Origin of the sequence: Meridianimarinicoccus roseus (genome assembly GCF_003172915.1) — a bacterium.
GTDB lineage: Bacteria > Pseudomonadota > Alphaproteobacteria > Rhodobacterales > Rhodobacteraceae > Meridianimarinicoccus > Meridianimarinicoccus roseus.
Genome location: NZ_QGKU01000003.1, coordinates 1 through 229,654, shown reverse-complemented (window position 1 = coordinate 229,654; position 229,654 = coordinate 1). Strand labels below are relative to the sequence as shown.

194 protein-coding genes, 1 tRNA gene, 2 pseudogenes and 1 riboswitch are annotated in these 229,654 nt (G+C 66.0%); of the genes and pseudogenes, 109 read left to right on the top strand and 88 right to left on the bottom strand.

Translation table 11 applies throughout. From position 1 onward, the window contains the following. Window positions 1-23 precede the first annotated feature (23 nt). The 4 genes from DKT77_RS01300 to DKT77_RS01285 all read right to left on the bottom strand — a co-directional run bounded on the left by DKT77_RS01300 (window position 24) and on the right by DKT77_RS01285 (window position 4,702). Window positions 24-869 carry a BtpA family protein gene (locus DKT77_RS01300; RefSeq protein ID WP_109809928.1) on the bottom strand — a complete coding sequence of 282 codons (846 nt, stop codon included), beginning with the start codon at window positions 867-869 and terminating at the stop codon, window positions 24-26. A 41-nt stretch (window positions 870-910) separates the two neighbouring features. Then, complete coding sequence (locus DKT77_RS01295) at window positions 911-1,306, bottom strand: ABC transporter permease (RefSeq protein ID WP_274520040.1); 396 nt, start codon at window positions 1,304-1,306, stop codon at window positions 911-913. 194 nt (window positions 1,307-1,500) lie between these two features. Beyond that, window positions 1,501-3,552, bottom strand: coding sequence for a tetratricopeptide repeat protein (locus DKT77_RS01290; protein ID WP_238547610.1), 2,052 nt, complete (start codon window positions 3,550-3,552; stop codon window positions 1,501-1,503). Window positions 3,553-3,655: 103 nt separating this feature from the next. After that, window positions 3,656-4,702, bottom strand: a complete 1,047-nt coding sequence (locus DKT77_RS01285) for a VWA domain-containing protein (protein WP_238547609.1) — start codon at window positions 4,700-4,702, stop codon at window positions 3,656-3,658. A 797-nt stretch (window positions 4,703-5,499) separates the two neighbouring features. Here DKT77_RS01285 and DKT77_RS01280 point away from each other — a divergent pair. Beyond that, window positions 5,500-6,255: pseudogene (locus DKT77_RS01280) on the top strand (IS5 family transposase). A gap of 118 nt (window positions 6,256-6,373) precedes the next feature. Here the strand turns inward: DKT77_RS01280 and DKT77_RS01275 are convergent. Next, window positions 6,374-6,805, bottom strand: a complete 432-nt coding sequence (locus tag DKT77_RS01275; RefSeq protein WP_109809925.1) for a glyoxalase superfamily protein — start codon at window positions 6,803-6,805, stop codon at window positions 6,374-6,376. Window positions 6,806-7,238: 433 nt separating this feature from the next. Between DKT77_RS01275 and DKT77_RS20820 the strand changes: the two genes are divergently transcribed. The 7 genes from DKT77_RS20820 (at window position 7,239) to DKT77_RS21305 (ending at window position 11,584) form a co-directional block, all read left to right on the top strand. Further along, on the top strand, window positions 7,239-7,496 hold the full coding sequence (locus DKT77_RS20820; protein WP_238547608.1) for a hypothetical protein: 258 nt from the start codon (window positions 7,239-7,241) through the stop codon (window positions 7,494-7,496). Next, the gene (locus tag DKT77_RS20815; RefSeq protein ID WP_338016056.1) at window positions 7,441-7,755 is read left to right on the top strand and encodes a carboxymuconolactone decarboxylase family protein; all 315 of its coding nucleotides are present in this window, start codon (window positions 7,441-7,443) and stop codon (window positions 7,753-7,755) included. The genes DKT77_RS20820 and DKT77_RS20815 overlap by 56 nt, the downstream gene beginning before the upstream one ends. A 135-nt stretch (window positions 7,756-7,890) precedes the next feature. Further along, window positions 7,891-8,304: a nuclear transport factor 2 family protein gene (locus tag DKT77_RS01265; RefSeq protein WP_338016055.1), complete on the top strand. Its 414-nt coding sequence runs from the start codon at window positions 7,891-7,893 to the stop codon at window positions 8,302-8,304. After that, window positions 8,210-9,160: a pyridoxamine 5'-phosphate oxidase family protein gene (locus tag DKT77_RS21455; RefSeq protein ID WP_109809923.1), complete on the top strand. Its 951-nt coding sequence runs from the start codon at window positions 8,210-8,212 to the stop codon at window positions 9,158-9,160. Before DKT77_RS01265 ends, DKT77_RS21455 begins: the two co-directional genes overlap by 95 nt. After that, window positions 9,051-10,010: an AraC family transcriptional regulator gene (locus tag DKT77_RS01255; RefSeq protein ID WP_238547607.1), complete on the top strand. Its 960-nt coding sequence runs from the start codon at window positions 9,051-9,053 to the stop codon at window positions 10,008-10,010. Before DKT77_RS21455 ends, DKT77_RS01255 begins: the two co-directional genes overlap by 110 nt. A gap of 173 nt (window positions 10,011-10,183) precedes the next feature. Next, on the top strand, window positions 10,184-11,053 hold the full coding sequence (locus tag DKT77_RS01250) for a PhzF family phenazine biosynthesis protein (protein ID WP_109809921.1): 870 nt from the start codon (window positions 10,184-10,186) through the stop codon (window positions 11,051-11,053). A 396-nt stretch (window positions 11,054-11,449) separates the two neighbouring features. Further along, entirely contained in the window at window positions 11,450-11,584 is a 135-nt protein-coding gene (locus DKT77_RS21305; protein ID WP_274520039.1) for a hypothetical protein, read from the top strand. Between the two features lie 116 nt (window positions 11,585-11,700). Here the strand turns inward: DKT77_RS21305 and DKT77_RS20810 are convergent, their stop codons facing one another. Then, a complete protein-coding gene (locus DKT77_RS20810) occupies window positions 11,701-12,096 on the bottom strand; it encodes a hypothetical protein (protein ID WP_238547606.1) in 396 nt (131 codons plus the stop codon). Here DKT77_RS20810 and DKT77_RS20805 point away from each other — a divergent pair. Then, window positions 12,095-12,586, top strand: a complete 492-nt coding sequence (locus tag DKT77_RS20805; RefSeq protein ID WP_238547605.1) for an isochorismatase family protein — start codon at window positions 12,095-12,097, stop codon at window positions 12,584-12,586. The genes DKT77_RS20810 and DKT77_RS20805 overlap by 2 nt on opposite strands. 48 nt (window positions 12,587-12,634) lie before the next feature. Continuing rightward, window positions 12,635-13,111: a YHS domain-containing (seleno)protein gene (locus DKT77_RS01235; RefSeq protein WP_109809919.1), complete on the top strand. Its 477-nt coding sequence runs from the start codon at window positions 12,635-12,637 to the stop codon at window positions 13,109-13,111. Between the two features lie 47 nt (window positions 13,112-13,158). Here the strand turns inward: DKT77_RS01235 and DKT77_RS01230 are convergent, their stop codons facing one another. Beyond that, window positions 13,159-13,842: a GntR family transcriptional regulator gene (locus DKT77_RS01230; RefSeq protein ID WP_238547604.1), complete on the bottom strand. Its 684-nt coding sequence runs from the start codon at window positions 13,840-13,842 to the stop codon at window positions 13,159-13,161. Window positions 13,843-14,042: 200 nt separating this feature from the next. Here DKT77_RS01230 and DKT77_RS01225 point away from each other — a divergent pair, with 200 nt between their 5' ends. The 9 genes from DKT77_RS01225 to DKT77_RS01185 all read left to right on the top strand — a co-directional run bounded on the left by DKT77_RS01225 (window position 14,043) and on the right by DKT77_RS01185 (window position 24,159). After that, window positions 14,043-15,323 (top strand): M20 family metallopeptidase, encoded by a 1,281-nt coding sequence (locus DKT77_RS01225; protein WP_109809918.1) that lies wholly within the window; start codon window positions 14,043-14,045, stop codon window positions 15,321-15,323. A 54-nt stretch (window positions 15,324-15,377) separates the two neighbouring features. Next, complete coding sequence (locus DKT77_RS01220; protein WP_109809917.1) at window positions 15,378-16,226, top strand: ABC transporter substrate-binding protein; 849 nt, start codon at window positions 15,378-15,380, stop codon at window positions 16,224-16,226. Window positions 16,227-16,308: 82 nt separating this feature from the next. Beyond that, window positions 16,309-17,043, top strand: coding sequence for an amino acid ABC transporter permease (locus DKT77_RS01215; RefSeq protein WP_238547603.1), 735 nt, complete (start codon window positions 16,309-16,311; stop codon window positions 17,041-17,043). A gap of 63 nt (window positions 17,044-17,106) precedes the next feature. Beyond that, window positions 17,107-17,880: an amino acid ABC transporter ATP-binding protein gene (locus DKT77_RS01210; protein WP_109809937.1), complete on the top strand. Its 774-nt coding sequence runs from the start codon at window positions 17,107-17,109 to the stop codon at window positions 17,878-17,880. A gap of 2 nt (window positions 17,881-17,882) precedes the next feature. Further along, window positions 17,883-18,908: a phosphotriesterase family protein gene (locus tag DKT77_RS01205; RefSeq protein ID WP_109809916.1), complete on the top strand. Its 1,026-nt coding sequence runs from the start codon at window positions 17,883-17,885 to the stop codon at window positions 18,906-18,908. Continuing rightward, window positions 18,905-19,801 carry a dihydrodipicolinate synthase family protein gene (locus DKT77_RS01200; RefSeq protein ID WP_109809915.1) on the top strand — a complete coding sequence of 299 codons (897 nt, stop codon included), beginning with the start codon at window positions 18,905-18,907 and terminating at the stop codon, window positions 19,799-19,801. The genes DKT77_RS01205 and DKT77_RS01200 overlap by 4 nt, the downstream gene beginning before the upstream one ends. Further along, window positions 19,802-22,681, top strand: a complete 2,880-nt coding sequence (locus DKT77_RS01195; RefSeq protein ID WP_109809914.1) for an FAD-dependent oxidoreductase — start codon at window positions 19,802-19,804, stop codon at window positions 22,679-22,681. After that, complete coding sequence (locus DKT77_RS01190) at window positions 22,678-23,091, top strand: DUF3830 family protein (protein WP_109809913.1); 414 nt, start codon at window positions 22,678-22,680, stop codon at window positions 23,089-23,091. The genes DKT77_RS01195 and DKT77_RS01190 overlap by 4 nt, the downstream gene beginning before the upstream one ends. Window positions 23,092-23,259: 168 nt before the next feature. Then, the gene (locus DKT77_RS01185) at window positions 23,260-24,159 is read left to right on the top strand and encodes a metallophosphoesterase (RefSeq protein WP_109809912.1); all 900 of its coding nucleotides are present in this window, start codon (window positions 23,260-23,262) and stop codon (window positions 24,157-24,159) included. Window positions 24,160-24,393: 234 nt separating this feature from the next. Here DKT77_RS01185 and DKT77_RS01180 read toward each other — a convergent pair whose 3' ends face one another. From DKT77_RS01180 to DKT77_RS20800, 3 genes are all read right to left on the bottom strand, one after another. Continuing rightward, window positions 24,394-24,921 (bottom strand): hypothetical protein, encoded by a 528-nt coding sequence (locus DKT77_RS01180; protein WP_109809911.1) that lies wholly within the window; start codon window positions 24,919-24,921, stop codon window positions 24,394-24,396. Between the two features lie 65 nt (window positions 24,922-24,986). Further along, window positions 24,987-25,613, bottom strand: a complete 627-nt coding sequence (locus DKT77_RS01175; protein ID WP_146204933.1) for a DEAD/DEAH box helicase — start codon at window positions 25,611-25,613, stop codon at window positions 24,987-24,989. A 105-nt stretch (window positions 25,614-25,718) separates the two neighbouring features. Next, window positions 25,719-25,856, bottom strand: coding sequence for a phospholipase D-like domain-containing protein (locus DKT77_RS20800; protein ID WP_238547601.1), 138 nt, complete (start codon window positions 25,854-25,856; stop codon window positions 25,719-25,721). 815 nt (window positions 25,857-26,671) lie between these two features. Between DKT77_RS20800 and hpxZ the strand changes: the two genes are divergently transcribed. The 20 genes from hpxZ (at window position 26,672) to DKT77_RS01065 (ending at window position 48,833) form a co-directional block, all read left to right on the top strand. Further along, window positions 26,672-27,049, top strand: a complete 378-nt coding sequence (hpxZ, locus tag DKT77_RS01170; protein ID WP_109809909.1) for an oxalurate catabolism protein HpxZ — start codon at window positions 26,672-26,674, stop codon at window positions 27,047-27,049. Window positions 27,050-27,143: 94 nt separating this feature from the next. Further along, entirely contained in the window at window positions 27,144-28,331 is a 1,188-nt protein-coding gene (locus DKT77_RS01165; RefSeq protein ID WP_109809908.1) for an ABC transporter substrate-binding protein, read from the top strand. 88 nt (window positions 28,332-28,419) lie between these two features. After that, entirely contained in the window at window positions 28,420-29,289 is an 870-nt protein-coding gene (locus DKT77_RS01160) for a branched-chain amino acid ABC transporter permease (protein WP_109809907.1), read from the top strand. Between the two features lie 4 nt (window positions 29,290-29,293). Beyond that, window positions 29,294-31,834, top strand: a complete 2,541-nt coding sequence (locus DKT77_RS01155) for a branched-chain amino acid ABC transporter ATP-binding protein/permease (RefSeq protein ID WP_109809906.1) — start codon at window positions 29,294-29,296, stop codon at window positions 31,832-31,834. A 17-nt stretch (window positions 31,835-31,851) separates the two neighbouring features. After that, on the top strand, window positions 31,852-33,084 hold the full coding sequence (locus DKT77_RS01150) for an amidohydrolase family protein (protein ID WP_109809905.1): 1,233 nt from the start codon (window positions 31,852-31,854) through the stop codon (window positions 33,082-33,084). An 11-nt stretch (window positions 33,085-33,095) separates the two neighbouring features. Then, window positions 33,096-34,265, top strand: coding sequence for an amidase (locus DKT77_RS01145; protein WP_109809904.1), 1,170 nt, complete (start codon window positions 33,096-33,098; stop codon window positions 34,263-34,265). Between the two features lie 27 nt (window positions 34,266-34,292). Continuing rightward, window positions 34,293-34,709, top strand: coding sequence for a nuclear transport factor 2 family protein (locus tag DKT77_RS01140; RefSeq protein ID WP_109809903.1), 417 nt, complete (start codon window positions 34,293-34,295; stop codon window positions 34,707-34,709). Window positions 34,710-34,776: 67 nt separating this feature from the next. Next, complete coding sequence (locus DKT77_RS01135; RefSeq protein WP_109809902.1) at window positions 34,777-35,622, top strand: MurR/RpiR family transcriptional regulator; 846 nt, start codon at window positions 34,777-34,779, stop codon at window positions 35,620-35,622. Between the two features lie 257 nt (window positions 35,623-35,879). Next, window positions 35,880-36,860: a TRAP transporter substrate-binding protein gene (locus DKT77_RS01130; RefSeq protein ID WP_109809901.1), complete on the top strand. Its 981-nt coding sequence runs from the start codon at window positions 35,880-35,882 to the stop codon at window positions 36,858-36,860. A gap of 21 nt (window positions 36,861-36,881) precedes the next feature. Further along, the gene (locus DKT77_RS01125; protein ID WP_109809900.1) at window positions 36,882-37,403 is read left to right on the top strand and encodes a TRAP transporter small permease; all 522 of its coding nucleotides are present in this window, start codon (window positions 36,882-36,884) and stop codon (window positions 37,401-37,403) included. Further along, on the top strand, window positions 37,403-38,689 hold the full coding sequence (locus DKT77_RS01120; protein ID WP_109809899.1) for a TRAP transporter large permease: 1,287 nt from the start codon (window positions 37,403-37,405) through the stop codon (window positions 38,687-38,689). Before DKT77_RS01125 ends, DKT77_RS01120 begins: the two co-directional genes overlap by 1 nt. Continuing rightward, window positions 38,689-39,336, top strand: coding sequence for an aspartate/glutamate racemase family protein (locus DKT77_RS01115; protein WP_109809898.1), 648 nt, complete (start codon window positions 38,689-38,691; stop codon window positions 39,334-39,336). The genes DKT77_RS01120 and DKT77_RS01115 overlap by 1 nt, the downstream gene beginning before the upstream one ends. Before the next feature lie 1,326 nt (window positions 39,337-40,662). Continuing rightward, window positions 40,663-40,974, top strand: a complete 312-nt coding sequence (locus DKT77_RS01100; protein WP_109809895.1) for a hypothetical protein — start codon at window positions 40,663-40,665, stop codon at window positions 40,972-40,974. 422 nt (window positions 40,975-41,396) lie between these two features. Next, window positions 41,397-42,425, top strand: a complete 1,029-nt coding sequence (locus DKT77_RS01095; RefSeq protein WP_109809936.1) for a LacI family DNA-binding transcriptional regulator — start codon at window positions 41,397-41,399, stop codon at window positions 42,423-42,425. Window positions 42,426-42,617: 192 nt separating this feature from the next. Next, a complete protein-coding gene (gene iolG, locus DKT77_RS01090; protein WP_109809894.1) occupies window positions 42,618-43,631 on the top strand; it encodes an inositol 2-dehydrogenase in 1,014 nt (337 codons plus the stop codon). Between the two features lie 57 nt (window positions 43,632-43,688). Then, window positions 43,689-44,849 carry a phytanoyl-CoA dioxygenase family protein gene (locus DKT77_RS01085; protein WP_109809893.1) on the top strand — a complete coding sequence of 387 codons (1,161 nt, stop codon included), beginning with the start codon at window positions 43,689-43,691 and terminating at the stop codon, window positions 44,847-44,849. Between the two features lie 12 nt (window positions 44,850-44,861). After that, window positions 44,862-45,674 carry a 5-deoxy-glucuronate isomerase gene (gene iolB / locus DKT77_RS01080; RefSeq protein ID WP_109809892.1) on the top strand — a complete coding sequence of 271 codons (813 nt, stop codon included), beginning with the start codon at window positions 44,862-44,864 and terminating at the stop codon, window positions 45,672-45,674. A 132-nt stretch (window positions 45,675-45,806) separates the two neighbouring features. Continuing rightward, window positions 45,807-46,649 carry a DUF6544 family protein gene (locus DKT77_RS01075; protein ID WP_109809891.1) on the top strand — a complete coding sequence of 281 codons (843 nt, stop codon included), beginning with the start codon at window positions 45,807-45,809 and terminating at the stop codon, window positions 46,647-46,649. Window positions 46,650-46,770: 121 nt separating this feature from the next. Next, entirely contained in the window at window positions 46,771-48,171 is a 1,401-nt protein-coding gene (locus DKT77_RS01070; RefSeq protein WP_109809890.1) for a selenium-binding protein SBP56-related protein, read from the top strand. 2 nt (window positions 48,172-48,173) lie between these two features. Then, complete coding sequence (locus tag DKT77_RS01065; RefSeq protein WP_109809889.1) at window positions 48,174-48,833, top strand: hypothetical protein; 660 nt, start codon at window positions 48,174-48,176, stop codon at window positions 48,831-48,833. Between the two features lie 84 nt (window positions 48,834-48,917). On the opposite strand, the gene DKT77_RS01060 is transcribed toward DKT77_RS01065, so the two are convergent. The 3 genes from DKT77_RS01060 to DKT77_RS01050 all read right to left on the bottom strand — a co-directional run bounded on the left by DKT77_RS01060 (window position 48,918) and on the right by DKT77_RS01050 (window position 51,882). Continuing rightward, a complete protein-coding gene (locus tag DKT77_RS01060) occupies window positions 48,918-49,712 on the bottom strand; it encodes an ATP-binding cassette domain-containing protein (protein WP_109809888.1) in 795 nt (264 codons plus the stop codon). A gap of 1 nt (window position 49,713) precedes the next feature. Then, on the bottom strand, window positions 49,714-50,832 hold the full coding sequence (locus DKT77_RS01055; RefSeq protein WP_109809887.1) for an ABC transporter permease: 1,119 nt from the start codon (window positions 50,830-50,832) through the stop codon (window positions 49,714-49,716). A 99-nt stretch (window positions 50,833-50,931) separates the two neighbouring features. Further along, window positions 50,932-51,882, bottom strand: coding sequence for a sugar ABC transporter substrate-binding protein (locus tag DKT77_RS01050; protein ID WP_109809886.1), 951 nt, complete (start codon window positions 51,880-51,882; stop codon window positions 50,932-50,934). Window positions 51,883-52,051: 169 nt separating this feature from the next. On the opposite strand from DKT77_RS01050, the gene DKT77_RS01045 reads away from it, so the two are divergent. Next, on the top strand, window positions 52,052-53,056 hold the full coding sequence (locus DKT77_RS01045) for a LacI family DNA-binding transcriptional regulator (protein WP_109809935.1): 1,005 nt from the start codon (window positions 52,052-52,054) through the stop codon (window positions 53,054-53,056). Here DKT77_RS01045 and DKT77_RS01040 read toward each other — a convergent pair. Genes DKT77_RS01040 through DKT77_RS01030 form a run of 3 tightly spaced genes read right to left on the bottom strand, consistent with a single transcriptional unit; the run spans window position 53,053 to window position 56,208 of the window. Further along, a complete protein-coding gene (locus DKT77_RS01040) occupies window positions 53,053-54,186 on the bottom strand; it encodes a Gfo/Idh/MocA family protein (RefSeq protein WP_109809885.1) in 1,134 nt (377 codons plus the stop codon). The two genes, DKT77_RS01045 and DKT77_RS01040, sit on opposite strands and share 4 nt — an antisense overlap. A gap of 10 nt (window positions 54,187-54,196) precedes the next feature. Then, window positions 54,197-55,093: a TIM barrel protein gene (locus DKT77_RS01035; protein ID WP_109809884.1), complete on the bottom strand. Its 897-nt coding sequence runs from the start codon at window positions 55,091-55,093 to the stop codon at window positions 54,197-54,199. A gap of 2 nt (window positions 55,094-55,095) precedes the next feature. Next, window positions 55,096-56,208, bottom strand: a complete 1,113-nt coding sequence (locus DKT77_RS01030) for a Gfo/Idh/MocA family protein (RefSeq protein WP_109809883.1) — start codon at window positions 56,206-56,208, stop codon at window positions 55,096-55,098. A gap of 122 nt (window positions 56,209-56,330) precedes the next feature. Here DKT77_RS01030 and iolD point away from each other — a divergent pair, with 122 nt between their 5' ends. Genes iolD through DKT77_RS01010 form a run of 4 tightly spaced genes read left to right on the top strand, consistent with a single transcriptional unit; the run spans window position 56,331 to window position 60,873 of the window. Further along, window positions 56,331-58,196, top strand: a complete 1,866-nt coding sequence (iolD, locus tag DKT77_RS01025) for a 3D-(3,5/4)-trihydroxycyclohexane-1,2-dione acylhydrolase (decyclizing) (RefSeq protein ID WP_109809882.1) — start codon at window positions 56,331-56,333, stop codon at window positions 58,194-58,196. Further along, window positions 58,196-59,197, top strand: a complete 1,002-nt coding sequence (gene iolC, locus DKT77_RS01020; RefSeq protein ID WP_109809881.1) for a 5-dehydro-2-deoxygluconokinase — start codon at window positions 58,196-58,198, stop codon at window positions 59,195-59,197. The genes iolD and iolC overlap by 1 nt, the downstream gene beginning before the upstream one ends. 3 nt (window positions 59,198-59,200) lie before the next feature. Next, on the top strand, window positions 59,201-60,043 hold the full coding sequence (locus DKT77_RS01015) for a 5-deoxy-glucuronate isomerase (RefSeq protein ID WP_109809880.1): 843 nt from the start codon (window positions 59,201-59,203) through the stop codon (window positions 60,041-60,043). Then, complete coding sequence (locus tag DKT77_RS01010; protein WP_109809879.1) at window positions 60,040-60,873, top strand: class II fructose-bisphosphate aldolase; 834 nt, start codon at window positions 60,040-60,042, stop codon at window positions 60,871-60,873. The genes DKT77_RS01015 and DKT77_RS01010 overlap by 4 nt, the downstream gene beginning before the upstream one ends. 29 nt (window positions 60,874-60,902) lie before the next feature. On the opposite strand, the gene DKT77_RS01005 is transcribed toward DKT77_RS01010, so the two are convergent. From DKT77_RS01005 to DKT77_RS00935, 15 genes are all read right to left on the bottom strand, one after another. Further along, complete coding sequence (locus DKT77_RS01005; RefSeq protein WP_109809878.1) at window positions 60,903-61,823, bottom strand: hypothetical protein; 921 nt, start codon at window positions 61,821-61,823, stop codon at window positions 60,903-60,905. Next, window positions 61,810-63,309, bottom strand: a complete 1,500-nt coding sequence (locus DKT77_RS01000) for an MBOAT family O-acyltransferase (RefSeq protein ID WP_109809877.1) — start codon at window positions 63,307-63,309, stop codon at window positions 61,810-61,812. Before DKT77_RS01000 ends, DKT77_RS01005 begins: the two co-directional genes overlap by 14 nt. A 15-nt stretch (window positions 63,310-63,324) precedes the next feature. After that, on the bottom strand, window positions 63,325-65,025 hold the full coding sequence (locus DKT77_RS00995; RefSeq protein WP_109809876.1) for a carbamoyltransferase family protein: 1,701 nt from the start codon (window positions 65,023-65,025) through the stop codon (window positions 63,325-63,327). After that, on the bottom strand, window positions 65,022-65,294 hold the full coding sequence (locus DKT77_RS00990) for an acyl carrier protein (RefSeq protein WP_238547600.1): 273 nt from the start codon (window positions 65,292-65,294) through the stop codon (window positions 65,022-65,024). Before DKT77_RS00990 ends, DKT77_RS00995 begins: the two co-directional genes overlap by 4 nt. A gap of 23 nt (window positions 65,295-65,317) precedes the next feature. Beyond that, window positions 65,318-67,456 carry a cytochrome P450 family protein gene (locus DKT77_RS00985; RefSeq protein ID WP_109809874.1) on the bottom strand — a complete coding sequence of 713 codons (2,139 nt, stop codon included), beginning with the start codon at window positions 67,454-67,456 and terminating at the stop codon, window positions 65,318-65,320. After that, on the bottom strand, window positions 67,453-69,156 hold the full coding sequence (locus DKT77_RS00980) for an AMP-binding protein (protein WP_238547599.1): 1,704 nt from the start codon (window positions 69,154-69,156) through the stop codon (window positions 67,453-67,455). Before DKT77_RS00980 ends, DKT77_RS00985 begins: the two co-directional genes overlap by 4 nt. 294 nt (window positions 69,157-69,450) lie before the next feature. Then, window positions 69,451-69,879 (bottom strand): CBS domain-containing protein, encoded by a 429-nt coding sequence (locus tag DKT77_RS00975; protein WP_238547598.1) that lies wholly within the window; start codon window positions 69,877-69,879, stop codon window positions 69,451-69,453. Further along, window positions 69,836-70,051 carry a hypothetical protein gene (locus tag DKT77_RS00970; RefSeq protein WP_109809872.1) on the bottom strand — a complete coding sequence of 72 codons (216 nt, stop codon included), beginning with the start codon at window positions 70,049-70,051 and terminating at the stop codon, window positions 69,836-69,838. Before DKT77_RS00970 ends, DKT77_RS00975 begins: the two co-directional genes overlap by 44 nt. Before the next feature lie 13 nt (window positions 70,052-70,064). Continuing rightward, complete coding sequence (locus DKT77_RS00965; RefSeq protein ID WP_109809871.1) at window positions 70,065-71,057, bottom strand: FAD:protein FMN transferase; 993 nt, start codon at window positions 71,055-71,057, stop codon at window positions 70,065-70,067. A gap of 3 nt (window positions 71,058-71,060) precedes the next feature. Next, entirely contained in the window at window positions 71,061-72,284 is a 1,224-nt protein-coding gene (nqrF, locus tag DKT77_RS00960; RefSeq protein WP_109809870.1) for an NADH:ubiquinone reductase (Na(+)-transporting) subunit F, read from the bottom strand. After that, the gene (nqrE, locus tag DKT77_RS00955) at window positions 72,281-72,895 is read right to left on the bottom strand and encodes an NADH:ubiquinone reductase (Na(+)-transporting) subunit E (RefSeq protein WP_109809869.1); all 615 of its coding nucleotides are present in this window, start codon (window positions 72,893-72,895) and stop codon (window positions 72,281-72,283) included. The genes nqrF and nqrE overlap by 4 nt, the downstream gene beginning before the upstream one ends. Continuing rightward, window positions 72,892-73,560 carry an NADH:ubiquinone reductase (Na(+)-transporting) subunit D gene (locus DKT77_RS00950; RefSeq protein WP_109809868.1) on the bottom strand — a complete coding sequence of 223 codons (669 nt, stop codon included), beginning with the start codon at window positions 73,558-73,560 and terminating at the stop codon, window positions 72,892-72,894. Before DKT77_RS00950 ends, nqrE begins: the two co-directional genes overlap by 4 nt. Window positions 73,561-73,562: 2 nt before the next feature. Continuing rightward, complete coding sequence (locus DKT77_RS00945) at window positions 73,563-74,357, bottom strand: FMN-binding protein (RefSeq protein ID WP_109809867.1); 795 nt, start codon at window positions 74,355-74,357, stop codon at window positions 73,563-73,565. Then, window positions 74,344-75,126 (bottom strand): RnfABCDGE type electron transport complex subunit D, encoded by a 783-nt coding sequence (locus DKT77_RS00940; RefSeq protein WP_109809866.1) that lies wholly within the window; start codon window positions 75,124-75,126, stop codon window positions 74,344-74,346. Before DKT77_RS00940 ends, DKT77_RS00945 begins: the two co-directional genes overlap by 14 nt. Further along, window positions 75,123-76,403, bottom strand: coding sequence for a Na(+)-translocating NADH-quinone reductase subunit A (locus tag DKT77_RS00935; RefSeq protein WP_109809865.1), 1,281 nt, complete (start codon window positions 76,401-76,403; stop codon window positions 75,123-75,125). Before DKT77_RS00935 ends, DKT77_RS00940 begins: the two co-directional genes overlap by 4 nt. A gap of 117 nt (window positions 76,404-76,520) precedes the next feature. Between DKT77_RS00935 and DKT77_RS00930 the strand changes: the two genes are divergently transcribed. Continuing rightward, window positions 76,521-77,738: a cytochrome c3 family protein gene (locus DKT77_RS00930; protein ID WP_109809864.1), complete on the top strand. Its 1,218-nt coding sequence runs from the start codon at window positions 76,521-76,523 to the stop codon at window positions 77,736-77,738. Window positions 77,739-77,816: 78 nt separating this feature from the next. After that, window positions 77,817-78,986 (top strand): cation:proton antiporter, encoded by a 1,170-nt coding sequence (locus DKT77_RS00925; protein WP_109809863.1) that lies wholly within the window; start codon window positions 77,817-77,819, stop codon window positions 78,984-78,986. Window positions 78,987-79,052: 66 nt separating this feature from the next. On the opposite strand, the gene DKT77_RS00920 is transcribed toward DKT77_RS00925, so the two are convergent. Continuing rightward, window positions 79,053-79,301, bottom strand: a complete 249-nt coding sequence (locus tag DKT77_RS00920; protein WP_109809862.1) for a hypothetical protein — start codon at window positions 79,299-79,301, stop codon at window positions 79,053-79,055. A 109-nt stretch (window positions 79,302-79,410) separates the two neighbouring features. Between DKT77_RS00920 and DKT77_RS00915 the strand changes: the two are divergent. Then, window positions 79,411-80,013: pseudogene (locus DKT77_RS00915) on the top strand (3-keto-5-aminohexanoate cleavage protein). Between the two features lie 70 nt (window positions 80,014-80,083). On the opposite strand, the gene DKT77_RS00910 reads toward DKT77_RS00915, so the two are convergent. Further along, entirely contained in the window at window positions 80,084-80,914 is an 831-nt protein-coding gene (locus DKT77_RS00910; protein ID WP_109809861.1) for an NAD(P)H-binding protein, read from the bottom strand. 155 nt (window positions 80,915-81,069) lie between these two features. Further along, window positions 81,070-83,154 (bottom strand): AAA family ATPase, encoded by a 2,085-nt coding sequence (locus tag DKT77_RS00905; protein ID WP_238547597.1) that lies wholly within the window; start codon window positions 83,152-83,154, stop codon window positions 81,070-81,072. A 313-nt stretch (window positions 83,155-83,467) separates the two neighbouring features. On the opposite strand from DKT77_RS00905, the gene DKT77_RS00900 reads away from it, so the two are divergent. Both DKT77_RS00900 and DKT77_RS00895 read left to right on the top strand, forming a co-directional pair. Then, window positions 83,468-84,874 (top strand): MBOAT family O-acyltransferase, encoded by a 1,407-nt coding sequence (locus DKT77_RS00900; RefSeq protein ID WP_109809859.1) that lies wholly within the window; start codon window positions 83,468-83,470, stop codon window positions 84,872-84,874. Then, the gene (locus DKT77_RS00895; RefSeq protein ID WP_109809858.1) at window positions 84,849-85,940 is read left to right on the top strand and encodes an alginate O-acetyltransferase AlgX-related protein; all 1,092 of its coding nucleotides are present in this window, start codon (window positions 84,849-84,851) and stop codon (window positions 85,938-85,940) included. Before DKT77_RS00900 ends, DKT77_RS00895 begins: the two co-directional genes overlap by 26 nt. Window positions 85,941-85,947: 7 nt before the next feature. Here the strand turns inward: DKT77_RS00895 and DKT77_RS00890 are convergent, their stop codons facing one another. The 25 genes from DKT77_RS00890 to DKT77_RS00775 all read right to left on the bottom strand — a co-directional run bounded on the left by DKT77_RS00890 (window position 85,948) and on the right by DKT77_RS00775 (window position 111,816). After that, a complete protein-coding gene (locus tag DKT77_RS00890) occupies window positions 85,948-86,511 on the bottom strand; it encodes a sugar transferase (RefSeq protein WP_238547596.1) in 564 nt (187 codons plus the stop codon). A gap of 4 nt (window positions 86,512-86,515) precedes the next feature. After that, window positions 86,516-87,976 carry a DegT/DnrJ/EryC1/StrS family aminotransferase gene (locus DKT77_RS00885; RefSeq protein WP_109809857.1) on the bottom strand — a complete coding sequence of 487 codons (1,461 nt, stop codon included), beginning with the start codon at window positions 87,974-87,976 and terminating at the stop codon, window positions 86,516-86,518. Further along, the gene (locus tag DKT77_RS00880) at window positions 87,973-88,587 is read right to left on the bottom strand and encodes a NeuD/PglB/VioB family sugar acetyltransferase (RefSeq protein WP_238547595.1); all 615 of its coding nucleotides are present in this window, start codon (window positions 88,585-88,587) and stop codon (window positions 87,973-87,975) included. The genes DKT77_RS00885 and DKT77_RS00880 overlap by 4 nt, the downstream gene beginning before the upstream one ends. Further along, window positions 88,584-89,711 (bottom strand): UDP-N-acetylglucosamine 2-epimerase, encoded by a 1,128-nt coding sequence (gene neuC / locus DKT77_RS00875; RefSeq protein ID WP_109809855.1) that lies wholly within the window; start codon window positions 89,709-89,711, stop codon window positions 88,584-88,586. Before neuC ends, DKT77_RS00880 begins: the two co-directional genes overlap by 4 nt. Window positions 89,712-89,715: 4 nt before the next feature. After that, a complete protein-coding gene (gene neuB, locus DKT77_RS00870) occupies window positions 89,716-90,744 on the bottom strand; it encodes an N-acetylneuraminate synthase (RefSeq protein ID WP_109809854.1) in 1,029 nt (342 codons plus the stop codon). Between the two features lie 2 nt (window positions 90,745-90,746). Next, window positions 90,747-91,661, bottom strand: a complete 915-nt coding sequence (locus DKT77_RS00865; protein ID WP_238547594.1) for an NAD-dependent epimerase/dehydratase family protein — start codon at window positions 91,659-91,661, stop codon at window positions 90,747-90,749. Beyond that, window positions 91,658-93,658 (bottom strand): acyltransferase family protein, encoded by a 2,001-nt coding sequence (locus DKT77_RS00860; RefSeq protein WP_238547593.1) that lies wholly within the window; start codon window positions 93,656-93,658, stop codon window positions 91,658-91,660. Before DKT77_RS00860 ends, DKT77_RS00865 begins: the two co-directional genes overlap by 4 nt. Continuing rightward, the gene (locus DKT77_RS20790; RefSeq protein WP_238547592.1) at window positions 93,658-94,962 is read right to left on the bottom strand and encodes a hypothetical protein; all 1,305 of its coding nucleotides are present in this window, start codon (window positions 94,960-94,962) and stop codon (window positions 93,658-93,660) included. Before DKT77_RS20790 ends, DKT77_RS00860 begins: the two co-directional genes overlap by 1 nt. Before the next feature lie 40 nt (window positions 94,963-95,002). Then, window positions 95,003-96,109, bottom strand: coding sequence for a phytanoyl-CoA dioxygenase family protein (locus tag DKT77_RS00855; protein WP_109809851.1), 1,107 nt, complete (start codon window positions 96,107-96,109; stop codon window positions 95,003-95,005). Window positions 96,110-96,154: 45 nt separating this feature from the next. After that, the gene (locus tag DKT77_RS00850) at window positions 96,155-97,582 is read right to left on the bottom strand and encodes a hypothetical protein (RefSeq protein WP_109809850.1); all 1,428 of its coding nucleotides are present in this window, start codon (window positions 97,580-97,582) and stop codon (window positions 96,155-96,157) included. Further along, a complete protein-coding gene (locus DKT77_RS00845) occupies window positions 97,572-98,804 on the bottom strand; it encodes a lipopolysaccharide biosynthesis protein (protein WP_109809849.1) in 1,233 nt (410 codons plus the stop codon). Before DKT77_RS00845 ends, DKT77_RS00850 begins: the two co-directional genes overlap by 11 nt. 10 nt (window positions 98,805-98,814) lie before the next feature. Beyond that, complete coding sequence (locus DKT77_RS00840) at window positions 98,815-99,624, bottom strand: SDR family oxidoreductase (protein WP_109809848.1); 810 nt, start codon at window positions 99,622-99,624, stop codon at window positions 98,815-98,817. A 53-nt stretch (window positions 99,625-99,677) separates the two neighbouring features. Beyond that, a complete protein-coding gene (locus tag DKT77_RS00835) occupies window positions 99,678-101,054 on the bottom strand; it encodes a glutamate-1-semialdehyde 2,1-aminomutase (protein WP_109809847.1) in 1,377 nt (458 codons plus the stop codon). A 12-nt stretch (window positions 101,055-101,066) separates the two neighbouring features. After that, window positions 101,067-101,744, bottom strand: coding sequence for an LbetaH domain-containing protein (locus DKT77_RS00830; protein WP_109809846.1), 678 nt, complete (start codon window positions 101,742-101,744; stop codon window positions 101,067-101,069). After that, window positions 101,741-102,514 carry an imidazole glycerol phosphate synthase subunit HisF gene (hisF, locus tag DKT77_RS00825; RefSeq protein WP_109809845.1) on the bottom strand — a complete coding sequence of 258 codons (774 nt, stop codon included), beginning with the start codon at window positions 102,512-102,514 and terminating at the stop codon, window positions 101,741-101,743. The genes DKT77_RS00830 and hisF overlap by 4 nt, the downstream gene beginning before the upstream one ends. Next, entirely contained in the window at window positions 102,515-103,132 is a 618-nt protein-coding gene (gene hisH, locus DKT77_RS00820) for an imidazole glycerol phosphate synthase subunit HisH (protein ID WP_109809844.1), read from the bottom strand. It lies immediately after the preceding gene. Next, a complete protein-coding gene (locus tag DKT77_RS00815) occupies window positions 103,133-104,341 on the bottom strand; it encodes an N-acetyl sugar amidotransferase (RefSeq protein WP_109809843.1) in 1,209 nt (402 codons plus the stop codon). Next, complete coding sequence (locus DKT77_RS00810) at window positions 104,338-105,081, bottom strand: acylneuraminate cytidylyltransferase family protein (RefSeq protein WP_109809842.1); 744 nt, start codon at window positions 105,079-105,081, stop codon at window positions 104,338-104,340. The genes DKT77_RS00815 and DKT77_RS00810 overlap by 4 nt, the downstream gene beginning before the upstream one ends. Window positions 105,082-105,083: 2 nt before the next feature. Then, window positions 105,084-105,875: a glycosyltransferase family 2 protein gene (locus DKT77_RS00805; RefSeq protein WP_109809841.1), complete on the bottom strand. Its 792-nt coding sequence runs from the start codon at window positions 105,873-105,875 to the stop codon at window positions 105,084-105,086. A gap of 2 nt (window positions 105,876-105,877) precedes the next feature. Further along, window positions 105,878-106,333, bottom strand: a complete 456-nt coding sequence (locus DKT77_RS00800) for a dTDP-4-dehydrorhamnose 3,5-epimerase family protein (RefSeq protein ID WP_238547591.1) — start codon at window positions 106,331-106,333, stop codon at window positions 105,878-105,880. Between the two features lie 148 nt (window positions 106,334-106,481). After that, the gene (gene gmd / locus DKT77_RS00795; RefSeq protein WP_109809839.1) at window positions 106,482-107,603 is read right to left on the bottom strand and encodes a GDP-mannose 4,6-dehydratase; all 1,122 of its coding nucleotides are present in this window, start codon (window positions 107,601-107,603) and stop codon (window positions 106,482-106,484) included. Between the two features lie 255 nt (window positions 107,604-107,858). Beyond that, window positions 107,859-108,302 (bottom strand): hypothetical protein, encoded by a 444-nt coding sequence (locus DKT77_RS00790; RefSeq protein ID WP_109809838.1) that lies wholly within the window; start codon window positions 108,300-108,302, stop codon window positions 107,859-107,861. A gap of 3 nt (window positions 108,303-108,305) precedes the next feature. Then, a complete protein-coding gene (locus DKT77_RS00785) occupies window positions 108,306-109,838 on the bottom strand; it encodes a caspase family protein (protein ID WP_109809837.1) in 1,533 nt (510 codons plus the stop codon). A gap of 169 nt (window positions 109,839-110,007) precedes the next feature. Beyond that, window positions 110,008-111,108, bottom strand: a complete 1,101-nt coding sequence (locus DKT77_RS00780) for a flavin monoamine oxidase family protein (RefSeq protein WP_109809836.1) — start codon at window positions 111,106-111,108, stop codon at window positions 110,008-110,010. Window positions 111,109-111,144: 36 nt separating this feature from the next. After that, on the bottom strand, window positions 111,145-111,816 hold the full coding sequence (locus tag DKT77_RS00775) for a cupin domain-containing protein (RefSeq protein ID WP_109809835.1): 672 nt from the start codon (window positions 111,814-111,816) through the stop codon (window positions 111,145-111,147). Window positions 111,817-111,974: 158 nt separating this feature from the next. Between DKT77_RS00775 and DKT77_RS00770 the strand changes: the two genes are divergently transcribed. Next, a complete protein-coding gene (locus DKT77_RS00770; RefSeq protein ID WP_109809834.1) occupies window positions 111,975-113,297 on the top strand; it encodes an acetamidase/formamidase family protein in 1,323 nt (440 codons plus the stop codon). Between the two features lie 85 nt (window positions 113,298-113,382). Then, window positions 113,383-113,583 (top strand): hypothetical protein, encoded by a 201-nt coding sequence (locus tag DKT77_RS00765; protein ID WP_109809833.1) that lies wholly within the window; start codon window positions 113,383-113,385, stop codon window positions 113,581-113,583. A 128-nt stretch (window positions 113,584-113,711) separates the two neighbouring features. Here DKT77_RS00765 and nhaC read toward each other — a convergent pair whose 3' ends face one another. After that, entirely contained in the window at window positions 113,712-115,232 is a 1,521-nt protein-coding gene (gene nhaC / locus DKT77_RS00760) for a Na+/H+ antiporter NhaC (protein ID WP_238547590.1), read from the bottom strand. Between the two features lie 326 nt (window positions 115,233-115,558). Between nhaC and DKT77_RS00755 the strand changes: the two genes are divergently transcribed. From DKT77_RS00755 to cysG, 11 genes are all read left to right on the top strand, one after another. Continuing rightward, entirely contained in the window at window positions 115,559-117,001 is a 1,443-nt protein-coding gene (locus DKT77_RS00755) for an alkaline phosphatase D family protein (RefSeq protein WP_109809831.1), read from the top strand. Between the two features lie 126 nt (window positions 117,002-117,127). Further along, window positions 117,128-117,712, top strand: coding sequence for an ANTAR domain-containing response regulator (locus DKT77_RS00750; RefSeq protein ID WP_109809830.1), 585 nt, complete (start codon window positions 117,128-117,130; stop codon window positions 117,710-117,712). Next, the gene (locus tag DKT77_RS00745) at window positions 117,709-118,884 is read left to right on the top strand and encodes a CmpA/NrtA family ABC transporter substrate-binding protein (RefSeq protein ID WP_109809829.1); all 1,176 of its coding nucleotides are present in this window, start codon (window positions 117,709-117,711) and stop codon (window positions 118,882-118,884) included. The genes DKT77_RS00750 and DKT77_RS00745 overlap by 4 nt, the downstream gene beginning before the upstream one ends. A 265-nt stretch (window positions 118,885-119,149) precedes the next feature. After that, window positions 119,150-120,517: a CmpA/NrtA family ABC transporter substrate-binding protein gene (locus DKT77_RS00740; RefSeq protein WP_109809932.1), complete on the top strand. Its 1,368-nt coding sequence runs from the start codon at window positions 119,150-119,152 to the stop codon at window positions 120,515-120,517. Window positions 120,518-120,689: 172 nt separating this feature from the next. After that, entirely contained in the window at window positions 120,690-121,775 is a 1,086-nt protein-coding gene (locus tag DKT77_RS00735) for an ABC transporter permease (RefSeq protein WP_109809828.1), read from the top strand. 5 nt (window positions 121,776-121,780) lie between these two features. After that, window positions 121,781-123,469 carry an ABC transporter ATP-binding protein gene (locus DKT77_RS00730; RefSeq protein ID WP_109809931.1) on the top strand — a complete coding sequence of 563 codons (1,689 nt, stop codon included), beginning with the start codon at window positions 121,781-121,783 and terminating at the stop codon, window positions 123,467-123,469. A 5-nt stretch (window positions 123,470-123,474) separates the two neighbouring features. Further along, window positions 123,475-125,910 (top strand): nitrite reductase large subunit NirB, encoded by a 2,436-nt coding sequence (nirB, locus tag DKT77_RS00725; protein WP_109809827.1) that lies wholly within the window; start codon window positions 123,475-123,477, stop codon window positions 125,908-125,910. Further along, window positions 125,907-126,242, top strand: a complete 336-nt coding sequence (gene nirD / locus DKT77_RS00720) for a nitrite reductase small subunit NirD (protein ID WP_109809826.1) — start codon at window positions 125,907-125,909, stop codon at window positions 126,240-126,242. The genes nirB and nirD overlap by 4 nt, the downstream gene beginning before the upstream one ends. Beyond that, entirely contained in the window at window positions 126,242-128,881 is a 2,640-nt protein-coding gene (locus DKT77_RS00715; RefSeq protein ID WP_109809825.1) for a nitrate reductase, read from the top strand. Before nirD ends, DKT77_RS00715 begins: the two co-directional genes overlap by 1 nt. Beyond that, a complete protein-coding gene (locus DKT77_RS00710; protein WP_109809824.1) occupies window positions 128,878-129,861 on the top strand; it encodes a glycosyl transferase family protein in 984 nt (327 codons plus the stop codon). Before DKT77_RS00715 ends, DKT77_RS00710 begins: the two co-directional genes overlap by 4 nt. 34 nt (window positions 129,862-129,895) lie before the next feature. Next, the gene (gene cysG / locus DKT77_RS00705) at window positions 129,896-131,368 is read left to right on the top strand and encodes a siroheme synthase CysG (protein ID WP_109809823.1); all 1,473 of its coding nucleotides are present in this window, start codon (window positions 129,896-129,898) and stop codon (window positions 131,366-131,368) included. Here the strand turns inward: cysG and DKT77_RS00700 are convergent. The 5 genes from DKT77_RS00700 to DKT77_RS00680 form a co-directional block, all read right to left on the bottom strand. Continuing rightward, window positions 131,365-133,101 carry a serine/threonine-protein kinase gene (locus DKT77_RS00700; protein ID WP_109809822.1) on the bottom strand — a complete coding sequence of 579 codons (1,737 nt, stop codon included), beginning with the start codon at window positions 133,099-133,101 and terminating at the stop codon, window positions 131,365-131,367. The genes cysG and DKT77_RS00700 overlap by 4 nt on opposite strands. A gap of 201 nt (window positions 133,102-133,302) precedes the next feature. Continuing rightward, window positions 133,303-134,511, bottom strand: a complete 1,209-nt coding sequence (locus DKT77_RS00695; protein WP_109809821.1) for an acyl-CoA dehydrogenase — start codon at window positions 134,509-134,511, stop codon at window positions 133,303-133,305. Between the two features lie 72 nt (window positions 134,512-134,583). Then, window positions 134,584-135,768, bottom strand: a complete 1,185-nt coding sequence (locus tag DKT77_RS00690) for an amino acid aminotransferase (RefSeq protein WP_109809820.1) — start codon at window positions 135,766-135,768, stop codon at window positions 134,584-134,586. Between the two features lie 14 nt (window positions 135,769-135,782). Further along, the gene (gene kynU, locus DKT77_RS00685; RefSeq protein WP_109809819.1) at window positions 135,783-136,973 is read right to left on the bottom strand and encodes a kynureninase; all 1,191 of its coding nucleotides are present in this window, start codon (window positions 136,971-136,973) and stop codon (window positions 135,783-135,785) included. 55 nt (window positions 136,974-137,028) lie between these two features. After that, the gene (locus tag DKT77_RS00680; protein WP_109809818.1) at window positions 137,029-138,141 is read right to left on the bottom strand and encodes a GlxA family transcriptional regulator; all 1,113 of its coding nucleotides are present in this window, start codon (window positions 138,139-138,141) and stop codon (window positions 137,029-137,031) included. A gap of 97 nt (window positions 138,142-138,238) precedes the next feature. Between DKT77_RS00680 and DKT77_RS00675 the strand changes: the two genes are divergently transcribed. The 9 genes from DKT77_RS00675 to DKT77_RS00635 all read left to right on the top strand — a co-directional run bounded on the left by DKT77_RS00675 (window position 138,239) and on the right by DKT77_RS00635 (window position 145,991). Then, entirely contained in the window at window positions 138,239-139,492 is a 1,254-nt protein-coding gene (locus DKT77_RS00675) for a sarcosine oxidase subunit beta family protein (RefSeq protein WP_109809817.1), read from the top strand. A 53-nt stretch (window positions 139,493-139,545) separates the two neighbouring features. After that, on the top strand, window positions 139,546-139,848 hold the full coding sequence (locus DKT77_RS00670; RefSeq protein ID WP_109809816.1) for a sarcosine oxidase subunit delta: 303 nt from the start codon (window positions 139,546-139,548) through the stop codon (window positions 139,846-139,848). Further along, the gene (locus DKT77_RS00665) at window positions 139,845-142,838 is read left to right on the top strand and encodes a sarcosine oxidase subunit alpha (protein WP_109809815.1); all 2,994 of its coding nucleotides are present in this window, start codon (window positions 139,845-139,847) and stop codon (window positions 142,836-142,838) included. The genes DKT77_RS00670 and DKT77_RS00665 overlap by 4 nt, the downstream gene beginning before the upstream one ends. Window positions 142,839-142,853: 15 nt before the next feature. After that, entirely contained in the window at window positions 142,854-143,414 is a 561-nt protein-coding gene (locus DKT77_RS00660; RefSeq protein ID WP_109809814.1) for a sarcosine oxidase subunit gamma, read from the top strand. Window positions 143,415-143,503: 89 nt separating this feature from the next. Further along, a complete protein-coding gene (locus DKT77_RS00655; RefSeq protein WP_109809813.1) occupies window positions 143,504-143,749 on the top strand; it encodes a type II toxin-antitoxin system Phd/YefM family antitoxin in 246 nt (81 codons plus the stop codon). Then, entirely contained in the window at window positions 143,746-144,132 is a 387-nt protein-coding gene (locus DKT77_RS00650; protein ID WP_109809812.1) for a type II toxin-antitoxin system VapC family toxin, read from the top strand. The genes DKT77_RS00655 and DKT77_RS00650 overlap by 4 nt, the downstream gene beginning before the upstream one ends. A 98-nt stretch (window positions 144,133-144,230) precedes the next feature. Continuing rightward, window positions 144,231-145,091 carry a glutathione-dependent disulfide-bond oxidoreductase gene (gene yghU, locus DKT77_RS00645; RefSeq protein WP_109809811.1) on the top strand — a complete coding sequence of 287 codons (861 nt, stop codon included), beginning with the start codon at window positions 144,231-144,233 and terminating at the stop codon, window positions 145,089-145,091. A 163-nt stretch (window positions 145,092-145,254) separates the two neighbouring features. Next, window positions 145,255-145,860 carry a 2-hydroxychromene-2-carboxylate isomerase gene (locus tag DKT77_RS00640; protein WP_109809810.1) on the top strand — a complete coding sequence of 202 codons (606 nt, stop codon included), beginning with the start codon at window positions 145,255-145,257 and terminating at the stop codon, window positions 145,858-145,860. Window positions 145,861-145,915: 55 nt separating this feature from the next. Continuing rightward, window positions 145,916-145,991: transfer RNA gene (locus tag DKT77_RS00635), tRNA-Thr, on the top strand. A gap of 430 nt (window positions 145,992-146,421) precedes the next feature. On the opposite strand, the gene DKT77_RS00630 is transcribed toward DKT77_RS00635, so the two are convergent. The 5 genes from DKT77_RS00630 to DKT77_RS00610 all read right to left on the bottom strand — a co-directional run bounded on the left by DKT77_RS00630 (window position 146,422) and on the right by DKT77_RS00610 (window position 152,111). Further along, window positions 146,422-147,816 (bottom strand): MATE family efflux transporter, encoded by a 1,395-nt coding sequence (locus tag DKT77_RS00630; protein ID WP_109809809.1) that lies wholly within the window; start codon window positions 147,814-147,816, stop codon window positions 146,422-146,424. A gap of 298 nt (window positions 147,817-148,114) precedes the next feature. Then, complete coding sequence (locus DKT77_RS00625) at window positions 148,115-148,519, bottom strand: nuclear transport factor 2 family protein (protein ID WP_238547589.1); 405 nt, start codon at window positions 148,517-148,519, stop codon at window positions 148,115-148,117. 85 nt (window positions 148,520-148,604) lie between these two features. Further along, on the bottom strand, window positions 148,605-149,240 hold the full coding sequence (locus DKT77_RS00620) for a cysteine hydrolase family protein (RefSeq protein ID WP_109809807.1): 636 nt from the start codon (window positions 149,238-149,240) through the stop codon (window positions 148,605-148,607). Between the two features lie 165 nt (window positions 149,241-149,405). After that, entirely contained in the window at window positions 149,406-151,649 is a 2,244-nt protein-coding gene (locus tag DKT77_RS00615) for a xanthine dehydrogenase family protein molybdopterin-binding subunit (protein WP_109809806.1), read from the bottom strand. Window positions 151,650-151,652: 3 nt separating this feature from the next. After that, a complete protein-coding gene (locus DKT77_RS00610) occupies window positions 151,653-152,111 on the bottom strand; it encodes a (2Fe-2S)-binding protein (RefSeq protein ID WP_109809805.1) in 459 nt (152 codons plus the stop codon). Between the two features lie 186 nt (window positions 152,112-152,297). Between DKT77_RS00610 and DKT77_RS00605 the strand changes: the two genes are divergently transcribed. Beyond that, window positions 152,298-153,299: a helix-turn-helix domain-containing protein gene (locus DKT77_RS00605; RefSeq protein WP_109809804.1), complete on the top strand. Its 1,002-nt coding sequence runs from the start codon at window positions 152,298-152,300 to the stop codon at window positions 153,297-153,299. 48 nt (window positions 153,300-153,347) lie between these two features. On the opposite strand, the gene DKT77_RS00600 is transcribed toward DKT77_RS00605, so the two are convergent. Genes DKT77_RS00600 through DKT77_RS00585 form a run of 4 tightly spaced genes read right to left on the bottom strand, consistent with a single transcriptional unit; the run spans window position 153,348 to window position 155,599 of the window. Further along, window positions 153,348-153,782 (bottom strand): hypothetical protein, encoded by a 435-nt coding sequence (locus tag DKT77_RS00600; RefSeq protein ID WP_109809803.1) that lies wholly within the window; start codon window positions 153,780-153,782, stop codon window positions 153,348-153,350. Continuing rightward, entirely contained in the window at window positions 153,779-154,261 is a 483-nt protein-coding gene (locus DKT77_RS00595) for a hypothetical protein (RefSeq protein WP_109809802.1), read from the bottom strand. Before DKT77_RS00595 ends, DKT77_RS00600 begins: the two co-directional genes overlap by 4 nt. A gap of 35 nt (window positions 154,262-154,296) precedes the next feature. Next, the gene (locus tag DKT77_RS00590; protein ID WP_238547588.1) at window positions 154,297-154,827 is read right to left on the bottom strand and encodes a DUF1772 domain-containing protein; all 531 of its coding nucleotides are present in this window, start codon (window positions 154,825-154,827) and stop codon (window positions 154,297-154,299) included. A 22-nt stretch (window positions 154,828-154,849) separates the two neighbouring features. Next, window positions 154,850-155,599 carry an SDR family oxidoreductase gene (locus DKT77_RS00585; protein WP_238547587.1) on the bottom strand — a complete coding sequence of 250 codons (750 nt, stop codon included), beginning with the start codon at window positions 155,597-155,599 and terminating at the stop codon, window positions 154,850-154,852. A gap of 175 nt (window positions 155,600-155,774) precedes the next feature. Here DKT77_RS00585 and DKT77_RS00580 point away from each other — a divergent pair, with 175 nt between their 5' ends. After that, window positions 155,775-156,776, top strand: coding sequence for a helix-turn-helix domain-containing protein (locus tag DKT77_RS00580; protein ID WP_109809799.1), 1,002 nt, complete (start codon window positions 155,775-155,777; stop codon window positions 156,774-156,776). Between the two features lie 504 nt (window positions 156,777-157,280). Further along, on the top strand, window positions 157,281-158,120 hold the full coding sequence (locus DKT77_RS00575; RefSeq protein WP_109809798.1) for a Rossmann-like and DUF2520 domain-containing protein: 840 nt from the start codon (window positions 157,281-157,283) through the stop codon (window positions 158,118-158,120). A 66-nt stretch (window positions 158,121-158,186) separates the two neighbouring features. Here DKT77_RS00575 and DKT77_RS00570 read toward each other — a convergent pair whose 3' ends face one another. Continuing rightward, on the bottom strand, window positions 158,187-159,590 hold the full coding sequence (locus tag DKT77_RS00570; RefSeq protein WP_109809797.1) for a helix-turn-helix domain-containing protein: 1,404 nt from the start codon (window positions 159,588-159,590) through the stop codon (window positions 158,187-158,189). A 137-nt stretch (window positions 159,591-159,727) separates the two neighbouring features. On the opposite strand from DKT77_RS00570, the gene DKT77_RS00565 reads away from it, so the two are divergent. The 7 genes from DKT77_RS00565 (at window position 159,728) to DKT77_RS00535 (ending at window position 169,112) form a co-directional block, all read left to right on the top strand. Beyond that, window positions 159,728-160,930 carry a pyridoxal-phosphate-dependent aminotransferase family protein gene (locus DKT77_RS00565; RefSeq protein ID WP_109809796.1) on the top strand — a complete coding sequence of 401 codons (1,203 nt, stop codon included), beginning with the start codon at window positions 159,728-159,730 and terminating at the stop codon, window positions 160,928-160,930. Between the two features lie 58 nt (window positions 160,931-160,988). Further along, window positions 160,989-161,942 (top strand): HpcH/HpaI aldolase/citrate lyase family protein, encoded by a 954-nt coding sequence (locus tag DKT77_RS00560; RefSeq protein WP_109809795.1) that lies wholly within the window; start codon window positions 160,989-160,991, stop codon window positions 161,940-161,942. A 23-nt stretch (window positions 161,943-161,965) separates the two neighbouring features. Further along, the gene (locus DKT77_RS00555) at window positions 161,966-163,144 is read left to right on the top strand and encodes a malate--CoA ligase subunit beta (RefSeq protein ID WP_109809794.1); all 1,179 of its coding nucleotides are present in this window, start codon (window positions 161,966-161,968) and stop codon (window positions 163,142-163,144) included. Window positions 163,145-163,156: 12 nt separating this feature from the next. Next, window positions 163,157-164,056, top strand: coding sequence for a succinate--CoA ligase subunit alpha (sucD, locus tag DKT77_RS00550; RefSeq protein WP_109809793.1), 900 nt, complete (start codon window positions 163,157-163,159; stop codon window positions 164,054-164,056). A gap of 7 nt (window positions 164,057-164,063) precedes the next feature. Further along, complete coding sequence (locus DKT77_RS00545) at window positions 164,064-164,957, top strand: HTD2 family dehydratase (RefSeq protein ID WP_109809792.1); 894 nt, start codon at window positions 164,064-164,066, stop codon at window positions 164,955-164,957. A 2-nt stretch (window positions 164,958-164,959) separates the two neighbouring features. Next, window positions 164,960-166,201 carry a CoA transferase gene (locus DKT77_RS00540; protein ID WP_109809791.1) on the top strand — a complete coding sequence of 414 codons (1,242 nt, stop codon included), beginning with the start codon at window positions 164,960-164,962 and terminating at the stop codon, window positions 166,199-166,201. Between the two features lie 430 nt (window positions 166,202-166,631). Beyond that, complete coding sequence (locus DKT77_RS00535; protein ID WP_109809790.1) at window positions 166,632-169,112, top strand: DUF6851 domain-containing protein; 2,481 nt, start codon at window positions 166,632-166,634, stop codon at window positions 169,110-169,112. A gap of 10 nt (window positions 169,113-169,122) precedes the next feature. Here the strand turns inward: DKT77_RS00535 and DKT77_RS00530 are convergent, their stop codons facing one another. From DKT77_RS00530 to DKT77_RS00520, 3 genes are all read right to left on the bottom strand, one after another. Continuing rightward, window positions 169,123-169,701: a hypothetical protein gene (locus DKT77_RS00530; RefSeq protein ID WP_238547586.1), complete on the bottom strand. Its 579-nt coding sequence runs from the start codon at window positions 169,699-169,701 to the stop codon at window positions 169,123-169,125. Window positions 169,702-169,714: 13 nt separating this feature from the next. Then, complete coding sequence (locus DKT77_RS00525; protein WP_109809789.1) at window positions 169,715-171,586, bottom strand: glycerophosphodiester phosphodiesterase family protein; 1,872 nt, start codon at window positions 171,584-171,586, stop codon at window positions 169,715-169,717. Window positions 171,587-171,649: 63 nt separating this feature from the next. Further along, window positions 171,650-172,570, bottom strand: coding sequence for a LysR substrate-binding domain-containing protein (locus DKT77_RS00520; RefSeq protein ID WP_109809788.1), 921 nt, complete (start codon window positions 172,568-172,570; stop codon window positions 171,650-171,652). Window positions 172,571-172,752: 182 nt separating this feature from the next. Here DKT77_RS00520 and ugpB point away from each other — a divergent pair, with 182 nt between their 5' ends. From ugpB to DKT77_RS00495, 5 genes are all read left to right on the top strand, one after another. Continuing rightward, on the top strand, window positions 172,753-174,066 hold the full coding sequence (gene ugpB / locus DKT77_RS00515; RefSeq protein ID WP_109809787.1) for a sn-glycerol-3-phosphate ABC transporter substrate-binding protein UgpB: 1,314 nt from the start codon (window positions 172,753-172,755) through the stop codon (window positions 174,064-174,066). Between the two features lie 61 nt (window positions 174,067-174,127). Further along, window positions 174,128-175,009, top strand: coding sequence for a sn-glycerol-3-phosphate ABC transporter permease UgpA (gene ugpA, locus DKT77_RS00510; protein ID WP_109809786.1), 882 nt, complete (start codon window positions 174,128-174,130; stop codon window positions 175,007-175,009). 20 nt (window positions 175,010-175,029) lie between these two features. Beyond that, entirely contained in the window at window positions 175,030-175,866 is an 837-nt protein-coding gene (ugpE, locus tag DKT77_RS00505) for a sn-glycerol-3-phosphate ABC transporter permease UgpE (RefSeq protein ID WP_109809929.1), read from the top strand. 3 nt (window positions 175,867-175,869) lie between these two features. After that, a complete protein-coding gene (locus tag DKT77_RS00500; protein ID WP_109809785.1) occupies window positions 175,870-176,922 on the top strand; it encodes an ABC transporter ATP-binding protein in 1,053 nt (350 codons plus the stop codon). Continuing rightward, window positions 176,919-177,866, top strand: a complete 948-nt coding sequence (locus tag DKT77_RS00495; RefSeq protein WP_109809784.1) for a glycerophosphodiester phosphodiesterase family protein — start codon at window positions 176,919-176,921, stop codon at window positions 177,864-177,866. Before DKT77_RS00500 ends, DKT77_RS00495 begins: the two co-directional genes overlap by 4 nt. Window positions 177,867-177,905: 39 nt before the next feature. Here DKT77_RS00495 and DKT77_RS00490 read toward each other — a convergent pair whose 3' ends face one another. The 4 genes from DKT77_RS00490 to DKT77_RS00475 all read right to left on the bottom strand — a co-directional run bounded on the left by DKT77_RS00490 (window position 177,906) and on the right by DKT77_RS00475 (window position 182,231). After that, window positions 177,906-178,385: a 6,7-dimethyl-8-ribityllumazine synthase gene (locus DKT77_RS00490; RefSeq protein ID WP_109809783.1), complete on the bottom strand. Its 480-nt coding sequence runs from the start codon at window positions 178,383-178,385 to the stop codon at window positions 177,906-177,908. Window positions 178,386-178,461: 76 nt separating this feature from the next. Next, a riboswitch (FMN riboswitch) is annotated at window positions 178,462-178,595 on the bottom strand. A 62-nt stretch (window positions 178,596-178,657) separates the two neighbouring features. Continuing rightward, complete coding sequence (locus DKT77_RS00485; protein WP_109809782.1) at window positions 178,658-179,086, bottom strand: GlcG/HbpS family heme-binding protein; 429 nt, start codon at window positions 179,084-179,086, stop codon at window positions 178,658-178,660. 61 nt (window positions 179,087-179,147) lie between these two features. Next, on the bottom strand, window positions 179,148-181,319 hold the full coding sequence (locus tag DKT77_RS00480) for a malate synthase G (RefSeq protein ID WP_109809781.1): 2,172 nt from the start codon (window positions 181,317-181,319) through the stop codon (window positions 179,148-179,150). Between the two features lie 72 nt (window positions 181,320-181,391). Further along, window positions 181,392-182,231: a MurR/RpiR family transcriptional regulator gene (locus DKT77_RS00475; protein ID WP_274520038.1), complete on the bottom strand. Its 840-nt coding sequence runs from the start codon at window positions 182,229-182,231 to the stop codon at window positions 181,392-181,394. Between the two features lie 139 nt (window positions 182,232-182,370). Between DKT77_RS00475 and DKT77_RS00470 the strand changes: the two genes are divergently transcribed. From DKT77_RS00470 to DKT77_RS00435, 8 genes are all read left to right on the top strand, one after another. Continuing rightward, window positions 182,371-183,153 (top strand): N-formylglutamate amidohydrolase, encoded by a 783-nt coding sequence (locus DKT77_RS00470; RefSeq protein WP_109809779.1) that lies wholly within the window; start codon window positions 182,371-182,373, stop codon window positions 183,151-183,153. Beyond that, a complete protein-coding gene (locus DKT77_RS00465) occupies window positions 183,150-183,659 on the top strand; it encodes a TRAP transporter small permease subunit (protein WP_109809778.1) in 510 nt (169 codons plus the stop codon). Before DKT77_RS00470 ends, DKT77_RS00465 begins: the two co-directional genes overlap by 4 nt. After that, window positions 183,659-184,984 carry a TRAP transporter large permease gene (locus DKT77_RS00460; protein WP_109809777.1) on the top strand — a complete coding sequence of 442 codons (1,326 nt, stop codon included), beginning with the start codon at window positions 183,659-183,661 and terminating at the stop codon, window positions 184,982-184,984. Before DKT77_RS00465 ends, DKT77_RS00460 begins: the two co-directional genes overlap by 1 nt. A gap of 70 nt (window positions 184,985-185,054) precedes the next feature. Further along, complete coding sequence (locus DKT77_RS00455) at window positions 185,055-186,095, top strand: TRAP transporter substrate-binding protein (RefSeq protein WP_109809776.1); 1,041 nt, start codon at window positions 185,055-185,057, stop codon at window positions 186,093-186,095. Window positions 186,096-186,168: 73 nt separating this feature from the next. After that, on the top strand, window positions 186,169-187,530 hold the full coding sequence (locus DKT77_RS00450; protein WP_109809775.1) for a glutamine synthetase family protein: 1,362 nt from the start codon (window positions 186,169-186,171) through the stop codon (window positions 187,528-187,530). A gap of 55 nt (window positions 187,531-187,585) precedes the next feature. Next, window positions 187,586-188,959 (top strand): aldehyde dehydrogenase family protein, encoded by a 1,374-nt coding sequence (locus DKT77_RS00445; protein WP_109809774.1) that lies wholly within the window; start codon window positions 187,586-187,588, stop codon window positions 188,957-188,959. A gap of 3 nt (window positions 188,960-188,962) precedes the next feature. Next, window positions 188,963-190,108 carry an iron-containing alcohol dehydrogenase gene (locus DKT77_RS00440; protein WP_109809773.1) on the top strand — a complete coding sequence of 382 codons (1,146 nt, stop codon included), beginning with the start codon at window positions 188,963-188,965 and terminating at the stop codon, window positions 190,106-190,108. A gap of 67 nt (window positions 190,109-190,175) precedes the next feature. Beyond that, window positions 190,176-191,501, top strand: coding sequence for a cytochrome-c peroxidase (locus DKT77_RS00435; RefSeq protein WP_109809772.1), 1,326 nt, complete (start codon window positions 190,176-190,178; stop codon window positions 191,499-191,501). Here DKT77_RS00435 and DKT77_RS00430 read toward each other — a convergent pair. Then, on the bottom strand, window positions 191,498-193,135 hold the full coding sequence (locus DKT77_RS00430; protein WP_109809771.1) for a CRTAC1 family protein: 1,638 nt from the start codon (window positions 193,133-193,135) through the stop codon (window positions 191,498-191,500). The genes DKT77_RS00435 and DKT77_RS00430 overlap by 4 nt on opposite strands. Window positions 193,136-193,175: 40 nt before the next feature. Then, a complete protein-coding gene (locus tag DKT77_RS00425) occupies window positions 193,176-193,637 on the bottom strand; it encodes an Lrp/AsnC family transcriptional regulator (protein WP_109809770.1) in 462 nt (153 codons plus the stop codon). Window positions 193,638-193,765: 128 nt separating this feature from the next. Here DKT77_RS00425 and putA point away from each other — a divergent pair, with 128 nt between their 5' ends. The 6 genes from putA (at window position 193,766) to DKT77_RS00395 (ending at window position 202,203) form a co-directional block, all read left to right on the top strand. Beyond that, window positions 193,766-197,251, top strand: coding sequence for a bifunctional proline dehydrogenase/L-glutamate gamma-semialdehyde dehydrogenase PutA (gene putA / locus DKT77_RS00420; protein ID WP_109809769.1), 3,486 nt, complete (start codon window positions 193,766-193,768; stop codon window positions 197,249-197,251). Window positions 197,252-197,466: 215 nt separating this feature from the next. Next, window positions 197,467-198,288, top strand: a complete 822-nt coding sequence (gene phnC, locus DKT77_RS00415) for a phosphonate ABC transporter ATP-binding protein (protein WP_109809768.1) — start codon at window positions 197,467-197,469, stop codon at window positions 198,286-198,288. 62 nt (window positions 198,289-198,350) lie between these two features. Further along, window positions 198,351-199,250 carry a phosphonate ABC transporter substrate-binding protein gene (gene phnD, locus DKT77_RS00410; RefSeq protein WP_109809767.1) on the top strand — a complete coding sequence of 300 codons (900 nt, stop codon included), beginning with the start codon at window positions 198,351-198,353 and terminating at the stop codon, window positions 199,248-199,250. A gap of 69 nt (window positions 199,251-199,319) precedes the next feature. Continuing rightward, a complete protein-coding gene (gene phnE / locus DKT77_RS00405; protein ID WP_109809766.1) occupies window positions 199,320-200,189 on the top strand; it encodes a phosphonate ABC transporter, permease protein PhnE in 870 nt (289 codons plus the stop codon). Window positions 200,190-200,192: 3 nt separating this feature from the next. Then, window positions 200,193-201,539 (top strand): phosphonate ABC transporter, permease protein PhnE, encoded by a 1,347-nt coding sequence (gene phnE / locus DKT77_RS00400; RefSeq protein ID WP_109809765.1) that lies wholly within the window; start codon window positions 200,193-200,195, stop codon window positions 201,537-201,539. 49 nt (window positions 201,540-201,588) lie between these two features. Further along, entirely contained in the window at window positions 201,589-202,203 is a 615-nt protein-coding gene (locus DKT77_RS00395) for an LbetaH domain-containing protein (protein WP_109809764.1), read from the top strand. 70 nt (window positions 202,204-202,273) lie between these two features. Here DKT77_RS00395 and DKT77_RS00390 read toward each other — a convergent pair whose 3' ends face one another. Beyond that, window positions 202,274-203,665 (bottom strand): VPLPA-CTERM sorting domain-containing protein, encoded by a 1,392-nt coding sequence (locus DKT77_RS00390; RefSeq protein WP_109809763.1) that lies wholly within the window; start codon window positions 203,663-203,665, stop codon window positions 202,274-202,276. A 119-nt stretch (window positions 203,666-203,784) separates the two neighbouring features. Continuing rightward, window positions 203,785-204,507 (bottom strand): phosphonate metabolism transcriptional regulator PhnF, encoded by a 723-nt coding sequence (gene phnF / locus DKT77_RS00385; protein WP_109809762.1) that lies wholly within the window; start codon window positions 204,505-204,507, stop codon window positions 203,785-203,787. A gap of 104 nt (window positions 204,508-204,611) precedes the next feature. Here phnF and phnG point away from each other — a divergent pair, with 104 nt between their 5' ends. Genes phnG through DKT77_RS00370 form a run of 3 tightly spaced genes read left to right on the top strand, consistent with a single transcriptional unit; the run spans window position 204,612 to window position 206,736 of the window. Next, the gene (gene phnG, locus DKT77_RS00380) at window positions 204,612-205,055 is read left to right on the top strand and encodes a phosphonate C-P lyase system protein PhnG (protein ID WP_109809761.1); all 444 of its coding nucleotides are present in this window, start codon (window positions 204,612-204,614) and stop codon (window positions 205,053-205,055) included. Then, window positions 205,055-205,621, top strand: coding sequence for a phosphonate C-P lyase system protein PhnH (gene phnH, locus DKT77_RS00375; protein ID WP_109809760.1), 567 nt, complete (start codon window positions 205,055-205,057; stop codon window positions 205,619-205,621). Before phnG ends, phnH begins: the two co-directional genes overlap by 1 nt. Beyond that, a complete protein-coding gene (locus DKT77_RS00370) occupies window positions 205,621-206,736 on the top strand; it encodes a carbon-phosphorus lyase complex subunit (protein WP_109809759.1) in 1,116 nt (371 codons plus the stop codon). Before phnH ends, DKT77_RS00370 begins: the two co-directional genes overlap by 1 nt. Before the next feature lie 2 nt (window positions 206,737-206,738). Here the strand turns inward: DKT77_RS00370 and DKT77_RS20785 are convergent, their stop codons facing one another. After that, window positions 206,739-206,894, bottom strand: coding sequence for a hypothetical protein (locus tag DKT77_RS20785; protein ID WP_238547584.1), 156 nt, complete (start codon window positions 206,892-206,894; stop codon window positions 206,739-206,741). Between the two features lie 65 nt (window positions 206,895-206,959). Here DKT77_RS20785 and DKT77_RS00365 point away from each other — a divergent pair, with 65 nt between their 5' ends. The 4 genes from DKT77_RS00365 to phnN are packed head-to-tail and all read left to right on the top strand — an operon-like array spanning window position 206,960 to window position 209,866. Then, window positions 206,960-207,817, top strand: a complete 858-nt coding sequence (locus DKT77_RS00365; protein ID WP_109809758.1) for an alpha-D-ribose 1-methylphosphonate 5-phosphate C-P-lyase PhnJ — start codon at window positions 206,960-206,962, stop codon at window positions 207,815-207,817. Then, on the top strand, window positions 207,814-208,596 hold the full coding sequence (gene phnK / locus DKT77_RS00360; protein WP_109809757.1) for a phosphonate C-P lyase system protein PhnK: 783 nt from the start codon (window positions 207,814-207,816) through the stop codon (window positions 208,594-208,596). The genes DKT77_RS00365 and phnK overlap by 4 nt, the downstream gene beginning before the upstream one ends. Before the next feature lie 47 nt (window positions 208,597-208,643). Next, window positions 208,644-209,324 carry a phosphonate C-P lyase system protein PhnL gene (gene phnL, locus DKT77_RS00355; RefSeq protein WP_109809756.1) on the top strand — a complete coding sequence of 227 codons (681 nt, stop codon included), beginning with the start codon at window positions 208,644-208,646 and terminating at the stop codon, window positions 209,322-209,324. Continuing rightward, window positions 209,321-209,866, top strand: a complete 546-nt coding sequence (gene phnN / locus DKT77_RS00350; RefSeq protein WP_109809755.1) for a phosphonate metabolism protein/1,5-bisphosphokinase (PRPP-forming) PhnN — start codon at window positions 209,321-209,323, stop codon at window positions 209,864-209,866. The genes phnL and phnN overlap by 4 nt, the downstream gene beginning before the upstream one ends. Here phnN and DKT77_RS00345 read toward each other — a convergent pair. Then, entirely contained in the window at window positions 209,848-210,537 is a 690-nt protein-coding gene (locus DKT77_RS00345; RefSeq protein WP_109809754.1) for a DUF1045 domain-containing protein, read from the bottom strand. The genes phnN and DKT77_RS00345 overlap by 19 nt on opposite strands. 53 nt (window positions 210,538-210,590) lie before the next feature. Here DKT77_RS00345 and DKT77_RS00340 point away from each other — a divergent pair, with 53 nt between their 5' ends. Both DKT77_RS00340 and DKT77_RS00335 read left to right on the top strand, forming a co-directional pair. Beyond that, a complete protein-coding gene (locus DKT77_RS00340) occupies window positions 210,591-211,736 on the top strand; it encodes an alpha-D-ribose 1-methylphosphonate 5-triphosphate diphosphatase (RefSeq protein ID WP_109809753.1) in 1,146 nt (381 codons plus the stop codon). 425 nt (window positions 211,737-212,161) lie between these two features. After that, window positions 212,162-229,654: beta strand repeat-containing protein (locus tag DKT77_RS00335; RefSeq protein ID WP_109809752.1), on the top strand; the 17,493-nt coding region annotated here is incomplete at its 3' end.

Sequence of the window (229,654 nt, the reverse complement as noted above, 5' to 3'; positions counted from 1 at the left end):
GCGCAGGATATCGTCCGACAGGCTCATGTCGCCCCCAGCGCGGGTGTCGCGGCGGTGACGAAGGCCTTTACGCGTTCAGGATCGACGGGGTTCCACCACACGCCTCCGTTCTTGAGCGATGATGCAACGATGACCGCATCGGCCCGGCCAAGGATCGTGGCGATGTTGTCCGCCGTCAGGCCGGAGCCGACAAGCACCGGCAGGTTGGTGGCCGATGCGACTTCCTCCAGTTCTTCCAGCGTCGCGCTGTTGCCGGTGCGCTGGCCGGTGGCGATCACCGCGTCGGCATCGAAGAACGCCAGATCGCGGGTCAGTTCCGCCACGCTCCGGTCGCCCGTTATGGCATGGCTGCCGTGTTTGACATGGCTGTCGGCGAAAACTTTTATCCCCTCGCCGCGTAGCGCCGCGCGATAGCGCAGCGCCTCGGCAGCGCGACCTTCCATGAAGCCTTCGTTGGCGACATAGGCATTGGCCCACTGGTTGACGCGGATGAACTGCGCCCCGGTGGCGCGTGCGATGGCGAAGGCATGGATCGGCGCGTTGGCCAGCACGTTCACACCCATCGGCACGCCGAAGGCCTGCGTCACCCGGTCCGCCACGACGGCCATGAAGGCGGCGGTTTCGGGTCCGATATCCTCGGGCTTGGAGAACGGGATGTCGCCGTGGTTTTCCACCATCAGCCCGTGGATTCCGTTTTCGACCAGCGCCTCGGCATCGCGCAGGCACGCATCGAGGATGGCGGGCATCGGCGTGCCGTCATAGCGCGGCGCGCCCGGAAACGGCGGGCAGTGGATCATGCCGATCAGCGCCTTGGGCCGCCCGAAGATGTCGCGGATGGCGGTGCCGGTGCTGCTGGAAATGGTCTGCATGTCGGGATGGGTCCGTTCTTTGGATCGTTGGCGCGCAGCGGTCAGCCGCGCCTGCGAAGCGAGAAATTCGCCGTGAAGATCCGGGTGTTGAGCCAGATCGCGATCAGGATGATGGCCCCGGTGACGATCTGCGTGAAAAAGGGCGATATATGCATCAGGATCAGTCCGTTGCCTATGACGGCGATGGTCAGCGCCCCCAGCACGGTCCCGAGGATCGTGCCGCGTCCGCCGAACAGCGAGGTGCCGCCAAGTACCACCGCGGCGATGACCTGCAACTCGAACCCGACGGCCGCGTTCGACGACCCGGACCCCAGCCGCGCCGCGATCAGCAGGCCCGCCACGGCAGAGGCCAGCCCGGTCAGCATGTAGACCGAAGCAATCGTCCAGCGCGCAGGCATGCCGACGCGCCGCGCAGCCTCGGAGCCTTTGCCCTGCAGGCTGCACAGAAAGAAGCAAGGGCGCCACAGAAACGCGGCAGGTCCACGTTTTCAGGTGTTCGCATCTCTGCACCTGCGATATGCGTTTTTCCTAAGTCGCCGCGTCAGTCCTAACGTCGAGCCACTTCTCTCTGGAATAGCGGCCGGGCCACACGTCGAAAGAGGGGGCAAACGCCTTGCCGCCGACCAAGCGGTTAGCGGGCGGCTTTCGCTTCGTCGAGCAAAGCCTGAGCGCGGGCCGACAGGCTTCCATCCTCACCTTCACCCGCGATGGGAGCTATCAGTTCCATGGCGGCGTCCGGGTTGCCGATTGCGAGTTCGGCCCGTGCGTAGTGGTAGCGAATCTCCGGCGTCGCGCCGCGCGAGATCTCGAATGCTTCGCGCAACCGGTCGGCGGCGCGCGCGTAATCGCCGTTCAGAAAATGGATCCAGCCTATCGTGTCGACCACGCTCGCATTGCCGGGCTGCAGTGTGTCCGCGTGGCGCGCCAGTTCGAGCGCCCGGTCGAGATCGCCCTCGTTCGCCACGAGGAACCAGGCCAGCTGGTTGTTGGCAAGGTAATTGTCGGGTGCAAGCGTCAGCAGCTCCTCATAGGCAGCGCGCGCGCCCGCCGTGTCGCCAAGCGCTTCCGAAATCACGCCGATCCGCAGGGCAATCGATGGTGAGGGGCTGACCGCACCCGCTTCCACATAATGTTCGAGGGCTGTCGGCCCGTCGCCGGCGGTCATGGCCATCTCTGCCAGTTCAAGGCGCGCAGCGCGAAAGCGCGGCGCAGAATCGACGGCACGCGAAAAGGCCTGCTGCGCAGACTGGGTGTTGCCCAGCCCGCGCTCGGCAAGGCCGAGAACGTAAAGATGAAGAGCCGAGGAACCGGACGCTGCCCTGCCAAGCCGATCCTGTGCGGCCCCATCAAGATCGCGCAGCACCAGGTTCATCGCCACGGCAAGGTCGCGCGCTTCCTCGATGGCCGAAGGCAAGTCCTGCGACGACAACCCGTCCGCAGTGAACCCCGGAATGACTTCGGCGGCCGCCGAAAGGTGCGACATCGCCGCTTCGCTGTTGCCCGCTGCGTTTTCTCCCAGAGCGGCGAGGAACCTCTCTGCCGGGCCGTTGGGTTCGAGGGCGACTGACCGCTCTCCCACCGAGAGCGCGAGCACGAGCCGCCGCATCTCGGCCGACGTCGGCCCATCTTCGAGCGCAATCGCGCGCCGTGCATTTTCCAGTGCCTTGGCGTCGTCGCCACCGATCAATGCCGCGTAGGCAAGACGCGACACGGCTTCCGCAGAAGCACCACCAATACGTTCGGCCGCATCTTGAGCAGCCTTGGCATCGCCGCGCCGCAGGGCGATTTCTGACTGCCAGCTTGCACTGTTGGGAAGGTCTTGCCCGTATTTCGCGACAACGTCCGCCGCCTTGTCGACCTGTCCCCCGGACAGATGTGCCTGCACGAGACGCGTGACCAGAGCGGGGTCTGTCGGCCCGCCCGACAGGCAGGTTTCCAGATCGACCGCCGCCTCCGCGCCGCGCCCCTGCTGCTGCAGAGCGAGCGCGCGCGTCGATCTCAGCCCGCAATCCGCCGGTGCGAGCGATACCGCGTGGTCCAGCGCGCTCAATGCCGGGCCAAGTGCGCCCAGGCGCAACCGCGCGGCCCCGAGATTTCCGTAGTAGCTGGGCGCATCCGGTGCTGCATCGGCTGCGGCTGCGAAGGCGATCTCGGCCGCCACGAAATCCCCCGCGGCCGCGGCGATGGTTCCTTCGACGTTGCGTGCATAGGCATTGTCCGGTTCCAGCAGTATTGCGGCGTCCAGCGCCTGCTGGGCCGCGGGAAGGTCTGCAGCGGCGCGTGCGATAAGCGCTTCGGCCACGTTCTGCCAGACGAGGCCGCCAAGGCCGGTGCTTGCATCCAGTTCCCGGCGGGCGGCGCGCCGGTCGCCTTCGGCGGCGAGTGCTGCTGCATGCAGCCTGCGCAGCTTCCCGTTGTCGGGCACCTGCGCGATCAGGACGGGCGCGAGGTCGAGCACCGATCGAAGATCGCCGTAGTCGCGCAGGCGCAACTCCAAGGCGGTGACCGCCTGGTTGATCTCTGCCACACCGGCCAGTGGGTCCGTGCCCGGCCCCAGCAGGTCCTGCAGGCCGCCGCCGAGGGAAAGGCCCGGCCCGCTGTCGGTCGATGTCGCGGATGCGGGGCCAAGGCTTCCGGTGACGAGTGATGTGGACAAAAGCAGGATCAGGGCGCGGGGCAACATGAAAAACTCCATCAAAACATACATCGAGACTGCATAAGAAAAGGGGCGGCCGTCAAGCCGCCCCCAAGTTCACGTTCGGTCCGGATCGGTTCGATCCGACCTGTCAGGACTTCCGGCGCAGGCGGGACATGCCAAGACCGCCGCCAAGCACGGTCAGCATCAGCCATCCGGCCGCGGGGAGCGGGATCGCCGCCTGGACGCCGATCAGGTTCAACGTTGCAACCGCGACGTTGCCGTCCGTGTCCGTTGCGGTCGCCGTGAAGATATTGTTGCCGAGGTTCAGCGCGAACGCGGGCGACTGGAAGATGTTGCCAACGCCGGTCGTAACCGGAGTGATCGTCCCGTCCGGGGTTGTGACGGTCAGGGATGCAAGACCGATCGGAAGCCCGCCACTGAGCCCGGCAAGCAGGTTGTTGACCAGGCCGATATCCGAAGTTGCGTCGACGAATGTGCCGTTTCCGGCGGATGCGATCCCCTGCATCGTCGAAATGACCGCGCCGGGAAGTGCGACGGCATCGATGGTCTCGACCCCGTTTGCGACCGCAGTTGCCGCATTTATGGACGGGTTGCCAGATGTGGAGCCGTCAGAGAACACGACCATCGCCTGGTCGAAGCCAGGGGTGCCGGGCAGAAGATTGGATGCGGCCGCGTCGATGCCGTCCCCGATCACTGTTCCGCCGCTTTCGTCCACGGAATTGATGGCGGCCTGCACCGCGAGTCGGCCGGCGGCATTGAGGACTGTCTGACCGATGACGGTGGTGCCGTTGTCATCGAATTCCACGATGGAGACGGTCGCCGTGTCGGGCAGGCCCGCGACCAGCGCCAATGCGCCTTCCTTCTGCCAGGCACCCCGCGACTTGGTCACGGTGTTGCCGTTGCCGTCCGTCGCTGTCACACTGGTAAACATGCTGCCCGAGCTGTCCATGACGATGGACAGATCGAGGCCCGTGCCGATGACGCCAGTGGCGGATGCGCGGCCCAACGGGGCTACGACGGTGCCGACGGTAAAGGTCGAGTTGTTCGCCGGAGAGTCCCAGACGACGGAAACAGCCGCAGATGCCGCACCGGGCATGCTGCCCATCAGGGCGACAGCAGCCGCCGCAACAAGACCGCGCGGGGCGGTCAGAAATTTTGCAAAGTGTAAAGACATGGGGTCCCTCATGTAAATGACCGGTTCGTTTAGGCAGCCGCCATATGGGCAAAAGAGCGTAAGCTGCCCTTTGGTAAGTTTCGCTCACGAAAGTTTACAACACAAGGTATGATTTACCATTTGTTAAGCATGTTGAAAGTTTCTTGCGCTTGATTTCAATCTATGGGCGAGATCGAGTGATTCGCATGTCAAGCGCGGGTTTCAGGCTGGCAGGCAAGAGCCGCGGTCTTCGATTTGGCCTGACGCCGGAGGCCGACACCAGCGGTGGAGGGCTCGGTCATTGTAGCGGCGGGATGAGCCTGCTGCGGGCGGCGTAAAGGTCGCTAAGGTCGTGTACCTTTGGCTCTTGTGGTGTGAGGACGGGCCGGAGGGCTTTCACCCTAAACTTGCAGAGGAAAGTTCGTCCGGCCTGGGCTGAGGGCATGAGCCAGCGTAAACAGCGCGGCATTTCGACATCTCGTGCGACCGCGTAAGAAAGAAGATGTCGTTTGCTACTGCAGGTTGCATAAAGGCGCACGGCGCCGGTGACCCGGCCGAAACCGGACGGCGAAAGGTTTTTTCGACAGGCCGCGCGCCAAGCCCGGTCTCACTGGCGGCTATACGACCATGACGGATTGAATCGCGAACGTGAGCGGCGTGGCCGCGATATGTTCTCGGCGCTCGTGCATCCTTGCACTTGGTCTGATCGGCACAGGCACCACGCAAGTGGCCCTCGGGTTGGGGCTGGCAGCCTAGGCACAGGACCCATTGATTGAGCGGTAAGCTCATGATTCACTGCTGGAAAGGCGAGCGGTGACATGAGCAACCTGTTCTGGCTGACTGAGGCGCAGATGGAGCGGTTGCGTCCGTACTTCCCGAAGTCCTCTTGCAAGCCTCGCGTCGATGATCGGCGCGTGTTCAGCGGGATAATGTTCATCAACCGCAATGGTTTGCGATGGTGCGACGCGCCAAGGGAATACGGGCCGCACAAGACCCTCTTCAGCCGATGGAAGCGCTGGAGCGAAAAGGGCGTGTTCGCCCGCATGATGATCGGGCTGGCGGCAGAACACGGCGAGAAACGGACCGTGATGATCGACGCGACATATCTCAAAACGCACCGCATGACGGCCAGTCTGCGGGTGAAAAAAGGGGGCGTGAAAGCCTGATCGGCCGCACGAAGGGGCATGAACACCAAGCTGCACGCCGTCACCGACAGCGTCGGGCGTCCGATCCACCTCTTCATCACGGCCGCCCAGGTCAGCGACTAGGTCGGCGCGCGGGCGCTGTGCGGGACCCTGCCGGCGGTCGGCTGGCTGATCGCCGACCGGGGCTACGACGCCGACTGGTTTCGGGACGCGTTGCAGGAAAAAGGGACAAAGCCGTGCAACCCCGGCCGGAAGTCCCGCGACAAGGCCGTTCTCTACCACAAGCGGCGATACAAGCGCCGCAACCGGATCGAGATCATGTTCGGCCGCCTGAAGGACCGGCGCCGTATCGCCACCCGCTGTGACCGATGCCCAAAGGTCTTCCTGTCAGCCATCGCACTCGCCGCAACCGTCAACTTATGGCTTTGATCGTCAATGAGTCTGGGCCCCAGTCAGGAATTTGGCGAATGACGTTTCGAAGCGAACCGACATCTGACAAAAAATGTAGCAACCAAGGGAGGGCCGCGTGGGGCCCTCCCTGCCAGTGTCAGGACGGTGCGGTCGTAACCGTCAGGTGTGGCGCGCCGTCCGAAGTGCAGCGCATGCTGCGGCCATCCGTTCCGATCGTGCCGCTGATGCGACGGCGCCAGTTCGAGAAGCTGTCGAAGCGCACCGTGTCCACCGGTTGATCGAGGTCGATCTCGACTCTGCGATGCTCTTCGCGGCCCGACAGACCCACGATCTTCCCGCGATAGGCTTGCCCAAGGTAGTGCCCCGTCACACGGGTGCCGAGGGCGAGCGGTGAAGGGCCGTTGCGACCCTCCAGCCGGGCATGCAGCGTGTTCCAGTCGCGTGCGCCGTATTGCCGGGCAACGAGTTCAAGAGCCTGCGCATGGCTGACCGCGGTTCCAGCGTCCCGTAAGGCTTGTCGAAGCGTCTTGGCCTGTGCCTTCGCGGTTTCGAGTGTGGGCTGTGTCATGCCGCCGCCCGCGCGCGGTGCCGCGCCATGGCAGACCGCGGCGCGCTCGGAGATAGTTGCGCGATACGGGGGTGCGGCAGGGGTTTCAGCCTTGTGTCAGGGGCGTGTCGTTCAGACATCGCTCACTCCTTCAATAACGCATTCCGAACCGGGAGGGTGCCTGCATTGCCCACCTGCGAAATGCTTCGAGGGTGAGACGTCGTCGTGATCCGGACTTCACCGTGACTTTCGTCTGCAGGCGGCAGGTGCCCGGCACCTTGGCGATGCGTTACACCTAAAGCCCGCTGGACGCAACGGGGCCACAACGCGCTGTCCATGCCGCCCGGGCTGGCGTGTCGTAGCAGTAAGGGCCAAGGGCTTGGCAGGTCCTGCCACTACGACGGCGCGCGCCGGGGATAGGGTGATGCTATCAAACCCCGAGGAGCCACCTGAAATGACCCGCATTGCCCTTCCTGCCTCCGCCGATCCTGCGCCCGCTGCATCCCGCCCGCTGCTGGACACTGTCAAGGCATCGCTTGGCAGCGTGCCCAACTTGTTCCTGATCACCGCCAACAGCCCGGCGGCGCTTGAAGGATATTTCGGGCTGAACGGCGCACGTGCAAAGGGCAAGCTGACGCCGCAGACCGCGCGAGCGGATCGCGCTAGCCGTCGCGCAGATCAACGGCTGCGACTATTGCCTGTCCGCGAATAGCTACCTTTCCCGCAACCTCGCCAAGCTCGACGCGGCGGCCGATGCGACGGTGCGCTTCGCCGCGGCGCTTGTCCGCACGCGCGGGCATGGTGCCGGGGCCGATGTCTCGGCTGTGAAGCTGGCAGGCTACAGCGATGCCGAAATCGTCGAGATCGTAGCGCACGTGGCGCGCGTGGCGCTCAACACGCCCACAAACTACCTGAACGAAGCCGTTGGCACGCCCATCGACTTTCCGGTCGCAAGTGCCCGCGTGGCATGACCGGCGCTGCATCACGGTCGCCGGACCCACCCGTGCCCTAGGCGGCCGGGCGCAATTCCCACCAATCAGGAAAAACCGAAACATGACACGCCCGCCTTTGCCCCCCCCTTCGATGCCGAAACCGCGCGCGGCAAGGTGCGACTGGCGAAAGACGCCTGGAACAGCCGCAATCCTGCGCGCGTCTCGCTGGCCTACACGCCCGACAGTCAGTGGCGGAACCGGGCCAACATCTTTCAGGGGCGGGAAAGCATCGTGGCGTTTCTGGCCCGCAAATGGGCACGGGAACTGGATTACCGGCTGATCAATGGGCTCTGGGCCTTCAGCGAGAACCGGATCGCCGTGCGCTTCGCATATGAATACCGCACCGGAGACGGCGCGTGGTTCCGGGCCTACGGCAACGAGAATTGGGAGTTCGACGAACATGGGCTGATGCGGCGGCACATCGCGTCGATAAATGACCTGCCGATCTCGGAAGGCCAGCGCCTGTTCCACTGGTCTTCGGGTGCCCGGCCGACGGACCATCCCGGTCTCGAAGACCTCGGTCTCTAGGGAGGGTGGAATGCCGAACGCCTGCGCACGGATTGCCTTCACCCCTAGAGTGCGTGACGAACAACAGCGCTTCGGGTCCGCCGAAACCACTGCGCGGGTTCTGTCGCACGCGAGCGACGACGGTGTGGAGCTTGGCCCGCGGGAGGCCGCATTTCTGCAGGCGCGCGACGGTCTTTACATGGCGACAGTGTCGGGAACCGGGTGGCCTTATGTCCAGTTCCGGGGTGGGGCCGCCGGTTTCGTGCAGGTGATTGATAGCCGCACTTTCGGCTTTGCCGATTATCGGGGGAGCCGTCAGTACATCAGGACCGGCAACCTGCGCCATGACACCCGGGTGTCGCTTGTTGCGGTGGCCTACGCGCGGCGTGCGCGGCGGAAGCTCTGGGCCCATGCCCGCATCAGCGAAGACCGGGACATGGTCGATCTGCTCAGCGGGTCCGGCGACCGGCGCGCAGAGCGGGGCATCATCTTCAGTCTTGCGGCCTTCGATTGGAATTGCCCCCAACACATCCCGGTCCGGCTCAACGACACGGAGCGCCGCGATGACGAGATCGCCCGCCTCAGGCGGGTATCGCGGCGTTGGAAGACGCCGCCGCGGCGGGCCCGCGAAACGGCGCCGACGCCTGAGCCGCATGGTCGGGCTTCGGGGCGAAGGATGCACTGGTTCCCATGCATGTCCCGGCCTATCGTGCGGCATGCCGAGCGTAACGAATGCATTCGCGCGTGCGATGGCCCAGGCGGCCGGGATGACGCTGAGAGACGACGGAGCGCTTATCGTCGAGGGGACGGTGGCACAACGCCTGTCGCAGCCCGCCAATGGGCGAATTCCCGACACGGATTATTTCGAGCTTCTTGACTGGATCCGCCGCAGGCATGAGGACGAGGTCGCGCTGGTCGGGGCCTATGCCCGTCAGATCCGTGTGGACGACATCGGGGTACTTGGTCTTGCGATCAAGACGGCGCCGACCCTTCGCGCCTCGCTGGAGCGGATCGAACGCTATTGGCGCGTGGTCACCGATACCGCGGTTTACTGCCTCGACGCGGGCGCGAATCCGGCGCTGCTGACCTTCGAGGCGCGCACCGAACATCATCCTGTACTCGAATTCCGCAACGAGGGCGCGCTTGCAGGGCTGGCCCATAACATGCGGCGGTTCGTGCGCGGCGATCTCGTGCTTGACCATGTCTCGTTCCGCCATCCCTGCCGTTGCGACCCCGCGCGCTATGCCGCGTTGTTCGGCTGCCCGGTCTTTTTCGAAGCCGACCGCAACGCGATTGCACTGAACCCGGCCATGCTGAATCTGCCGAACTGCCTCGGTGATGCGGCGGTTTCGGATTTCCTGACAGGTCATCTCGAACGGGAAATCGGGTCGCTGCAGGCGGATGTTTCAGTAAGGGCGGCGCTCTTACGCCGGATTACGCCCGCTCTGAGCGACGGGGTGCCGCAGGCGGCTGATATAGCGCGCGACATGGGCATGAGCGAACGCACGCTATATCGCCGCCTCGCCGCAGAAGGGCTGACCTTCCGCGACGTGCTGACCGAAGCGCAGTCGTCCCTCGCAAAGGATCTGCTGCGCGACAGTGACAATTCCATTGCCGAAATCGCCTTCCTGACGGGGTTCTCGGAACAGAGCACCTTCAGCCGGGCTTTCAAGCGCTGGTTCGGGCAGGCCCCGGCGCAGTTCCGTCACAAGGTCCCGATGCGTTAGCCGCCCAAGGCGGCGTCTACCGTGGCGGCCTGGCCCAAGACCTTGGCGGACATTGCCGGGACCGGGCATTGTCCTCAGGGGCAGGACTGGCGGGCAGCAAGATCGGGCGTGATCGGTCGGTGCGGGGTTGCCGACCGCCCGGCACGGACCGCTAACCCGGAAGGATTAACAACATGACAGGCATCACGAAGGCGACATCATTGGCAGATACCGGCATTCTGCGCCTCGCGGCCTTTTCGGACGGGCCAGTGGGCGGCAACCCGGCCGGCGTGCTCGTCACGGCGGCCCTTCCGCCGCGCGCCGAGATGCAGCGCATCGCAGCCGAGGTCGGCTATTCGGAAACCGTCTTCGCCGCGCCCGAAGGCGATGCGTGGCGCGTGCGCTATTTCTCGCCCGAGGCCGAGGTCGCCTTCTGCGGCCACGCGACCATTGCGCTTGGCTGCGTTCTGGCAGAACGCACCGGGGACGAGGTTTTCGCGCTTGACCTGAGCGTGGGCCGCATAACCGTGGAGGTCCGGCGCGACGGAATGGGCACCCGCGCGACCCTGACATCGCCGCCGACACGCAGCACCGCCGCCGACCCGGCGGTGATCGCGGCTGCGCTTGACCTGTTCGGCTTCGTGTCGGCGCAGCTTGATCCGGCGCTGCCGCCGGCGTTGGCCCATGCCGGGAACGATCACCTTGTCCTCGCTCTGCGTGAGCGGGCGACGCTGGCGCGAATGGACTATGATATGGCGGATGGGGCGCGGCTGATGCAGCGTCACGAACTGACAACGATCAACCTTGTCTGGGTGGATTCGCCGCGCAAGCTGCACAGCCGCAATGCGTTCGCCGTGGGCGGCGTGGTGGAGGACCCCGCGACCGGTGCCGCAGCGGCCGCTCTTGGGGGCTACCTGCGTGACATTGGCTGGCCGCATGGCGGAGCCATCGACATCGTACAGGGCGAGGACATGGGCGCACGGTCGCTGCTGCATGTCGAGATCGGCGCAACACCGGGTGTCGGCATCCGCGTGTCGGGAACGACCCGCATCATCCCGCTTTAGCGCCGCCCGGTCCGGCGCGGTGCCCGAACCGCTGCCCGTACCCATCCACTGAACGGCCCGCGCCCCTGCGCGCCGGCCGTTTTCCTTTTGCTGAACGTAGTCCGTCGCACCAGCGGCGCCGCGCCCTCCGGATTGGCGTGCACCGTGGCGTGGTGGGCATGGCAGGTTCGGCCACGCGCTTGGCAGGCACTGCCGATACCCCTTCGGGCACCGCCGATAGCTTGGCCCTACCGATCCCCGGAGAGGACGGTGCCAGCGCGGACCCGCCGGATCCTCTCGCCCAACGAAGAGAACCAAGCCATGAGCGATACCACGAGACAAACCAGACCCACGACCAAGCGGCAGGCAAATCGCCCCGGCCAAAGCAAGCTGAAGCCGCCCGTCCTGGTCGGAGAGATGACTTATCTCTTCTTGATCACGGTCGCGGCGGCGCTTCTGACTGGCGTTCTGGCGCTTCCGCTCACGATGCCAAGCGGGAGTTTCGCGGCGCTGCCTGCGGACGCGCGCGACGCCGTGCGGCTCGCCGCTTGATCCGGTACCCGGCGCCGGGGCCGAACCGCAGCCATGCATACACCTATATAACTTGGCGCTTCATCTGTTCGCAGCGCTGGTCCGGCTACCCCGGCAGACCGCCGTCCGGCGGGCTGTCACATCCCCGAATAAGGAGCCAAGATATGGACCGAGACCACGACCACGGTCGCCTCTGCGGCCGTGACGTCACCCCAGAAAGGGTGGATCTGGTGCGCGGGCGCCTGATGGCGGGCGCTGCGGGTGCGGCCGCCGCCGTTGCCGCTAGCGGACACGCAGCCTGTGCCGCCACGGAAGCCGCCCGTGCGACCTATGCCGATCCGGCGGATCCCGGACTGCCGCAGGTGGACATGACCATCGACAAGCAGCGCACCGCGCTTGTGGTGACCGATCCGCAGATCGATTTCCTGTCTGAAGATGGCGTGACCTGGGGGCGTGGTTGGCGAAAGCGTCACCGAACACGGGACCGTTGGCAACATCGAACGCCTGTTCGGCGCGGCGAAGGCGGCTGGCATGCAGGTCTTCATCTCGCCGCACTACTACTATCCGCACGACCATGCCTGGAAGTTCGAGGGCACGCTCGAAAAGACGATGCACGCGATGGGCATGTTCGACCGCCCCGGGCCTCTCACGCTTGACGGGTTCGACGGGTCCGGCGCCGACTGGATGCCGCAGTACAAGAAGTACATTGAGGACGGCGAAACGATCGTCTGCTCGCCCCACAAGGTGTACGGGCCGACCCAGAACGACTTTAACCTGCAACTGCGCAAGCGCGGGATCGACAAGGTGATCGTTGCTGGGATGTCCGCGAACCGGTGCACGCACGCGCATCTCTATGAGTTGCTGGAACTTGGCTACGAGGTCGCCGTGGTGCGCGATGCGACCGCCGGGGCCAAGGTGCCCGAAGGTGACGGCTATCTCGCCGCCCCCATCAATTTCCGCATGGTCGCCAGCGCAGTTTGGTGGACCGACGACGCGGTCGCGCGCATCGCTCGTTCGGCCTGACCCCAAGACCGATCCATGACATCTGAAAATCAGAAGAGAACCTGAACCATGAAATCATTCCTGAACCTCCCCGCGATCGCGCTTGGCGCGGCGCTGACCCTTGGCACTGCCGCGATGGCCGCCGACGAATACAACGTCTCGAACGGGCTGACCCTGACAGGCAATCCGCTCGGCCTGCACGGTGTCGATCCAGTGTCGATGTTCGACGGCATGGCCCCGCGCGCGGGCGATGCCGTGAATACTTCGGTGCATGACGGGGTGGACTACTACTTTGCCACGCCCCAGGCGCAGCAGCAGTTCGACGCCGATCCGGCGGCCTTCCTGCCGCAGTTCTGCGCTTTCGGCGTGAAGGTCGGCAAGAAGCTGGACGGCGATGTCCGCTATGCCGATCTCGTCGATGGCAAGCTCTATCTATTCGTCAACGAGGTGATCTTCGAGAAGTATCTGGAAAACCCCGCTGAGGTGATCGCGACCGCCAATGACATGTGGCCGGCCATCCGGTCTACCCCAGCCGGGGAACTCTGAACGCGTCACGACAGGCGTACCGGCCTTCGCATCGCGGGGGCCGGCCGTCAAAGGACGCGCACCGCGAATTCCGCCAGCGACTGAAGGTGCGCGACGACCGCCGCGCGCGCGGCCACGGCATCCCCCGCTTCAAGCGCGTCGAGGATGCTTTCGTGCTGACTGCTGTCGGGTTCCAGCCGTTCGGACAGGCGTTCGATCTCGAACAGCTTGGTGGTCACGCGCAGCGATTTCAGGATGTCGCGGATCACCCGGTTGGTGCAGGCGTTGATGTATAGCCCGTGCACTTCGTCGTCGGACTGCCAATGTGCCAGCATGTCATAGGGTCTGCGATTCTGCACCTCGTGCAGATGCGCGCGGGCGCTCGCCAGCGCGGCCGGATCCACGCGGCCTATGGCTTCGGCGGCGGCTTCGGCTTCCAGGATCTCGCGGGCCTTCAGGCTGTGCAGGTATTCGCGCAACTCCACCCGCCGCACGACGTATGACCGGCTTTCCAGCTTGTGCAGCAGCCCTTCCCCCTCCAGCCGTTGAAGCGCCTGCCGTAGCGGTGTGCGCGACACCCCCAGCATGTCCGCCAACTGGACCTCGACAATAGGCTGGCCGCTGCGCAATTCGCGTTCCTGGATCATCCGCGACAGCGCGAGATATGCCTGTTCCGACAGGGTCGGCTGGCCGGCATGGCCGGGTCTTCGGCCGCCATCCGGCAGGGCGTGTTGTTTCTTCGAGACACTCACTTGAGCCGCAGTCCTTTGAATTCAGCCCGATCCTGCGCCTTGCCTGCCTAACTATTCAGCAGTTTCGAACGCACGGCGCAGCGGCGTTCCACGGCTGTCAGGCATACCGGAGCGGGCGGAAAGATAAAACTTGCAGACATGTGTAATATCAAAGAGTGTTTTTGTATACAGACGGTATACAGTAAACGGACGAGGGCGTATTGGGTTCAGGTGACACAGCCATAGCGCTTTTGCGCGAACTCATCGCGGCGCAACCGGACGGCGAAGCTGCCGTCCAGGGTGTGATCGCGCGTCGGCTCGAGGCGGCCGGCTGTGCGGTGGCGGCGCATGACTACGACCCGGCTGCGGTCACCGTGAAAGGGGAATTCGCGCTCGACACCGCCCGAGCGACCGAACGGCGCCGAGCGATCGTCGGCACGTTGCCGGGCGATCCGACCTTGCCCAGCCTGCTTATTTTCGCCCATCCCGATGCGGAGCCGATCGATGGCACATCAGCATGGCATCATGATCCGTTCGTCGGCATCGTGGAGGGCGGCAGATTGCATGGCTGGGGCGTCGCCGACGACCTTGCGGGCTGCGCGGCGGCTGTGCTGGCGCTGGAAAAGGCGTCGGTGGCCGATGTGCCGCTGGGTCGGGTGGTGTTCGCGTCCACGCCGTCGAAGCGGTACGCGCGCGGTGTCGCGGCGCTTCTGCATGACGGGTTGTCCGCAGATGCCGCGCTGTACTTGCATCCGGCGGAATCGGGCCTCGGCATGCGCGAGATCAAGGCCGTCGCCTCGGGTCATCTCGAATTCCGCATCACAGTGACCGGGCGCGCGCCCGGTACCACGGAACCCGGGCATACGGCCTTCGCCCATCTCGGCGTCAATCCCATCGACAAGGCGCTGGTGTTGCGCAGCGCACTGATGCGTCTTGGCGAACGCCGTGCCAGCCGGATCCGCCATCCATTGATCGAGGCGGTGGTCGGACGCGCAACCAACATCAACGTTTCGCGGATCGAGGCCGGCGAGATGCGGCGCCTGTCGCGCATGGCCGAGACCTGCACGCTGGGCTGCGCGATCTCGTTTCCGCCGGGCGAAACGCTGGACGAGGTCAAGACTGAAATCACGGCGTCGATCGAAGCTGCGTCCGCGGCCGACGCATGGCTGTCCGAGCATCCGCCGGTCATTACCTTCGTTGCCGGGGTGACCGGTGGCGAAGTCGAGGCCTCGCATCCTCTTTATCGCACGGCCGCCGCTGCCGTGGCGCGCGTGACCGGTGCTGATCCAAACGTCAACCCGATGCACACCTCGTCCGATATCCGCAATCCCATTGTCGAGGCCGATATACCCTGTGTCGGTCTGGGCTGCCTTGGCGGCGATCTGAGCCAGAACGACCGCCATGACGAATGGATCGATGTCGCCGACTTCCGGCGCATGGTCGATGTGACCGCAGACATCGTCACCAACTGGTGCGGCGGGGTCGTGCCGCCCCAAAGTTGACCCCAAAAGGCTTGTGAAAGACCGCAAAAGCATCCCAACAGAAAGGTACGAACCATGAAGCATCTGTCCCTTGGCGCAATTGCCTTCAGCCTGAGTTTCGCGGGCGGCTTGGCCGCAGCGCAAGACTGTCCGGAAAACCTGCCGACGATCGAACCGGGCGTTCTGACCATGTCGATCAACGCCACGCTGCCGCCGCGCCAGTATCTTGATGCATCGGGCAACCTTCAGGGTCTGCATCCAGATCTCGGCAACGAGATCGCGCGCCGCCTGTGCTTGGAGCCAGCCTACATGAATGTCGGCTTCGAGGTTCAGATCCCAGGTCTTGCGAGCAAGCGCTGGGACATGATCAACACTGGCATGTACTACAACCCGGACCGCGCGAAAATCATGCGCATGGTGCCCTATGTCGTGAACGCCCTCGCCATTGTCGTGCAGCAAGGCAACCCGCTGGGAGTGGACGGCTACGAGGACCTTGCCGGTGAATCTGTCGGCACAGAAATCTCGGGCTTCGCCGACAACCTGATCCGTGAGATCAACGAACAGCAGGTGGCCAGTGGCCTGGAATCGATGGATATCCAGGCATTCAACACCTTCGGCGACGCGTTCGCGGCCCTTGGCGCGGGGCAAGTACGTGCCGTGTTCGGCCCCGACGCCACGGCCGCCTACCTGGCCGAGCGCGGCGCCTTCGAGGTCGGCGCTTCGGGTCTGAACCCCGGCCTGCCGTCCTCGTTCGGGTTCGATGGGGCCACCGGCGAGGCGCTTGCGGACGCGGTCGCGCAGGCGCTTCGGGACATGGTGGCCGACGGCACATATGACAAGATGATGAGTGCGTACGGTGCCACGCAGATCCAGTTGTGGGACGACTACACCGGCGATATCGCCGTCTACTACAACCCCGAATAAGCGGACCCAGCCATCGCACCTGCGCCGGGCGGCGGGTTGATCCGCCCGGTACATTCCACTGACCGAACCGCCGGAGGCCTCCGTGAACTGGAGCTGGGATTTCTTCTTTGCGTATCTGACCAACGGTCTGATGCTGCGCGGGGCATGGACGACGATCTGGTTGAGCGTCATTTCTATGATCATCGGCCTTGGCCTCGGCGTCGTTGCGGCCATGATGAAGATGTATGGCAGCCGGGCGCTGCGCTGGATCGCCGAATTCTACATATGGCTGTTTCGCGGCACGCCGATCCTGATCCAGCTCGTGATCATCTATACCGGCCTGCCGCAGCTCGGCATCCGACTGACGGTCATCGAAAGCGCGATCATCGGCCTTGCACTCAACGAAGGCGCTTACCTTGCCGAGGTGATCCGTTCGGGCATCATGTCGGTGGACAAGGGGCAGACCGACGCGTCCCGCGCGGTCGGCATGACATGGCGCCAGCGGATGTGGCTGGTGATCCTGCCGCAGGCGACACGCACGATCATCCCGCCTCTCGGTAACCAGTTCAACGGGATGCTCAAGACGACCTCTCTGGCCTCGGTCATCTCGATGGAGGAGTTGATGCGCAGTGCGCAGATGCTTGCCCAGATCGAATTCCGCGTGCTTGAGTCCTACACGGTGGCCGCGGTCTGGTACCTTGTGCTCGTTTCAATCTGGGGCCTGATCCAGATGCGGATCGAGGCGCACTACGAAAAGCCCTTCGGCCCCGCCGCCGCCGTGTCCCCCGAAGCCAGGCGGGACCTTGAAAAGGCGCTCGAAAAAGCCGGTCCAGCCTGAGGAAGCCGCGTGATGACCCAGCAAGACAAGCAACTCGTTCCCGGCGGCAAGGCGGCGGACCGCATGCTTGGCCCGCCCATCGTGATGATCGAGAAAGTGTGCAAGTCCTTCGGCGAGAACCACGTGCTGCGTGACGTGTCGCTGACCGTGCGCCAGGGCGAGGTCGTGGTGATCTGCGGCCGCTCTGGCAGCGGGAAAAGCACGTTGCTGCGCTGCATCGACCAATTGGAAACCATCGACGGCGGTACGATCCGCGCCGCCGGGCACCTGATGGGGTTCCGCGAACGCAATGGCAAGCGCCAGCCCCTGCGCGATGCCGAGATCGCGGTACAGCAACGCGACCTCGGCATGGTGTTCCAGAACTTCAACTTGTTCCCTCATATCAGCGTGATCGAGAACATCACGCTCGCGCCGGTACGGATCCTCAAGCGCAAGCGCGCCGAGGTGCGCGAGGAGGCGCGCGAACTGCTCAAAAGGGTGGGGCTGCCGGACAAGGAGAACGCCTATCCGCGCCAGTTGTCGGGCGGGCAGCAGCAAAGGGTCGCCATTGCGCGGGCGCTTGCCATGAAGCCCAAGGTGATGCTGTTCGACGAACCGACCTCGGCGTTGGACCCCGAGATGATCTCGGAGGTGCTGGATGTGATGACGGGCCTTTCGGAGCAGGGAATGACAATGATCGTCGTCACCCACGAGATGGGTTTCGCGCGCGCCGCTGCAGACCGTGTCATCCTCATGCATGACGGTGGGATCGTCGAAGAGGCCGCGCCGGAAAAGTTTTTCGGGAACCCGGAAAGCGAACACACCCGGCTGTTCCTGTCTAAGATCCTGCACCATTGACGATGGCGAGGGTGCAGACGGTTCTCGGTGATGTCGATCCGGCAGGGATCGGGCGCGTGGCATTCCATGAACATGTGCTTTTCGATATCGTTCCGCCCGGCGCCGAAGGCGACCGCGAGGCCGTGCCAAGTATGGAGGACCGCTGGCAGACCGACTACCGCTCGAACGAGGCGCCGGGCAACGCCCACCAGCGCGATCCGCAGATCGCGGGCCGCGAACTGGCCCTGTTCCGGGAGGACGGCGGCAGCCTGATCGTGGACCAGTCCGTCGCGGGGCTGGCGCGCGATGCGGCAGGCTTGGCGCAGGCCGCGCGGCTGTCGGGCGTGCATGTGATCGCCGCTGCCGGCTGCTACACGTCCGCATACATGCCGCCGGGCCTCGCCGCGCTCGACGTCGATGCGCTTGCCGATCTGTTCACCCGTGAAGTCACCGAAGGGCTGGACGGCACTGGTATCCGCGCCGGGCTGATCGGCGAGATCGGATGTTCATGGCCCATGCACCCGGCCGAAACCCGCGCGTTGCGCGCTGCGGCGCGCGCCGCCTGCCGCAGCGGCGCGGCGCTGTCGGTCCATCCGGGGCGGGCGCCTGGGGCCTGTGCGGCAATCCTCGACATTACCGAGGCCGAAGGGCTGGACCCGGCGCGCACGGTCCTGTGCCACATGGACCGGACCCATCCGGACGGCACGGGTATCGCGGCGCTGCTGGCTCGGGGTGCCAATGTCGAATGGGATTTCTTCGGCATCGAGCAGTCGCACTACTGGATGGGTGATGTCGACCTGCCGACCGATCGCGACCGCATCGCGCTGATCCGTCGCTTCGCCGATATCGGGCATGCCGACCAGATTCTGGTATCGCAGGACATCTGCACCAAGACGCGCCTGCGCCGATGGGGCGGTCACGGATACGGGCACATCTTGCGCAATGTCGCGCCGCTCATGCGCCGCCTAGGCTTCGATGTCGCGCTGATCGGCAAGCTGCTGCGCGACACGCCACTCAGATTGCTGACCCTACAGGAGACACCGGCATGACAGATCGTTTTCGCGGCACCTTCACGGTGATGATCACCGCCTTCGACGCAGATGGTCGGCTCGATCTCGATGCTCAGGCCCGGTTCACCGACTGGCAGGTCCGCGAGGGGATTCACGGGCTGATCCCGCTTGGTTCCACAGGGGAATTCCTGTCGCTGACACCGGAGGAACGCCGCGCCGTTGCAAAATGCGTTATCGACGCGGCAGCGGGACGGGTGCCGGTGCTGATCGGCGCGGGGGCTGAAAGCACCGACGACGTGATCGCGAACGTCGCGATGGCCGAGGATCTGGGCGCGGATGGAACCATGATCATCCCACCGTTCTATTCCACGCCCACATGGGACGAACTGATCAACCATTTCGGCCGCATCGGGGAGGCAGCGACGCGCCCGGTAATGATCTATAACAACCCGGCCACGGCAAATGTCGACCTGACGCCGCCGCTGGTCGCGGAACTGTCCAAATTGCCGCGGATAGACTACATCAAGGAATCGACAATGGACGTCACACGCATCCGCGACATCCTGGAGTTTAGCGAGGGACGGATGACCGTGTTCGGCGGGATCATGGGGTTCGAAAGCTTCGTTGAGGGGGCCGAGGGGTGGGTCGCGGTCGGCTCCAACATCCTGCCCGCAGCGCTGGCGCGGCTGTTCACACTGACCGCCGATCACGAGGATTACCACGCCGCCCGCGCGCTTTACCGCGAGGTGCTGCCGGTCATCCGGCTGGTGGGCGGGCATCGCTACGTGGCCGGCAGCAAGGCGGCGCTGAACTTGATGGGCCATGCGGTGGGCGGACCGCGGCCGCCCCGCCTGCCGCTTCCGGCCGCCGAGATGACCGATGTCGAAAACGCGCTGCGGTCGGTCGGGCTGATGCCGCACAGTGCCGCCTGAGTGACCGGCTTCACCTTCACTTTCGACGGGCGCACCTGCAGTGCTGCACCGGGCGACAGCATCGCTGCGGCGCTTGCTGCCGCGGGGCAGGGCGCGCTTGGCCATCGCCGAAGCGGCGCCCCGCGCGGCGTGTTTTGCGGCATGGGGGTCTGCCATGACTGTCTCGTGACGGTAGACGGCCGACGGGGCGCGCGCGCCTGCATGGTCAAAGTCGCCCCTGACATGGACGTGCGAAGCGAGAACGACCGCGCGTTCAGCCCTGGTACGGTGCCGCCGCCGCCGCCGACAGAGGAGGTGGCGGAGGTCGAGATCGCGGTGATCGGGGCGGGTCCCGCGGGCCTCGCCGCCGCGATCCAGGCGGCAGGCGCAGGGGCCAGCGTGCTGGTGCTGGATGACCGGGACGATCCCGGTGGGCAGTATTTCAAGCCCCGCAGTGACGGCTGCCGCATGGCTCGGGCGCTCGACCGCCAGCACCGGCGCGGGGCCGCCCTGCGCGCCGAGGCTCAGTGTTCGGGTGCGCGGATCGTGACCGGCCACAGCGTGTGGTTCGCGCGCCGGACAGAGGCGGGGTTCGATCTGCGCAGTCTCGGACCGCTGGGAGGGCTGCGGGTGCGGTCGAAAGCCGTGATCCTTGCGGTGGGCGCCCATGAGCGGCCCGCGATGGTGCCGGGCTGGACGCTGCCGGGCGTCATGACGATCGGCGCGGCCCAGACCCTTGCCCGTCGCTACGGTGTGGCGCCGGGACGGCAGGTGCTGATCGCGGGGCACGGACCGCTGGGTCTGCAACTCGCTGCCGAGCTTCTGGCGCTTGGCACGCGGCCCGTGGCGCTGGCGGAACGTGGCAGGCCAGGGTTCGGCGCATCGGCCCTGTCTGCGCTGACGGCCGCGCCACGGCTGATGGGCGACGGTGCGCGTTACAGGCTGGCGGTGCTGCGCTCCGGCATCCCGGTAATGACCGGGTGGGAGGTGGCGGAAATACACGGCGCGGAACAGGTGTCCGGGGCGGTCCTGCGGCAGATCGCGACGGGTCGGTCACGGACGGTCGATTGCGATGCGGTGGCGGCGGGTGACGGTTTCGCGCCCCAGATCGAACTTGCGCGGTTGCTCGGTGTGCCGGTCACCGCCGACCCCGAGACCGGAGAAATTCGGCCCGTGCGAGACGACGCCGGGCGTAGCCCGGTGCCGGGCGTCTGGATCGCCGGGGATGCCGGCGGGTTAGGCGGGGCCGAGATCGCGCTTTGCCAGGGTCGGCTGAGCGCGCAGGACGCGCTGGCGCATTTCGGGCACCCCGTAACTCACCGCGGAGATGCTGACTTGCGCGGGCTCGCGCGCGGGCGGCGGTTTCAGTCCGCGCTCTGGTCGATGTTCAAAGCCCCGTCGCGCGCGACGCCGACGGGCGACACGGTGCTGTGCCGCTGCGAAGAGGTCACCGCGGCCACCGCGCGGGCCGCGATCGCTGCGGGCGCACGCGATCCTGCGACATTGAAGCGGGAGACGCGGGTCGGCATGGGCCGGTGCCAGGGCCGCTATTGCCTGCCGCAGGTGCTTCGCCTGCTGAACGAGGCGGGCCAATCGGTAGTGCCGGAAGCCCTGTTCGCCCCGCAGATCCCCGCGCGGCCGGTTACGTTGGGCGCGCTCGCGCTGGAAAAGCCTGAATGGGGCGGGCACCGCCAAAGCAGCCCGTCGGTGCGTCCGAACCGTGACCCGGATGCGCCGCTGTCCGTCGCGGCAGCCGACCTCGTGGTGATCGGTGGCGGCATTACCGGCGTGACTGCGGCCCTGTTTGCGGCCCGCTCAGGAGCCTCCGTACTGTGCCTCGATCGTGGGCAGGTGAACGGGGAGGCGTCGGGAGGCAACGCGGGCAGCCTGCACCTGCAGCTTCTGTCATGGGATTTCGGCGGCAAGGCGGTGGGGGACGGAAGCCTGCAGCTGCGCACCCTGCCGCTTCAGAAGGAATCCATCGCCCTGTGGCGGGACCTTGAACGCGAGCTTGGCGCGGATTTCGAGATGGCGGTCACCGGCGGCCTGATGGTGGCCGAGGATCCTGGACAGATCTCCTTCCTCGAGGCCAAGGCGGCCGCCGAAGCGCGCGTCGGTATCCACACCGAGGTGATTGACGGTGCGCGGGTGCGCCGGATCGCGCCCGAAGTTTCGGACGCGGTCATCGCGGCCGCATGGTGCCCGGGCGAGGGAAAGATAAACCCGCTGGCCGCGACGCCGCACCTTGCGCGAGCAGCCCGCGCGGCGGGTGCGGTGATTGAGGAACACGCCCCCGTGCGCGGCATCGCCCGCGACGGGAAGGACTACGTCATCGACACCGCGCGCGGCCGGGTGACGGCATCGCGCATCCTGATCGCGGCAGGCGGCTGGACGGCCGCGATCGCCCGGATGCTGGGGTGCAGCGTGCCGATCCGCGGCGCGCCGCTGCAGATGGTCGTGACGGCCCCCGCGCCGCCGCTCGTGCCCTGCTTGCTTGCCCACGCAGGCAGGCACCTGACGATGAAGCAGACCGCGGCGGGCAGCGTTATCATCGGCGGGGCATGGCCGGCCGCGACCGGGGCCGCCGGTCAGCCCGAGATTCTGCCCGACAGTCTGGAAGGCAACCTTTGGGTCGCCGCGCGCACGGTGCCGCAAACCGCCAGCCTGCATGTGATCCGCAGCTGGGCCGCCATGAACATCGACATCGACGGCGCGCCGCTGATAGGGCCGTTGCCCGGCGCGCCCGGCGTCACCATCGCGGCGACCGCGAACGGTTTCACCCTTGGCCCGCTGATGGGCCGCGAGGCCGCCGCCGCCGCGCTGTCGGGTCGGCTTCGGCAGGATCTGGGCGATTTCACCATGACCCGTTTCACCCAAGCGACCGAAAAGGAACCGACATGACAGACCTGCTTATCAAGGCTGGCCCTTACAGCTTCGATGCCCGCCTCGAACGCGAGGCCGCGCCCAAGACCTGCGCCGCGTTCGAGGCGGCGATGCCCTTCACCGGGCAGATCGTCCATGTCCGCTGGTCGGGCGAGGGCGTGTGGATCCCGCTCGGCGATCGCGACTTCGGCGTCGGCTACGAGAACCACACAAGCCACCCGGCGCCAGGGCAGATCATCCTCTATCCCGGCGGTATCAGCGAGACAGAGATCCTGCTGGCCTATGGGGGCGTCGATTTTTCGTCAAAGATGGGCCAACTGGCCGGGAACCACTTCATCACCCTGACCTCCGGCCTCGAAAACCTGATGGCGCTCGGCAACGGGGTGCTGTGGAAAGGGGCGCACGACATCAGTTTCGAATACGCCTGAACCATCGGCCCGCACCCGGTGCGACGTCCCGGCGCCCGGCGATCCGGGCGCGGGATGGGCGGTGTCGTTCTTTGGCCCGCCCGGTATGGGCCGGTGCAGCGGTGCCGGACGCGTGGCGTCTGAGCGCCCTCTTTAGCCGTACCGAAACCGGAGACGCGTCATGCGCACATCATCCCCGATATCCACGGCCATGCCGACAAACTCGATGCGCTTCTGGCGCATCTTGGCTGGCGCACTAATTCCGCCGGTTGGCGGGGACCCGCCCCGGACCGGAAGGTTATCTTTCTTGGCGATTTCATCGATCGCGGTCCGGACAATGCGCGCGTGCTGCGAACCGTGCGGTCGCTGATCGACAGCGGCAAGGCGATCGCTGTAATGGGCAACCAAGAATTCAACGCGATTCACTTTCATACCGAGGTGGAGGGTCGACCGTTGCGCGCGCGCTCTGCAAAGAACACACGCCAGCACGCCAGTTTCCTTTCGGAGTTCCCGTTGGGCGCGCCGCGCACGCGCGAAGCCATTGGCTGGATGCAATCGCTGCCGCTGGCGCTGGAAGAGGACGGGCTGCGCGCGGTTCATGCGTGCTGGCACGCGCCCGGCATTGATGTCCTGCGTCTCGCGGGCTGCCTTGCGGGGCTTTGCACCGAAGATCTGCACCGCCCCGGCTGGACCGAAGGCCCGGTCTGGGACGCGCTTCAGGTCGCGACGTCCGGCCCCGAGGTTCCTTTGCCGGACGGCGTGTGGTTTGCCGACAAGGACGGGCACCGTCGGAGTGAGGTGCGCGTCGCCTGGTGGCTGGGCGCTGCGCGCACCTGGCGCGAGATCGCCCGCAGCGTGCCGGCCCCGTCAGTCCTTCCGGATGCCCCGGTGCCGGAGGGCGTCGCGGCCTTTCGCTATACTGACCCGGTGCCGGTATTCTTCGGGCATTACTGGCTGACCGGTGACCCGCAGGTGGAGGCACCGAACGCGCTTTGCCTCGACTATTCCGCGGGCAAGGATGGCCCGCTCGTGGCCTACGATTATTGCGGTCCGATGCCGATGGATCCGCAGCGGATCGTCCAGGCCTGACGGCGCCGGCTGTGGCCGAGCGGCCGCTCAGATCCTGATCCCGAGAGCGCGACGCAGATGCGGCGGTACGGGATCAGGCAGGCGCCATGTGACGGTAATTGGCCCCTCGCCCTCCCAGGTTTTGAAAGCCGGGCGGCCGCCATAAGGAAAGGCGCAGCCCTATTGCACCCAAGCTTTCCGTTGCGCATGAACAGATGCACGCGGACACCGGGTTCGGCGCCGCTTGGCATCCGTCTATCCGTCCATCGGGTCGTCGCGGCGGAGGTGCAGACCGTCCCCGGCGGCGGTGAAAAGCGGCGACAGCGCCCAGGCCCGCGTGCCATCATCACGGGCCGTGCCGCCTGCGACCATCGCCGACAGGGCTCGCAGATCGGCGCCGCTTTGGGTCTGGTCCCGTTCCAGCCGACGCAGCAGCGCGCCGTGGCTGGCGATGACTGGGGGTTCAACCGCATCGCCCATGTCGCGCACGAAGTCGAAACAGCCGCCATGTCCCGTGGGTCCCGGATTGAAGCCCATGCGCGCCAGTTCGGCCGCACGCCGCCGCATTCCGTTGCGCAGCCGAAATTCGCGGTATTGCGCTTCGAGGTCGTCGGTTCCGGTCCGGGGTCGCAGAAGATCGCGCAACATGTCGATCACCGCCAGATCGTATGTCGCCGAACAGCCTTTTGGCAGGGAGATGTCTCCCGCAACCGCGGCTTCCGGCCAGGTGGTGAGCGACCGGTCGCCGATACAGCCGATAACCAGCAGCACCTTGCCCTCCACGCGGCGCAGTCCGCGGCCAAGCTGCTGCAGTCAGAGGATCACGCTTTCGGTCGGGCGCAGCATCATCACCGTTCCGATTCCGGGTATGTCCACGCCTTCGTTGAACTTTCGTTGAACATGTCCACAACAAGCAGGATGTCTATCTCGCCCCGCCCAACCCGTTCCAGCGAGGTCGTGCGGGGCGCAGATCCCGCGCCCGAATGAACCGCTACGGCGCGCAACCCGCGGGCGGCGAAATACGCCGCCATGAAATCGGCGTGACGCATGGAGCAGCCGAACCCGATGGCCGGGCCGCTCCTGTGTCGCCGGAACTGCTCCAGCGCGTTGGCGGCGCGCGCTTCGGTCGCCAATGCAGCTTCCAGCGCCTCGGGGTCGAACTGCGCAGACCGCCAGGGGATCTGCGCATAGTCCACGTCGTCGGGCACGCCGAGATAGCGAAAGGGCGACAACAAACCTGTATCGATGCCCTGAAAGAGGTCGCAACGAAACACTTCGCGGTCTTCGCACTGCGCCAGCAGGTCGGCGCCGTGGGAACGGTCGGGGGTCGCGTTACGGCCAAGCAGGAAGCGCGGAGTGAAATGCACCACCAGGCCGCGCTGCGCGCCGCCGGACCGGGCGGACGCCAGCGCAGCAAGGGCCGCACGCTGGATTCCATGCGGTTTTGGCGGCGCGTGCGGGGGGTCGGCGTCCACGATGCTCCGTGCCTCGGGCGGGGTCGGGCCCGCGTGCCGCCCCGTAGCATAGGCGGCGATGACCTCATCGGTCAGGGGCTTTGTGCGCGGATCCGTTAGCAACACCTAGAAGGCGCATTCGATCTGGCCCGCCTCGCCTTCGCAATGCAGGTTCCATTCGACGCCGTTGGTCAGCGTACTGCGCGAGAGGTTCGAACTGCCGACGATTGCCGTGCCTTGCCTGTCGGCGGCCTGACAAAGCAAGGCCTTGGGGTGGAAGCTTCCGGTGCCGCAGGCGTAGAGGTAGAGTTCGGCCCCTCAAGATCGAGAAGCAGCCTCAGCGCGGCAGTTTCGGTCAGGTCCATGTAGCCGTCGACAGCGATCGGCAGACGGCCCCTGCCGCCAGCCTTTCGCCCACCCGCGCCAAGAGCACCATCTGTTCGGCATCTGTTAGCGCGTTCCAGTTCTGCACATGGCGCGGCGCAGCTATCGACGCGCCCGGATTGTCGCACAGGTGACAGGGCCTGGTCATTGAAAAGCCTTCTCGAATGCCTCTCGGGAACAACCAGGTCCGAACCGCCCTGTTCTGGATGCCTGTCTTGCGCGCAATGCGGTCGGCAGGGCGGGGAAGTATGGCGGCGCGGCCGAGACCGGCCCGCGTGATCGCCCGGCGCGGCGTGGCCTTGACGGCTTGGGTTCGCGGCTCGTTGGTGTGCCCGTTACTCCGGGTTTGGGCCACTACGCGAAACGGCTGATCCCGGATCTGGCCAGACCCACCCCCCGCATCTGCGCGGCAACGCCTCAAGATTGTTCCCGGTCGCGGATCAAGTCGCTCCGCCGCGCATCGGCTGACTGCTGCACTCGCCAACGTGGGCCGGTCTGCAAAATGAGCCTTCACCTTTTTGAATGGCGCAGTATCCAGCCGAACGCACAAAAAATAGGCAAAAAGACGCAGCAATCTTCACTCTTAGGAATAATTGATGCCAAATGTCTTGCGCCAAATAGAGCCCATGTGGCGCTTTTCAGGAAGATCGCCTCCTTTCCCACGCACGGATCAACACACGGAGCCTCCCCCGAATATGGACCTGAACCTGCCGGACATACATGCCGAGGTTACTGCTGCATTCGATCGATACGAGGCCGCGCTTACGGGGAACGACGTCGAAACGCTTGACGATCTGTTCTGGCAAAGTGGGCAGGTCATCCGCTTCGGCGCGACGGAAAACCTCTACGGGCACGAGGAAATTCTTGCGTTTCGGATGGGCCGGTCACCTGCAAACCTGTCGCGCACCCTGCGAAAGACCGTCATCACGACGTTCGGGCGCGACTTTGCCACCGCCAACACGGAATTCACCCGCGACGGCGAACCTCGCATCGGTCGGCAAAGTCACGCTTGGGCGCGCTTCCCCGAGGGCTGGAAGATCGTCGCGGCGCATGTGTCGTGGATGCGGTCATGAACCGCAGGCCCCGGAGTGCCGCTGTGACCGGCAGGTGCGGGCCCGTCTCCATCTTTTCAACCTCTCCAGACCTATCATGCGAAAGGACCCTTCCATGAAGACTGTTGCAGACCTGACCTGCCTGACCCGGCGCTGCTTTGCCGTCGTGGCCATTGCCGCGCTAACGGCCTCCGCACTGCCTGCCGCCGCGCAAGAGACCGTCAAGATCGGCCTCATCGCGTCTCTGTCCGGGCCGTCGGCCAAGTCGGGCGAGGCGATCACGCGCGGCCTGATGCTGGCCATCGACGAGATCAACCAGGCGGGCGGCCTGCTGGGCATGCCGGTGGAACTGATCCGCCGCGATGACGAGAACAACCCCGGCAAGGGGCTGACCGCTGCGCGCGAACTGGTGCAGCGCGAAGGCGTCGCCGTTCTGTTCGGCGGTCTGCAGACCCCGGTGTCGCTGGCGCTGGTGCCCTACATGAACCAGTCGCAGGTGCCGTTCATGGGGCCCTGGGCCGCGGGCACACCGATCACCAAGAACGGCGCGGACCCGAATTACATCTTTCGCGTCTCGGCCGTGGACGAGATGGTCGATATCGCGCTGGTGGAACGCGCGGTCGCCGTGCACGGCGCCAAGAACCCCGGCATGATGCTGATCAACAACCCCTGGGGCGAATCCAACGAGAAGGGTTTGACCGCCGCGTTGGAAGCCAAGGGGATGCCCACCGCCGGGATCGAACGGATCGAGGCGAACGACATCGACGTCGTCCCGCAACTGACCCGTCTCAAGGAGGCCGGCGCCGACACGATCTTCATGGTCGCCAATGTCGGGCCGTCGGCACAGGTCATGAAGTCGCTTGAACGGATGGGCTGGGACGTGCCGGTCGTGTCGCACTGGGGCCCGGCGGGCGGGCGGTTCTCCGAACTCGCCGGACCGCGCGCCGCCGATGTGGAGATGATCCAGACCTTCACCTTCTCGGGTAATGACAGTCCCAAGGCTGCGGCGACGCTGGACGCACTGATGGCAATGTTCCCGGAAATCACTGGCCCGGCCGATGTGACCCCGGCAGTCGGCATCGCCAATGCCTATGACGCGATGCACCTGACGGCGTTGGCGATCACCAACGCGGGCAGCCTCGACGGCCCCGCGATCCGCGAAGGATATTACGCCATCGACACTTACGAGGGGCTGATCAAGACCTACCAGACGCCCTTCACGCCGGACGATCAGGACGCGCTGGGGCCGGAGGATTACGTGTTTACACGGTTCATCGACGGCGAGATCATCCCAATCGAGTGACCTCGCGCGCCCCGCGCCCGCATCCGACATGCCGAGGACGGAAGGCCTGCACGGGGCCTTCCAGCTACTCAGGAGGAACCACATCGCGATGATCGCATCCACGCTGATATCCGGCCTTGCTCTGGGGTCGATGTACGGGCTGATGGCGCTCGGGTTCCATGTGACCTACGCGGTCTCGAAAACCGTGAATTTCAGCCAGGGATCGTCGATGATGTTCGGCGCTGTCATGGGGTACACCTTCTCCGTGACGCTGGGCTGGCCGCTGATCTTCGCGGTGATCGCGGCGCTGGCTTGCTGCGCGGTGCTGGGCCTTGCAGTCGAACGGTTCCTTGTGCGGCCCTTCGCCCGGCGCGGGTCGGATGCTTGGTTGATGGCCACGGTCGCGGGCGGGATCGTACTCGACAACGTTATCCTTTTCACCTTCGGCAAGGAGCCGCGCAGCTTTTCCTCGCCGCTGGCCGAGAACGCGGTGGATGTGTTCGGTGTCGGCGCCTACCCGTTGCAACTGATCATCCCGGTTGTGGGCCTTGGCATTGCTCTCGGTCTGGCATTGGTGACAGCGCACACGCGGCTGGGCAAGGCGATGCTGGCCGCCGTGCAGCGCCCGGAAACCGCGCGCCTGATGGGAGTGGACACGCAGGCCGTGATCGCCGCCGCCTTCGCCATTTCGGCCGTATTCGCGGGCATCGCCGGCCTGCTGATCGCGCCGCTGTTCAGCGTGTCTGCGGGCATGGGCGTGGTGTTCGGGCTAAAGGCTTTCGCGGCCGCGATCATCGGCGGCATACAGAGCGCGTGGGGCGTGATGCTGGCCGGGTTGATCTATGGATGCGTCGAGGCCGTGACCACCGCCTATATCGGTTCGAGCTACACGCAGATCGTGTCCTTCAGCGCGGTGATCCTCGTGCTGGTGACGATGCCCAACGGTATCTTCGGGCGCGCCGAGATCAACAAGGTCTGACCGGATGACCCCGCTTGAGAACCCTTCCTTGCGTATGCGCGCCGCGCGCATCATCGCCCACCCCGCGACTGCGCTGGCCGGTATCGCGGCCTTCACCGCGGGCACCATCGCGCTGGCACTGACCGCCGACGGCTATCTTGTCTTCGTGCTGGCCCTGTTTGCGCTGAATGTCGTGGTAGGTGTCGGGCTCAACGTGCTTCTCGGTCTCGCCGGGCAGATCTCGTTCGGGCATGTGGGCTTTTTCGCCATCGGCGCTTATACCACCGCCATAGCGGTGCAGAATGGCTTGGACTACTGGCTGGCCTTCCTGCTGGCCGGTGCGATCAGCGCTTTGGCAGGGGGGCTGCTGGCGATGCCCGCGCTGCGGGTGACGGGCCCCTACCTTGCGATGATGACCATCGCCTTCGCCTTCATCGTTGAACATGCCGCGATCGAACTGCGCCATATTACCGGCGGGCATAACGGGTTGATGGGCTTTCCGGCGCCGGAGTTCATGGGCCGTGCCTTCTTCGTGCCGGAACTCGCGATCCTTTCCAGCCTTCTGGCAGGGGCGTCCCTTGTCGCCTATTTCCAGCTGGCACGCGGGCGCTGGGGCATGGCAATGCGCGCTGTCGCCGACAGCGAGGTCGCGGCCCAGTCTGTCGGGTTGAACCCGTTCGCCATAAAGACGGTCGCCTTCATGGTGTCCGCTTGCCTGACCGGGCTGGCCGGGGCGCTGTTCACGCCGTTGCAGGGTTTCATCAGCCCTGGAACCTTCCCGTTCTTCCAGTCGATCCTGTTCCTGCTGGCGGTGATCGTCGGTGGGACGGGGCGGCTGTTCGGCCCGGTGATCGGCTGCCTGATCGTGGTACTGCTGCCCGAGCTTCTGTCGGGCCTCGCGGAGTACCGGCTGCTGATTTTCGGCGGTATCATGCTGGGCGTGCTTCTGCTCGCGCCAAAGGGGATCGTGGGGGGACTGCTTTCGCTGCTGTCCGCCGAGGAGCCGCGCCCAGCAAGGGCTACGGGCCGCGATCCACGCGATCTGGTGCGCGCGGACGGCGCAGCGCCCGCCGGGCTGACAGTCAGTGGACTTGGCATCGCCTTTGGCGGCGTGCAGGCAGTTCGCGATGTCGGCTTCACCGCAGCGCCGTCGCAAGTGACGAGCGTGATCGGCCCGAACGGTGCGGGCAAGACCACGGTGCTGAACATGATCAGCGGCTTTTACAAGCCGGACAACGGCAGCATAGCGCTTGGCGACGATCTGGCCGGTCACGCGGCGTGGCGCATGGCCCGTGCCGGGATCGCGCGCACCTACCAGACAACGCAACTGTTTGACCATCTCAGCGTGCGAGACAACGTGCTGACCGCGATGGGTGCGGGTCGACTGGGCTGGCTGCCCGGTGTGCCGCCCGGTGCCGCACAGGTTGCGCTGGCCGAGGATCTTCTGGCCTTCGTCGGCTATACCGGCCCGGTGGCCCGGCGTGCGGGCGACTTGCCCCACGTGGACAAGCGACTGGTCGAGATCGCCCGCGCGCTGGCCACGCGCCCGGATGTGCTTCTGTTGGACGAACCGGCGGCCGGCCTCATGAGCGGCGACAAGATCGCGCTGGGTCGCCTGATCCGGCGGATCGCCGATGTCGGCCTTTCGGTGATCCTTGTGGAACACGACATGTCGATGATCATGGAGATCTCCGACAAGGTGATCGTGCTCGACGCGGGGGCTGAAATCATGACCGGGACGCCGACCGAGGTGCAAACCAGCGACGCGGTGCGGCGCGCCTATCTTGGCAGCGGTAATTACGTTGGCCGACCGCGCGCTACTTCGCCCGGCCACGCTGCGCGCGCGGAGGTGCTGAGCACGCGGCACCTGACGGCCGGCTACGGTGCAGCCGCCGCGCTGGACAGGGTCGATGTCACCGTGAAGGGCGGCGAGATGGTCGCGATCCTCGGGGCGAACGGGGCGGGCAAGTCGACGCTGATGCGCGCGCTGTCCGGCCTGCACCGGCCCGTGTCCGGCGCGATCCTGCTGGAGGCGAAGCCGGTGCAGGAGATGGATGCGCACCGGATCGCGGCAGCGGGCTTGGCGCTTGTGCCAGAGGGGCGGCAGGTCTTCCCGATGATGAGCGTGCGCGACAACATCCTGATGGGCGGCTACCTGCGCCGGGACCTCGACGCCGAGGCCGAGATCGATACGCTTCTGCACCGCTTTCCGCGTCTCCGCGACCGGATCGATGCGCCCGCGGGCGTGCTGTCGGGCGGCGAGCAGCAGATGCTGGCCATCGCGCGCGGCCTGATCGCGCGCCCGCATATCCTGTTGCTGGACGAGCCGTCGCTGGGGCTGGCACCGGCGATCATCACCGAGCTTTACGACGTGCTGGCCGATCTGCGCGACGAGGGCGTGACGATCCTGCTGGTGGATCAGATGGCCGCGCTTGCCCTTGCCATCGCGGACCGCGGCTATGTCCTGGAGAACGGCCGCGTGGTGCAGGCGGGCGAGGCTGATGAACTGCGCCGCGATGCCAGCATCGAACAGGCCTATCTGGGCGGCGGCGTCGCCGCGGAATAACACGGGAAACAGCACGCATGGATCTGACCCTTCACAACGTCACACGGCCGGCCGATGCAGGACAGGCTTTCGATATCGGCATCCATGGTGGGAAGATCGTCACTATGACCGATGCAGGCGGGCTCGAGCCGGGCGAGCGGGCGCTGCATCTTGACGGGCGGCTGGTTCTGCCCGGCTTTGTGGAGACGCATATCCATCTCGACAAGTCCTGCATCCTCGAACGGTGCAGCATGAAGGGCGGGCTGACCGAAGCCATCGCGGAGGTGGCGGGACTGAAGGCGGCCTTTACCGAGGACGACGTTGCCGAACGCGCCGCGCGGACGCTTCGCAAATGCGTGCTGAACGGCACGACCCGGATGCGGACTCACGTGGAAGTTGATCCGGTGATCGGCTTGCGCGGCCTGAACGGGGTCAAGCGCGCCATCGCGGAGTTCGCCTGGGCGATCGATGTCGAAATCTGCGTCTTCCCGCAGGAGGGGCTGCTGAACAACCCCGGCACGGACGAACTGATGGTCGCCGCGCTACAGGACGGCGCGACGGTTGTGGGGGCCGCGCCCTACACCGACAGCGACCCTCATGGCCAGATCGACCGCGTGTTCGAACTGGCGCGCGAATACAATGTGGACATCGACATGCATCTCGACTTCGGATCCGATGCCAGCGTACTCGACGTGGACCATGTCTGCCGCCGCGCGGATGAACATGGCTGGGGCGGGCGCGTCGCTGTCGGCCATGTCACCAAGTTCGCCCAGATGACCGCCACGCGTCTGCGCGAGGTGGCGCGCAGGCTGGCCGATGCCGGGGTTGCGGCGACGGTCCTGCCCTCCACCGATCTGTTCCTGATGCACCGCGATCACGACAGCTCGCTCAGCGTGCCGCGCGGGGTCACGCCGCTTCACATGATGGCGGCGGAGGGCGTCAACTGCTCGCTGTCCACCAACAACGTGTTGAACCCGTTCACGCCCTTCGGGGACTGCTCGATGATCCGCATGGCGAACCTTTACGCCAATATAGCGCAGGTCGGGCAACGCGAGGAAATGGCGGGGTGTCTCGACATGGTGACGGCGCGCTCGGCGCGGCTGATGAACCTCAAGGATTACGGGGTCGAGGTCGGCGCGCCTGCCGACGTGGTGGTGATCGACGCGACCGACCCGACAATGGCCGTGGCCGAACTGGCGCAGCCGATGTATGGCTTCAAACGGGGGCGCCCGGTATTCAGCCACGCGCTGCCCGAATTGCACTTCCCCTGAGGGGTCCAGCGATGCGCGATACGGCCGACGCCTTCATCGAGATGTTCACCTTGCCCGGCGCGCCGGGCGGCCCGCTTGCGGGTCTGACCTTCGGAGCGAAGGATCTGTACGACGTGGCCGGGCGTGTGACCGGCTGCGGCAACCCGGAATGGGCGCGGACCCATCCGGAGCCGGACGCCCACGCGCCCGCCGTGGCGGACCTGCTGGCCGCCGGTGCCACGCTTCTCGGCAAGACCCACACGGACGAATTGGCCTACAGCCTGATGGGCGTGAATGCGCATTACGGAACGCCGATAAATACGGCCGATCCGCGCCGGGTGCCGGGCGGGTCGTCCTCCGGGTCTGCCGCGGCGGTCGCCGCCGGGCTGGTCGATATCGGGCTGGGCAGCGACACCGGCGGATCGGTGCGCCTACCTGCATCCTTCTGCGGACTGTGGGGGTTGCGCACCACATTTGGCGCACTTTCGCTTGACGGCGCGATGCCGTTCACCCGGTCGTTCGACACCGTGGGCTGGTTCACCCGGGACGGCGAGACGATGGCCCGCGTCGCCGAAGCCTGCGGCTGCCCCGCCGCACCGCCGCCCGCTGGACTGGTGATGCCGGTCGACCTGTGGGCCCGCGCTGACGCTGCGACGGTCGAGGCGGCTGCCCGGTCACTCGCGGCGCTTCAGGATCTCGCCGGTCCGATCCGGCCCGTCGTTCTGGCTCCCGGCGGGCTGGAGGACTGGCGCGAGACGTTCCGGATCTGCCAGGCGGCGGAGATCTGGCAAACTCATGGCGACTGGATAACCGCCCATGCGCCCGCTTTCGGCCCCGGCGTGCGCGAGCGCTTCGCGATCGCGGCTTCTATCGATGCCGACACCTTCGCGGCGGCAGACCGGCGCAAGGCGGACCTGCGTGCCCGTATTTCCGAAGTTCTGCTGCCCGATGTGGTTTTCGTGCTGCCGACTGGCCCCGGCCCGGCGCCGCTGCGCACCGCCGACGCCGCGTCGCTTGATGTTTTCCGCACCCGTGCCTTCGACATGCTCTGCCCGGCCGGTCTGGGCGGGTTGCCGCAGCTTTCCGTGCCCTCGGGGCGTGTGGACGGCGGGCCGGTCGGCATCAGCCTTGTCGGGCCGCCGGGTCGTGACCGGGCGTTGATCGCGCTGGCCTGCGCCGCCGGTCTCGGCAGCATATCTTGACCTATCCACAGCCAGAAAGAGCGCGCCATGAAAGATAAACTCAGTGCCGCAAGGGAAATCGTCGAAGCCTTCCTTGAACGGTCGATGGTGCCTGACCCTGAAGGCGCGTCGGCCTATCTTGCTGACGATTTCGAAGTGATCTTCACCGGTGGGCGGCGGTTTTCCGGCCCGGCAGACACTGCAGCCTTCAACGCCCGTCGCTATGCCTGGGTCAAGAAGCGTTTCCTGCGCACCGATGCCTGCGCCGATCCCGACAGTGGCGACGTCCATGTCTACAATACAGGGTATCTCTACGGTGCGTGGCCCGACGGCAGCACGTTCGAGACGAACAGGTATCTCGACTGCTTCGTGGTGCGCGGCGGAAAGATCGTTACCATGAACGTCTGGAACGACAGCGCCGAGATCCTGCTGGCCAAGGCCGGTCTGGCCGAAGCGCCGCTATAGACCGCGACTGTACCTGGCTGCTGACAATTCGGTTTACGAACCTGGACGGGGAACGCATTTTGCCCCCATGACACCCGATCTGAGCAAACCGTTCCTTGCCCGCGTGACCGATGCCCTGCCGGACCTGCACCCGAGCGAGCGCAAGCTGGCCGACCTGGTTTTGGACTTCCCCGGCGAGATGGCGGGCTACACCGCGACCGAGATCGCCGAACTGGCGAATGTGTCGAACGCGACGGTCTCGCGGTTCGTACGGCGCATCGGCTATGCGTCTTTCGACGAGGCCCGCCGCGCGGTTCGCGACGAACAGCGGGCCGGAACGGCGTTGCTGCGCATGTCCTCGGACGTGCCAAGTGCGACCGGCGCAGTTGCGCGCCATTTTGAAACGTCGCAGCAGAACCTGGAACTCACCTACGGCGCGCTGGACGATGCGGTTGTGGACAGCTTGGCGCGGGCGATGATCGCCGCGCCGCGGGTCTGGTTCATCGGGTTCCGGGCCGGGCAAGCCTTCGCGCAGTACCTTGGCTGGCAGACTTCGCAGGTGCTGACAAACGTGACGGTGTTGCCCCGCGCTGGCGAGACGCTGGCTGAAAGCCTCGTGTCACTGACTGACCGTGACGTGGTGGTGCTGATCGCGCTGCGCCGCAAGCCCAAGCTGGTCGCCGCTGTGGCCGACGCCGCGCGCGCGGCCTGCGCGCGGTTCGCGTTACTGGAGGACCGTCCCTCGCCCGATTTGGCGGGGGCGGACTGGTACCTCGGCTGCACCACTTCGACACAGGGGCCGCTGATGAACCATGTGGGCTGCATGGCGGTGTGCAACCTTCTGGGCGCGCGCACGATCGAGCTTGCCGGCCCGCAAGGCCGGGGCCGGATGGCCGCGATAGAGGAGGCGCACAGGCGCTTCGACGAGCTTTGAGCGGCCGGGGCGCGTCTCGGAACGCCGGGCCTGCCAGTTTGCGATCTGCATAATTTAAATAAGAACGGGCGAAATTCATGCTGCTTTTCGCGGCATCTCCACGCATGCGCGGGGTGGAGGGAAGAAAAATAGTTTTCTTGAAGTGAAAAATGACGAAAAAATTATTGCAGAACGACCCCTGAGATCGAACTGACCGATCGCTCGATTCGACCCGCTTGCATAACGCCCGCTCACACCACGATTGAAAGGACCATGAAATGACCTTCCCCCGTCTCACGCTGATGGCAGCGGCCGGCGCCCTGTTCCTGCCGGCCGCCGCGTCCGCGCAGGCCGTCATGCAGATCAACTCGTCCCTGCCCGAGGGCTCCTTCGCGCATGTCTTTCTGCAGGAATATGAAAGTCGTCTGGAAGCCGCAGCACCGGGCGAGATTGATGTGCAAATCTTCATGTCCAACACGCTCGGAAAGGAAGAGGACGTGCTGCAGGGGCTCGGCTTCGGAACGCACCATGCCTCGCTGTCCGCTTCCGCCGTCTCGCAGATCAACACACGCACGTCGATTTTCGATCTTCCCTACCTGTTCGAAGACCGCTCCGCAGTCCAGACGTTCATCGACAGCCCGGCTGGCGAGATGCTGGCCGACGGGTTCGACGGCAGCGGCATGGTGCTGGCCGCAATGTGGGACAACGGGTTCCGGCAAATCACCAACAACGTACGACCGATCGTGACCCCGGCCGATCTAGACGGACTGAAGATCCGGACTCCGACGAACCGCCAGCGTGTGGAGATGTTCAACACGCTTGGCGCGAACGCGACGCCGCTGTCTTTCGGCGAGGTCTACTCCGCGCTCGACCAGGGCACCATCGACGGGCAGGAAAACCCGGCCAACGTCGTCGACACGGCCAAGCTGTTTGAGGTGCAGGACTACATGTCACTGTCCAACCACGTCTACCTACCCACCTTCCTTGTGATCGGAGAGCCTTTCCTGGCTTCGCTGAACGACGAACTGCGCGGCAAGGTGCTGTCGGTCGCGGCCGAGGTCGCGCCGTGGACATTCGATTGGGGCGCCACGACCGACACCGAAACCATCGCCGCACTGTCGGAGAAACTCGCTGTGAACGAGATCGACTTCGCTGCGTTCCAGGCCGCCGCCGCGCCGCTGTATGAAAGCCCGACCTTCGTGGACGTGATCGGGGCGGACATGATCGTGGCGACAAAAGCCGCGCTCGGCATCGAGTGACGCGGACAGCAGGAGGCTGACATGCACCGTTTCGAACCGGCCATAGCCGTGGTGGACCGCTGGCTTGGCGTTCTGCTCGATGCGATGGTGGTGGGGCTGGCCGGCCTGCTGCTGCTCCTTCTGAATTGGGCGGTCTTCGCCCGGTTCATCCTGAATGACAGCGTATCCTGGGGCGAGGAACTGCCCGCGCACCTCCTGGCCATGCTGACCTTCATCGGCGCGGCATACCTGACCCGCACCAACGAGCATCTGGGCTTCGATGCGGTATTGCGGGTGATGCCCGACCGGGCGAAACGGGTCGTCACCGCGCTGAACCTTGCTCTGATGGGCATCTTCGGCGGGCTGCTGGCCTGGTATGGCGGTATCGCTGCAGCCAGTTTCGGAGACCGCTCGCTGATTTCCGTAGACGCGCCGATGATGCTGTTCCGGGCGGCTATGCCCCTGGGCGGCGCGCTGATCGCGATGTTCTGTGCCGTCCGGTTGGTCGGCATCTTGTCCGGCCGGATCGACCCGATGGACCTTCTCCCCGAAAGCGACGCGTGATGTTTCTGGAACCCGGATGGATCATTCTGATCCTGCTTGTCGGCCTGCTGATTGCGGGCCTGCCCATCGCCTTCGTGCTGGGCGTGACCGCCGCCGTGATGATCCTGCTGGACGGTGCGGTCGTCCCGCAGATCATCGGGCTGATCCCGTTCGGCGGGGCCAATAATTACCTTCTGGTGGCCGCGCTGTTATTCATGATCGCCGGCGAGATCATGAACCAAGGGCGGATCGCCGAGAAACTGATCGCCTTCGCGTCGTCGCTGGTGGGCCATATTCGCGGCGGACTTGCCCATGTGAACATCCTCACGTCGCTGTTCTTCTCGGAGATCTCGGGCACGGCGACCTCGGACGCCGCCGCGATCGGGTCGGTGATGATCCCGCAGATGCGCAAGCGTGGATACCCGGCGGCCTTTGCCGCCGCGGTTACCTCTACCTCGGCCACGATGGCGATCATCGTGCCGCCATCGCTCAACCTGATCCTCTATGCCTATGTCGCCAATGCCTCCATCGCCGAGTTGTTCGCGGCGGGGATCGTGCCGGGTTTCCTGGTCTGCGGCCTGTTGATGGGCACGGCCTATGCCATCGCGGTGCGGCGCGGCTATCCGACCGAAGGGGCGTTCTCTCTGCGTCGCGTGGCAGAGACCGGCAAGGATGCGGCGATTCCGCTGACCCTGCCAATCCTCGTGCTGGCGGGCATCCTCGGTGGTGTCTTTACCGCCACTGAAGCCGGGGCCATCGCCGCGTTCTGGTCGATCGTTCTGGCGATGCTGGTCTATCGGACCGTGCGGCTAGGCACGCTGATCGATACGCTGCGGATCGCGGGGAAACGGTCGGCGATGCTGATGTTCATCGTAGCGACCTCAACCCTGCTGGGCTGGTACCTGACAAACCAGCGCATCCCGCAGGACATTGCGCAGGGCATCCTCGGGATTTCGGACAACTATTGGGTCGTGCTGCTGGCGATCAACGTGTTCTTCCTGCTGGCTGGAACGATCATCCATGGCACGCCCGCGATCCTTATGCTGGTGCCGATCTTTCTGCCGCTGGCCGACCAGCTCGGGATCGACAGGGTGCATTTCGGGCTGATCCTGACAATCAATCTCGGCATCGGGCAGCAGACCCCGCCTGTGGCGTCGGTGGTTCTGATCACATGCGCCATCGCGCGGATCTCCATCGCAAAGATCGTGCCGTCCATGCTTATGTTCATCGGTGCGATGCTTGTGGCGCTGGTCCTGATCAACCTCTTTCCGGCGCTGTCGCTCTGGCTGCCCTCGGTGATCCTGTGATGCGGCTGCTGATCGTGAACCCCAACACGTCGCGGGGTGTGACGGACCATATCCGTGAGGCGGCCGACGCGGCGGCGCAGCCCGGCGACGCCTTCACCACGCTGTGCCCTGACTATGGGCCTGAACTGATCGTCAGCCACGAGGACGCTGCCGAGGCGAAACGCGCCGTGGTCGACACGGTGCGCGGCTATTGCGCCCCCTGCGACGGCATCGTGCTGGCGTCTTTCGGCAACACTGGCGCCGAGGAGGTCCGCGCCCTGCGCCGGGATATCCCGGTCATGGGCATCGCCACAGCGGCATTCTGTGCCGCGCGGGCGCTTGGCGGGCGGTTCGGCATCGTGACCTTTGGCAAGGGGCTGGTATCAGGCCTGCGGGCCAAGGTCGAAGAGGCCGCCATGGCCGATGCACTCCTGGGCATAGCCCATGTTGAGGGCGACCAGTTCGGAGATCCCGGTACGGTGCAGCGCCGTTATCACGATGAGTTGGCTGATCTTTGCGCGCAGATGCATGCGCGCGGGGCCGCCAGTATCGTGATGGGAGGCGGGCCGCTGGCCGGTCTGGCGCCGAAACTGGCGAAAACCTGCCCGGTACCCATCATCGATGGCACGCAGGCGGCGGTGAACCTGATGCGCACGGTCGTTGTCTGAGCGCTCGGCGCAGCAGAAGCGGACCACATATAATCCCGAACCCCACGGGACCACCCGCCGTAATGCCACGGGAACCTGTGTCGGGAATGGCGCGACGCCCGATCCCGCTCGGGCAGCGACAGCACCCGGATGAGCGCTGTGTCGGCCCTTGCGTGCAGCACGGGTGCAGCAACCAGACCAGCGGCTCCGCCCCCGTTCACAACTCCGGCCAGCGCCGAGGCCGTGCATAGTGCAGGCCCGGAAGCGGGGAAGCACAAGCCGGGGTATTGATGCCAGCAGCACGGCCCGATCCACACGCCGCATTGGCGGGACCGGTTGCTGCGGACGCCCTTTGCGCACCAACCGATTGCGGGTGAGAAATGGCACGATGCGCCAACGGCCCCGGAACAGGAAGGCCGGGGGAGGGACGCGACGGAACGGGCAGATCATGTCTCCTAGGTGTGGTTGCAAAAAAAATGTCGGGGCGCCCCAGTCAACCGTTCGGGATGGGGCAGAAGCATGAAGCCGCCGCGTTCGAAGCTGCGAGCGAACCGGTCCTGCCCGCTCGCGTCGATGATGTCGCCGTGCCGGCAATGGCCCGCGCGGCGCGCCTCCAGGTCCGCGCCCCTTAGTTTCGGCAGGGCATGGCAAGGACAGCGACCATCTTGCGCTCCGAGCTTGCTTCCTACCTGCAGCAGCGAAACCATACGGGTGTTGCAGTATCGCCTTCGTCGAACACCGTCATCCTGGCCGGAAAGTGGCGCGCCGCGGCCGGGTCTTGGATCGTGCGGATTTCGCGCGCACCACTTCGAGAGCGTCGGAACATTCGTTCAATACCCCCCGAGGCCAGAGGGCGACGCGCGGCAGGTGCATTGCGGGACGTGTATTCGGGTTCGAATTCGCCCGCGAGCAACCGTCTGGGGTCGGTCCCGTCAGACGATCACACAGAGATAGACAAGACAGTGATCCACTTTCCGCCAGTCGGCCTTGCTGTCGAGCTGCTGTTCGGCGACGCCGCCTGCTCCCGATAGGTTCGAGGACAAGGTGCTGAACAAGACCGCGGACTGCGCGCATAGTGTCCGAATGCGATTTCGGGCGGGTCGAACCCTGAGGTGCCGTGTCTCTTTCGCGCTGCCGATCAGGCCTGTAACGCCGAAGCCAGCCAATCTGTCCGGGTATGGCCGCGTGCGGCCGGACCTTGGCGCACCGCCTTATGCCCCTGGGCACGGACAGGTCGCCACGGGAGGTGCGAAACCTAAAAAATCACGATGACCGAGACCGAGCCGGGCTGCTTGGCCTACATTGCGCGTAGGGTGGCGCGACTATCTCCAATCGCGACACCACGGGATGAGCGACACCATCATAGTGCTGCCGTGCGCCAAGCTGAACTACAAGACGCGCAACGCGCTGCGCAACGACCGGATCGCCCATGTCAGCGAGCGCCACAACTACCTGCCGCGCGACGAGAAGGCGATTTGGGCTCCTAGCGCTCGGCGGGTGAGGGATCATGCCAATGGCCTCGACGCAACGCGCACCTTGACCTCGACATATCCGCCGCGACAGCGCGGTTGGCCTGCTGACGACCCCGGCCTACTGAATTTCGAGGGGCGCGCAACAATGCTGATGATCAAGAACCGCGCAACCTGTGGTAACCGCTAGCACCTTATCGACCGGACCGGCAGATTGTCTTTGAGACGTCCTTCGCAGTCCCGCCGCTGGACGGGCCGGAGCCGTGGTTCTGCCAAGGGAGTTTCCCGCTGGCGGCAATAAACTTGTTCGATAGTCCGCCGCCTATGCTTGCGTAAAGTTCAACCCGATCGAGACCACGCTGCTGAGAACACCCAGGACTGGATAGCGGACTACTGTTTCGACGCAAGGGACGGGATCGACCCGGCGCGATGCACACCGCTTGTTTCTTCGCCGGGAAACCTGTGGCCGAGCTGGCCTATTTGGCTCGCGGCGGCTGCGTATAGGCCTGCGGCCATGGTGCCAATCCGCGCCCAGAGCTGTGCTGCGCGGCGCATTGCCATGCCTGCCGCCACGCGCTACCGTCATGACGTCTTTTCGTCATGGTGACCCGTATGGCACGCCGCCCGACAACCAAGGATGTCGCCCGCGAGGCGGGGGTCAGTCTCTCCACGGTGGACCGGGCGCTGAACGGGCGGGCGCGGGTACGCGACGAGACGATGCGCCGGATCGCGCAGGCCGCCCACCGGGTCGGCTATCATGCGCGGGGCCTGTTCGACCGGCACCTCGACGCGGCCGTGCCCGAAATGACCTTCGGCTTCCTGCTGATCAAGCAGCGACAGGAGTTCTACCAGACGCTTGCGCGGGAACTGGAACGCGCGGTCGCGGCGCGCACGGATATCAGGGGCCGCGCGGTGGTGCGCTTCGCCGCGTCACAAAGCCCGGATGATTTCGCCGCGGCGCTGCGTGGACTGGCTGGATGCGACGCCATCGCAGCCACGGCGGTCAACCACCAGGCGCTGACCCAGGTCGTCACCGAACTCAGGCAGGCCAGCGTGCCCGTGTTCTCGCTCCTGAACGATTTTGCCCAAGGTGTGCGGCGCAACTACCTGGGCCTCAACAATCTCAAGATCGGCCGCATCGCTGCCTCCATTATCACTCTGTCGTTGCCGCACCCTGGTAAACTTGCGATTCTCGTGGGTGGCAACCGCTGGCACGGCCATGACCTTCGCGAGGTCGGCTTCCGCTCTTTTGTGCGCGAGAACGCGCCTGGTTTCACCGTGCTGGAGACTCTCGTGACGCTGGAGACGCGGCAGCTGACCTTCGAGGCGACGCATGACTTGCTGCGGCGGCACCCGGACCTCAAGGGGATCTACGTTGCCGGCGGCGGCATGGAGGGGGCCATCGCCGCGCTGCGTGAGGCGCATCCGCGGCCGCGTGCGGCGCTGGTCGTGCACGAGGTGACGCGCGAAAGCCGGGCAGCGCTGACCGACGGCTATGCGCTCATGGCCATCACCACGCCGCTTCCCGCGCTCTGCACGGAGCTTGTCGCGCACATGGTCCGGTCGGTCAGGGAAGGCGATGATGGCATCTCTGGCCAGCATTTCCTCGATCCGCACCTCGTTGTTCCTGAAATGTTGTAGGCCCGTTTCTTTGACGTAAAAGCGGCATCTTATTCAGATCAATATGCGTCATCTATGACGTAAACTGTGCCCGCGCGAATTGACCCAGCCAAGCGCGCCGCGCACGGTCGCCCCAGCCTGGCGTGTGGTGCGGGGGGCGGAAATGCAAGACAGTGTGCGGCGGACCGTGCGCGATCAGTGACGAGGATGGGAATGACAGTCAGACTTGCGGTTTTGGGCGCGGGGCGCATCGGGCAGGTGCACGCGCAGGCCATAGGTGCCGTGCCCGGTGCGGAACTGGTCGCTGTGGCCGATGCCGTCGAGGCGGCGGCGCAGGACCTGTGCGAACGGCGCGGCGGCACGGTGCGCACGATCGAGCAGATCGAACAGGCGCAGGACGTGAACGCAGTGATCATCTGCACGCCGACCGATACCCATGCCGATTTGATCGAACGCTTCGTGAAGGCGGGAAAGGCTGTGTTCTGTGAAAAGCCCGTGGATCTTGATGTCGCGCGGGCGCGGCAGGTCGTGGACGCGGTCGCGGCGGCGGACGGCACGTTGATGGTCGGCTTCCAGCGCCGCTTCGACCCGGATTTCCGGGCGCTGAAGGCGGCTATCGACGCGGGGCGCATCGGCCGGGTCGAGATGATCACGTTGACTTCGCGCGATCCGGGCGCGCCGCCAGCAGACTACATCAGCAGGTCTGGCGGGATCTTCCGCGACATGACGATCCACGATTTCGACGTCGCCCGCTGGTTGCTGGGCGAGGAGGTCGAGACGGTGATGGCGCAGGCATCGGTGCTGACTGACCCTGCAATCGGCGAGTTGGGTGATTACGACAGCGTCAACGTGATCTTGCGGACCGCGTCAGGCAGCCAATGCACGATCACAAACACGCGCCGCGCAAGCTATGGCTACGACCAGCGGATCGAGGTGCATGGCGCGCTTGGAACGGTCGCCGCGATGAACCACCGCGAAGCGAACATCGAACTGGCCACGGCCGAGGGTTTTACACGTCCGCCGCTGCTGAACTTCTTCATGTCGCGTTACACTGCCGCCTACGCTGCCGAGATCGCTGCCTTCGTGGATGCAGTACGGACCGGGGCGCCGACCCCGACCACCGGGGAGGACGGGGTGCGTTCGCTGGAACTGGCCGAAGCGTCCCTGCGCTCGGTGCAGACGGGGCGGGCCGTGCGGCTTGATGCTATGCCCCAGGCGGGCGCCTGACCTCGGTGCGGCACGCCGCGCAGGTGACACCGGAAGCGAGAACGGAAGGGAACAGCGATGAAGGATACCGCCTATTTTGAGGATGCGGACAACGATCTTGCAGCATTCCTGCGGCTGATCGACCGGACCACTGGCCCAACTGACGCGCCCCGCGCCGACGAGATCGCGCAGAACGTGCCAGTCTACGACATGGTGCGCCATGTGTCCTCGCTGGCAAAGCCGGACGCCCGCCGCGCGCTCATGGGCGAATGGGCCAACGTGCTGGGGCAGGGAGCCGGGGTTCTGGTGCTGCGCGGCGCCTATGCCGACACTGCCCCCATCGACGCGGCCACCCGCGCCTTCGAAGCGATCATCGCCGACGAGAAAGGGCGCGGCGGGGCCGATCATTTCGCCGCCTCCGGAGCCAATGACCGGGTGTGGAACGCGCTGCAGAAGCTGTGCATGAACGATCCGGCGACCTTCGCGCTTTATTTCGGCAATCCGGTCATCGCGGCGGTCTGCGAGGCGTGGCTCGGGCCGGGATACCAGATGACGGCGCAGGTCAACCTCGTGCGTCCGGGCGGCAAGCCTCAACTGCCGCACCGGGACTATCACCTCGGCTTCCAGACTGCCGACATGGCGCTGCGCTTTCCGGCGCATGTGCACGATCTGTCGGCGGCGATGACGCTGCAGGGCGCGGTGGCGCATTGCGACATGCCGGTGGAAAGCGGTCCGACCCGGCTGCTGCCTTTCAGTCAGCTGTTCCGGCCCGGCTATCTTGCCTATAGGCTCTCCGCTTTCGCCGCGCTGTTCGAGGAGCGTTGCGTGCAACTGCCGCTCTCCAAAGGGGATGCGGTGTTCTTCAACCCGGCGCTGTTCCACGGCGCGGGCGCCAACGACAGCGCCGACATCGACCGCATGGCGAACCTTCTTCAGGTCTCATCGCCGTTCGGCCGCGCGATGGAGGTGGTGGATCGCGGGGCGATGTGCCGTGCGCTCTACCCAGCGCTGAAGGATCTGCGCGATGCCGGGCGGATGGGGCCGGGACAGGTCGCGGCGGCCATTGCCGCCTGCGCTGAGGGCTATAGCTTTCCCACAAACCTCGATACCGATCCCCCCGAGGGCGGGCTTGCGCCCGAAACCCAGGCGGCGCTGTTCGCCCGCGCGCTGCAGGCGGGCCTTGACGCAGCGTCTCTTGATGGCGAACTGTCCGCACACGAGGCGCGCCGCCGCCCCTGAAAGGAGCCGACGATGACCCGGCCGGACCTGTTGCGAAAACCCGACGGAATCCATGGCAAGGTGCACGAGATCACGCCGCACTCGGCCGGCTGGCGCCATGTCGGATTTTCGCTTTACCGCCTGCGGGCCGGGGAAACGGCCGCCGAGGCCACCGGTGACCGCGAGGTTATCCTCGTGATGGTAGAGGGCCATGCCCGGATCGACGGCGCGGGACGAGACTGGGGCGTGCTGGGCGACCGGATGGACGTGTTTGAAAAGACACCGCCGCATTGCCTGTACCTGCCCGGCGGCACCGGCTGGGAGGCGGAAGCGGTAACAGACTGCACCATCGCGGTTTGCACGGCGCCATCGCGGGGCGGCCACCCGCCGCGGCGGATCGGCCCTGATGGCATCATCCTGACGGAGCGCGGGCACGGTACCAACACCCGCCACATCAACAACATCGCGATGGAGGACCTCGACTGCGCCGACAGCCTGCTGGTGACCGAGGTGTTCACCCCGGCGGGCCATTGGTCGTCCTATCCCAGTCACCGCCATGACGAGGACGACTTCCCGCGAATAACCTATCTTGAAGAAACCTACTACCACCGCTTGAATCCGGCAAACGGCTTCGGGGTGCAGCGGGTCTATACGGACGATGGCACCCTCGATGTTACCATGGCGGTCAGCGATGGCGACGTGGTCCTCGTCCCGCGCGGCCACCATCCTTGCGGCGCACCCTACGGGTTCGAGATGTATTACTTGAACGTGATGGCCGGGCCGTTGCGTAAGTGGCGCTTCGTGCCAGCGCCCGAGGTCGCGTGGATCCTCGACCGAGATAGCTGAACCGGCGTCCGCACGATAAGCGGTCATGACGTGGTCGGTGGCCACGCGGCGTGGGGCGTCTTGATCCAAGTCATGTGGAAACGCGGCCCGTGGCGCGATGGTTGGGCCCGGGCATAAACACGGTGTCGGGCCATGTCCTTCGCAATCGTTCCTGTCGGTCTTGCTGTCCTTTGCGGCCTTGTTCTTGTCGGCCTTGCCGTGCTGCGGATCCTTGACCGGCGCGCCGAAGCGAGGGAATGGCGCTGGCTGGCCGGGTTGCAGCCGTTTGCCCCGGCGCACTTCTCTGCCGCATTGGTCGCCGACATTCCGGAACAGGCCCGACGCTACTTTCTTCACGCGATTGCGCCCGGCACGCCGCTGCTGCCCGTCACCCAGATCGCCATGAGCGGGCAATTCAGCCTCGGCACGCAGGCACGGCCGGACTACCGCCCGATGACAGCGCGCCAGATTCTCGCGGCGCCGGATGGATTCGTTTGGGCGATGCGAACTCGCGGGGGGATGCCGTTGTCCGGGTCGGACACTGGCCGCTGGACCCGGTTCAGGATCTTCGGCCTCATCCCCGTTGCGCGGCTGGGCGGCACTCGCGATCATGCTCGCGCGGCCTTTGGACGGTTCGTCGCCGAGGCGGTGATCTGGGCGCCAGCATCGTTGTTGCCGCGCCCGGGCGTGCGCTGGGAGGCGGCAGGGCGTGACACCGCCCGCGTGACGGTCGGCCGGGGCGAGCTGTGCCAGTCGGTCGATGTGCGGCTGGACGCGGTGGGCCGCCCCGTCGAAGTGCACTTCGAGCGGTGGAGCGATGCGAACCCCGAACGGCAGTATCGGCTTCAGCCCTTCGGCGCCGTCATGTCGGATTTCCGTGACGTGGAGGGGTATTGCCTGCCGTTCCACGTGGAAGCCGGCAACATGTTCGGAACACCAGCCTACTACCCGTTCTTCTTGGCCGATGTCGAAGAGATACGCTTCCCCTCGCCCTGATCGGCACCGCACCGGGCCGTTCGCGACATGCAAATGATTTAGGCGCATTGCGAAATCTGTGGCAGGGTTGCCATGCGCCCCGTGCCGGGATGCGCAGGGACTGCCAAGGGAGAACACAGGGATGAATCTTAGACCGGATCCGACGTTTCACGCCTCGCCGAAACTGGCGATGCAGGCGCCGGTGGAAACGCTGGCCTTCACGCTGATGCTAAGCCCCGACGGGTCACAGCCCGACGGCGTGGCCGTCGTGGATGTCGACCCGTCCTCGCCAACTTTTGGACAGATCGTCCATCAGGTCATCATGCCGAACAAGGGCGACGAGTTTCACCATTTCGGCTGGAACGCCTGCTCGTCCTCGCTGTCGCCGCTGAGCGGACATGCGTTCCTCGAACGGAGATACCTGATCGTGCCGGGCATCCGGTCATCGCGTATCTACGTCATCGACGTGAAAGAACCGCGCGACGCGAAGATCCACAAGATCATTGAACCCGAAGAGGTCTTCGCCAAGACCGGCTATTCGCGTCCCCACACGATTCATTGTGGCCCCGAGGGCATCTATGTTTCCACGCTGGGCGGCGGTGGCGAGGACGGCACCGACGGCCCTCCGGGCATCTTCATCTTGGACTGCGAGACGTTCGAGATTCTAGGCCGCTACGAGATGGACAGGGGCGAGCAGGACAAGCACTACGATTTCTGGTGGAACCTGCCGCGCGACTACATGGTCAGCAGTGAATGGGGCCTGCCGCCGCAATTCGAGAACGGCATCGTCCCCGAGGACCTCCTGTCCAACAAGTACGGTCACAAGATCCATTTCTGGAAGCTGCGCGAGCGGCGCAACGTGCAGACGATCGATCTGGGAGCCAACCACCAGATGGCGCTGGAGATCCGGCCGGCCCATGACCCGTCGAAGGACTACGGCTTCTGCGGTGTGGTCGTTGACACCACGAACCTGCAGGGTGCCATCTTTACCTGGTGGCAAAAGCCCGATGGCACGTTCGAGGCGAAGAAGACCCTGACCATCGACCCGCGGCCGGAAGCCCCCGAGAACCTTCCGCCACTCCTGCAGGGCTTCGGCGCGGTGCCGCCACTGGTGACCGATATCGACCTGAGCCTCGACGACAAGTATCTCTATGTCGCCTGCTGGGGACTGGGTGAGATGCACCAATACGACGTCTCCGACCCGATGGCCCCGAAGCTGGCCGGCAAGGTCGATCTGGGCGGTATTGCGCGCGGCACCCCGCATCCGAACGGCAAGCCGTTCGCCTACGGCCCGCAGATGGTGGAGATCAGCCGCGACGGCAAGCGCGTCTACTGGACGAATTCGCTCTATTCAACTTGGGACGATCAGTTCTATCCCGGCGAAGGAGGCGGGCAAATGGTGATGGCCCATGTGGGGGCCGACGGCGGGCTGGAGCTGGACAAGGACTTCTATGTCGATTTCCCGAAGGGCTATCGCAGCCACCAGATCCGGCTTGAGGGCGGCGACTGTTCCACGGACAGTTTCTGCTACCCGTCCGCCTAGGGGTGCCGGATACGCAGACCGCGGCGGCCCTTTGGGGGGCTGTCGTGGCCTCGGGTGTATATCACGGGATCAACCCGGGTATGGGCTGGCCGTTGGCGGTGTCCGCCGCGCTTATGGACCGCGCGCCGGGAAGCCTGCGCCGCGCGCTTCTTGCGCTGGCGGCGGGGCATCTTCTGGCGATGGCGGTGATCCTGTTTCCCTTCGCCGCGCTCATGTTCATCGCGGCGTGGCACGAGGAAATTCGCATAGTCGCCTCATGTCTCGTGATCGGCCTTGGCGTCTATCTGCTGATCAACCGGCGGCATCCGCGGTTTCTGGCGCGTGTCCCGCCGTCGCGGCTGGCGCTGTGGTCCTTCCTCGCGGCGCTGGCACATGGGGCGGGGCTGATGCTGGTGCCGATCTACCTTGGCATCTGCGCGTCCGGCCCACCCGAGGCGGGACATGCCGCTGCGGCAACGCTGATGGGACGAAACTTGGTGCTGGCGGCGGGCGTTGCCGTGCTGCACACCGGTGCGATGACCCTGTCCGGGGGCGCGCTGGCCGTCGCGGTGCATCGCTGGTTCGGCCTGCGGTTCCTGTCGCGCAGCTGGTTCAACCTAGACGTGGTCTGGGCTCTGAGCCTTATGCTGGTCGGCGCGATCTCGTTGCTTGTCGGGCACTGATAGCCTTCGAACTCCGCGCCAGATCTGTCCATGCAGGGCAGGCTGGGCGCATCGGGAGCGGTGGCCTTGGCAGGAAGTGCGGCTCTAGACTGTGCCGCCGAGCGAGCCTTCCAACGTTGCCATTTCCTGTCCGCCGGCCATCATGTCCTGCAGTTCGTCCGGTGTGATCTGTCCGCGTTGTGCCGTTCCAAGCGTCTGGCCGCGGTTCAACACCGTGAATCGGTCACCTACCGCCAAGGCGTGGCGAACGTTGTGGGTGATGAACACCACGGCGACACCTTGCTTGCGCACCGTGTCGATCGTTGCCAGCACGTTCGAGGTTTGCCGAACGCCTAGCGCCGATGTCGGTTCGTCGAGGATCAGCACCTTGGCGCCGAAATACACCGCGCGGGCGATGGCCACGGTCTGCCGCTCGCCGCCCGACAATGTGCCGACGGCCTGATCAGGCGCGCGAAGGTTTATCCCCATGCGCCGCATCTCGGACATGGTCACGCTGTTTGCGTGGTCGTGGTCGAAGAAGTTGATTCCGGCGATCCGCTTCACCGGTTCGTTGCCCATGAAGAAGTTGCGGCTGACCGACATCAGCGGGATCATCGCCAGGTGCTGATGCACCGTAGCGATACCCGCCTCCATCGCGTCGCGGGGTGTTTCGAAATTCATCGGCGCGCCGTTGAATACGATCTCGCCGCGGGTCGGCTTGTGCACGCCGGACATGGTCTTGATGAAGGTGGACTTGCCCGCGCCGTTGTCGCCCAGAAGGCAGTGGCATTCGCCCGGATAGACGTCAAGCGACACACCTGCGAGCGCGATCACCGGGCCGAAATGCTTCTCGATATTGCGCATCTGGATGATCGGCGCGTGGCTACTGCGGGTGTTCATCTCAACGCTCCCCCGTGATCATGCGGCGGATATAGGTGTTCAGGATAACCGCCCCGAGCAGGATCACGCCTAGGAACACCCGAAAGAGCGAGCTTTCCACCCCGGCGAAGAACAGCCCCTGCTGGACTACACCGAAGATCACTGCGCCAAGCGCCGCGCCGATCACCGACCCGTAGCCTCCGGTCAGCAGCGCACCCCCGATCACCACGGCGATGATCGCCTCGAACTCCTTCAGCAGGCCCCGGTCGGCGCCGGCCGATCCGAACTCCATCACCTGGCAGATCGCGAAGACCGTTGCGCAGAAGGCGGTGAACATGAACATCAGCATCTTAACGCGCGTGACCGGCACGCCGGAATTGCGCGCGGCTTCGGCATCGCCGCCCGCAGCGAAAATCCAGTTGCCGAAGCGTGTGCGGGTCAGCAGCACGTGGCCGAACACGACAAGCGCCAGCGCCCAGATGATCAGCATCGGGATACCATCCACGACGGGCTGGCCTTCGCGGGTACCGCGTTCGAAAGTGGCGATAAGCCCGGCATCGCCAAGCCAGACAAACAGGCCGCCCAGAATCTTGCCGCCGAAGATCGGAGCGAGCCAGTCACCTTCGGCTGCCTCGCGAATGCCGCCGATGATGGTCTTGCGTTCGATCAGTTGCGGCAGGAAAATCGTGAAACCGCGCAGGATGAACAGAAAGGCCAGCGTCACGATGAAGCTGGGCAGACCGGTGCGGATCACGATGAACCCGTTGAGTGCGCCGATGGCGATGCACAGAACGAAGGTCAGCAGGATCGCGGCCCACATCGGGATGCCGATGGTGACCCCGAAAATCGCGATCATCATCCCCGCGAAGCCGATCATGGAGCCGACGCTCAGGTCGAATTCACCCGCGATCATCAGCAGGCAGGCGCCGACGGCGATGATCATGAACTGCGCCGAAACCGTTGCCCAGTTCAGCACACCCTGACTGTTGAACATCCCGCTGTCGAACGCGAACAGGATGAAAAAGGCGAACACCGCGATGGTCCCGACCATTGCGCCCAGTTCGGGCCGGATGAGGGCACGGCGAAGCGGTGAAATCCGCTTGACGCGTTCGTCGACGGGGTTGGATGCGGTTTCGGACATGGTCCCGCGCTCCTGTGGTCTGCCGAGTGGATGGCGTTGGCGGTCGTCGGGGGATGTGGTGGGGCGGCCGCTGTATTCGCGCGGCTGCCCCTGCCGGGATCAGCGGAATTCGCCGGCGAACTTTTCGACCATCTCCAGGCCGTCCGCGGTCACGAAGCCGGGCCCGGAGTTGATGTTGTTGCCCGGCAGCACGCCGTAGCGGTGATAGTTCGCCAGAACGATGACCGGCAGATAGGCCTGCAGGAAGGGCTGCTGGTCGATGCCCCATTCGATCACTCCGTCGCGGATGCCCTGTACGATGTTCTCGCCCAGATCGAACGTGCCGAAATAGATGTCACCGGACAGGCCAAGTTCGTCCAGAGCCAGAAGCGTAGGGTCGGCCGAGGTCGGCCCGAGCGTCAGCACGGCATCGGTTTCCGGATTGGCCGACAGGTAGGCCTGCACCCGGTTCTTGATCTCGGCCGGGTCCTGGCCTGAATCGATCATCTGGTTGCCGAGATCCACACCCAGCCCGTCCGCGAAGCCCTGGCAGCGTTCCGTGGAGGCGGGCGAGGAAATGTAGTGGTTCACACAAAGAAAGCTGCCCACATCGTCGCCCTTGGCACGCAGCCCGGCGGCATAGCCGGCATCGTATTCCGGCTGACCGACATACATCAGCGCACCGACCTCGCGGGCCTGTTCGGGCGTGCCCGAGTTGATGATGATGACATCGACACCGCTGTCCACCGCGTTGCGGATCGGGCCGGACAGAACGTCGAAATCGGCCAGTGTAGTGATGATCCCGTTCGGACCGGACGCGGCGGCCTGTTCTATGATCCGGGCCATGTCGGCCAGATCGCCGGTCGGGGGGTTCCGGTATTCGACCGTGACGCCCATCTGCTCGGCTCCCAGCGCGATGCCGTTCTTGATCGTGTTCCACCAGCTGTCGCTGTCGGGCGCGTGGCTGACCAGAACATAGGTCAGGCTGCTGCCATGCGCTTCGGCCAGGACGGGGACAGGGGCGGCAAGCACCGCCGCGCCAAGCGCGAGCGACTTCACAACTTTCTTCATCGTGTCCTCCCAGACAGGTCTTGTTCTTGCTTTTCGAACGGAACGTTCTCCGCACGCGCAAAGAGAAGCACAGGAAACCACGCAATGCAACCGGTTGCAAAATATTCTGTTCAGCTTGGACGAAAGCTGTCTTACTGGACATGTGGAACAGCAGGGGAGAGCCGGGCGCGTGCCGGTCACATTGAAAGAGGTCGCCGAACGGGCCGGAGTGTCGCGCTCGGCCGTGTCGCGGACCTTTACCGCCGGGGCGTCGGTGTCGCCCAAGACGCGGCGCAAGGTCGAAAAGGCCGCGCGCGAGCTGGGCTATCATCCCAATGCGCTCGCCTCGTCGCTGACCACCGGGCGCACCAAGCTGATTGCGCTGATCTCGAACAACTTCCACAACCCGGTGTTCCTCGAGGTGTTCGACCGCTTCACCCGGAGCCTTCAGGAGCGCGGCCTGCGCCCGCTGCTGGTCAACCTGACGGACGAAACGGACCCGGCCAACTCGGTCAGGCTGGTGCGGCAGTATTCGGTCGATGGCGTGATCGTCGCCTCGTCCACGCTGCCGCCCGAATTCGCCATCGCGTTCCGCGATGCCGGGGTGCCGGTGGTCCATTCCTTCGGCCGGTTCGCCAGCGCGCCCCGGGTTCATGTGGTTGGGATCGACAACGTGGAATGCGGTCGGATGGCGGCGCGGGCGCTACTGGCACGCGGCTACCGCCGGATCGGGTTCCTCGGCGGTCCCGAGGACGCGACATCCACCCTCGACCGGCGGCGCGGCTTCTTCGACGTGCTTGACAATGTGCCGGGCCTGACACTGAGCGATAGTTTCGCCGCGGCCTATTCCTTCGATGCGGGGCGGGCCGAGATGCTGCGCCTGCTCGATGGTAAGCGCGCGGAGGCGTATTTCTGCGGCGACGATGTGCTGTCGATCGGCGCGCTCAGCGCAGTGCAAACCCGCGGGTTGAAAGTGCCGGACGACGTTGGCATCATCGGTTTGAACGATATGCAGATGGCGCGCTGGCAGAACTTCGACCTGACGACCATCCGCCAGCCGATCCAGCAGATTATCGACAGTTGCATCGAACTCGTCGTAGCCATGCTGGACGATCCTGCCCGCATTCCCGAAGCGCGGCTTTTCCCCTGCGAGGTAATCGAACGGGGCACGCTGCGCCCCGTTCCGACGCCCTAGCGGAACATTGGCGGGCGCGCGTCCACCCAGGCGCCCTGTTGCCCGGCCGATGCCACGGCGGCATGCACGGCGGCCATAGAACGCAGCCCGTCCCCAGCCAGCGGCAGCGCGCCCGTGCGCTCGCCCCGGATCGCTGCGGCAAGATCCACATAGATATTCGCCACCGCCATCGGGAAGCCTTCGGGATGTGCGATGGCCACTCGGCTGAGGCGGGTTGCGTCTTCGGACAGCCCGGCCTCGCCCTTCTCGATGATCTGGGTGCGGCCGCCCAACGGGGTATACATCACCTGTCCTGGCTGTTCGCTGGCCCACCGCATTCCGCCAGTTTCGCCGAACACCTGAATGTCGAACCCGTGTTGGCGCCCGATCGCCACGGAAGAGGTCCAAAGCCGTCCCACGGTGCCGTTTGACAAGCGAAAGTTGACCATCGCGTCGTCTTCCAGCGCTCGCGACGCGATGGTGGAGGCGAAATCGGCCGAAAGGCGCTCCACCTCGTCACCGGCAATGAACGATGCCATGTGCAGCGCGTGGATGCCGCAGTCGGCGAACTGGCCTGAGATACCCGCCATCGCCGGGTCGTAGCGCCAGCGCACGCGCGGATTGTCGGCCTGCGCCGCGTCGCCGTGGTGGCCGTGGCTGAAACTGGCCACGATCAACCGCAACCGTCCCAGCGTTCCGCTGGCTACCATGTGCCGCATCTCGCGGACCATCGGGTAGGCGGAATAACAGTAGTTCACCGCGCAGATCCGTTCCATTGCCTGCGCGATCCTTACGATCTCCTCGCCCTCTTCGACGGTCATCGTCATGGGTTTTTCGCACAGCACGTGAAACCCGGCCTCGAGGAACGCCTTGGTGATCTCGAAATGCGTGCTGTTTGGCGTGGCGACTGTGACAAGTTCGGGCCGGTCGTCGCGCCCGCGTTCGCCTGCCAGCATCTCGCGCCAGTCGCCATAGGCGCGGCCCGGCGCGATGCCGAGTCGCGCCCCGTAGTCGCGCCCGCGCGCCGGGTCCGCGTCAAGTGCAGCGGCGGCCAGCGCGAAATGTCCGTCGGCCAGTGCGCCAAGCCGATGTGCCGGGCCGATCTGGCTGCCTTCGCCGCCGCCGATCAGGCCCCAGTTGAGTCGTTGCATGGCAGCCCTTTCAGTCGAACCCGATGGAGGTGAGATAGGCACGGTTGACCGTTGCGTCGCGCAGCGGGTCGGTTCCGGGCAGCGTCGGGTCGCAGTCCTGTTCGACCGTGCACCAGCCGTCGAAGCCACTGTCCAGCAGGATCTGTCGCACGCGCGGGAAATCCACGTCGCCATCGCCGAGATTGCAGAAGATGCCTTGGCCGCACGCGTCGTAGAAACCGGTGCCGTCCGCGACCACACGCGCTTTAACTTCAGGGTCTATATCCTTGAAATGCATGTAGCTGACGCGCCCAACCCTCCGTTCGAGGAAGGCCACGGGATCGAAGCCTGCATAGGAATGGTGGCCGGTGTCGAAGCAGATCTTGAGAAGGCTTTCGTCCACCTCGTCCAGTAGCCGGTCAAGTTCAGGTTCGAAATCGATGAACCCGGCAGCATGGGCGTGAATCCCCACCGTCAGGCCGTGTTCTTCCGTTGCCATGCGCGCGACATGAGCGATGCGGTCGCGGAAGGCTGTCCATTCGGCAGTGTCCATCTTCTCGGCCGCATCCCAGCGTCCGGCAGTGGGGGCCCGACGCGGCGAGATAGAATCGATCAGCACGAGGTGCCGCGCCCCGTGGGCGTTCAACGCCCGGCAGGTGCGCACGGCGCCGTCCAGCACGTCGTCCCACTGGTCCGGGTCATGGAAGGCACGAAATACCACGCCGCCGATCAGCTCGAGCCCATGTTCGGCCAGCGCGTCGGCGACCTGCGGAGGATCTTCGGGCATGAAGCCCACCGGCCCAAGTTCGATGCCGCGATAGCCCGCCTGCGCCGCGTCGCGCAAAACGGACCGCCAGTCCGGGTTGCGCGGGTCCTGCGCGAATTCGACCCCCCATGAACAGGGGGCATTGCCGATCTGGATCGTCACGTTCAGGCTCCTTGGTGTGAGGCGACGGGCTGCCAGCGCCCGTGCGCATGGGATTGGCGTGCGGCGTCGATCACCCGCGCCACGTCGAGGCCCGCCGTGAAGTCCGGCCAGCGACTGACACCGTCGGCCACGGCTTCCAGAAAATCGCGTGCCTCGATGATGATCTGGTCCTGGTAGCCGGTGCCGTGGCCCGGCCCCTGGCAGAACGCTGCGTAATCCGGATGTTCCGGCCCGGTCAGGATCTGCCGGAAGCCGCGTTCGGCCTGCGGACCCTCGGCGCGATAAAGCCACAGGCTGTTCTGGTCTTCCTGATTGAAGCGCAGCGCTCCGTGCGTGCCGGACACCTCGTAGATGTAGCCCATCTTCCGTCCGGTCGCCACGCGGCTGAAATACATGTGGCCCATCGCGCCGCCCGAGAAACGACACAGCATGTGGGCCTGGTCATCGTTGGTAACCGCCGTGCCGCCGCGCGCCGCGTGCACGGTTTCGATATCGGCCATGACCGATTGCACCGGCCCCAGCAGCGCCTGTGCGGCATTGATCATGTGCGGCGCAAGATCGCCCAACGTGCCGTTCGGCGCGCCGCTGGTCCGCCAGCTTGCCGGGGTGTCGGGATCGGCCAGGAAATCCTCGCTATGCTCGCCGCGGAACCAAGTCACCTCGCCAATGGCGCCTTCGGCGATCAGGCGCCGGGCGAATTGGGTTGCCGGGGTCCGCACATAGTTGAAGCCGATCATGTTGACCGCACCGCTGGCTGCGGCGGCGGCGCACATCGCCTCGGCATCGGCGATCGAGGCGCCCAGCGGCTTTTCGCAGAACACCGGCTTGCCAAGCGCGAAAGCCGCTTCGGCGATGACGCGGTGAGTGGCCTGCGGCGCGGCGATTACCACCGCTTCCACCGCCGCATCGTCCACCAATGTTCGCCAGTCGGGCGCCGCCCGGCGAAAGCCATAGGCCGCGCGGTAGCGTTCGGCCGAGTCGGGGCTGGACGCGGCGACCATTTCCAGACGGGGACGCAGGCGGGTGTCGAAGACCGCGCCTACGGCGCTGTAGGCTACGGCATGCGCCTTTCCCATGTAGCCGCCGCCGACCAGCCCGATCCCGATTTCCCGCATGGCCGTCCTCCCAAAATCCGGTTGCAACCGGTTGCAACACTGCTATCGTGCCAACCGGAAAGCGGTCAAGCGCAAAGCTGCGGAACGGCAGCGCGCGACCACGCCGGAAGGGAGACCCGCCCATGAGCGACGACACGATCCGCCTGACGACGGCGCAGGCGATCATCCGTTACCTGAACGCACAGTTCATCGAAACCGCGGGCGTGAGACGCCGCCTGTGCGGCGGTGGGTTTGGCATTTTCGGGCACGGCAACGTCACCTGCCTAGGCGAGGCGCTGCACGATCATCGCGCGACGCTGCCGCTGTACCGCGGGCAGAACGAACAGGGCATGGGCTTTGCGGCGGCGGCCTATGCCAAGTATCACCTTCGCCGACGCTTCATGTTCTGCACCGCGTCGGCGGGGCCGGGCACGGCGAACCTGCTGACTGCCTCGGCGCTGGCCCACGCGAACCGGCTGCCGATGCTAATGCTGTGCGGCGATACCTTCCTGACGCGGCTGCCCGACCCGGTGCTGCAGCAACTCGAGCATTTCGGCAATCCAGCACTGGGGCTGAACGATGGATTCCGGGCTGTCACCCGCTACTGGGACCGGATCACCCACCCAGCCCAGGTGATCCAGAGCCTGCCGTCCGCCCTTGCCACAATGCTCGACCCGGCCGATTGCGGCCCGGCCTTCATCGCGCTGCCGCAGGATGTGCAGGGCTGGGCCTATGACTATCCGGTCGCGCTGTTCGAAGATCGCACCCATCGTATCCGCCGCCAGGCGCCCGACACCGCTGAGGTCGCCGAAGCCGCCGCTCTGCTGGGCCGCGCCGCGCGGCCGGTTCTGATCGCGGGCGGCGGGGTGCAGTATTCCGGCGCCGTTGCCGAACTGACCGCCTTCGCCGAGGCGCGCGGCATTCCCGTGATCGAAACCATCGCCGGGCGCGCCAACCTGCGCGATGACCATCCGCTGAATATCGGACCGGTCGGTGTGACCGGATCGGACAGCGCCAACGCGGTGGCAGCGGCGGCGGACGTGATCGTGTCGGTCGGATCGCGTCTGCAGGATTTCACGACTGGGTCGTGGACGGCCTTCGACCGTGATGCGCGGCTGATTTCGGTCAACGCTGCGCGCCACGATGCGGGCAAGCACCTGTCGCTCCCGGTGGTGGGCGATGCCAAGTTGGGGCTGGAGGCGCTTGATGCCGCGCTGCCGGACTACCGCGCGCCAGAAGCCTGGACCGCCTTCGCGCAGTCCGAGCGCGCAAAATGGACCGCTTATGTCGCGGGCAATGTCGCGCCCGGCAACGGGCCGAAATCCTACGCGCAGGCAATCGGCGTCGTGAACGCGCTGTGCGGACCGCGCGACCGGGTGGTGACCGCCGCGGGCGGGCTTCCAGCCGAAGTGACGGCGAACTGGCGTACGCTCGATATCGGCACGGTCGACGTGGAGTTCGGGTTTTCCTGCATGGGCTACGAGATCGCGGGCGGTTGGGGCGCGCGCATCGCTCAGGCAGAGGACGAACCGGATGCCGACACAATCGTGTTCGTCGGGGACGGATCGTACCTGCTGATGAACTCCGACATTTATTCGTCGGTGCTGACCCGCAAGAAACTTATCGTGCTGGTGCTGGACAATGGCGGCTTCGCGGTCATCAACAAACTGCAGAACAACACCGGCAACGAAAGCTACAACAATCTGTTCAATGACACGCCAACCATACCCGAACCCTTCACGGTGGATTTCGCCGCCCATGCTGCATCAATGGGCGCGCGCGCAGTACATGTGGATACGCCCGAGCAGCTTGGCACTGCCTTCGCGGAGGCAAAAGCCGCCGACAGCACCAGCGTAATCGTAATGACAGTCGATGCCTACGAGGGCTGGACCGCGCAAGGCCACACATGGTGGGAAGTCGGCACCCCTGAGGTCAGCGCCCATCCGAAGGTGCGCGAGAAGCACAAAGAGATCGAGGCTGCGCGCGCCCGTCAGCGCCGGGGCGTGTGATGTGGGCACTGGCTGAAAAGCTGCGCGGCGGGCGCTACCTCGTGATGGGTCGGGTCGGAATGGACCTGTCACCGACACCGCCCGGCAGCGCCATCGAACATGCTGAAAGCATGGGTGTGGCGATGGGCGGTTCGTCCGCGAACATTGCGGCGGGTCTGGTCAAGCTGGGCGCGCAGGCGGCGCTGCTGACCTGCGTGTCGGACGACGCGGTCGGCCGGTTCTGCCGCAACCAGTTGGCCCGCTACGGGGTGGACGCGCGCCATGTCACGACCGTAACCGGCGAATACCGCACCTCGCTTGCGCTTTACGAAACACGTGTGGAGGACCACCAGTCGGTGATCTACCGCAATGGCGCGGCGGATTTCCAGATGACCCGTGCCAATGTTGACGCGGTTGATTTCGCCCGCTTCGATGCGCTGGTCACCGCAGGCACAGTGTTCGCGGCCGAACCCTCACGCGAGGCGGCTTTCCACGCCTTCGCTCGGGCGCGCGCCGCCGGTCTGCCGGTGATCTTCGATGTGGACTACCGCCCCTACAGCTGGCCGTCGCCGAAGGTTGCCGAGGAAGTTCTGTCGCGCGCCGGGGCGCTCGCGGACTTGATCGTCGCCAACGACGAGGAATTCGGTTTCATGGCCGGCGGGATCGACAGAGGGCTGGCGAAGGCGCGTGCGCTGGCAGCCGACGGCGCAGCGCTGGTGATCTACAAGATGGGCCCGGAGGGTGCGATCACACTTGCGGGCGGAGCCGAGACGCGCAGCGGCGTGTTCGATGTCGACCCGCTGAAGCCGACCGGGGCGGGCGACAGTTTTCTCGCCGGCCTGCTGGCCGCGCTGACCGGCGGCCGCCCACTTGAAGAGGCGGTGCTGCGCGGATCGGCCTGCGCCGCCATTGTCGTCGCACGCCCCGGCTGCGCCCCCGCTATGCCGGACACCGAAGACCTGCGCGCGTTTCTCGCCGCCCATCCCGCGCCGAAGCCTGTCGCGCACAGCCCCGAAGGATAACCGATGCACATCGCCCCGTTCGACAACCGAAACCGACCGATCGTCGATGCCGACGATGCCTGCGTGCCGCTCAACTATTTCAACATCGTCAAGCTGCAGAAGGGCGAAAGCTATGGCTATGCCGTGCAGGGATACGAAACCTGCATCGTGCCGGCCACAGGGCTTGTCGACGTGTCGGTCGGCGGCTTCACGGCGGCCGGACTTGGCGGGCGCGGTGTCGATGTCTGGGACGGCGAGCCGGAGGGGGTTTACGTTCCGACCGGCGCCGAGGCGCGCATCACATGCACAAGCGACAGTGCCGAGGTGTTCGTCGCGGGCGCTCGGTTCGACGAGGTGCTGGAGCCTTTCGCCGTGCGGGCTGACGAGATCGACATGGTGCAATACGGGTCCGACGACACCAAAACGCACCGCAAGATCAAGCATATCCTCGGCCAGCAGCAGCATGGCCGGGTGGGGCGCTTGCTGGTATCCGAGCTTTACACCGTGGGCGCAGGTGGCTGGTCGGGCTTTCCCAGTCACAAGCACGACACCGACAACCTGCCGCACGAGACGCGCCACGACGAGACCTACAATTTCCGGTTCCGCCCGAGTTACGGATCGGGGCTGCAGATGCTCCAGCGCGAGGACGGCACCCCGGGCGACGCCTACCACATCGTGGACGGCTCCACGATCTGCATCGACCGTGGGTATCATCCTTGCTGCGTGCTGCCCGGCTACGAGATGTATTATTTCACGATCCTCGGCGGGCTGACCCAGCGCAGTCTCGTCCAGAACTTTCAGGAAACGCACAAAGCCCAGCTTCACACGATCCCCGGAATCCTCGACATGGTGGCGAAGTTCAAGTGACACTCGCAACGCTGACACAGGTGCTGGCCCCGGCGCTTGCAGGGGGATACGCGGTCGCAGGGCTGGTGACCCTCGGCTGGGAGGACATGCGCGCCTTCGCAGATGCGGCCGAAGACGAGGGGCTGCCGGTGATCCTTCAGGCGGGACCGTCCTGCCGCAAGCACACGCCGCTGCCGGTGCTGGGCGCGATGTTCCGGTCGCTGGCGGACCGGGTATCGGTTCCCGTGGTGGCGCATCTCGACCATGGATATACGCTGGAGGAGTGCCGCGAGGCGCTGGACAGCGGGTTCACCTCGGTCATGTTCGACGGCTCGCGCCTGCCGCTAGCGCAGAATATCGACACGACGGCGCGGGTGGCCGAACTGGCGCGGGCCGCCGGCGTGTCCTGCGAGGGCGAGATCGGCTTCGTGGGTTATGATGCCGGAGCGGAATCGCTGGGTACAGACCCCGAGGAAGCCGCGATCTTCGCGCGGGACAGCGGTGTGGACGCGATGGCAATTTCGGCTGGTAATACACATCTGCAGCGGCGCGGCGCGGGCGGTCTGGACGAGGCGCGCATCCGGGCGATTGAAGCGGTGACCGACATTCCGCTGGTGATCCATGGCGGTTCGGGGGTGCCAGTGGCGCAGCGCAGTGCGCTGGCGCGGGGGAGCCGGATTTGCAAGTTCAACATCGGCACGGAATTGCGGATGGAATTTGGCGCCTCTCTGCGCCGCGCGGTCACAGAAGATCCCGACGCGTTTGACCGGGTCGCCATTTTGTCGCGCACCGAACCCGACCTGCGCAAGGCCGCGCGCGGCGTGTTGCGGGCCCTGGCCCCGGCAGGCTGACCCGCGCGCGGCAGTTGGCACGGGGTCTTTCAGGGCGCGGCCAGCATGTTCTTGAGCAGACCTGTTCCGAAATCGCTGCGGAAGTGGACGGCATCCTGCCAATCACGCGGGTGGCTACCCGCCGCTCCCGGCGCATGGAAAGCCATGCGGCAGTCGGGATGGCGGCGTGCGAGCGAACCGATTTGGCTCTCCAGCGAGGCCCTGAGGGCATCCAGCGTGCTGCGCAGGTCCGGCTGGGCGGCGATCGCGGCCGGGTTCACCGGTGGCAGGTGGAAAACGATGCGTCTGCCCGGCGCCTGAGCGCACCAGTCTGCAAGCCTTTCGGATCGCTGCGCAGCAGCTTCGGCGCGGGAAAAAACTTCGCTTGGCGAGAGCAGTGGTAACTGCCTCAGGTCGCGATCGGCGTCCGGAAACGGGCTTGCGCAGGACACAGCCCTGGCCGCGCCGGGTGGGACAGGGTCGTCGCCCCGACCGCTTGCCATTTTGCGAAGCGACAGCGCCAGTAGCGCCGCTCGGTTGCCCAGCACGTCCCGGGCGGGTGCCGTGATCTCGCCGAGTGAAAGTTCCAAGACGATTGTCCGGACATGGTCATTGGCGTTGGCCGCACGCGTCGCCCAGTCCAGCATGTCGCCGAATTGCGCGGCGGAGCGCGCGTAGCTGGCCGCATTCGCCACCCGGCATGGATCGAACCCGTACAGGCTGATTGACGTGCCGAGGATCCAGGTCTCGGCCTCGCCCGCTCGGGCCGTGTTCTCCAGCCAGCGATCCGCCAGCGCCGGAAAGCGGTGCAGCGTGCGCGGAAGACCCTGATGCGCAGGCATCCGGGCGCCCGCGTCGTTCAGCACGTCTGCTGCACCGATTATCAACCTTTCAAATACCGTCGCGGCAAAGAAGGCCATCAGCGTAAGCGCAGCGAACAGTACAGGCCGCAGTGGCTCAAAACCCTTCATAGATCACTCCGCCCGACAACGGTGCCTCCGCGATCCAGGCCAGCCACGCCAGCAGCCCCAGCGCGATCGCCCACGGTACGGTCGGGCGGAAGACCGGCGCGCCGGGGCGTGCGGGCAAGAGCCCGAACAAGCGCATCGTGTTGGGTGCCAGCAGCGCGATCCCGCTGGCTGCCGCCAGCACGGCGAGCAGCGCAAGATCCGATGGCGTGCCCGACAGGACCGGGCAAACCTCGGCAACTGGAGCGGGTCCGCCAAGCAGCAGCGGCACCCCCGGCCAGCGTGTCAGACCCTCGAAGATCTGCATCGCGGTGCCCGCGTCGCCGCTGCGGAAGAACACGATGGTCACGGTGGCGAAGAACAGACAGACAAGGTGCCCGCCGATCCGCCGCAGGACACCGTCACCTTTTTCCCAAGCGCGGCTGCGCATCCGCGCCAGCCCCGCAGCGACCACCGCCGCGGCAGTCAGCAGGCTGATCACCAGCGCCGTCCAGCTGGCCGCATGCCAGAGCATCACCAGCACGTAGGTCACCAGAATGGCAATGCCCCAGGCCGCCACCCGCCGCCGCACCGCGGACCGGAGCGGTAGTATTTGCGTCAGCGCCGCCTGAAGGTAGACGAAGACATAGTCGCGCGCGAACTGCATGAAGGACATGTGCCAGCGCAGGATGTAGTCGCCCAGTTGGCGGGCTTGGACAGGACTGTCGAAATTTGGCGACAAACGCAGCCCGAACAGCAGCGCCAGTCCAATTGCCATGTCCGAGTAGCCCGAGAAGTTGAAGTACAACTCCAGCAGGAAACCGAAGCTGCCCGCGATGGACTCTGGAAGGCACAGGGCTGCCCCGCGCTCCGCCGCCGCATAGATCGGCACGGTCAGCCCCGCGATCTGCCCGGACAGAACACGGAACTTCACCGCGCCGAGCACGATCAACGCCAGCCCTGCAAGCAGTTGCGCCGGGTCGATGCGTTGGCGCGCCAGCGCGGCGATCTGTGGCTGCAGGCGGCGGTAAGGTGTGATCGGGCCGGCGGGAAGATGTGCGAAGAACACCGAGAAGAGCAGATAGTCCGGCAGCGTCAGGTCCGGCGCGCGGTTCTGATGCCGGTCGATCAGGTAAGTGATCTGCTTGAAGGCATAGAATGACAGGCCTAGCGGCATGCCTACCACCAGCATCGCCGATGCGCTGTCGCCCAAGGGCACGGGGTGAAACTTGAACCACGCGATGGCCCCGATGTTTCCCGCGATGCCGACCAGCAGGGCAGCGGTTCGCCCGACGGGCCAGCGCGCCATCGCGAGACCGCAGGCGCGGTTGACGAGGACACTGACAAGGATCACCGCAAGGCTGAGCGCCGAGGACGCCGCGAGGAACCCAAGCGACGCAAGGGCCAGGAAACCGGTGCAAGCGCCGGGCCGCAGATGCCGCAGAAGGAAGAACCCGCCAAGGCAGGCGGGCAGAAACCCCAGAAGAAATGCGGCAGACAGGAATTCCATGCTCAGTCAGGACGGTCAGCTGGCTGCAAGAGGCTTCTCGATCAGTGTGTCTTCGACCAGGATGGCATCGAGACCGCTGGTCATCAGCATTCCAGCCGCGTCCTCGACGCTGTGCACGATAGGCTTGCCCATGATGTTGAAACTGGTGTTCAGAACTACCGGAACACCTGTCGCCTGCTCTAGCGCACCCAGAAGCGTGCTCATCCACGGAGCCGTGTGCGGCTCCACCGTCTGCAAACGCCCAGTACCATCCGCGTGCACCGTCGCGGCCACCGGGGCGGGGCGGTCGCTCAGCCACGGCAGGGTCAGCGACATGTAGGGCGACGGGACGGACCGCCCGAACCACGTCGCCGTGTCGGCGAGGCGCAGGGCAGGTGCGAAGGGGCGGTAAGCTTCGCGGCCTTTCACCTCGGCATTGATCCGGTCTTTCATCCCGGTTTGCTGCGGGTCCGCCAAGATCGATCGATGGCCAAGCGCGCGCGGCCCGAACTCCGCCCGGCCGCGCATCACGCCCAGGATGCGACCTTCTGCAAGGCATCCGGCAACGGCGCGCGCGGCCCCACCCATTCCGCCAGTCTCACGGATCACAAACCCTTTCGCGGAGGCGCGCATCTTGTCCAGCGTACGTGTCCGCGCCATGTGGCCCAGGAATGGGCTGCCATCGCCTCGGGGCACAGCGTCGGTCCCGGTTTCGTGCATATAGGCCAGCAGCGCCGCGCCTATGGCGTTGCCGTCGTCGGCTGGACACGGGGGCACGTGCAACCGCTCGATCCCATGGCGGCCTGGCAGAGTGCCGTTGTAGGATGAGTTCAACGCGCAGCCCCCTGCCAGCAGCAGGTCCGTTGCCGCGCCGTCGGCCATGCACGACCCGATCACCCGGTCCGCGAATGCGGAATATACAGCCTGTCCCGTGGCGGCGAGGTCGGCGGCGCGCTCTACCGGTTCCGCCGGGTCTCGGCCAAAGGGGCGGCAAAGCGCGTCCGCCGTGCGCAGCATGTCCTCGTCGGCGAAGCGCAGGCGCCCTCGGTCCACCGCAATCATGCCGTCCATCCGCGCCGCAAGCTCGGGATCGACCTGACCGAAGGCCGCCAGCCCCATGACTTTCCATTCCTCGCCCGCGCGCCAGTCGAAACCACAAAGGCCCGTCAACCAGCCATAGAACGTGCCAAGGCTGCCCGGCCCCCATGACCGCCAGCGTCTGGTCAGCCGCCGCGCGCGCATGTCGAAGGCGCTGACCGCGCCGACCTCACCCTCTCCGTCCAGCACGACGCAGACCGCATCGTCACAGGGGGCGAACCAGGCGGCGGTCACCGCATGGCACAGGTGGTGGTCGAAGCGCAGCGGTTCCACCGGTTCCCGCGCAAGACCCAGCCGCAGCAGGGACAGTCCTGCCGCCGCTTGCATCTGCGTCTGCACCGCCTGCATCCAGAGCGTGTCGGCACCGCTAAGCAGCGCGTCATGCGGCGGACGGCCCATCGCGCCCTTGACCGACGCCCAGCTGGTGCCGACGCGCAGCGTGTCGCGGTCGCGGTCAAATCCGGCTTCGTCGAGCGCGGCTCCAAGATGGGGAGCATGGTCGGGCGTTACGCCCCAGGCGCGTTTGTCCTGCAGGAAACGTTCGGTCGCCTCGGCGAAGCGCACGGTACCCTCGGCGTCCACCAGCGCAAGCGCAGGGTCGTGCCCGGAAGTCGACAGGCCGAGATACCATTGGCTCATGCGGCGTCGAGCCTGCGGGCGATCTCGCGCGCGAAACTATCGAGCGTATCGTGCTCGAAGACCGTCGATGGGTCCAGTTCGATACCGAAATGATCCTCGACCTCGCCTGACAGAAGCACGGCATCGATCGATTGCAGTCCAAGATCGACCAGGACCGAATCCGGCGCAATTGCCTCGACGGGCTGTCGTGTGAAGCGCGCGATGGCACCGATCAGGAAAGGCTCAACGCGGGCGGCGGCGGCGTCGGAAGTGGCGGTAGGGTCGGTCATGTTGCGGTCAGGCTCCATCAGGGTCAAAGAGTGCAGGGTAGATGGCTGGGCGCGATCGTCTGGGTCATATCGTGGTACCGCTCCGCGCCGGGAATGAGGTCAAGGCCCGGGAACCGCTCGAAAAGGGCAGGCAGCGCCGCCCGCAGGATGTGCCGCGTCGCAGCGGCGCCGACGCAGCGGTGCAGCCCGTGTCCGAAGGCGAGATGCCCTGTACCGGCGTCGCGGTTCACCGACAGAAGCTGTACGCGGAGCGTGTCGCCCCGGCGCAGCTTGATCCCGTTCACCGCGCCGTCCTCGCGCGCCACGCGATAGATGTACTTCGGCGAGGCGCAGACGGCAATCAGCCCGTCCACAAGCGCGGCGCGGTCAGGCGCCGATGACGGTATATCGGGCCTGTCGCCGGGAACGGCGAGCAAGTGATGAAGCACGTTACCGAGCGTATGCACCAGGTTGAAGCTGGCACCGTACAGCACCAGAACCAACGCCTTGCAGTCGTCGGCATCGAAGTCCTCCGGCGGTCGCGCGAGCAGATGGCCCAGCAAGGGCTGCGGCTGGCCAGGCAGGGCTTTCGGATCCTGCATCGCGCCAAGCAACCGGTCGAACACCTTCTGTAACTCCAGTAGCGACCGCATCGGCAGCCAAGGCTCCAACACATCCTGAAGCAGGGGCGCTTCCGCGTCGAACACGGCACGATCGTTTGGTTGCACGCCCAGCAACGGCTGCATGATCCCGCGAAACAATGGGTCTGCGAAATCCGCGATCAGGTCGGGCGTGGGCCGCTCCGCCAGCGTGTCGAGCGTGTCAGCAATGACTTGGTCGATCAGTGGCTGCCAGGCGGTAATCCGATTGCCGCCCAGCACTGCGGCGACCTCGCGCCGTGCCGCCGCGTGGCGCGGGCCGGACATGAAGAACATCGCGTTGCGCGCGATGCGGATCGCGGGGCCAAGTTCGGTGCCGGTGTGTTGCTGCACTGCGCGCAGATGTGTGTCGAGAGGGGGCGGTCCCCAGCTGCGATCGTCGTTGACAAGGCGGCGTGCCGTGCCGGGTTCCAGCACCTCGACCATACGCGACGAGACCCGCCTGTCTCGCCCCTTAAGTTCCGCGGGAAGGACGCTTGGATATCGCACCATCGGCGAAACGAAGTGTTTGACCCGATCCCGGTGCAGCGCAGCGCGCGGAAAGGCGCGCGCCAGCCGCGGCAGGGCGCTGCGGGTGAAGGCGCGAGCGAGATGCTCGCCCGGGCATTTGTGCGGGCCGATGCCGAAGACAACCCCCGTTCCGCGTGCCGCTTGCGTGAGGTGTCTCGCGTTCGTTGCCGCGACATCCAGCACCACCGTGTCACCCGATGCGACCGGGCAACTCCCCGCGGCCGTGTCCCGTGCCGCGATCCGCAACACGATCCTGCTCGACGTGTCGCGCAGCAGGATCCGGTCAAGAGCCGCATCGCAAAGGCCGTTGTCGGCGATGGAGCGCCATCCGGGCGGGTCCGTCAGCAGCAGGCGGAAGACCGACCGCGCAAGCGTTTGAACCATGGAATGGGCCGCCATTGCCGCCGCCAAGGCGCCGGCGCGGGAAATCGCTTCGTCTCCGGTTGCGGTGCGCAGGTGCTCCACCAGCGTGCTCTCGTCCTGACCCGCTGGCGCGAGAAACCCGTCGAGTGTCGCCATAGCGACCTCGATTCCCTGGATCCGGGCTGGGCTAAGGCCGCCATGCGCCAGCAGACGCGTCTCGTTCAGCAGCGTCTGCACCTGTGCGTCGGTGCCACCGGTAAGACCGGCTAGCCCGCGCAGCGCCGGGATTCCCGCCGGCTCGCAAAACCCGGTAAAAAGGTCGGCCTCGGCGCTGTCGCGCAAGCGGGCCAGCGCCGCCTCGATCCCGGCGTCGATCAGCGGCTCCGCGTCTGCGATCCGCCGCGCAGTCAGGAAAGGCGCGACTGCGCGCTTCATGGCAAGGTGGTCCGCCCCGTTCTGGAACAGCATCCCGTACCGCGCGAAAGCGCGGAAATGAGGAAGCTCCATCCCGTGATGTTCGCGCAGCGCGTCGAGATAGGGCAGCAACGGGCACGTGTTGAAATCGGCGCCCAGCAACACCGCGCGCATCGTGTCTGGCGCGTCGATCCGATGCCTGCCGGGCAGGCGGGTGCGTTTAGGCGCGTCCGTCATCGCGCGGCTTGGACCGGGGCCGCTGCGGGCTCCGTCGCTGGCTGACCGTCCAGGTTTCCGTTGCGCCATGCAGCCGCGACTGCTGCGCGGCGGATTTTGCCGCTGGTGGTGCGCGGCAGCCGACCGCGCGGAACGACAAGCAACTCGGCAAGTTCCAGCCCCCATTCGCCGATCACGGCGCGGGCCGCGGCCGCAAAGGCGGCTGTATCGCTGTCCGGACCGGTGCCGCGCCCTTTCCGTTCGGCGACGACAACGGCCTTGCCCGACACCAGCGGATCGGGCGCGAAGGCCGCGGCGGCCATCGGGTCGAGTCCGCCATGCGCAAGGCAGGCGACGCGTTCGATCTCGGGCGCGGCGATGGTCAACCCGTGGCAGATGACGATGTCCTTGATCCGTCCAGATATGTGCAAACCGGCGGCGTCGATCCGGCCAAGATCGCCGGTCCTGAGCCACCCGCGCGGTGCGCCTCCTTCTTCGCCGGTGTTCTCTTCCAGGCCGGTGTTGAAAGTTTCCGCCGTTTCCTTTGGCAGCGACAGGTACCCCGCGCCCTGCGATGGCCCGCGAAGAAGGATTTCGCCGTCCTCGCCGTCCGGCAGGGCCTTGATGCTGCCGGGCGCCGCGATGCGAATTGTGTCGCGCAGCGCTTCAGACATCCCGCAGGGCAGAGTCGTGCTCCCTGCAGTGCCGCAGCTGCGGGCGCTGTCGATCCGCCCGGTGCCAGGCACCCCGGCGGCGAACAGTGTCATCTCGGCAAGGCCGTAGCAGGCGAAGAACGCTTCGCTCGGCAGGCCGGTCTCGGCCAGATGGGCGTGAAAACGCGGGCCGAGATCGGCGGGCACGGGTTCGGCCCCACAATAGGCGCGCGACCAGCCTGACAGGTCAAGACCCTGAAGTGCGGGCGGAGCCACACGGCGGATCACTTCCGCGAAGCCGAAGGCAGGGCCGCCACTGAAATTTCCCTTGTAGCGGCTGATGGTCTCCAGCCAGAGAGCCGGGCTGCGAATGAAATCCGCGGAAGGGATCTGCACCGACATGCCGCCGCACAGAAGCGGGTAGAGTATCCCCCCCATCAGTCCCATGTCGTGGTAGTGCGGCAGCCAGTTTATGAGTCGGGCGCGGCTGTCCATCGTCCACTCACGCCCGACCAGCGCCGCATTGGCCAGGATGTTCGCCCCGGTGATGCGGACGCCCTTTGGCGCCTGCGTGGATCCGGATGTGTATTGCACAACCGCTTCGGTGCCGCGTGCGTCTGCTCCTCCGGGTGGCGGCAACGCGCCCGGCACAAGAGGTACGCATACGCAAGGACAGTCCGGCACATCGCGCATCGCCTCTTCGATCGCCTGTCGGCTTTCGGGTGCGCACAGCACCGCCGCAGCGCCCGAGTTGCGCAGCACATGGGCAAAACGGTCGAGCTTGCTGCCCCGACGCGGCACCGCAACCGGGACCGCAGGGATGCCGACTCGCAGACACGCAAGCAGGAGCAGCGTGAACTCGACGTCCTTCGGCATCGCCAGCACGACGCGCCGCCCCACGCCAAGCCAGTCGCGCAACAACGCGGCCCGTTCCGCGACCCCGGCATCAATTTGGGACCCGGTCAGCACCGTATCATCGCCGCGCCGCCGAACGAAGGCCATGACCGGCGCTTGTGATCGCGCGTCGAGGGCGGCCGCGATGGCAACAGGGAGGGACGGAAGGGTCATTGTCAGTCTCATCCGGCGTTGGAGGGCAGTATGCCCAGAGTTGTGCCACCGTGTGAAGGGGCGCGCTGCCGCGAACCGGCAATTAGGGTGTGGTAGCCGCACCCTAACCACCATGTGCGACGGTGCGCCAGCTTAGGTCCTGCACAAGGAACCTGGCTGTTCTGCCGGGGTTCTGCCCAAGGACGCCGGACCCGGCGAACACCGTTTTTGTAGCGGTCTGGCGCGCCGGGCAAAAAGGTCTCTTTGGTCGGGGTGTCGCTGTCTTTTGTATGCCCGCGCCGCGAGCGTTTGCCCTCATCCAAGGCGGATCAGCTGCGCAAGCACGTCCGAGCGCCGGACCATCCCGGCGACGCGCCGCGCCTGCATGACCGGGACAACGCGGTGGGGGCAGGCAAGGAACAGTTCGGCCACGCGGATCAGGTCGTCCTCCATATCCACGCAGATTACGTCGCCGCTCATGTGATCGGCCACCCGTCCCGACCATTCTCGGTGATAGCTGGCATGGAGCGCGGGCCGGAAGCAGTCTTTCTGTGTCAGGATGCCGACAAGACGCAGTTCATGGTCCAGAACCGGAGCGGCGGCGAAGCCTCCTTCGACCAGCAGTGCGGCGGCGCGGCGGATCGGCGTATCCGGCCCCAGCGCGGGAAAGTCCCGGAGCAGGATCGCGGCGATCACCTCGTCACCCATGACGGCACCGGGCGGCATCGGCACGCGGTGGGTCACTCGTCATTCGGTGGTGGGTCCGGCGCAGCGGGCAGTCCTCGCAGCGGGCCTGCGGCAGGGCAGACGCGGCGGCACAACTGGTCAGTGCAGGGCCGCGCCCCAGCATCAGCCCCAGCCCCAACCCTGCAGCTGCAAGGGCGATGATTGCGACCGCGAACAGCAGTTCCATCATTGGCGCGCCTCTTTCATGTCAGCACCGCACCGATGCCGCCGGTTTCTACCCGCTGCATCCGCGCACCGTCATCGTAGAGGAACAGCGCGGCGATGTCGCGCGCGCGGGCAAGCTCCGGCCCTGCATCGTCCCCGGCAGCCAGCAGCGCCGTCGCCCAGCCATCCGCCGTCATCGCGTCCGCAGCCAACACGGTCACCGCGCGGAGGCGGCCCTGAACGGGCGCGGCGGCGGCAGGGTCCATGACATGGCTCCAGACCCTGCCGCCAAGGGTGTAGCTTTGCACCCCAAGGCCCGATGTGGCGACGGCCATTCCCGCGGGCAGGTGAAGGACCGCCGCTGCCGGGCTGCCCGGCAGCGGATGTTCCACCGCAACGCGCCAGTCGCGCCCCGACGGGTGGCGCCCCAGCGCGGACAACTCGCCTCCGAGATCAATCAGCAGCCTGTCCAGCCCCAGCCCCGCAGCCAGCGCCGTGGCACGGTCGAGCGCGCGGCCCTTGGCGATGCCGCAGGGATCGAAGGTCAGGTCGGGATGGGTCTTGGACAGGCGCCCGGCATTGATGCCGAGGCCGCGCCAGCCCTCCGCGGGAGAGGGGCCACCAGCGGACGCGCGGCCGCTGATCGGACCGAAGCCCCAGCGCGCCACCAATGGGCCGACTGTCGGGTCAAACGCGCCGCCGCTCAGGCGCGCGATACGCAGGGCGGCGCGCGCCACGCGCAGCAACTCGGCGCCGGCCTGGCCGCCTGCGGGGCTTGCGTTGAACCGGCTGAGCGCGCTGTCCGGTCGGTACGGCGACAGTTCGGCGTCGATCCCGGCAAACAGCGCGACCAGCGCGGGACCGAGATCTGCCGCAGCGGCAGCGCCTGGCGGTCCGGCCACGCGCCACTGCGTGCCGAAGGCCGCACCGGCCGGGTCCGGCGCAACCGAGGAGCGGGCGGCGGCGGGGCAGGCCAGTGCCCCACTCAAAAGGCCAAGCGCCCTGCGCCGTGATATCGCGTCTCGCTGCATGTTTCAGGCTCCGAAGTCGTCGTAGAAGATGGTCTCGCGCCCGACCCCGAGCCGGTCGAGCGTCGCCAAAACCGCCGCTATCATCACCGGCGGGCCGCACAGGTAGAACTCGCAATCTTCGGGCGCAGGGTGGCCGCTCAACTCGGTGCGTAGGATCTCGTGGATAAAGCCGATTGCGCCGGTCCAGCGGTCGCCGGGAGCCGGATCCGAAAGGGCCGGGGTCCAGGTGAAATTCCCGCACCTTCGGGCCAGCGCCGCGAACTCGTCGGCATAGAACAGGTCCGCTGCGCTGCGTGCGCCGTAGAAGTAGCGCATGCGCCGGGACGTGCCCGCGCCCAGTTCCTGATGGATCATCGCCCGCAGAGGTGCCATGCCCACACCGCCGCCGATGAACACCATCTCGCGCAGGCCGGGCTCAATGTGAAAATCGCCGAACGGGCCGGACGCTGTCACCGTGTCGCCGGGCTTGAGCGTGAACATCCAGGACGAGACGAGGCCCGGCGGGATGTCGTCCTCGCGCCCGGCGGGGGGCACGGCAAGGCGGATGTTGAACACCGCGCGGCCGACATCCTCGGGGCGGCTGGCCAGCGAGTAGGCGCGGGTCACCTCGGTGTCCGAGGTCACGCGCAAGCCGCGCCAGCCCGCGATCTCCCACGCTTCGCGGAAGGTGTCGGGGAGGTCCAGATCGGCGAAGTCGAGCCGGTATGGCGGCGCGGTGATTTGCATGAAGTCGCCCGCACGAAAGGCGCCAGGACGATCCCTGGGAAGGTCCAGAACGATCTCGCGGATCAGCGGCGCCAGCATCCGGGTTTCGGCAACTGTGCACGAAAAGCCGCCGCCCGCGCCCATGATGCCCTCGGGCACCTGAACCGCGCAGTCGCCGCGCAGCCCGGTCTGGCAGGCAAGGCGGACATGGGCGCGCCGTTCTTTCGGGGACAGCAGGCCCCGCTCTGTTGCCTGCGGCGTGCCCGCCCCCGCGCCAGTGACCGCGACGCGGCACAGCCCGCAGGTGCCCTTGCCGCCGCAGGCCGCGGGCACCGGGATCTCCGCGCCGTGCAGCACGTCAAGCAACTTGGCCCCGCGCCGCGCGGCGATATGGGCGCTGCCGTTGACCACTACCTCAAGAGCGCCCGACGGGAAAAGCCGCGCCCGCAGCGCCAGAAGGCCGGTCGCCAGACCGACCACCAGCGCGACGATGACGAGGCTGCCAAGGGCGATCTCGGTCATGGTGCGCTCGCCATCTGCGCGAAGGACGCGAAGCCCAGCGACATCAGCCCGGTCAGCACGAAGGCAATGCCGAGTCCGCGCAGCCCGGCGGGCAGGTCGGCATAGGCCAGCCGCGTGCGGATCGCACCCAGCAGTACGACGGCCACGGCGAAGCCAAGTCCGCTGCCCAGCCCGAATACAGCCGATTCAGCCAAAGTGTAGGCGCGGTCCACCATGAACAGGCTGCCCGCGAGGATCGCGCACTGCACCGTCAGCAGCGGCAGGAACACACCGAAGGCGGCATGGATGGCGGGGAAGAAGCGGTCCATCACCATTTCCAGCAGTTGCACAGTCGCCGCGATCACACCGATGAAGGCGATGAGCGCAAGGTATGACAGGTCGATCTCGGGCAGCCCGGCCCAGCCCCAAGCCCCCGGCGCCAGAAGCGTGTGATAGATGACGTGATTGAGCGGCACGGTGACGCCCAGCACGGCAGTCATGGCGATGCCAAGCCCCAGTGCGCTGCCCGGTGTGCGCGACAGGGCAAGGAACGTACACAGCCCGAGGAACAGCGTCAGAGGCATGTTGTCCACGAAGGCGGCGGTCAGAAACAGTGTCCACAGCGCGGTCATTCAGCCGCCTCCGCCGTTCTGGTCGGCGGTGTGTGCTCGGGCGCTTCGGATTGTTCGGGGCGAAGCGACCGGATCGCCCAGACCAGCCCGCCCAGCAGGAAGAAGGCCGACGGCGCCAACAGCATCAACCCCAACGGAGTGAACCAGCCGCCCTCGTCCACCGTCGGCAGCACCGAGTGGCCGAACAGGGCGCCCCGGCCCAGAAGTTCGCGCAGCGCGCCCACCACCAGCAGCACCAGCGAATATCCCAGCCCGTTGCCGAACGCGTCAACCGCGGCTGGCAGCGGCGCGTGGTGGCGCGCGTAGGCCTCGGTCCGGCCCAGAACAAGGCAGTTGGTGGTGATCAGGCTGACATAGATCGACAGTGCGCGACTGATCTCGCCCAAGAATGCCTGAAGCACCTGGTCGATCACGATGACCATCGATGCGACGATCACGATCTGCACGATCAGCCGGATCGCATCGGGAATGTGCCGCCGGATCAGGCTGATGGCGGCAGCCGAAAGGGTCAGCACGACGGTCAGCGACACCGACATGGTCAGCGCCGTGGCCACAGACGTGGTAACCGCCAGCGCCGAGCAGATTCCGAGGATCTGGAGCGTTACCGGGTTTTGGCGCACCAGCGGATCGGTGAGAGTCGCGCGCAGGTCGGTCCGACTGGACATGACTAGAACTCCCCCCTGCGGATGGCGTCGAGGAACGGCCCATACCCGTCCGGCCCCAACCAGAAGCGGACCATGCCCGCTACGCCGCGCCCGGTGCGTGTGGCGCCGGTTATGCCGTCCACCTCGTAGGGTCCGCCCGCCGGTCCGCGCGCGACGTCGAAGCGCAATGTGCCCGCCGCGTCGCGCGTCCTTGTGCCCGCGAAGCCCGCCTGCCACGACGGCTCCTCGATGCGGCCGCCCAGGCCCGGAGTTTCGGAGTGATTGGTGATGGCGATGCCTGCGATCGTGTCCAGATCACCGCTCAGTGCAAGGATTGCGTCGATCCGCCCGCCATAGCCCTGTCCCGTCATCGGCAGCAGCACCAGTGATATCTTCTCGCCATCACGCAGGAGGAAGACCTGCGCGAAATCCGGCCGCCGCCCCAGCCCGGCGATGTCTGCGGCGGGCGACAGCACGGTCCAGTTGGCGGCCTCGGCAAGCGCCGTGCCCAGCTTGGCGGGGGTCACCTCCGTCGCGGCGCGCCCCATGGGCAGGTCCACCACCACAGTCGACAGTTTGCCGCCCGAGCGGTCCAGCAAGCCTGCCATGCCAGGGATGCCCTGCACCAGTGACGCGATGCGGGCCTGTTCCTCGGCGGCGCGGTTGGCGCTTTGGATCGGGCGCAGCAAAACCGTCGCACCGCTGACCATCACCCCGCAGACGGTTGCCACCAGGAAGGCGACCAGCAGCGTCTTTGTGCGGCTTTCGTTCGGTAGCGCGAGCAGCCGTCGCCAGGGATTGCGCTCAGGTGCGGCCATGTCGCCTCCGTCGGTTGGCGTGCCAGACCGCCAGCGCGGTCTCGTCCAGCGCGGGCGCAGCAAGCGCGGTCAGCAGCGCGGCTGCGACGGTGATCTGCACCGGCGCCGCGCCGTGCCAGCCCGCCGCGAAGAGCCCCGTCAGCGCAGCGTAAAGCGCGCCCGTCAACCATTGGCCCGGCCGCGTTGACGCGCTGCAGACCGGGTCGGCGACCAGCAGCACCAAAACCACCCCGGCGGCGGGCAGCACGCCAGGATCGACAAGGCCTGCCCCGGTCGCGGCTGCGCCCAGCAGTGCGGCAGCGCCCAGAACGCCGACAGGCATCACCCCCGAAACCAAGCCGATCAGCCCTGCCGGGATCGCCGCCCAGGCCACCGGCAGCGCGATCTCGGGCCACGCAAAGGCCGGAAACCCGAAGCCCAGAAACGACAGCGCTACGGTGGCCGGGTGCACCACGTTGCGACCCCAGCCGCCGAACACCAATTCGCCCATCACCGCGCCGAAGCTGATGCCAAGCACCAGCCGCCACGGCCCCAGTCCTTCTGGCGCGAGCATCGCAACGGCCAGTGCGGTCAGCGCGCCGACGACGCAGACGGGCTGCGCGCGGACCAGCAGGAAGACGAGCTGCCAGGCCGCAAGCACCAGCGCCGCGAGTCCGAGCCTCGCCGCCGCGCCGGGCCCACCATACCACAGCCAGAACGCGGCGAGCGGCAGGCAGGCGGCGATCAGCAGAAGCGCTACCGTTTCGCGTGTCCAGATCCCACGCATCATGCGGCATGTTCCGTGCGGATTCGCTCCAGCATGGCGCGTAATTGCCCGGCAAGCCCCGCGGTGCCGCCCAATACATAGTCGGCCAGCGCCACGTCTTCCTCCAGCAGTGACAACAGGCCAAGCCGCATCGCCCCCTCGTCGTCGCCCGCGCCAAGCGCCCGCACGAAGGCCGCAGCGGGCAGGGCACCGCCGAAGGACTGTTCCAGCGCGGCGGTCGGGATCACCGGCGCGGGCCGGGCTGAACGGGTCAGCGCGGCCAGCAGCCAGTGCGGTGCGCCGGGGGCCGCGGCACGGGGCAGGGCGGTCACCTGGCGGTCGCGAGGCGAAAGCCAGTGCGCCGGGTGCCCGTCCAGCGGCGTGCCGGACAGCAACTCATGCGCGCCCGGCTGCGCGATACGCCTGGTCAGCCCACGCAGGTCCGCGCCTGGCTGCGTGCGCACCAGCCGCGCCGTGCGTAGAGCTGGGCCGCAGACCGCGACAAGGCGCGTCGGCGGCATCTGCCCGGTGTCCAGCAGGGTGCCAAGCGCCGCCGCATCCTCGGCGTGGATATCCCAGACCGGGCGGTCCAGCCCGGCAGGACACAGCGCATGAGCGCGCAGCCCAACCGCGCCCTGCGGGTGCCGCCGACCGCAGATCACCTCGCGCAGGCGCGGTGCGGCGGCCTGCGCCGTGAAGGGCCCTGGCCCCGGCGCGCGGCACAGGAACACCGGCCCGTCGGTCAGCTCTGCCAGCGCATGCAAGCCGCGCGCGACCGCCGCCTCGCGCCCGTCCAGTGCAAGGCGCGGATCGGGCGCGAACGGGCGGGTGTCGGTGGCCATGACGAAGATCGCGGCGGGCCGCTCCGCGGTGCCCGGCATTCCGCCGAACGGTCTGCGCCGCAGCGACGGCCAAAGGCCCGCGCGCTGCATCAGGCCGCGAAGTCCCGCTTCGGTCCGTGCGCCGGACGGATCGTGGCGCAGGGCGTCGCCACCCGCGTCCGCAAACAGGACAATCTCGGACAGGCGGTGCCCCCGCAGCAGCGACACGCGCCCAATGCGCGCCGCCATCGGCGCGACAAGGCAGATTTCCGGCGCATCGCGCAGACGGGCAACAGGCGCTCCGCGTGCTACATGCGCATCTTCCTCGGCCAGAAGCTCCACCCGTGGTGCCGGTCCGAGACCCGCGACGATCCCGGCCTCCTCCGTGATATCAAGATCCGGTTCCACCCGGTCCGGCAAGGCGGGCGGCGGCGCGGCGAACCGCGGCGTGAGACCAGAACGAGGACCGGGTGCGAACATGCGCTCCGTCTAGCACGGGCCCGGCGGGGCGGATTTGACCTATCGCAAGTCCGGTGCGCGGCCCGTCTGCTAGGTTGCAGACGAATGCACCCCCCACACCACACCGGAGTTGATGCCATGCCCGCCCATCGCACCCGCGCTGCTCTTGCCGTCCTGTCCGCCGTCGCGCTGCTGTCGGCGGGCCATGCCGTGCTGGGGCAAGGCGAGCCATCCTCCGGCGGCGCGGGTCACGCGGGCGGCCCCGGCGGAGCACAATCACAGCCGCAGGACGAGCAGAGCGTGATTCCCTTCGCCATTCCCAGGGCGGGCCCGTTCAATGCCGCCGAGGTCGAGATCCGCAACAGCGAGGCGATCACCGACTGGTTCCGGTCCGCCCACGCCGATGCCGCGGCCGAGGCGTTCCGGCACTGGGACGAGGACGAGGAGATCAACGCGGCCTGTGCCACCTGCCATTCGGGCGAAGGGTTCCGAGACTATCACGGCCTCGACGGAACCGAAGCCGGGGTCGTGAACGGGCCTATCGACACCGGTGGGGTCGTCGATTGCGGCACCTGCCACAACGCCGGTCTTGCCGAGGTGACCGAGGTCGAGTTTCCCAGCGGCCTGATGCATCCCGTGCAGGGTGTGGAGGCGTCCTGCATGACATGCCACCAGGGCCGCACCGCCGGTACCGACGTCGCGGCGGCGGTGGCAGGGCGCGAGACCGACACGCCGGATGCGGAGCTGCGGTTCATCAATCCCCACTACGCTACTGCCGCGGCCACCTGGTTGGGCGGCTATGGCGGCTCGGGCTATCACTACGATGGAAAGACGTATTCCGGCCGTTTCTTTCATGCCCGTCCGGTCGCCAGCTGCAATTCTTGCCACGAGCCACACACGCTCGAGGTTGCGTTCGAGCCGTGCCTGACCTGCCACCAGGCGGACGAGCCGCAGGGCATCCGCATTTCGCGGCAAAGCTATGATGGCAGCGGGGACACCTCGAAGGGCATCCGCGACGACATCGCCGCCAACGCCGACCTGCTGCTGGACCTGATCGAAGCCTATTCCGCCGAGGTGGCACTGGTGCCGATCGTCTATGACGGCAGCCGCTATCCCTATTTCTTCGCGGACTCCAATGGTGATGGCATGGCCGACCAGGCGAACGGCAAGGCAGTGCCTTACAACGCCTGGACCCCGCGCAGCCTGCGCGCGGCCTACAACTGGAAGCTGGTGACGGCCGATCCGGGAAACTATGCGCACAACCCGGCTTACGTGCTGGAACTGCTGCACGATGCGATCGAGGATCTGACCGGCCCGCTTGGCCGAGACATGGACGCGCTGGGGCTGCTGCGCTGATGCGGCGCGGCGGTGCGCTGACGGCGGGGCGCCATTGCCGCCCCGTTGCGCACGGGTCGGCCTAGGGGGCGGCGCGGGGTGGATTACGGGATCGTCCTGATCACGCTGGGCCTGCTGTTCCTTGCCGGGCTGGCAGCGGACCAGCTTAGCCGGGCCTCCCGCCTGCCGCGGGTGACGATGCTTCTGGCGCTTGGGCTGATCGTGGGCCGGACTGGTTTCGACATTCTGCCCGACGGGGTCACGGCGCTGTTCGAGCCGTTGTCCGCAGTTGCGCTGACGATGGTCGCCTTCCTTCTGGGGGGGGAGCTGACGCGCGAGAACCTTGCAAGCCACGGGCGCGCCATCCTCGGGATCTCTCTGTCGGTGGTGGCGGGCACGACGCTGCTGGTCTGGGTCGGGCTGGCGCTGCTGGGGATTGATCCGGGCCTTGCGCTCCTGCTGGGCGCGGTGGCGACCGCGACCGATCCGGCGGCCATCGCCGACGTGATCCGGCAATCGGGCCTGCGCAACCGCTTCACCGAAACCCTGAGCGGGATCGTCGCCATCGACGACATCTGGGGCTTGATCGTCTTCGCGGTGTGCCTTGCGCTGGTGCAGCAATCGGGCGGCTGGGTCGCGCCGCTGGCGGGTGCCGCGCATGACATCGGCGGAGCACTGGTCCTGGGGGCGGTCATCGGCGTGCCTGCCGCCTACCTGACGGGGCGGCTGGAGCCGGGCGAGCCGCTCCAGACCGAGGCGGTGGGCATCGTGTTCCTGACGACCGGCTGCGCGATCTGGCTGGACGTATCCTTCCTGCTGGCCGGGATGACGGCGGGCGCGCTGATCGCCAACTTGGCGCGCCATCATGACTTCGCCTTCCACGAGATAGAGAATATCGAATGGCCGTTCATGATCCTGTTCTTCCTGCTTGCAGGGGCCTCGCTAGATCCGGGCGCGCTGGTGTCGCTAGGCTGGATCGCGGCGGTGTACGCCGGGCTGAGGATACTGGCCCGTGTGCTGGCGGGGGCCGCTGGCGCGCGGTGGGCCGGGGTGCCGCGCAGCGAACGAGGCGCTTATGGTCCTGCGCTGCTACCGCAGGCCGGTGTCGCGGTCGGCATGGCGCTGGTCGCGGCCGAAGCCTTCCCTGACTGGGGGGCGACGATCATGACCTTGACGGTGGCGGCAACGGTGTTCTTCGAACTCCTTGGCCCGCCAGCCACGCTGGCCGCGCTGCGCCGGGTAGCGCGCGCCGATCCGCCGCCGGACTGACGGCGGGAACGCACCGGGACCGAGCTATTGCCGCCAGGGACGCAGCAGGCCCAGAGTGCGGCGCCGTCAGGGCGCGCCGTCGTCATCCTTGGCGCCGGGTGGCGTGGCGCCATCGTTGCCGTTTCCCGCCGCGCCGCCTTCGGGCGCATAGGTCACCAGCAGCGCCCAGACGACCCAACCGGCCAGCGCCATGAACACAAGCGCCCATCCCGTGTTGCCGCCCGCCAGTTCCACAAGCGCCCATCCTCCCGTTACAAGTGCCAGAACGACCCGCCGCCAGAGCGGCCGGAACCAAGGATGACCCGTATCGAACATCGCGGCTGTCTCCCCGTCGTGTGGCCACAGGCGCGTGGCCTTGGCTCCGCACGCCCGCCAGCATCCCGAGCCGCCGCGCCCTGTCAAGTGGCAGGCCGGGGGCGCAGGCATGATCGTGCAGCAGTCCCATGGCGGGCGGCCTGGCGCGTGTTGCGCGTACGGTGGGATGCTATCGCTGCGGCCCAAGACGGCGTCGCTTTCGGTAGGATCGAACAACTTTCAAACGAGTGTGTACGAGAATAGCCCGGACCTGGTGAACTGGCCGGCCTCCGAAATGCGAACCCGCAACGCCCAGCCCGAGATCGAGACATTCGATCTGGGGCATGTCGAGCTTACCTGCCGGATGGTCGCAGGCGGGCGCTTGCGCGGGTCGCTCCGAGGGCAGTTCGTGCTGGAAGGGAAGGACGTGATGCCCACCGATGAACGCAACCGCGATTTCTGACTCAGTTTCTGGCGCGGCTTGTGCCCGATGCGCAGTGGTGCGGCGCCGACGTCGGCCTGCGCAACTGGCCATGAATGAATGCTGCATCACGAAGGGCGGGCATTTCGCACCGGGTTGAAGGATAGCGTGCGACTTGACCGCGCGCGGCTGGCACCATCGAATGCCGCGCTGGTTCGCCGGGCAGTCGATCTGTGCGCGAAGCTCGCCTGCCCGGTGGCCACATGGCTGCGGGCGCGCGATCTCCTCGGGCTTGACGTCAAGGCCGCGTAACCGGCCCCCGGCGCTGCAGCCGGGCGGCGGTACGCGATCACCGCCGCCCGGCTGCGTGTCGGACAGCGTGTCAGGCCACGGATGCCCAGGCCCCGGACTGCGCCGCCGACCGGGCGAAGTCGGCGAAGTCCCGCGGCGGGCGTCCAAGGGCGCGCTGCACCCCGTCGCTTACGGAAGCGTTGCGCCCGTCCAACGTCTCACGGGCGATGGCGGTGAACACGTCCGCGACGAAGGTGCCGCCCGACTGCGCGACATTGGCGTGGAAATCGTCGAACGTGATTGGGATATGCCGGATTGCGCGCCCTGTTGCGGCGGACAGTTCGGCGGCCATGTCAGCAAAGCTCATCAGGCGCGGCCCGGTCACCTCGTAAAGCTGCCCGGCATGGCCCGGCTCTGTCAGGGCGGTCGCCACGACATCTGCAATGTCTTCCACGTCGATGATCGGTTCCTCGATGGCGCCGCCGGGCATCGGCAGCACGCCCGCAAGCACGGGGTCGCGCAGATACCCTTCGCTGAAGTTCTGCGCGAACCACGCTGCGCGCACGAGGGTGTAGGCAATCCCTGAGGCACGCACCGCTTCTTCGCCAAGACGTGCGTGATGCTCGCCCCGGCCGGACAGCAGCACGAGATGCCGCAGCCCGGCGTCGCGCGCAACGTTGCACAGCGCCTCCAGCTTTTCGACCGCGCCGGGGAAGGCGAGGTCCGGGAAATAGGTAACATAGGCGGCGTCAACGCCGCTTAGTGCGGGGGCCCAGGTTTCGGGCGCCTCCCAGTCGAAGGGGATCTCGGCGTGGCGCGATCCGCGGCGGACTGAAAGGCCGCGCGCCTCGAGCCGAGCGGCGACGCGCGCGCCTGTCTTGCCGGTGGCGCCAATGACGAGAATGGGTGCGTCGGTCTGCATGGGTGTCTCCCTGATTTGCTGTGACGCACAGGGATTAGCCGGACAGCGGCGCACGGGTCTTGACCGCGCCTGTCATCTTCTTGTCCTGCGCCGCCACGCCTGGCCGGGCGCGGCGGCAACGCGGGCGATTTGGCCGAAGCTGGCCGGGGTTCGGTTTACGGGGCCAGCCGTGCGAATACCGCCGCCCAGCCGTCGAGCACGGCATCGTCGAACCCGTTCGGGCCGAGCTGCAACGCCCGGCGCTTCACGCGCAACGACAGATCGGTCTGCCAATGCGCGCCGAGCGTCAGTCCCTGCGACGCGGCCCAGTCGGCGACCTGCGGCGCGAAGGGCCGGTCTGGCTTGACGATATCCAGCAAGCGCACCTCCGGGGTGCGTTCGATCCTGTCCATCTCCTCGGCGAGGAAGGCGCGAGGGAACAGATCCTCGATGGCGGCGCCGTCCATGTCCACCAGCGCTGCGATGTCCAGCACGCGGTCTGCATCGGCGGCGTAGATCCCGTCCCGCAGCGCCTGCGCCGCAGCCTGCCCGGCCTCGTCCCCGTCGAGCAGAACGCGGGGCAGGGTTTCCTCCCGCCCTGTCAGGATCCCGGCGATGACATGGGCCGTGCGCGTGCCGCCTGCCGGGGCGAACACCATTTCCCGCTCGGGCGCGAGTCGCCTCGATGCGATCAGCAGCGTTTTGATCGCGGCGAGGTAATGCTGATCCGACCGGTCTTCGACCAAGACCGGGCAGCATTCGGGCAACAACCCCTCGGCCACCCCGAGATTGAGAGCGGACTGCACGGCATAGGCCGCGCCCTTCTGTGTATCCGTGCCCTCCGAACCGCCCAGCGTGGAGGTCACCTTTGTTGTGCCGTCCGGCGCAACGAACACCTTGCGCGCGCGGTCCAGCCGGTCGGCTTCGACAAGGAACGGGGAATGCGAGGTATAGATGAGTTGGTTCGTGCGCCCGAGCTGTTCGAAGAACGCGGACAGATCGCGCTGCGCCAGCGGGTGCAGCGACACGCCAGGCTCGTCCAGCAGCAGCACCGCGTCACGATGCGCGCCTTTGCTTTCGACAAGGAACACAAGATAGAAGCTGAGGAACCATTGCAGCCCTGTGCTGCGGTTTTCGAGTTCCACTTCGGCCGGGCGGCGCGAGTCCGCCACCCATATCCGAAAGAAGTTGCCGTCCGCCTCGAAGCGAAACCGGTAGTCGCCCTGCTGCCACCAGTCGCGGAAGCTGCGGGTCAGGTCGGTCCCCGCCGATTGCAGCAGGATGGAGCGCGTGCGCTTTTGCTCGGCGATCTTTTCGAGATCCTTCTCGTCGGGCTGCTTCTGGGCGCGTCCGAACCATCCCGATTTGCGCGGCTCCGCCGGGGCGGGCTTCAGAACGTCGCTTCCCAGATCGAGGATTTCCTGCGCGCTCAGCCGCACGAAGCCGAACAGGACGCGTAGGGTGCGCGCCTTCGCCGCTTCCTTGGAACCGAGATCCTCGCGTTCAAGGTTCTCGACCACGTGCGGCAGGTAGATCTCGCTGTCGAGATTGCCGTAGTTGGAATAGTAGACGAATTTCGGTAGCGCAGAGAGAATTGCCTCCAGCACGCCAGCACGCCCATGCGGCGGCACGGCCTCAAGCGCGGATTGCGCCCGCACCAGACCCGCCGCAAGGTCGTGAACCCGCGGCACGAGCGCACTTTGCGCATCCGGCGTCTCGGGCAGCGCCGCCATGATCCGCGCGCGCATCTCGGCCAGCGCGGCGGCGTCGCGCGGCGCGCCGTCGCCAAGCGCGGCCATCAGCGCGTCGATCTCGCCCAGCACGGCGTTATAGACCTCGCCCTCGTCGCGCAGCGGCATGACCTCGGCGATAAGCGCCCGCGCCTGGCCGAGCATCCCGCCCAGTTCCTGCGCGGTGATCGTGGTAACGGGCGCATGCTCCGGGAAATGCAGGTCGTAATGCCCATCATAGAAGCGCCGCACCCGCACTGCCGATCCGCCGGTCAGCGGAAGACCGGACAACTCGGCCACCCGCGCCGCAATCTCGTCCAGCGTGAACTCCGCCTCGATGAACCAGTAGGCCCCGGGATCGGCACGGATCTCGCCGAATTTCGGTTTAGGGAAGTCCGACGTCGGTTCGATCGCCCCCTCTCGGGCCGGGTTCAGTTTCCACAGCGGGAGCAGCAGGTTCGTCTTGCCAGACTCGTTCACACCGATCAGTGCCGTCACGTCGTCGACCTCAAGCCAGCCACTATCCTCCACCGATCGAAAGTTCCTTACCTGAAACCGAACCAGACGCACGCCATCCTCCCATGTTTTGCTGCACGGGCCGGCCGGGGCGGGCGCGCACGTTAACCGATGCGCATGTATTTATTCATGCAGTCGTTTTCCATGTTTCGGAGGCCAAAAAGCATCAAGCTCGTGCCGGACCTCCCGTTCCGGATAGCGACGGCCTTGACCGGCGGATACATGCCTTTGAGACGATGGACCGTCGCCGGGTCATGCCCTAGGAAGGCTTGCAACCTGAACCTGCACACAGCGAGTTTTTAGCAGCCCCAGCGCCGACAAGACCCAGATGCTCTTCCATTCCTTCGAATATGCCGCTCTGCTTGCCCTCGTCTTCGCGGCCTACCTAGTGCTGCCGGTCTGGACCCGGTGGATCGTTCTCGTCACCGCAAGCTACGTGTTCTATGCCACGTCGCAGTTCGGGCTTGTGTGGCTGCTTATGGCGTCCGGCGGTCTGGACTATGTCTGCGGGCTTGCGATCTTCCATTCGCGCCGACAGGCGGTGAGGCGGGCGTTCCTGATGGCCAGCATCACCGGCAACCTCGGGCTCCTGGCCTATTTCAAGTATCGCGTGCTTCTCGTCGACGGGTTCGACTACCTGACCGGTGGCGGTTTCGTCACTACGATGGATGCAATGATCCTGCCCATCGGCATCTCCTTCTTCACCCTGCAATCGATGGGCTACACGATCGACGTGTTCCGGGGAAAGCAGGTGCCCGAAAAGCACCCTGGTTACTTCTTCCTGTACGTCGCCTATTTTCCGCAGCTGATCGCGGGGCCGATCGAACGGGCGCGGGACCTGCTGCCCCAGTTGCGCGCGCAGCGGCCCTTCGACTGGACCCGGGTCAGAAGTGGCGGCCTTCTGATCCTTTCGGGTCTGCTCAAGAAACTGGTGATCGTGTCGAGCCTGACACCCTTCTTCGCTGAGGTCTATGAAGGCGGCGCCCCCGCGAACCCGGTCAGCCTGCTGATCGCCACAAGTCTGTCGTTATTCTACATCTACGCGGATTTTTCCGGGTACACGGATCTTGCCCGCGGCTCGTCGCGCCTGATCGGGATCGAGCTATCGCGAAATTTCCGATCTCCCATGCTGGCGTCGTCGATCCGCGACTTCTGGCAGCGCTGGCACATGACCCTGACAAAGTGGATCTTCGACTACTTGCACGCACCTCTGGCGGGTCTCATGACCTCCCGCGCGGGTCGCTATGCCGCGACGTTCGTGACCTTCATCGTGGTCGGGCTGTGGCACGGCGCGAACGTGACGTTCATCCTGTTTGGCGCACTGCATGGCACGGTCGCAGTACTTGAAACGATTTGCGTCCGGCAGGGCTGGACCTTGCCCTCCGGACCCGTCTGGCAGGCGCTGCGGATCGCGCGCACGGCATTCCTTGGCGCGGTATTCTGCACCCTTTTTCTGTCGCCGTCGCTGTTCCATGCCGGGTTTGTGTATCGCCAGTTGCTGGACCTACGGCTCGAAGATCTTCTGAACGCCTCGATTCCTCACAAGCTCGATCTTGCCATAGCCGCATTCGCGACCGGCGTGTGGATGGCGCAGCGTTTTGCACCGAACATCCTGACGGACCTGCCGAGGGGCCTCGTTCCACGCTGGTCACTCTATCTTGGTCTGATCGGGCTTCTGGTCCTGTTGTCCCAACCGCAAGGAGCGGGCGATGCCTTCATCTATTTCCAGTTCTGAGGCTTCGGGGCGGTTTTCACCGCTGCGCGCCGTGGTTTTCACGGTTCTTCTGTTGAGCCTGCTGAAAGGCAGTGCATGGCTGACCCGAGACGCCGTCATTCCCATCATGCCCACGCGGCTTGAGGCAGTCCGCCGGATCGGAACACTCGAGCACGATTCGGTTTCGCTGGGCGCGTCCTACAACGTCGATGTACGACATGATTTGCTCGGGCTGCGTAATGTACCGCTATGGCTGCCCGTCGCAGACTTGTTCGAAACCGCCGCGCTGTTCGAACAGATCGTGAAAGCGGGCGCCGCGCCCGCCTACGCCTTCATAATGCTGGATCCTTACCAGATGTATCAGGATAACGGGGCGCGCGACGATTGGCGTATGCTGAACCCGGCCAGCCGCGACGCCGCCCACGGCCTTCTTTCGGTTCTTGCGCCATTCCTGCCGATAGACGGGGACCGCGCGGGCTGGCTGGAAGCCTTGTTCCTGCCGCCAAGAGGCATACCGCCGACAGCCCTGATCCGCCATCTCTTGCCTGTACCCGGGCGCATCGAGGTTCCGGACCGATCGCCCTTCGCGCGGTTCGAGTTTAACAAGGTGCCTGATCCGGCGGTCCCGGAGCATGCTCGGGAGGTAGCCGATTTCGTTACTCCGATCATCATCGGGTCCGTTCGGGCGGATCCGATGATCTTGGAGCGGACCAGCGCCGAACTCGGGCGCATCGCAGACTTGGCTGCTGCCGAAGGGATAGAGCTTGTCGTCGTGGTGGGCATACCACTGGTTGCCCGATACCGGGCCGAACTTGCTGCCCGGATGATTGCCGCCGGTCTCGCACAGCAGGTGGATTTGACGCAGGCGATCGCCAGGGCGACGCAGACCCTCGAAGCGGCGGGGGCGACCGTGATCCCATTGTCGGCGGTCTGGGACACCGGGGCGGACGATCAGCGAACCGAATGGTTCGCCGACAACCGCCACCTGACCGCGGCTGGGGCGGCGATATTCACGCGCAGGTTGGCCCCGTTACTGCCCGCTGCAGGCGGCGGGCTGCTGCCGCAGTATCCCGAAGGCAGCGACTGATTGGCTATCAGTGGCTGATGTCGCCCCGGGAGAAGATCGTCCGGATCGTCCAGAACAGGATCTTCACGTCGAGCGCCAAGCTTTGCGTCCTGAGGTATTCGGCATCCAAAACCACCTTTTCCGGCACGCTCAGGTTGTCGCGCCCCTTCACTTGCGCCAGTCCGGTCAGCCCGGGGCGCAGCCGGTGCACGCCCGTTTCGGTGCGCAGCGCGATAAGGTCGTCCTGGTTGAACAGCGCGGGGCGCGGTCCGACAATGCTCATCTCTCCGACGAGGATCGACCAGATCTGCGGCAACTCGTCGAGGCTGGTCTTCCGGATAAAACGGCCAAGCGGCGTGATGTAGCTTTCTGGTTGCGTCAGCAGATGCGTCGCCACGTTCGGCGTGTCGTTGCGCATGCTCCGGAACTTGGGCATTCGGAAAATTCGATTGTCCCGGCCCACCCGGTCCGACCAGAAAAGCACGGGGCCAGGCGAGGTCACCTTTACCAGAACCGCGACGATCACGCACGGGATGAAAAAGACGATCGCGGCCACAAGACCGAGGACAATGTCGAACAGGCGTTTCAGCATCGGGTCATCCCACGCAGGAACAGATCTTATCCGTGATCCGGGCGATGTCTGCCGGGGACATGTTGGACCCCGACGGAAGGCAGAGCCCGAATTCATACAGGCGGTCCGCCACGCTCTCGTTGCCGTGCCGGTAGTAGCGGCACCCTTCGAACACGGGCTGCAGGTGAAGCGGCTTCCAGATCGGGCGCGCCTCGATCATCTCGTCTGCCAGCCTCTTTAGGATGCTGCGGTTGTCGATCCCGGCCACGTCCGGGTCGATGGTGCACGCCGTCAGCCAGCGGTTTGAAAAGCTCCACTCCGGTTCCGGCATCCACGAGATGCCGGGCAACTCGGCTAGCGCGCTGCGGTAGGTTTCGAAAATCGCGCGGCGTGCCGCCACCCGGTCTTTCAGCAGCGACAATTGCCCGCGTCCAACGCCGGCCAGGATGTTGCTCATCCGGTAGTTATAGCCGATTTCCTTGTGCTCGTAGTGGACCGCCGGTTCGCGGGCCTGGGTGGAAAGAAAATACGCACGATCGATCAGATCGGGATCGTCCGACACCAGCATCCCGCCGCCTGATGTGGTGATGATCTTGTTTCCATTGAACGAAAACACGCCGAGGCGCCCGAATGTGCCGCTCGGCCGCCCCTTGTAGAGGGCGCCGAGAGATTCCGCCGCGTCTTCGACTACGGGGACGCCGTAGTGGTCGGCGATCTGGAGGATGGGGTCCATGTCGGCGCTTTGGCCGTAGAGATTGACGACAATGATGGCCTTGGGCAGGCGCGCTTCGGCGCGCGCCGCGTCAAGAGCACGTTCAAGCGCAATCGGCGACATGTTCCATGTTTCGGGTTCGGAATCGATGAATACCGGCTCCGCGCCCTGATAAATGATTGGTGCCGCACTCGCGACGAAGGTCAGCGACGAACAGAACACGGAATCGCCGGCTCCGACACCCAGAAGGCGCATCGAAAGGTGTAGCGCGGCCGACCCAGACGACAGCGCGGCGGCGGCCCTTATCCCGATCATCTCGCACATCTCGCGTTCGAAAGCGTCCACGTTCGGGCCAAGCGGCGCGATCCAGTTGGACCGGAAGGCCTCGTCCACGTATTCGCGTTCCAACTCGCCCATATGGGGTGAGGACAGGAATATACGCTTGGACAGCGTCTTGCGATCGAGAATCTCGATCACGCGGTTCCCGGCATCGACGACAGGCAGATGATCGACATGGTGCTCGTCCATGATGCCAAGCGCCGCTACCCGCGACAGTCCTTCAGGCGCGGTGACCGGTGCGCGGTCAGGCAGCAAGCTGACCGGGTCTTCCAGCGAGCTTCCCTTCAGGATCAGGCGCCGCAGGTCGCCGTCGGTCACCGTGCGCAGCGCCGCGCCCGCCCCCGAGACGATGACGAGAATCCCGCGCCCAGTTGCGTCGAGACGCGCCAGCGCGTCGCGCAGGGTCGTGTCCGGTGCGATGCAGTCGGGCTTCATTGGAGATGCTCCTCGTCGATACGGGCGGTTCCGATCCAGCACGCCCCGGGCGGAACGGCTTTCGTGACGACCGACCCTGCCCCTATGACCGCCCCGTCGCCAATCTCCAGAAGCGGCAGGATCGTCGCGTTGGCTCCGATCAGCACGTCGCGCCCGACCCGGACACCGCCGCCCAATGTAGCGGCGGGCGCGACATGGGTGCCATCGGCGACCTCGCAGTCATGGTCCACGATCGCGCCGTGATTGATGATCGCCCCGGTTCCCACCCGCGCCTGCGCTGCTACGATCGCACCGCAGGCCACAAAGCTGCCCGGCCCCACCTGCGCGCTCTCGGATACCGCCGCATTGGGATGAATCACGCTGAGCATCCGCGCCCCGGCTGCCGCAGCCGACGCCAGAAGGCGCATCCGGACGGCGCCGTTGCCGATCGCCACGTGGCACCACAAGCCGTCCATGTCGGACGGTAGTTCGGGCGCCCGCACCTCCAGCCCCATGAATGACTGGGCGCGGTCCGCACGCACCGAAATGGCGCCCCGGTCATTGCCAGATGCCAGCAGCGCCTCGAACACGACCTTGGCATGGCCGCCCGCTCCGATCAGGATCGTGGTCAATAGGTCAATACCTTGTTCAAAAGGTCGGGGTTAAGGTCGATCTCCGCCAACAGTTCCGCTATTCGTCTTCCGGCGTTGCCGTCGCCATAGACGTTCACGGTAGCGGGGCGGGGCGCGGTCACCAGCCGCTGCAACTCCGCCGCGATGCGGCTCGCGTCTTCCGGCAGGTCGATGACATTGGCATTGCGCTGACGCAGGGCCTGCCGTGGTCCCAGGTTCAGCACCGGCGTCCCAAAGCTGGCCGCCTCGATTATGCCTGCGCTGGAATTGCCGACCATTGCGTCGGCCACAGCCATTATCTCGATGAAGCGGGGGCGGGGCAGATGTACGAGGCAACGCAGATCATCCGACGCCGAGGCCTCGAATACCGCGCGGATCGCGTCGCTGCCGTCATCTGCGTTAGGCATCAGCGCGACCCCTTGCCAGCTCGCGCGCGACAGCCCGTCCAGCACAGCGCGCGTCTGATCTGCGGAATCGCCCGACTGCTGTAACACTGGGTGAAACAGCACCAGCGCCACGGGGCGGACAGGCGACAGCCCGAACTCAGCCAAAACCTCGCCGCGAGCGCGCACGGGATGCCGCGCCAGTCCGTCGAGGCCCGGCGCACCGGTCACATGCACGCAATCGGGACGCTCGCCCAGCCGGACAAGCCGATCGCGCGCCTCATGCGTTGCGGTGAAGTGGATGTGCGAGAGCTTGGAAATCGCGTGGCGAACCGGTTCGTCCACCGTACCCGAGCGTTCCCCGCCATGCACATGGGCAACCGGAATGTTCAGGTGGATCGCCGCGATGGCCGCCGCAAGCATTTCGCCGCGGTCCCCCAGCAGCAGCACGATGTCGGGCCGGTCTGCGGTCATCGCGTTCACGAATCCGCCGATCATCGTCCCTATGCCGCGGGCCATGGTCGCCCCCGTCGCCGGGTGCAGCGTGACCGGCACCCGCTCCGCGATGGCCAGCCCGCTTGCCGCAATTTCGCGCCAAGTCTCGCCATAGGCTGGATCAAGATGCATGCCCGTGGCCAGCACCTTCACGGACAAACCGTCCGCCGCATCGATTTGAAGCAGGCTTGACCGCATCAGCCCGAAGTCAGCGCGCGTGCCCGAGACGTATAGGACAGACCTCATCCGGTCATACCTGTTCCAGATCGTCCCATTGCAGGGCTTGTCCCGCCGCAAGCGGACGTTTCAGCACACGCCCCAGCAGCGCGTCGTGATCGCGCGGGGCGATGCCGGTTGCGGGCCGCAGCATCACAAGGTCGCGGGCCGACAGAACGGTGCCGGGTGCAAGATCGGACGCCGCCGAAACGGAGCGACGCGCGAGAACCCGCATTTCGCGTTCGGACGCGGTCGGACCCTTGGCGGCGCTTCCAAGCGCGGCCTCGACCACGCGCACCTGTTCGACCATCGCCTTCAGCTCCCCCGGTTCGAGGGAGGCCTTGTGGTCCGGTCCTGGCATCGTGCGATCAAGCGTGAAATGCTTCTCGATCACTCGCGCACCAAGCGCCGCGGCGGCAGTGCAGACTGCGATGCCGACCGTGTGGTCCGAATAGCCGACCGGCAAGCCGGTCACTTCGGCGATGGTCCGCATCGCATTCAGATGAACATCTTGCGGCGCGGTCGGATAGTTGGAGGTGCAGTGCAGGATGGTCAGGTTCTCGGCGATGTCACCCGACCCAGCCCAATGGGCCCGCAGGCAGTCCACAGCTTCGGCGATTTCGTCCAGCGTGGCCATCCCAGTGGACAGGATGATCGGCACGCCCTTGGCAGCGAGGTGCCGCAGGAACACCAGGTTAGTGATCTCACCAGACGAGATCTTCATGCGTCGCATCCCTAGGCCGACAAGGAAATCCGCCGCGTCGTTGTCGAACGGTGTGGACATCAGTTCGATGCCGTGCTCGGCGCAGCGTTGCAACAACAGGTGGTGTAGGTCCACGCTCATCTCAAGTTTCTTGAGCATGTCGAACTGGCTGCCGCCTCCGGTTGCGGCCTTCTGGTATTCCGCCTTGGATGCGCCTTTCTGGACCACTTTCTCGGCCGAAAAGGTCTGGAATTTCACTGCATCCGCCCCGGCCTCGGCGGCCGCGTCCACCAGCGCGAGTGCAAGATCATCCTGGCCATTGTGGTTCACACCGGCCTCGGCGATGATGAAGGTGTGCATTCTTAGTCCTCGCGCGCGGGCGCGCCGTTGCGGCGCGGCGCCCACTCCAGTCGTGATTTCGTGGCGGCGATGTCGACCTCGAGATCGCCGAAGAGTTGATGCCCTATCTCGCGTTTGCCCGCCAGTGACAAGCCGGCCCGAAGCACCGGCACCGGAACCGGAACAAGACATAGCCGATGGCCGGTCACGGTGGCCAACCGTTCGAGGATGTCGCGCGTGCTCATGGGCGGCTCATCCGCGACCAGCAGCGGGCGGCCGGGGGCCGCCGGATGGCGGGTGCAGACCCGGATCAGGTCGCACAGCGTCTCGCCGGAAACGAGGGAACGCCGGTTCCGGGTGGCCAACGCGAAGGGCAGGGGAAAGCCGCGAGCGATCAGGCGCGCCAGCGTACCAAGGTTGCCGACAGGGTCGGGGCCGATCACCAGCGGTGGGCGGATCACCACGAGTTCCATCCCGGTCTGCCGCGCGACGTCGGCGAGTCCCTGCTCCGCGGCGAGTTTGGAAACGGCATAGGGCGCGTGCGGTCGCGGCGCGTCTGTCTCCCGGAACGGCGCATCGCCTGTGCTATTGCCATGTACACCGATGGACGAGATGAACACGAAGCGACGCACCCCTGCCGCCGCCGCTTGCCGGGCAAGGTGCAGAGTCGCCTCGCAGTTGGTCCGCATGAATACCGGCAGGGGGTCGGTTTCCGTATCGTTCAGGACATGCGCCCGCGCGGCGCAGTGCACAACGCAGTCCACATCCGAAAGCGCGCTGCCCAGTTCTGGCATTTCGGCCAGGTCGCCAAGCGGTAGCGTGTCGGCATCCGGGGCCGTACCGGTGCGAACACCCGCGATGACTCGTGCCTCGCGCCGCAGGACTGGAACAAGTTGCCGTCCGAGAAACCCGGCGGCGCCGGTGACGAGAATGGTCATGGTGATGTCGGGGCCTCGATCGGAAGGACACCGCGCGCGACGAGGTCGTCCACTACATGACGCGCGCCGGGCAGGCTTAGGTGGTTGTCGTCGAAATAGAAGGAGACGCCATCCCGTGTGGCGATGCATGCCCCGCCGCTGCACAGCGCGTCTTCCAGCGGCACGATCTGCGCCGAGGTGGCCGCGGCGATGATGCGAAGGCCTGCGTTCACGCCGTCATATCGGGCCTTCAGAAACGCGGGGTCCGGTCCGGTCGCATTGGACCGGTCGGCGATCGGACGCTGCCTGTCATAAAGCACCCGTTCGACCGGAAGGGGCAATTCCGGGACCGCCGTTGCCAGAAAGACCGTTTTTCCCGCCGCCTGCAGGCGCCTCACGACCTTCTCCAGCCCCGTCCAGTAGGCCGTGCGCGCCGCGTCCGGGGGCAGTTGGCGCAGGTAGATAGGCGCACCCGAGGCCAGCGCGGCGGGGTCGCTCGCCAGCGCGCCGTGTTCGCCGTGCAGGTAGAAGGCATGGCGATACACGATCAGGACGGATTGAAGGACCGGGTCCCCTTCCATCTGGCTGACGGCAAGTTCCACCCAGTCATGGCAGCCGGGATTGGCGACATTGAATCCAAGCGCTGGCGGGCAGCCGCTGAAGGTAAGATGGCGCACGCTTTCGCCCGATGGGGCAAGCGCCTCGGACAGAGCCAGCGCAAGTTCGACCCCGTGACTGTCGCCGAAAACCGCCCAGGTCGCGGGACCGTCCCCGTAGACGCACGCATCCGCCGGCGCGCGGAATTCGGCCCCGTCGGTGTGGCAGTCATCCCGGAACGGGCTGGCCTGCGCCGTCGCCGCCAGAGCACGCGTGTCGGCATCGAAGCGCCACGGCGCGCCTTTCGAGACGTGGCCAAGTACACCCAGCGTCGAGAATGCCACGATCGCCAGCGCCCCGGCACGAAGCACTGCGCCCTGGCCCATCCAGGTCCGGCTGCGGAAAGGCTGTTCGACAAAGCGCCATGAGAGGTAGGCCAGCCCCAGTGTCGCGCAGATAAGCAGCACGACTGCCGCTGCCGAAAGGTTACCCAAGGCCAAGCGTGCGAAGGTAAAAAGGGGCTGGTGCCACAGATACGCACTGTAGGAGATCAGCCCAATCCCCACGACCGGACCGCTGGCCAGGATCCGGCCGACAAGGCTCGACCCGGTCGTGCAGCCGATCAGCAACACCGTCCCGAGCACCACTGGCAGGGTCGCCGGACCCGGAAACAGGCTCGACTGGTCAACGAACAAGATACCGGACACAACCGCAACCGCGCCGACCAGTTCGAGCACGCGCCGCGCTTTGGGATGCCGACCCAGCGCTGCATCCACGGCGGGCTGACCGATGGCAAGCAGTGCCCCGGCCAGAAGTTCCCAGCCGCGAGTCGGCAGGAGGAAGAAGTTCATTGTCGGCGCGGTTGGCCCCCAGACCAACGTCAATCCGAAAGACAATGCCGCAAGCCCCGCGATGACGAGCCCGGCGCTGCGCGGCCCCCATCGCATCAGTCCGAAGAACAGCAGAGGAAAGACGATGTAGAACTGTTCCTCCACCGCGAGCGACCATGTGTGCAGAAGCGGCAGCAGGTGCGAGGAGGGTTCGAAATACCCCGATTTCAGATAGAAGTAGACGTTGGACAGAAACACGCTGGTCGCAAGGATGCTTTGTGAAAAGTCCTGCAACTGGTCCGGTGTCATCAGCGCCCAGGCGAAGGGCAGGCAGGCGAGGATGACGACGAACAGCGCTGGGAAGATGCGCCGCACCCGCCGGTCGTAGAAGCCGAGCAACGAAAAGGAGCCATCGGCGATCTCACGCCGGAGTATCGAAGTGATAAGGTAGCCGCTGATGACAAAGAAGATGTCGACCCCTGCGAAACCGCCGGGCAGAGCGGCTTCATGCGCGTGGAAAACGATGACCGACAGTACGGCGACCGCACGCAGGCCGTCGATCTCGGGCCGGTATCTTGGACGTTCGGACACTAGGCGATGGCCGCTACGCCAGCGCGCGAAACCCGGCGGCGCCGGATCAGGAAGAACGCGACCACCAGCCAGAAATGGGTGATGAACCCGTTGCTGAACCCGATCGGCGTGTTCACCAGGCTGAAAACGATCCCAAGCGTAATGAACGGTGCGAACAGGAACCACCGCGCGTCACGCCCCAACCGCGTGTTGCGGTACACGACCGTGGCCAGCCAGCCCCAGACGAAGGCGACGAACAGTCCTCCATAGAGGTAGTCGACATAGAGCGTGCCGAAGGCGGACGGCAGGAAGCCGTAGGTATCCAGTCCCAGCATGTAGTTGAACGCATCCGCCACGCCGCTTGGGTCGAAGCGACGGATCACTGCGGTCAGGATGTCTATTCCATAGACACCCATCAGCGCACCACCTTCATAGGTCGTGAAAAGCGAATTCGACATCACGATGCCCTGAATGAGGTACCATGTGAACACGAACACAAGGTAGGTGGTCGTCGGCCCCAGGATGTCGATCATCAACTCCGCGCGCGGCCCTGCGAAGGTCACCCCCCATTGGGTTGCGGTCATGTGCAACATCCATTCCGCCCCGCCCACGACCTCCGCCCGGATGATGAAGACGTTGATGAAGTAGTTGAAGGCAAGGACCCCAAACATCACGGCAAGTACCTTGGCCGCCGGATGGATCCTGCGCGGTTTCGAAGCCCGCTCGGGTTGCTTCAGGCCCCAAAGGATCGGCCGTGCGCGGTAGGCGAGAAATCCATAGGCCATGGTGTTGAACAGCGGCGCCCGCCCACCCATTGCGAGCCCCGCGAAAACGCCGGGCAGAACACCGAAGATCACGACGCTGGTCCAGTCCGGCTTGGACTTCAGCAGCAACTCGCGCACGAGGAAGACGTAGCCGGCCGGGTAGCAGATGAAGCCGAGCTTGAAGATCGAGGAACTTTCAGAAAGCGCCCCGTGCAGCATCGCCTGCGCCTGATCGGACCGGCTCGAATAGGCGAAGCCGAGGTTTAGAGCCCCACCCCGGATAACCTCCAGCCCCATCGTCAGACATGCGATAAGGCACACCGCCTTTAGCACCAAGTCGGCCCGCGACGTGTCCAACTCGCTCGGGTGCTGTACTGGCCGCTGCGGGACCTTAACCGTGCGCAGCAGCCCGCCGAGGCAGAACATCGCAAGGAACGCCATCAGCAGCAAAACACCTTCGAGCGATATGCTGCGGTGAGTCAGCTGGAACGGCAGCAAAAGGAATGCGCTAAGGGCACCAGCCCATACGATCAGCATGAAAAGGGCTGGATGGAACCTCACTGGCCGCTCCCTGCCTTGGCGCCTGTGGCCTGTCGGCCGGTCAACCGAGGACGGTGGTAATCACGTAGCGTTCGCCCTTTTCCACCATGCCGCCGCGATGCACGCCCTTGGTGTCGAACAGAACGATAGAGCCCTTGCCAGCGGTGATCTGCCATGTGCCCTTCCGGATCTCTCCGGCAAGGCGGCTGTCGTCGGGCAGATCGTTCCCGAAAGACCCTTTCTGTCGCAACTTGCCCGGCAGTGCAGCGAAGCGACGGCGCGCATCCGGTCCGGTGCCGGACAGACCGTTGTGATCGTTGGCCTCGGCGATCATGTCATCGACGCGTGACATGTTCAGCCTGTTGGAACCAACTACGTACGAGAATGGACCGTTTTCCGGCCCGACATCCGTCATGTAGAAGATCGCCTTGAGATCGCCGCCAGACGCATCGCGGTGAAAGTAGGCGGAGTCCGGCAGTTTCATGCCCTTCATGTCCGGGAAGATGCTGCGCCAGAAACTGTCGCTCGGATCGTTGATCTGCGGGTTCACGTCGATCAGTCGCGCATCCCGGCCCAAGTACTGGCTGGTCGCATCGAGGATGCCCGATTTCTCCAGAATGTCGTTGATCGCGTCGTAGAGCTGCTGGCCGTGCTCGCGCGCGTCTACATTGCTGCGCGATTCTTCGAAGGCCCGGTCGTCACCGGCAGTCTTCGCGCGGCGGTCTTCCAAGCGTGCGAAATGCGGCCGTGCCAGCATCTCGATCTCGGCGAAAAGGTCCTCGCGGACCTGCACCACGCACACGCCGTCACGGTCAAGCGTTTCGAACACCTCGGTGCGGGGGCGCGCAAGTCGCTCACCGCTGTGCAACCCCAGCGCGTTCCGGCCAGCGGTTCCGGCCAGCTTCAGACATTCCCCGACCGAACGCGGCTTGCGGGTTTCAACAGGGATCATGGAATAGCGGGTGATCCGTTTTACCATGAGGGGCAGCATCCCGCGCACGAACTGCAGCGCGGCCTTGGCGCGGAGCCCGACACCGGCAGACCCGACAAACGCGGCGTAGGCCGGGTGCGCCTTGTAATCGACAAGATCGCGCGACCATTTCAGCGCGGGATCGAAGCGGGTCACGGTCGAGGGCTTGTCCAGAACGTCGAAGTCCAAGGAACTCATGCCACCTCCATCAAGCTATGCGGTTTGATTTGTGGGTAGCACCGATCAACCTGCATCATCAAGGCGCTGTTTCAGCGTGGCGGCCTTGATTTCCTTCAGGCTGGCGACCTCGCGTCCCAGAATTCGCCCAAGCGCCGTGGCCCCTTCGGACGGATTGGAGGGATCGAACCCCTTGAACGAGAAGAAGTCGCACGGAAAGCTGCCGCGGAGCAGGTTGGCCACGATCCGCCGCTGGCGCGAAGGCAGATCTTCGACCTCGGGAAACGCTTCCACAAGCTCGGGCAGGCGAGGCACCTGAGCGCGGTTCTCCAGCAGGATGAAGTCGTCGTCCGTAGTGTAGTAATTGCGCGTGGTGACAGATTTCGCACCTGCCAGCGCCGCCTGAAGCCCCAGCGTGCCGGTGCAGGTGAAGTTCACGCCGCACAGGCTAAGCGCTTCCATGCCGCTGACCTCGTAGGGCAGGAACACCACGTTCGGCAACGCCAGAAGGCGGCGGATCAGGCCGGTCTGCCGGAACCCGAATTGCAGAGGGTGGTCTTTCACCAGAACGGTGTAGCCCGCCGCGGAAAACGCCTCGGCGGCCTCGACCACCAGATCCTCGTGTTCAATCAATTCAAGATCGTGGATCCAGTAGTCGATCGAGGCTTCCGGGAACAGCTGAAGCCCGAACAGGACCCGGCGCTTCTTCGGGAAGGCGTCGATCTTTTCGCGCCAGCCGTAGTCGACCATCCGGGTGATCACGCGATCCGACAGCGTCGGCTTGTGTCCGAGAAAGCTTTGCGCATCGAGATAGTGCAGGTTCAGCCGGTCCCCCTTCCAAAGCGAGATCAGCCAGAAAACGAAGCCCCGCAGCCGGAAATAGCCGAACACCTTCAGGAATCGCAATTGGTTGAAGTTGGCGACCCCCTGTACGTAGGAAGGAGTGAAGAGAGGCGTTGCCAGCGCCTGCACGTGCCGGTCGACCTCTGCCGGGTCGGGTTCGGGTCCGTGCCTGCACAGGACGCCCTTCTGCATCAACATCGACATATCCGGGATCGCCGACACGGTCAGTTCGTAGAACGGGATGCCACGGCGCCGGGCGATGATCGAAAGAACATCCGAAACATATCGGTCTATAGGGAAACTGACGATGACATCCGGCCGCGTCCGATCCAGTACTGACTGAAAGGCTTCTGCCATCGCAAGCGTCATGGCCGCTGCGCGGCGCACGCTGAGGAACCGCAGCACCCTGCAGCGGGCTCGGATCTCGGCGAGGTCGTCCTCGTCAAGCAGATCCGAAGCGGTGGCGCTGGCCCTGTAGAACGCGGCCTGATGCGCCTTGAAGTCGTCCACCACGCAGAAATCGCCCTCGCCGGGCAGGTCCGACACCGTGAAGCTGCGGTCGAACCCCATGTTTTGGCCAAGGTGACGGAACCATGGTTCGGTGCGGTGGATCGAATAGATCAGCACGGTTCCCTTGCGATCATCTGACATGTGAATACTCCGTCATGAGGCGGGCCAGCCGGATCCGGGTGAGCAGAAGGTAGGCGCTTGCGCCCAGTCCCGTGGCCGCTATCAGGCCGGGAATGCCGAACCAGATCGTCAAGCCAACCATAAATGGGAAGCCGATGGCGAAGGACAGGATCTGCGCGCGGAACACGAACCCTTCGCGATGCAGCGCGTTGAAGACCAGCCCGTTCAGGTCAGCCCGCGCGCGAATGGCGGACACGCCCAGGAGGCCGAGGAAAAACGATTGTTCGAGGTGGTATCGTTGTTCCAGCGCGCCTCCAGTCGCCCAAAGAAGCGCCGCGCCGCAGGTTGCAGCAAGCCCCCAGAACACAAGCACGTTCAGGTATTCGCGCCGCACGATCCGCGCCAGTTGCGCCGGGCTTCCGTCCCGTCCCTGCACGAACACCTTGGGCATGATGCGATTGTAGAACGCAATGTTGAATACCTGGTACAGCATCGAGACAAGCATAACGTGTCTGAAAAACACTCCCGCCTGTTCGAGCGAGAGCAAACCGCCCACCAGCAGCCGGTCGGCCTGCAGCGTCAGCACAGCCGTCAGGCCCAGCAGGAAATGCGTTCGCGATGCGCGGTATTGCGGCGCTAGCTCGCCCAAAAGGCCCGGTGAAGGCTCCTGCGATGGCGTGCATACGCGCAGACGGAGCCAGATCCGGGCGATCACCGCCAGCCCCGCCAGCGATCCGGCGGCCCAAAGCGCGATCACCTTGGTCAGCGTCAGCTCCGGCCAGAACAATGCCACCAACAGCACACCGCCCGCGATGCAGGTGTTCTTGACCACCGTCACGGTCAGCATTGGGCGATAGCGCGGTTCTACCATCGCCATGTGGTAGGCAAGGTTCATCAATTGCTCGGCGGTGGCGATAACGAGGCACATCGTGATGACCGCCGGAGAAGCTTCGACCATCAGTGCAAGCGCGGCGACGAAAACGGGCAGCACCAGCAGGTAGTTCACGCCGAACAGCAGGAGCGACCCGGCGACGCCGCGGTCGAATTCTGCCGCAGGTCGACCTGCCATGCCGCGCAAAAGATCGAGGTGCCTTTCGTAGCCGATGGCAAAGGACGCGAGCCCCTGGAGTGTGACCAGAAGCCCGAACTGGCCGGCCTGCGCCACATCCAGCGTATAGATCGTGAACACCACGAAAACCGCGCGGCTGCCGACTTCGAGGAACTTGAAGAGGACGACGAACATGCAGCCTGCCTTACCAGGCCGTCCAGCCACCATCCGCGGCAAGGACCTGCCCGGTGATGTAGCTCGCTTCATCGGAAGCCAGAAAAACGGCGGGACCGACGATTTCGCGCGCTTCGGCCATTCGCTCCATTGGCGTGCGGCTGGCATAGTTCTGCTGGAAAACGCCGTTCTGCCCACTTGCAACACCGCCGGGAACAAGGCAGTTGGCGCGGATGCCTCGAGGACCCCAATGCGTGGCGAGCCATTTCGTCAAACCCACGACTGCCGCCTTCGACGCGGAGTAGACGGCGGGCGTATTGATCGGCCCGCCGAGGTAGTCCGACCCTTCGTAGATCCGCGGGTCCGGTCCGACCAACCCGTAGATCGAGGCGATGTTGATCACAGACCCGCCACCGCCCTGCGCAAGGAACTGCCGCCCGGCTGCCTGAGACATCAGGAACATCCCGTCAACATTCACTGCCATCACGTCACGCCAGATGTCGAGATCGTAGTCCTCGAACGGAGTGAAGAACGCGCGCACGTCGCGCGACTTGGACGCCGCGTTGTTCACCAGCACATCAAGCCGTCCGGTCCGGCCCGTCACGCTTTCCATCGCCTCGCGGACGGATTCTGGCGAGGTGATGTCGCAGGCGATGCCAAAGGACGTGCCGCCGATTTCCTCGGCGGCTGCGCCGGTCATGTCGGCATCGCGGTCCAGTACGGCGACAGTTGCGCCGACATCGGCAAAGCCGCGGCAGAAATTTCGGCCGAGAATCCCGGCGCCGCCGGTCACGATCACGGTCTTGCCGGACAGATCCAGCCCTGGGCGCGATTCGGTCAAGAGTCTTTCCTCTGTGGACGCGGGTCGGCCGGACCAACCCGGGATAAGCGGCCCTAGTTGACCTTGCGGAATACGGGCTTTACCGCGTCACCGTCTAGGAACCGGGCCGGATCGCCGTCAAGGGCGGCGGCATAGGTATCGAGCGCGGCCGCGGCGGCCGTTAGCGTTTGGTCGAGTTCCGGATCTCCATGCGCAAGCGAGACGGAGATCCACGGGATCATCACGCCGTTGCGCAGCATTTCCTGGCTGAATATCGTGCGCATCACCGGGCTTGGCTGTCCCGCCGCATCCCGCGTCACATAGTTCAGCGCGACCGCTGGACCTTCAAGCACAAAGTGTTCAGCGATGCCCCGTTCCGCCGCAAGACCGCGCAGTCCATCGCGTAGCGCTGCGCCATAGTCCCAAAGATGCGTCGGCACGTCCTCTTCCTCGCACAGACGGGACGCGGCCAGGAACGCGCCCAGCGACGGCATTTCCCCGCCATGCGTGGACGATAGCAGGAACGTGCGTTCCATTCCGGGGCGGTTGATCGCACCGACCTCCATGTATTCCGCCTTGCCGCCGACCGCGGCCAGCGGGAACCCGTTGGCCATTGCCTTCCCGAAGGTCACGAGGTCCGGGGTGACGCCGAAGAAATGCTGCGCTCCCTTTACGTGCCAGCGAAAGCCGGTGATCATCTCGTCCAGGATGAACAGCGCGCCGTTGGCATGGGCCAGCGCCCGGACCTTCTGCAGGAAATTCTCGCTCGTGTTCGGGCAGGCCGCGCAGGCTGTGCGAGGCCAGGTCACCGGGCAGTCGCCGGGGCAGGGGGTCAGGTGGGTCGCCGGTTCAAGCATGACCGCCGCGATCTGGTCGGGATAGGCTGTGAACAGCGCCTCGAGCGAAGCGCTATCGTTGTAATCGAACAGCAGCGTCGTTTCGGCATGTTCCGCCAGCACACCGCGCTTGATCGCGGTCGCGCCGATGAACCAGTCGTCGAACGAGAAGAACGGATGCTGGCGCGGCACGCACACATAGCGGCGGCGCGTGTGGGCGCGCGCGATCTTGACGGCGGCGGTCGTCACGTTGGACCCGTTCTTGGCGAACTTGACCATCTCGACAGCCGGGATCAGATCGTTTAGCCGTTCGGCAGCGTGCAGTTCTGTCATCGACGCGCGCGTCAGCCCGACGCCCTTGCCGATCTCCGCTATGGCCGCTGCATTGACCGCAGGGTGGGCATAGCCCAGCGTCACCGACCGCAGCGCCATGCCATAGTCGAGATACCGGTTGCCGTCAGTGTCCCAGACATAGGCGCCTTCGCCCCGTTCCAGCAACGCAGGCGCGCAGGCAGGGAACTGATCGTCGCCGCGGGAATATGTATGCGCTCCTCCAGGAATGACCGCGTGAAGGCGTTGGCGCAGGCTCTGGTTGTCGGTCTTGTCGCGGGACATGGCGAAGGCTCCTCAAGCGATGTTGCGCCATAGCGGAAAGGGCGAGGTGTTGGGTTTCATCCTGGTATGGCCGGGTCGGCCTATAACGAGCGTGCCGTCGGGGATCTCCGCGTCCAGCACGAGCGTTTCGGCGGCAAGCTGGCAGTGCGCTCCCACGACACTGGACCCCAGAACGCTGGCACCGGGGCGCAGAGTGACGTGTCGGCCGAGGCGCGGATAGACGTCGTGATTGGAGCCGATGCCGCAGCGCTGATAGGCGACGAAATAGTCCTGATAGCTGCCCCGACCGAGCACGGTGCCCAGCGGATGTACCAGCAGGAATACGTCAGGCAGCGCCACCTCGTAGAAGATATCGCAGCCGTGCAGCGCCTTGTTGAGCAGGAACAGCTTACTGCACACCTGCGTGTCGCCCCGCTGGCGGAACAGTTCGTTCGACAGCATGTACAGCCACATCGCATACTGGTCGCCATGCAGATGGCTGAACACTGACTGGGTGCCATCAAAGAAATACCGGTTGCCGACCTGCGCGAAGCAATGGCCCAGCCGGGCCAGCGCCGAGGGCACTGCACCACGAAGATCTTCCGCCGTGACTGGCTGCGGGTCCGGGAAATGCGTGTTGCACTGTGCAGCGGCGTAGTCAGCAAGCTGGTCCGGATCCAGCGAAGCGCGCAGATCCCGCGGCACCGTCATGACCGGCTGCCGTGTTGCGAGCGGACGTTGCACCCGTTGGTTGACAGGTAGCTGCGCACCTTGATCGGGCTTTGGTCTGTGAACAGGAACATGGACGAGATCGTGATGGCCGAGGCGCCCGCATCCAGCGCGTCCATGCAGTGCTTCAGCGTGCCCGCGCCGCTGGATGCGATCAGCGGCTTGTCGAGCCGGTTCGCCAGCGACGCGATCATGTCCAGATCGTAGCCATCCATCGTCCCGTCCCGGTCGATGGAGGTCATCATGATCTCGCCCGCATGGGCGTCTTCCATCCGAAGCGCCCAGTCCACCGCGTCCAGATCCGTCGGTTCGGTGCCGCAGCGGGTGTGCACCTTCGCCCCGTCCGGGCCGCTGCGATAATCGATGGCGACCACGATACACTGGTCGCCGAACCGCGACGCAGCGCGCGTGATAAAGCCCGGATCGGCGATCGCGGAGGAATTGATAGCGACCTTGTCGGCTCCGGACTTCAGCAAGTCCTCGATCTGGCCAAGAGTCGTGATCCCGCCGCCAACGGTCAGCGGCATGAACACCTCTTCGGATACCCTTTCGATGATCCGCCCGTTGGCCGGACGGCCTTGCAGCGTTGCATCGATATCGAGAAATATCATCTCGTCCACGCCATAGCTGTCATAAACCTTGGCGGTGGATACCGGGTTGCCGGCCTCGCGCCAGCCCCCGAAGAACTCGATCCCTTTCACGAGCCGCCCGTCGCGGATCAGGAACTTGGGAATGATGCGCTTCTTGAGCACTCAGAAGTCCCTTTCCATCCAGTTCTGCAGGATCTGCAAGCCGTTGTCCTGGCTTTTTTCGGGGTGAAACTGGGTCGCAACGATGTGGTCGCGGGCCACCGCCGCGGTCACGGTCTGCGCATGATGCGTCGTGGCGATCACGTCAGCCGCATTCCGGCACTTCATATGGAACGAATGGACGAAATAAACGTCGTTCCCCTTCGCGGGCAGACCGCGGAACAACCATCCATCGCCGACCGGGTCGAGGCGGTTCCAGCCGACCTGCGGCACCTTCGCATCTGGGGTCGAGACCATTGGTACGACATCGGCATCGAACCAGCCCAAGCCGCTGTGGTGGCCGTGTTCGTGGCTCGTGGCGGCCATCAGTTGCATCCCGAGGCAGATGCCCAGCACCGGCTTGCGGTTTTGCAGGACCTGTTCGTTAAGCGGCGCCTCAAGGCCGAGTGACCGGATCAGGTCGATCGCGTCGCCGAACGCGCCCACCCCCGGCAGCACGATCCGGTCCGCCGACGCGAAGTCGGCCGGATCGCGGCTGATCTCTGCGTCATAGCCAAGGAAGTCGAAGGCGTTGGACAGCGAACGGACGTTGCCCATGCCATAATCGACAATCACGATCATCTACTTGTCCTCGGCCTTCTCCCCGGTCCGCACACGTCCCCAAGTCTTGTCCTCCGGACCCAGTGGAACATCGCTCAGGTCGGTCCGGTCCCATTTGTCGAAGTCGTAAGGCACCGGCCCAGTCTCGACCTTGGAGCGGTCGAATTCCCACGGATGGATCGCGAGAGGGCGCAGGTATTCGTAATACTCGTCCTCGGTCATGCCGAGGATCTCGAGAAACCAGTCCATCGACGCGGGGCGTTTGCCGTCATACTGCGCCTCCAGGCGCAGCGCTTCCTCCCGGGTCTTGCGGCCGTGCCTGATATCGATCGACATCAGGTGATTGGTCCGCCCGTAGCCCCGCTTCACGAACTTCGAATAGTCGCGCATGCCTTGGAAGGTGCATTCGACCTTCTCATAGTGATACTCCGGCGGCACCCCTTCGACCTCGTGACCGAACCAGTCCAGTTCCTTGCCAATCAGTTCCACATTGGCGCGCGTGTCCCACTGGATGTAATTTCCAAGGCAGATTGACCGCACTTTGAGACGCATCAGGTCCTTGCGCTTCGGATAGCTGAACATCCACAGGTCCCGCATCTCGACCCGGCCACCGAGGAACTCGTACATGTCGTCGGCCGTGATGCCCTGGTTCATCAGGCGGTTAAACCGCTTCTCGTCGACTTCCTCCATCTCCTCAAAGGTGTACCAGCTGTGGTATTCAGCGGTGCTTTCACCCCAAAACAACAGGGGCACCTCGAACCGCACGGCCATGTGCATGACGCCGGCATAGATGCCGGTATGGCAGTGCCAGCAGAAATCGCCCCTGCGCTTGAAGCTTTCCAGCATCAACTCGCGGACCACGTGGAAGGACGGCTGGAACTCGATCACGTCGACGCCGAGCTTTTTGAAAACCATCGTGTTGTTCTCTTCCACCTTGGGCCGGTAGCCCCAGTGGTTGAAGCGCACGACCAGCGGCTTCAGCTTCAGCTTGCGCACGATGTACCAAAGCTGGAACACGCTGTCCTTGCCGCCGGAGAACGGCACGATGCAGTCGTAGACACCCTTCCCGGCATATTCGTCGATCAGGGCGTCAAGCTGGCGCTGGCGGTCCTCCCAATCGATCGCATCGGCCTTGTATTCCGACTGCCGACACACGCTGCAGACGCCGTCCTCGTCGAAGGTCAGCGTATCCACGGTCTCCACGTTCAGGCAGCGGGTACATCTCTTCATGGCGTGTCTCCTTCGGACAGGGCTTGGTCCGCCCGGTGTCTCATGATGGCCTCGATACAAAGGAAATCGACAAGGTCATCGACTTCCAGTGCCTTGATGCGGTCTGTCTGAATTCCCAGCGTGGCGTCATGGCAAAAGCCGCCTTCGCGGCGAATTGCCTCTGTCGTGGACAGGTAGAAACTTCCGTCCAGCGCGAAGACCGGATCCAGGTCCTGCCGTCTGGGAAGCGCCCCAAACCCGCCGCCGCCCAGAGGCGAGATGCGCCCCGTGGCCGAATCGCGTCGCACTGCGAAGGCCGGGTGTTGTGTTTCGAGCGCGGTCACCCCGACCGCCGCCGACATGGCGGGCTGTGCCGCCAGCGCGGCAAGCGCCGCGTCGATGTCGCCGCTGTCCGTCATCGGCGAAGTCGGCTCCAGCAACACCAAAATGTCGAACCGGTCTCCAGCCGCCTCGAGGTGATCGAGCATGTGGAGGATGAACGCGATACTGGGAGCCGTGTCGGTTGCCAGCTCGGCGGGACGCAGGCAGGGGACTTCGGCGCCGTGGCCCTGTCCGATCTCTGCATAACGCGGCGAGTCGGTGGACAGCACCACGCGGTCCACATGGGCGGACCCGCGCGCGGCCTCGATCGGCCAGGCCAACAGCGGCTTGCCCAGCAGGGGCCGGATGTTCTTGTCCGGCAACCCCTTGGATCCGGCCCGGGCCGGGATCAGAGCCAGAACGCGCTTGCCGTCGATCATCGCTATCTCGTTGCCATCAGGTCGGGCGCCTTCACGAACCGACCGCGCGCGCGCTGCATCAGCCGGTCGGCGGTCTTCAGACCGTAGAACCTGATCGGGGAACAGCTGATTCCGTGCTTGGACTGCGCGGCTCGGATCTCGCGGTTCTGTTTGAGGATGGAGGACATATTGCCGCCCGTCGCCCCGCCGGACCGCATCCGGACCCAGATCTCGGGGACGTAAACCGACGTCACCTCGTGCGTGTAGAACGTGCGAAGCAAAAATTCGTAGTCCGCCGCAAGCCGGTAGGACAGATCGAAATTTCCGACGCGGTCATAGACGCTGCGCCGCAGGAACACGGTCGGATGCGCGGGAATGAACCCACTGCGCAGCGCGGACTTGGTGATTGGCTTGGAATGCCAGTGGCGTTCGATCTGATCCGTCCGCTCAGGGTTCACATAAACCAGATCTGCATGGCAGGCGTCCACGGCGGGGTCTTCGAACACCTCCATCACCCGTGAGGCCACAGAGGCCGAGGCATAGTAGTCGTCCGAGTTGATGAAGCCCACGACCTCTCCCGTGGCATGGGTCAGGCCCTTGTTGTAGGCGTCGTAAATTCCCTTGTCCGGCTCGCTTACGATGCTTTCGATGCGGCGGCCTTCCGCGCGGCAGATGTCCACCGTGTCGTCGCGCGATGCGCCGTCGATGATGATATGCTCAATGTCCGGATAATCCTGAAGATTAACAGACCGGATCGTGTCGGCCACCGTGGCGGCGCTGTTGTAGCAGGCGGTCAGAAGCGTCAGTCTGGTCATGGTCAATTGTCCCCCGCGCGCCGGACGGGACGCGACATCGGAATGCCTGCACTGTCCTTGGCGGACAACTGGATGGCACCCAGGTTCAGCGCGTCACGCAAGGTGTCCGCCACGTTGTAGCTTTCTTCGGCGGCCTCGTCATAGCGCCCGTCGCAGAAGTATTCGAATTCGACATCGGTCAGCGCGTAGAACCCATGAGCATAGCGCGCATTGATATGCACCCAGTCTGTTTCCGGTGTGATCTCGCGATACCAGATGACGCCGTCCGAATCGTCGGGATCGGTCACGAAGTCGTAAATCCGCCCGGATAAGACTCGGATGATCTTTTCCTGCAAGGAGGGGGCTGCCTGCCGGTGCAGGCCGCGAAAGACGCCTTGGACAGAACTCGACCGTTTGAGCACGACATTCCCCTGCTCGTAGAGGATGCGGATCCTGCCGCGCTCGTCCCCCAGCGTCACGGGCGCGTCCAAAAGGCGGGCAAAGGGCGCTTGGGTTTGTGACATCTTCATGTGCTCCAAGGTCTGCACGTGGCCCTCCGATATGGCCAAGGGCTTCGGGTGGCAAGCCGAATGGACGATCTGCCCCGTGGCGGACTGCCCCGTCCGCCTAGCCCTCGATGGCGACCGGCAATTCCAGACCGTGTTCGCGGATCAGCGCATGGCGGCGGGCCGATCGCAGATCCTCCGCCACCATTTCCGCGCACATCTGCTGTGCCGTGATCTCGGGCTGCCAACCCAGTTTCTCGCGCGCCTTCGACGGATCGCCCAAAAGCGTCTCGACCTCCGCAGGACGGAAGTAGCGTGGGTCTATGCGCAATATCACGTCGCCCGGCTTCACCGCCGGCGCGTCGCTGCCGGTCACGCTCTCAACGATGCCGATCTCGTCGGTCCCGGTGCCCTCGAACCGCAGGGTGATTCCCAGCGCGCGGGTCGTCCAGTCGATGAATTCGCGCACGGAATACTGCACGCCGGTCGCGATCACGTAGTCCTCTGGCTCGTCCTGCTGCAGCATCATCCACTGCATCCGCACAAAATCCTTCGCATGGCCCCAGTCGCGCAGCGCATCGATATTGCCAAGGTAGACGCAGGACTCCAGTCCCTGCGCGATGTTGCAGAAGCCGCGCGTGATCTTGCGGGTCACGAAGGTCTCACCGCGCCTGGGAGATTCGTGGTTGAACAGGATGCCGTTCGAGGCGTGCATGCCATAGGCTTCACGATAGTTCACCGTGATCCAGTATGCATAGAGCTTGGCCACCGCATATGGGCTGCGCGGATGGAATGGCGTCGTTTCGCTTTGCGGGGTTTCCTGCACAAGGCCATAAAGTTCCGAGGTCGACGCCTGATAGAATCGAGTCTTGCGTTCGAGCCCGATGAAGCGGATCGCCTCCAGCAGGCGAAGCGTTCCGATCGCGTCCACATCGGCGGTGTATTCGGGCGCCTCGAAACTTACCGCGACATGAGACTGTGCGCCAAGGTTGTAGACCTCGTCGGGTTCGATCTGCTCAATGATGCGCGTCAGATTGGAGCTGTCGGTCAGATCGCCGTAATGCAGTTTGAGCCGCTGGTGGCTTTCGTGCGGATCCTGGTAGATGTGGTCGATCCGCTGCGTGTTGAACAGCGAGGACCGGCGCTTGATTCCGTGAACCTCGTAGCCCTTGGCCAAAAGGAATTCGGCAAGGTACGACCCGTCCTGTCCCGTCACCCCGGTGATCAGCGCCCGTTTGGTCATGATGACTCCAATTCTGTTGCCCCTTCGGACGGCATTGCCTCGGGCAGACGCAAGATCATCTGCCGCGAACACCGATGCAGCTGGGAGCGGATATTTTCGTGTAGATACGCCGCGATGAAGAGACAGGGCAACCGGCAACCGACCGCGGGGCGGCAGGTGATGCAGTTCGGCCAATGCGCCACTGTTCTGGGCCCAATGCTAGGCGACGGCAACGGGGCGCGGCGCAACCTCAGGCGGCAGGTCACGTCGGGGTCATCACCCTGCGCCGACGATCTCCGCAAGGCGGCGGGCATCGGACACCGAGCGTTGCAGCCGCTCGAGCCGCGCGGCATCGTCCGGGGCGGTGACCTCGCGGTTGACAACCTCAGTCACCTCCGCGCTCACCTCCGGCGCAAGGTTCCGGCCTGCGGCAGCGGCTTCGGCTTGCGCGTCGGCCAACGCCCGGCGCGACCGGGCCCATTGCTCTTCCCAAAGCCTCATTTCCTCGGCCGAGGGAATGGCCGTCGTCGCCGCAATGGACGGTTCGGCGGGCCGGGACTGCCAGCCCGTGCGCGGAGCCTGCTCCGTGGCCGGTGCCGTCTCGCTCCAACCTGAGCGCCATCCCGTATTTGCGTTGCCGTCGCCGCCGGACCAGTCCGGCCACCCACATCCGCCCAGCAGCGCCAGCACCGCAAGCACGATCGCACACGCCCGTGTCATCGTTCAGAACTCCTTCAGCATCGCGGCCAGCCACGCATACGAGCCATCGGGCGCCGTGCGAGCCATCCGCAGGTGATCGTGGAACATCCGGGCATCGCTCAGTGCCCGGTCAGACAGACGCGTGATCCCCCGGCTGGAGGCGAAACGCGGCTGCGCGGCTTCAGTCATCCAATCGGCGAGGTGCCGCACCGTCAGCGTGACGAGATCGCCGTAATAGGTTCGGCTTTGGTCAAGATCGGCGGCGACCTCCAGCCGGATCTGGCCGATCCGCCCGAGATCCGCGCGCATCGTTTCCAGCGCGTTCTGCGCCGCCGGATCGTCCGCGAAATCAGCCTCGGCGATGCGAAGGTTTTCCGCCGATGCCCGGTAGCCCTCGTCCACCGACGCGAAGCGGCGCAGGTCGGTCTGCAGAATGCCTGCAGTATAGGTGCCCACGAAGGTTGCCGTGCGGGCCGCCTCGCGCATCAGGGTGGAGAAATCGCCCGCTCCGCCTGGCTGTACCGACCGCCACAGCGCGAAGGCCTGCCGGATGCGCCCGGGGCCAACCTCAACCGCGCCCGGCACGACATAGCCGATCATTTCCAGCGCCGCGCGTGCATCGGCGAGTTGCTCGGCCGTAAGCGGCACCTCGTGCGCGGCGGGCAGCGCGGCGCCCTGCAACTCGTCGATCCGCAGCCCAGCCACGATCCGGTAGATGCCCTCCGGAAACCGGCCGAGATAATCGCTGTAGCCCTCGACCGTCTGTGCCGCGACTGCGGCGCGCCAAATCCGTACCTCGTCATCCGGCGTACGCTCCGGCGGCGCGGCGGCTAGGTAATGCTCGCCCAGAACGGCCTCCTCGACCCAAGGCACCTGCTGTCCACCCGTCGCGCGCACGACCTGCTGGCGGACCCGGCCGAACATGACCCGCACGTCGATGCCCGGTGTCGCGACGTGATCCAGCAGCGCCTCTGTGAAGGTGCTGTTGTCGCCGAACCCGTCGGTGGCCACGTTGCCCGGATCGGTGGCGTAGGCGACCAGCGTGCCGAGCCCGCCCGACACCGGCGAAAGGCCCGCCCGGCCGACCTGCGCCGCGCCGAGCGGGTTGTCGCGGCAGGCGTCCAGTACCACCAGCGCAAGGTCCGCCCCGGCGCTTTCGACCGCATCCAGAACCTCGGTCAGCGTGACGCTGGACCCGGCGACCGCTGCGGCGGACAACTCGGGCAGATCGACTCCGATCATCAGGTTCTCGCTGCCGACCTGAACCGCATGCCCGGCGAAGAACACCAGCGCAACCTCGGCCTCCTGTGCCGCGCGGCGCAGCCAGTCCAGCGCCTCTCTCATCGCCGGGCGGCCAAGGTCCACCTCGGCGCGGACTTCGAACCCGAGTTCGGTCAGCGCAGTGTCCAGCGCCCGCACATCGTTGGCGGGGTTGCGCAGCCCAAGCGCATCGTCGGCATACCCGCCATTGCCGATCAGCAGCGCGACGCGATCCTGTGCCGCAGCAAGGCAGGGCAGGGCGCACAGGAAAAGAAGGATCGGCAGGGCGCGGCGCATGGTGGGATCTCCAGTCGGCGGTCTCGATGACCATGCAGCACGACCCGCCCGCGTCAAGGTCGGGTTTGCCGATGCCGCGTGCCGCCGCCTCGCGGCAAGCGCCGGGCCTGCTCCGGGCCGCTCTCCTGCGGCGATGGCGCGTGCTGGTCCGGGCGGGGCAGCACACGCGCTACCGCGGGTCCTCCGGCGCTTGGCCCGCGAGTAACCGCGCGGCCATGTCTTCCGCCGCGGCCAGCGCACCCTCCATCAGCCCGCCCGCCTCGGGCGCGGTTTCGCTCGCCGCGATGTGAACCCGGCCCGCGCCTGACCACACCAGCGCCGGGACCGGACCATAGACCGGGTGCCCAGGTGGCGGGTCGCGGTCGGCGGGCACGGCCGTGAACGGTTCCTGCGCCCAGTCCTGCAGCGCGTGGAGGCGCGGATGCGCCGCCTGCGGGCCGAACAGGCGCGCCAGTTGCGCCAGCGCCGCCACAACTAGGGCGGCGTCGTTGCCCGCGCGCTGCGCGGCCGACACTCCGACGAAGCCGAACAGCGCCGCAGGACGTCCGTCCGCCCCGCTGGCGTCATGGATCTCGACCAGCGGGCCAAGTCGGCTTTGGGCGCTGCCCGAAAGGCCGGCATCGCGCCAGAACGGCCGGTCGTAGACCGCGACCAGCTTGGCATGGCCCGCCATCCAGGTCGGCACCGAACGCGCCGCGCGCAGCGCTGCGGCGTCCAGCACACCCCCTTCCGGCCCGCCCGCAAGGTCCGCCGCCAGCCGGGGAGGCAGTGCCAGCAACACCCGGCGCGCCATGCATTCTCCGCCCTGCCGAAACGTGAGCCGCCCGTCAGGTGCGACACCTGTGACCGCGTGCCCCGCATGGCAGCACGTGGCCGGCAGCCCAGCCAGCAGCCCCGCGATCAGCGCACCCATCCCGCCTTCCACCCGCAGCGTGCCCGCCATCGGCGAAATGCCGTCCAAAAGCCGCACGGCGCCGCCCGCCTCCTCCAGCACGAAATGCCCGGTATCGTGCTGCGCGAACACCCGTAAGCCGAGCGCGCGGGCCAGCGCCGCGATGCGCGGCTGACCGGGCCAGTGCCACGACGGCCCGAGGTCCACCGCCCCGCCGTCACCCGTGTCCAGCACCGCGATGCGGCCGCCGAAGCGTGGACGCGCCTCGAACAGTTGCACGTCCAACCCGGCGGCGTGGAAATGCCGGGCCAACGCCAGCCCGGTCAGCCCGCCGCCGACGATCGCCACATCTGCGGCGGCCGGGGGCTGGGCGCTCACCGCGGCTCGCCGTGCGGCGCCGCAGGGCCGCCCGCCTCAGACATCAGGGGCAACGACGAAGCGCAGGTGACCCGTCTTCATCCAGAGCGCCGCTCCCTCCTGCCCGGCGCGGGCGCGCAGCGGCGCCCCGACCGGCAGCCGCAGCCAGCCCTGCGGCTCCAGTACCTCGCCGCCGCCATCCGACAGGCTGCCCGACAGAACCAGAAGTTCCGCGCCGCCCTCAGGGTCGAGGTTCAGCGCTGCGCCCGGCGCCAGCACCATGTGGCTGACCGTCTCGCGCGCGTCTCGGTGCAGCACCGCCTGCCGCACGCCCGGCCCGGCGGGGACCAGCCCATCGACGATCGGGCGGTGGAACTGTGTGCGGTCGTCCGGGTCGAACTGCCAAAGCTTGACGAAGATCGTGCATCCGTCCCGCGACCCCGGCGTGTGCCGCGTGGTCGGCGGATTGCGCACGTAGGTGCCCGCCGGGTAGTCGCCATGCTCGTCCTGGAACACACCTTCCAGCACCAGGAATTCCTCGCCGCCGCCATGGGTATGGGGCGAAAAGCTGTGCCCCGGCGCGAAGCGCACGATGCTGGTGGCGCGGGCGACCTCGCCGCCGATCCGGTCGAGCATACGCCGTTCCACACCCGGCGACGGCGAGGCCGTCCACGGCAGCTGCCCGGCCTGCACCCGCACCGGCCGCGTGAAATCCGAATTCAGGTCCATGTGTTTTTCCTTGTGTCCGCCGCGCTCCCGCACTCTGATATCCTTGGTGCCACGCACCGGGGCGCGGCGCAACGCGCACGGCAAAAGGGGTACGTGGCAAACGGCGCAACGGCGCAGAAGCAATCGGCCCGCAGCGGCCGCATGAACGGGAGGATGGAATGGCGGACGGAAACACCGGCGGGGCGATCCCGCGGCGCAGCGTGGTGGTGCAGGACTTCACGAACAGCGTGCTCGATCCCGGGGCGCCGATGCTGGGTCCGGTCGAGGACGGCGGCACGATCATCGCCAACACCGCGCCGGGCTGCTGGGGCCCGATGATCACCCCGCGCCTGCGGGGCGGGCACGAGGTCACGCAACCGGTCTTCGTGGCCGGAGCAGAGGTCGGCGACGGCATCGCGATCCGCATCCGCGACATCACCGTGACCTCCATCGCCACCGCGTCCGGGCATGACAGCTCGCCCGAGAGTTTCTGCCTCGGCGATCCCTACGTCGCTGCGCGCTGCCCGGCCTGTGACACCGTCTGGCCGGAAACCCATGTCGAAGGCATCGGGCAGGACGCGGTCAAATGCGACGCCTGCGGCAACGCGGTCACGCCGTTCTCGGTGGTGCACGGCTACACGGTGACGTTCGACGATACCCGCAGCGTCGGGCTGACCCTCCCGCGCGAGGCCGCCGAAACGATCGCCCGGCAAGCCGACCACTACGCGGCGCTGCCAGATGCCAGCCGCCAACATTCGATCCTGACCTACGCACCCAGCGACATGCCCGGTACGCTGGTGCGGATGCGCCCGTTCATGGGCCAGCTCGGCACCTGCCCGTCGATGCCGATGCCCGACAGCCATAATGCCGGCGATTTCGGCGCCTTCCTCGTCGGGGCGCCGCATGACTACGGGATCACCGCCGAACAACTGGCCGAACACAAGACTGATGGGCACATGGACATCGACGCGGTGCGCGCCGGCGCGATCCTTGTCGCGCCGGTCAAGGTGCCGGGCGCCGGGGTCTACATGGGCGACATGCACGCCGGGCAGGGCGATGGCGAGATCGCCGGGCACACGATGGACGTATCCGGGAGCGTGACGCTGCAGGTCGAGGTGGTTAAAGGCTACCCGATCGACGGGCCGGTCCTGTTTCCGCTGGCCGAGGATCTACCGCCGCTCGCCCGGCCCTTCAGCGAGGCCGAGATCGCCAAGGGCGTGCGGCTGGCTGCGAAATGGGGGGTGGGCGAGATCGAACCGTTGGCCCCGGTTTCGGTTATCGGTACCGCCGCCAATTTAAACGACGCGATCGAGAACGGGCTGGCGCGGGCCGCGGCGCTGCTCGGCCTGTCGGTGGCCGAAATACGCAACCGTGCGACGGTCAACGGCGCGATCGAGATCGGGCGCGCGCCCGGAGTTATTCAGGTGACCTTCCTCGCCCCGCTGGCACGGCTCGACGCCGTCGGGCTGGGCGACTACGCGCGCGAACAATACGGGCTCTGAGCCCGCGCCGGGACCGGTGCGGCGACACGGCGCGACGCGCGGGCAGCGAGGTGACGACGTGTAGCCCGCCCGAATACGGAGCGCCGTGACCGCCCGAAAACTCGACGCGTCCAAAGACGCCTTTCGCCTTCGGTGGTGCGCGGCACCGCTGCACGACGTCACACCGATCACCGCCGACTGGCTGCATTGGCCAGCGAAAGAGGCGCTTCATACGCTGTTCGGAGCGCAGGACGGGCAGAACCTGGCCCTTCCACGCGCCCCGGAACCGGCGCTGTCGTCCGGATAGGGTCGGATCGTGCCTGCCATCCGCCAATGCGAAGGCAGGGAACCGGGGGCAAGGCCGGAGCGGGGTGTTTTGCCAGAACACCCTGTCCAGTTACGACCCAGGACCGGCCTGGTACCGGCCCGGACGCGTCAGGCCGTGGCCGGACGGGGGCCGTTCTCCAGCGGATGGCCGTAGCCATGTGCGCTCATGTCAAGGATCGCCCGATCCTGCGCGCGCCAGTCTGCGATTTCCGCCTCGGAGGCGCGGGGCGAGAACAGACCCGTCCAGGCATAGACGATGCCGATGATCGGCGTGATCCAGCAGGCAAAGGCCAGCGGAATGTACATCAGGTTCACCAACTCGCCCTGCGCGATGCCAAGACCAAGCGCCGAGATCACGAAGGCACCGCCGGCGTTCCACGGGATCAGCGGCGACATCAGCGTGCCGCCCTCCTCGATGGCCCGTGACAGGTTCAGCGTGGAATAGCCCATGCCGCGATAGACCGGCGCATACATCCGGCCCGGCAGCGCGATCGACAGGTAGGGATCGCCCGCCACGAGGTTGGTCGCCACCGACGTACCGATGGCAGCAGTCTGCACCCCTGCGAAGCTGTGGACCCGCGCGAGTATTGCCTGGATGATCGTCTCTAGGCAGCCGGTGCGCTCCAGTGCGCCCCCAAACCCCAACGCGATCAGGATGAGCGAGATGGTCCACATCATCGACTGCACCCCGCCCCGGTTCAGCAGGCTGTCGATCTCGCGCACCCCGGTGTCGATGCTGTAGCCGCCATTGGCATAGCCGAAAAGGTCATGCAGCCCGGATCCCTGCGCCAGCATCGCCGTTAGCCCGCCCGCGATCACGCCCGCGAACAGCGAAGGGATCGGCGGCTTCTGCGCCACCGCCAGCCCGATCACCAGAAGCGCGGGCGCCAGCAGCCAGGGCGATATCAGGAAATTCGCCTGCAGGGCGGTGGTGATGCTGTCGATCCTCTCGAACGAGGTGCCGCCCGCCTCGACCATCGAGAATCCCGCCCAAGTATAGATCGCCAGTGCGATGAGCATGGCAGGAACAGTCGTCGGCATCATGTTGCGGATATGCGCGAACAGGTTCTGCCCGGTCACGGCCGGTGACAGGTTGGTCGTGTCCGAAAGGGGCGAGATCTTGTCGCCGAAGAATGCGCCCGACACGACGGCGCCGGCGGTCCAGTAGACCGGCACGTCGAAACCTGCGCCGATGCCCATCAGCGCCAGCCCGATCGTGCCGACCGTGCCCCAGCTGGTGCCAAGCGACACCGAGACGACGGCGCACATGACCATCGCGGCCGCAAGGAAGATCTGCGGCGACAGGATGATCAGACCGTAGTAGATCAGCGTCGGCACCGTGCCGCTGGCGATCCACACGCCGATCAGCATGCCCACGACGATCAGCACCGACACCGATGGCAGCGACACGTTGATGACACGGAACACCCCGTCCTCGAGGCTGGGCCAGGTGTGCCCCAGCGAAAGGCCGACAAGGCCGGTTATGGCAAGGCCGATCGCCAGCGGGATATGCGGGGTGAAATCCCCGAAATAGAACAGCTGCAGGCCCAGCGTGGCCAGCGTCAGCACCACGGGAACAAGCGCAAGACCCAGTGACGGCTTGCGCGGCGGTGTTTCAGGTTCAGTCAAATCGGCTTCCTTTCCTATTGCTTGCAAGGGCGCACGCGGGGCGCGCAGGAGCTGCGCTAGAGATGACACGCAGCGCATGAGAGCACGGGGGCTGGCACGGGGTGGCAGAGGCGGGGCAGGCGCAGGAGCGAATTGACGACGCGTGCACCGACGCATCACGCCGCCCGATGTGCGGCGCGCCGGTCATGGCCCTGCGCGGGCGAGCGGTTCCGAGAACCGCGGCCACCTGCAAGCACTGGCGGTCCTCAGCGCGCGGTGGTCTATATGCCCCCTGAGCGACCGACCCAGCCAAAAGGACCCCGAGGGGCCACATCGCCCCGCCTGCCATGTCCAACTGTTCCAGCATCATCTCCGGCATCATCGGCCCCGTTCTGATCCTCGACGACATCCGGGACGGAGCCCTGCACCTCGCCGCGCTGTTCATCGCTCCCGCCGGGCAGGTGCCCGGCCCGTTGACGGTGGACGGGCAGGCGGCCCCGATGCAGTGCATCGCCCACTATCCCGGCGCCTCGGTCCATGTCGCGCGCTTCACGCGGCCCGCAACCCGACGCTCCGTCTACGCATGGGACGGGCAGGAGTTCCCGCTGGCGGGCGATCTTTCCGGCGACCTGCGGCTCGCCTTCGTGTCCTGCAACGGCGAGGAGACGGGAGATCTGGACCGCGAAGGGTCCGAACGCAACGCGATGTGGGCGCGGCTCGGGGCGGAGCACCGGCGTGCGCCTTTCGCGCTGCTGCTGCATGGCGGCGACCAAGTCTATGCCGACGAAGCGACGCATGGCCACCCGCTGTCGGACGGCTGGCCCGGGCGCTTGCCGACCACGCCCACAGGGACGGAGGTCGCCGGGCTGCGCAAGCATCTCCGGGAAAAGTTTCTGGCGCGCTATGCCGCGCTTTACGCGGCGCCGGAATTTGCGTGGCTGGCCGCTCGGGTGCCCTCGCTGATGCAATGGGACGACCACGACATCTGCGACGGATGGGGCTCACTGGCAGAGGGTGCGACCCGATCGGCGGTGGGGCAGACGCTCTTTTCCATCGCGCGCGAGGCCTTCCTCGTGTTTCAGCATGGGGCGCAGGACGGAGCGCTGCCGCCGCGCTTCCATGATCGCGCGGGTGGCAGCCTCGGCTGGTCGGTACAGGCGCCGGGGCTGCGGCTGCTGGCACCGGACCTGCGATCGGAACGCACGCGCCGTCAGGTGATGGGGTCGGCTGGCTGGGCGATGATGGACACCGAAGCGCGGCGCGCGGCGCCAGGCCGAACGCTGCTGATGTCCAGCGTGCCGCTGCTGGGGCCTCGACTGTCGCTGCTGGAAAGCCTGATGCTGGTTATACCCAAGATGCAGCACTATGAGGACGACCTTCGTGACCAGTGGCAAAGCCGCGCGCATCGGGCGTCGTGGCAGCGGATGCTACGGCTGGTCTGCAACATCGCGCAGACCGAAGGGCAGGACATCACCGCGCTGTCGGGCGAGATCCACCTCGCCACACGAGCCACGATGGACGTCGCGCCGGGTCACGTGCTGCACCAGCTGGTCGCGTCGGGCATCGCGCACCGTGCCCCGCCGAAGGCCTGGGCGCGCATCCTCGGTAGCATCGCGCTGCTGGGCGAGGCGCCGCTGAAAGGCCACCCGATCCGCATCCACCGCATTCCTGGCCAACCCGGCCGCTACGCCGCCGAGCGCAACTACCTGACGCTGGCGCGCAGCGACGGGGCGTGGTCGGCGGTCTGGGTGCTGGAACATTCCGGGCCGTCCGACCCGCTGGCGATCTGATCGGCGCCCGCAACGTCCTGCGGCTGCCTGTTTTTCGGGCAGCCGGGCCGCGAAAGTCGCGCATCATCGGCATCCGCACCGCAATGGCGCTTTACTCTGTCGGCGGCGGCTGCTGATGCTCCGGCCATGCCGAATGCACTTTCCGTCATCGTCGTCGAAGCCGACCGCAGCCGTGCCATGCAGATCGTGGACAGCCTGCGCGCCGCGGGCGACTACGAGATCCACGTCATCGCCGACCCCACCGGCCTTGCGCGGCAGATCCAGGCCCGCCAGCCCGACGTGGTGCTGATCGACATCGAGAACCCTTCCCGCGACATGCTCGAGGAACTCGCGCTTGCGTCGGGACCGATGGACCGCCCCGTGGCGATGTTCGTGGACCGGTCCGACGACGGCATGACCGCCGCCGCGATCGAGGCCGGAGTGTCCGCCTACGTTGTGGACGGGATGCAGTCCGCCCGGCTCAAGCCGATCCTCGATGCCGCTATCGCCCGCTTCCGAATGTTCCAGCGAATGCGGACCGAACTTGCCGAAACCAAGCGCGCGCTGGAGGAACGCAAGCTCATCGACCGCGCCAAGGGCATCATTATCAAGGCCCGCGGCGTGGACGAGGACGAGGCCTACGCGATCCTGCGCAAGGCCGCGATGGACCAGGGCAAGCGGCTGGCCGATGTCGCCGCCGCGTTGGTCACCGCCGCGGGGCTGTTGTCATGAAGGCCACCGAACTCAGCGTCGGCTACATCCCCCTGGTGGACGCCGCGCCGCTGATCGTGGCACAGGAGATGGGTTTCGCCGAGGAGGAAGGCATCGCGCTCGACCTGCGCCGCGCGCCGTCTTGGTCCAGCTTGCGCGACATGTTGCGCTTCGGGCAGGTGGACGCCGCCCACATGCTCGCTCCGGTGCCGGTCGCCGCCGCGATGGGGCTGGGCGGAGCGGGCGCGCCACTCGCCGCAGTGTCGGTGCTGTCGGTCAACGGCAACGTGATCGGTGTCAGCCGCGCACTGGAAACCCGACTGCGAGACGCCGGACACGACTTCGCCTTCAACGATCCCTACGCCGCCGGTCGCGCGCTGCTGGCCGCAGCAGGCGCGCCACTGCGTATCGGCGTGCCGTTCCCGTTCTCGATGCACGCTGAACTTGTACACTACTGGCTGGAAGCGCTGGCTCCCGATGCCGCTCCCCGTGTCGAAATCCGCACCGTGCCGCCGGCGCTGATGGCCCGTGCCATCGCCGCCGGCGAAATCGACGCCTTCTGCGTGGGCGAGCCGTGGGGATCGATGACGGTCGATGACGGGGTCGGCGCTCTGCTGCTGCCTTGCTGCGCGATCTGGGCCTTCGCGCCGGAAAAGGTGCTCGCCGTGCGCGAGGACTGGGCCGAAACCGAAACCTCGCTGACCGGGCGGCTGATCCGCGCGGTCTGGCGCGCGGGCCGCTGGCTCGATGATCCGTCCTCGCGCCTTCTGGCGGGTGAATTGCTGGCCCGGCCCGGCTTTCTCGATCTCGCGCCCGAGGTGATCGAACGCGCGCTGTCGGGGCGGCTTGTGATTTCGGCGGCGGGCGAGGAACGGCAGGTGCCCGGTTTCGTGGAATTCCACCGCGGTGCGGCAAGCTTCCCGTGGCGGAGCCAAGCCGAATGGATAGGCCGCCGCCTTGCCGCCCGCACCGGGCGCGACCCGGACGCCGCCGCCCGCGCCGCGCGCTCGGTCTACCGCAGCGACCTGCACCGCGCCGCGCTGCACGGCACCTCGGCCGACCTGCCCGGCGCGTCGGTCAAGATCGAAGGGGCGGTGCAGGCCGACACTGCCGTCGCTTCGGCTGCGGGCAAGCTGATTCTCCGCCGCGACGCGTTCTTCGATGGCCGCATTTTTGAGCCCGCGCCGGACTGACGCGCAAGAATTGTGCAGCCGCAGCACGTGCCACGCCGCACCTGCGACAAATCCGGCGCGCACCGCGCGTTTCAATGGACGCCCCGCGCCCACCGCGTGATGAAGGGGAAGATCCGGCAACGACGCCGCTTCACCTAATTCCTCCCGAATGACCGGGATTGCATGAGCAAAGCCGCTCGACACTCCGCCCCTTCCGGCGGTGCTGTCGGCGGCTTTTTTCGTTCCCGGTGCGCCGGGTCAAGGAAAGGACCACACCATGACGACCCTGAAAACCCTTCTTCTCGGCCTTGCAGCCACGACCGCGCTGGTGTCCCCGGCGCTGGCGCAGTCACTCGAACTGGAAAAGGACGAACTGACGTTCGGCTTCATCAAGCTGACAGACATGGCGCCGCTCGCCGTGGCCTACGAGAACGGCTATTTCCTCGATGAAGGCCTGTTCGTGACGCTCGAAGCGCAGGCCAACTGGAAAGTGCTGCTGGACGGCGTGATCGGCGGTCAACTCGACGGCGCGCACATGCTGGCGGGCCAGCCGCTCGCCGCGACCATCGGCTACGGGACCGAGGCGCATATCATCACGCCCTTCTCGATGGATCTGAACGGCAACGGCATCACGGTCAGCAACGAGGTCTGGGCCGAGATGAAGCCAAACATCCCCGCCATGGATGACGGCCGCCCGCAGCACCCGATCAGCGCCAGCGCGCTCGCTCCTGTGGTCGAGAAGTATCGCGCCGAAGGCAAGCCGTTCAACATGGGCATGGTGTTCCCGGTGTCGACCCACAATTACGAATTGCGCTACTGGCTCGCCGCCGGCGGGCTGCACCCCGGCTATTACTCCCCCGAGAACGTGACCGGCCAGATCGCCGCCGACGTGTTCCTGTCGGTGACGCCGCCGCCACAGATGCCCTCCACCCTCGAGGCGGGCACGATCTACGGCTATTGCGTGGGTGAGCCGTGGAACCAGCAGGCGGTGTTCAAGGGCATCGGCGTGCCGGTCATAACCGATTACGAGCTGTGGAAGAACAATCCTGAGAAAGTGTTCGGAATCACCGCCGAGTTTGCCGAGGAGAACCCGAACACGACCCTCGCCGTGGTCAAGGCGCTGATCCGCGCCGCAATCTGGCTTGACGAGAACGACAACGCCAACCGCATGGAGGCGGTGGAGATGCTGGCCCAGTCCCAGTATGTCGGCGCCGACGCCGAGGTGATCGCAAATTCCATGACCGGCACGTTCGAATACGAGAAGGGCGATGTGCGCGAGGTACCCGACTTCAACGTGTTCTTCCGCTACAATGCGACCTACCCGTTCTACTCCGACGCGGTCTGGTACCTGACCCAGATGCGCCGTTGGGGCCAGATCGCCGAAGCCAAGCCCGACAGCTGGTATGACGAGGTCGCGAAGTCGGTCTACAAGCCCGAGATCTACCTGGCTGCCGCGCAGCTTCTGGTCGATGAGGGGCTGGCCGACGCCGCCGACTTCCCTTGGGATAGCGACGGCTACAAGGCGCCGACCCCCGCCTCCGACATCATCGACGGCATCGCCTATGACGGCCGCACACCGAACGCCTATCTCGACAGCCTTCCGATTGGCCTGAAGGGCGACCAGCGCGTTACCGGCGCGGGCGTCGAAGGCTGATCCCGGCCTGCCTGCCGCGCCTCACGGGAGCGCGGCGGGCGGGCATTGCACAGGTCGCGCGCCCAACCAGCGCCCCGCGTGGACTCCCAAGAGACGCTTACAAGACTCCAGCACAGTCCCAAACCCGTTCTTCGCCCCTCAGCTGACGCCAGCCCCGCCAAGGAGCCTCGCCATGACCGCCACAGATCCCGGTTTCATCGCCGCAGACCCCGCCCACGCCGCGCGCCGCGAGCGCCTGTTCACCCGCATCAACGCCGCCGACAAATGGTTCCAGGTCATCGGCCTGTCGTGGCTGACACCCATGCTCAAGGCAGCGGCAGGCGACAATCCCCGCGCGCAATTGTCCGAAATATGGCGGCTTCTGTTCGTGCCTCTGTTGGCGATCGCGGCCTTCCTGCTGCTCTGGGGCACCCTCGCGCCGCAGGTTCAGACGTCGCTCGGTGCCATTCCCGGCCCGGCGCAGGTCTGGACCGAGGCGGTGAATTTGCACGAAGACGCACAGGCCACCGGCGAAAAGCGCGCCAAGTTCGAGGCGATGGTCGAGAAGCGTAACCAGCGCCTGATCGAACAGGGACGCGATGACGATGTCAAAACAGTCGCTTATACAGGTGCGCCCAGTTACTATCAGCAGATCTGGACCTCCATCAACACGGTGTTCTTCGGTTTTCTGATCGCCACGATCATCGCCGTTCCGCTGGGCATCGCGGCGGGCCTGTCGGCAACCGCCAACGCCGCGCTGAACCCGCTGATCCAGATATTCAAGCCGGTCTCACCGCTCGCATGGCTGCCCATCGTCACCATGGTCGTTTCGGCCGTTTACACCACCAATGACGGGCTGTTTTCCAAGTCGTTCCTAGTTTCAGCAATTACTGTAACCCTTTGTTCACTTTGGCCTACGCTGATCAATACGGCTCTTGGTGTCGCATCCATCGACCGTGACCTGGTGAACGTGTCGAAGGTGCTGAAGATGAACACCTGGACAAAGATCACCAAGCTGGTGCTGCCTTCCGCGTTGCCGCTGATCTTCACCGGGCTGCGCCTGTCGCTGGGGGTTGGCTGGATGGTGCTGATCGCCGCCGAGATGCTGGCCCAGAACCCGGGCCTTGGAAAGTTCGTCTGGGACGAGTTCCAGAACGGCTCGTCCAGCAGCCTCGCCAAGATCATGGTCGCCGTGTTCACCATTGGAATCATTGGGTTTCTGCTCGATCGTGTGATGTATGCGCTGCAGTCGCTCTTCACCTTCACGAACAATCGGTGACCGCCATGAGTGTCCTGCACCTCGACAACGTTTCCAAAAGCTTCGGAGAAGGCACGCAGCGCAGCGACGTTCTGCGGAACATAGACCTAGACGTAAAGGAGGGTGAGTTTCTTGTTTTGCTTGGCTTTTCCGGTACCGGCAAGACGACGCTGATCAATCTTCTGGCGGGGCTGGAAATGCCCAGTTCCGGCAACGTGACCTTTCGCGGCAAGCCGGTCACAGGCCCCGGCCCGGAACGCGGCGTGATCTTCCAAAGCTATTCGCTGATGCCTTGGCTGACGGTCAGCGGCAATGTCGCCCTTGCCGTTGATACGATCTTCCCGTCCATGCCGAAGGCCGACCGCGCCGCCAAGGTCGCGCACTACGTCCGGATGGTGGGCCTTGGCCACGCCGCCACACGCCGTCCGGCGGAACTGTCCGGCGGGATGCGGCAAAGAGTGAATGTTGCCCGTGCCTTGGCGATGGATCCTGAAGTACTTTTGCTGGATGAACCGCTGTCAGCTCTAGATGCGCTGACGCGCGCCAACCTTGCGGACGAGATCGAGGCGATCTGGGAGCAGGAGAAGAAAACCTGTGTGCTGATCACGAACGACGTGGACGAAGCGATAGTGCTGGCCGACCGGATCATCGCGCTGAACCCGGATGGAACATTGGGCCGCGAGTTCCGGGTGGACATCCCGCGCCCCCGCGACCGGACCGAGATGAACCATCATGACGGCTTCAAGGACCTACGGGCGGCGGTGACCACCTACCTGATGGATGCCGGGGTCGAGGCGAAGGCCGAGGGCAACCGGACCCTGCCGAAGGTCACGCCGATCCACGGGGTGCCCGCGGCGGTGCAAGACACCACCCAGGGCATGATCGAGGATCGTTTCTTGGACTTCTCGCAACTCCACAAGATCTACCCGACACCCAAAGGTCCTCTCACGGTGGTGGAGGATTTCGACCTCAAGGTGAACCGGGGCGAATTCATCAGCTTGATCGGCCATTCCGGATGCGGCAAGTCCACCGTGCTGACGATGGCCGCAGGGCTCAATGCCATCTCGAAGGGCGCAATCAAGCTGGATGGGCGCCACGTGGAAGGCGCCGATCCAGAACGCGCCGTGGTGTTCCAGTCGCCGTCGCTGTTTCCCTGGCTCAGTGCCAAGCAAAACGTCGCGATCGGCGTGGAGAAGGTCTATCCCCGTGCGTCGCAGGCCGAACGGCAAGACGTGGTGGAATACTATCTCGAACGGGTGGGGCTGGCCGACAGCATGGACAAGGCCGCGGCCGATCTGTCCAACGGCATGAAGCAGCGCGTCGGCATCGCGCGGGCCTTTGCGCTCAGCCCCAAGTTGCTGCTTCTGGACGAACCGTTCGGGATGCTCGACAGCCTGACGCGCTGGGAATTGCAGGAAGTCCTGATGGAGGTCTGGTCGCGCACCAAGGTCACCGCGATCTGCGTGACCCATGACGTCGACGAGGCGATCCTGCTGGCTGACCGCGTGGTCATGATGACCAATGGTCCGCATGCCACTATCGGCAAGATCACCGACGTGAACCTGCCGCGCCCGCGCACCCGCAAGGCGCTTCTGGAGCATCCCGATTACTATAACTACCGGCAGGAAGTATTAGATTTCCTTGAGGAATATGAACACGGCGCAAAACCGAAGCCGTCAGCCGCCTCGCCGACAAAAGCCCTCGCAGCGGAGTGACCCGAATGACTCAGAAACTCGTCATCATCGGCGCGGGCATGGCGTCGGGCCGCGTTATCGAACATCTGGCGGCACTGGACCCGGCTGCCTACGACATTACGCTTTTCAACGCCGAGCCGCGCGGAAACTACAACCGCATCATGCTCTCTCCCGTGCTGTCCGGTGAGAAAACCTATGACGACATCGTCACCCATGACGATGCGTTCTACGCGGAGCACGCCATAACCTGCCGCTTTGGCGAGACGGTGACGCGGATCGACCGGACCCGGAAGATCGTGCATGGCGCCAAGGGCGACGTGCCTTATGACAAACTGCTGATCGCAACCGGCTCGGCGCCCTTCATCATCCCAGTGGATGGGCGCGACCTTGAGGGCGTGATCACCTATCGCGATCTCGATGACACGAACGCGATGATCGCTGCGGCGCGGCCGGGGCGCAAGGCGGTCGTGATCGGCGGCGGCCTGCTGGGCCTCGAAGCCGCAGCCGGACTGGCCGAGCGCGGCATGGACGTGACCGTCGTGCACCTTATGGGTCACCTGATGGAGCGGCAACTGGACGAGGCGGCAGGGTATCTGCTGCGCCGCGACCTTGAAAAGCGCGGAATCACGGTGCTAACAGGCGCCTCCACCACCGCAATCCTTGGCGCCAACCGGGTCGAAGGCGTCTTGCTGGCCGACGACACCGCGCTCGAGGCGGATCTGGTGGTCATGGCGGTGGGCATTCGGCCCGAAACGCGGCTGGCCAACGATGCCGGGCTTGAGGTCGTGCGCGGCATCGCGGTCAACGCCCAGATGCAAAGCCTTTCGGACCCCGACGTCTTCGCCGTGGGCGAATGCGTGGAATTCGACGGGCATCTCTTCGGGCTGGTCGCGCCGCTCTACGATCAGGCGAAGGTTGTTGCGCATGGCCTTCTGGACAGGCCCGACGCCTTTACCGTCCGCGACACCGCGACCAAGCTGAAGGTCACCGGATGTGATCTTTTCAGCGCCGGGGATTTCGCTGACGGACCGGGCCGGGAGGATATCGTTTTCCGCGACCCAGCACGCGGCGTCTATAAGCGCTTGGTGATCGAAGGCGACCGGCTGGTTGGCGCGGTGATGTATGGCGACACGGCGGACGGCAACTGGTTCTTCGGTCTGATCCGCGACGGCACCGAGATCGACGAGATGCGAGAGACACTGATCTTCGGTCCGGCGTTCCAAGGGGGCGCCTCCGCGGACCCTCTGTCAGCCGTTGCAGCCTTGCCGCCTGAGGCGGAAATCTGTGGCTGCAACGGCGTTTGCAAGAGCACCATCGTGCAGGCGATCGATGGCGGCGCTGCTGATCTGGGCGCTGTGCGCGCTGCGACCAAGGCCAGCGCGTCCTGCGGCACCTGCACCGGGCTTGTAGAACAGCTGCTTCAGGTCACGCTGGGTGACGACTATGCCGCGCCCGCCGCGCAACCTGTGTGCGGCTGCACAGGGCTGACCCACGAAGACGTGCGCCGCCTGATCAAGGCGCAGGAGCTGAAAAGCCAGCCCGCCGTCTGGCAGGAACTTGGCTGGTCCACGCCAAACGGCTGCCACGTTTGCCGCCCGGCGATCAACTTCTACCTGCTGGCCGACTGGCCGGTGGAATACCGGGATGATCCGCAAAGCCGTTTCGTGAACGAACGCAAGCACGCCAACATCCAGAAGGACGGCACGTTCTCGGTCGTGCCGCGCATGTGGGGTGGGATCACCAACGCGGCCGAGTTGCGCGCGATCGCCGACGCGGCCGAGAAATACGATGTGCCTACGGTGAAGGTGACAGGAGGGCAGCGGATCGACCTGCTGGGCGTCAAGGGTGAGGATCTGCCGCACATATGGGCCGATCTGAACCGGGCGGGGCTGGTCTCGGGCCATGCATATTCCAAAGGTCTGCGGACTGTTAAGACCTGCGTCGGAACCGACCATTGCCGTTTCGGCACGCAGGACAGCACCGGACTAGGGATCAAACTGGAGCAGATCCTGTGGGGGTCGTGGACGCCGCACAAGGTCAAGCTGGCGGTGTCGGGCTGCCCGCGCAATTGCGCAGAGGCGACCTGCAAGGACGTGGGCATCGTCTGTGTGGACAGCGGCTATCAGGTCGGTGTCGCGGGCGCGGCGGGCATGGACTTAAAGGAAACCGAGCGGTTGGCGGATGTGGCGACCGAGGCAGAGGCGATCGAGATGACCGTCGCCTTTATTCAACTCTACCGCGAGAATGCCAAGTATCTGGATCGGCCCTACAAATGGGTGGCCAAGGTCGGGCTGGACTGGGTCAAAAACCATGTCGTCGCGGATGCGGACAATCGCCGCGCGCTCGTGGCCAGGTTCGAAGTTTCACAAACCGTCTATCGCAAAGACCCTTGGGCCGAACACGCCGCCGATGCTCCGCGGTTCGCCCCGCTGGCCGATCTCACACTGGAGGCCGCGGAATGAGCTGGCTCGACATCGGACATATCGACGACATTCCGCTGCGCGGCGCCCGGCTCGTGCGCACACGGCTGGGCTGCGTCGGCCTGTTCCGCACCGCCGAGGCGGAGGTTTTCGCCACGTCCAACGCCTGCCCGCACAAAGGCGGCCCCCTGTCCGAAGGGATCGTGCATGGCCGCAAGGTGACTTGCCCGCTTCACAACTGGGTATTCTCGCTGGAAACCGGCGAGGCAATGGGCGCGGACGAGGGGAGGATCGCGACCTACCCGGTGAGGCTTGATGTGGCGGGGCGCATCCTGATCGATGCGGACGCGCTCGGGAAACGGAGCGCGGCCTGATGGACGGCGCGGGCCTGCCCGAAACCCGGTCCACCTGCCCCTATTGCGGCGTTGGCTGCGGGGTTCTGCTGCGCCCGGACGGGCGGGGTGGGCTCGCGGTGCGGGGCGACCCGGACCACCCGGCGAATTTCGGGCGGTTGTGTTCCAAGGGCTCGGCGCTTGGCGAAACCGTCGGGCTGGAGGGTCGGCTGCTCGCCCCGCGCGTGGACGGGTTGGAGACGGACTGGGACAGCGCGCTGCAACAGGTGGCGGACCGGTTCAGCGCGGTGATAGCCGAACACGGGCCGGACGCTGCCGCCTTCTACGTTTCGGGCCAACTATTGACCGAAGATTACTACGTCGCAAACAAGCTGATGAAGGGCTTCATCGGGTCGGCCAATATAGACACAAATTCCCGGCTTTGCATGGCCTCTACCGTGGCGGGCCATCGCCGCGCCTTCGGCACCGACACCGTGCCCGGCACCTATGAGGATCTGGACGATGCCGACCTCGTCGTTCTCGTCGGGTCCAACATGGCGTGGTGTCACCCGGTTCTCTACCAGCGGGTGCTGGCGGCACGCAAGGCGCGCGGCACCCGGATCGTCGTGGTGGACCCGCGTCGCACCGCCAGTTGCGAAGCCGCCGACCTGCATCTGCCGCTGATGCCGGGCAGCGATGTGGCGCTGTTCAACCGGCTTTTGACGGCGATCCAGGACGCCGGCGCGATCGATGCGGATTTCCTGCGCCACGTGGATGGGTTCGATGCCGCAATGGCCGCCGCGCGCGACGAAAGCGGTGCGGCGACCGGGCTGCTTGAGGCGGACATCACCCACTTTTGCGCGCTGTGGATCGGGACCGCGAAAGTCGTCACTGTCTTCAGCCAGGGCGTGAACCAGTCTTCCTCCGGGTCGGACAAGGTGAACGCGATCCTGAACTGCCACCTTGCCGCGGGCCGCATTGGCACGCCGGGCTGCGGGCCATTCTCGGTAACCGGGCAGCCCAATGCCATGGGCGGGCGAGAGGTTGGCGGCCTTGCCAACATGCTGGCCTGCCATCTCGACATCGAACGCGCCGATCACCGCGCGGCTGTGCAGGCGTTCTGGGCCGCGCCCGCCATGCCGCAGGCCCCGGGACTGAAGGCGGTGGAAATGTTCCGCGCCGTCGCGGCGGGCAGGATCAAGGCACTGTGGATCATTCACACCAATCCGGCGGTCAGCATGCCCGACGCGGACGCGGTGCGCGGCGCCATCGCGCGCTGCGATTTCACCGTCGTCAGCGACATTACCGCCGCGACCGACACCGCGCGGCTGGCGGACGTGCTGCTGCCGGCCACCGCCTGGGCCGAGAAGGACGGCACTGTCACGAATTCTGACCGCACGATTTCGCGCCAGCGCGCAGTGCTGCCTGCCCCGGGGCAGGCGCGCCCCGACTGGCAGATCCTCGCGCAGGTCGGGCAGCGCATGGGCTGGTCCGACGCCTTCGACTACGAGTCCCCGGCAGAGATCTTTCGCGAACACGCCGCACTGTCGGGCATCGCCGCGAAGCTGGGTCGGGACTTCGACATCTCCGCACTGCGCGATCTGGGCGATGTTGCATATGACGCGCTGCCGCCGACCCGCTGGCCGGTGTCCGACAACGCCGCGGCGGCGAAGGGCGGGCGGTTCTTTGCGCAGGGCGGTTTCTTCCACGACGGCGGCAAGGCGCGGATGCTGCCGCTGCACCACCGCCCGCCCGCCGCGCGCACCGGTCCGCGCTATCCGTTCCGGTTGAATACGGGGCGCGTGCGCGACCAGTGGCACACGATGACCCGCACAGGGCTTTCACCGCGCCTGTCTGCGCACCTGGCCGAGCCCTTTCTGGACCTGCACCCGGCGGACGCGGCCGATCTTGGGATCGGGCGCGCCGACCTCGTGCGCGTGACGTCGCGGGACGGGCAGGCGATCCTGCGCGCCCGGATTACCGACAGCGTTGCGCGCGGGCAGGTCTTCGCGCCGATGCACTGGACCGGCGAGACCGCGCCAAGCGCGCGGATCGACGCGCTGGTCGCCGCCGTCACCGACCCAGTGTCGGGCCAGCCCGAGAGCAAGGCCGCCGTGGTCGCTCTGTCGCGGTTTCCGGCCGCATGGTACGGGTTCGCCGTGAGCGACGGGGCGCTGTACCCGCAATCCGACTACTGGGCGCTGGCCCGCACCGCTCGGGGGTGCCGCGCGGAACTGGCCGGGCTCGACCCGGTCGATGACTGGGAAGGCACCGCCCGCGCGCTGTTCCGCCTGCCCGATGCCGAAGTGCAGATGGTCCGGGACGAGGCTCGCGGGATCGCCCGCCTTGCCTTCCGTAACGACGGACGATTGCGCGCGGCGTTGTTCGTGGCGGCAAGCCCGGTCGCTGTGATGCGCGACTACCTTGCCGGGCTTCCGGGAAGCGCAGCACAGAACGCGCTGAGCGGACTGCGTCCAGGCGACCAGCCCGACCCCGGACCGGTGCTGTGCGCCTGTTTCTCGGTCGGGGTGAATACCATCCTCGGTGCGATCGCTTCGGATGGACTTTCCAGTGTGGACTCGGTGGGCGCGGCGCTGCGGGCGGGCACCAATTGCGGCTCGTGCCGGTCCGAGATCGCGGCGCTGCTGGCAATGGCCCGCGCGCCTGAAGCTGCGCAATGACCTCGTTGGCGGATCACGTGCGCACGCTGGGCCGCGGGCCCGGACGCGCGCGGTCGATGGACCGGCACGAGGCGGCGGACGCGATGCGCCTGATGCTGGCACCCGGCGCTGCGCCCGAGGCGGTGGGCGCGCTGCTGATGCTGCTGCGCATGAAGGGCGAAACCGCGCCCGAGATCGCCGGGCTGGCCGAGGCCGCGCGCAGCGCGTTGCCCACGCTGCCGCAGGCCGATCTCGACTGGCCGTGCTATGCTGCGGGGCGGACCCGGGGGCTGCCGCTTTTCCTGCTTTCGGCGCGGCTTGTCGCGATGGCCGGGCACCGCGTGCTGCTGCATGGCTGGAACGGGCCGGATGGCGCGGTGCGCGCCGGACTGCACGCCGCCTGCATCGGCATCGCCCCAAACGCTGCCGCTGCGCGGGCGCGGATGGCGGAGGGGCGACCAGTCTATCTGCCGCTTGAAACGCTTTGCCCGCCACTCTTCGCGCTGCTCGGCTTGCGCAGCGTTCTGGGGCTGCGGTCCTGCATCAACACCGTGTGCCGGATGCTGAACCCCGCGGGCGCGGCTGCAAGCGTACAGGGTGTTTTTCACCCGTCCTACCGGCTGCTTCAGGCGGATGCGGCCGCACTCCTGGGCTGGCAGGCGCTGAGCGTGATCAAGGGCGGCGGCGGCGAGTTCGAACGCCATCCAGGCAAGCCCGCGCCGGTCTTCGGGCTGCGCGGCGGCGGGGCGTGGGAAACTGTTCTGCCGCCGCTGCTGGACATGCCGCCCCGGCGCCTGTCGAACGGCGCACCCGGCGCCGGCAGTGCTGCGCCCGCGCCGGAAATGCTGCGCGCGCTATGGCAGGGCTGCCTGCGCGACCCTTTCGCCGAGGCGGTGATCGTGGGCACCGCGGCGCTTGCGCTCGATACGCTCGGCGTAGCCGACCCGCGGGCCGCTGCGCGCGATCTTTGGGACGATCGCCCCCGTTGTCGTGCCGCCTGACGCACGCCAGACAGCCAATCGGCAGGAGACCGCCATGAAGAGCTTTCCGATGTTCATCCGCACCACCGGCCGCCACGTGGTGATTGCCGGCGGGGGCGAACAGGCCGCCCAAAAGGCGCGACTGATCCTCAAGACAGACGCAGCGCTGGTGCTGGCCGCGCCCGCGCTCGACGCGGAACTCGCCGCGCTGGTCGCCTCGGGGCGCGCGGCGTGGCACAACGGACCGGTCACGCCCGCCCTGTTTGCCGGCGCGGCGATGGGTTTCGTGGCGACGGGCTGTCCGGGAACCGATGCGTGCCTTCATGCGCTGGCGCGCGCGGTGGGCTGCCCGGTCAATGTGGTGGACCAGCCGGCCCTGTGCGACCTGACCACGCCGTCGCTGGTGGACCGCGACCCAGTGGTTGTCGCCATCGGCACCGAAGGCACGGCCCCGGTGCTGGCGCGACAAATCAAGACCGGAGTCGAACAGATGCTGGCCCCGGACCTTGGCGGGCTCGCCGCCTTCGCCGGGCGGATGCGCGCCGCCGTGGCGGGCCGTGTGCCGCGCGCACAGCGCCGCGCCTTCTGGGCCTGGGTGTTCGGCGGTGCGCCGCGCCAGGCCTGGGACCGGGGCGCGCAGCGCGATGCAGCGCAACTGGTGAAGTCCGCGATCACGGCGGGCGGCGTGCCGGACGCCGCGCCGCAAACGGGCAGCATCGCGCTGGTCGGAGCGGGGCCGGGCGCGCCCGACCTGCTGACCCTGCGCGCCGTCGCGCGGCTTCAGGAGGCCGACGTGATCTTCCACGACCGGCTGGTCGATGCCGACGTTCTGGAATTGGCCCGCCGCGATGCCGAACGGGTCTTCGTCGGCAAGCAGGTCGGTGCCCATGCCTGGCCGCAGGACCGGATCAATGCGCTGATCGTGGCAGAGGCGCGCAAGGGCCGTCGCGTCGTGCGTCTTAAGTCCGGCGATCCGGGCGTGTTCGGCCGCGCAGCCGAGGAGCTGGCCGCCGCCCGCACCGCCGGCATCCCGGTGGAAATGGTTCCGGGCGTCACCGCTGCCTGTGCGGCAGCGGCGTCGGCGGGGACGGCGCTGACCGAACGCGGAGTAAGCGACACACTGGTGCTGAGCACGGGCATGGCGCGGGCGGGCGACCCGCTGCCCGATGCGCTGCGCCACGCGGGCCCCGGTACATCGTTGGCCTTCTACATGGCCGTGGCGCAGGCAGGGCGGATCGCATCCGGGCTGGTGGCGCGCGGCCTGCCGCCTCAAACGCCGGTAACCGTCGCGGTCGATGTCAGCAAGCCCGGTGCGCGGACGTTGCGCGGCCCGGTCTCAACGCTACCGGATCTGCTGGCACGCCACGGTGTCACTGGCTGCGCCACGATCCTCGTCACTTGGCCTCGTGTCGGGGAAACGGCGACAGAGGCGCCGCTTGCCGCGGTTGTGGCTGTGTCAGAGACGGAGACGGTTGCGGAAGAGTTCCGAGCGGGCGGCACCGCCCAGCGGCGGGGGGCCTGCGGCTAGCCGCCCATCCGAGCAAACAGCACAGCGCAGACCGTGGCAAGTACCGCCGCAAGGCCCTGCCAGAATGCAAGCGGATTGCGTTGCGACAATGGCAGCCCGCGCGCCGGGGTCCAATCCTGGGCGGGATGTTGCAGATCGGCCAGGAAATGCGAAAGCCGGTCATAGCGGCGCGCCGGGTCCGGGTGGGTCGCGCGGCGCAGGGCCGCGTCGATCCAGTCCGGCACCTGTCCGACTTGGGCCCGCGCGGGTCGGTAGGTCAGCCTTCGGCGGGCGCGGGCTGAGGCGATCATAGCCGATTCAGGTCCGTAGGGCAGATGGCCGGTGAACATCTCGTAGGCGATCGTCGCAAGCGCGTACTGGTCGGTTCGCCAACTGACCAGACGGCCAGCCAGAACCTCGGGGGCGGCATACGCCAGCGCCCCTGGAACCGGGCCACGCCATAGCGGTGCTGTCGCGTCTGCGCCGGGCACGGCAGCGGCGCCAAATCCGATGATCCGGACCGTTCCGTCTGTGTCGAACATCACGTTTTCCGGTCGCAGATCGCGATGCAGCAGGTCGCGCCGGTGCAGGGCCCGCAAACCGACGGCGATCTGCGAAACGATTCTCACCACCTGCTCCGGGTCGGGCGCCCGATGCTCGTCCATCCAACCGCGCAGGGTCGGTCCTGAGAGGTAGTTCGTCGCGATGTAAAGTTGCTCTTGGCGTTGGCGCATGTGAAGCCCACGCAGCACGTGCGGGCTATCGACCCGCCGCGTGACCCACGCTTCCAACGCAAAGCGCCGCAGCCGCGCGGGCGTAGCCGCCGTCTCGGGTCCGGGCAGTTTCAGCGCGACCCTGCGCCCGTCCGGCGCAGCGGCGAGAAAGACATGCGCATAGGCCGATGCGTGCAGCCTGCGCAGGATCCGGAAACCATCCAGCAGCGCACCTTCGCCGGGCAGCACGGGCACCGGCAGCGCCGCAAGATCGAACATGCTCGCCGGGTCCGACGCGGACAACGCGTCTATGCGCACGATCTGGATCGCAAGCGGACCGACAAGGCCGGCGGTCTCGGCCCGAAGTGCAAGCGCACGCGCGGCGGAGTTCAGGCTGCCCTTTTGCACCTCCTCGTTGACGGTCTCACCGTCGATCCAGTGGTCGACCGGACGCGAGGTCAGCACGAAAATGTCATTGGGCGCTACGCTAGTGCGCCGCTGTCCGATCACACCCGTCGCGGAGGGCATAGAGGAGAGCGGAAGCCCGGTTTCCGCATCGACATGACCAGTGAGCGGCTCGAGCTGGCCCTGCGCAGTCAGGCGGTACACCTGGCAGATGCCGCAGGTCAGCACATGCGCGGTCGCTCCGGCGATCATCATGACACCGAGATGCGGTGCGCGACATCCTGCCGACATCGCGCGGTGCTGCGTCGCCAGCCTGTCCCGCACCATTTCGATGGCGCTGCGCGCCGCTGCCGGAACCGACACGGAAACCGGTGTCGCGTAGTAGGCGGCAAGGAACATGGTCGCGGCGTCGGAAGCTGCGCGCCCTTCGCCCGCCGCGTCCAGGCCGGCCCCAGACTCCTCGGCGCAAGCCGCACCGCGGCACGTTGCAACAACGGCGACGGCGCCGCGCGACGCCAGCAAGGCTTCGTCGGGACGGCGGATCGCACAGGCATCCCGAGCAGGATGCACCATGTGCGAATACGAATACTGTCCCGCCGCGACGCGCAAGGCGTCATCGGTGAAGTCCCTGGGCATGGTCTGCTCCGGTTGTTCCGCTCGCACGGTTCTGAGGAATGGTCAGCCAGTCTGGCCGGTGCGGCCCTGAATCTGGCAGATCGCCGCTAAGGCGAGTCGCGACGTCGGCTTGCCTAGTCCTGATTGACGCGCAAGTAAAGTCGCCGAAGGAGAAAAAAGGTCAGATAGAATGACATTTTAGCGAGGCGCCAACCGGCACTGTCAGAAGAACGCCTGCAGACCGGTAATCGCGCGCCCGAGAATCAGCGCATGCACGTCATGAGTGCCCTCGTAGGTGTTGACCGTCTCAAGGTTCTGCGCGTGGCGCATGACCTGGTATTCCTCGGAAATGCCGTTGCCGCCGTGCATGTCGCGCGCCGTCCTCGCGATCTCGAGCGCCTTCCCGCAGTTGTTGCGCTTAACCAGGCTGATCATTTCGGGCGCGGCGCGCGCCTCGTCCATCAAGCGGCCGACCCGCAGGCTGGCTTGCTGGCCAAGCGCGATTTCGGTCAGCATGTCCGCCAGCTTCTTCTGGTAAAGTTGGGTCTGTGCCAGCGGGCGGCCGAACTGAACGCGGTCCAGCCCGTAGTTGCGCGCGGCGTGCCAGCAGAACTCGGCCGCGCCCAGTACGCCCCAGCTGATCCCGTAGCGTGCCCGGTTCAGGCAGCCGAAGGGGCCCTTCAGCCCTTCCACGCCCGGCAGCAGCGCGTCAGCGCCGACCGCGACGTCCTCCATCACGATCTGCCCTGTGATCGACGCGCGCAGAGACAGCTTGCCGCCAATCTTCGGCGCGCTCAGACCCGGCGTGCCCTTGTCCAAAACGAAGCCCCGGATCTTGCCGCCATGTTCTTCGGATTTCGCCCAGACGATGAACACGTCGGCGATCGGGCTGTTCGAAATCCAGGTCTTGCTGCCGTTCAGCACGTAGCCGTCACCCGACCGGCGCGCGGTGGTCTTCATGCCCGCCGGGTCGGAACCGGCGTCCGGTTCGGTCAGCCCGAAACAGCCGATCCAGTCGCCCGAAGCGAGTTTCGGCAGGTAGCGGCGCTTCTGCTCCTCCGACCCGTAGGCGTGGATCGGGTACATCACCAGCGAGGACTGCACCGACATCATCGACCGGTAGCCGCTGTCCACGCGCTCCACCTCGCGCGCCACAAGCCCGTAGCTGACATAGGATGCGCCAAGCCCGCCATAGGCTTCGGGCACGGTCATGCCCAGCAGGCCCATCGCGCCCATTTCTCGGAAGATGTCAGGGTCCGTCACCTCGTCGCGGTAGGCGTCGATCACGCGGGGCTGAAGCTTTTCCTGCGCGAAGGCGCGGGCGGCGGCCTGCATCATCCGCTCGTCCTCGGTCAGCTGATCGTTAAGCCGCAGCGCATCGGCCCAGTCGAAGGCCGACAGGCTGGGGGCGTCCTTTTGCATCATGTTCATGGCTTTCTCCGGCAGGTTGGCTCCGGTCGCGGGGTGGACGCGGCACGGGGCGGACAGGGCGGGCGGCGACCTTCAGGCGCGGTGCAGCACATCGGCGACCTGTCGGCACAAGGTGGGTATCACGTCGTCGGTCAGACCGGCAATGTTGATCCGCCCGTCCCCGACAAGGTAGACCGCGTGGCGGTCGCGCAATTCACGGATGTGTTCCGGCTTCAGCCCCAGCCGCGAGAACATGCCCCGCTGCGCCGCGATCCCGTCGAACTGGTCGGTCTGGGCGGCCTGCCGCAGCCCGGCGGCCAGAGCGGCGCGCAATCCGGCGATGCGGCGGCGCATGGCCTCCAGTTCGTCGTGCCACTGCACCCGCAGCCCGTCGTCTTCCAGCACAAGAGTGACCGCGCGCGCACCGTGATCAGGCGGAAACGAGAAGTTGAGCCGGTTGAGATGCGCCAGCGCCGCTGCCGTACGCTCCCGCGTCGCGGGCTGCGGCGCGACCGCCAGCAATGCGCCGACACGGTCCCGATAGACCCCAAAGGTCTTGGAACAGCTCACCGCGATCAACATCTCCGGGCAATGTGCCGCCAGCACCCGTAGCGGTGCGGCATCCGCCGCCAGCCCGGCCCCGAAACCGAGATAGGCGAGGTCCACCAGGGGAAGCAAACCGCGCTCGGCAAGGCCCGCCGCCAGCGCCGCCCACTCATCGGCGTCCGGGTCTATGCCGGTGGGATTGTGGCAGCAGCCATGCAGCAGCACCACATCGCCTGGTGCCGCGGCGCGCAGATCCTCGGCCATCCCCTTGGCATCGAAACGCCCGTCCGGCGCGGCATGGCGATAGTGACGAACAGACCGGCCGCAATGGGCCAGGATCCCGGCGTGATTGGGCCAGGTCGGGTCGGGCAGCCAGACCGCGGCGCCAGGCGCGGCCATCGCCACCAGTTCGGCTGCAAGGTGCAGCGCGCCCGTGCCGCCCGGTGTCGCGGCGCATGCCGTGCGCGCGGCCATGTCATCACCCAGCACGAGCGAAGTGATCGCGGCGGCGAAGTCGGGCGCGCCCAGAAGGCCGACATAGGACTTGGTGTCCTGCGTGTCGCACAACCGCTGTTCGGCCGCCTTGATCGCGCCCATGACTGGGGTGCGCCCGTCCGCGTCGCGGTAGACCCCGACGCCCAGATCCAGCTTGGCCGGGCGCGGATCGTCGCGGTACAGCGCCATCAGCCGTAGAATCGCATCTTCGGGCAGGTCGGGCAGGGCTGAGAACATCGGCTAGGCTCCGATCATGTGACGCGTGCGCGGATCTGGTACTTCGGGTCGTGCCAAGCGCCGGACCCGATCACCTCGCCGATCGCCGCGGCGGCGGCGCGTATGTCGTCCGCGTCAAGGTAGAGTGGCGTGATGCCGAAGCGCATGATATCGGGCTGGCGGAAATCCCCGATCACGCCCCGGTCGATCAGAGCCTGGATCGCGGCGTAGCCGCCGGGGAACCGGAACGACACCTGGCTGCCGCGCGCGGCCCCGTCGCGCGGCGAGGCGAGCGCGAGGTCCGGGCAACGCGCCTCCACTTCGGCGATGAACAGGTCCGACAGGCGCAGCGCGGCGGCGCGGACAACCTCCATCGACACGCCGTCCCAGACATCCAGTGCGGCATCGAGGAGCGACAATTGCACGACCGGCGGGGTGCCGACGCGCATACGCTCTGTTGCGGGGGCCGGACGGTACCCCGGTTCCATCGCGAAGGGCGCAGCGTGCCCCATCCAGCCGGCCAGAACGGGCGCGATGTCCTCCACGATATCGGGACGGACATGGATGAATGCGGGCGATCCGGGGCCACCGTTCAGGAATTTGTACGTGCATCCAACGGCGAACTCGGGCGCGACGGCGCCGATTTCCAAGGGTACGGCGCCTGCGCTATGCGCCAGATCCCAGATCATCACGGCACCGGCTGCATGAGCGCGGGCGGTGATGTCCGCCATGTCGTGGAGCCGCCCGGTGCGGTAATCCACATGGGTCAGCATCACGGCGGCCACGTCCTCGGTTATCGCGTCCGCCACGTCCTGCGGCGCTGGCGTGCGCAGCTCGTGCTCCTGCCCAAGGCTGCGCGCAAGCCCCTGCGCCATGTAGAGATCGCTCGGAAAGTTGCCCGCATCCGATAGGATCACCCGACGGTCCGGGCGCATCTTCAAGGCCGCGTCCAGCGCCTGGAAAACCTTTACGGACAGCGTGTCGCCTGTGGCGACGGACCCGGGCTGCGCCCCGATAAGCGCCGCGATACGGTCACCCACCCGGGCGGGCAAATCCATCCAGCCCGCGCTGTTCCAGGCCCGGATCAGCGAGCGGCCCCATTCATCCGTGATGACCTGCGCCGCACGCGATGCGGCTCCTCTCGGCAGTGGCCCGAGCGAGTTGCCATCGAGATAGATCACCCCGTCCGGCAGGTCGAAAAGGGTCTTGCGGGGCAGGTCGATCATCGGCGCGGGCCTTTTGCGAGGTGTGGCCCCTTCCTGCCACGGCGCATCGGCGGCATCAACGGCCTGCCGAGGTCGGTGTGGGCGGTGGCAGTGGTGCGGCCAACGCACCGGAAGCACTGGACACACCGGGCGCGCACCGATGAGCAACATGGCGCGCGCGGTATTCAGCCGGGGTCAGCCCCAGATCCCCCTTGAAACTGCGGATCAGGTGCGGCGCATCGCAGAACCCGGTCGCCATCGCTACCTGCGTGACCGTCCGGTCGGTTTCGGTCAGCAGCGCACACGCCCGATCAAGCCTCAGCCGAAGCCCCGCGCGCTGCGGCGTGGTGCCTAGATCCTCACGGAACCGCCGCTCAAGTTGCCGCCTGCTGACCTTCAGCGCCGCGGCAAGCGCCGCCACGCTGTCGGGTGTGTCCATCCGCTGCTGCATCCGCAACAGCGCGCGCCGCACCAGCGGATCGCGCGCCCCCGGCGTTCCCGGCGCGCCGGGCTGTGGCTTGTCAGCGCTCAGCGGGCTGTCGATGATCATGATGTTCAGGCTCTTGGTCGCGGCCGACTGCCCGACATGGCGCTCCACCAGAAAGGCCGCGAGATGCGCTGCGCTGTGCCCGCCCGAACAGGTCAGCCGGTCGCGGTCCACCACGAAGATCTGGTCAGACACCGGCGTCGCACCCTCGAACCGGTCAAGGAAGTCCTGATGGTGGAACCAGCTCACACAGGCGCGGTAGCCGTCCAGCAGACCGGCTTCGTGCAGCAGAAACACCCCGGTGCACAGGCCCGCGATAGGCACGCCCCGCGCCGCGCAGTCCCGCAGGTATGCCAGCACCGCCGGGTCGAGGGCCCGCGCCTCGCCCATCAACCCGCCCACCACCACGACATAGTCGTAGCGGGCCGCATTGCGCAGCCGCCGGTCGGGCGCGACCTTGACCCCGCAGGACGACCGGACCGGACTCATGTCCGCCGACAGCACTGTCCATTCGCACATGATCGGGCGCGAGCGGTCCGCCTCGTCGGCTGCAAGGCGCAGAACATCGACGAAATTGGCGAAGGCCGACAGGGTGAAACGGTCCGCCAGCAGGAACGCCACGCTGAGCCGCTTTCGGGCTGGCCCGACAGGAACGAGCCGGGTCGCGGCGGCGCGGGGGGACGCGGGAGTCGGTGCTGTCATGACGCAATCCTACAACAAAAGCGGCGCAATGATCCAGCGCCGGAGGCCGATAACATGATAGCGCCGATCAACTCCGGTTGTGAAAGGGCGCTCGCCGATGACCAGATTTTCCGCACTCTCGCTTCTCAGGAACGCGGTGACCGGCCACAAGGGCTGGACCGAGCAATGGCCCGACAGCCAGCCGAAAGACGAGTACGACGTGGTCATCGTCGGCGCGGGCGGTCACGGGCTCGGCGCGGCCTATTACCTGGCCAAGGAGCACGGTATCACGAATGTCGCCGTGATCGACAAGGGCTGGCTGGGGGGCGGCAACACGGGCCGCAACACCACCATCATCCGGTCAAACTACCTCTACGACGAAAGCGCGCGGCTCTACGATCACGCGCTCGACCTGTGGGAGGGCCTGAGCCAGGAACTGAACTACAACGTCATGTTCTCGCGCCGCGGGGTGATGATGCTGGCGCACAACGTGCATGATGTCCAAAGCTTCCAGCGTCACATCCACGCCAACCGTCTGAACGGGGTGGACAACCGCTGGCTGACCGCGAAAGAGGCCAAGGCGTTCTGCCCGCCGCTGAACATCGCGCCCGACGCGCGTTATCCGGTAATGGGCGCGGCGCTGCAGATGCGCGCTGGCACTGCGCGGCACGATGCGGTCGCCTGGGGCTATGCGCGCGGCGCGGCGGCGCGGGGCGTCGACATCATCCAGAACTGCCCGGTCATCGCGATCCGGCGCGGCCCCGACGGCGCGGTGCAGGGCGTGGACACCGCAAAAGGTTTCATAAAGGCGAAGAAAGTCGCCGTGTCGGCCGCTGGGCATACCAGCGTGCTAATGGACAGCGCCGGCGTGCGGATGCCCCTGGAAAGCTTTCCGCTGCAGGCGTTGGTGTCGGAACCCGTCAAGCCGGTGATGCCGTGCGTGGTGATGTCGAACACGGTGCACGCGTATATCAGCCAGTCCGACAAGGGCGAACTGGTGATCGGGTCGGGCACCGATCAGTATACCAGCTACTCCCAGCGGGGCGGGCTACCGCTTATCGAACACACGGTGGCAGCGATCTGCGAGGTGTTCCCGATCTTCAACCGGATGCGGATGCTGCGAAAATGGGGCGGTATCGTAGACGTCACGCCCGACCGGTCCGCCATCCTTGGCAAGACCCCGGTTCCGGGGCTTTACGTGAACTGCGGCTGGGGTACGGGCGGGTTCAAGGCGACACCGGGCGCGGCGCATGTACTGGCGCACACTGTGGCACGGGACGAGCCGCACCCGATCAACGCGCCCTTCACGCTGGAGCGGTTCACCACCGGCCGCCTGATCGACGAAGCGGCCGCCGCGGCCGTTGCGCACTGAACAGACAGGGACGGTGGGTTGAAAAACTCACCCTGCCCAGAGAGGACACCGAGATGCTCCTGATCCATTGCCCCTATTGCGACGAAACCCTTCCCGAGGCGGAATTCGCCTATGCCGGAGAAGCGCATGTCGCCCGCCCGCTCGATCCGTCCTCCACAAGCGACGAGGAATGGCGCGACTTCCTTTTCATCCGGTCGAACGTGAAGGGCGACCATTTCGAACGCTGGCGTCACGCGCATGGGTGCGGGCGCTTCTTCAACGCGGTGCGCGACACCGTGAGCGACCGTTTCCTGACCACCTACAAGGCGGGCGCGCCGCGCCCCGACCTCACCGCTTTGAAGGACGCCGCAGAATGACCGATTTCCGCGTTCCGGGCCGTGGCCGCGTCGATCACGACCGCCCGGTGAAGTTCCGCTTCGACGGCGAGACGATCCACGGACTATCGGGTGACACGGTCGCCTCCGCGCTGTTGGCGCAGGGGCGCCACCTGATGGGCCGGTCGTTCAAATACCATCGCCCGCGCGGCCCGGTGGCCGCCGGATCCGAAGAACCCAACGCTCTTATCGGCACCTCGCGCGGCCGTGGCCGCTTCGAGCCGAACACCCGCGCCACCGTGCAGGAGATCTTCCCCGGCCTGAAGGCAACCAGCCAGAACAAGTATCCCAGTCTGAAGTTTGACATTGGCGCCGTCAACGACCGGGCCTACATGCTGTTCTCGGCCGGGTTCTATTACAAGACCTTCATGTGGCCCCGGTCGTTCTGGGACCGGGTATACGAACCCTTCATTCGTGCTGCCGCCGGTCTTGGCGTGTCGCCCGACAAGGTAGATCCGGACCACTACGCCTCGCGAAACCTGCACACCGACGTGCTTGTGGTGGGGGCCGGCCCGGCCGGTCTGGCCGCCGCCCGCACCGCGGCCGAGGCCGGGCTGAGGGTGACGCTGGTGGACGAGAACGCTGAAGTCGGCGGTACGCTCCTGAGCGAGCCGCAAGCCATGATCGGCGGACAGGCCGCCTGGGACTGGGTCGCGGCCGAACTGGCGGCTCTCGAAGCGCTCGGCGTGCGGGTCATGACCCGCACCACTGCCATTGGCTACTACCATCAGAACATGGTCGGCCTGTGCCAGAAGCTGACGGACCACCTGGAAACCCCGAACCCGGACATGCCGCGCGAACGGCTTTGGCGCGTACGCGCGTCGCAGGTTGTGCTGGCGCAGGGCGCGCTGGAAAAGCCGCTGGTGTTCGACGGCAACGACCGTCCCGGTGTGATGCTGGCCGGATCGGCACAGACCTTCCTGAACCGCTATGGTGTGCGCGTCGGCGACCGGGCTGTCGTTGTGACGAGCCATGACAGTGCATGGTACGCGGCTTTCGACCTTGCGGACGCGGGCACAAGGATCGCGGCCATCGTGGACACCCGTGTGGAACCGCGCCCCGACCTTATGGCCGAGGCTGCCGCGCGGCGCATCAAGGTGCTGGCCGGGCACACGGTCAGCGGCACGGCGGGTCGGTTGCGGGTAAAATCTGTGCGCGTGAACCGCGTGAGCGGCGGCACGGTAGGCTTCGGCCGACAGATCGACTGCGACTGCCTGCTGATGTCCGGCGGCTGGACCCCATCGCTGCACCTTTTCTCGCACACCAAGGGCAGCTTGAAGTGGAACGAGACGCAGAACACCTTCTTGCCCGACCACGTGACCGAGGCATGCCAGATCGCCGGCGCCGGGCGCGGGCTTTGGGGCATCGGCGCCGCACTGAACGACGGGGCCGCAATGGGCGCAGCCGCGGCGCGGGCGCTGGGGCGCGAGGCCGAGGTGGGAACGACCGACGTCGGCAACGACCGCCCCGGCACTGGCACCAGTCACACCGAACTGCCCACCGACCGCAGTGCCGCGCGCGCGCGCGCTTTCGTTGACTTCCAGAACGACGTGACCGCGAAGGACCTTCGCCTCGCCGTGCGCGAAGGGATGCGATCGATCGAGCACGTCAAGCGCTACACCACCAACGGGATGGCGACCGACCAGGGAAAGATGTCCAACATCAACGGGCTGAACATCGCGGCCGATGCGCTTGGCAAGCCCGCGCCGCAGGTTGGCCTGACGACTTTCCGCCCGCCCTACACACCGACCACGTTCGGCGCCTTCGCGGGCTACCATCGCGGCACGCATTTCGAGGCGACGCGGAAGACCCCGATCGACGGCTGGGCCGAGGAGAACGGTGCGGTGTTCGAACCCGTGAGCCAGTGGCGGCGTGCGTGGTACTTCCCCCGCAAGGGCGAAAGCATGGACGACGCGGTGCTGCGCGAGTGCCGCACGACGCGCGAAAGCGTTGGGATGTTCGACGCATCGACGCTGGGCAAGATCGAGGTGGTCGGCCCGGACGCGGTGGAGTTCATGAACCGCATGTACACCAACCCCTGGACCAAGCTTCAGCCCGGACGCGCGCGCTACGGGCTGTTGCTGGGCGATGACGGGTTCATTCGCGACGACGGCGTCATCGGGCGCTTGTCGGACGACCGGTTCCACGTCACCACCACCACGGGCGGCGCCGCACGGGTGCTGAACATGATGGAGGACTACCTCCAGACCGAGTGGCCCGATCTGAAGGTCTGGCTGACCTCCACCACCGAGCAATGGGCCACGATCGCGCTGAACGGGCCGAACGCGCGCAAGCTGCTGGAGCCGTTCGTCGAGGGACTGGACATCTCGCCCGAGGCGTTCCCGCATATGGCGGTGGGCGAATGCACCGTCGCAGGGATCCCGGCACGCCTTTTCCGCGTCAGCTTCACCGGCGAACTCGGGTTCGAGGTCAACATTCCCGCGCGCCACGGCCGCGCTCTTTGGGAAACGCTGTTTGCCGCAGGCCAGGCATTCGATATCTGCACCTACGGCACCGAAACGATGCACGTGCTACGCGCCGAGAAGGGCTATATCATCGTCGGGCAGGACACGGACGGCACGGTCACGCCGCAGGACGCGGGCATCGGCTGGGCCATTGGAAAGGCCAAGCCGGATTTCGTCGGCAAGCGCGCATTGCAGAGGCCAGACCTCGTGGCCGAGGGCCGCAAGCAACTGGTCGGGCTGCTGACCGCAGATGGCGCAACCCGGCTGGAGGAAGGAGCGCAAATCGTGCTCGATCCGAAACAGCCGGTGCCGATGAAGATGGTCGGACATGTCACATCGTCCTACCGCAGCGTTGCGGCGGGACGGCCCATCGCGCTTGCCCTTCTGGAGGGCGGCCACGCCCGCATGGGCGAGACGGTGCACATCCCGATGCCGCACGGCGTGGTCGCCGCGACCGTGACCGGTACCGTGTTCCACGACCCTGAGGGCGCACGCCTGAAACTTTGACCCGAGGACATCGCGATGACTGTGCTTCCCACCAATTTCGTGCCCGAACCGCTGGCCACAAGCGCGGCGGCAACGGTGACGCTGCTGGCGCCGACCGCGCGTTTTTCGCTCCGGGTCTGGCCGGAAGACCGCGCTCGGCTTTCGGCGGCGCTGACGCTGGAACTGCCCGTGACCATCGGGCAACGCGCCCGCGGGACCGCGCCGGACGGAACAGAGGCGCTGTGCGTCGGTCCTGACGAATGGATTCTGGTCGCGCCCGATGGCGCAGGCCCTGCGATTGAGGCTGCATGCGGCGATGCCTATTGCGACGCGCCGCACAGCCTTGTCGCGCTGCCGGACCGCGAAGTATCCGTGCGCATCGAGGGGCCGAAAGCAGCCGAATTGCTGACCCTGGGCTGCCCGCGCGACCTTGACGCGCTGATTGCGGGGCAGGGGCGCCGCACGGTATTCGACGGTGTGAGCGTGATCCTGTGGCGCGACGCGGCGCAGGAATTTCGGCTCGATGTCTGGCGGTCATTCGCGCCGCATGTGCTGGCGCTGTTGGAAACCGGCTGCCGGGAACTGGCGCTGGATTGACCGGCACCCACGGGGCGCATCAGGGTGCCCCGGGACTTGCAGACCCCGCGCAAGTGGACTAGGTTGAGTGAACTAAGTTTGAGGTCGCCATGAAGACCGTGAATATCCACGAAGCCAAGACGCACTTGTCGCGCCTGATCGACGCCGCAGTCGCCGGCGAGCCGTTCATCATCGCGCGGGCAGGCAAGCCGCTGGTCAAGGTGCAGGTGATCGAAGATGCGCCACCGCGCCGCATCGGTTTTCTGGCAGGGCAGATCGATGCGCCAGATGATTTCGACGACATGGGCGCGGACAGCATTGCCGCGCTGTTCAGCGGAGCCGATCCCGATCCGTGAACCTGCTGTTGGACACGCATATCCTTCTCTGGGCGGCAGCCGGTGACGAGCGACTGACCGCTCAGACCCGTGCTCTTCTGCTGGACCCGGCCAATGCGCTTTGGTTCAGCGCCGCAAGCATCTGGGAAGTGGCCATCAAGCGCGGCCTCGACCGGCCCGACTTCCGCACAGACCCAGGCGTGCTGCGCGCCGGACTGCTGGGCAACGGCTATGGCGAATTGGCGGTAGACGGGCGCCACTGCCTGCCGCTGGCCAGCCTGCCGCCCCTTCATGCCGATCCATTCGACCGCCTGCTGGTGGCGCAAAGCCAAGCCGAGGGCATGACGCTGATCACGGCCGACACCAAGGTTGCCCGCTATCCCGGCGCGATCCGGTTGGTCTGACGCAAGAAGAGGCGCAAGGGGGCTGTGTCTGCGCGCGTGCCGCGATATATCCCGCCTGACCGCAAGGTTCGGAAGCGCGGCAGGGAAAGGGAACACCAATGAGCGAAAACAGCAGCTATACGCCCCCCGAGGTCTGGACATGGGACCAGGCCAGCGGCGGCAAGTTCGCCAGCATCAACCGCCCCGTGGCAGGGGCCACGCATGACAAGGCGCTTCCGGTCGGCACCCATCCGCTTCAGCTGTATTCCCTCGCAACGCCGAACGGGGTGAAGGTCACGATCCTGCTGGAGGAGCTTTTGGCACTGGGGCATGTCGGGGCCGAGTACGACGCCTGGCTGATCGACATCGGCGAAGGCGACCAGTTCGGCAGCGGCTTCGTGGGCATCAACCCGAACTCGAAGATCCCGGCGCTTCTGGACCGGTCCAAGGATACTCCTACCCGAGTATTCGAAAGCGGATCTATTCTGCTCTATCTGGCCGAAAAGTTCGGCGCCTTCCTGCCTGACGATCCGGCCGGACGCACCGAAACCCTGAACTGGCTGTTCTGGCAGATGGGGTCCGCCCCGTATCTGGGTGGGGGATTTGGGCACTTCTATGTCTACGCGCCCGAGAAGTTCGAATACGCCATCAACCGCTTCACGATGGAGTCAAAGCGTCAGCTCGATGTGCTGGACCGCTGCCTGGCGAACCGGCGCTTCGTCGCCGGCGACACCTACACCATTGCCGACATCGCGATCTACCCCTGGTATGGCGGTGTGGCAACCGGCGCAGTCTACGATGCCGCGCGGTTCCTTTCGACGCAGGACTATCCCAACGTCCAGAGGTGGGCGACTGACATCGCAGCGCGCCCGGCCGTGCAGCGCGGGCGGCGGGTAAACCGAACCTGGGGCGAGGCGGAAGAGCAATTGCGCGAACGGCACGACGCGGCCGACCTCGACACCCCAGCGCAGGAAGGCTGACCCGGCGCTTGCTTCTTTTTCAGGCAGACCGACCCCGGCGCAGGCTCCACTTCGCTGCGCCAAGCCCGGGCAATTGACAAACTCTCCGGGTTAGCTTGGGTTTGGGCAGTGCGTCTTTGGAAGTCGCGCAACCGCACCGCCGACCTCTCAAGGAGCACGCCGCATGGCCCGGACCATCGACTACTATTTTGCGCCGATCTCCGGATATGCCTATCTCGGCCACCGGCCCCTGATGGCGCTTGCCGGGCGCTGCGGGGCGCGCGTGCGGTTCCGCCCTGTCGAAATCGCGCGCGTGTTCGCCGCCGCCGACACGACACCGCCGTTCGCGCAGAACCCGGTGCGTCGCAGCTACCGGGTGGAGGACCAAGCCCGGCTTGCGGCACGGCAGGGCCTTGAGATGTCCCCGCAGCCTGCGCATTGGCCGACACCGCCGGGCCTTGCCTGCCGCGCGATTCTTGCCGCAGGGGCGCTGGGGCAGGATCAGGACGCTGCCAGCTTCGCCTGTCTGCGCGGCGTCTGGGCCGAGGACCGTGACATCGCCGATCCGGTGCAACTGACCGCGGCGCTTGACGCGGCGGGGCTGGACGGAACCGCGATCCTCGACAGGGCCGCGTCTCCCGACATCGCGGACCAGGCCGATGCCTGCACCAAGGCGGCCATCGACGAGGGAGTGTTCGGCTCACCCACCTTCGTTCTGGACAGAACCCGCTACTGGGGGCAGGATCGGCTCGATTTCCTGGAAGAGGCTTTGATCGCTCGAAGCGCCTGACACTGCCAGAAGGCATTGCGCTTTGCCCCGGCGATGTTTAAAGACCTCGCGCAGTGCCCCTATAGCTCAGCTGGTAGAGCAACTGATTTGTAATCAGTAGGTCCGCGGTTCGAGTCCGTGTGGGGGCACCACCATATCATCGCGAGAACTCCAGTGACATCAGACTACCCCTGTGTGCAAGGGGTTTAACGACGTCGTACGTTCGATGAAGTCTCTCTTGATACGATGGCGTACCCCCCCCAAAAAAAGAGGTGCGTATCGGGGTGCGGCTCAAGACAAGGAGCGAGCGTACCCCGCAATGCCTCTGAGTGACGTCCAGATCTTGAAACTTCAAGATCAAGGACAGGCCCTACAAGGTCAGCGACGTTGGCAAATTCTTCGCGCTGGCAAGAAACAGCGGCGCAAAGTCATGGCGCTTCAAATATCGCATCGACCGGGCGTAGTTCCATTCGTCTGATGGCGAAAGATTCACTTCGTGAATTCATGCCGTAAGACGCTTCTTGAGAGCATGACCATTCCCGCCCGCCATCGCATCACGTACTGGTCCAGCCACAACGCCGGTCAGCGGCGGCGGTGCATCAGGCTCATGAGCCGCGCCTGGCGGTCGAAAGGTTCTTCCGCTGTGAGCGCCCCGGCCTCTCCATCCATTATTCGCCGCACCATCATGGCGGCCACGGCGGCAAAGATCACGCCGCCGACCGCCTGCCCGATCAGCACACCCAACGCGCCAAACAGCGCGCCGCCCACCAGCACGAAGGGCACCGTGCCCAGCGTGTGCCGCCCCCAGTTGATCCAGGTGGAGCGGAACGGATAGCCCATGTTGTTGAAGGCCGCGTTCGCGACGAAGATCACCCCGTTGAAAAAGAAGGCCAGCGCCAGCGGGCCGCAGAAGAGCACGATCAGGTCGCGCGTCACCCCTTCGGCCCCGAACAGTGCGATGATCGGGCCGCGCAGAGCAAAGAGGATCGCGGTCATGGCCACGGTGAAGAGCCCGCAGAACAACAGCCCGTCGCGCCACGCCTGCCGGACCCTGTCCATGTGCCCCGCGCCGAAGTTCTGGCCGATCACCGGCCCGATTGCCCCCGACAGCGCGAAGATCACGCCGAAGGCCAGTGGCGTCAGCCGACCAACGATGGCCATGCCTGCCACCGCCGCTTCGCCGTAGTTGGCCATGGTGCGGGTGACAAAAGCCTGTCCGAGGGGCGTGGCCAGTTGGGTCAGGATCGCCGGGGCAGCGATGGTCAAAATAGGCGACAGCGAGACGTAAAGTTCAGGAACACCGGGCCGCACCAGCCCGCCGTGATGGCGAAAGATCGGGATCAGCGCGGTGCCCGCGATCACCAGCCGCGCCGCCACGCTCGCTAGCGCCGCGCCAGTCAGGTCGAGCCCCAGTCCGAAGATCAGGATCGGATCGAGCACCGCGTTGATGAGCGCCCCCCAGATCGTCGCCATCATCGCGCGGCGGGCATCGCCATGGGCCCGCAGTATCGCTCCGCCAACCATGCCGACGATCAAGAAGGGCAGGCTCGGCACGATTATCTTTAGGTAGAGAACCGTGAGATCCAACGTCTCGCCCGAGGCCCCCATCAACGAAGCCAATGTCTCGAGGTTCAGCCAGACTGCCGCTGCGAAGACCGCGCCGAAGACCACACCCCAGACGAGCGCAGCCGCCGCCTGCGCGCGGGCCAGCTCCGCGTCGCCCTTACCCAAGGCCCGGGCCACCAAGGCGCCCGCGGCGATGGCCATGCCGATGCCGAAGGAGGTGGTGAAGAACAGGATCGCGCCCGCGTATCCCACCGCCGCAGCCAGTTCCGCGTTGCCGAGCATCGCGATGAAGACCATATCGATGAAATCGACCGCGAAGACCGCCATCAGCCCCACCGACGAGGTCAGCGACATCACAGTGATATGGCGAAAGAGGTTTCCCTCGAGAAAAACGGCGCGCGCTTCGGCCATGCGGCCTCCAGGTTGGGGTCTGACGGAACCGCCTCACTTTACGGTGTTGGGCCGAGCCTCCAGCTCCGGCACTCGGGTCGTTCGCCGCTATCACACTTAACTATCCGAGGCGTTATGCCAGATCACCATAAAAGCGAATAGCAGGGCCGTCCGTGCCTGTCGGGGCCATGGTCTCGATGCCAGGCGCCCCGAAGATGTACATCGCAATTTCGATCAGAAGGGCGCTGACCAGCAGCCGCTCAGGGCATGTCCGGCGTAGCGCCTTTCGCAACCAGTGTCGTGGCCGCGTGTCCGAGGATCAGCGGACTTGCGCTTCCCCGCGCGCCATCATGGCTGATATCGGGCGTATCATGACGACAAGCTCCGTCACCTTGCCTGCTTTATCCAAGCGGATGATGTCCATGCCGGTGAAGGCAGCACTGCCGACGGTGCCGCGAAACTCCAGCGCATGGCCCTCGTCACCGACGAAGTCCCTCCCGTATCCGAAGGACTCGAAGAGGCCGAACGACTGCCGCAAGCTGGCAACAAATGCCTCTTTGCCATGCAGTGGGGCCGCGTCCGCAGGGGTGTGCAACGTCACGTCGTCCGCCAGAAGCTCCGGCAGCGCGTTCCAGTCACGGTGAAGAAAGATGCGCCGCCATGCGATCAGGGCGGCTGGGACTTGGTGATCGTGGCCGCCTCTGTCCGCGTCGGAGTTGGTCATTAGACGCTCCTTACGTGCTGAAGCGCCGCGATGGCCGAATGGGGCGGCCCGATGATCGCGCGCAATCGACCGCTCGGCGCCGGGATCATGCGGCCTTTTCGCTGCCAAGAGACCCAACCACCTCGGCCGTGGTGAGGATCGCGTGGGCATATGTCGGGCCGTTGATCTCGTGCGCGGCGTGCAACGCTTCGGCGGAGAAGGCCGCAGTGGCATCACGAACGAGGGTCACATGATAGCCAAGCTCGGCCGCATAGCGAGCGGAGGCTTCGGTGCAGGTATTGGCGATCGCGCCTACGAAGATGACATGGGTTATGCCGCGTTGGCGCAACTGCAAATCAAGGTCGGTATTGGCGAAGCTGGATGCGCCCCAGTGTTCCTTGACGACGATGTCGCCATGGTCCGGGCCGAACCCCTCGTACCAGTCACCGCCCTTGCTGCCTTCGGCGAACATCTCGTGTTCATGGGCCGCGGCTTGGAACGGCGTCAGATGCGCCCACCCCTCGAAGTCGTCGGCGCGGTGTCGGTGATGGGGCAGGATGAAGATCGCGAGTCCGGCCTCCCGCGCGGCGGCACGGAGCTTGGCCAGGTTGGCATGGAGATCAACCGATACCGAGACTTCGCTGAGCGCGGGCCACATCTTGCCGTCCTCGGCCAGGAAATCATTATAGGGATCGACGCAAAGAAGCGCGGTGCTGCTGCGGGGATAATCGGTATTTGCCACAGGTCGTTCCTTTCGGTGGAGTGTCGTGAAACCGGCGTTCGCGGTCCTAGGCGTGCCATCGCGTTCGTTCGACGTCGGGTGGTCTGGTGCTGCGACGTTGCCCGGGCGCAGGCGGTCCTGTCATGACACTGGCCGCGGATGTCAGGGACAGGCGCGCGGCATGTCTCACGCGAAATCCACGAACTTGTTGAATGGCATCTCGCGCAGGCGCCGACCCGTCGCGGCGAAGATCGCGTCGGCAAGGGCCGGTGCCGCGGGGGCTGTCGCGGGTTCTCCAATGCCCCGGACCCGTTCGGCGAGGCCAAGCAGTTGCGTATGGAACCGCGGTGTGTGGTGCAGACGCATCCCCTCGAAGGCATCAAAATTGGTTTGCTGCACGGCGTGGTTCTCGTAGGTCAGCTCGCAATTCATCGCGTGGCCTAAGCCGTAGACCGCAGCGCCGGTCAGCTGCGCCTCGGCGTTGACCGGGTCGAAGACAGTGCCGCAATCTGCGGCGATCCAGACCTCGTCGATGCGTATACCCTGCTCGGTCAGGGTCACGTCGATGACCTCGGCGACCGGTACGCCGTGGGTATAGGCGAATGCGACGCCGCGCCCGCGCCTCGGTCCGATGTCGGCGCCTGACCAGCTCGCCATCTCGCCCACGGCCTCCAGAACCCGGCGCGAGTCGGCATGGTCGATCAGGCGCAGGCGTTCCTCGAGCGGGTCTGCCCCCGCGGCGTGTATCAGCTCGGACAGGAAGCTTTCGTGGAAAAAGCTGTTGGAACAGGCTCCGGGCGAGCGCCACGACCCGACCGGCACCAGCGGCGGCGCGGCATAGCCCGTCACCCGATAGTTCGGGATGGCATAAGGCTGGTCGAAGGCGCCCCAGACAAGCATAGCATCCGGTCCCGGCGGCACAATGAAGACGCGCCCGAACCAAGAGGCGACCAGCGACGGGCTGATCGTGTCGAGATCAAAGGCCACCACGCGGCCATCTTCCACTGTCCCCCGCCCGCGAGCCATGTGCAACGGCCGGGGAAAATCGTGGCTCATGTCCTCTTCGCGGCTCCAGGTGGTCTTGATGGGCGTGCCGGGCATGGATGCGGCGATCTGGATCGCCTGCACGACATAATCGTGGTCGAGCCTGCGGCCGAAACTGCCCCCGGCTGGAAGGGCATGAAGAATGACATTGGCCGCGTCGATGCCTGTCACCTCGGCGGCCGCATCCCGCACCACGTGAGGGACTTGCGTCGCGGTCCAGATCGTCACGCGGTTCTTTTCGACCAGCACCGTTGCGCTGAGCGGCTCGAGCGCCGCATGGGCAAGGAAGGGCGTTCGGTACTCCGACTCGATCTTGGTGGCCCTGTTCAGCGCCCTTTCCACATCGCCTTCGTCGCGCAACCGGCTGTTGCGGAACTCATCCGCGTGCGCATCCGAGAGCGCCTGCCACATCTCGGCACTGCTGGCCGGGTAGTCGGGTGGGAGCCAGTCGATCTCCAGCGCCTGCGCCGCCTGGAACGCGAACCAGGTGTTGTTCGCAATGACCGCAAGGCCTTCGTTCACCTCGACGACCGACTGCACGCCCTGCATCGCCAGAGCGGCATCCGCCGAGTAGTCCGCCAAGCCGCCACCGCGTCCCGGATTGGCGCGGACGGTGGCGTAGAGCATGCCGGGCAAGACAACGTCGATGCCGTACGCTTGTGTACCGGTCGATTTCGCCACGATGTCGAGCCGCTGATAGGGCTTGCCAAGCCGCGTCCACTCGGAAGCCGGACGAAGGGCCACGTCGGTCACAGGTGCGATAACCGCCGCATCTGCCGCGAGATCGGTATAGGCGATGCGGCCACCGTCGGGCAGGACAACGTGCCCCTCTTCGGTCCGCAGGTCAGATATCGGCAGCCGCGTGCGCGCCGCAGCGGCGGCCTTCAGCGTTTCGCGCGCGGTGGCACCCGCGCGGCGCAGGGTCTCGTGCAGATCGGCGGTTGAGGAGGACCCGCCGGTGAACTGCGAACCCGACAGCCGGGCGACATTCATCATAAGGTCGCGCACCGTCTCAGCGACGAATCCCTTATCCCATCCCGGAAACGACAGCCCATCAGCGGCGACGGTGCCGTTGAAATAGGCCCGATGCGGCTGGCCCGGGTCGAGCGTCGCCATGCCCGGGTCGATATCGAGCTCCTCGGCGATGAGCATGGCCTGGGTCGAAGCGATGCCCTGGCCCACATCCGCGCGCGGTACGATCAGCGTGATCCCGTCCGGCGTGATCTTGACGAATGGGGTAAGTGCGGCCTCGCCCTCGGCCAGACCATCAAGCAGGGGATTTGGTGTCGGGCGCGTGACGAAATAGGCCCCGAACGCGACCCCGCCGGCGATCGCGGCCGATCCGATCAGAAAGCTGCGGCGGGCGATGGTTCTTGCGCGTCCCATGGCTCACGCCTCCCGCATCGCGCTGGCCGCAGCGTGGACGGCGGCGCGGATGCGGGGATAGGTCCCGCAGCGGCACAGGTTGCCGGACATCGCAGCGTCGATATCTTCGTCGGATGGTTCCGGGTTGCGCTCCAGAAGGTCGGCGGCTTGCATCATCTGGCCGGATTGGCAGTAGCCGCATTGCGCCACCTGGTGTTCGATCCAGGCCGCTTGAATCACGTGCAGGGCGTCAGGCGTGCCCAGCCCCTCGATTGTCGTGATCTCGCCCCAGACATCGGCAAGCGCCACCTGGCACGACCGCACCGCCTCGCCGTCGATATGCACAGTGCAGGCACCACATTGCGCGATCCCGCAGCCGTATTTGACGCTGGTGATGTTCAGACCGTCCCGAAGTGCCCAGAGCAGAGGCATGTCATCTGGCAGATCCACCGTGTGGGAAGTGCCGTTTATCGTGAGGTCCATTGCGGTCTCCGGCCGGGCTGTGATGGACGCGTGACGCGTCGTTGATTTCAGCTTAAGCCCGCTTTCACAAGGCAGCGATATGCAGATACGGTCAGGGACAAGCAAATCCGGTCAATGACCGACAGGCATCTGGCGACAATCCGCGGCCCGTGGCATGCAGGCCCGGACAGATCAAAGACCGAGGCCATGGACACAGAACCGACCTATTCCCTCTTCATGGCGACCGACGTGGCCTGCCGCATCCTCGGCGTCGATCCGGTGCTGATGCTGGAGACCGCGGGGCTTGGCGCGCTCGCCCATGGCCGGACCGAGTCGCGCGTCACAGCGCAGCAGTATTTCGACTGCTGGAACACGATGGAGGTGCTGTCGCCGCGCCCCGATTATGTGCCCCACCTTGGAATCGCGATCTCGCGCGGACCGGTCATCCCGGTCTTTTTCACGCTGTCCTGCGCTCCGGACATGGAAACCGGGCTGATGCGTCTAGCGCAGTTCAAGACGCTGCTCGGTCCGACGCTCATACGGGTGTTCTGGGAGGGCGAACTGCTCAGATTGGAATTCGACAGCGTCGATGCCCGCGTGCCCATGCCGCCAAGCCTTGGCGCCCTGCAACTCGTGGTCGCGGTCGAGAACATTCGCGGCGCAGCCGCTCAACACGTCTGCCCGGTTGCGGCGGGCTTCGACGGATCGCAGGAGGAACGGCGCATGATCGCCGGTCATCTGGGCATCATGCCGGAGCATTCGCACGCCGCCTACGTGGCGTTTGCTCCCGAGGATGCGAAACGCCGGTTCATTTCCGAAAACCCGGCGCTCTGGGCAGACATTGAGGCTGACCTCAGGCTTCAATTGGCCGCCCAGAACGGCCGCTGGCCCATCGCGGACCGGGTGCGCGGAGCCTTGGTCGATCTGATGCCCACCGGGCGCACGGGCGCCGAGGACGTGGCCCTTGCCCTTGGGATCAGCCGCAGCACGTTGCAGCGACGCTTGCGCGATGCAGGGACATCGTATCAGGCAGTTCTCGACGCCACGCGGCGCGACATGGCGATCCGGTATCTCACCAAAACCGATCTGCGCGCCGACGAGATCGCGAGCGTTCTCGCCTACCGCGACGCCAACAGCTTTTCGAGAAGCTTCAGAAGGTGGACCGGTCAGGCGCCATCGTCTTTTCGTCAGGCGCTGACGCATTCGTAATCGCAGTACTCGAAGACCGGGTAGGTAGCGGGTCATCATGGCGAGTGATCAAGCGGGAGGCGCTGATCGCACATCCGCTCCACTGAAGTCCGCGATAACATCCCGGCGGAACAGCAACCCAAGAGCCACCAGCTGGGCGACCATGAACAGGCCGATCCCCAGGTAGACTGTCGCGGCCGAAGCCATTTCGACCGGCATGGGGCTGATCGCCTGCGTGATCAGGCCTTGGGAATAGTCGAAGGCCCCCACGGCGTTGTAGGCGACAAGCGCACCCCAGACCGCCACGCTGCGCCGGGTCCAGAACAGGTAGAGCATAACCGGCACCGCCAAGCCGATGATCGTGTCGCTCAGCCATGGGCCGAACCAACCATCTGGCGCGGGCCCGCCGAACATTTGCACTTCGGGCAGAAACAGAATGGTTTGCGCCCGAAATATCGTGGCGCCCATCAAGAGAGCGATGGCCCATTTGGTCGTCCGTGTCATGTCGCGGCCCTTTCAGACCGTTCGAAAACTGCCAGCAGCGCGAAGACCGGAACGGCCAAAGCGATCGCCACCCGAATGACATGCAGCCCAAGCCAGGTCGCCCGAACGGTCGATGCCTCGGAGGCTGTATAACTGTCCAAGATCAACAGGATGTTCTGCGGGATGAAATAGCCCAGCGTGAAAAGGGCATTGGCGAAATAGAGCCGGACCGCCCACATCCAGAGCCTGCGCGCCGCGCGGTTCTGCCAATCGAGCCGCACCGAAAGCACCAGCCCGACAAGCGTGACCAAGTTGAGCGGAATGATCGTGAGGGCGAAATTCAGGAACTCGTCCCAGAAGCCTGCCCTCCAGACCAGCGAATCCATCCCGAGCCACCGGATACCGTAGGAAACGAGGATAAGCAGGCCGCCGCCCGCAAAGGCTGCGGATGCGATGACGGTGGTGAGGTTGACCGTCTTTCGGTAGGTTTCGGGTGTCATCGTGGACAAATTTCCTGGCTGCGGGCCTAGCCGCCTTAGAGCGCGGTTCTGGCGAAGAGCGCGCGCAGCACATAAAATGGAATGGCAAGAGTGATCAGGACGCGTGGGATGTGGCCCAGAAGCCAGATCGATCGGATCGAGGCCGCGTTCTCCTCGGACACCGGGCCGACGAGGGCGATTGCCTTGTAGAAATCCAGCGTATCCCCCACGGGCGATCCGATCGCCGCCGCAAGGCGCACGTTGAGCGGCATGTGAAAGAAGAGAGTGATCAGCGAGATGGCCAGATAGAGCCATAGCGCGATCACCCAGTTCCGCCGCACCGGGACGATGTGCCAATCGAACCGTGCCGACAGGATCACCCCGAGCGGCATAAGAAGGAACAGCGGCATGATGGTGTAGAGGAATCTGCTGAACTGGGGGAAGAACTGTGCCACAAATTCAGTTGGAGGCAGGCTCAGCCAGTAGATCCCCATCGACAAGCCGATGAACAGATTGGCACCGAAGAAGGCGGCGGAGCTGAAGATCGCCAGCGCATTGAGGCGGCCGCGGTAGATATCGGGGAGCATGCCAGTGGCCTCGTTCATGGGGTCAGTGAAACTCGGTCTTCGCGAACTGTCGGAACAGGAACGCGGGCGCGATCCTGCTCAGCAACCTGATCTGCCGGGACTGCCCCAGCAGCATCTCGGTCTGGTTTCGGCGCAGCCCATCGATGATGGCGCGCACCAGATCCGCTGGCTTCATCTTCTTGAAATTTTTGGATTTCAGAACCGTTGCCATGTCGGTATCAACGACCGGCGGCAGGGCTTCGAAGACTGTGATGCCGTGTGGCCGCAGTTGGTGGCGCAGGGTTTGTGCGCAGTGATGGATCAACGCCTTGGTTCCGGAATAGACCGGCGTTCCCGGCGACGCGACAAACGCGACGGCGGATCCGATGAACAGAACCCCCGGCTGGGCGCTCATGTGCAAGAGTGGCAGCGCGCGCCGCGTCAGGGTCAAAGGTGCGGTGGCGTTGATCGCGATCTCGCTCTCGATCTTTTGTAGTACGTCCGGATCTGCCGCGAAGTCGTAGGGTAGGAATATGCCTGCATTGTTGATCAGAAGATCGAGCCGTCCATGCTTTGCTCGAATGTCCGAGAGGATGCGGTCCTGATCGTCAGCGCTGATCACATCGCCCACGATGGCCTGCGCCCCGGTCACCCGAGCGGCCTCGGCAAGCTTGCCCGCGTCCCGTCCACAGATGATGACGGTGTTGCCGAGCGCCGCGAGTTGCCGGGTGAACTCGAACCCGATGCCCGAGCCGCCGCCGGTGACCAGGATGATCTTCGATGTCAGGTCCAAGCTCACAACTCCAAGCACAGATTTCGCTTTCAGGTTAGCTCTTGGGCGCAGCGACCATCTACAGTCTGGGACGTGCAGATCGGCCCATCGACTTGCAGATCATCTCAGGCAAGTTGCGAGCGGAGCGGAAAGCGTTTCTGGTGAAACGGGTCGGTCTCGCGCGAAAGGGTATCTGATGCAGGATCCGGAAAAATCGCCGCTCTATACGTCGGCCGTTCTGTCCGGCCCGATTTGCGGGATGCTAGGGGTCGGCTGGTACGAGGTTCTGGCCCATGCGGGCATCAACGCGACCGGGCGCAACGACCGGGCCTTCCTGGTCTCTGCCGACGAATACCTGGCGCTCTGGGCCTCGATGATGGACCTGTCGCAGCAGCAGGACGTCTCGAAGCTTCTCGGGGTACGAATGGCGAGCGGGCCCGCGATCCCGGTTCTCTTCGCACTGTCGACGGCGCCCGATTTCGAGACCGGCATCGACCGCATGTCCAGGTTCAAGAGCCTGTTCGGACCGATGCGCTTCGTCGTGACCCGTACGTTATCGAACTTCAGCGTCAGCGTCGCCCCGGATCGCGCGGATCTGTCCCTGCCGGGATCCTTCAGCAGCCCCCAGATCATCTATCTTCACGCGCAGGCAAGCGCCCTGGCGCGCCAGGCGATCCGGCCCCTGCAGGTGTGCCTGCCTCTGCCACGGGGCGAACGCGAAAGACTTGCCGACGTTTTCGAACAGGTCCCGGACGAAGGTGAGGCAACGCTGATCTATGCCCGCACAGATGCGTGCGTTCCCTTCATTTCAGACAATCCCGAGCTCTGGGAGGCCACGGAAGCGGATCTGCAGGCCCAAGCGATGATCCAGTCCAATGGCCTTTCCCTGTCAGAGCGGGTCCGTGCGACGATGCTGGAGGCATTCTCGGTGACCAACCCCACGATCGCCCATGTCTGCACACGCCTGGGATTGAGCCGGAGCACCCTCATGCGGCGCCTGGCAAACGAGGGAGCAACCTTTCAGTCACTGCTGGACGAGACGCGGAAAGAACTGGCAATCCGCTATCTCGTCAAGAGCGACCTGAACAACCAGCAGATCGCGCACCTCGTAGGCTACCGCGACCCGAACGCGTTTCAGCGCGCCTTCCGGAAATGGACGGGAAAGAGTCCCCAAGCATTACGCTCAGGTCGTCCGTAGATGCGGGCGCGAGATCACCAACGACCTACAAACCCGCACGTCCGCAGATCTTCTCGTGTCACGAAGGCGGTGAATGTCGGCAATGCAGGCTGCGGGTCCAGGATTCAATGACCTCGCTCAATGCGCATTTGTGGTGGAAGATTTTCGCTTCGGGACGCGCAGTGCTAGTGCGGCCTGGCGCTCGGTCGGCCCGCGTTGGAAATCCTCCCAAGCTTGAAGGAGCGGAGGTCGGGTGGTGTCTATGGGGATAGGACGCTGCGGCCTTTGGCGGCGATGGCTTCGAGGGTCGATTTCAGGTACGCGTCACTGCGTCTGTTGGATAAATGCGTTCGGGGACAGAGGTGGTCCGGGCTCCATCCGATTTGCGCAACATAAACCCAGCGTCATTGCAGCCCTGTGGTGCGCTTGTCTGGGTTGCAGGCCCGGCCTCGCCATCAGGCACCTGCCGAGGCTGCTTGCGAGCAAGCGATCATCTCCAGGCTACATGCTCGAAAGGAACAGGACATGCAGCGCGTCAACATCATCGGGGCGGGCAAGGTCGGGCGCACGCTGATGACCCTTGTCGCCGCTGCGCCGGAACTGGAGCTTGGCGATGTGCTTGGCCGGAAGCCGCTGGACGGGTCCAACGCCACGGCGGCGGTCGGAGCCGGGCGCGGGGTGACCGGGATCGGCGACTTGCGGCCCGCCGAGCTGTGGGTGCTGTCGGTGCCCGATGACCGGATCGAGCCACTGGCCGCCGAGCTTGCCGAACGCCTCGATCGCCGATCCACCACGCAAACCGCCTCGGTCATCCATTGCAGCGGATTCCTGTCTTCGGACGTGCTGACCCCATTGCGTGCGCTCGGATGGTCGGTGGCAAGCTGCCATCCCGTTCTCGGATTCGCCGACCCGCACCTCGCTGCCGCACGGTTCCCCGGCACGCTTTGCGCGGTGGAAGGCGACCCGGCAGCGGCACGGTGCGCCGAAGGCCTGGTGACCGCCCTGGGCGGCTTGCCCTTCGCGGTCGATCCGGAACGCAAGGCGCTTTATCACGCGGCGGCGGTCTTCTCGAACAACTTCGCAACAGTGCTTCAGGCATTGGCGCAGGAAGCTTGGGCGGAGGCCGGCGTGGCGCCGGACATCGCCGCGCGCCTTGGCAATTCGCTGCTCGCCGGAGCGGCGGAAAGCGTGGCACGGCTCGGCCCGGCGGAAGCCTTGACCGGACCGGCCGCGCGGGGCGACCAGAACGTGCTGCAACGCCAGCGCGCGTCGGTCGCGGAATGGCGTGCCGATGCCGGGCCGCTTTACGATACGCTCAGCCGGATGGCGCGGCAGCTGAAGACGGACGGTGTGACGGGCCCGTGAGAGAGCGGGAATTGGCACCGGGCAGGAGCTCGGAAAACGGGGTAGCCAAGATGGTCAGGGGACCACTCAGGTCGCGTAGCGCGTGGTGCCGCGCCGCCTGATATCCACCGGTTCGTTCAGGATCATGGCGTTGTGGGCGCGCTGGTCGCAATTGGCGCGCGGGCAGATCCGGCAGTTGATGCCGACCTCGGTGATCCTCGCGTCGGTCTTGCGGAAATCCTCGGCGTAGCCGATCGCCTCGAGATGCTCGATGCTGCAGCCCATCGCGATGGCGAGCCGCTTGTCCTGGGTATGCCTTGTGAAGCGCGGCCGGTTTACTGTGCGCGCGAAGACGAAGAACCGCGCCCCGTCCGGCATTTCGACGAATTGCGGCACGATGCTGCCGGGGCTGCGGAAACTGGTATGCACGTCCAGCCGCGCACAGGCCCCGCCGTATTCCGCAAGGTGGAAGCCGGTAGAGTTGAACCGCTTGGTGACATTGCCCGCCTTGTCGATGCGCAGGAAGAAGAACGGCACGCCTTCCGCACCCTCGCGCTGCAGCGTCGTGGCGCGGTGGCAGGCCTGCTCGAAGCTCACGCCGAAGCGCAGCGACAGGTGGGCGAAATCGTACTTGCAGGCCAACGCTTCGGTCAGGAAGGCGTCGTAGGGCATCAGCACCGACGCGGCGAAATAGTTTGCCAGTTCGACGCGGCAGCGGTTCAAACCGGCCGGTTCGTCGATGTTCAGCCGTGACAGGATGCCGTCGATCACGTCACGCTGTTCGATCAGGCCGGTCACATGGGCCAACTGGAACACGCGGTTGGGATGGTCCAGCCCTTCGGACAGGCGCACCTCGCGACGGTCCTCGTCGTACTCGCGCAGCGCGTCCGGCATCTCGGAGACAGGCACCACGCGGGTGCGCAGCCTCTGCCGCTCGCGCAGGCGCTGCTTGAGCATGGCGTAGGTTTCGTCCGGCTCGACCGGCACGCCGCCCCAGAACGACGCGGCGGCGGCCTCCAGTTCTGGGAAATGGTTTCGGTTGTCCCGGAAAAAGTCGTGCACGACCGCTTCTGGCGAGGCGCGCAGAATGTTCAGGTCGGATTCGCTTGCATTGGACAACAGCAGCAGCTGGTCAGTCGCCGCGCGATAGGCGTGATGCAGTTGCAGGAAGCTGTGCGCGACATCCGGCGCATGGGACAGCAGCGCGCGAAGCTGCGGCATGTCTGGCTTGTGGTCGTCGAACAGCGGGTCCTGGAAGGCGCTGCGCAAGCTGCCCAGCGTCGCGGCGTCGTCTTCGTCCGCGATGTCGCGCCAGTCGACGCCATAGGCTTCGAACAGGCGCAGCAGCACCGGGACCGATACGCTGCGTTCGTTCTTTTCCAGCATGTTGACATAGGAATTGCTGATCCCGAGAACCTTGGCCATTTCCGCCTGGGTCTGCTGGGCATTGCGGCGAAGACGTCGCAGGCGCGGTCCGATGAAGGTCTTCATGGGTTTCGTGTAGCACGAAGTTCACAACATCACAAATTGTGATTTTTGTGAACTTGTGCGCACACAGCGCGACCCGTTTGCCTTTGCAGCATCGGGTCACACCGGCTTACGCAGGGTCCAGTTCAGGAGGACATCCCATGCGCACCGGTCAAACACATCTTTTCATCCCAGGCCCCACCAACGTACCCGAAACGGTCCGTCAGGCCATGAACGTGCCCATGCAGGACATGCGCGCCGCCGATTTCGGCGAGCTGACACTCGGCCTGTTCGCGGGCATGAAATCGGTCCTGCGCACTACGACAGGCACCGTCATGTTCTTCCCCGGCTCCGGCACCGGCGCGTGGGAAGCCGCGATCACGAACACGCTCAATCCCGGCGACAAGGTGCTGATGGCGCGCCACGGCCAGTTCTCGGGCCTGTGGGTCGAGATGGCCCAGAGGCTCGGTCTCGACGTGGAAGTGGTGGACCTGCCGTGGGGCGCGGGTACACCCGTGAAGGAATTCGCCCGCCGCCTTGCCGCCGATCGCGATGACAAGATCAAGGCCGTCTTCGTCACCCAGAACGAGACCGCAACGGGGGTCGCATCAAACGTCGCCGCGGTGCGCCGCGCGCTGGACGAGAACTTCCACGACGCCCTGCTGTTCGTCGATGGCGTGTCCTCGGTCGCGTCTCTCGACTTCCGGATGGACGAGTGGGAGGTCGATCTGGTCGTCACCGGAAGCCAGAAGGGTCTTATGCTTCCGGCCGGCCTCGGCATTCTCGGGATCAGCGAAAAGGCGCTGGAGGCGTCCCGCCACGCGACAATGCGCCGGGCCTATTTCGAATTCGCCGACATGCTGAAGATGAACGCGGACGGCTACTTCCCATACACGCCGCCAACCCAGCTGTTTCACGGGCTGCGCCGCTCGCTGGCCCGGATCGAACAGGAAGGGCTGGACAAGGTCATTGCCCGGCATCACCGGCTGGCCGAGGGCGTGCGCCGAGGCATATCAGCCTGGGGCCTGTCGCTCGTGGCGGAACATCACACGCTGTACTCCGACACTGTGTCGGCGATCCGCGTGCCAGCGGAAGTGGATGCACGCGACGTGCTGCGCATCGCCTATGAAGATTTCAACACCTCATTCGGCAGCGGACTTGGTCCGCTCGCAGGCAAGGTGTTCCGCATCGGCCATCTCGGGGATCTGAACGAGGCGATGTGCCTGACCGCGCTGTCGGTCGCCGAAATGGCGCTCTACCGCGCGGGTGTTAAGCTGCAACTGGGCGCGGGCGTCGGCGCCGCGCAGGCGTGGTACGCGGCGCAGGCCGCCAAGCGCCCGATGCTGCAGGTCGCCGCAGAATAACTGGCGGGCCGCTGAGGCCCGCCCTTCATCCGCCCCCGAAGCATCCGGAATCCCACACATGTCCCATACGCTGCATCCCTTGCGCAAACAGCGCCTTCACCGGTCCGAACTGGCTGTCCCGGCCTCCAATCCTACGATGATCGAGAAGGCCGCCGACAGCGCCGCCGATTTCGTGTTCCTTGATCTGGAAGACGCGGTCGCACCTCCTGAGAAGGTGCAGGCGCGCAAGAACGCGATCCAGGCACTGAACGACATCGACTGGGCAGCCAAGGGCAAGACGGTATCGGTGCGGATCAACGGGCTTGACACCCATTACATGTATCGTGACGTCGTCGATGTGATGGAGCAGGCCGGCGACCGGGTGCACACGCTGCTCGTTCCCAAGGTCGGCGTGCCGTCCGACCTTTACATGGTCGAGGCGATGGTGAACCAGATCGAACAGGGCGCCGGGCTCGAAACCCGCGTCGGGCTTGAAGCGCTGATCGAAACAGCGCTTGGCATGGCCAACGTGGAGGCAATCGCCCAGTTCGGCGGACGGCTGGAGGCGCTGCATTTCGGTGTGGCCGACTACGCGGCCAGCATGCGCGCCCGGACCGTGAACATCGGCGGGCTGAACCCCGACTATCCGGGCGACCAGTGGCACGCATCCATCACCCGCATGGTCATCGCCTGCCGCGCCTACGGGCTGCGCGCCATCGACGGACCATTCGGCGATTTCAGCGACCCTGATGGCTACATGGCCGGCGCGCGCCGCGCAGCGGCACTGGGCTGCGAAGGCAAGTGGGCGATCCATCCCAGCCAGATCGACATGGCCAACGAAGTGTTCAGCCCGCCCCATGCCGAGGTATCGCGCGCGCAGCGCATCATCGCCGAACTGCGCGCGGCCGAAGCCGCCGGCAAGGGGGCGGCCAGCCTTGACGGAAAGATGATCGACGCGGCCAGCGAAAAGATGGCGCGAAACGTCATCGACACCGCCAACGCGATCGCCGCCAAGGCGGTCGCCGCCGAATAGGCGCCACATCCGGAGGACTCGTCATGGATATTCACGAACACCAGGCAAAGGCCATTCTCGCCCGCTTCGGCGTGCCGGTGCCGCGCGGCGGGGTGGCTTTCACACCCGAACAGGCCGCTCATCTCTTTCGCACCCTCGGCGGCGAGGTCTGCGTGGTCAAGGCGCAGGTCCATTCGGGCGGGCGCGGCGAGGCTGGCGGAGTAAAGCTCTGCCGGTCCGACGCCGAAGTGCGAGAGTTCGCATCCGGACTTCTGGGCACAACGCTGGTCACGAAGCAGACCGGCGCCGCAGGCAAACGCATCGACCGGTTGTGGATCGAGGAAGCCTCGAACATTGCGCGGGAACTCTATCTGGGGTTCGTGCTGGACCGGAAGTCCGAACGCATCATGATCGTTGCCTCCGGGCATGGCGGGATGGAAATCGAGGACCTGGCCGAAGAGGATCCCGAGAGCCTGATCCGCATGGTGATCGACCCGGCTGTCGGACTCGCGGATTACCAGGCGCGCGAGCTTGCATTCCGGCTTGGCCTATCGGGCCAGCAGGTGGGCCAGATGGTCACTGCGCTGCGGGCCTGCTACCGCGCCTATCGTGACCTCGACGCCATGATGGTGGAGATCAATCCGCTGGTCGTGTGCGACGACGGCAGCATCGTGGCGCTTGATGCCAAGATGTCTTTCGACACCAATGCGTTGTTCCGCCGGGAAGAAGTCGCCTCACTGCGCGATCCGGGCCAGGAAGACCCGCGCGAGAGCTTCGCCCACGACCACGGACTGGCCTATGTCGGCCTCGATGGCGACATCGGATGCATCATCAACGGCGCCGGGCTTGCCATGGCCTCGATGGACATGATCCAACTGGCCGGCGGTGCGCCCGCGAATTTCCTCGACATCGGCGGCGGCGCCAGCCCGGAACGTGTCTGCCAAGCGTTCCGCACGGTGCTGTCCGATCCCAACGTCAGCGTGATCCTCGTGAACATTTTCGCAGGGATCAACCGCTGCGACTGGATCGCGAACGGAGTGATACAGGCCTACAAGGAGGTCGGAATCGAGATCCCCGTCGTGGTCCGCCTGTCCGGCACCAACGTGGAAGCGGGGCGCAGGATCATCCGCGACAGCGGTCTGCCGATCATCGGGGCGGACACCCTTTCGGAAGCTGCGCATGCCGCGGTCGCCGCCCGTCCGCACACAATTGCAGCCGAATGAAAGGGCACGGATATGGCCATTCTCATCACTGAAGAGACCCGCGTCGTCGTCCAAGGCCTTTCCGGCCGGATCGGGCAGTTCCATGCCCAAGAGATGATCGAGCACGGCACACGCGTGGTCGCCGGCGTGACGCCGGGCAAGGGCGGAACCACCGTTCTGAACCGACCCGTTTTCAATACCGTGCGCGAAGCCGTGGAGGCCACCGGCGCCGATGCGAGCCTTCTGTTTGTGCCGCCGCCCGCTGCGGCGGACGCGATGATGGAAGCTGCCGATGCCGGGATCCGCACCGCAGTCTGCGTGACCGATGGCATCCCGGCACAGGACATGATGCGCGTGAAGCGCTTCCTGCGCCGCTTTCCGCGTGATCGAAAGATGCGCCTGATCGGTCCGAACTGCGCCGGGATCATCAGTCCTGGGAAGGGATTCATGGGGATCATGCCACCGGCGATCTATACCCCCGGCCGCGTGGGCATCGTGGGCCGATCCGGCACGCTGGGCTATGAAGCCGCCTCGCAGATGCAGGCGCTCGGCATCGGTGTGTCTTCTTCCATCGGGATCGGAGGCGATCCGATCAACGGCTCGTCCTTCCGCGACATCCTGGAATTGTTCGAAGCCGACCCGGAGACCGACGCGGTGATCATGATCGGCGAGATCGGCGGTCCGCAAGAAGCCGAGGCCGCGGCCTATGTGCGCGATCATATGACCAAGCCGGTCGCCGCATACATTGCCGGCCTTGCCGCGCCGAAGGGCCGCCAGATGGGCCATGCAGGCGCGATCATCTCGGCCTTCGGCGAAAGCGCGCAAGAGAAGGTTGCCCTGCTCAGCGCCTGCGGCATCGAGGTCGCGCCGAACCCGTCGGCGATGGGCGAAACAGTGGCGCGTTTGCTGGCGCCCACGCGCAGCGCGGCGTGACGCTGAAATGAGTGTCGCGCGCGCCTCTGCACCGGTGTCGGCACCCCCCGCCGACACCGGACTGCGCCTGTCCGACTGGATCGGACGGCAGGAAAGCATGCAGGGCTGCGTGCCGCCCTCTGTCGCGGGCACCATACACGCGACCCTGGGCCAGTCGGACGACGCGGCCCCGGTAGAGGGTGAGGCGCTTCCGCCCTTGTGGCACTGGTATGCATTCCCTCCCGCCGTGCCGATGGACGGCCTCGCGGAAGACGGGCATCCGCGCCTCGGCGGCTTCCTTCCCCCGGTGCCGCGCTCGCGCCGGATGTGGGCGTCCGGGCAGCTGGAATTCTACGCCGACCTGCGCGTCGGAGAGCGGATGGACAAATCGTCCACCATCACCGCTGTCGAGGAAAAGTCCGGTGCCGCCGGGCCGATGGTCTTCGTCGTGGTCGAACACGAACTGCGCGGCGCCGCGGGACTCGCCGTGCGCGAAACGCAGTCGATCGTGTACCTTCCGTTCGCACCGACATTCAAGCCGCCCCCGAAAAGACCAGCGCCGACGGAAAACCTTGTCATCGACCGGCATCAACCCGTCTCCACCGCACTGCTGTTCCGCTATTCGGCGATCACCTTCAACGCGCACCGCATCCACTACGATCTGCCCTACGCGCGCGATGTAGAACACTATCCCGGTCTCGTGGTGCACGGACCGTTGCAGGCAAACCTGCTGATCGCGCAGGCCATGCGTTGGAAGGGCCGCCGTCCGGACAGCTTCAGCTTCCGCGGCGTCCACCCGATGTTTCACGACAGCGACCTGCGCCTCTGCGCGACGCACGGGGCCGGCGGCAGCCTTGACATGTGCACCGTCGCCGCGGCGGGGCACATGGGCATGACGGCAACAGCGGATTGGGAGGACTGAGAATGACCGGAATTCTTCAAGGAATGCGGGTGGTCGAGGGGTCCGCCTTCGTGGCAGTGCCGCTGGCGGGGATGACGCTGGCGCAGATGGGCGCCGACGTGATCCGCTTCGACCGTCTTCAAGGCGGGCTAGATGCCGGTCGCTGGCCGCTGGCACCATCTGGCCGCAGTCTGTTCTGGGCCGGCTTGAACAAGGGCAAGCGGTCCATCGCCGTGGACATGAGCCATCCAGAGGGCCGCGAGTTGATTACCCGCACAATCACGGCGCCTGGAAAGGATGCCGGCGTTTTCCTGACCAACCTGCGCGTGCGCGGCTGGATGGACTACGAAACCCTGAGTTGCCACCGCAAAGACCTTGTGATGGTGACGCTGCTGGGCGACCGGCAGGGTCGCCCGCAAGTGGACTACACGGTGAATCCCGCGCTCGGCATTCCCGATATCACCGGCCCCGAAGACCATGACGGGCCGGTCGCCAACGCCTTGCCGGCCTGGGATCTGGTGGCGGGGCACATGTGTGTATCGTCGGTGCTGGCCGCCGAACGGCACCGCCTGCGCACCGGCGCGGGGCAGGAGGTGACGCTGACGCTCAAGGACGTGGCCGCCGCCACGCTGGGCCATCTCGGTATGATCGGCGATGCGGTCCTGAACGGCGCTGTACGGGGAAAGTCCGGGAATGCGCTTTACGGCGCCTACGGGCAGGACTTTGTGTGTGCCGACGGGCAGCGGGTCATGGTGATCGGCCTGACCGCGCGGCAATGGACAGGGCTTGTACAGGTTACGGGGACCGAGGCCGAGATGGACCGGCTGGCCCGCCGCACGGGCCGCGATCTGGCCGACGAGGGCGCGCGCTGGGAACTGCGCGCGCAGATCACCGCAATCCTGCGCCCGTGGTTCGCCGCCCGTCCGTCCAAGGTTGTTGCCGATTTGTTCGACGAGGCGAAGTTGACCTGGTCACAATTCCGCACCGTCCACGAGGCGGTGACGCAAGACCCTGATCTAGGGCCCGACAACCCGATCTTCACAGACCTCGCGCAAGAACAGCTAGGCCGCTTCCCGGTGCCCGGACACGCCGCCAGTTTCTCGGCGCTGGAGCGCGATCCGCCGCGCGCGGCACCGGTGTTGGGTGCCCATACCGAGGAGATTTTGAGCGACGTGACCGGCTTGGACGACACCGAGATCGCGCGGCTTTTCGACCGTGGCATCGTGCGCGGACCGGACGGCGCGAAACTGCACAGCGCCGCCTGACAGGCGGCGCGCACGCTCCGCAGACACGCACGATTGCAGCTGGCAGGTCCATTTCCCACCGGCGGCACCCGCGGTGGCCGGAACGACGCACCGTCGCGCGAGCCAAGGTGCCGGGCAACCAACTGAAACAAGGTCTTGGCTGCACTTGCCCCGCCCCGTGGCGCGCGGCAAACCGCTTTCCTTCCCCCAACTGGAAGTCGCATGGCCGTGACCGCGGCCCCACTCCTTTGATGCTCAGACGTTCTAAAGTAGAGGTACGACTCTCGAAATTGCCGCATCCTATACTCTTTCGCTCCTTTGATATCCTCAAGCGGAGGCACTAGCCTGCAACGCGTATGTGATCCTGCACTTCAGGTTGCTCCCGGCAGCATGATCAGGCTGGAAGATCGGGACGACCCAGCGCGATTAAGCGTCCGAAAGGATATTTTCGATGAGACGAGACCGCACTCCCGCTGCCACGCCGGGCTTTTTCGCACCACAGGTGGTCAACGATCGTCTGCATTTCGGCACGAAAGGCGATGACACCGTCACGTTGGGCACTGGAGTAATCTCGTCACTGCTGCGCGACGGCAACGACACGGTGACGGCGCTTGGCGCGCTGAAGAGCCTTCGCGCCGGAAACGGCGACGACACCGCAACGATGATGCAAGGCGCACGATGGGTTGATCTTGGGCGCGGTGACGACACGCTTTTGGCCGAAGGGCGGGTCGACCAGTTGCGCGCCGGGTCGGGCGACGACGATATCACTCTTCAGGACGGGGCCAGGCGGGTCTCGCTCGGGTCGGGCGACGACCGGCTGGACGCGGCCGGGACTGTCGAAGATCTGAACGCGGGGTCGGGTGATGACACCGTCACCTTGGACGGCGGCGGCGGGAAAATCCGGCTGGGCTCGGGCGACGACATGCTACTGGCGCAGGCGCATGTCGCAACGGTGGATGCAGGGTCGGGCGACGACGACGTTACTCTGGAGGCAGGCGCGGGTCTTGTCCGGCTCGGCGGCGGCGACGACCGGCTGACCACCGATGGCAGCGCGGGCGCGGCCTTCGGTGGCACCGGAACCGACACGCTGGTTCTGACCGGGCACCTGGGCAGCTACGACATCGCCATCAGTGGGCATGAGGTCAGCTTTACGGGGCGGTTCTCGGGCGAGGTGTTCACCGCAAAGGGGTTCGAGAACGTGAGCTTCGCCGACGCGGACCTCAGCATTGATGAACTTGCGGCGATCTATGCCGATCCGGAGGTACCTGTTATCCGCGTGGGTGGCGGCACGCAGACGGTTACAGTCAACGACACCGATCCCACGGTCAGCGTGATCTGGGACCGAACCGTGCAGCAGATGATCATCGAGAATGTCGGCCCAAACGGACCCACCGTCGCATCCCGCGCCTACGCAATGGTGCACACGGCGATCTACGATGCCTGGGCCAGCTATGACGACGTGGCAGTGCGCGTGTCCTTCGACCTTGAAGGGGACAATGACGGGCTTTTTGCGCTTGCCGTTGCAACGGAAGCCAACAAGGCGAAAGCGATGAGCTATGCCGCTTACACGGTGCTTTCCAACCTGCTGCCGGGCCACGAGGCACTGCTGGAAACCGTGATGCAGGACCGGCTTGGCTATGAATTGACCGACGACGGCAGCGTCGAGGCGGCGATCGGCATCGACGCCGCCGAGGATATTCTGGGCCTGCGGATCAACGACGGCGCGAACCAGTCGGGCGGCTATGCGGGCAGCTTCACGCCCACGAACCCCGGACCCGACCAGATCAACGACATCACAGCATGGACCCCGGAGAGCGTGCCCATCGACCCGGAGGGGGTTCTGCCGTTGCAATCCTTCCTGACCCCGCAATGGGAGGACGTCGAGGGCTTCGCGCTGCTGGAGGACGCGGCGGGCGACACCGATTTCAGCGCGACCCTGCCGCCGCCGCCCAAGGACTTCTTCACCGACGCCTTCGCGGGCTCTCAGCTCGACTTCGGGGCGCAGACCATCACGCTGTCTGCGGCCCTATCGCTGGACGGGACCGACTACATGGCCGGTGACGTGATCCCCGTTTCCAAGGACCTGATCGGCACAGTCATCAACCAGGGATTCATCGACCAGGCGATGCAAGTGGTGGATATCTCGGCAGCCCTGACAGACGAGCAGAAAATCATTGCCGAATTCTGGGAAGACGCGGGCCAGACCGCCTTCCCGCCGGGCACGTTCATGACCTTCGCGCAGTTCGTGTCGGCCCGCGACGGGCATACGCTGGACGAGGACGCGGCGATGTTTCTGGCGATGGGCAACGCGGTTTTTGATGCCGGCATCGCAACCTGGCATGCCAAGGTCGAATATGACTATGCCCGCCCGGTCCGCGCGATCCGCGATCTGGGCGAGCTTGGCCTGATCGGCGAATGGGGCACCGATGAGGTCACCGGCGAAGAAGGTTACGTGATCGAGGCGTGGGGCGGGCTGGACGAGACGGGCGCGGGACGCGGCACCCGAACGATCCTGGCCGAGAATTTCGTAACCTTTCAGCGACCCAACGGTGACGCATCGCCGCCCTTCTCGGAATACACCTCGGGTCATAGCGGGTTCAGTGCGGCCGGGGCAGAGGTCCTGCTGCGCTTCACCGGGTCGGACGATTTCGGGGGGTTCGTTACCTTCGCCCCGGACTCGATCCAGTTCGAACCCGGCGTGCCCTTCGCCGAAACGACCCTGTCCTGGGACACGTTTTCGGACGCGGCGGACGAGGCAGGGCTGTCGCGGCTCTACGGCGGGATTCATTTCAACGACGGTGACATGAACGGGCGCGCGCTCGGCAGACAGGTCGGCGCGGATGCCTACGATCTTGCGCAGATGTTCCTGGACGGTACCGCGCAGGATGCTGACCGCCCGTTCTACACCGACGATTTCATGTTCATCGCCTGACCGGCGCGGATCAGGGCAACTCGGGAATACAGGGCGCAAACCCGTAGCCCCAGCGCCAAGGCAGCCCGCTGCACGGCCCACCGCCCAGCCGCACCGCGCCGAACATCGCGTCGGCAAGATCGGCATATGGCGGCGCGGTCCCGGAGGGACTGCCCGCGCCTTCCGTGGCAGGCGTCGCCGCAACACAAGCCCGCAACGCCATGTCCGCGGCAAGCCGCGCGGCATAACCCTGCTCGGCCTCTCGCGCACCGCCAGCCACGTGATAAGCCCGGTCATGGGCGATGCAGCACGTCTCCCACGGGGGACGGTGGGCATAGGCATCGGTGAAGCCGGGCACGACATCCGACAACAGAGCCCAGCCCGCCGATAGCCCACCGCTGCACCCGTCCGTCGTGAACGGGCCGGGCACGCCGCGCATGGCGTCGATGACCCGCATCAGGCCGCGCTGCCCGGGCAGTTCCAGCACGCGCTGCAGGCTTTCGGGGACCGGGCCGGGGGTCTGCGCCGCAGCAGTGGCCCCCGTCAGACCCCCGGCCAGCGCCAGCAGCAGCGCCGCAACACGCCGACCCGGCGGTCGCGGGCGGCCCAAACACTCCGGCCGCTCAGGCATCGACCCCGTTCACCTGCAGGTCGAACCGACCGATGCGGAACCTGTCGGTCACCCAAAGGATCAACCGTTCGGGCACGGACAGCGCGGCCCGCGCCGCCATCACCTCGCGGGCGAGATCGGGGCGGTTCGTGATCAGCCCGTCGATCCCCATGGAGATCATTCGCGACATCGTCACCGGGTCATCCACCGTCCAAGCATAGACCTGCTTGCCCTGCGCATGGGCGCGGCGGAGCGTCCGCATCGAAATCTGTCCGGTATTGAGAGCAAGGTAATCCGCCTCGAGGCCAGACAGGTTCCCGATGGAGGTGGCCGCCAGCACACCGTAGCGCCAATCGGGACGCAGCGCGCGCATCTTCCGCACGCCAGAATACTTCAGCGACATCACCGCCACGTCCTGCGCCATGCCGGCGGCTTCGACGATTTCGGCCACGCGCTCCTCAAGCCGCACGTCATGGCCGTAATACTTAAGCTCGATCATCACCTTGCCGCGGCCCTTGGCGGTGTCCAGCACCTGCCGCAAGGTGGGCGTGCGCTGGTCCGCGTAAGACGGGTCGAACCAACTGCCGATGTCGATGCCCGACAGTTGCGGCATGGTCACGTTCCAGACCTTGGTCGGATCCCCCCCCAGCTTCATGAAGTCGCTGTCATGGGCCACGATCACCTCGCCGTCCGCGCTTTCCTGTACGTCGATCTCGACCCAGTCGGCGCGGTCCTCCAGCGCCTTTTCCACCGCGGCAAGCGTGTTCTCGGGCCGGGTGGCGGCAGCGCCGCGATGGGCGATCACGGCAACCTCCCGCGTATCGCGCACGGTGGACAGCAGCGCATCGGCATGGAACGCGCCTATCCCGATGGCCGCCAGCGCCGCCAGCGCCAGCGCGGCCATCGGAAGCGCGCCCGCGGTACGGCGCCAAGCCTCGGGCAGGGGCGCACGAGGGACTTCGGGCGTCACGCGTACGAACAGCCGGTCCAGCATGTCCGCCAGCGTCGCGTTCGCCAGCGCCGAGACGAGCGCGCCGACCAAACCCCACACGACCAGGATCGCAAGGCTTGCCGCCGCCGCCGTCGCAAGGTGCGCGCCGAACAGGCCAGGCACCGCCGACAAAAGCGCACCGGCCAGCGCACTGACACCGGCGGCGATGGCCATTCGCACCCCTGCCCAGGCGCCAATGCGCAGCAGCACGGCCCGGCGATGACCGGCCAGCCGCCGAGTGCTTTGGGCGAAGGCCTCGCGCGGAGCGGCCCCCCGGAACAGCAGGAAATGCAATGCGATCGCCCAGCCCGACAACCGCCGCAGCAGAACCAGCGCCAACCCCAGCGCCAGCAGCGCGCCGACAGCCGCCGCGGCGACAAAGCCCGGCGGCATGTAGGTCAGGTAATAGTTGATGTCATAGGCGCGCAGGGTCACGGCGGCGATGGCGCCCGCCGCCAGTGCGAAGGGCGCCACGATCAGCGCGATCCGCAGCACCAGCAGCGCCGCGAAATGCAGCAGCGCCCCCGCCCGGGCCAACACCATGTGCAACCCGATGTTCAGCGCGCGCCGTGCCCCGGCCCGCGCGCCGCCCCGCGCCCGGTGGCGCAGGATCGCCGTCATCACCGAAAGGTCAAGCACTGCGGCGCAGATCGTAAGGCTGATCACGGCCAATGCCGCCGCGAAACCCCAGGGCGTCAGCAGGAATCGGGCAATGTCCTGGTCGGTCAGCGCGCTCTGGTCCGAGGTCGCGATCGCCGCCGCCAGCAGCATCGAACCAAGCGGCGCGATCAGTGCCATCACGATCAGCCTGATCGCAAGATGCACCACGAAAAAGGCCCGCAGGTTCCCGGCAGCGGTGTGCAGCCCTGTGCGCAGGTCGGCAAGGATCGTCATCGGCATCCCCTTCGGCTTCGTGCCACCATCATGCGTCTGCGGCGGCGCATGTAAACCGGCGCATCAGGCCTGCGTTTGCACCGGCAAGACTTCGAACGGGCGCAGGGATTCGCGGAACATGTCCATGAATTCGAGCGTCACCATGGATGGGCGCTTGTGAACCGGCCGCACCAGCGCCAACCGGTGCGGCACCCCGGGCACGAAGGGACGGTAGTCCAGCCCCGCGCCGCCATACCCCGCCGCGTCAAGCTCACTAACCACCGACACACCGACGCGCGCCGCCACCATCTCGCATGCCGCCGTGAACTGGCGGGTTTCCACGATCGGCGTCATCGCCGCGCCTTCGGCAGCGAAGGCTTCCGACAGTTCGCGAAAGAAGGTGCTGTCGCGCCTTGTATGGATCAGCGGTACCTCGTGCAGGTCCGCCGGGCTGATCCGGTCGCGCGCCAGCAGGCGGTGACCGGCCGGCAGGATGCAGACCGACCGGATCGCCACCGTTTCGCTGTCCACAGCCGGGTGCCCGTCGAATCCGTCGGTAATACCGCAATCGTACTGTTCTCCGATGATCCATTCGAGGATGCGTTCCGGGCGGTCCGGTTCAAGCGTCGCGGTCACCCCTGGACGGTCCGCCAGAAACCGCGCCAGCACGCCGGGCAAGTGGCTCGTGGCGAAGCCAGGCAGACACGCGATGCGCAGATGGCCCGCCTTGCGTTCGGTCAGGTTGCGTCCGAGATCCGAGATATGGGTCATCATCTCGAGAAGGCGGTTGATGTCGGGCATCATCACCCGCGCCTCCTGGGTCAGGGCGAGGCGGCCTTGCCGACGGTCGAAAAGGTCGAAGCCAAGCCCGGTGGAAAGGTCGGCCAAAAGGCGACTCACGGCCGGCTGGGAAATCCCCAGTTCCTGGGCCGCTCGTGTCATGGAACCGTGATCTGAAACCGCTTTAAGCGCCTCAAGCTGGCGCAGCCGCAGCGAGGGGCGCATCGCAACTCCTTTTCCCGTCGAGGATTTTGCGGAACCATAACACTATGTTATGATGTGGCAAGAAAAAATAGGGTTGTCTTATACATGTCATAGAGTAGCGATAGTACGGGCAGCGCAGGGCACACGGGCAACGTGGCGTTCTGGGGAAACCTAAATTTGCTGCCTCTCAGGGAGGAAAGACAATGAAGCTATCCGCAATCGGCGCTTTGCTTGCCGGGTCCGCCATCGCCGCACCCTTCGCCGCAATGGCGCAGACCGAGATCCAGTTCTGGCACGCGTTCACTGGCCGTCTTGGCGAACTGGTCGCCGAACAGGTAGAAACTTTCAATGCAAGCCAGTCCGACTACACGGTCGTGGCATCGCACAAGGGCAACTATTCCGAAACGCTCAACGCCGGTATCGCGGCCTTCCGCGCCGGCGAACAGCCGCATATCCTGATGGTATTCGAAGTCGGTACGGCCACGATGATGGCCGCCGAAGGCGCGGTGAAGCCGGTCTACGAGGTGATGGCCGAGAACGATGCGCCGTTCGACCCGGACGCTTATATCGGCGCGGTGAAGGGCTACTACACTACCGAGGACGGGCAGATGCTGTCGCTGCCGTTCAATTCGTCCACGCCGGTGCTGTGGGTGAACCGCGACGCGCTGGCGGCTGCGGGCATCGACCCCGACACGGACCTGTCCACCTGGGAACAGGTCGGCACTGTCCTCGACACGCTGAAGGAGGCCGGTAGCACCTGCCCGCTGACCACAGCATGGCAAAGCTGGATCCACCTTGAGAACCTGTCCGCCTATCACGACGTGCCGTTCGCCACGCTGGACAACGGCTTCGGCGGACTCGGCACCGAACTGGCTTTCAACGGCCCTGTGCAGGTCGCGCATGTGGGCGCGATGGGCCAGTGGGCGCAGGACGGAAAGTTCATCTATGCCGGGCGCCGCAACGAGGGCGGGGCAAACTTTCGCGCGGGCGAATGTGCGCTGTTCACCGAAAGCTCGGCCGGGTATGCCGGTATCAAGGCCGAAGCACAGTTCGACTTCGATGTGCGCCCACTGCCCTACTGGTCGGGCGTCGAAGGCGCTCCGCAGAACACGATCATCGGCGGCGCATCGCTCTGGGTGATGGAAGGCAAGGACACGGCCGACTACCAGGGCGTGGCCGAGTTTCTGTCGTTCCTGTCCTCCACCCCGATCCAGGCCAAGTGGCATCAGGACACCGGTTACCTGCCGATCACCACGGAAGCGGGAGAGGCGACCCGAGAAGCCGGGTTCTACGACGAGAACCCGGGCACCGACGTGGCCGTCATCCAGATGACCACAAACGAGCCCACGGGCAATTCCAAGGGCCTGCGCCTTGGATCATTTGACCAGATCCGCGGCATCATCGACGAGGAACTGGAAGCGGTCTGGGCCGGCGACAAGGACGCGCAGACGGCACTCGACAGCGCCGTGCAGCGTGGCGACCAGTTGCTGCGCCGCTTCGAGCAGGCCAACCGCTAGTCCCAACTGACGCCACCGGGCGGGGCACTGCCCCCGCCCGGTCCCCCGCGCCGGAGCACCGATGGAAAAACGCGTCACATTCAAGGGCTGGCTGCTGCCGCTGCTGCTGATCGCACCGCAGGTCGCCATTTCGGCCGTGTTCTTCTTCTACCCTGCGGGGCAGGCGATCTGGCAGTCGCTGTTCATCCCCGACCCGTTCGGCCTGTCAATGCAGTATGTCGGGCTGGGCAATTTTGAATATCTTCTATCCGATCCGTTCTATCGGCAATCCTTCGTGACGACGGCAGTCTTTTCGACACTTGTGACGCTTGTCTCGATGGTGCCCGCATTGTTCCTTGCGGTGATGGCCGACCGGCTGCTGAAGGGAGCCGGGGTTTACCGCACGCTGCTGATCTGGCCCTATGCCATCGCTCCGGCCGTCGCGGGCGTGTTGTGGATGTTCATGTTCAACACCCGCGTCGGCGTGATTTCCTGGTACCTCGGACAACTCGGCTATGACTGGAACCACGTCCTGAACGGCGGCGAGGCGATGGGCCTTGTCGTCGTCGCCTCCGCCTGGGGGCGGATCAGCTACAATTTCCTGTTCTTCTTCGCCGCCCTGCAGGCGGTGCCCCGGTCCGTGATCGAGGCCGCCGCGATCGACGGCGCGCGTTTCTGGCGGCGCTTCTTCACCATCGTGCTGCCGTTGCTGTCGCCCGTCACATTCTTTCTGCTGGTGGTGAATGTTGTCTATGCCTTCTTCGAAACCTTCGGGGTGATCCACACCATCACCAGCGGCGGGCCGCAGCAATCGACGACAATCCTGGTCTACAAAGTCTTCGCGGACGGATTCGTCGGGCAGGACCTCGGGTCGTCTGCGGCGCAGTCGGTGATCCTGCTGGTCGTGGTCGGCGCGCTGACCGTGGTGCAGTTCAAGTATATCGAGAAGCGGGTGCACTACTGATGGCGCGCGAACGCACTGGCATGGTCGAACGGCGTGGGGCAGGGCTGTGGCTCACCCATCTGGGGATGATCGCCGGGGTGCTGGTAATCTTCTTTCCGATCTGGCTGGCCTTCGTCGCTTCCACCGTCACTCAGCCCGAAATCGTGCGCCCGCCGATGCCGCTCTGGCCCGGTGACCAGTTCCTTGCCAACTACCGCGCCGCGCTGCTGTCGGGAGTGAACGTGCCCGTCGCCACGATGCTGCTAAATAGCTTCGTGATGGCTATGGGGATCGCGCTTGGCAAGATCGTCATCTCGCTGCTGTCGGCCTTCGCCATCGTCTATTTCCGCTTTCCCGGTCGCACGCTATTCTTCTGGCTTATATTCCTGACGCTAATGCTGCCAGTGGAAGTCCGTATCGTGCCGACCTACGAGGTGGTCGCGGGCTTCGGTATGCTGAACAGCTATTCGGGGCTGATCTTCCCGCTGATCGCGTCAGCCACGGCGACCTTCCTGTTTCGTCAATTCTTCCTGACCGTGCCAGACGAGTTGGCCGAGGCCGCCCGCGTGGACGGGGCGCGCCCGATGCGCTTCTTCCTCGACATCCTGCTGCCGATGAGCCGCACCAACATCGCGGCGTTGTTCGTGATCCTGTTCATCTACGGCTGGAACCAGTATCTCTGGCCGCTTCTCATCACCACAGACCCCGAAATGAACACGATCGTGATGGGTATCCGCCAGATGTTCCCCTCGGGCGACGACGTGGCGGACTGGCCTGTCATCATGGCGACTTCGATCCTGGCGATGATCCCACCGGTGTTCGTCGTGATCTCCATGCAGCGGCTGTTCGTGCGCGGCCTTGTAGACAGCGAGAAATAAGTCATGGCCACCGTGCAACTCAGCGATATCCGGAAGCGTTTCGGCAAGACCGACGTGATCCACGGCGTCAGCATCGACATCGCCGATGGCGAGTTCGTGGTCATCGTCGGCCCGTCCGGCTGCGGCAAGTCCACTCTTCTGCGCATGGTCGCGGGACTCGAGACCATAAGCGGCGGCGAGGTGCGGATCGGCGACCGGGTCGTCAACGCGCTGGAACCCATGGACCGCGACATCGCGATGGTATTCCAGAACTACGCGCTTTACCCGCATATGAGCGTGGCGCAGAACATGGGCTACGGGCTGAAGATCGCACGCCTACCGAAGCACGAGATCGACCGCAAGGTACGTGAGGCAGCCGCGCTTCTGCAACTGACCGACTATCTCGACCGCAAACCGCGCGAATTGTCAGGCGGGCAGCGCCAGCGGGTGGCGATGGGCCGGGCCATCGTGCGCGCGCCATCGGTGTTCCTGTTCGACGAACCGCTGTCGAACCTCGACGCCAAGCTGCGGGTGCAGATGCGGCTGGAGATCCGGCAGTTGCAGTCGCAGATGGGTGTGACCGCGCTTTACGTCACCCACGACCAGGTCGAGGCGATGACGATGGCCGACCGGATGATTGTGATGAACGATGGCCGGGCCGAGCAGATAGGAACCCCGCTCGATGTCTACGAACGTCCGCGCACGCTGTTCGCGGCGCAGTTCATCGGCAGCCCGTCGATGAACCTGCTCGACGCGCAGGCGCGGGATGGCCGGATCAGCGTCGGGGAGGCGTTCATTGGGGACGCTGCGGCGCGGACAGGACCGGTGAGTCTCGGTATCCGCCCGGAACATGTCGCGCTCGACCCGGACGGACCGTTGGAACTGCGGGCACATCTTGCCGAACCATTGGGCGCGAACACACTGCTGCATGGAACGCTGGGCCCGACCGGCATCGGGTTCACCGCCAGCCTGCCTGGCGTGCGCAGGCTGGATGCGGGGGGCGAGACGCTGCGCCTTTCGGTGCAACCGGGGCACCTTCACCTGTTCGATCCCGCAAGCGGTCTTCGGCTGACATGAACGCGCACACACTGAACCGCCTGCGCCGGCGCGACGACCGGGTGCTGCTCCACGGCCACCGGGGCGCGCGCGGCGCGTTTCCGGAAAACACGATGCCGGGCTTCGACTACCTTGCCTCAATCGGTATCCAGGCTGTGGAATTCGACGTGCTGTGCGCGGCAGGCGGGGTGCCGGTGCTGACCCACAACCCTTACCTGCTGGCCGATACCACCCGCGACGGGAAGGGCGATTGGCTGGACGGGCAGGGACCCAAGCTGATCGAGACGCCGTGGGCGGCGCTGCGCGAATACGATGTCGGCGCGATCCGCACGGGCAGCGCCTATCACGCCCGGTTCCCCGAACAGGCCCGGCTGAGCGGCGTCCAGATTCCAAGCCTGGAGCGATTCTGCGCATGGGCACAGGCGCGACCGGCGATGTTTCTGGATATCGAGATCAAGTCCTTCGCCAATGCACCTGACCTGACGCCACCGCCGGGCGAGCTCTTGGCCGCGGTGCTCGACCCGGTGCACCGCTATGGGCTGGCCGACCGGGTGCTGGTGCAATCCTTCGACTGGCGCGTCCTGTCCGCCTGCAAGGCGCAGGCGCCCGACATCCTGCGCGGCTATCTCGCCCGGCTTGACAGGCCCGGTGCCGACACAGAGGCAACAGTGTATCCCGGATCACCCTGGCTCGACGGGCTGGAAGCGGCGGCACGGGACGGCGGGATGCCCGATGCGCTGGCGCAGGTCGGGGCTCACGTCTGGTGCCCGCATGTCACCGACCTTGCGCAGGCCGATCTCGAGCGCGCGCAAGCGTTGGGGCTGGCGGTGCATGTCTGGACCGTGAACGACGCGGACGAGATCGCGCGCGTGGCACGTATGGGCGTTGACGGGATCATCACCGACCTTCCGGCCCGTGCGCAGAACGTGCTAGCGGGCATGGGCCTTGGCTGGCGGTTCGAATGATGCGGCCGCGCGCCCCGCATCGGGGCGCGCGGGCTTTTGCTAGACGCCGACGCTGCGCAGTCCGGCAGCATCGGGCCGCGCGGCGTAACCAAGCGCGGTGACCGCGACCGCGGCCTCGGCTGCCTCGGCCCCCTTCTCGACGAAATGCGAGGCGAAGAAGGCTTCGTGATCCGGCGTTGGCTGATAATTATGCGGTGTCAGCGACACCGACAGGACCGGCACACCGGTCGCAAGTTGCACGTCCATCAGGCCGGTCACCACAGCCTGCGCCACGAAATCATGCCGGTAGATCCCGCCATCAACGACCAGCGCCGCCGCGGCGATCACGTCATATGCTCCGGACCGGGCCAGACGCTGGGCCAGCAGCGGCATCTCGAACGCACCGGGCACGTCGAAGGCCGTGACCTCCGCCGCAGGGTCCAGTTCGGCCATCCGCTGCGCGAAGCCTTCATGGGCGCGGTCCACGATCGCGGCGTGCCAGCGCGCCTTGATGAAGGCGATCTTCGGGGATTTTGTCATCGCTCTGTTCCTTTCACCACGTGACAGAATCCCAGAGCGAATTAGACACAGAACACGGACCGGGGCCCGCGCCTCGCGCCATTCTCTTCCATCCGGACTATGACCGTCGGCCCCGGAATTACACCGGATCTGCTGACCCCTGCCGAACCGGCAGGGCGCTCGCGGGCTATTACCGCCGGTGGGGAATTTCACCCCGCCCTGAGAATGCCCCCCGAATAGGCAAGAACCGCGGCTTGCTCAATGAAAATCGGACCGGGCGGCGGAAAGCGGCGTCAGATCTCGGCGGTGAAGCCTGCAGCCTCGATCCCCGCGACTGCCGCCGCGGCATCGTTTTCCGAGGTATCCCCGGTCACCCCGACCGCGCCGACAACGTCGCCCGCGCTGTCGCGCACCAGAACACCGCCCGGCACCGGGATCATCTGCCCCCCGAAGGCCGCGTTGGCGCAAGTGATGAAATAGGCCTGCGCTTCGGCGCGCTGCATCTGCGCGGTGCCGGCCATGCCCAGCATGACCGCACCATAGGCCTTGCCCTGCGCGATGGCGAAGCGACCCGGGCTGGCGCCGTCCTCGCGTTCGAAGGCCAGCGGGTGGCCGCCCGCGTCCAGCACGATGACCGACAGCGGCTTGAGGCCAAGGGCGCGGCCCTGTTCCAGCGCCTGCGCGATGATGCGCCGTGCCGCGTCGTGGGTGATCCTGTTCATGTCCGGTCCTCTCCTCCCCGTGTCGCGGGGCCGCGCCAGTCCGGCGCGCCCCGCCCGTCGCTCAGGCCTGCGCCTTGCGTTCAATCCGCCGCGCGTGCAGCACCGGTTCGGTGTAGCCCGACGGCTGCTGTGCCCCGAGGAAGACCAGATCGCAGGCCGCACGGAAGGCGATCCCGTCGAATCCGGGCGCCATCGGCACATAGGCCGGATCGCCCGCGTTCTGGCGGTCCACCACCTCGGCCATCTTTTGTATGATCTCCATCGTCTCGGCCTCGCCGATGACGCCGTGATGCAGCCAGTTGGCGATGTGCTGGGCAGAGATGCGGCAGGTCGCGCGGTCTTCCATCAGACCAACGTCGTTGATGTCGGGCACCTTGGAACACCCGACCCCCTGGTCGATCCAACGCACGACGTAGCCGAGGATGCCTTGCGCGTTGTTTTCGACCTCGCGCCGGATCTGCGCGCTGCTCCACTTGCGGAAGCTCGCAACGGGGATGCCCAAAAGCGCATCCACATAAGCCCGGCGCCCGCCCTTTTTCAGCGTGTCCTGCACCGCGAACACATCGACCCGGTGGTAATGCAGCGCGTGCAGCGTGGCCGCCGTGGGGCTTGGCACCCAGGCACAGTTGGCGCCCGCTTTCGGGTGTTCGATCTTGGTTTCGACCATCGCCGCCATCCGGTCGGGCATGGCCCACATGCCCTTGCCGATCTGCGCGCGGCCGGACAGGCCGCATTCCAGCCCGATATCGACATTCTGGTTCTCGTAGGCGGTGATCCAGCCCTTGCGTTTGATGAAATCCTTCCGCGAGAACGGTCCGGCCTCCATCGAGGTGTGGATCTCGTCGCCTGTGCGGTCCAGAAATCCGGTGTTGATGAAGCATACCCGGTGCAGCGCCGCGCGGATACACTCCTTCAGATTGACGGAGGTGCGGCGCTCCTCGTCCATGATACCCAGCTTTACGGTATAGGGCGGAAGGCCCAGCACTTTCTCGACATGGGCGAAGATCTCGCCCGCGAAGGCGACCTCGTCGGGACCGTGCATCTTGGGCTTGACCACATAAACCGACCCGGCCACCGAATTGCGCGGTCCGTCCGTCTTGGCCAGGTCATGCTTGGCGATGAGCGCCGTGATCATAGCGTCCATCAGGCCTTCGAAGATCTCGTTGCCGTCGCGGTCGAGGATCGCGGGATTGGTCATCAGGTGGCCGACATTGCGCACCAGCATGAGCGCCCGGCCCTTGACCGCGACCTCACCTCCGTGTGGCGCTGTGAAGACCGGATCGGGGCTAAGCGCGCGGGTGATGGTGCGGCCGCCCTTTTCGACCTTTTCGGTCAGATCACCCTTCATCAGACCAAGCCAGTTGCGATAGGCCAGCACCTTGTCCTCGGCATCGACGCAGGCGACGCTGTCCTCGCAATCCATGATCGCGGACACGGCGCTTTCCAGCCGAACATCGGCAAGGCCGCACTGGTCGCGGCTGCCGATCGGGTGGGTGCGGTCGAACACCAGTTCCACGTGCAGCCCGTTGTTGCGCAGCAGCACCGCCTCCGGCGCGCGGGGATGCCCGCGATAGCCAACGAATTTCTCGGGCTGCGACAGCGGCATGTCATCGACCAGAAGCGCACCGTCATGGACGTGGTAGCGGCGCGCGTCGGCATGGCTCGCGCCTTCAAGCGGAAACGCCTCGTCGAGGAAGACGCGCACCCGTGCCACGACCCGCGCGCCGCGGCCCCGGTCATATCCGCCCGCCGGCGGCAGGCTGCCCATCGCGTCGGTGCCGTAGAGCCCGTCATACAGACTGCCCCAGCGCGCGTTGGCCGCGTTCAGCGCATAGCGGGCATTGGTGATCGGCACGACAAGCTGCGGACCCGGCACAGTCGCGATCTCAGGGTCGACATTGGCTGTCTCGACGCAGAAATCGCCGCCTTCGGGGCGCAGATAGCCGATTTCGGTCAGGAACGCCTTGTAGGCCTCGTGGTCGTGCGGCTGGTTGCGCCGTTTTACGTGCCACGCGTCGATTTGCTTCTGAAGCGCGTCGCGCGTCGCCAGTAGCTCGGCGTTGCGCGGGCCCAGATCGTGTTGCAACGCGGCAAGGCCCGACCAGAATGCGTCGGCGGCAACGCCTGTGCCCGGGAGGGCCGCATCCTCGATGAACTCGGCCAGCACACGCGCGACCTGAAGGCCGGCGCGGTCCACACGGTCGATCTGCGGCTGGGTCGGTTGCTGGGTCATATGGTCCTCCGGGTGATATCCGGTGCGGGAGTAGCCCCTTGCCATGACGGGTTCAAGAGACCGCGGGCGCGGTCAGTTGAAGTCCCGGAACATCCGCGTGGCGGTGAACATCGATTCCAGTTGCTCGATCCGCGTGCGGCTTTCGCCCGCCAGCCGTGTCTGCACCTCGGCGATCAGCGCTTCGATCAGCAGCATAAGGGCGATGGTGCTGTCCCAGCTTGACGGCGCTTCCACGAGTCCGTGGAAACTGTGATCGGCCAGCTGCCCTATGGGCGACCCCCACTGGTCGGTGAACAGAACGATCCGGCAGCCCCGTGCCTTTGCCAGCTTGGCCAGCTTCAGAAGGTCGCTTTCGTAGCGGCGGATGTCGAACAGCACCAGCACGGAGGAGGTATCCATGTCCAGCAGGAACTGCGGCCAGATGCCCGGACTCCGGCCAAGTGCGGTGACACCGGGGCGGATGATCTGCATGTGGTTGAAAAGGTAGTCCGCGTTCGACCGGGTGATCCGGCCACCTTCGATGAAGATCGCGCGCGAAGGATCGGCAAGCAGGGCGGCGACCGCGTCGAATTCGCTCTCGTCGATCCGCGCCAGCGTTTCATGCAGGTTGCGGAACACGGCCGCCGCGAAGCGATAGAGCTTGTGCGCAGCCTGATCCTCGCCCGAGATTTCGTCCAGCTTCGAGATCGGTTTCTTGATCTGGTCCGAGATCTCGGCGCGCAGCGCCTCCTGCAGGGCCGAGAACCCGTCGAAGCCCAGCTTGCGCGCCATACGCACCACGGTCGGGGTGGACACATGCGCCGCCTGGGCCAGTTCCGTGATCGATTGCAGCCCCGCGATCGGGTAGTCCTGCATCAGCACGCTGGCCAGGTGACGCTCTGAAAGCGTCAAGTCGGCCATCCTGTCACGCATGAGCGATTTTACCGTCTTGCCGTTAACGGGCACATCGATTGCCTTGTTCTTCACCATTGCGGCAAGGGTAGTGAGGCAGTGTAGACCCGTCTACGAAAATTTCTTGACAGGATTTGAAATAATGTAGTGGTGTCTACACATGCGGTTCTCTCCTTCCCGATCCGACAACGACTTCGGCCCTGCGGTGGCCGTTTCCAACCCCGGTGGACGCGCGCCGATCGTGCTGGTGTGCGAACACGCCAGCCGCACGATCCCGCCCGCGCTCGATGGACTGGGCCTTGGCCCAGTCGCGGCGCAGTCGCACGTCGCCTGGGACATCGGCGCGCTCGATCTGGCGCGCGGGCTGTCCGAGCGGCTCGATGCGCCGCTGGTTGCCGGGCGCCTTTCGCGATTGGTCTATGACTGCAACCGCCCACCCGAGGCGCATGACGCGATCCCCGCCCGCAGCGAGGTTTTCGAGATCCCTGGAAACCAGGATCTGCCGCAGGCCGAACGCGCGCGCCGCACGGCTCTGGTCTACGAACCGTTCCACGACGCGCTTGCCACGCTGTTGGCCGCGCGGACCCGGCCGACCGTCCTGGTGACGGTGCACAGTTTCACACCAGTCTACAACGGCACACCGCGGGACGTGGAACTGGGCCTGCTACATGGCGACGACGACAGACTGGCACGTTCGATGCTGGTGCACACGGGCCAGACGGGCTGGCTTTGCGCACTGAATGCGCCTTACGGTCCGCAGGACGGGGTGCTGCACACGCTCGACCGACATGCTGCACCGCAGGGGATGCTTAACGTGATGATCGAGTTGCGCAACGACCTGATCCGCGACCAGCAGGGCGTAGGGGCTGCGGTGGTCCGCCTGTCGGCGCTGCTGGGCACTGCGCTGGCCGACCTCGGCGTGACCGAACAGGGGTCGGCATGACCGGGGCGCTGCGGGGCTTCGTGCGCGTTGTCGATGGCGTCAACTACCGCATCGGACGGGTTGTGATGTACGGCATCTTCGTGATCATGGCGATCCTGCTGTGGTCGTCCGTGTCCAAGACCTTCTTCGTGCCGTCGCTCTGGACACTCGAAATGGCGCAGTTCGCCATGGTCGCCTATTACATGCTGGGAGGACCCTACTCGATCCAGATGGGGTCGAACGTGCGCATGGATCTGCTGTACGGAAACTGGTCGGACCGTCGCAAGGCACAGGTCGACGCGCTGACCGTGCTGTTCCTGATCACCTATCTCGGCATTCTGCTGTGGGGCGGGATCGACAGCACGATCTATTCGTTCCAGTACGGCGGCGAACGCAGCCCGACGGCGTGGCGCCCCTACCTGTGGCCGATCAAGTGCATCATGGTTTTCGCGATCGCGCTGATGCTGTTGCAGGCGCTATCCGAACTGGCCAAGGACATCCTGCGCCTGAAGGGAGAGCCCGTCTGATGCCCTACGAGATGATCGCGGCACTGATGTTCTCAACAATGATGCTGATGCTGTTGACCGGGCAGCGCGTCTTCGGGGCCATTGGCTTCGTTGCGGTGATGGCCGCGCTTCTGCTGTGGGGCGACCGAGGCGGGTACGACCTGGGTTTCTCGGCAGCGATGAAGTTGATGAAATGGTACCCACTGCTGACACTGCCGATGTTCATCTTCATGGGCTACGTGCTGTCCGAAAGCCGCATCGCGGACGACCTGTACCGGATGTTCCATGTCTGGATGGGCGGGCTGCGGGGCGGACTGGCAGTGGGCACCATCGGACTGATGGTGCTGGTGTCGGCCATGAACGGGCTCAGCGTGGCGGGCATGGCGATCGGGGCCACCATCGCGCTGCCAGAACTGCTGAAACGCGGCTATGACAAGCGGATGGTCACTGGCGTGATCCAGGCGGGCTCCAGCCTCGGCATCCTCGTGCCGCCTTCGGTGGTGCTCGTGCTCTATGCGATGATCGCGCGCCAGCCGGTCGGGCAGTTGTGGCTGGCCGGGGTGGTGCCGGGATTGATGATGGCGGCGCTTTTCATCCTCTACATCGTCGTGCGCTGTCGGCTGCAACCCGAACTCGGCCCCGTGCTGCCCGCCGAGGACCGCGATGTCGGCCGGGCCGAGAAGCTCCGCCTGTTGCGTGCGGGCCTGCTGCCGCTGGGCATCTTCGCGGCCATGATGGTGCCCTTCGTCAACGGCTGGACCTCGCTGGTTGAAAGCTCGGCCATCGGGGCGATCACGGCATTCCTCGTTGCGGTCGCCAAGGGCCGCATGACCCGCGACGTGTTCGAAACGAGCGTGCGCAACACGCTCGGGATCACCTGCATGTTCATGTGGATCATCCTTGCCGCGCTCGCCTTCGGAGCGGTATTCGACGGTCTTGGAGCGGTGAAGGCCATCGAGGCGCTCTTTACCGAACGGCTGGGGCTGAATCCCTGGGTGATCCTGATACTGATGCAACTCAGCTTCATCCTGATGGGCACGTTTCTTGACGATACAGCAATGTTGGTCATCGTGGCGCCGCTTTACGTGCCATTGGTCGGACAACTTGGCTTCGACCTTGTCTGGTACGGAATCCTCTACACGATCACCTGCCAGATCGCCTACATGACGCCGCCCTTCGGCTACAACCTGTTCCTGATGCGGGCGATGGCCCCGCCCGAGATCACGCTGCGCGACATTTACGGGTCGATCACACCCTTTGTGCTGGTGATGGTCTGCGCGCTGGTGCTGGTGATGGTATTCCCCGGGCTTGCGCTGTGGCTGCCGGGTGTCGTCTATGGAAACTGATACAACGATCCCGGCGAACGGGACACTGCAAGGACCGATCCGACCCCTTACCAACAGGAGAGAGAGTGACATGACAACGAGACGCAAGTTCCTGACGGCGACCGGCGCTGGCGCGCTGGCGGTACCGCTGGCGGCCCCGGCCATCGTCAAGGCGCAGGCCCCGATCCGCTGGCGGTTCCAGACCTATGCCGGCGCCGCGCTTGGCGAGCAGGTGACCAAGCCGATCATCGATTACATCAACGCCGCCGCACAGGGCGAGTTGGAGATCGAGCTGTTCTACGCTGACCAGATCGTGCCCACGGGCGAGCTGTTCCAGGCGCTTCAGCGCGGCACCATCGACGGCGTGCATTCGGACGACGACAGCATGGCCTCGCCCACGCCGCTGCGCGTGTTCGGCGGCTACTTCCCCTTCGCCACCAAGCACATCCTCGACGTGCCAGTGCTGTTCAACCAGTACGGTCTTGCCGACATCTGGCGCGAGGAATACGCCAAGGTCGGCGTGCAGTGGCTGTCGGCGGCGGGACAGGACCCTTGCAACTTCAACACCACCAAGGAAATCACGTCGGTCGACGATCTCGACGGTCTGCGGCTCTATACCTTCCCGACAGCGGGCCGCTTCCTTGCCAAGTTCGGCGTCGTGTCGGTGAACATCCCCTACGAGGATGCCGAAGTCGCTGTGCAGACCGGGGAACTGGACGGCATGGCCTGGTCCGGCATCACCGAGGATTACACCGTCGGTTGGGCGGATGTGACCGACTATTTCCTGACCAACAACATCTCGGGCGCGTGGATCGGATCATTCTTCGTGAACCAGGAACGCTGGGCAGAACTGCCCGACCACCTCAAGCAGCTTGTGATGGCCTCGATCGAAGCCGGGCACACCTACCGCAACCAGTGGTACTGGGGCGGCGAGGCACGACTGCGCGCGCAGGGCGACAAGCTGGCGCTGCGGTCGGTTCCGGCCGACGAATGGGCGGTGGTCGAAGACGCCGCGAAGGAGTTCTGGAACGAGATCGCCGAGGAAAGCGAGACCCACGCCAAGATCGTGCAGATCTTCCGCGACTACAACGAGGTCATCAACCAGGCCGGACCGCCCTACAACTTCGAGTGATCCCCGCCTACACATCGGCCGACCCCGTATCGCACGGGGTCGGCGCCTATTTCGACCACAAGCAGGAAGACCCATGCCCGCCGTGCTGAGTTTCGACGACCTGAAGACCGCCGTGGCCGAGGGCCGCATCGACACCGTGCTGGCATGTTTCACCGACATGCAGGGCCGATTGATGGGCAAGCGCTTTCACGCCCGCAACTTCGTGGACCATTCCCACCACGAAACTCATTGCTGCAACTACCTTCTGGCGACCGACCTTGAGATGGCCACGCCTGACGGCTATGCCGCGTCCAGCTGGGCCAAGGGCTATGGCGATTACATCATGCAGCCCGACCTCGACACGCTGCGCCCGGTGCCGTGGCTCGACGGCACGGCGATGGTGCTGTGCGACATCCTCGACCATCACGCCCACGCGCCTGTGCCGCACGACCCGCGCGCCATGCTCAAGGCACAGGTCGCCCGTGCCGAAGCGATGGGCCTTGCGCCCGTTATGGCGACGGAACTGGAATTCTTCCTGTTTGACAAGTCGCTGGACGAGATCCGGGCAGGCGGCTTCCGCGACCTGACCCCGCTGGGCAAGTACAACGAGGATTACCACATCTTCGCCACCACCAAGGAGGAGAAGATCCTGCGCCCGGTGCGCAATCACCTTGCCGCAGCGGGCATTCCAGTGGAAGGCACCAAGGGCGAGGCCGAGGCCGGGCAGGAAGAACTGAACATCCGCTACGCGGACGCGCTGGCCTGCGCCGATCACCACACCATCGCCAAGCACGCGGTCAAGGAAATCGCCTGGCAGCATGGCCATGCCGCCAGTTTCCTGTCCAAGCTCGCGCCGGGCCGTGTCGGCAGCTCAAGCCATGTGCACCAATCCCTGTGGCGCGACGGCGCGCCCGCCTTCTTCGACCCGCAGGCCGAACTTGGCATGTCGGCGCTGATGCGCGCCTATCTTGCCGGGCTGATCGCCTATGCCGCTGACTACACCTTCTTTCTTGCGCCCTACGTGAACAGCTACAAGCGTTTCGCCAAGGGCACCTTCGCACCGACCCGCACCGCATGGTCGGTGGACAACCGCACCGCCGCCTTCCGCCTGTGCGGTGACGGCACGCCCGGCGTGCGCGTGGAGTGCCGCATCGGCGGGTCAGACCTCAATCCCTATCTCGCGCAAGCGGCGATGCTGGCCGCGGGCCTGAAGGGTATCGAGGAGAGGCTGGACCTCGCGCCGCCGATGAGCGGCGACATCTACGACAGCGACGGTGAGGAAGTACCGCGCAGCCTGCGCGAGGCGACCGAAACGCTTCGCAGCTCGGCCATGCTGCGGGCCGCCTTCGGCGACGGGGTGGTTGACCACTACACCCGTTGCGCGGAATGGGAGCAGGAAGAGTTCGACCGCGCCGTCACCGACTGGGAAATCGCGCGTGGCTTCGAGAAGGCCTGACCGCAACCCTGCAACGACTGCGCCGCGCGTCGGCGCGCCATCCAAAGGAAACGACGTGAGAACGCTCGACTGCATCTCGCCCATCGACGGCTCGGTCCATGCCCGCCGCCCCATCCTCTCCGCCGAAGCGGCACAGGACGCCGCCTCACGCGCGCGGGCCGCGCAGCCCGACTGGGCCGCACGGCTGCTGTCCGACCGCATCGCGCTGGTGCGCCGTGCGGTCGAGATCATCGGCACCCAGACGGACCGCATGGCCACAGAACTCGCGCACCAGATGGGTCGCCCGGTGCGCTATGGCGGCGAATATGGCGGCTTCAAGGAACGCGCCGACTACATGGCCGACATCGCGCCCGAGGCGCTGGCGCCCACCGTGATCGAAGACAGCGACCGCTTCCTGCGCAAGATCGCCCGCGAGCCGCAAGGCACCGTGCTAATTGTGGCGCCGTGGAACTATCCCTACATGACGGCGATCAACACGCTGGCACCCGCGCTGATCGCAGGCAACGCGGTCGTGCTGAAACATGCCACGCAAACGCTGCTTGTCGGCGAGCATCTGGCCGAAGCGTTCCACGCGGCGGGCGTGCCCGAGGACGTATTCCAGAACGTCGTGCTGGACCATGACACGACGAGTGCCCTGATCGCGTCGCGTGCCTTCGACTTTGTCAACTTCACCGGATCGGTCGGCGGCGGGCGTGCGATCGAACGCGCGGCCGCCGGAACCTTCGCCGCGGTCAGCACCGAACTCGGCGGCAAGGACCCGGGCTATGTGCGCGAGGATGCCGACCTCGACGCCGCCGTGGACGGTCTGATGGACGGCGCGCTGTTCAATTCCGGCCAGTGCTGCTGCGGAATCGAACGGATCTACGTCCATGAAAGCTTGTTCGACGCCTTCGTCGAAAAGGCGGTATCGGTCGCGCGCGGCATGGTGCTGGGCAATCCGCTTGACCCGGAAACGACGCTGGGGCCGATGGCCCATGTGCGCTTCGCGCAGGTTGTGCGCGCCCAGATCGCCGATGCCGTCGCGGCGGGGGCGACGGCCCATGTGCCGACCTTCAAGGCCGATGACGGCGGGGCCTACCTGACGCCGCAGGTGCTGACCGGGGTCACCCACGATATGGCCGTGATGCGCGAGGAAAGTTTCGGCCCGGTGGTCGGCATCATGCCGGTCGGCGGCGACGAAGAGGCGATCGCGCTGATGAACGATTGTCAGTTCGGCCTGACTGCCGCCATATACACCCGCGACGCAGCGGCGGCGGACCGGATAGGGGCACGGCTGCGCACAGGCACCGTGTTCATGAACCGCTGCGATTATCTCGACCCGGCGCTATGCTGGACCGGCTGCAAAGACACCGGGCGCGGCACCGGCCTGTCCATGCTAGGCTACCAGGCGTTGACCCGGCCGAAATCCTACCACCTCAAGAAGGGCTGACAGATGAAACTGGTTGGCAACTGGTCCTACCCGACCGCCGTGCGCTTCGGCGCGGGCCGCATTTCCGAACTGCCCGACGCGTGCCGCGCTGCCGGCATGTCACAGCCGCTTCTGGTCACCGACCGCGGGCTTGCAGGCCTGCCGATCACGGCCGCCGCGCTGGACCTTCTGGAAGCCGCGGGACTGGGCCGCGCGATCTTTTCCGACGTGGACGCCAACCCGTCGGGCCGCAACGTGGAGAACGGGCTGCGCGTGATGCGCGAGGGCGGCTTCGACGGCGTGGTCGCCTTCGGGGGAGGCTCTGGCCTCGATCTTGGCAAGGTGCTGGCCTTCATGGCCGGGCAAACCCGCCCGCTGTGGGATTTCGAGGACATCGGCGACTGGTGGACCCGAGCCGACCCGGCGGGCATCGCGCCCATCGTCGCGATTCCGACCACGGCGGGCACCGGGTCCGAGGTCGGTCGCGCGGGCGTGATCACCAACGAGGACACGCACGAGAAGAAGATTATCTTCCACCCCAAGATGCTTCCTGCGCAGGTGATCTGCGATCCGGAACTCACCATCGGGATGCCGCCCGCGATCACAGCCGGGACCGGCCTTGATGCCTTCGCGCATTGCGTGGAAGCCTTTAGCTCCCCGCATTATCATCCGATGAGCCAGGGCATCGCGCTGGAAGGGATGCGCCTGGTGAAGGACTACCTGCCGCGCGCCTATGCCGACGGCACCGACATCGAGGCGCGCGCGCACATGATGTCAGCGGCAGCAATGGGCGCGACCGCGTTCCAAAAGGGTCTTGGAGCGATCCACGCGCTGAGCCATCCGATCGGCGCGGTGCACCACACCCACCACGGCACAACCAATGCCGTGTGCATGCCCGCCGTCCTGCAGTTCAATGCGCCCGCCATTGCGGCCCGGTTCGACATGGCGGCGGCGTATCTGGGGATTGCCGGGGGGTTCGACGGCTTTTGCCGTTTCGTGGACGACCTGAACGCGGGGCTGGGAATTCCGGCGACGCTCACAGATCTGGGGGTGCACAGTCCCGACCTCGAGGCGCTCACAGCGGCTGCGTTGCGCGATCCCAGCACCGGCGGAAACCCGGTCGAGATGACGGGCGAAAACACCCGCGCCCTTTTCGAAGCGCTGATGTGACGGCGCCTGCCGGCTCCGCGCATCGCGGGGGATTGCGCGGGCCGGGCGGCGGGGGCAGGGTGGCGTCATGACCACTTTTCGCTTGTTGCTGCTGGCCCTGTTTCTGTGCGCACCCGCCGCGCACAGCGACGGGTTGCCACGCCCGCTGTCCGACGCGGATTTCATACCCGTGAACGAGGACGAGGCGCGGTTGGGCTGGCTGCTGTTCTACGACCCGATCCTGTCGGGCAACCGGAACATTTCCTGCGCATCATGTCATCATCCGCGCTTCGCCACGGCGGACGGAGTTTCGCTGACGCTGGGCGAGGGCGGGATCGGCCTTGGCCCCAGCCGCAGGGCGGACCCGGACAACCTGCCCGAACGGCGGCTGCCGCGCAATTCCACCGCGCTGTTCAACCTGGGCGCAGCGGATCTGCCCGCGCTTTTCCACGACGGCCGGATCGAGTTGGACCCGACGCGCAAGGCGGGCTTCCGCACCCCGCTGGAAGATGATATGGCCAGCGGGTTTTCCGGCATCGTTTCAGCACAGACCATGTTCCCCGTGCTCAGCCAGGACGAGATGGCGGGCCACTACAGCGAGAACGATGTGGCGCAGGCCGTGCGGCAGGGTCGCATCACCGGGCCGGGCGGGGCTTGGGACATCATCGCACGCCGGGTCGCCGCGATCCCGGAGTACTCGGCGCGGTTCCGTGAGGTCTACCCGCACCTCGATGCGCCGGGGGACATTCATTTCACCGACATCTCCAACGCAATCGCCGCCTTCATGGCCTTCGAATGGCGCAGCGACGACAGCGCCTTCGACCGCCACTTGCGCGGCGAGGCCACGCTGGAAGGGGCGGCAGCTGCGGGCATGGAATTGTTCTACGGGCCGAGCGGCTGCGCCGATTGCCATGCCGGCCCGTTCCTGACCGATCACGGCTTTCACGCGATGGGGATGCCGCAGATCGGCCCGGGCAAGGTTGGACGGTTCGAACGGCATGCCCGAGACGAGGGGCGCTTCCGAGTTACGGCCAACCCTGCGGACCTTTTCGCGTTTCGCACGCCTGCCCTGCGCAACGTCGCGCGCACCGGCCCGTGGGGGCACGACGGCGCCTATTCGGACCTTGAGGCCTTCGTGGCCGACCATGCCGACCCGAAAGCCGCGCCCGAGCGCTACAATCGCGCGCAGGCGGTGCTGCCCGCGCTACCGGGCGCATCGGATTTCGCGGTAATGGACGATCCGGCCGAGGTCGCGGCGCTGCGCAAGGCTGCGACGGACTGGGGGGTGGCACTGTCCGGGACCGAGATCGCGGCGTTGGTCGCGTTCCTTGAAAGCCTGACCGACGAGGCCGCCATCGCCGGGCGACTGGGCGTGCCCGACGCCGTGCCGAGTGGTCTGCCGGTGGAACGCTAGTCGCTGCGCGCAGCCAGCCGCGCGCCGTCGCGCCACAGCGTAACGGCCTGCCGCGCGGGCAGGCTCAGCCAGTCGGACACGGCTCCGTCCGGCCAGGTGATACGGATCTCGGCGCGGTCCGCCGCGCCCAGCCCGAAATGCAGGGGCCCGGCCTGCCCGCCGGCGTGGCCACCGCCGACTGTGCGTTCCTGCACCGCGACCGTCCCATCCGGGCGGCGCGCTTCGATCCACGCGCCCACCGCATGCGTGTTCGGCCCCGCCTGTCGGGGCGTCAGGGCAAGCCAGGCGCCGGTGTCCGGGGTCACATTGCGCCACAACTCCAGCGGGGCACGACGGTTCACCACAACAAGGTCAAGCCGCCCATCGCCGTCCAGATCGGCCAATGCGGCGCCGCGCGCGCGGTCAGTGCTGGCGATACCGGCCGCGACCGAGGCTTCGGCGAAGGTGCCGTCAGGGCGGCCCATCAGCAAATTGTTGGGGTCACGCATCGCATTGTCGGGCATCTGGTCCACATTGCCCTTGGCGATGAACAGGTCCGCCAGCCCGTCATTGTCCACGTCGCCGAACTGCGCGTGCCAACCGGTGGACGGGCGCCCGTCATCGCCGACATGAGGGCGCGTGGCGTGGCTGCCGGTCCCCCATGGCGCGTCCACATAGCCCGCCGTGTCGGTCGCGTATTGCAGAAGCTGGTCTCCCATGGAAGTCAGCATCACGTCCGGTCGGCCGTCGTTGTTCAGATCGCGGCTCGCGATGCCCATGCCCCAGATGGAGATAGGCCGCCAGCCGTCCTGCGGGCCCAGAAGCCGCAAAGGCGACAGGCGCCACATCTGTTCCGATCCACCACGCACGTAGTAGTGCCGGTCGTTCGATAGGCGCAGGTCGGCGCGCCCTTGGCGCGACCAGTCCGAGAACAGCGCCGACAGAGCGCAAAAGCCCGGCGACAGCGCGACCGGGCCCGCGTAACCCGACCCGACAGGGCGCAGCAGCACATTGTCATCGCACGCCTCGAAGGGGCCGTCGGGATCGTCCCGGTTGACGTAATTTCCGATCGCCAGCGTTGGCCAGTCCGCCCCCGGCTCCCAGGTCGCGGTGAAGGCGGTGGACCACGCGTTGCCCGGCGCAATGCCCCAGTCGGCGGTCGCGTCGCGGAATCCACAGGCCCCGTCGCCGCGCAGCGCCATGTTGGGACCCGCGCGCAGTACGAACAGGTCCATCGCGCCATCGCTGTCGATATCCAGCGGGTAGGCTCCAGTGATCCCGGTCACCCCGTCCAGCGGCGCGATTGCCAACGTCGCGAACGCCAACTCGCCGCCCGGCGGCGTCACGTTGCGATATGCGGTGGTCGGCTCCGCGCCTCCCGCCGCCAGTAGGTCCGGCCGCGCATCGCCGTCGCAGTCGAAAACAGCTACCCCGCCGCCGACGAAATGCTCCCACCCGCCGCCATAGACATGCTGCGGGCCGGGCAGGACCGCACGCATGTCGGAAAAACGCGGGCCGGGGCCGTCGGCACGGGGCGCGGTGGTCTGCACAGGCCGCGACACCGGGCCCGCGGCACGATAGGCGTCGGTCTGCGCCGAAGCAGGCAGCGCGGCAAGGGCGGCAAGGACAAGGCGGTAAAGAACGGTCAGGCGCATGGCGGCACCATGGCCACGACCGGCGCGCCGCGCAAGCCGCTCAGAGAGTCTGGTCCTTCACCGACTCCATCGACACATGGGTCGAGGTGCTGCCGACATGCGGCAGGCTGGAGATCTGTTCGCCCAGTATCATCCGGTAACTGCCGATATCGCTGGTGCGTACCTTCAGCAGGTAGTCGAACGCGCCCGCGATCATGTGGCACTGCTCGATTTCCGGAATCGCGCGCACGGCGGCGTTGAACGCGCGCAGCGCCGGTTCCGTGGTGTCGGTCAGTTTTACCTCCACGAAGGCGACATGGTTGCGTCCGAGCCGCGCCTGGTCCAGCATGGCCGAGAAACCTAGGATGTAGCCTTCGGCGATCAGCCGCTGCATCCGCACCTGCGCCGGGCTTTTCGACAGGCCCACCCGGCGCGCCAGTTCCGTGACCGACACCCGCCCGTCGCGGGTCAGCTCATCCAGGATCCGGCGGTCGTACTGGTCGATTTGTTTGCGATTTTCCATTTTTATGGGCGTTTGACCTTTAGTAAGTCATAAATCCGACGTGATCGGACTGCATTTTGACTATCTTCGGTCGGACAGACTTTGGCAAGCAGGTGTAGAGAGCCCAGAGCCACCGCAGGAGTTGCGCCATGACCGAGCTTGAAACGATCCGCCAGTCCATGCGTCGCCAGACGCTCGCTTCCGACGCCGACGTGATCGCCGCGATCAGGCCCGCCACGCGCTTCGACGCGGCCCTGCGCGACGCCACGCACAAGCGCGCCGTCACGCTGGTCCAAGGCATCCGAAACGACAGCCGCCCCGGCCTGATGGAAGTGTTCCTTGCCGAGTATGGTCTGTCCACCGAGGAAGGCGTCGCACTGATGTGCCTTGCCGAGGCGCTTCTGCGCGTTCCCGATGCCGACACGATCGACGCACTGATCGAGGACAAGATCGCCCCCAGCGAATGGGGCACCCACCTTGGGCATTCGTCGTCTTCTCTGGTCAATGCCGCGACCTGGGGGTTGATGCTGACCGGCAAGGTGCTCAAGGACGGCACCGGCATGGCGCAGACGCTGCGCGGCGCCGTGCGGCGCCTCGGCGAACCGGTGATCCGCACCGCCGTAGGCCGCGCCATGCGCGAGATGGGCGCACAGTTCGTTCTGGGCGAGACCATCGAGAAAGCCGTCGCGCGGGGCCACGAAATGCAGAAGAAGGGCTACACCTACAGCTACGACATGCTGGGCGAAGCTGCGCTGACCGCCCATGACGCGCAGGATTTCTACGATGCCTATGCCGGGGCGATCAGGAAGCTGGCGGCGGAATGCAAGTCCAAGGACACGCGGCGCAACCCCGGCATCTCGATCAAGCTGTCGGCTCTGCACCCGCGCTATGACGAGATGCAGCGCGACCGCGTCATGGCCGAACTGGTGCCGCGCACGCTGGCGCTGGCAAGGATGGCGCGCGAGGCGGGCATGGGACTGAACATCGACGCAGAGGAGGCGGACCGCCTCGATATCTCGCTCGATGTGATCGAGGCCGTGCTGGCGGATGACAGCCTTTCCGGCTGGGACGGTTTCGGCGTTGTGGTGCAGGCCTATGGCAAGCGCGCGGGCCACGTGATCGACTGGCTCTATGCGCTGGCCGAACGGCTGGACCGCAAGATCATGGTGCGACTGGTCAAGGGTGCGTACTGGGACACAGAGATCAAGCGCGCGCAGGTCGAAGGACTGCAAGGCTTTCCCGTCTTCCAGCGCAAGGAAGCGACGGACGTGCACTACATTCTGTGCGCCGAAAAGCTGCTGGACCGCACCGACCGGATCTATCCGCAGTTCGCCACCCATAACGCGCATACTGTTGCGGCGGTCCTGGAACTGGCCGGGACCGACCGTGAGCGGTTCGAGTTCCAGCGCCTGCACGGGATGGGTGCGGCGCTGCATGACCTCGTGATCAAGAACGCGGGCGCGCGCTGCCGGATCTATGCGCCGGTGGGGGCACATCGCGACCTGCTGGCCTATCTGGTTCGACGACTCCTGGAGAACGGGGCGAACAGCAGCTTCGTGAATCAGATCGTGGACGAGAACGTGCCCCCCGAAACAGTCGCTGCCGACCCGTTTGTCGCCTTCGACCGTGGCGGAAACAACCGCGCCGTGCTGGCCCCGGCGGACCTTTATGGCACGGAGCGGCGCAATTCGCGCGGCTGGAACTTGCGGGACATGTTGGACACCGGCGAAATCGACGCGGCGCGGGGTGACTTCGCGCGCGCGACATGGTCGGCCGGGCCGGTGCTGGCGGCGGCCGCCGCGTCGGGGGGCGGCACGGAGCACGAGGTGCGCAACCCGGCCCGCCCGGACGATCTTGTCGGCCGCGTAACAGAGGCCAGTCCCGATGACGTGGAGAACGCACTGGCGGCGGCCGAGGCCTGGAAGGCCCCGGCCGGGGAGCGGGCGGCGGCGCTGACACGCGCCTCCGAACTGATGGAAGAACGCTTCGGCGAGCTTTTCGCGGTGCTGTGCCGCGAGGCCGGCAAGACGCAGGCCGACGCCATCGGCGAGTTGCGTGAAGCTGTGGATTTTCTGCGCTATTACGCGGCGCGGGGGCGCGAACTGGATGCCCCGGCGCGCGGCGTGATGGCCTGCGTTTCGCCCTGGAACTTCCCGCTGGCGATCTTCACGGGGCAGATCGCTGCTTGCCTTGCGGCAGGCAACGGGGTGCTGGCCAAGCCGGCAGAACCCACGGCGCTGACCGCGCAACTGGCGGTGGCCTGCCTGCATGATGCGGGTGTGCCGCGCAGCGCGTTGCAGCTGCTGCCGGGTACAGGCAAGACCGTGGGGGCGGCGATCACTTCGGATTCCCGCGTTTCAGGCGTGTGCTTCACCGGCTCAACCGCAACGGCGCAGGGGATCAACCGCGCGATGGCCGACAAGATGGCGCCTACAGCGCCGCTGGTCGCCGAAACTGGCGGACTGAATGCGATGATCGTGGACAGCACCGCTTTGCCGGAACAGGCGGTGCGCGACATCCTCGCAAGCGCATTCCAGTCGGCCGGGCAGCGCTGTTCGGCGCTGCGCTGCCTCTACGTCCAAGAGGACGTGGCGGACACCGTTCTGAAGATGCTCTACGGAGCAATGGACGAATTGAAGCTGGGCGACCCGTGGGACCTTGCGACCGATATCGGCCCTGTCATCACCGAAACTGCACGAGACGACATCGCCGCCTATATCGACGCCGCGCGCGCCGAGGGACGGGTGCTGAAGGAACTGTCCGTGCCCAGTGCCGGCACCTTCATCGCCCCGACCGTCATCAAGGTACGCGGCCTGCAAGACATGGACCGCGAGATCTTCGGCCCGGTGCTCCACGTCGCCACCTACAAGGCGCGCGATATGCAAAAAGTGCTGGCGGCGATCAACGGGTCGGGCTTCGGGCTGACCTTCGGCATCCATTCGCGCATCGACGACCGTGTCGCGGAAGTGACCGAGGCGCTGCGCGTTGGCAACATCTACGTCAACCGCAACCAGATCGGGGCCATAGTCGGCAGTCAGCCATTCGGCGGCGAAGGCATGTCCGGCACTGGCCCCAAGGCCGGGGGCCCGGCCTACGTGGCACGATTCACCAAGCCCGCCACGCGGCGGCTCGATCCGCTGGACGGGCACAGCGCGGACGAGGCGGCGGTGCAGGCGGCCATTGACGCAGCGGGCGGCGCGCAACCCGGCGCGCTGAGCAGCGTCTCGCTGCCCGGCCCGACCGGCGAAAGCAACCGCTTCTCGGTCTATGGCCGCGGCGTCGTGCTGTGCCTGGGGCCAAGCCGCGACGCGGCCGCAGAGCAGGCGCGCGTGGCGCGCGGAAACGGCTGCCGCGCGGTCATCGTCGTGCCGGGGGCGACCGGGCCGCTGTCGGTGGACGGCGTGCTGGACCGGGCGGCACTGGGGCGGCTGCAGGGGTTCCACGCGGTGGCGCTGTGGTCCGGCCCGGAGGATTTGGCCGCGGCGCGCCGCGCGCTTGCAGGCCGCGACGGCGCGATCCTGCCGCTTCTGGCCGAGGACGATCTGGCCGAACGCTGCCTCGTGGAACGCCATGTCTGCATCGACACCACGGCGGCGGGCGGCAACGCAAGCCTGCTGGCTGCAGCAGGCGGCTGATCCGCTTTCGCGAACCGCACCAAGATGCGTCGGCCTGCCTGCTATCCGGGCAGGCCGTGCCGCCCCGCTGGCCGGATTGCCGCGCAAGCGAGGGGCCCGCAACCGTTGGCAGACGCCCCCGCGACGTCACGGTGCAATTTTACAAAACAGTTACGCACCTGACACAAAACGGTCGGCAGGCCGGGATACCCGCTCGATGAAACAGCGGGGGCCAGATGCTGACATTCGACCGCCTGACGAAACGCTTCAAGGGTAACACCGCAGTCGACGCGGTAAGCTTGACCTTCCCGAAACCTGCCATGATCGGGATCATCGGCGCCTCTGGCGCGGGCAAGTCCACGCTTCTGCGCATGGTGAACCGACTATCCGACGCGACCGAGGGGCATGTCCTGTTCGAGGGACAGGACGTGACCGCCCTGCGCGGCGGCGCACGCCGGGCCTGGCAGGGCCAATGTGCGATGATCTTCCAGCAGTTCAACCTCGTGCCGCGGATGGATGTGGTCAGCAATGTGCTCCATGGCACTCTGAACCGCCGCTCCACGCTGGCAACGATGTTCAACCTCTATCCGCGCGAGGACATCCACCGAGCCATCGACATCCTTGATAGGCTTGGCATCGCCGCGCAGGCCCCAAAGCGGGCCGAGGCGCTGTCCGGCGGCCAGCAGCAGCGCGTCGCGATCGCCCGAGCACTGATGCAGGATCCCAAGATCATCCTCGCCGACGAACCGATCGCCAGCCTCGATCCGATGAACGCACAGATTGTCATGGACGCGCTGCGCCGCATCCATGACGAGGACGGGCGCATGGTGATCGCGAACCTGCACACCCTCGATACCGCACGGCGCTATTGTGACCGCGTGATCGGAATGCGCGAGGGCCGCGTCGTGTTCGACGGCACGCCCGCGCAGCTGACCACGGGCGTGGCGCGCGACATCTACGGTGCCGACGCCGGGTTCTCCGAAGCGGCGACCTCGACCTCGATCGAGGCGCTGGACGACGCAGGCGCCATGTTGCGCCCGGCGCAGGCCGCGATCTGACACCCGCCCCCCCTTTTCAACCACCCCGGCCATCGGTCGGAAGTCCAACCTGGAGAGAGACCATGAAAGCAATCTTCGCCGCCGTTCTGGCCACGACCGCGCTGACCGCCCCCGCGATGGCGCAGGACATCACTGAATTCCGCATAGGCATCCTCGGCGGGGAGAACGCGCAGGATCGCATGACGTCCAACGAGTGCGTGCGCGCCGCTACCGAGGAACTGCTTGGCGTTCCGACCAAGCTGTTCACCCCGGCCGACTATGACGGCGTGATCCAGGGTCTTCTGGGCGGCAGCATCGACATGGCGTGGCTGGGCGCATCGGCCTACGCAAAGACCTATCTGACCGATGCGGAAGCGGTCGAACCGGTGCTGGTCAAGGTCAACGTGGACGGATCCTACGGCTATCATTCCATCGGTTTCGCCCGAAAGGACAGTGGCATCACTTCGCTCGAAGGCATGCAGGGCAAAGTCTTCGGCTTCGGCGACCCGAACTCGACCTCCGGCTACCTGATCCCCTCCATCGAGATCCCGCAGACCACCGGCGCGAGCATGGAGTCGGGCGACTATTTCGGTGAGGTCAAGTTCACTGGCGGCCACGAACAAACCATCGTCGCGGTCGCCAACGGCGATGTGGACGGGGGTGTGACCTGGGCCGACGGTCTTGGCGCATGGGAAGACGGGTACAACTCGGGCGCGCTGCGCAAGGCGTCAGACGCCGGCCTCGTTGACATGAACGAACTGGTCGAGATCTGGAAATCCAAGCCGATCCCGGAAGGCCCGGTTGTGCTGCGCAAAGCGCTGCCCGAGCGCGTCAAGCTCGACATGGTCGCGATGCTGGCCTCGATGCCGGCCATGGATCCCGACTGCGCCTACAACTTCATGGCCGGCGAGGCGCTTGGCCTGATGCCGATCAATCACGACGCCTACCTGTCGATCATCGACGCGCGCAAGTCGAAGATGTGATCTGACGCAACTGCATCTGGCCGGTCCCTTCCTGGGGCCGGCCCTTTCCTTTCCGAGGGGCACCGAAACATGGCCGACCTGTCATTGGGCAGCGCACATGGCGACACCGACACGATCCGCGACGCTTACCTCGCGATGGCTCGGACCAAGCGGATGTATGGCGGCATCCTGCTGATCGTGTTCGTCGCGCTGATGACATCGGGCTTCATGTTGGCCGACAGCCGCAACGCGGGCGGGTTCTGGGACGGTATCCTCAACATCTTCCAGTTTCCCGGCGAGGTCGTGGCCGAGGCGCGCGAGAAGGCGGCACTCCTGCCCGGACTTATGATCGAATTCCTGCCCTCGCTTATCGAGACGCTGAACATCGCGGCGGCGGCCACGCTGCTGGGCGCGATCCTTGCGGTGATCCTGTCACTGCTGGCCACGCGCGGGCTGGCCAAGTTTCCGGCGCTGATCAGCCCGGTGCGCCGTGCCATGGACGTGATGCGCGCGGTGCCCGAGATCGTGATCGCGCTGGTGCTGATCTTCATTCTGGGCGGCGGCCCGGTTCCGGCCATGATCGCCATCGCGATCCACACGGTCGGCGCGCTTGGCAAGCTTTTCTCGGAAGTGAACGAGAATGCCAGTCTGAAGCCGGTGGAGGGACTCGCCTCGGTCGGGGCGACGTGGACGCAGCGGATGTGGCTGGGTGTTATCCCGCAGGTCGCGCCAAACTACCTCAGCTATGCGCTGCTGCGGTTCGAGATCAACATCCGGGCCTCCGCCATCCTCGGCTTCGTGGGATCGGGCGGGATCGGCTACGATCTGAAGAACGCGTTCTCGTGGGGGCAGGGTCGCTATGACGAGGTCGCGGCGATCTTCCTGCTGCTGTTCCTGACCATCGTGTTCTTCGACCAGTTATCCGACCACTACCGCAACAAGCTTGTGGGAAGGGGCTGAGACATGACCATCACCGACAGCGGCGTCACCACCGACCTGCGCCGGGACATCGACACGCTGTTTCGCGGCAAGCGCATCGCAGCCTTCGCCGTTCCGGCCGTCCTCCTGGCCTATTTCACCTACGTGTTCTTCGCCTTCGACCTTCCCGGCCTTGCCGAACGCGCGCGCATGGACAACGCGGCCGTGCTGGTGGCCGACAGCTACAGCTACAAGACGCACATCACCCACGACAACCGCAACGGCGGCACCAGCATCGCCGTGGAGGGCGAGCGCAAGGGTACCTACCCCGAAGGCATGACCCCAGACTTCGTCACTATGACCGGGCCCGATACCGCGCGCATCGCGCTCACCGACGGCGAAAGCGCCGTGATAGACGGCGCATCGCTGGTCTATTCGGTGCCGGATTACGGCGACATCCTTGTGCGGGTCGAGGGCCGCGAGATCATCCTGGAAACGCCCCCCGGCCCACTGCCGGACTGGATCAGCGCCAGCAGCGCGCGCATCGACATCACCGGCGAGGGCGGCCGCGCGATCGTCACCCGCGCCCGGGCCGAGGTCTACCGCTATTCCTTCGGCTGGGAACTGTTCTGGTTCACGCTGGACAGTCCTTTTCATGGCAAGTCGCCGGTCGAACTCGCTTCGCTGGCATTAAGCCGCGACCGGGTGGAACCGGACCGGAGCAACCTGTCCGCCATCGCATCGGATGTCTGGAACAACGAGATGTGGCGCCACAAGGACGTGCTATGGGCTATCTTCGAGACCATCCTGATGGCGTTCCTCGGCACAATGGGCGCGGCGATCGTGGCGCTACCCATGGCGTTCGTCGCGGCGCGAAACTTCAACCGGCTGAGCGCGGTTCGTTTCGCCATCCGCCGCGTGTTCGACTTCGTGCGCGGAGTGGACGGGCTGATCTGGACGATCATCCTGAGCCGCGCTTTCGGGCCGGGGCCAATGACCGGCGCGCTGGCGATCCTCATCACCGACAGCGGCAGCTTCGGCAAGATGTTCAGCGAAGCGCTGGAGAATGTCGACGACAAGCAAATCGAAGGCGTGCAGAGCACGGGTGCCAAACCGCTTCAACGCTACCGCTTCGGGGTGATCCCGCAGGTCACCCCGGTGCTGCTCAGCCAGGTGCTGTATTATCTCGAAAGCAACACGCGCAGCGCGACCGTGATCGGCGCGATCACAGGCGGCGGGATCGGGCTGCTGCTGACGCAGGCGATCATCACCCAAAAGGACTGGGAAGAAGTGAGTTATTACATCTTTTTGATCGTTCTTATGGTCATGTTCATGGACTGGGTGTCGGGCGTGCTCCGGCGGCGGCTCATCACCGGGGGCGGCGACGCGTGATCGCGCGCCCTAACCCGCCGCGAACGGTGCAGCAAGCCGGAGCAGCCACATGGCACGGCTGACTGCGGAAGCGCCATTCCTGCACCCGGATTGCGAGATCACCGACACGCGTTTCGGGCGCTATGTCGAGATCGGGCGCGGCAGCCGCGTGGCGCACAGCGAGATCGGAGATTATTCCTATTGCGACCGCTATGCCGACATCGCAAATGCCTCGATCGGGAAGTTCGCCAACATCGCCAGCTTCACCCGGATTGGCGCGACCGACCACCCGATGGACAAGGCGAGCCTGCATCACTTCCACTACCGTTCAGACGACTATTTCGATGACGCGGCAGCAGACGAGGTGTGGTTCGCGCATCGCAGGTCGCGGCGCGCGGTGATCGGGAACGATACATGGATCGGGCACGGCGCAATGATCAAGCCAGAGGTGACGCTTGGCCACGGCGCAGTCGTCGCTGCCGGGGCCGTCGTCACCAAGGACGTTCCACCCTACGTCATTGTGGCGGGCCTGCCAGCCAAGCCGGTCAGACCGCGCCTTGCGCCCGGCATCGCGGACCGGATGATGACGCTGGCCTGGTGGGACTGGAGCCACGAGCGCCTGCGCGCCGCACTGGAGGATTTCCGCACGCTGCCCGCAGAAGCCTTCCTTGAGCGGCACGAATAACCCGCCTCGCGAGCGACAAGAAAGGGCCGCCCCGGCGGGCAGCCCGTCTCCTGCAGCGCGCGATCCGCTGTCAGGCGCGGCGACGGGCGCGCGCGGCGCCCAGTACGGCAAGCCCCCCGCCGAGCAACAGCAGCCCTGCGGGCAGCGGTATCGGCGCGGTCAGATCGGCCAGCGCGACAGTCTGACCGCCCAGCCCGGTAACCGGATCGATGCCGAAGGTGAAGAACTCGAAGTTGCGGAAGTTCACTACCTGGGTCATCTGACCGCTTGCGAAGGTCAGGCTGAGCACTTCACCCGCCAGCACGGAGCTTGCAAGCTCCGCCAGCCCGGCAGAGAAGAACGCGGTGTCGGTGTCAGCGCCGCCGTCGAAGATGTCGTCCAGTACGGCATCGTAGAGCATGCCGCCATCGGCCATATTGAAAAACCCGGCGGAATCGTCGCCCGCGCCGAGGCTGACCAGCCCATTGATCTGCGCCGCCGCTCCTGAGCCCAGCGTCACGTCCACCACATCCCCCGACTGCACCGGAACGCCACTTTGCGACAGGAAGGCCAACGAGTCGAACACCGCCACGGTATCGGCGCCTTCGCCCAGTTCCACCGCCAGTCCGCCTGTCCCGGTGATGATCCCGTCGGTCAGCACGATCTGCGTTTGTGTGTTGGCCGGGTCGGCGCCTCCCAGTTCGACCTGGATGCCTATGCCGCCCTCGATGGAGCCGCTGTTCACGATGACGCTTTGCGCAACGGCGCTGGCATCGAAATCGATCCCTGCGGAGCTGGACGCAGCGGTGGCGATGGTCCCCGTCGCGGTGTTGATCACGATACCGCTGTCCATGTCGAGCCCGTCGCCGTCGGTACCCGTGCTGATGATCGCGCCCTCGTTCAGGATCTGCGCGTCTTCTCCAACCTGCACGGCATCTTCCAGCGCGGTGATGCTGGCACCGGTGCGGTTCAGCACCGTGGCGCTGTTCCCTGCTTCCATGCCCTCGTCGCCCGAGATCAAAACCCCGGTGTTGCGGAACGTGGCATTCACGCCATCGCCAAGTCGGATGCCGTCATTGTTGGGCGCGTTGATCGTCCCACTGTTGTCGACGGTGACGTTGTCCTCGTTGTCGGCGTTCACGCCACGCGCCTGCACGTTCATGCTGCCGGTATTAATCACGGTCAGGCCGAACCCATCGTCGCCGCTGTCCACGCCATCGCCATCCGCGGTCAGCGTGCCGTTGTTCACGACGGTGGTGTCGTTGCCGCGCACGCGCAAAGCGTCGCCGCCCGCGTTCTGGACCTCGGCGCCTGACACCACCGTGACGCTGACATCGTCGCCGTTATCGGTCAGCCCGCCGGTTTGAAGGCCGGTGCAGACATACGTGCCCGCCGGGTTCTCGACACATGCGGCAAGCGCGGGTGCACCGGACAGCAGCGAAGTCAAAGAGACGGCGGGCGCGGACAGGATAACGAAACGCATCGGCAAAGCTCCTTGGAAGATGGTCAAGGTTCGTTAACCGTCGTTACGGCGCCGGGTCAAGAAAGTTGCCCAAGCAATACGTCTTACGCAATGAAATTTCACAAAAGCGTCACAATCGCTCAACCCTGGGCATCCGGATCGCCAACCGTCAGCGACACACGGTCACCCGCGAACCAAGTCCGCCCGTATTCCACCGGCGCGCCGTCCGGGTCCACGTTCACACCTACGCTGCGCAGGAGCGGCGCGCCTTCGGGAATGTCGAGATGTCGTGCCTGCACGGCCTTCGCGGCCTTCGCCGTCAGACGCGTGAAAGCGCGGGTGAAATCGGGCACGCCGCAAGCCGCCAGCGCCCGCGTGACCGACGGATCGGCCCGTAGGCGGCGCGGCAAGTCGGGCATGCGGTCGGCCGGAAACACGCTTCGGTAAAGACCGACCGGCTTGCCGTCCGAGAACAGCAACCCGTCGCAGACATGCACCGCCGCGCCAGGCTCCAGCCGCAAGGCGTCGGCCTCTTCGCGGTCGGCGCTGCGGGTGTCGATGGACAGGATGCGCTTCTCGGCCTCGCGCCCGGCAGCGGCGAGGCTCTGATGAAAGCGCACGCGGCGCCCCAGCGGGTAGTCGGTCGGAGTTTCGGCAACGAACACGCCCGCACCGCGCCGCGCCTGGACCAGCCCCGCTTCGGCCATATGGGCCAGCGCATGGCGCACCGTGTGGCGGTTGACGCCGAACCGCGCGGAAAGCTGCGCCTCGGTTGGCAGCTTGTCGCCCGGTCCGTAGTGCCCTGCCGCCAGATCGGCGGACAGCGCATCGGCGATGTTTCTCCAGATCGGGGTTCGGGCCAAGGTGTCACCAAATCTTCACACCGGCGGGCTTGTCCTTTCCCGCCGGATCGGTCAATATTTGTCTAGTTGTATAGAAATGAACGCGCGGCTGCAAGGGGTCCGGCATGGGCGAAATCGAGAAACGCAAGGGATGGATGGGCCTGCTGGCCCGCGCCCCAACCGCGCGCCTCGCGGCACTGTGGCAGGGTTTCGGGCTCGAGCCGGAGCACACCTTGCTGCGCCCACCCGAAATCGGGGCCGTGATGGTACGGGGTCGGGCAGGGGCGACGGGCGCGCCGTTCAACCTTGGAGAGATGACCGTGACCCGTTGTTCGACACGTCTGGCCTGCGGCGCGGTCGGGCACGGCTATGTCCAGGGGCGCGACAAGGCCCATGCCCGCACTGCAGCATTGATCGACGCGCTGATGCAAACACCCTGTGCCGACGCGCTGAGCGCCGCCGTGCTGGATCCGCTGGCCGCTGAGCTGGACCTGACCCGCAGCCGCCGCGCGGCGCGGGCCGCCGCCACCAAGGTCGATTTCTTCACACTAGTGCGCGGGGAGGACTGATGGACACCGACGCCCTGTCCGGCGGGTTCGCCGACGCGCCCGTTCAGGCCGCCCATGCCTTTCGCGCCGCGATGACCGCGATGGCGCAGCCCGGCAGGATCCGGCAGGTGGCGGGCGCCGCTCCACCCGCGCCGCTTTCCGCCGCCGCGGGTACGCTGGTTCTGGCGCTGTGCGACGCGGATACGCCCGTCCACCTGACGGGCGTGCATGACACGCCGATGCTGCGGGACTGGATCACCTTCCACACCGGCGCACCGCTTTGCGCGGCCGGGGCGTGCAGCTTTGCCATCGGCGTCTGGGATGCGCTGCGGCCGCTTGATCGTTTTGCGTGCGGCACGTCCGACTACCCGGACCGGGGCGCGACCCTGATCGTCGAAACGGACCGGCTGGAACCTGCGGGCGCCACGCTGCAAGGCCCCGGCATCGCCAGGCAGGCGGCGCTGTCTCTGCCCGAAACCGATGTGTTCCGCCGCAACGCCGCGCGGTTTCCGCTCGGGCTTGATTTCTTCTTCACCTGTGGCGACCGCCTTGCGGCTCTGCCGCGCAGCACGAAGGTGACCAGCTGATGTATGTCGCGGTGAAGGGCGGCGAACGGGCCATCGACAGCGCCCATGCCTGGCTGGCCGAAGAGCGCCGGGGCGCCCCGGACGTGCCTGAACTAAGCATCGCGCAGATCCGCGAGCAGCAGGGTCTGGCAATCAACCGCGTGATGGCAGAAGGGTCGCTGTTCGATCCGGATCTTGCCGCGCTGGCGATCAAGCAGGCGCGGGGCGACCTTATTGAGGCGATCTTCCTTATCCGGGCCTATCGCACGACACTGCCGCGCTTCGGGGCATCGCGGCCCGTGGACACGGCTGCGATGGCCTGCGACCGGCGCATTTCGGCCACGTTCAAGGACGTGCCCGGCGGGCAGGTCTTGGGGCCGACATTCGATTACACGCACCGGCTTCTGGATTTTGCGCTGGCAGCCGAGGAGGGCACACCCGGCGATGCCGCCGACGAGGCACAGGGGGCCGACCGTAACGCCGACCCGCCACGCAAGCCGCATGTTCTGGGCTTTCTCGACCGCGACGGGCTGATCGAACCCGCATCGCGCGAACCGGATCTGGCGCACTCTGCTCCGGCCGACCTGACACGCGAGCCGCTGGAGCTGCCGGCGAGCCGCGCGCTGCGCCTGCAGGCGCTGGCGCGCGCGGACGAGGGGTTCCTTCTGGGCCTCGCCTATTCCACCCAGCGCGGCTACGCGCGCAATCACGCCTTCGTGGGCGAGTTGCGGATCGGCACTGTCGCGGTCGAGATGGACATTCCCGAATTGGGCTTCGCCATCGAGATCGGCGAGATCACCATGACCGAATGCGAGACCGTCAACCAGTTCACCGGGTCGAAATCGGAACCGCCCCAGTTCACCCGCGGATACGGTCTGGTGTTCGGGCAGACCGAGCGCAAGGCGATCGCCATGGCGCTGGTAGATCGCGCGCTGCGCTGGGAGGAACTGGGCGAGGATTTCGTAGGCGCGCCGGCGCAGGATGCGGAATTCGTCCTGTCCCATGCCGACAACATCCAGGCGACAGGGTTCCTCGAACACATCAAGCTGCCGCATTACGTCGATTTTCAGTCCGAACTGGAGCTGGTGCGCAAACTGCGGCGCGACGCGGAAACGGGTGCGGAGGGAGCGAAATGACCTCAATCGCCGCCGCCGCCGTCTCCCCCACCGTCGCAATTGTTGCCCGTGCCGCCGCCCAGGCCGAACCGGTCGATGCGCCATCCCTTGCCGAGAAGCGCCGGAAACAGAAGCACAAAGGCAATCATCCCGCCGATGAACAGAATGCTGAACAGCATGTGATACTCCATGACGTGTCCTCATTGCCTCGCGGGCCGGGCCCGGTCCAGATGGGGCCGCGATCATGACCGAGGCCGCTTATAACTTCGCATACCTTGACGAACAGACCAAGCGGATGATCCGCCGCGCGATCCTGAAGGGGCTGGCGGTGCCGGGCTACCAGGTGCCGTTCGCCAGCCGCGAGATGCCAATGCCCTATGGCTGGGGCACCGGCGGGGTTCAGGTAACTGCGGCGACGCTGGTGCCCGAAGACCGGCTGAAGGTCATCGACCAGGGCGCGGATGACACCACCAACGCCGTGTCGATCCGCAAGTTCTTCCAGCGCACCGCCGGCGTCGCCACGACCGAGGCGACGCGCGAGGCAACCGTGATCCAGACGCGGCACCGGATCCCGGAAACGCCTCTGCACGAGGACCAGATCCTCGTCTACCAAGTGCCGATCCCGGAACCTCTTCGGTTTCTAGAACCGCGCGAGACCGAGACCCGCAAGATGCACGCGCTGGAGGAATACGGCCTGATGCACGTCAAGCTTTACGAGGACATCGCCCGGCACGGCACCATCGCCACAGCCTATGCCTACCCGGTGAAGGTGGAAGGGCGTTACGTGATGGACCCGTCCCCGATCCCGCGTTTCGACAACCCGAAGCTGGAAAGCCCCGCGATTCAGCTGTTCGGCGCCGGCCGCGAGCAGCGGATCTACGCGCTCCCGCCGCATACAAAGGTCGTCAGTCTCGACTTCGAGGATCACCCGTTCGACCCATCACGCGCCGACCATCCCTGCGCCCTGTGCGGGGCGACCGACAGCTACATGGACGAGGTCATCACCGACGACGCCGGAGGGCGCATGTTCCTGTGTTCCGACACGGATTACTGCAGCACCCGGCAAAAGAAGGGCCATCGCGGCACGGAGAGCGCGGCATGACCACGGTGACGGACACACCGCTGCTGCGAGTGCGCGGCGTTACGAAACGCTATGGCGCGCGGCTGGGCTGCGGCGATGTGGGCTTCGATTTGTGGCCTGGCGAGGTGCTGGGTATCGTCGGCGAAAGTGGGTCCGGAAAGTCCACGCTGTTGTCCTGCCTTGCCGGTCACCTGGAGCCTGACGCGGGCGAGGTACTGTTCGACATGGACGGCGGGCTCTGCGATACGCTGCGCCTGTCCGAGCCCGAACGGCGACGCATGCGGCGTACAGACTGGGCCTTCGTGCACCAGCACGCGCGGGACGGGCTGCGCATGGGGGTCAGTGCCGGCGGGAACGTGGGAGAGCGGCTGATGGCGGTGGGCGCACGAAACTACGGCGACATCCGCGCCCGGGCCGCTGACTGGCTGAACCGGGTTGAAATCGCAGCCGAACGGATGGACGACCGTCCCACGGCGTTCTCGGGCGGGATGCAGCAGCGGCTGCAGATCGCGCGGAACCTCGTGACAGGGCCGCGGCTTGTGTTCATGGACGAGCCGACCGGCGGGCTGGACGTGAGCGTCCAGGCGCGGCTGCTGGACCTGTTGCGCGGCCTCGTGCGCGAGATGGGGCTGAGTGCCGTCATAGTCACCCACGATCTTGCCGTCGTGCGGCTGCTGGCCGACCGGCTGATGGTGATGAAGGACGGGCGCGTCGTGGAACAGGGGCTGACCGACCAGGTACTGGACGATCCCCAGCACGGCTACACGCAGCTGCTGGTCAGTTCCGTGCTGCAGGTCTGAGGACGGATTGACGAAATGAACAAAGAGGCAGGCAACGGGGCGGACCGATGATCGACTGCAAGGACGTGACAAAGCGGTTCACGCTGCACAATCAGGGCGGCGCGGTGATCGAGGTGTTGTCTGGCGCGACGCTGCAGGTGGCACCCGGTGAATGCGTGGCCCTGACCGGGGCATCGGGCGCGGGCAAGTCGACGCTGATGCGCATGATCCACGGCAACTACCTGGCCGAGGCCGGGCGCATCGCGGTGGGCGGCGTGCAGGTATCGGGCGCCGATCCGCGGACCGTGCTGCGGCTGCGCCGAGACACGCTGGGCTATGTCAGCCAGTTCCTTCGCGTGGTACCTCGTGTGCCCGCGCTGGACGTGGTGGCGGAACCGCTTCTGGCGGTGGGATGGGCACCCGACGCGGCGCGGGACCGGGCGGCGGCGCTTCTGACCCGGCTGAACGTGCCCGCCGCCTTGTGGGACCTCGGGCCGTCCACCTTCTCGGGCGGGGAACAGCAGCGCGTGAACATCGCGCGCGGCTTCGCCCACGACTACCCGGCGCTGCTGCTGGACGAACCGACCGCAAGCCTTGATGCCACGAACCGCGGGGTGGTGCTGGCGCTGATCGAAGAAGCCAAGGCGCGGGGCGCCGCGATCCTGGGGATCTTCCACGATGTCGAGGCGCGCGCGGCGGTCTGCGACCGCGAGGTCGATGTCGGCGCGTTCCGCCCGGTGGCGGCATGACCCAAGGCCGCCTGATCGCCGTCGTCGGCCCGTCGGGCGTTGGCAAGGACAGTGTGATGCGCGCGCTGGCCGGGATCGAACCGCGGCTCGACATCGCGCGGCGCTGCATCACCAGGCCACCCGACAATGGCAGCGAGGATTTCGATAGCGTCACCGTGACCCGCTTCGAGGCACTGCGCGCGGACGGGGCCTTTGCGCTGAACTGGGGCGCGCACGGGCTGTTCTATGGCATCCCGCATTCAGCCCTTCACGGGTTGGTCGATGGGCGCGACGTGCTGGCGAACCTGTCGCGCGGTGCGCTGCCCGATGCCGCGGCGCGTGCCGCCCGGCTGCACGTGCTGTCGCTGGACGCCGCGCCCGAGGTGCTGGCTGCGCGGTTGCACCGGCGCGGGCGGGAAAGCGCGAAAGCGATCGGTGCGAGGCTGGCGCGCAGCGGCGCGCCGGTCCCGCCGGGCGTGCCGGTGACGCGACTGTGGAACGACGGCGCGCTGTCGGACACCGTAGAGCAGGCACGGGCCGCGCTTTACCCGGCCAGCGGGTAACGCGCGATGCGGTGGAACCTGTCCGCGTCATCGGCGCCCAGCAGCGTCAGCGCATCCATCCGGAACGGGCGCGGCAGAAGCGGCCCCAGCACCGGCGCTAGTGCGGCACGGGCGGTGTCGGCATCCGCCCGGGCCAGCGGACCGGTCAGCGTCATGTGGAAGCGGAACGCGTCATGGGTGTAGGGATAGCCCCAGCGGTCCAGCAGTGTTTGCTGGCGGGGCGACAGGCGCCCGCCAGCGCGGCGGCGGGCAAGTTCGGCGTCGGACAGCGGCGCGCGGAAAGCGTCAAGATTCTCGACCACGCGGGCCGCGACATCCGACAGGTCGGCCGTATCGCCACGCGGCACAAGCGCAAGAAACCCGCCAATGCGGTCCAGCGCCAGTCCGTCCAGCGTCACCGGCGCAAGATCCGCCGCAAGCCGCTGCGTGGCGCGTGCCAGCCCGCCCGCGTCCGTCCCGTTCGCCAGCCGGAAGGGCGGCTTGAGCGTGGCGTGAAACCCGTATTTTCGCGGACGTTCGGTCAACTCCGCGGCGGGGGCGGGCAGGCCCGGAACCTCCGGATGCGACAGCGTGCGGCCCGCCGCACTGTCCCAACCAAGCCACGCGGCGCAGAAATCACCCCAGCCCGTGCCTTCTGGCGTGAAGTAGACAGCGTAGCGTGCAAAACCCATGACGTGACCCGATCCCGATGTGACCCGTGTTTCCAGAAAAGCGTGACCTTCCCATGACATCCGACGTGATCCTCGCCAATGCAACACTGGTGCTGCCCGACGAAACCCTGCGCGGCCAGGTGGTGCTGCGCGGAGGGCGGATCAGCGCCGTGGACACCGGCGCGCAGGTGCCGCCCGGCGCGGTGGATTGCGGCGGCGACTACGTGGCGCCCGGGCTGGTGGAACTGCACACCGACAACCTGGAGCGGCACATCTCGCCGCGTCCGAAGGTGGACTGGCCGCACAAGGCCGCGATCATGGCCCATGACGGCGAGCTTGCCTCGGTCGGGATCACCACGGTGTTTGACGCGGTACGCGTCGGCTCCATCACCTCCAATGCAAAGGCCGGATACGAGAAATACGCGCGCGCCATGGCCAGCGAGATCCTTGCGATCCGCGAGACGGGGCTGCTGAAGATCAGCCATCATCTGCACCTGCGGGCCGAGATCTGTTCCGAAACCCTGGCGGCCGAACTGGACGAATTCGGCCCGGATGACCGGATCGGCATCGTAAGCCTGATGGACCACACACCGGGCCAGCGCCAGTTCCGCGACGAGGGCAAGTTCATGGACTACCTGCGCGGCAAGCACGCGCTGAGCGAGGAACAGACCCGCGCCTATTTCGATGACTTGCGCGCGCTGCAGGCTCGCGTCGGCACGCTGCACGAGGAAGCGGCGGTCGCCGCCGCGCGCCGTTTCGGCGCGACGCTGGCCAGCCATGACGACACCACCTCCGGACAGGTTGGCGTATCGGCCTCCTACGGCATCCGTCTGGCCGAGTTCCCAACCACGCACGAGGCGGCACAAGCCTGCCAAGCTGCGGGTATCCGGGTCATCATGGGCGCGCCGAACCTTGTCCGCGGCGGATCCCACTCGGGCAATGTCGCGGCGGCCGATCTGGCGCAGGCCGGGCTGCTTGACATCCTGTCGTCCGACTACGTGCCGTCCTCGCTGCTGATGGCGGCAGTGCAACTGGGCACGATGTGGGACGACATGGCGCGTGGCCTTGCCACGGTGACGACGACGCCGGCGCGCGGGGTCGGCTTGACGGACCGGGGCGCGGTGGTGCCCGGCCTGCGCGCGGACGTGATCCGCTTTGCCCTCGACGATGGACTTCCGGTGTTGCGCGGGGTCTGGGCACAGGGCCGTCAGGTCGCCTGAAAACACGGACGAATCGGATTCGTAGGGTGTCGGCAACCCAGTTCTCGCCAGGGTTGCAATTTGTGACGGCGCCGCGACGCAAGTGTAACACGCGCACACGCAAGGCGTGTCGCGGCCCTTTGAAGATTAACCATTAATGTTTTTGACACTCTGGTAGGGTTTTCCGGACCAATTCATTTAGTATCTGATTAAATTGCCTTTTTTGTTCGCTCTGATGCTAGCCAAAGGGGCGCCGCCGTCACCATCAAATGTAAATATTGACAGGTCAGAGGCCACCGAGACACGTTTACTTCAGGTTAATGAATTGACCGGCGATCAAGAGACTCAGGCCAACGGGTCGGTAATGGTGCGTGCGACGGGCTTGCCGCGCGTGAACCGGCAACTGGCTTAACTTTCGGATCGCCGCCGCACGGGGATCCAGTCCGATGAACACGCCGCTCACTCCCGAAGACATCGTCAACAGCGTCCGGGTCGGGGACCAGTCCCAGCCCTCCGTCGCGGCCCTCGCGGACGGGCGCTATGTGCTCGCCTGGACAAGTGACGGGCAGGACGGCAGCGGCAACACGATCGTCGCGCAGATGTTCAGCGCGCAGGGCGAACGGATCGGCATCGAATTCATCGTTAATACAGATGGGAACGGCTCCCAAAGCCAGCCTGTCGTGACCGGCACCGCCGATGGCGGTTTCGCCATCGCGTGGACGGGGATCGATACCAGCGGGCCTGCTATTCTGTTGCAACGCTATGACACGCAGGGCGACCCGGTGGGGGGCGAAACGCTGGTGCCCAGCAGCACCCTCGGCACTCAGAACGATCCGTCCATCGCAGGGCTTCCGGGCGGCGGGTTCGTGGTGTCGTGGTACAGCGACTACGGCAACGGGTCGTCTTTGGTGCGCGACGTACATGCACAGGTCTTCGACGCGGTCGGTGCGCCGGTGGGCGGCGAAATCACCGTCAACACGACCGGCGGCGGCTCGTCGTCCTTCGAGACGGAACCGTCGGTCGCCGCGATCCAGCCGTCGATCGGGCCGAACGGCCTGCCCAGTGGCGGCTTCGTCGTCGTGTTCGAGTCGGCGGGTGATGTTCTGGGGCAGCGCTTCGACCAGGGCGGTGTGCCGGTCGGACCCGAATTCGCGGTCAACACGACCTTGTCCGGAACGCAGGAGGCGCCGCAGGTCACCGGGCTGGCCGACGGCCGCTATGTCGTGACCTGGAATGACCGGAACGGGCAGGACGGCAATTCTTATGGCGTGTTCGCGCGCGTGTTCGAAGGCGACGGGACACCCGTGACCGGTGAGATTTTCGTCAATGTCGAAACGTCCAGTGTGCAGTACGAACAGGCGATCACCGCGACCAGCGATGGCGGCTTCGTCATCACCTGGAGCGCGTTCAACTCGGGCGGGTCAGGCGACGGCAGCAGTTACGGGGTCATCTCGCGGCGCTTCGACATGGACGGCACGCCGCTGACCGGCGAGACGATCGTCAATACCGAGACCTCGGGCAACCAGGAGCAGCCGACCGTGGCGCCGTTGCCGAACGGCGATTTCGTCATCGCGTGGCAAAGCGCGACCTCCGGCAGCGCGGGCGACGGCAGCGGCAGCGCGATAGCACAACGGCTGCTGGGCGACCCTGCCGGTTTCATCGCGGCCCCGGCCCGCCCCGAGGTGGAGGCAATGTCCACCACCCGCACCTTCAGTGAGGCGGACCTGAATGTTGGCCCGCAGCGGATCGACGCGGACGGCGCGGCGGCCATTTCGGATGCAGACAGCACCGATTTCGCCGGGGGGCGGCTGATCGTGGGGCGCCTGTCTCGGTCAGTGGACGATGACGATTTCGCGCCACAGGACGCCGACGCGCAGGACGTGTTCGGCCTGCTGACCGGCGGGCCGGTGTCCGTCGCCGGCGGCATCGTCAGCGTGAACGGCACGGCGGTCGGCACGATCACCTCGCCCGGCACGGGCGGATCCGACCTCGTCGTGGCGCTGAACGCCGACGCGACCGCAGCCCGGGTCGAGATCCTGATCGAGAACCTGTCCTACGCCAATCTGTCGGACGATCCGGTCAGCGCGCTGAGCGTCGCCATCCAGCTAGAGGACGGGGACGGCGCAGCCAGCGATCCTGTCGTCGTGGACATCACGATCTCGCCTCAACTGGACGCGGAAGGTTTCGTGCGTGGCGAAACGCGGGTCAACACGGTCGTCAACGATGCGCAGCAGCACCCGGCGGCGGACACGCTTGCCGATGGCGGCTATGTTGTCGTCTGGCAATCGCGCAACCAAGACAATCCAGGCGACAACAACGAAGGCGTCTTCGCACAGCGCTATGACGCTGACGGGGTCCCGGTGGGGGCCGAATTTCAGGTAAACACGACCATCGGCGCCGGGCAGCGCGACCCCGATGTCGCCGGTCTGAACGATGGCGGTTTCGTCGTCGTGTGGAACGATGACAACATCGCCGGAATCCGTCTGAACCGCTATGACGCGGCAGGCGTGCGGACCGTGACCGAATTGCAGGTGGAAACGGAAAGCAGCGGCACTCAGTTCGACCCGAAGGTCGAGACGCTGACCAATGGCGGCTATGTGGTGACCTGGGTGTCGCAGGCATCCGGCAGCGCCGGGGACGGCAGCGCAAACGGGATCATAGCGCAGATCTTCAATGCCGCGGGCGCGCCAGTCGGCGGCGAGATCATCGTCAACGGCCAGACCATCGGTACCCAGCAGACCCCCGAAGTGACCGCGCTGAGCGGCGGGCGCTTCGCCATTACCTGGGTGGATACCGATATCGCCAACGGCGACGGATCGTCAAACTCGGTCGTGGCACGCGTGTTCAACGCCAACGGCACGGCGGCGACGGGCGACATCGCGGTCAACACGACGACCGAAAACAACCAGTCCGGCGCTGTAATTGACACGCTGGCGAACGGCGATTTCGTCGTCGCCTGGCGCTCCGAAGCACAGGACGGCAGTTCCGGCGGGATCTACTACCAGCGGTTCGACGATACCGGCGCGGCGATCGGTGGCGAGATCCGCGTGAACGACTTGACCTTGGGCAACCAGACCGATCCGGCGATCATCGCACTGACGACCGGCGGGTTCGTCATCTCGTGGACCGACACCAGCACCCCGGCACCGGGCAGCGGCTCGGACGTGTTCGCACAGGTCTTCGATGCAGACGGCACGCGGGTCGATAGCCAGGTGCGCATGAACACCGAGGTGAGCGGGGAGCAGAACGAGGCGGTGATGACCGCCCTGCCGGACGGCAATCACGTGGTGATCTGGCGCTCCGACACGTCGGGCAGCGCGGGCGACGGGTCCTCCAGCGGCATCTTCAAGCAACTCGTGGGCGATCAGGCCGAACTTGCAACCTCGGCCGCACCGATCATCTCCGGGCTTCCGGGCACCATCTTTCTGGCCGAAGGCGACGCCAATCTCGGCGCACGTCTGTTCACCGCCGGCGCCGCGTCGCTAAGCGACCCCGACACCACCGATTTCGGCGGCGGAAGCCTGCGCGTCACGCGCGTGTCGACCGAGCAGGACATCCTCGATTACAACGCGCCGGACGACGAAACGCAATTCGGCCTGTCGGTGGCGTCGGGCGGGCGGATCGGCCTGAATGGCCCCGCCACGCTTACTGTGGACGGTCTCAACGTGGCCACCATCGTTGAGGATGGTCAGCAGGGCGCAGACCTGTTGCTGACCTTCCTGCCCGGCGCCAGTGCCGAAGCGATAGAGGTGCTTCTGGGTGCGCTGACCTATACCACTGCGTCGGACGATCCGTCCGCGCAGGTCAGCTTCTCGGCCAGCTTCGTCGACGGACAGGGCGGCGTGACAGCGCCGTTCGTGTTCACCGTGTCGGTCACGGCCGAACCCGATGCGGGCAGCGCAACCCCGGTGGGCGATGCGACGCAGGTCAATACGTTCACCCCCGGCAATCAGGACGAGGTCGCCATCGCCACGCTCAGTGATGGCGGATGGGTGGTGACATGGACTTCGGCGGGTCAGGATGACGACAGTGCCGCGGTGTTCCAGCAGAGGTTCACGGCGGACGGCGCCACGACCGGCGGCGAAGTTCAGGTGAACACCACCGAGGCGCGCGCGCAGGACAGCTCGTCTGTCGCAGCGCTGGCCGATGGCGGATGGATCGTTGCGTGGGACGGCAACGGCAACGGCGACGACTTCGGTATTTTCTTCCAGCGCTATGACAGCACCGGCGCGCCGCAGGGCGGCGAGACACTGGTCAATGTCGGCGACACCGGATCGACGCAGGAGGACCCTTCGGTCGTCGGGCTGCCGGGCGGCGGTTTCGCCATCGGCTATGCCTCGTTCGGGCTCGACGGCAGCAACTACGGAATCGGGATGCGCCTCTACGACGCGACGGGCACGCAAGTCGGCGCCCCCATCGTCGTGAACACGGAAACCAGCTCAACGCAGCAGGACGTCGCGCTGACGGTTCTGGCCGATGGCCGGATTGTGGCGACATGGACGTCGCAGACATCCGGCAGCGCAGGCGACGGGTCGTCCTCCGGCATCTTTGCGCGCGTTTTCAGCGCGTCCGGCGTCCCGGCGGGGCCTGAATTCCGGGTCAACACTGAAACCTTCAGCACTCAGTCTGATCCCAGCATCGGCGCCACGGCGGATGGCGGCTTCGTCATCGCATGGGCCGATTCAAGCGGCCAGGACGGCAGCGGAACCGGAATCGCGGCGCAGCGGTTCGACGCGTCGGCCGTTCCCGTCGGCGGTGAGTTTGTCGTCAACGACCAGCGGGTCAGCACACAGCAGTCGCCTTCGGTCACCGGACTGACCGACGGGCGCTTCCTGATCGCATGGCAGGATTTCGGCGGAACGGTCGATGTCGAAGGGCAGCTCTATTCCGCCAGCGGCGCGCGGATCGATGGGTCGTTCCCGATCAGCGGCGGCGTCACGGGCTCCCAGCAGTTCCCCGCTGTCGCGGCGCTCCCGAACGGCAATTTCGTGGCGGCCTGGCAAAGCAGCACCGGCGACGGGTCCGGCGAAGGCGTGTTCCAGCAGATCTTTGGCGACCCCGCGGATTTCGCACTGAACATCGCCCCCGTGATTGACGGTCTTTCGCGGGATGTCACCTTGTCCGAGGCGGATGTGAACGCGGGTCTCGTGCGGGTGGACGAGGACGCCACCGTCGCGGTCGGCGACCTCGATAGCGCGGATTTCAGCGGCGGGCGCCTTTCCGTGAGCATCGACGCGACGTTCAACGAAATCAGCCAGTTCGGCGGACAGGACGGCCTTGCGCAGGACCAACTTGGACTGATTGCCGGCAACGTTGGCAACGGGATGGTCACGTTCTCGGGCACTGGCATCGGCGCGACTGTGTCCGTGGATGGCACGGTCGTCGCGACCATTGCCTCGGACGGGGTGAACGGAGCGCCGCTGACCCTCGATCTGAACGCCAACGCGACGCCCGAGACAATCGAGGCGATCCTGGGCAACCTTGGCTACTCCAACCCGTCGGACGATCCGGCGCCGCTGCGTCGGCTTCAGATCGACCTCAGCGACGGGGACGGCGCGGCGGCACAAAGCCGGGTCATCGACCTCCGCATTTCGCCGGAAACGGACAGCACTTTGGTCGACGGGCCCGAGCGCATAGTGAACGCCCACACCGAAAGCGAACAGGGCGTGCCCGATGTCGCCACCCTTTCGGGCGGGGAAACCATCGTCGTCTGGCGCAGCGGTGGTCAGGACGGTTCCGGCTACGGCGTGTTCGGGCAGCTTTACGATGCCAATGGCGCGGCGTCCGGCCCGGAATTCGCCGTCAACCTGTCAACGGTCGCCTCGCAATACAATCCGGTCGTGACTGCACTTGCCACCGGCGGGTTTGCCGTCGCGTGGCGCGATGACAGCGGCGCCGACGGGTCGGGTGCGCGCGTCGTGACACGCACCTTCGCCGCCGACACCACGCCCACTTCGGGCGAGGTGCAGGTCAACAGCACGACCTTCTCGACCCAGGCGCAGCCCGCGATCGAGGCGCTCGGCGCCAGCGGCTACATCGTGAGCTTCTTCTCTCAGGACGGAGATGGCAGCGCGCAGGCCGTGCTGGCGCAGACCTTCGACAACACCGCCACACCGGTCGGCGCCGAACAGGTCATCAACACCGCCAACACACTGGGCAACCAGAGCCAGCCGGCGATCGCCGCGCTGGTCGATGGCCTGGGCGCCTTCGACGGGCATGTCGTGGTCTTCACCTCGGACACCAGCGGCGCGCAGGGTGATGGCAGCGGTTTCGGTATCTTCCAGCGGGCCTATGACGCCACCGGCGCGGCCACTGGCCCTGACACGCTGGTCAACACCCTGACCGCGGGCAACCAGACGCAGCCGACCGTAGTCGGCCTTGCGGGTGGCGGTCACGTCATAGCCTGGACCGACGACACTTCCGACGGCAGTTTCAACGGCGTATTCGCCCGTATTTTCAACGTGAGCGGAGCGCCGCTCGGGGATGCGTTCCGGGTAAATACCACGACGAACAGCGGCCAACTTAGCCCCGACGTTGTCGCGTTGAGCGATGGCGGCTTCGTCATCGGCTGGGAAGACCAGAGCGGGCTGGACGGATCGGGCATCGGCGTCTTCGCGCAGCGGTACGACGCGAGCGGCAACCGGATCGACGGCCAGACGCGGATCAACGTGGAGAACTCCTCCAACCAGAGCGGCATCGCGCTGGCCGAAACGGCAGACGGCTTCACCGCCGTGTTCAACGCGGAAACCTCGGCCGGATCCGGCGACGGAAGCTCCACCGCGGTGGTCCTGCGCCGGTTCGAGACGACGCCGCCCGCCGACAGCAGCCCGCGGATCGAAGACCTGACCCGTCTCTCGACGCTGTTCTCCAATGACGTGACAGCGGGGGCGCGCGTGCTTGACGACGCGGTCGCGCTGGTCGATCCGAACGGTGGCACCTATGCGGGCGGTGTGCTGGACTTCTACTACACCACGCCAGTGCAGGCGACCGATCAGCTGTCTCTGGCGGCCACCGGCCCCGTGACGATCACCGGTGCGGCCAATGACGAAGTGCGCGTTAACGGCACGCTGGTCGGAACCATAGACGGCACGCTGGACGGTGCCAACGGTGCGGGCCTGCGGATCGATCTGACGGCGAATGCCGATGCGGCCGCCGTCCAGCTGCTGATCGAACGGCTGGCCTTCGCATCCAGTGACACCGCGGCCAATGTCACCAATACCACCCGAGGGGTGGGCGTGACCCTCACCGACGGCGCGGGCGGGCAGAGTGACCCGCAATCCGTATTCGTCCGGGTTCTGACGGGCACAGACAGCACGACCGGCCTGCAGCTTAACGACTGGGGCGTGTCCGAGAACCAGCAATTGCAGGCCCTTCCGCGTCTGAGCGAAATCGCACTGAACGCCCAGCCACTTGTCATCGACGCGGATGTCGATCTCGACGACTTCGTCGGCGCCAGCTTCGATACCGGCTTCGTGCGGTTGACCAACGTGTTTTCAAGTAGCGACGCGCAGCAACTGTCAGTGCTCAACACGGGCACCGGTGCCGGAGAGATCGGCTTCGACGGCACGACAGTCACCTTCGGCGGCACGGCCATCGGCACGCTGAACGCGACCTCCGACGGCGTGGACGGCGCACCGCTCCAGATCGACCTGAACGCCGCCGCCACCGCCGAAAGTGTGGAGGCGCTTGTCGAGGCGCTGACCGTCGCGCTGAACGGTCAGTACAACACCAACACCGTCGGCTGGGACCTGGTGGTCGCCAACGGCGCCGGGAACCAGACGCAATTCAACCGCCTGAGCGCGCCCATCGACCGGGATTTCGTGACGGTCGCCCCTGCGTCCGGCGAAGAGGTACAGGTCAACACCTTCGAGACGCGCGCTCAGGACGATCCGCAGGTTACCGCGCTGGCCGGGGGCGGCTACGTCTTCGTGTGGACCTCGGACCGGCAGGAAAGCAACACAAGCGCCGACGGCGTTTTCGCGCAAGTGTATGACGCAGCAGGCCAGAAGGTCGGGCCCGAATTCCGCGCCAACGATACGGCGGTGGGCGGGCAGTACGATCCGTCCGTGATCGGCTTGTCCACCGGCGGGTTCGTGATCGCGTGGTCCGACGGCAGCGGGCGGGACGGATCAAGCATCGGCGTGTACGCGCAGCGCTTCGACGCGAACGGCACGCCGCAGGGCGTGGTGATCCAGCTAAACGAGGAAACAAGCTCCAACCAGGATCACCCACAACTGGCAGCGCTCGATGCCGGGCGTTTCATGGCGGTTTGGGAATCGGTCAATTCCGGGTCCGCTGGCGACGGCAACGGAGGCGGCGTCTTCGCTCGCATCTTCGACGCCGCAGGTGTGCCCGAGGGCGGCGAGTTCCAGGTCAACACGCAGACCTCGTCGAACCAAGGCCAGCCGTCGGTAGCCACGTTGCCCGATGGCGACGTTCTGGTCGTGTGGACCGATTTCGGCCCGAATGACGGGTCGTCCGCAGGCGTTTTCGCGCAACGGTTCGACGCAGCGACGGGCAATCCGCTGGCCTTCGACGGGAGCGCGCTGCCGCCCGCGACCATGGCCGAGACGCAAATCAACACCGTCGCGGCTGGCAGCCAGAGCAGTCCCTTCGTCGCCAGCCTCGGGGCCAGCGCAAGCCTGCCGCAGGGCGGGTTCGTGGTGGCTTGGGACGGCCCCGACAGCAGCAGCACCGGGATCTTCGCACAGATCTTCGCGCTTGACGGCACGCCGCAGGGCAGCGAGATCCTTGTCAATTCCGACGAGCAATCCACGCAATCCTTCGCTGCCATCGCAGCGCGTCCGGGCGGCGGCTTCATTATTGCCTGGCAGGACTTCTCCAACGAAGCCGACAACAGTGGCACCGCCGTGACAGCCCAGGAATTCGCGGCCGACGGCACAGCCGTGGGCCTGCCTTTCCTTGTCAACAGCGAGACCAGCGGCAACCAGGTCTCGGTGACGATGGCGACGCTGGCAAACGGCACGGTGGTCACGGGCTGGGTTTCCCCGACCTCTGGCAGCGCCGGGGACGGGTCGAGCAACGGTGTGTTCCAGAAGCTGTTCGCTTCGCCCGCCCCAGCGGCGGGCGCCGAGGCCCCGGTGCTGGTGGGTTTGCCCGATGGCACGACCTTCGATGAGGCGGCCGTGAACGCAGGTCTGCAACTGATCGACACCGATGGAGCGCTGTCGCTGACGGACGCGGATTCCACTGATTTCGACGGTGGCGAGATCCTTGTTTCGACGCTGGTAACAAATGATACCGCACTGTTCGACCAGCTTGCGCCCAACCCGGACGATCTTGGTGTTCTTGCAGGGGCAGGCGTAACAATCTCCGGTTCCACCGTTTCTGTAGGTGGGACGGCGATTGGCACGATCGACACATCGGACAACGGACAGGACGGTGCGGTCCTGCGGATCGCGCTGAACGGCGACGCCACGCCCGAACGGGTGGAGGCGGTCCTGGCGCGGCTGGGCTTCGGCACGCAGTCCGACAACCCTGTAGACGCCCGCAGCGTGATCGTGCAGGTGACGGATGGCGACGGCGGATCGGTGACCAGCGCACCCATCGTGCTGACAGTGACCCCGGAAGTGGACCGAACAGCGCTTGCTACAGGCGAAGAATGGCAGGTCAATACGCAGGCCAGAAATACTCAGCAATCGCCCGCCGTCGCTGCGGTGTTCGACACCGGCGGCGTGCAGATCGGCACCGTGTCGGTCTGGGCCAGCCGCGACCAGGACCGCCCGCAGGACGGAGGCTTCGGCGTCTTCGCGCAACTGTTCGATTTGAATGGCGATCCGATTGGCGCAGAGTTCCGGATCAACGCGCACACCGAATTCGACCAGCAGTCGCCGGTCGTCACCGGCCTTCCCACAGGCGGCTTCGCTGTGGCCTGGACAGATGACAGCTGGGCGCACCCGTCCGTTCTGGCCGCCGGGCAAAACATCGGCACCAAGGTCATTGCCAAGATCTTCGATGCCGCGGGCACGCCCGTTTCGCCCGAATTCGTGGTGAACGACCAGATCAGTTCGAACCAGGACGAGCCAACTATAGCCGCGCGCGGCAACGGCGAAATCATCGTTGCCTATCGGGATAACGGTAACGCCGATGGCAGCGGTCAGGGCGTGTTCCAGCGCGCTTTCGACAGTGCCGGGAACGCGCTTGGCGCCTCGGTGCAGGTCAACACGCAGACCAGTTCTAACCAGTCCCAACCTTCGGTCGCGGTCCTCGCTGGGGGGAACAGCGTCACGGTCTGGACCTCGGCCGACTCCGCGCCCGCCGGCGATGGCAGCGGGAACGGCCTGTTCGGACGGCTCTTTACAGCTGCAGGCGCGCCGATCGGTTTGGAATTCGCCATCAACACGACAACCGGCAATAGTCAGAGCGATCCTCATGTGACCGGCCTGACAGGGGGCGACTTCGTCGTCGTCTGGCGGGACGACAGCGGCAATGACGGCAGCGGTTCGGCCGTAATAATGCAGCGCTTCGACAGCGCCGGTGCCCCGGTCGGAGCCGAAATCCGCGTGAACGAAACGGCCCTGAATTCGCAATACCAGCCCGACATCGTCGCGCTGGCGAATGGCGGCTGGGTCGTCGTTTGGACGGACAACGCACAGGACGGCTCCAGCGAGGGGATATTCGGCCAGGAGTTTGCTGCCGATGGCAGCCGCGTGGACGGTGAGTTCCAGGTCAACACGCAGACCAGCAGTGCCCAGAACAACGCCTCGGTGGCCGCGCTGCCGGGTGGTGGTTTCGTCGTCAACTGGTCGTCGGTGACCTCCGGCAGCGCCGGGGACGGCGACCAGAACGGCGTCTTCCAGCAGACCTTTTGGGCCGGGCTTTCGCAGTCCGATGCGCCGCTGATCACCGGGCTGACCGACCTCGCGCTGACCGAAGCGGCGGTGAACGCGGGGCCGCAGCAGATCGGCGCCGCGCTTGGCTTCGGCGATGCCGACAGTCCGGATTTCGCGGGCGGCGTTCTGACCGTGTCGGTCACCCAGAACGCGACCGTTCAGGAACAGTTCATCGGTCCGGATGATGGGGCGCAAGACCAGCTTTCGCTGATTTCGATCTCCGGCGTGTCTTTGTCCGGAACCAGTGTGCTGGTGGATGGAACGCCGGTCGGCACGATCACGTCCGACGGGGTGGACGGCGCGCCGCTCCAGATCACCTTTCTTGGAGCGGCGGACGCGGACGCGGTCAAGGCCGTGCTGCGCGCTGTCAGCTATGCGAACACGTCGAATGATCCCGAACAGGTGCGGGAGATCGCGATACAGTTGACCGACGGCGATGGCGGCGTGGTGCGCCAGACCATGACGCTGTCCATCGCGCCCGAGACCGATGGCGCAACCCCGGTCGGCGACGAGGTGCTCACCAACAGCTTCACCATAGACAACCAGTTGGACAGCCATGTCGGTGTACTGGCCGATGGCGGCTACGTGATCGTCTGGACCTCGACCAATCAGGATGCGACCGGCGACAACGACCTTGGCATCTTCGCGCAACGCTACGACGCGGCGGGCGCCCCGGTGGGCGGCGAGATCCTCGTGAACACGGTCACCATCGCATCGCAGTCGGATGCGGAGGTCGTAGGCCTTGCCAATGGCGGCTTCGTGGTCGCTTGGCGGGACACCTCGCGCGCGTCCAGTTCGCACAACGACGAAGAAGTCGTGTTCCAGGTGTTCGATGCGCTCGGCCAGCGGGTCGGGGGCGAAACCGCCCATGACAGCGCGACCTCGCAGAACCCGTTCGCACCCGCGCTTGCGGCGTTCGATGCGGGCGGCTTTGTCATGGTTCACCACGCGCAGGACCGCGCTTCGCCCTTCGGCAACAAGATCCTCGGCCAGCGCTATGACGATACCGGCAGCCCGGTCGGCACCGAGTTCGAGATCGCGCAGCCCGGCGGCAACAGCGCGGCCAATGCCGATGTCGCGGCACAGGCCGACGGCACCTTCGCGGTGGTGTTCCAGGAACAGGCGCTGGACGAGTCGGGCGCGAACAACAGCGGTGTGTTCCTGCAACGTTTCGCGGCAGACGGCACTGCGCTCGGCCTGCCGGTAACGGTGAACCAAATCGTCCGGTTCGATCAGTTTGCGCCGCGCATCGCCGCGCTGGACGGCGGCGGCTACGTCGTCGTGTTCGAAAGCGACATCGGCGACGATTTCAGCTACACCAGTACGTCCGGAATCTACGGTCAGGTGTTCACATCGGGCGGGGCACCGATCGGCGAACAGTTCCTTGTGAACCGTGTAGTCGATAGCTCCCAGACCGATCCTGACGTGGCCGCAACCGATGGCGGTGGTTTCGCAGTCACCTATACCGATCAGAATGGCACGGACGGATCGGGCCGGGGCGTGTATGTCCAGCAGTACGACGCGGCGGGCAACCGGATCGACGGGCCGGTCCAGGTCAATGTCGAGACGTCCAGTACCCAGGACGACGCCAGCATCGCAGCGCTGCCTGGCGGCAATTTCGTGGTGTCCTTCACCTCGAACACCAGCGCCACCGCAGGCGACGGCAACAGTGGCGGTGTGTTCCACCGGTTGATCGGGGATCCAGCCGACTTCAACCTTGGCGCCGGGCCTGTTCTGGACGGCGTCAACCGCACGGTCACTTATTCGGAGAACCTGCTGAACGGCCTGCCGCAACTGATCGATGAGAACGGGGCCGCCGCCGTGTCGCACCCGACCGCGACCGATTTCGATGGCGGGTCGATCCTGGTGTCGAACGTGCTGTCCTCGGCCCCGCTGATCGACCAGATCAACGCGCCCGACGATCTGACCCAGGACCAGCTTGGCCTGCGCCAGGCCGACGGCATCACGATCAGCGGCACGGCCGTCAGCATCGACGGCACGCTGGTCGCCACCATCCTGCAGGACGGGCAGAACGGCAGCCCGTTCGAACTGCGTCTCAACGCCAACGCGACCCCCGAACTGGTTGAACGGCTTGTCGAGAATCTGACCTACCGCAACATTTCGGACGATCCTCTGCCGACGCGCGAATTGCGCATCCAGGTCACGGACGGCGATGGCGGGGCCTCCGCCCCGTCTCTGGTCACTCTGACCATCGACCCGACGCCGGACGCTGCCGTTGCGGTGGGCGGCGAGCGCGTGATCAACACCACGGACACCGGCAGTGAAAGCGCGCCGAAAGTGGCCGGTCTTCCGAACACGGGCGGCGATTTCATCGCAGTGTTCGAAAGCGGCGGCGCAGACGGGTCCGGCGGCGGGCTTCTGGCACAACGCTTCGACAGCCTCGGCAACCCGGTGGCGCGCGACGGCACAGGCCTTGCCAGCGGCGTGACGGACGAGTTCCGCATCAACACCGTCAGCACTTCGAGCAACCAGTTCGATGCGGATGTAGCGGCATTCTCGAATGGCGGCTGGGTCGTTGTCTGGTCCGACAGCACGATCGACAGCAGCAGCACCGGCGTTGCGGCGAAGATCTTCAATCCGGATGGCACACCGCTGGATGGCACCGAATTCATCGTCCCGTCCTTGACCAGCTCGACCCAGGACATGCCATCCGTCGCCGTGCTGACCAATGACCGGTTCGTGGTGACGTGGGAATCCGTCAATTCGGGCGGGGCCTCCGACGGCGACAGCCAGGGCGTTCTGGGACGCCTGTTCGAGGCAAACGGAACCCCGGTTGCAGGGCAGTTCGTGGTCAACACCACAACAGCGGGCAGCCAGGGCGATCCGTCCATAACGGCGCTGGCCGATGGCGGTTTCCTTGTCACTTGGGAAGACCGATCCGCCGCCGACGGCAGCAGCAACGGCATCTTCGCGCAGCGTTTCGACGCCAACGCGAACGCACTGGGCACGGAATTCCGGATCAACACGACCACCGCGAACAGCCAGTCCGACCCCGTGGTCACCGCGCTGAACAACGGCAACATCGTCGTTGTGTGGGAAGACAGTGCGGCGGATCAAAGCAGCACCGGCGTCTTCGCGCAGATCTACGACGTGACCGGCACGGCCGTGACGGACGAATTCCGCGTCAACGACCAGCGCATCAGTACGCAGTTCGACCCGGTGATCGCATCGCTTGATACCGGCGGCTTCGTGATCGCCTGGACCGACAACAACGGAACCGACGGCAGCGGTCAGGGCGTCTTCGCCCAGCAGTACGATGCGGCGGGCAACCGACTCGACAGCCAGTTCCAGGTCAATACGACATTCCTTGGAACACAGAACCAGCCAGACATCACCGGCCTGCCCGGCGGGGGCTTCGTGGTCGCCTTCAATGGCTCCACGCTTCTGCAGGTCTACGGCAACGACGCGCCCGTGCTGTCGCCGATCAGTGCGACCGGGGCCGAAGACACGGCCATCGTGCTTGACGCGGCACTGTTCGACGCGGGCTTTACCGACCCGAACGGCAACACCTTGCAGTCCGTGCGGATCGACACCTTCCCGAATGACGGCACCCTCACCCTGTCAGGCACGCCGGTCGTCGCCGGGCAGGAGATCAGCCGCGCCGACCTGATCGCGGGCAATCTCGTCTATCTCGGCAACCAGGACTTCAACGGCGCCGACAGCTTCCAGTGGACCGGATCGGACGGAATTTCTTTCGCGCCGACGGCAGTGCAGGCCGACATCACCGTGACCCCGGTGAACGACGCGCCGGGACTTGAGGCGGGGACAGACGCGACGCTTGGCGAAGGACAGACACTGACTCGGCAGATAACGCTGACCGATCCGGACTTCGACACGCGCAGCTTCACCGTGGACTATGGCGATGGCTCTGCGCTTCAGACGTTCAACAGCACGTCGCTTACACCGAACCTGTCGCATGTCTATGGCAGCGAAGGCAGCTTCACCGTCACCGTGACGGTCGACGACAATTCCGGCGCAGCCAATGCGTTCGAGACGGACAGCTTCACCGTGACCGTCATCAACGCCGCACCGATCACTGGGCCCGACAACTTCATCGTGAACGAGGACGGCCCGGCCGGAACCGGCAACGTGCTGACCAATGACAGCGATCCGGGGGGCGACCCGATCTCGGTGTCGGCGGTGAACGGCCAGGGCGCGGATGTCGGCGTGCAGCTCACGTTGCTGTCGGGCGCACTTCTGACCATCGACGCCGCGGGCAACTACACCTACGATCCGAACGGCGCCTTCGAAGGGTTGGCGGATTTCCAGAACGGGTTCGACAGCTTCAGCTACACCGTGACGGACGGCCTGCTTGAAACCTCGCGAACCGTCAACGTGACGATCGACGGGCAGAACGATGCGCCCGTCGCCGGCGACGACACCGCGACGGTGAACGACACCGCGACGGTGACGCTGAACCTGCTGACCAACGATACCGACGTGGACACGGCCAACACGGTCAGCGTGACAGGCTTCGACGGCACGGTCAGCGGCGTGTCCGATCTCGGCGGCGGTGTGTTCCAGGGAACCGTCACGGCGACCGGTGCGCTGGTCACGCTGGACACGAATACCGGCGACGTGACCTATGATCCGAACGGCGCGCTGTCCGGCGGCGGCAGCGACAGCTTCGGCTACCTTGTGAGCGACGGGCGCGGCGGCACCGACAGCGCGACCGTGAACATCACGGTCAACGGCACCAACCAGAACCCCGTCGCGGGCGACGACCTGCAGATCGTGACCGAGGACGTCAACGCTTTCGGCGCACCGCTGTTCGTTGGTTCGACAGGGCCGGACAGCGACCCCGACGGCGACACGATCACGGTGGTCACGGTGAACGGGTTGGCGGCGAATGTCGGCACAAACCTCTTGCTGGGGTCGGGCGCGACGCTGAACGTGGCTGCGACCGGCACGTTCTCCTACCTGCAAAACGGCGTGTTCAACAGTCTCGCCGTCGGCGAGACCGGCAACGACAGCTTCACCTACACGATCAGCGACGGCAACGGCGGATCGGACACGGCGACGGTTACGATCGAGGTGCAGGGTGTGAACGATGCGCCGGTGGCGCTGAACGATAGTGCGAGCACCGACCAGAACACCGCGATCTCGGGCATCGGCGTGCTCGGCAATGACAGCGACGTGGACAGCACGGACACGCTGGCGATCGATCAGTTCGGCGGCGTGGCGGCCGTGCCGGGTGCGTCTGTGGCGGGGGCCGGCGGCGGGCTGTTCAGCTTCAATGCCAACGGCACCTTCGACTACGATCCGAACGGCGCCTTCGACAGCCTCGCGCAAGGGTCCAGCGGAACGGACAGCGTTTCCTACCGCGTGTCCGACGGCAATGGTGGCACCGACATCGCCACGCTGTTCGTCACCGTTTCGGGACTTAATGACGGGCCGGACGCCGTGGATGACGGCTTCGCCGTCGGCAAAACGGCAACGCTGACCGGCCTGTCGGTCACCGCGAACGACACCGACCCGGACAGCGGCGACTCGCTCTTTGTGTCGCTGATCAACGGTACGGCGGCCGTCGGCACACAGATCACGCTGAGTTCCGGGGCGCTGCTTCAAGTCAACGCAGGCGGCACCTTCAGCTACGATCCGAACGGCCAGTTCGACTCGCTTCAGAACGGCCAAAGCGCGACGGACAGCTTCACCTACACCCTGAGCGACGCGCTTGGTCAGACCGACACCGCGACCGTGACCCTGACGATCAACGGATCGAGCACGCCCCCCGTCGCAGCGCCCGACAGCGCCACCACGGACGAGGACACAGCCACCGACATCGCGGTGCTGGGCAATGACACCGACGCCGACGGCGATTTGCTGAGCGTGACCACGATCGAAGGATCAGCAGCCGCGGTCGGCGTGGCGGTGGCCCTCGGGTCGGGCGCGACGGCAACGCTGAACGCGGACGGCACGGTGACATACGATCCGAACGGCGCCTTCGAAGCCCTGGCCGCCGGCGGACCGGACGGCACGGACAGCTTCAGCTACACCATCGGCGATGGAACGGGCGGCAGCGACACGGCCACCGTCTCGGTCACGATCACCGGTGTGAACGATGCGCCGGTCGCCGCCAACGATAGTGTCGTCACCGACGAGGAAACCGGCATCGCTATCAACGTGCTGGCCAACAACGGCGGGGGCGTGGACACCGACCCGGATGCAGGAACGATCCTCGTGGCAGACGAGGTGAACGGCGGCGCGCTGGCGATTGGCGCGTCGGTCCTGCTGACCAGCGGTGCGCTGGTGACACGCGACGCGTCGGCCAGCTTCACCTACGACCCGAACGGCGCCTTCGAAAGCCTGTCGGCAGGAAGCTCGGCCGGTGACAGCTTCACCTACCGTCTTTCGGACGGGCAGGGCGGTACCGACCTTGCGACGGTGTTCGTCACGGTGAACGGTGTGAACGACGCGCCCGACGCGGCCGCTGACACCTTCGCGGTCGCGGTCGGCGCGGCGCTGTCAGGCAACGTGCTGGCCAACGACACAGATATCGACTCGCTCGATGCGCTTGCAGTGGTTGGGGTGCAGGGCGGCATCAACCTCGGCACGCCCGTGGCCACCGACAACGGCGGGCTGGTCACGCTGACCTCCACCGGGGTGTTCAGCTACGATCAGAACGGCGCCTTCGCCGGGCTGGGAGCAGGCCAGAGCGCCACGGACACTTTCGCCTACCAGATCTCCGACGGCAATGGTGGCATCGACACGGCGACTGTGACGATCACCGTAGGCGGATCGAACTTGCCGCCGGTCGGGGTGGACGACACCGCAACCGCGAACGAAGATGGCCCGGCGATCCTGGTCGATGCGCTGAATAATGACACCGACCCGAACGCGGACCCGCTGGCCGTGAGCGGTGTGGATACCACCGGCACGCTGGGGCTGGTCACCGACAACGGCGACGGCACCTTCGGCTACGACCCGAACGGCGCGTTCGAGGCACTGGCGGCGGGCGAGCAGGCCACCGACAGCTTCACCTACACCGTAGACGACGGGCAGGGCGGCTCCGACACGGCCACCGTCACCGTCGCGATCACCGGGCAAAACGACGCGCCGGTGGCG

Coding starts and splice junctions, on each gene's coding strand:
- DKT77_RS01070 (WP_109809890.1), top strand. CDS start 46,771: ATGAATCTTAGACCGGATCCGACGTTTCACGCCTCGCCGAAACTGGCG.
- DKT77_RS00890 (WP_238547596.1), bottom strand. CDS start 86,511: ATGCTGAAACGCCTGTTCGACATTGTCCTCGGTCTTGTGGCCGCGATC.
- DKT77_RS00630 (WP_109809809.1), bottom strand. CDS start 147,816: ATGGCCGAAGCGCGCGCCGTTTTTCTCGAGGGAAACCTCTTTCGCCAT.
- DKT77_RS00485 (WP_109809782.1), bottom strand. CDS start 179,086: ATGAACAGGATCACCCACGACGCGGCACGGCGCATCATCGCGCAGGCG.
- DKT77_RS20785 (WP_238547584.1), bottom strand. CDS start 206,894: ATGCTGTTCAGCATTCTGTTCATCGGCGGGATGATTGCCTTTGTGCTT.
- DKT77_RS00670 (WP_109809816.1), top strand. CDS start 139,546: ATGCTCCTGATCCATTGCCCCTATTGCGACGAAACCCTTCCCGAGGCG.
- DKT77_RS01160 (WP_109809907.1), top strand. CDS start 28,420: ATGATCGCATCCACGCTGATATCCGGCCTTGCTCTGGGGTCGATGTAC.
- DKT77_RS00465 (WP_109809778.1), top strand. CDS start 183,150: ATGACCGGGGCGCTGCGGGGCTTCGTGCGCGTTGTCGATGGCGTCAAC.
- neuB (WP_109809854.1), bottom strand. CDS start 90,744: ATGCACACCTTCATCATCGCCGAGGCCGGTGTGAACCACAATGGCCAG.
- DKT77_RS00495 (WP_109809784.1), top strand. CDS start 176,919: ATGAACGCGCACACACTGAACCGCCTGCGCCGGCGCGACGACCGGGTG.
- DKT77_RS00755 (WP_109809831.1), top strand. CDS start 115,559: ATGTCCAACTGTTCCAGCATCATCTCCGGCATCATCGGCCCCGTTCTG.
- DKT77_RS00430 (WP_109809771.1), bottom strand. CDS start 193,135: ATGCGCCTGACCGTTCTTTACCGCCTTGTCCTTGCCGCCCTTGCCGCG.
- DKT77_RS01235 (WP_109809919.1), top strand. CDS start 12,635: ATGAAATCATTCCTGAACCTCCCCGCGATCGCGCTTGGCGCGGCGCTG.
- DKT77_RS01155 (WP_109809906.1), top strand. CDS start 29,294: ATGACCCCGCTTGAGAACCCTTCCTTGCGTATGCGCGCCGCGCGCATC.
- DKT77_RS20805 (WP_238547605.1), top strand. CDS start 12,095: ATGCAGGTCTTCATCTCGCCGCACTACTACTATCCGCACGACCATGCC.
- DKT77_RS01055 (WP_109809887.1), bottom strand. CDS start 50,832: ATGTCCGAAACCGCATCCAACCCCGTCGACGAACGCGTCAAGCGGATT.
- DKT77_RS01145 (WP_109809904.1), top strand. CDS start 33,096: ATGCGCGATACGGCCGACGCCTTCATCGAGATGTTCACCTTGCCCGGC.
- DKT77_RS00345 (WP_109809754.1), bottom strand. CDS start 210,537: ATGGGTTTTGCACGCTACGCTGTCTACTTCACGCCAGAAGGCACGGGC.
- DKT77_RS00435 (WP_109809772.1), top strand. CDS start 190,176: ATGACCACTTTTCGCTTGTTGCTGCTGGCCCTGTTTCTGTGCGCACCC.
- phnD (WP_109809767.1), top strand. CDS start 198,351: ATGAAAGCAATCTTCGCCGCCGTTCTGGCCACGACCGCGCTGACCGCC.
- DKT77_RS01040 (WP_109809885.1), bottom strand. CDS start 54,186: ATGCAACGACTCAACTGGGGCCTGATCGGCGGCGGCGAAGGCAGCCAG.
- DKT77_RS01275 (WP_109809925.1), bottom strand. CDS start 6,805: ATGACACAGCCCACACTCGAAACCGCGAAGGCACAGGCCAAGACGCTT.
- DKT77_RS00990 (WP_238547600.1), bottom strand. CDS start 65,294: ATGACCGACCCTACCGCCACTTCCGACGCCGCCGCCGCCCGCGTTGAG.
- ugpA (WP_109809786.1), top strand. CDS start 174,128: ATGGAAAAACGCGTCACATTCAAGGGCTGGCTGCTGCCGCTGCTGCTG.
- DKT77_RS00775 (WP_109809835.1), bottom strand. CDS start 111,816: ATGGACCTGAATTCGGATTTCACGCGGCCGGTGCGGGTGCAGGCCGGG.
- DKT77_RS01220 (WP_109809917.1), top strand. CDS start 15,378: ATGAAGCATCTGTCCCTTGGCGCAATTGCCTTCAGCCTGAGTTTCGCG.
- DKT77_RS00835 (WP_109809847.1), bottom strand. CDS start 101,054: ATGTCCCGCGACAAGACCGACAACCAGAGCCTGCGCCAACGCCTTCAC.
- DKT77_RS00535 (WP_109809790.1), top strand. CDS start 166,632: ATGAGACGAGACCGCACTCCCGCTGCCACGCCGGGCTTTTTCGCACCA.
- DKT77_RS00935 (WP_109809865.1), bottom strand. CDS start 76,403: ATGTTCGCACCCGGTCCTCGTTCTGGTCTCACGCCGCGGTTCGCCGCG.
- DKT77_RS00730 (WP_109809931.1), top strand. CDS start 121,781: ATGAGTGTCCTGCACCTCGACAACGTTTCCAAAAGCTTCGGAGAAGGC.
- DKT77_RS00640 (WP_109809810.1), top strand. CDS start 145,255: ATGGCCCGGACCATCGACTACTATTTTGCGCCGATCTCCGGATATGCC.
- phnH (WP_109809760.1), top strand. CDS start 205,055: ATGGACACCGACGCCCTGTCCGGCGGGTTCGCCGACGCGCCCGTTCAG.
- DKT77_RS00945 (WP_109809867.1), bottom strand. CDS start 74,357: ATGGCCGCACCTGAGCGCAATCCCTGGCGACGGCTGCTCGCGCTACCG.
- DKT77_RS00770 (WP_109809834.1), top strand. CDS start 111,975: ATGGCGGACGGAAACACCGGCGGGGCGATCCCGCGGCGCAGCGTGGTG.
- nirD (WP_109809826.1), top strand. CDS start 125,907: ATGAGCTGGCTCGACATCGGACATATCGACGACATTCCGCTGCGCGGC.
- DKT77_RS01120 (WP_109809899.1), top strand. CDS start 37,403: ATGTTTCTGGAACCCGGATGGATCATTCTGATCCTGCTTGTCGGCCTG.
- DKT77_RS01190 (WP_109809913.1), top strand. CDS start 22,678: ATGACAGACCTGCTTATCAAGGCTGGCCCTTACAGCTTCGATGCCCGC.
- iolD (WP_109809882.1), top strand. CDS start 56,331: ATGAGCGACGACACGATCCGCCTGACGACGGCGCAGGCGATCATCCGT.
- DKT77_RS21305 (WP_274520039.1), top strand. CDS start 11,450: ATGACTTATCTCTTCTTGATCACGGTCGCGGCGGCGCTTCTGACTGGC.
- DKT77_RS00605 (WP_109809804.1), top strand. CDS start 152,298: ATGGACACAGAACCGACCTATTCCCTCTTCATGGCGACCGACGTGGCC.
- cysG (WP_109809823.1), top strand. CDS start 129,896: ATGAAGAGCTTTCCGATGTTCATCCGCACCACCGGCCGCCACGTGGTG.
- DKT77_RS00655 (WP_109809813.1), top strand. CDS start 143,504: ATGAAGACCGTGAATATCCACGAAGCCAAGACGCACTTGTCGCGCCTG.
- DKT77_RS00695 (WP_109809821.1), bottom strand. CDS start 134,511: ATGAACATGATGCAAAAGGACGCCCCCAGCCTGTCGGCCTTCGACTGG.
- DKT77_RS01060 (WP_109809888.1), bottom strand. CDS start 49,712: ATGAACACCCGCAGTAGCCACGCGCCGATCATCCAGATGCGCAATATC.
- phnE (WP_109809766.1), top strand. CDS start 199,320: ATGGCCGACCTGTCATTGGGCAGCGCACATGGCGACACCGACACGATC.
- DKT77_RS01100 (WP_109809895.1), top strand. CDS start 40,663: ATGAGCGACACCATCATAGTGCTGCCGTGCGCCAAGCTGAACTACAAG.
- DKT77_RS01250 (WP_109809921.1), top strand. CDS start 10,184: ATGACAGGCATCACGAAGGCGACATCATTGGCAGATACCGGCATTCTG.
- DKT77_RS00910 (WP_109809861.1), bottom strand. CDS start 80,914: ATGCAGACCGACGCACCCATTCTCGTCATTGGCGCCACCGGCAAGACA.
- yghU (WP_109809811.1), top strand. CDS start 144,231: ATGAGCGAAAACAGCAGCTATACGCCCCCCGAGGTCTGGACATGGGAC.
- DKT77_RS00480 (WP_109809781.1), bottom strand. CDS start 181,319: ATGACCCAGCAACCGACCCAGCCGCAGATCGACCGTGTGGACCGCGCC.
- DKT77_RS00950 (WP_109809868.1), bottom strand. CDS start 73,560: ATGTCCAGTCGGACCGACCTGCGCGCGACTCTCACCGATCCGCTGGTG.
- iolC (WP_109809881.1), top strand. CDS start 58,196: ATGTGGGCACTGGCTGAAAAGCTGCGCGGCGGGCGCTACCTCGTGATG.
- DKT77_RS01150 (WP_109809905.1), top strand. CDS start 31,852: ATGGATCTGACCCTTCACAACGTCACACGGCCGGCCGATGCAGGACAG.
- DKT77_RS00940 (WP_109809866.1), bottom strand. CDS start 75,126: ATGATGCGTGGGATCTGGACACGCGAAACGGTAGCGCTTCTGCTGATC.
- phnG (WP_109809761.1), top strand. CDS start 204,612: ATGGGCGAAATCGAGAAACGCAAGGGATGGATGGGCCTGCTGGCCCGC.
- DKT77_RS00675 (WP_109809817.1), top strand. CDS start 138,239: ATGACCAGATTTTCCGCACTCTCGCTTCTCAGGAACGCGGTGACCGGC.
- kynU (WP_109809819.1), bottom strand. CDS start 136,973: ATGATCGACCTGCCCCGCAAGACCCTTTTCGACCTGCCGGACGGGGTG.
- DKT77_RS00525 (WP_109809789.1), bottom strand. CDS start 171,586: ATGACGATCCTTGCCGACCTGCGCACAGGGCTGCACACCGCTGCCGGG.
- DKT77_RS01200 (WP_109809915.1), top strand. CDS start 18,905: ATGACAGATCGTTTTCGCGGCACCTTCACGGTGATGATCACCGCCTTC.
- DKT77_RS00805 (WP_109809841.1), bottom strand. CDS start 105,875: ATGACCAGACTGACGCTTCTGACCGCCTGCTACAACAGCGCCGCCACG.
- DKT77_RS00540 (WP_109809791.1), top strand. CDS start 164,960: ATGACCGGAATTCTTCAAGGAATGCGGGTGGTCGAGGGGTCCGCCTTC.
- DKT77_RS00475 (WP_274520038.1), bottom strand. CDS start 182,231: ATGCGTGACAGGATGGCCGACTTGACGCTTTCAGAGCGTCACCTGGCC.
- DKT77_RS00895 (WP_109809858.1), top strand. CDS start 84,849: ATGCCTTCATCTATTTCCAGTTCTGAGGCTTCGGGGCGGTTTTCACCG.
- DKT77_RS00750 (WP_109809830.1), top strand. CDS start 117,128: ATGCCGAATGCACTTTCCGTCATCGTCGTCGAAGCCGACCGCAGCCGT.
- DKT77_RS01085 (WP_109809893.1), top strand. CDS start 43,689: ATGAAGGATACCGCCTATTTTGAGGATGCGGACAACGATCTTGCAGCA.
- DKT77_RS00395 (WP_109809764.1), top strand. CDS start 201,589: ATGGCACGGCTGACTGCGGAAGCGCCATTCCTGCACCCGGATTGCGAG.
- DKT77_RS00625 (WP_238547589.1), bottom strand. CDS start 148,519: ATGACCAACTCCGACGCGGACAGAGGCGGCCACGATCACCAAGTCCCA.
- DKT77_RS00600 (WP_109809803.1), bottom strand. CDS start 153,782: ATGACACGGACGACCAAATGGGCCATCGCTCTCTTGATGGGCGCCACG.
- gmd (WP_109809839.1), bottom strand. CDS start 107,603: ATGACCAAACGGGCGCTGATCACCGGGGTGACGGGACAGGACGGGTCG.
- DKT77_RS00575 (WP_109809798.1), top strand. CDS start 157,281: ATGCAGCGCGTCAACATCATCGGGGCGGGCAAGGTCGGGCGCACGCTG.
- DKT77_RS00855 (WP_109809851.1), bottom strand. CDS start 96,109: ATGAGTTCCTTGGACTTCGACGTTCTGGACAAGCCCTCGACCGTGACC.
- DKT77_RS01005 (WP_109809878.1), bottom strand. CDS start 61,823: ATGAAGGGTTTTGAGCCACTGCGGCCTGTACTGTTCGCTGCGCTTACG.
- hisH (WP_109809844.1), bottom strand. CDS start 103,132: ATGATCGTGATTGTCGATTATGGCATGGGCAACGTCCGTTCGCTGTCC.
- DKT77_RS20820 (WP_238547608.1), top strand. CDS start 7,239: ATGACCCGCATTGCCCTTCCTGCCTCCGCCGATCCTGCGCCCGCTGCA.
- DKT77_RS00590 (WP_238547588.1), bottom strand. CDS start 154,827: ATGCTCCCCGATATCTACCGCGGCCGCCTCAATGCGCTGGCGATCTTC.
- DKT77_RS00980 (WP_238547599.1), bottom strand. CDS start 69,156: ATGACCCTTCCGTCCCTCCCTGTTGCCATCGCGGCCGCCCTCGACGCG.
- ugpE (WP_109809929.1), top strand. CDS start 175,030: ATGGTCGAACGGCGTGGGGCAGGGCTGTGGCTCACCCATCTGGGGATG.
- DKT77_RS00555 (WP_109809794.1), top strand. CDS start 161,966: ATGGATATTCACGAACACCAGGCAAAGGCCATTCTCGCCCGCTTCGGC.
- DKT77_RS00790 (WP_109809838.1), bottom strand. CDS start 108,302: ATGACACGGGCGTGTGCGATCGTGCTTGCGGTGCTGGCGCTGCTGGGC.
- DKT77_RS01015 (WP_109809880.1), top strand. CDS start 59,201: ATGCACATCGCCCCGTTCGACAACCGAAACCGACCGATCGTCGATGCC.
- DKT77_RS00930 (WP_109809864.1), top strand. CDS start 76,521: ATGCCCGCCCATCGCACCCGCGCTGCTCTTGCCGTCCTGTCCGCCGTC.
- DKT77_RS00570 (WP_109809797.1), bottom strand. CDS start 159,590: ATGAAGACCTTCATCGGACCGCGCCTGCGACGTCTTCGCCGCAATGCC.
- DKT77_RS01125 (WP_109809900.1), top strand. CDS start 36,882: ATGCACCGTTTCGAACCGGCCATAGCCGTGGTGGACCGCTGGCTTGGC.
- phnN (WP_109809755.1), top strand. CDS start 209,321: ATGACCCAAGGCCGCCTGATCGCCGTCGTCGGCCCGTCGGGCGTTGGC.
- DKT77_RS00610 (WP_109809805.1), bottom strand. CDS start 152,111: ATGGACCTCACGATAAACGGCACTTCCCACACGGTGGATCTGCCAGAT.
- iolB (WP_109809892.1), top strand. CDS start 44,862: ATGACCCGGCCGGACCTGTTGCGAAAACCCGACGGAATCCATGGCAAG.
- DKT77_RS01050 (WP_109809886.1), bottom strand. CDS start 51,882: ATGAAGAAAGTTGTGAAGTCGCTCGCGCTTGGCGCGGCGGTGCTTGCC.
- DKT77_RS00595 (WP_109809802.1), bottom strand. CDS start 154,261: ATGACACCCGAAACCTACCGAAAGACGGTCAACCTCACCACCGTCATC.
- DKT77_RS21455 (WP_109809923.1), top strand. CDS start 8,210: ATGACCTGCCGATCTCGGAAGGCCAGCGCCTGTTCCACTGGTCTTCGG.
- DKT77_RS01300 (WP_109809928.1), bottom strand. CDS start 869: ATGCAGACCATTTCCAGCAGCACCGGCACCGCCATCCGCGACATCTTC.
- sucD (WP_109809793.1), top strand. CDS start 163,157: ATGGCCATTCTCATCACTGAAGAGACCCGCGTCGTCGTCCAAGGCCTT.
- phnE (WP_109809765.1), top strand. CDS start 200,193: ATGACCATCACCGACAGCGGCGTCACCACCGACCTGCGCCGGGACATC.
- DKT77_RS00700 (WP_109809822.1), bottom strand. CDS start 133,101: ATGCCCAGGGACTTCACCGATGACGCCTTGCGCGTCGCGGCGGGACAG.
- DKT77_RS00665 (WP_109809815.1), top strand. CDS start 139,845: ATGACCGATTTCCGCGTTCCGGGCCGTGGCCGCGTCGATCACGACCGC.
- DKT77_RS00785 (WP_109809837.1), bottom strand. CDS start 109,838: ATGCGCCGCGCCCTGCCGATCCTTCTTTTCCTGTGCGCCCTGCCCTGC.
- DKT77_RS00365 (WP_109809758.1), top strand. CDS start 206,960: ATGACCGAGGCCGCTTATAACTTCGCATACCTTGACGAACAGACCAAG.
- DKT77_RS01095 (WP_109809936.1), top strand. CDS start 41,397: ATGGCACGCCGCCCGACAACCAAGGATGTCGCCCGCGAGGCGGGGGTC.
- neuC (WP_109809855.1), bottom strand. CDS start 89,711: ATGAGGTCTGTCCTATACGTCTCGGGCACGCGCGCTGACTTCGGGCTG.
- hpxZ (WP_109809909.1), top strand. CDS start 26,672: ATGGACCTGAACCTGCCGGACATACATGCCGAGGTTACTGCTGCATTC.
- DKT77_RS20810 (WP_238547606.1), bottom strand. CDS start 12,096: ATGCCAGCCGCCTTCGCCGCGCCGAACAGGCGTTCGATGTTGCCAACG.
- DKT77_RS00920 (WP_109809862.1), bottom strand. CDS start 79,301: ATGTTCGATACGGGTCATCCTTGGTTCCGGCCGCTCTGGCGGCGGGTC.
- DKT77_RS00470 (WP_109809779.1), top strand. CDS start 182,371: ATGCGGTTCTCTCCTTCCCGATCCGACAACGACTTCGGCCCTGCGGTG.
- DKT77_RS01205 (WP_109809916.1), top strand. CDS start 17,883: ATGGCGAGGGTGCAGACGGTTCTCGGTGATGTCGATCCGGCAGGGATC.
- DKT77_RS00680 (WP_109809818.1), bottom strand. CDS start 138,141: ATGACAGCACCGACTCCCGCGTCCCCCCGCGCCGCCGCGACCCGGCTC.
- DKT77_RS00425 (WP_109809770.1), bottom strand. CDS start 193,637: ATGGAAAATCGCAAACAAATCGACCAGTACGACCGCCGGATCCTGGAT.
- DKT77_RS00965 (WP_109809871.1), bottom strand. CDS start 71,057: ATGCAGCGAGACGCGATATCACGGCGCAGGGCGCTTGGCCTTTTGAGT.
- DKT77_RS01165 (WP_109809908.1), top strand. CDS start 27,144: ATGAAGACTGTTGCAGACCTGACCTGCCTGACCCGGCGCTGCTTTGCC.
- DKT77_RS00545 (WP_109809792.1), top strand. CDS start 164,064: ATGAGTGTCGCGCGCGCCTCTGCACCGGTGTCGGCACCCCCCGCCGAC.
- DKT77_RS00830 (WP_109809846.1), bottom strand. CDS start 101,744: ATGACGGTGCCGCGGGATCTGCGCGCTTCGCTGGATCCGGACCAGCTT.
- DKT77_RS00850 (WP_109809850.1), bottom strand. CDS start 97,582: ATGTCAGATGATCGCAAGGGAACCGTGCTGATCTATTCGATCCACCGC.
- DKT77_RS01140 (WP_109809903.1), top strand. CDS start 34,293: ATGAAAGATAAACTCAGTGCCGCAAGGGAAATCGTCGAAGCCTTCCTT.
- DKT77_RS00745 (WP_109809829.1), top strand. CDS start 117,709: ATGAAGGCCACCGAACTCAGCGTCGGCTACATCCCCCTGGTGGACGCC.
- DKT77_RS01000 (WP_109809877.1), bottom strand. CDS start 63,309: ATGGAATTCCTGTCTGCCGCATTTCTTCTGGGGTTTCTGCCCGCCTGC.
- nqrF (WP_109809870.1), bottom strand. CDS start 72,284: ATGACCGAGATCGCCCTTGGCAGCCTCGTCATCGTCGCGCTGGTGGTC.
- DKT77_RS00690 (WP_109809820.1), bottom strand. CDS start 135,768: ATGTTCTCAGCCCTGCCCGACCTGCCCGAAGATGCGATTCTACGGCTG.
- DKT77_RS01075 (WP_109809891.1), top strand. CDS start 45,807: ATGTCCTTCGCAATCGTTCCTGTCGGTCTTGCTGTCCTTTGCGGCCTT.
- DKT77_RS00560 (WP_109809795.1), top strand. CDS start 160,989: ATGTCCCATACGCTGCATCCCTTGCGCAAACAGCGCCTTCACCGGTCC.
- phnL (WP_109809756.1), top strand. CDS start 208,644: ATGATCGACTGCAAGGACGTGACAAAGCGGTTCACGCTGCACAATCAG.
- DKT77_RS00580 (WP_109809799.1), top strand. CDS start 155,775: ATGCAGGATCCGGAAAAATCGCCGCTCTATACGTCGGCCGTTCTGTCC.
- DKT77_RS00970 (WP_109809872.1), bottom strand. CDS start 70,051: ATGATGGAACTGCTGTTCGCGGTCGCAATCATCGCCCTTGCAGCTGCA.
- DKT77_RS00455 (WP_109809776.1), top strand. CDS start 185,055: ATGACAACGAGACGCAAGTTCCTGACGGCGACCGGCGCTGGCGCGCTG.
- DKT77_RS00660 (WP_109809814.1), top strand. CDS start 142,854: ATGACTGTGCTTCCCACCAATTTCGTGCCCGAACCGCTGGCCACAAGC.
- DKT77_RS00735 (WP_109809828.1), top strand. CDS start 120,690: ATGACCGCCACAGATCCCGGTTTCATCGCCGCAGACCCCGCCCACGCC.
- DKT77_RS00460 (WP_109809777.1), top strand. CDS start 183,659: ATGCCCTACGAGATGATCGCGGCACTGATGTTCTCAACAATGATGCTG.
- DKT77_RS00900 (WP_109809859.1), top strand. CDS start 83,468: ATGCTCTTCCATTCCTTCGAATATGCCGCTCTGCTTGCCCTCGTCTTC.
- DKT77_RS00490 (WP_109809783.1), bottom strand. CDS start 178,385: ATGACAAAATCCCCGAAGATCGCCTTCATCAAGGCGCGCTGGCACGCC.
- DKT77_RS00885 (WP_109809857.1), bottom strand. CDS start 87,976: ATGAAGCCCGACTGCATCGCACCGGACACGACCCTGCGCGACGCGCTG.
- DKT77_RS01115 (WP_109809898.1), top strand. CDS start 38,689: ATGCGGCTGCTGATCGTGAACCCCAACACGTCGCGGGGTGTGACGGAC.
- DKT77_RS00500 (WP_109809785.1), top strand. CDS start 175,870: ATGGCCACCGTGCAACTCAGCGATATCCGGAAGCGTTTCGGCAAGACC.
- DKT77_RS00615 (WP_109809806.1), bottom strand. CDS start 151,649: ATGGGACGCGCAAGAACCATCGCCCGCCGCAGCTTTCTGATCGGATCG.
- DKT77_RS00340 (WP_109809753.1), top strand. CDS start 210,591: ATGACATCCGACGTGATCCTCGCCAATGCAACACTGGTGCTGCCCGAC.
- DKT77_RS00390 (WP_109809763.1), bottom strand. CDS start 203,665: ATGCGTTTCGTTATCCTGTCCGCGCCCGCCGTCTCTTTGACTTCGCTG.
- DKT77_RS00985 (WP_109809874.1), bottom strand. CDS start 67,456: ATGACGGACGCGCCTAAACGCACCCGCCTGCCCGGCAGGCATCGGATC.
- DKT77_RS00810 (WP_109809842.1), bottom strand. CDS start 105,081: ATGATCGACGGCAAGCGCGTTCTGGCTCTGATCCCGGCCCGGGCCGGA.
- nqrE (WP_109809869.1), bottom strand. CDS start 72,895: ATGACCGCGCTGTGGACACTGTTTCTGACCGCCGCCTTCGTGGACAAC.
- phnC (WP_109809768.1), top strand. CDS start 197,467: ATGCTGACATTCGACCGCCTGACGAAACGCTTCAAGGGTAACACCGCA.
- DKT77_RS00440 (WP_109809773.1), top strand. CDS start 188,963: ATGAAACTGGTTGGCAACTGGTCCTACCCGACCGCCGTGCGCTTCGGC.
- DKT77_RS00520 (WP_109809788.1), bottom strand. CDS start 172,570: ATGCGCCCCTCGCTGCGGCTGCGCCAGCTTGAGGCGCTTAAAGCGGTT.
- DKT77_RS00815 (WP_109809843.1), bottom strand. CDS start 104,341: ATGAAGAGATGTACCCGCTGCCTGAACGTGGAGACCGTGGATACGCTG.
- putA (WP_109809769.1), top strand. CDS start 193,766: ATGACCGAGCTTGAAACGATCCGCCAGTCCATGCGTCGCCAGACGCTC.
- iolG (WP_109809894.1), top strand. CDS start 42,618: ATGACAGTCAGACTTGCGGTTTTGGGCGCGGGGCGCATCGGGCAGGTG.
- DKT77_RS00865 (WP_238547594.1), bottom strand. CDS start 91,661: ATGACCATTCTCGTCACCGGCGCCGCCGGGTTTCTCGGACGGCAACTT.
- ugpB (WP_109809787.1), top strand. CDS start 172,753: ATGAAGCTATCCGCAATCGGCGCTTTGCTTGCCGGGTCCGCCATCGCC.
- DKT77_RS01130 (WP_109809901.1), top strand. CDS start 35,880: ATGACCTTCCCCCGTCTCACGCTGATGGCAGCGGCCGGCGCCCTGTTC.
- DKT77_RS00565 (WP_109809796.1), top strand. CDS start 159,728: ATGCGCACCGGTCAAACACATCTTTTCATCCCAGGCCCCACCAACGTA.
- nirB (WP_109809827.1), top strand. CDS start 123,475: ATGACTCAGAAACTCGTCATCATCGGCGCGGGCATGGCGTCGGGCCGC.
- DKT77_RS00710 (WP_109809824.1), top strand. CDS start 128,878: ATGACCTCGTTGGCGGATCACGTGCGCACGCTGGGCCGCGGGCCCGGA.
- DKT77_RS01030 (WP_109809883.1), bottom strand. CDS start 56,208: ATGCGGGAAATCGGGATCGGGCTGGTCGGCGGCGGCTACATGGGAAAG.
- DKT77_RS00995 (WP_109809876.1), bottom strand. CDS start 65,025: ATGAGCCAATGGTATCTCGGCCTGTCGACTTCCGGGCACGACCCTGCG.
- DKT77_RS01285 (WP_238547609.1), bottom strand. CDS start 4,702: ATGTCTTTACACTTTGCAAAATTTCTGACCGCCCCGCGCGGTCTTGTT.
- DKT77_RS00715 (WP_109809825.1), top strand. CDS start 126,242: ATGGACGGCGCGGGCCTGCCCGAAACCCGGTCCACCTGCCCCTATTGC.
- DKT77_RS01135 (WP_109809902.1), top strand. CDS start 34,777: ATGACACCCGATCTGAGCAAACCGTTCCTTGCCCGCGTGACCGATGCC.
- DKT77_RS01290 (WP_238547610.1), bottom strand. CDS start 3,552: ATGTTGCCCCGCGCCCTGATCCTGCTTTTGTCCACATCACTCGTCACC.
- DKT77_RS01210 (WP_109809937.1), top strand. CDS start 17,107: ATGCTTGGCCCGCCCATCGTGATGATCGAGAAAGTGTGCAAGTCCTTC.
- phnK (WP_109809757.1), top strand. CDS start 207,814: ATGACCACGGTGACGGACACACCGCTGCTGCGAGTGCGCGGCGTTACG.
- DKT77_RS00845 (WP_109809849.1), bottom strand. CDS start 98,804: ATGTTCGTCGTCCTCTTCAAGTTCCTCGAAGTCGGCAGCCGCGCGGTT.
- DKT77_RS00450 (WP_109809775.1), top strand. CDS start 186,169: ATGCCCGCCGTGCTGAGTTTCGACGACCTGAAGACCGCCGTGGCCGAG.
- DKT77_RS00370 (WP_109809759.1), top strand. CDS start 205,621: ATGTATGTCGCGGTGAAGGGCGGCGAACGGGCCATCGACAGCGCCCAT.
- DKT77_RS01255 (WP_238547607.1), top strand. CDS start 9,051: ATGACGCTGAGAGACGACGGAGCGCTTATCGTCGAGGGGACGGTGGCA.